General features: G+C 66.6%; 215 protein-coding genes, 1 tRNA gene and 1 other RNA gene (2 of these 217 only partly in view). 116 read left to right on the top strand and 101 right to left on the bottom strand.

Annotation, left to right across the window (positions count from 1 at the left end; genetic code table 11):
• The 4 genes from H6717_33735 to serS all read left to right on the top strand — a co-directional run.
• On the top strand, window positions 1–604 hold the 3' portion of the coding sequence (locus H6717_33735; protein ID MCB9582045.1) for a Uma2 family endonuclease. The gene continues 137 nt to the left of window position 1, outside the view; 604 of the gene's 741 nt are visible here — the last part of the coding sequence; the start codon falls outside the window, past its left edge; its stop codon occupies window positions 602–604.
• 92 nt (window positions 605–696) lie between these two features.
• Window positions 697–1851, top strand: coding sequence for a hypothetical protein (locus tag H6717_33740; protein MCB9582046.1), 1155 nt, complete (start codon window positions 697–699; stop codon window positions 1849–1851).
• A 55-nt stretch (window positions 1852–1906) separates the two neighbouring features.
• Window positions 1907–2446: a hypothetical protein gene (locus tag H6717_33745; protein MCB9582047.1), complete on the top strand. Its 540-nt coding sequence runs from the start codon at window positions 1907–1909 to the stop codon at window positions 2444–2446.
• Between the two features lie 31 nt (window positions 2447–2477).
• Window positions 2478–3794 (top strand): serine--tRNA ligase, encoded by a 1317-nt coding sequence (serS, locus tag H6717_33750; GenBank protein ID MCB9582048.1) that lies wholly within the window; start codon window positions 2478–2480, stop codon window positions 3792–3794.
• On the opposite strand, the gene H6717_33755 is transcribed toward serS, so the two are convergent.
• Together H6717_33755 and rnr are read right to left on the bottom strand one after the other, a co-directional pair.
• The gene (locus tag H6717_33755; GenBank protein MCB9582049.1) at window positions 3791–5017 is read right to left on the bottom strand and encodes a hypothetical protein; all 1227 of its coding nucleotides are present in this window, start codon (window positions 5015–5017) and stop codon (window positions 3791–3793) included. The two genes, serS and H6717_33755, sit on opposite strands and share 4 nt — an antisense overlap.
• A 24-nt stretch (window positions 5018–5041) precedes the next feature.
• Window positions 5042–7312 (bottom strand): ribonuclease R, encoded by a 2271-nt coding sequence (rnr, locus tag H6717_33760; GenBank protein ID MCB9582050.1) that lies wholly within the window; start codon window positions 7310–7312, stop codon window positions 5042–5044.
• 127 nt (window positions 7313–7439) lie between these two features.
• Between rnr and H6717_33765 the strand changes: the two genes are divergently transcribed.
• Complete coding sequence (locus H6717_33765) at window positions 7440–8561, top strand: thioredoxin domain-containing protein (GenBank protein ID MCB9582051.1); 1122 nt, start codon at window positions 7440–7442, stop codon at window positions 8559–8561.
• A 38-nt stretch (window positions 8562–8599) separates the two neighbouring features.
• Window positions 8600–9760, top strand: a complete 1161-nt coding sequence (add, locus tag H6717_33770; protein ID MCB9582052.1) for an adenosine deaminase — start codon at window positions 8600–8602, stop codon at window positions 9758–9760.
• 76 nt (window positions 9761–9836) lie between these two features.
• On the opposite strand, the gene H6717_33775 is transcribed toward add, so the two are convergent.
• The 8 genes from H6717_33775 to H6717_33810 form a co-directional block, all read right to left on the bottom strand.
• Window positions 9837–10490 carry an LON peptidase substrate-binding domain-containing protein gene (locus H6717_33775; GenBank protein MCB9582053.1) on the bottom strand — a complete coding sequence of 218 codons (654 nt, stop codon included), beginning with the start codon at window positions 10488–10490 and terminating at the stop codon, window positions 9837–9839.
• Window positions 10487–11167, bottom strand: coding sequence for an SDR family oxidoreductase (locus H6717_33780; protein ID MCB9582054.1), 681 nt, complete (start codon window positions 11165–11167; stop codon window positions 10487–10489). The genes H6717_33775 and H6717_33780 overlap by 4 nt, the downstream gene beginning before the upstream one ends.
• Window positions 11164–11724, bottom strand: a complete 561-nt coding sequence (locus H6717_33785) for a GTP cyclohydrolase I (GenBank protein ID MCB9582055.1) — start codon at window positions 11722–11724, stop codon at window positions 11164–11166. Before H6717_33785 ends, H6717_33780 begins: the two co-directional genes overlap by 4 nt.
• Window positions 11724–12161, bottom strand: coding sequence for a DUF2203 domain-containing protein (locus H6717_33790; GenBank protein ID MCB9582056.1), 438 nt, complete (start codon window positions 12159–12161; stop codon window positions 11724–11726). Before H6717_33790 ends, H6717_33785 begins: the two co-directional genes overlap by 1 nt.
• A 4-nt stretch (window positions 12162–12165) precedes the next feature.
• The gene (locus H6717_33795) at window positions 12166–12618 is read right to left on the bottom strand and encodes a MerR family transcriptional regulator (GenBank protein MCB9582057.1); all 453 of its coding nucleotides are present in this window, start codon (window positions 12616–12618) and stop codon (window positions 12166–12168) included.
• 158 nt (window positions 12619–12776) lie between these two features.
• Window positions 12777–13127: a hypothetical protein gene (locus H6717_33800; GenBank protein ID MCB9582058.1), complete on the bottom strand. Its 351-nt coding sequence runs from the start codon at window positions 13125–13127 to the stop codon at window positions 12777–12779.
• Complete coding sequence (locus H6717_33805) at window positions 13124–13978, bottom strand: ABC transporter permease (protein MCB9582059.1); 855 nt, start codon at window positions 13976–13978, stop codon at window positions 13124–13126. The genes H6717_33800 and H6717_33805 overlap by 4 nt, the downstream gene beginning before the upstream one ends.
• Before the next feature lie 3 nt (window positions 13979–13981).
• On the bottom strand, window positions 13982–14479 hold the full coding sequence (locus H6717_33810; protein ID MCB9582060.1) for a hypothetical protein: 498 nt from the start codon (window positions 14477–14479) through the stop codon (window positions 13982–13984).
• Between the two features lie 78 nt (window positions 14480–14557).
• Between H6717_33810 and H6717_33815 the strand changes: the two genes are divergently transcribed.
• Complete coding sequence (locus tag H6717_33815; protein MCB9582061.1) at window positions 14558–15325, top strand: rhomboid family intramembrane serine protease; 768 nt, start codon at window positions 14558–14560, stop codon at window positions 15323–15325.
• 58 nt (window positions 15326–15383) lie between these two features.
• On the opposite strand, the gene H6717_33820 is transcribed toward H6717_33815, so the two are convergent.
• Window positions 15384–15866: a hypothetical protein gene (locus tag H6717_33820; protein MCB9582062.1), complete on the bottom strand. Its 483-nt coding sequence runs from the start codon at window positions 15864–15866 to the stop codon at window positions 15384–15386.
• 316 nt (window positions 15867–16182) lie between these two features.
• Here H6717_33820 and H6717_33825 point away from each other — a divergent pair, with 316 nt between their 5' ends.
• The gene (locus H6717_33825; protein ID MCB9582063.1) at window positions 16183–17358 is read left to right on the top strand and encodes a hypothetical protein; all 1176 of its coding nucleotides are present in this window, start codon (window positions 16183–16185) and stop codon (window positions 17356–17358) included.
• On the opposite strand, the gene H6717_33830 is transcribed toward H6717_33825, so the two are convergent.
• Entirely contained in the window at window positions 17321–18106 is a 786-nt protein-coding gene (locus tag H6717_33830) for a PEGA domain-containing protein (protein MCB9582064.1), read from the bottom strand. The two genes, H6717_33825 and H6717_33830, sit on opposite strands and share 38 nt — an antisense overlap.
• An 88-nt stretch (window positions 18107–18194) precedes the next feature.
• On the opposite strand from H6717_33830, the gene H6717_33835 reads away from it, so the two are divergent.
• Together H6717_33835 and H6717_33840 are read left to right on the top strand one after the other, a co-directional pair.
• Complete coding sequence (locus tag H6717_33835) at window positions 18195–19511, top strand: sigma 54-interacting transcriptional regulator (protein ID MCB9582065.1); 1317 nt, start codon at window positions 18195–18197, stop codon at window positions 19509–19511.
• Complete coding sequence (locus H6717_33840; protein ID MCB9582066.1) at window positions 19508–20455, top strand: hypothetical protein; 948 nt, start codon at window positions 19508–19510, stop codon at window positions 20453–20455. Before H6717_33835 ends, H6717_33840 begins: the two co-directional genes overlap by 4 nt.
• A 3-nt stretch (window positions 20456–20458) precedes the next feature.
• On the opposite strand, the gene H6717_33845 is transcribed toward H6717_33840, so the two are convergent.
• Complete coding sequence (locus H6717_33845) at window positions 20459–21961, bottom strand: serine/threonine protein kinase (protein ID MCB9582067.1); 1503 nt, start codon at window positions 21959–21961, stop codon at window positions 20459–20461.
• 216 nt (window positions 21962–22177) lie between these two features.
• Between H6717_33845 and H6717_33850 the strand changes: the two genes are divergently transcribed.
• The 4 genes from H6717_33850 (at window position 22178) to H6717_33865 (ending at window position 29744) form a co-directional block, all read left to right on the top strand.
• On the top strand, window positions 22178–25858 hold the full coding sequence (locus tag H6717_33850) for an N-acetylmuramoyl-L-alanine amidase (GenBank protein ID MCB9582068.1): 3681 nt from the start codon (window positions 22178–22180) through the stop codon (window positions 25856–25858).
• Window positions 25855–27573 carry a hypothetical protein gene (locus H6717_33855; protein ID MCB9582069.1) on the top strand — a complete coding sequence of 573 codons (1719 nt, stop codon included), beginning with the start codon at window positions 25855–25857 and terminating at the stop codon, window positions 27571–27573. The genes H6717_33850 and H6717_33855 overlap by 4 nt, the downstream gene beginning before the upstream one ends.
• 15 nt (window positions 27574–27588) lie before the next feature.
• Entirely contained in the window at window positions 27589–28119 is a 531-nt protein-coding gene (locus H6717_33860; GenBank protein MCB9582070.1) for a hypothetical protein, read from the top strand.
• A gap of 494 nt (window positions 28120–28613) precedes the next feature.
• Window positions 28614–29744 (top strand): aromatic ring-hydroxylating dioxygenase subunit alpha, encoded by a 1131-nt coding sequence (locus H6717_33865; protein ID MCB9582071.1) that lies wholly within the window; start codon window positions 28614–28616, stop codon window positions 29742–29744.
• 22 nt (window positions 29745–29766) lie between these two features.
• Here the strand turns inward: H6717_33865 and H6717_33870 are convergent, their stop codons facing one another.
• On the bottom strand, window positions 29767–31281 hold the full coding sequence (locus tag H6717_33870) for a ferritin-like domain-containing protein (GenBank protein MCB9582072.1): 1515 nt from the start codon (window positions 31279–31281) through the stop codon (window positions 29767–29769).
• Window positions 31282–31508: 227 nt separating this feature from the next.
• On the opposite strand from H6717_33870, the gene H6717_33875 reads away from it, so the two are divergent.
• Both H6717_33875 and H6717_33880 read left to right on the top strand, forming a co-directional pair.
• Window positions 31509–32054, top strand: coding sequence for a hypothetical protein (locus tag H6717_33875; protein MCB9582073.1), 546 nt, complete (start codon window positions 31509–31511; stop codon window positions 32052–32054).
• Window positions 32051–33592 carry an SUMF1/EgtB/PvdO family nonheme iron enzyme gene (locus H6717_33880; protein MCB9582074.1) on the top strand — a complete coding sequence of 514 codons (1542 nt, stop codon included), beginning with the start codon at window positions 32051–32053 and terminating at the stop codon, window positions 33590–33592. Before H6717_33875 ends, H6717_33880 begins: the two co-directional genes overlap by 4 nt.
• On the opposite strand, the gene H6717_33885 is transcribed toward H6717_33880, so the two are convergent.
• Window positions 33567–34820: a hypothetical protein gene (locus H6717_33885; GenBank protein MCB9582075.1), complete on the bottom strand. Its 1254-nt coding sequence runs from the start codon at window positions 34818–34820 to the stop codon at window positions 33567–33569. The two genes, H6717_33880 and H6717_33885, sit on opposite strands and share 26 nt — an antisense overlap.
• Window positions 34821–34927: 107 nt before the next feature.
• On the opposite strand from H6717_33885, the gene H6717_33890 reads away from it, so the two are divergent.
• The 4 genes from H6717_33890 to H6717_33905 all read left to right on the top strand — a co-directional run bounded on the left by H6717_33890 (window position 34928) and on the right by H6717_33905 (window position 40584).
• Window positions 34928–36466: an O-antigen ligase family protein gene (locus H6717_33890; GenBank protein ID MCB9582076.1), complete on the top strand. Its 1539-nt coding sequence runs from the start codon at window positions 34928–34930 to the stop codon at window positions 36464–36466.
• 90 nt (window positions 36467–36556) lie between these two features.
• Window positions 36557–38242 (top strand): hypothetical protein, encoded by a 1686-nt coding sequence (locus tag H6717_33895; GenBank protein MCB9582077.1) that lies wholly within the window; start codon window positions 36557–36559, stop codon window positions 38240–38242.
• Window positions 38243–38277: 35 nt separating this feature from the next.
• Window positions 38278–39519, top strand: a complete 1242-nt coding sequence (locus H6717_33900; GenBank protein MCB9582078.1) for a polysaccharide deacetylase family protein — start codon at window positions 38278–38280, stop codon at window positions 39517–39519.
• 51 nt (window positions 39520–39570) lie between these two features.
• On the top strand, window positions 39571–40584 hold the full coding sequence (locus tag H6717_33905) for a right-handed parallel beta-helix repeat-containing protein (protein MCB9582079.1): 1014 nt from the start codon (window positions 39571–39573) through the stop codon (window positions 40582–40584).
• A 114-nt stretch (window positions 40585–40698) separates the two neighbouring features.
• On the opposite strand, the gene H6717_33910 is transcribed toward H6717_33905, so the two are convergent.
• The 5 genes from H6717_33910 to H6717_33930 all read right to left on the bottom strand — a co-directional run bounded on the left by H6717_33910 (window position 40699) and on the right by H6717_33930 (window position 47249).
• Window positions 40699–43380, bottom strand: a complete 2682-nt coding sequence (locus H6717_33910) for a hypothetical protein (protein ID MCB9582080.1) — start codon at window positions 43378–43380, stop codon at window positions 40699–40701.
• Between the two features lie 92 nt (window positions 43381–43472).
• Entirely contained in the window at window positions 43473–44756 is a 1284-nt protein-coding gene (locus H6717_33915) for a serine/threonine protein kinase (GenBank protein MCB9582081.1), read from the bottom strand.
• Window positions 44753–45313: a sigma-70 family RNA polymerase sigma factor gene (locus H6717_33920; protein ID MCB9582082.1), complete on the bottom strand. Its 561-nt coding sequence runs from the start codon at window positions 45311–45313 to the stop codon at window positions 44753–44755. Before H6717_33920 ends, H6717_33915 begins: the two co-directional genes overlap by 4 nt.
• A gap of 48 nt (window positions 45314–45361) precedes the next feature.
• Window positions 45362–46300, bottom strand: a complete 939-nt coding sequence (locus H6717_33925; protein MCB9582083.1) for a hypothetical protein — start codon at window positions 46298–46300, stop codon at window positions 45362–45364.
• A gap of 1 nt (window position 46301) precedes the next feature.
• Window positions 46302–47249, bottom strand: coding sequence for a serine/threonine protein kinase (locus H6717_33930; GenBank protein MCB9582084.1), 948 nt, complete (start codon window positions 47247–47249; stop codon window positions 46302–46304).
• Window positions 47250–47629: 380 nt separating this feature from the next.
• On the opposite strand from H6717_33930, the gene H6717_33935 reads away from it, so the two are divergent.
• Window positions 47630–49231, top strand: coding sequence for a hypothetical protein (locus H6717_33935; GenBank protein ID MCB9582085.1), 1602 nt, complete (start codon window positions 47630–47632; stop codon window positions 49229–49231).
• Here the strand turns inward: H6717_33935 and H6717_33940 are convergent.
• The 4 genes from H6717_33940 to H6717_33955 form a co-directional block, all read right to left on the bottom strand.
• Complete coding sequence (locus H6717_33940) at window positions 49213–50319, bottom strand: hypothetical protein (protein MCB9582086.1); 1107 nt, start codon at window positions 50317–50319, stop codon at window positions 49213–49215. The genes H6717_33935 and H6717_33940 overlap by 19 nt on opposite strands.
• Before the next feature lie 80 nt (window positions 50320–50399).
• Entirely contained in the window at window positions 50400–52436 is a 2037-nt protein-coding gene (locus H6717_33945; GenBank protein ID MCB9582087.1) for a HEAT repeat domain-containing protein, read from the bottom strand.
• Window positions 52433–52804 (bottom strand): hypothetical protein, encoded by a 372-nt coding sequence (locus tag H6717_33950; protein ID MCB9582088.1) that lies wholly within the window; start codon window positions 52802–52804, stop codon window positions 52433–52435. The genes H6717_33945 and H6717_33950 overlap by 4 nt, the downstream gene beginning before the upstream one ends.
• 657 nt (window positions 52805–53461) lie before the next feature.
• Window positions 53462–55693, bottom strand: a complete 2232-nt coding sequence (locus H6717_33955; protein MCB9582089.1) for an NADP-dependent isocitrate dehydrogenase — start codon at window positions 55691–55693, stop codon at window positions 53462–53464.
• 78 nt (window positions 55694–55771) lie between these two features.
• Here H6717_33955 and H6717_33960 point away from each other — a divergent pair, with 78 nt between their 5' ends.
• Window positions 55772–56158 carry a hypothetical protein gene (locus H6717_33960; protein ID MCB9582090.1) on the top strand — a complete coding sequence of 129 codons (387 nt, stop codon included), beginning with the start codon at window positions 55772–55774 and terminating at the stop codon, window positions 56156–56158.
• Entirely contained in the window at window positions 56155–56523 is a 369-nt protein-coding gene (locus H6717_33965; GenBank protein ID MCB9582091.1) for a hypothetical protein, read from the top strand. The genes H6717_33960 and H6717_33965 overlap by 4 nt, the downstream gene beginning before the upstream one ends.
• Here the strand turns inward: H6717_33965 and H6717_33970 are convergent.
• Complete coding sequence (locus tag H6717_33970; GenBank protein MCB9582092.1) at window positions 56498–57205, bottom strand: hypothetical protein; 708 nt, start codon at window positions 57203–57205, stop codon at window positions 56498–56500. The genes H6717_33965 and H6717_33970 overlap by 26 nt on opposite strands.
• 129 nt (window positions 57206–57334) lie before the next feature.
• Here H6717_33970 and H6717_33975 point away from each other — a divergent pair, with 129 nt between their 5' ends.
• A complete protein-coding gene (locus tag H6717_33975) occupies window positions 57335–58699 on the top strand; it encodes a hypothetical protein (protein MCB9582093.1) in 1365 nt (454 codons plus the stop codon).
• Window positions 58700–58936: 237 nt separating this feature from the next.
• Here the strand turns inward: H6717_33975 and H6717_33980 are convergent, their stop codons facing one another.
• The 7 genes from H6717_33980 to H6717_34010 form a co-directional block, all read right to left on the bottom strand.
• Window positions 58937–59584, bottom strand: coding sequence for a hypothetical protein (locus tag H6717_33980; protein ID MCB9582094.1), 648 nt, complete (start codon window positions 59582–59584; stop codon window positions 58937–58939).
• 812 nt (window positions 59585–60396) lie between these two features.
• Window positions 60397–60753, bottom strand: coding sequence for a hypothetical protein (locus tag H6717_33985; GenBank protein MCB9582095.1), 357 nt, complete (start codon window positions 60751–60753; stop codon window positions 60397–60399).
• A 167-nt stretch (window positions 60754–60920) separates the two neighbouring features.
• Complete coding sequence (locus H6717_33990) at window positions 60921–61334, bottom strand: DUF4375 domain-containing protein (protein ID MCB9582096.1); 414 nt, start codon at window positions 61332–61334, stop codon at window positions 60921–60923.
• Between the two features lie 215 nt (window positions 61335–61549).
• Window positions 61550–61909, bottom strand: a complete 360-nt coding sequence (locus tag H6717_33995) for a hypothetical protein (GenBank protein MCB9582097.1) — start codon at window positions 61907–61909, stop codon at window positions 61550–61552.
• 39 nt (window positions 61910–61948) lie between these two features.
• On the bottom strand, window positions 61949–62572 hold the full coding sequence (locus H6717_34000; protein ID MCB9582098.1) for a DUF4304 domain-containing protein: 624 nt from the start codon (window positions 62570–62572) through the stop codon (window positions 61949–61951).
• A gap of 192 nt (window positions 62573–62764) precedes the next feature.
• Window positions 62765–63340, bottom strand: coding sequence for an SMI1/KNR4 family protein (locus H6717_34005; protein ID MCB9582099.1), 576 nt, complete (start codon window positions 63338–63340; stop codon window positions 62765–62767).
• 224 nt (window positions 63341–63564) lie between these two features.
• Window positions 63565–64548 carry a hypothetical protein gene (locus H6717_34010; GenBank protein MCB9582100.1) on the bottom strand — a complete coding sequence of 328 codons (984 nt, stop codon included), beginning with the start codon at window positions 64546–64548 and terminating at the stop codon, window positions 63565–63567.
• A gap of 137 nt (window positions 64549–64685) precedes the next feature.
• Between H6717_34010 and H6717_34015 the strand changes: the two genes are divergently transcribed.
• Window positions 64686–65102: a hypothetical protein gene (locus H6717_34015; protein MCB9582101.1), complete on the top strand. Its 417-nt coding sequence runs from the start codon at window positions 64686–64688 to the stop codon at window positions 65100–65102.
• 328 nt (window positions 65103–65430) lie between these two features.
• Entirely contained in the window at window positions 65431–65706 is a 276-nt protein-coding gene (locus H6717_34020; GenBank protein MCB9582102.1) for a hypothetical protein, read from the top strand.
• 118 nt (window positions 65707–65824) lie between these two features.
• Here the strand turns inward: H6717_34020 and H6717_34025 are convergent, their stop codons facing one another.
• On the bottom strand, window positions 65825–66190 hold the full coding sequence (locus tag H6717_34025) for a hypothetical protein (protein ID MCB9582103.1): 366 nt from the start codon (window positions 66188–66190) through the stop codon (window positions 65825–65827).
• Window positions 66191–66269: 79 nt separating this feature from the next.
• On the opposite strand from H6717_34025, the gene H6717_34030 reads away from it, so the two are divergent.
• Window positions 66270–66866, top strand: coding sequence for a hypothetical protein (locus H6717_34030; protein ID MCB9582104.1), 597 nt, complete (start codon window positions 66270–66272; stop codon window positions 66864–66866).
• Window positions 66867–66930: 64 nt separating this feature from the next.
• Window positions 66931–67779, top strand: coding sequence for a hypothetical protein (locus tag H6717_34035; GenBank protein ID MCB9582105.1), 849 nt, complete (start codon window positions 66931–66933; stop codon window positions 67777–67779).
• A 1227-nt stretch (window positions 67780–69006) separates the two neighbouring features.
• On the opposite strand, the gene H6717_34040 is transcribed toward H6717_34035, so the two are convergent.
• From H6717_34040 to H6717_34050, 3 genes are all read right to left on the bottom strand, one after another.
• The gene (locus tag H6717_34040; protein ID MCB9582106.1) at window positions 69007–69327 is read right to left on the bottom strand and encodes a hypothetical protein; all 321 of its coding nucleotides are present in this window, start codon (window positions 69325–69327) and stop codon (window positions 69007–69009) included.
• A gap of 682 nt (window positions 69328–70009) precedes the next feature.
• Window positions 70010–70363 carry a hypothetical protein gene (locus H6717_34045; GenBank protein ID MCB9582107.1) on the bottom strand — a complete coding sequence of 118 codons (354 nt, stop codon included), beginning with the start codon at window positions 70361–70363 and terminating at the stop codon, window positions 70010–70012.
• Window positions 70364–70552: 189 nt separating this feature from the next.
• Window positions 70553–70828 (bottom strand): hypothetical protein, encoded by a 276-nt coding sequence (locus H6717_34050; GenBank protein MCB9582108.1) that lies wholly within the window; start codon window positions 70826–70828, stop codon window positions 70553–70555.
• Between the two features lie 933 nt (window positions 70829–71761).
• On the opposite strand from H6717_34050, the gene H6717_34055 reads away from it, so the two are divergent.
• Window positions 71762–73027: an IS110 family transposase gene (locus tag H6717_34055; GenBank protein MCB9582109.1), complete on the top strand. Its 1266-nt coding sequence runs from the start codon at window positions 71762–71764 to the stop codon at window positions 73025–73027.
• Window positions 73028–74032: 1005 nt separating this feature from the next.
• On the opposite strand, the gene H6717_34060 is transcribed toward H6717_34055, so the two are convergent.
• From H6717_34060 to H6717_34090, 7 genes are all read right to left on the bottom strand, one after another.
• On the bottom strand, window positions 74033–74443 hold the full coding sequence (locus tag H6717_34060; GenBank protein ID MCB9582110.1) for a hypothetical protein: 411 nt from the start codon (window positions 74441–74443) through the stop codon (window positions 74033–74035).
• A gap of 141 nt (window positions 74444–74584) precedes the next feature.
• The gene (locus H6717_34065) at window positions 74585–74962 is read right to left on the bottom strand and encodes a hypothetical protein (GenBank protein ID MCB9582111.1); all 378 of its coding nucleotides are present in this window, start codon (window positions 74960–74962) and stop codon (window positions 74585–74587) included.
• Window positions 74963–75162: 200 nt separating this feature from the next.
• Complete coding sequence (locus H6717_34070) at window positions 75163–75660, bottom strand: hypothetical protein (protein ID MCB9582112.1); 498 nt, start codon at window positions 75658–75660, stop codon at window positions 75163–75165.
• A 677-nt stretch (window positions 75661–76337) separates the two neighbouring features.
• Window positions 76338–76622 (bottom strand): hypothetical protein, encoded by a 285-nt coding sequence (locus tag H6717_34075; protein MCB9582113.1) that lies wholly within the window; start codon window positions 76620–76622, stop codon window positions 76338–76340.
• Between the two features lie 199 nt (window positions 76623–76821).
• Window positions 76822–77535, bottom strand: a complete 714-nt coding sequence (gene purU / locus H6717_34080; protein ID MCB9582114.1) for a formyltetrahydrofolate deformylase — start codon at window positions 77533–77535, stop codon at window positions 76822–76824.
• A 75-nt stretch (window positions 77536–77610) separates the two neighbouring features.
• Window positions 77611–78123, bottom strand: coding sequence for a hypothetical protein (locus H6717_34085; protein ID MCB9582115.1), 513 nt, complete (start codon window positions 78121–78123; stop codon window positions 77611–77613).
• Window positions 78120–79625: a methionine--tRNA ligase gene (locus H6717_34090; GenBank protein MCB9582116.1), complete on the bottom strand. Its 1506-nt coding sequence runs from the start codon at window positions 79623–79625 to the stop codon at window positions 78120–78122. The genes H6717_34085 and H6717_34090 overlap by 4 nt, the downstream gene beginning before the upstream one ends.
• A gap of 235 nt (window positions 79626–79860) precedes the next feature.
• Here H6717_34090 and H6717_34095 point away from each other — a divergent pair, with 235 nt between their 5' ends.
• The gene (locus tag H6717_34095) at window positions 79861–80493 is read left to right on the top strand and encodes a hypothetical protein (GenBank protein ID MCB9582117.1); all 633 of its coding nucleotides are present in this window, start codon (window positions 79861–79863) and stop codon (window positions 80491–80493) included.
• Window positions 80490–80867, top strand: a complete 378-nt coding sequence (locus H6717_34100; GenBank protein ID MCB9582118.1) for a hypothetical protein — start codon at window positions 80490–80492, stop codon at window positions 80865–80867. Before H6717_34095 ends, H6717_34100 begins: the two co-directional genes overlap by 4 nt.
• Here the strand turns inward: H6717_34100 and H6717_34105 are convergent.
• Entirely contained in the window at window positions 80848–81810 is a 963-nt protein-coding gene (locus H6717_34105) for a radical SAM protein (protein ID MCB9582119.1), read from the bottom strand. The two genes, H6717_34100 and H6717_34105, sit on opposite strands and share 20 nt — an antisense overlap.
• Window positions 81807–82643 carry a PaaX family transcriptional regulator gene (locus H6717_34110; GenBank protein ID MCB9582120.1) on the bottom strand — a complete coding sequence of 279 codons (837 nt, stop codon included), beginning with the start codon at window positions 82641–82643 and terminating at the stop codon, window positions 81807–81809. Before H6717_34110 ends, H6717_34105 begins: the two co-directional genes overlap by 4 nt.
• A 172-nt stretch (window positions 82644–82815) precedes the next feature.
• Between H6717_34110 and H6717_34115 the strand changes: the two genes are divergently transcribed.
• The 3 genes from H6717_34115 (at window position 82816) to H6717_34125 (ending at window position 85097) form a co-directional block, all read left to right on the top strand.
• Window positions 82816–84051: a hypothetical protein gene (locus H6717_34115; protein ID MCB9582121.1), complete on the top strand. Its 1236-nt coding sequence runs from the start codon at window positions 82816–82818 to the stop codon at window positions 84049–84051.
• Between the two features lie 111 nt (window positions 84052–84162).
• Window positions 84163–84504 (top strand): TRL-like family protein, encoded by a 342-nt coding sequence (locus tag H6717_34120; GenBank protein ID MCB9582122.1) that lies wholly within the window; start codon window positions 84163–84165, stop codon window positions 84502–84504.
• A complete protein-coding gene (locus tag H6717_34125; GenBank protein MCB9582123.1) occupies window positions 84501–85097 on the top strand; it encodes a hypothetical protein in 597 nt (198 codons plus the stop codon). Before H6717_34120 ends, H6717_34125 begins: the two co-directional genes overlap by 4 nt.
• On the opposite strand, the gene H6717_34130 is transcribed toward H6717_34125, so the two are convergent.
• Window positions 85098–85505 (bottom strand): hypothetical protein, encoded by a 408-nt coding sequence (locus H6717_34130; protein MCB9582124.1) that lies wholly within the window; start codon window positions 85503–85505, stop codon window positions 85098–85100.
• An 84-nt stretch (window positions 85506–85589) separates the two neighbouring features.
• On the opposite strand from H6717_34130, the gene H6717_34135 reads away from it, so the two are divergent.
• Window positions 85590–87128 carry a cysteine--tRNA ligase gene (locus H6717_34135; protein ID MCB9582125.1) on the top strand — a complete coding sequence of 513 codons (1539 nt, stop codon included), beginning with the start codon at window positions 85590–85592 and terminating at the stop codon, window positions 87126–87128.
• A gap of 4 nt (window positions 87129–87132) precedes the next feature.
• Here H6717_34135 and H6717_34140 read toward each other — a convergent pair whose 3' ends face one another.
• A complete protein-coding gene (locus H6717_34140; protein MCB9582126.1) occupies window positions 87133–87921 on the bottom strand; it encodes a hypothetical protein in 789 nt (262 codons plus the stop codon).
• A 287-nt stretch (window positions 87922–88208) separates the two neighbouring features.
• Here H6717_34140 and H6717_34145 point away from each other — a divergent pair, with 287 nt between their 5' ends.
• Complete coding sequence (locus tag H6717_34145; protein ID MCB9582127.1) at window positions 88209–90863, top strand: carboxypeptidase regulatory-like domain-containing protein; 2655 nt, start codon at window positions 88209–88211, stop codon at window positions 90861–90863.
• Between the two features lie 113 nt (window positions 90864–90976).
• On the opposite strand, the gene H6717_34150 is transcribed toward H6717_34145, so the two are convergent.
• Entirely contained in the window at window positions 90977–91714 is a 738-nt protein-coding gene (locus H6717_34150) for a metallophosphoesterase family protein (GenBank protein MCB9582128.1), read from the bottom strand.
• Between the two features lie 129 nt (window positions 91715–91843).
• Between H6717_34150 and H6717_34155 the strand changes: the two genes are divergently transcribed.
• Window positions 91844–92452: a hypothetical protein gene (locus tag H6717_34155; protein MCB9582129.1), complete on the top strand. Its 609-nt coding sequence runs from the start codon at window positions 91844–91846 to the stop codon at window positions 92450–92452.
• Window position 92453: 1 nt separating this feature from the next.
• On the opposite strand, the gene H6717_34160 is transcribed toward H6717_34155, so the two are convergent.
• From H6717_34160 to H6717_34200, 9 genes are all read right to left on the bottom strand, one after another.
• Complete coding sequence (locus H6717_34160) at window positions 92454–93743, bottom strand: hypothetical protein (protein ID MCB9582130.1); 1290 nt, start codon at window positions 93741–93743, stop codon at window positions 92454–92456.
• The gene (locus H6717_34165; protein MCB9582131.1) at window positions 93740–94483 is read right to left on the bottom strand and encodes an HAD family hydrolase; all 744 of its coding nucleotides are present in this window, start codon (window positions 94481–94483) and stop codon (window positions 93740–93742) included. Before H6717_34165 ends, H6717_34160 begins: the two co-directional genes overlap by 4 nt.
• Window positions 94480–95385 (bottom strand): dihydroorotate dehydrogenase, encoded by a 906-nt coding sequence (locus tag H6717_34170; protein ID MCB9582132.1) that lies wholly within the window; start codon window positions 95383–95385, stop codon window positions 94480–94482. Before H6717_34170 ends, H6717_34165 begins: the two co-directional genes overlap by 4 nt.
• Window positions 95382–96182 (bottom strand): dihydroorotate dehydrogenase electron transfer subunit, encoded by an 801-nt coding sequence (locus tag H6717_34175; GenBank protein MCB9582133.1) that lies wholly within the window; start codon window positions 96180–96182, stop codon window positions 95382–95384. The genes H6717_34170 and H6717_34175 overlap by 4 nt, the downstream gene beginning before the upstream one ends.
• A 1-nt stretch (window position 96183) precedes the next feature.
• On the bottom strand, window positions 96184–96657 hold the full coding sequence (rimI, locus tag H6717_34180; protein ID MCB9582134.1) for a ribosomal protein S18-alanine N-acetyltransferase: 474 nt from the start codon (window positions 96655–96657) through the stop codon (window positions 96184–96186).
• 72 nt (window positions 96658–96729) lie between these two features.
• Window positions 96730–98676: an Hpt domain-containing protein gene (locus H6717_34185; GenBank protein MCB9582135.1), complete on the bottom strand. Its 1947-nt coding sequence runs from the start codon at window positions 98674–98676 to the stop codon at window positions 96730–96732.
• Window positions 98673–99449 carry a hypothetical protein gene (locus H6717_34190; GenBank protein ID MCB9582136.1) on the bottom strand — a complete coding sequence of 259 codons (777 nt, stop codon included), beginning with the start codon at window positions 99447–99449 and terminating at the stop codon, window positions 98673–98675. Before H6717_34190 ends, H6717_34185 begins: the two co-directional genes overlap by 4 nt.
• Window positions 99446–99799 (bottom strand): hypothetical protein, encoded by a 354-nt coding sequence (locus H6717_34195; protein MCB9582137.1) that lies wholly within the window; start codon window positions 99797–99799, stop codon window positions 99446–99448. The genes H6717_34190 and H6717_34195 overlap by 4 nt, the downstream gene beginning before the upstream one ends.
• Window positions 99799–101202 (bottom strand): response regulator, encoded by a 1404-nt coding sequence (locus tag H6717_34200; GenBank protein MCB9582138.1) that lies wholly within the window; start codon window positions 101200–101202, stop codon window positions 99799–99801. The genes H6717_34195 and H6717_34200 overlap by 1 nt, the downstream gene beginning before the upstream one ends.
• 94 nt (window positions 101203–101296) lie before the next feature.
• Between H6717_34200 and H6717_34205 the strand changes: the two genes are divergently transcribed.
• Window positions 101297–101464, top strand: a complete 168-nt coding sequence (locus H6717_34205) for a hypothetical protein (GenBank protein ID MCB9582139.1) — start codon at window positions 101297–101299, stop codon at window positions 101462–101464.
• A 13-nt stretch (window positions 101465–101477) separates the two neighbouring features.
• Here the strand turns inward: H6717_34205 and H6717_34210 are convergent, their stop codons facing one another.
• The 3 genes from H6717_34210 to aspS form a co-directional block, all read right to left on the bottom strand.
• Window positions 101478–101819, bottom strand: coding sequence for a hypothetical protein (locus tag H6717_34210; GenBank protein MCB9582140.1), 342 nt, complete (start codon window positions 101817–101819; stop codon window positions 101478–101480).
• A 121-nt stretch (window positions 101820–101940) separates the two neighbouring features.
• Complete coding sequence (locus tag H6717_34215; protein MCB9582141.1) at window positions 101941–102486, bottom strand: hypothetical protein; 546 nt, start codon at window positions 102484–102486, stop codon at window positions 101941–101943.
• 43 nt (window positions 102487–102529) lie between these two features.
• On the bottom strand, window positions 102530–104422 hold the full coding sequence (gene aspS / locus H6717_34220; protein MCB9582142.1) for an aspartate--tRNA ligase: 1893 nt from the start codon (window positions 104420–104422) through the stop codon (window positions 102530–102532).
• A 141-nt stretch (window positions 104423–104563) separates the two neighbouring features.
• Here aspS and H6717_34225 point away from each other — a divergent pair, with 141 nt between their 5' ends.
• A complete protein-coding gene (locus H6717_34225; protein MCB9582143.1) occupies window positions 104564–106387 on the top strand; it encodes a hypothetical protein in 1824 nt (607 codons plus the stop codon).
• Here H6717_34225 and H6717_34230 read toward each other — a convergent pair whose 3' ends face one another.
• Complete coding sequence (locus tag H6717_34230; protein MCB9582144.1) at window positions 106388–107089, bottom strand: hypothetical protein; 702 nt, start codon at window positions 107087–107089, stop codon at window positions 106388–106390.
• A gap of 77 nt (window positions 107090–107166) precedes the next feature.
• Here H6717_34230 and H6717_34235 point away from each other — a divergent pair, with 77 nt between their 5' ends.
• Window positions 107167–107739: a hypothetical protein gene (locus H6717_34235; protein ID MCB9582145.1), complete on the top strand. Its 573-nt coding sequence runs from the start codon at window positions 107167–107169 to the stop codon at window positions 107737–107739.
• Window positions 107740–107772: 33 nt separating this feature from the next.
• Here H6717_34235 and H6717_34240 read toward each other — a convergent pair whose 3' ends face one another.
• Window positions 107773–108246, bottom strand: a complete 474-nt coding sequence (locus H6717_34240) for a hemerythrin domain-containing protein (protein MCB9582146.1) — start codon at window positions 108244–108246, stop codon at window positions 107773–107775.
• Between the two features lie 173 nt (window positions 108247–108419).
• Between H6717_34240 and H6717_34245 the strand changes: the two genes are divergently transcribed.
• Entirely contained in the window at window positions 108420–110147 is a 1728-nt protein-coding gene (locus H6717_34245; GenBank protein MCB9582147.1) for a serine/threonine protein kinase, read from the top strand.
• Window positions 110148–110367: 220 nt separating this feature from the next.
• On the opposite strand, the gene H6717_34250 is transcribed toward H6717_34245, so the two are convergent.
• A complete protein-coding gene (locus H6717_34250; GenBank protein ID MCB9582148.1) occupies window positions 110368–110748 on the bottom strand; it encodes a hypothetical protein in 381 nt (126 codons plus the stop codon).
• A 334-nt stretch (window positions 110749–111082) separates the two neighbouring features.
• On the opposite strand from H6717_34250, the gene H6717_34255 reads away from it, so the two are divergent.
• The 3 genes from H6717_34255 (at window position 111083) to H6717_34265 (ending at window position 113276) form a co-directional block, all read left to right on the top strand.
• A complete protein-coding gene (locus H6717_34255; GenBank protein MCB9582149.1) occupies window positions 111083–112048 on the top strand; it encodes a hypothetical protein in 966 nt (321 codons plus the stop codon).
• Window positions 112045–112485 carry a hypothetical protein gene (locus H6717_34260; protein MCB9582150.1) on the top strand — a complete coding sequence of 147 codons (441 nt, stop codon included), beginning with the start codon at window positions 112045–112047 and terminating at the stop codon, window positions 112483–112485. Before H6717_34255 ends, H6717_34260 begins: the two co-directional genes overlap by 4 nt.
• Window positions 112486–112730: 245 nt before the next feature.
• Window positions 112731–113276 (top strand): hypothetical protein, encoded by a 546-nt coding sequence (locus H6717_34265; GenBank protein MCB9582151.1) that lies wholly within the window; start codon window positions 112731–112733, stop codon window positions 113274–113276.
• Between the two features lie 458 nt (window positions 113277–113734).
• Here H6717_34265 and H6717_34270 read toward each other — a convergent pair whose 3' ends face one another.
• The 4 genes from H6717_34270 to H6717_34285 form a co-directional block, all read right to left on the bottom strand.
• Entirely contained in the window at window positions 113735–114649 is a 915-nt protein-coding gene (locus H6717_34270) for a hypothetical protein (GenBank protein MCB9582152.1), read from the bottom strand.
• A gap of 392 nt (window positions 114650–115041) precedes the next feature.
• Entirely contained in the window at window positions 115042–118251 is a 3210-nt protein-coding gene (locus H6717_34275) for a hypothetical protein (protein MCB9582153.1), read from the bottom strand.
• Between the two features lie 846 nt (window positions 118252–119097).
• Window positions 119098–119184: transfer RNA gene (locus H6717_34280), tRNA-Ser, on the bottom strand.
• A gap of 205 nt (window positions 119185–119389) precedes the next feature.
• Complete coding sequence (locus H6717_34285; protein MCB9582154.1) at window positions 119390–120709, bottom strand: hypothetical protein; 1320 nt, start codon at window positions 120707–120709, stop codon at window positions 119390–119392.
• 769 nt (window positions 120710–121478) lie between these two features.
• Here H6717_34285 and H6717_34290 point away from each other — a divergent pair.
• Window positions 121479–121898, top strand: a complete 420-nt coding sequence (locus H6717_34290) for a DoxX family protein (protein MCB9582155.1) — start codon at window positions 121479–121481, stop codon at window positions 121896–121898.
• A 392-nt stretch (window positions 121899–122290) separates the two neighbouring features.
• Here the strand turns inward: H6717_34290 and H6717_34295 are convergent, their stop codons facing one another.
• A complete protein-coding gene (locus tag H6717_34295; GenBank protein ID MCB9582156.1) occupies window positions 122291–122704 on the bottom strand; it encodes a hypothetical protein in 414 nt (137 codons plus the stop codon).
• Between the two features lie 130 nt (window positions 122705–122834).
• Here H6717_34295 and H6717_34300 point away from each other — a divergent pair, with 130 nt between their 5' ends.
• On the top strand, window positions 122835–124475 hold the full coding sequence (locus H6717_34300) for a DUF1592 domain-containing protein (GenBank protein MCB9582157.1): 1641 nt from the start codon (window positions 122835–122837) through the stop codon (window positions 124473–124475).
• Complete coding sequence (locus H6717_34305; protein MCB9582158.1) at window positions 124472–125953, top strand: DUF1552 domain-containing protein; 1482 nt, start codon at window positions 124472–124474, stop codon at window positions 125951–125953. Before H6717_34300 ends, H6717_34305 begins: the two co-directional genes overlap by 4 nt.
• Before the next feature lie 10 nt (window positions 125954–125963).
• Here H6717_34305 and H6717_34310 read toward each other — a convergent pair whose 3' ends face one another.
• On the bottom strand, window positions 125964–126488 hold the full coding sequence (locus H6717_34310) for a hypothetical protein (protein MCB9582159.1): 525 nt from the start codon (window positions 126486–126488) through the stop codon (window positions 125964–125966).
• 1451 nt (window positions 126489–127939) lie between these two features.
• Here H6717_34310 and H6717_34315 point away from each other — a divergent pair.
• From H6717_34315 to H6717_34330, 4 genes are all read left to right on the top strand, one after another.
• Window positions 127940–128971, top strand: a complete 1032-nt coding sequence (locus H6717_34315) for a hypothetical protein (protein ID MCB9582160.1) — start codon at window positions 127940–127942, stop codon at window positions 128969–128971.
• Window positions 128972–129047: 76 nt separating this feature from the next.
• Window positions 129048–129290: a DNA-directed RNA polymerase subunit omega gene (locus H6717_34320; GenBank protein ID MCB9582161.1), complete on the top strand. Its 243-nt coding sequence runs from the start codon at window positions 129048–129050 to the stop codon at window positions 129288–129290.
• A complete protein-coding gene (locus tag H6717_34325; protein ID MCB9582162.1) occupies window positions 129287–130135 on the top strand; it encodes a class I SAM-dependent methyltransferase in 849 nt (282 codons plus the stop codon). Before H6717_34320 ends, H6717_34325 begins: the two co-directional genes overlap by 4 nt.
• 15 nt (window positions 130136–130150) lie before the next feature.
• Window positions 130151–131089 carry a DnaJ domain-containing protein gene (locus H6717_34330; GenBank protein MCB9582163.1) on the top strand — a complete coding sequence of 313 codons (939 nt, stop codon included), beginning with the start codon at window positions 130151–130153 and terminating at the stop codon, window positions 131087–131089.
• A gap of 182 nt (window positions 131090–131271) precedes the next feature.
• On the opposite strand, the gene ffs is transcribed toward H6717_34330, so the two are convergent.
• Window positions 131272–131360, bottom strand: an RNA gene (gene ffs / locus H6717_34335) — signal recognition particle sRNA small type.
• Between the two features lie 103 nt (window positions 131361–131463).
• Between ffs and H6717_34340 the strand changes: the two genes are divergently transcribed.
• From H6717_34340 to H6717_34350, 3 genes are all read left to right on the top strand, one after another.
• The gene (locus H6717_34340) at window positions 131464–132216 is read left to right on the top strand and encodes a hypothetical protein (protein MCB9582164.1); all 753 of its coding nucleotides are present in this window, start codon (window positions 131464–131466) and stop codon (window positions 132214–132216) included.
• Between the two features lie 52 nt (window positions 132217–132268).
• Window positions 132269–133696 (top strand): hypothetical protein, encoded by a 1428-nt coding sequence (locus tag H6717_34345; protein MCB9582165.1) that lies wholly within the window; start codon window positions 132269–132271, stop codon window positions 133694–133696.
• A gap of 85 nt (window positions 133697–133781) precedes the next feature.
• The gene (locus H6717_34350; protein MCB9582166.1) at window positions 133782–135320 is read left to right on the top strand and encodes an ATP-binding protein; all 1539 of its coding nucleotides are present in this window, start codon (window positions 133782–133784) and stop codon (window positions 135318–135320) included.
• A gap of 105 nt (window positions 135321–135425) precedes the next feature.
• Here H6717_34350 and H6717_34355 read toward each other — a convergent pair whose 3' ends face one another.
• Window positions 135426–135998 (bottom strand): Uma2 family endonuclease, encoded by a 573-nt coding sequence (locus tag H6717_34355; protein MCB9582167.1) that lies wholly within the window; start codon window positions 135996–135998, stop codon window positions 135426–135428.
• Window positions 135999–136084: 86 nt separating this feature from the next.
• Between H6717_34355 and H6717_34360 the strand changes: the two genes are divergently transcribed.
• On the top strand, window positions 136085–137125 hold the full coding sequence (locus H6717_34360) for a hypothetical protein (GenBank protein ID MCB9582168.1): 1041 nt from the start codon (window positions 136085–136087) through the stop codon (window positions 137123–137125).
• 303 nt (window positions 137126–137428) lie between these two features.
• On the opposite strand, the gene H6717_34365 is transcribed toward H6717_34360, so the two are convergent.
• From H6717_34365 to H6717_34380, 4 genes are all read right to left on the bottom strand, one after another.
• Window positions 137429–138988, bottom strand: coding sequence for a methylmalonyl-CoA carboxyltransferase (locus H6717_34365; GenBank protein ID MCB9582169.1), 1560 nt, complete (start codon window positions 138986–138988; stop codon window positions 137429–137431).
• A 132-nt stretch (window positions 138989–139120) separates the two neighbouring features.
• Window positions 139121–140272, bottom strand: a complete 1152-nt coding sequence (locus tag H6717_34370) for a KamA family radical SAM protein (GenBank protein MCB9582170.1) — start codon at window positions 140270–140272, stop codon at window positions 139121–139123.
• Window positions 140244–141245 (bottom strand): peptidyl-prolyl cis-trans isomerase, encoded by a 1002-nt coding sequence (locus H6717_34375; GenBank protein MCB9582171.1) that lies wholly within the window; start codon window positions 141243–141245, stop codon window positions 140244–140246. Before H6717_34375 ends, H6717_34370 begins: the two co-directional genes overlap by 29 nt.
• A gap of 15 nt (window positions 141246–141260) precedes the next feature.
• Complete coding sequence (locus H6717_34380) at window positions 141261–141593, bottom strand: hypothetical protein (GenBank protein ID MCB9582172.1); 333 nt, start codon at window positions 141591–141593, stop codon at window positions 141261–141263.
• Window positions 141594–141742: 149 nt separating this feature from the next.
• Here H6717_34380 and H6717_34385 point away from each other — a divergent pair, with 149 nt between their 5' ends.
• The 9 genes from H6717_34385 (at window position 141743) to H6717_34425 (ending at window position 155884) form a co-directional block, all read left to right on the top strand.
• Window positions 141743–142477, top strand: a complete 735-nt coding sequence (locus tag H6717_34385; protein MCB9582173.1) for a UMP kinase — start codon at window positions 141743–141745, stop codon at window positions 142475–142477.
• A gap of 118 nt (window positions 142478–142595) precedes the next feature.
• Window positions 142596–144896, top strand: a complete 2301-nt coding sequence (locus tag H6717_34390) for a heme lyase CcmF/NrfE family subunit (protein MCB9582174.1) — start codon at window positions 142596–142598, stop codon at window positions 144894–144896.
• The gene (locus H6717_34395; GenBank protein ID MCB9582175.1) at window positions 144893–145189 is read left to right on the top strand and encodes a hypothetical protein; all 297 of its coding nucleotides are present in this window, start codon (window positions 144893–144895) and stop codon (window positions 145187–145189) included. The genes H6717_34390 and H6717_34395 overlap by 4 nt, the downstream gene beginning before the upstream one ends.
• Window positions 145190–145290: 101 nt before the next feature.
• Entirely contained in the window at window positions 145291–146079 is a 789-nt protein-coding gene (locus H6717_34400) for a zinc ribbon domain-containing protein (protein ID MCB9582176.1), read from the top strand.
• A complete protein-coding gene (locus H6717_34405; GenBank protein MCB9582177.1) occupies window positions 146076–147503 on the top strand; it encodes a hypothetical protein in 1428 nt (475 codons plus the stop codon). The genes H6717_34400 and H6717_34405 overlap by 4 nt, the downstream gene beginning before the upstream one ends.
• A gap of 400 nt (window positions 147504–147903) precedes the next feature.
• Window positions 147904–149049 carry a DNA polymerase III subunit beta gene (gene dnaN, locus H6717_34410; protein MCB9582178.1) on the top strand — a complete coding sequence of 382 codons (1146 nt, stop codon included), beginning with the start codon at window positions 147904–147906 and terminating at the stop codon, window positions 149047–149049.
• A 12-nt stretch (window positions 149050–149061) separates the two neighbouring features.
• Window positions 149062–150189 (top strand): DNA replication and repair protein RecF, encoded by a 1128-nt coding sequence (recF, locus tag H6717_34415; GenBank protein MCB9582179.1) that lies wholly within the window; start codon window positions 149062–149064, stop codon window positions 150187–150189.
• Window positions 150190–150411: 222 nt separating this feature from the next.
• The gene (locus tag H6717_34420; protein ID MCB9582180.1) at window positions 150412–154815 is read left to right on the top strand and encodes a DNA gyrase subunit B; all 4404 of its coding nucleotides are present in this window, start codon (window positions 150412–150414) and stop codon (window positions 154813–154815) included.
• A gap of 403 nt (window positions 154816–155218) precedes the next feature.
• Window positions 155219–155884: a hypothetical protein gene (locus H6717_34425; GenBank protein ID MCB9582181.1), complete on the top strand. Its 666-nt coding sequence runs from the start codon at window positions 155219–155221 to the stop codon at window positions 155882–155884.
• A 282-nt stretch (window positions 155885–156166) separates the two neighbouring features.
• Here H6717_34425 and H6717_34430 read toward each other — a convergent pair whose 3' ends face one another.
• On the bottom strand, window positions 156167–156925 hold the full coding sequence (locus H6717_34430; protein ID MCB9582182.1) for a hypothetical protein: 759 nt from the start codon (window positions 156923–156925) through the stop codon (window positions 156167–156169).
• 1322 nt (window positions 156926–158247) lie between these two features.
• Between H6717_34430 and H6717_34435 the strand changes: the two genes are divergently transcribed.
• The 7 genes from H6717_34435 to clpB all read left to right on the top strand — a co-directional run bounded on the left by H6717_34435 (window position 158248) and on the right by clpB (window position 167468).
• A complete protein-coding gene (locus tag H6717_34435) occupies window positions 158248–159552 on the top strand; it encodes a hypothetical protein (GenBank protein MCB9582183.1) in 1305 nt (434 codons plus the stop codon).
• 138 nt (window positions 159553–159690) lie between these two features.
• Window positions 159691–160353, top strand: a complete 663-nt coding sequence (locus H6717_34440; GenBank protein ID MCB9582184.1) for a hypothetical protein — start codon at window positions 159691–159693, stop codon at window positions 160351–160353.
• Window positions 160354–160403: 50 nt separating this feature from the next.
• Window positions 160404–161819, top strand: a complete 1416-nt coding sequence (locus H6717_34445) for a DDE-type integrase/transposase/recombinase (GenBank protein MCB9582185.1) — start codon at window positions 160404–160406, stop codon at window positions 161817–161819.
• Window positions 161819–162616: an AAA family ATPase gene (locus H6717_34450; protein MCB9582186.1), complete on the top strand. Its 798-nt coding sequence runs from the start codon at window positions 161819–161821 to the stop codon at window positions 162614–162616. The genes H6717_34445 and H6717_34450 overlap by 1 nt, the downstream gene beginning before the upstream one ends.
• The gene (locus H6717_34455) at window positions 162616–162891 is read left to right on the top strand and encodes a hypothetical protein (GenBank protein ID MCB9582187.1); all 276 of its coding nucleotides are present in this window, start codon (window positions 162616–162618) and stop codon (window positions 162889–162891) included. The genes H6717_34450 and H6717_34455 overlap by 1 nt, the downstream gene beginning before the upstream one ends.
• Complete coding sequence (locus tag H6717_34460; GenBank protein MCB9582188.1) at window positions 162888–164003, top strand: S8 family serine peptidase; 1116 nt, start codon at window positions 162888–162890, stop codon at window positions 164001–164003. Before H6717_34455 ends, H6717_34460 begins: the two co-directional genes overlap by 4 nt.
• A gap of 813 nt (window positions 164004–164816) precedes the next feature.
• Complete coding sequence (gene clpB / locus H6717_34465) at window positions 164817–167468, top strand: ATP-dependent chaperone ClpB (GenBank protein ID MCB9582189.1); 2652 nt, start codon at window positions 164817–164819, stop codon at window positions 167466–167468.
• A 111-nt stretch (window positions 167469–167579) separates the two neighbouring features.
• On the opposite strand, the gene H6717_34470 is transcribed toward clpB, so the two are convergent.
• From H6717_34470 to H6717_34490, 5 genes are all read right to left on the bottom strand, one after another.
• The gene (locus H6717_34470; GenBank protein ID MCB9582190.1) at window positions 167580–168902 is read right to left on the bottom strand and encodes a hypothetical protein; all 1323 of its coding nucleotides are present in this window, start codon (window positions 168900–168902) and stop codon (window positions 167580–167582) included.
• 382 nt (window positions 168903–169284) lie between these two features.
• Window positions 169285–170352, bottom strand: a complete 1068-nt coding sequence (locus tag H6717_34475; protein MCB9582191.1) for a c-type cytochrome — start codon at window positions 170350–170352, stop codon at window positions 169285–169287.
• Window positions 170353–170371: 19 nt separating this feature from the next.
• Window positions 170372–170917: an RNA 2',3'-cyclic phosphodiesterase gene (thpR, locus tag H6717_34480; protein ID MCB9582192.1), complete on the bottom strand. Its 546-nt coding sequence runs from the start codon at window positions 170915–170917 to the stop codon at window positions 170372–170374.
• Complete coding sequence (locus H6717_34485) at window positions 170914–172158, bottom strand: competence/damage-inducible protein A (protein ID MCB9582193.1); 1245 nt, start codon at window positions 172156–172158, stop codon at window positions 170914–170916. The genes thpR and H6717_34485 overlap by 4 nt, the downstream gene beginning before the upstream one ends.
• Window positions 172159–172168: 10 nt before the next feature.
• Window positions 172169–173047, bottom strand: coding sequence for an SUMF1/EgtB/PvdO family nonheme iron enzyme (locus H6717_34490; GenBank protein ID MCB9582194.1), 879 nt, complete (start codon window positions 173045–173047; stop codon window positions 172169–172171).
• 41 nt (window positions 173048–173088) lie between these two features.
• On the opposite strand from H6717_34490, the gene H6717_34495 reads away from it, so the two are divergent.
• A complete protein-coding gene (locus tag H6717_34495) occupies window positions 173089–173913 on the top strand; it encodes an aldo/keto reductase (GenBank protein ID MCB9582195.1) in 825 nt (274 codons plus the stop codon).
• Window positions 173914–173991: 78 nt separating this feature from the next.
• Here the strand turns inward: H6717_34495 and H6717_34500 are convergent, their stop codons facing one another.
• Genes H6717_34500 through H6717_34510 form a run of 3 tightly spaced genes read right to left on the bottom strand, consistent with a single transcriptional unit; the run spans window position 173992 to window position 177745 of the window.
• Complete coding sequence (locus H6717_34500; GenBank protein MCB9582196.1) at window positions 173992–174729, bottom strand: fumarylacetoacetate hydrolase family protein; 738 nt, start codon at window positions 174727–174729, stop codon at window positions 173992–173994.
• Window positions 174730–174755: 26 nt separating this feature from the next.
• Window positions 174756–176753 carry an NAD-dependent DNA ligase LigA gene (gene ligA, locus H6717_34505; protein MCB9582197.1) on the bottom strand — a complete coding sequence of 666 codons (1998 nt, stop codon included), beginning with the start codon at window positions 176751–176753 and terminating at the stop codon, window positions 174756–174758.
• Window positions 176750–177745 carry a pyridoxal phosphate-dependent aminotransferase gene (locus H6717_34510; protein ID MCB9582198.1) on the bottom strand — a complete coding sequence of 332 codons (996 nt, stop codon included), beginning with the start codon at window positions 177743–177745 and terminating at the stop codon, window positions 176750–176752. Before H6717_34510 ends, ligA begins: the two co-directional genes overlap by 4 nt.
• Before the next feature lie 59 nt (window positions 177746–177804).
• Between H6717_34510 and H6717_34515 the strand changes: the two genes are divergently transcribed.
• The 3 genes from H6717_34515 (at window position 177805) to H6717_34525 (ending at window position 180608) form a co-directional block, all read left to right on the top strand.
• Entirely contained in the window at window positions 177805–178788 is a 984-nt protein-coding gene (locus H6717_34515; protein MCB9582199.1) for a decaprenyl-phosphate phosphoribosyltransferase, read from the top strand.
• Between the two features lie 3 nt (window positions 178789–178791).
• Window positions 178792–179487 (top strand): CPBP family intramembrane metalloprotease, encoded by a 696-nt coding sequence (locus H6717_34520; protein ID MCB9582200.1) that lies wholly within the window; start codon window positions 178792–178794, stop codon window positions 179485–179487.
• A gap of 578 nt (window positions 179488–180065) precedes the next feature.
• Window positions 180066–180608, top strand: a complete 543-nt coding sequence (locus H6717_34525; GenBank protein MCB9582201.1) for a transposase — start codon at window positions 180066–180068, stop codon at window positions 180606–180608.
• Window positions 180609–181041: 433 nt separating this feature from the next.
• On the opposite strand, the gene H6717_34530 is transcribed toward H6717_34525, so the two are convergent.
• The 3 genes from H6717_34530 to H6717_34540 all read right to left on the bottom strand — a co-directional run bounded on the left by H6717_34530 (window position 181042) and on the right by H6717_34540 (window position 183022).
• Window positions 181042–181362 carry a hypothetical protein gene (locus tag H6717_34530; protein MCB9582202.1) on the bottom strand — a complete coding sequence of 107 codons (321 nt, stop codon included), beginning with the start codon at window positions 181360–181362 and terminating at the stop codon, window positions 181042–181044.
• 68 nt (window positions 181363–181430) lie between these two features.
• Window positions 181431–182156 (bottom strand): TlyA family RNA methyltransferase, encoded by a 726-nt coding sequence (locus tag H6717_34535; protein MCB9582203.1) that lies wholly within the window; start codon window positions 182154–182156, stop codon window positions 181431–181433.
• A gap of 2 nt (window positions 182157–182158) precedes the next feature.
• Window positions 182159–183022 (bottom strand): ABC transporter substrate-binding protein, encoded by an 864-nt coding sequence (locus H6717_34540; GenBank protein ID MCB9582204.1) that lies wholly within the window; start codon window positions 183020–183022, stop codon window positions 182159–182161.
• A 179-nt stretch (window positions 183023–183201) separates the two neighbouring features.
• Between H6717_34540 and H6717_34545 the strand changes: the two genes are divergently transcribed.
• From H6717_34545 to H6717_34575, 7 genes are all read left to right on the top strand, one after another.
• Window positions 183202–183978: a hypothetical protein gene (locus tag H6717_34545; GenBank protein MCB9582205.1), complete on the top strand. Its 777-nt coding sequence runs from the start codon at window positions 183202–183204 to the stop codon at window positions 183976–183978.
• Window positions 183979–184033: 55 nt separating this feature from the next.
• Complete coding sequence (locus H6717_34550; GenBank protein ID MCB9582206.1) at window positions 184034–184627, top strand: hypothetical protein; 594 nt, start codon at window positions 184034–184036, stop codon at window positions 184625–184627.
• Window positions 184628–184821: 194 nt separating this feature from the next.
• Entirely contained in the window at window positions 184822–185367 is a 546-nt protein-coding gene (locus H6717_34555; protein ID MCB9582207.1) for a hypothetical protein, read from the top strand.
• Window positions 185368–185443: 76 nt separating this feature from the next.
• Window positions 185444–186265, top strand: coding sequence for a hypothetical protein (locus tag H6717_34560; protein MCB9582208.1), 822 nt, complete (start codon window positions 185444–185446; stop codon window positions 186263–186265).
• A 97-nt stretch (window positions 186266–186362) separates the two neighbouring features.
• The gene (locus H6717_34565) at window positions 186363–188720 is read left to right on the top strand and encodes a DNA internalization-related competence protein ComEC/Rec2 (GenBank protein ID MCB9582209.1); all 2358 of its coding nucleotides are present in this window, start codon (window positions 186363–186365) and stop codon (window positions 188718–188720) included.
• A gap of 39 nt (window positions 188721–188759) precedes the next feature.
• On the top strand, window positions 188760–189002 hold the full coding sequence (locus tag H6717_34570) for a hypothetical protein (protein MCB9582210.1): 243 nt from the start codon (window positions 188760–188762) through the stop codon (window positions 189000–189002).
• A complete protein-coding gene (locus H6717_34575; protein ID MCB9582211.1) occupies window positions 188990–189394 on the top strand; it encodes a type II toxin-antitoxin system VapC family toxin in 405 nt (134 codons plus the stop codon). Before H6717_34570 ends, H6717_34575 begins: the two co-directional genes overlap by 13 nt.
• A 20-nt stretch (window positions 189395–189414) precedes the next feature.
• On the opposite strand, the gene H6717_34580 is transcribed toward H6717_34575, so the two are convergent.
• Window positions 189415–191232: a hypothetical protein gene (locus H6717_34580; protein MCB9582212.1), complete on the bottom strand. Its 1818-nt coding sequence runs from the start codon at window positions 191230–191232 to the stop codon at window positions 189415–189417.
• A gap of 22 nt (window positions 191233–191254) precedes the next feature.
• On the bottom strand, window positions 191255–191632 hold the full coding sequence (locus tag H6717_34585) for a thioredoxin fold domain-containing protein (GenBank protein MCB9582213.1): 378 nt from the start codon (window positions 191630–191632) through the stop codon (window positions 191255–191257).
• A gap of 81 nt (window positions 191633–191713) precedes the next feature.
• Here H6717_34585 and hpt point away from each other — a divergent pair, with 81 nt between their 5' ends.
• A complete protein-coding gene (gene hpt, locus H6717_34590; GenBank protein ID MCB9582214.1) occupies window positions 191714–192259 on the top strand; it encodes a hypoxanthine phosphoribosyltransferase in 546 nt (181 codons plus the stop codon).
• Window positions 192260–192263: 4 nt separating this feature from the next.
• Here hpt and H6717_34595 read toward each other — a convergent pair whose 3' ends face one another.
• The 4 genes from H6717_34595 to H6717_34610 form a co-directional block, all read right to left on the bottom strand.
• On the bottom strand, window positions 192264–193622 hold the full coding sequence (locus H6717_34595) for a replication-associated recombination protein A (protein MCB9582215.1): 1359 nt from the start codon (window positions 193620–193622) through the stop codon (window positions 192264–192266).
• Window positions 193619–194407 (bottom strand): YggS family pyridoxal phosphate-dependent enzyme, encoded by a 789-nt coding sequence (locus tag H6717_34600; GenBank protein ID MCB9582216.1) that lies wholly within the window; start codon window positions 194405–194407, stop codon window positions 193619–193621. The genes H6717_34595 and H6717_34600 overlap by 4 nt, the downstream gene beginning before the upstream one ends.
• 142 nt (window positions 194408–194549) lie before the next feature.
• Window positions 194550–195416 carry a hypothetical protein gene (locus H6717_34605; GenBank protein MCB9582217.1) on the bottom strand — a complete coding sequence of 289 codons (867 nt, stop codon included), beginning with the start codon at window positions 195414–195416 and terminating at the stop codon, window positions 194550–194552.
• Between the two features lie 77 nt (window positions 195417–195493).
• Window positions 195494–196072 (bottom strand): hypothetical protein, encoded by a 579-nt coding sequence (locus H6717_34610; GenBank protein MCB9582218.1) that lies wholly within the window; start codon window positions 196070–196072, stop codon window positions 195494–195496.
• A gap of 438 nt (window positions 196073–196510) precedes the next feature.
• On the opposite strand from H6717_34610, the gene H6717_34615 reads away from it, so the two are divergent.
• The 13 genes from H6717_34615 to H6717_34675 all read left to right on the top strand — a co-directional run bounded on the left by H6717_34615 (window position 196511) and on the right by H6717_34675 (window position 205783).
• Window positions 196511–197035 (top strand): SMI1/KNR4 family protein, encoded by a 525-nt coding sequence (locus tag H6717_34615; protein ID MCB9582219.1) that lies wholly within the window; start codon window positions 196511–196513, stop codon window positions 197033–197035.
• Window positions 197032–197700 carry a hypothetical protein gene (locus H6717_34620; protein MCB9582220.1) on the top strand — a complete coding sequence of 223 codons (669 nt, stop codon included), beginning with the start codon at window positions 197032–197034 and terminating at the stop codon, window positions 197698–197700. The genes H6717_34615 and H6717_34620 overlap by 4 nt, the downstream gene beginning before the upstream one ends.
• A gap of 92 nt (window positions 197701–197792) precedes the next feature.
• Window positions 197793–199427, top strand: a complete 1635-nt coding sequence (locus H6717_34625) for a right-handed parallel beta-helix repeat-containing protein (GenBank protein ID MCB9582221.1) — start codon at window positions 197793–197795, stop codon at window positions 199425–199427.
• A gap of 79 nt (window positions 199428–199506) precedes the next feature.
• Window positions 199507–200124, top strand: a complete 618-nt coding sequence (locus H6717_34630; GenBank protein ID MCB9582222.1) for a hypothetical protein — start codon at window positions 199507–199509, stop codon at window positions 200122–200124.
• Window positions 200125–200398: 274 nt separating this feature from the next.
• Window positions 200399–200629 (top strand): hypothetical protein, encoded by a 231-nt coding sequence (locus tag H6717_34635; GenBank protein MCB9582223.1) that lies wholly within the window; start codon window positions 200399–200401, stop codon window positions 200627–200629.
• The gene (locus H6717_34640) at window positions 200626–201159 is read left to right on the top strand and encodes a hypothetical protein (protein MCB9582224.1); all 534 of its coding nucleotides are present in this window, start codon (window positions 200626–200628) and stop codon (window positions 201157–201159) included. Before H6717_34635 ends, H6717_34640 begins: the two co-directional genes overlap by 4 nt.
• 151 nt (window positions 201160–201310) lie before the next feature.
• Entirely contained in the window at window positions 201311–201754 is a 444-nt protein-coding gene (locus tag H6717_34645) for a VOC family protein (GenBank protein MCB9582225.1), read from the top strand.
• The gene (locus H6717_34650; GenBank protein MCB9582226.1) at window positions 201751–202293 is read left to right on the top strand and encodes an alpha/beta fold hydrolase; all 543 of its coding nucleotides are present in this window, start codon (window positions 201751–201753) and stop codon (window positions 202291–202293) included. The genes H6717_34645 and H6717_34650 overlap by 4 nt, the downstream gene beginning before the upstream one ends.
• 2 nt (window positions 202294–202295) lie before the next feature.
• Window positions 202296–202832: a tyrosine-protein phosphatase gene (locus tag H6717_34655; protein MCB9582227.1), complete on the top strand. Its 537-nt coding sequence runs from the start codon at window positions 202296–202298 to the stop codon at window positions 202830–202832.
• 107 nt (window positions 202833–202939) lie between these two features.
• The gene (locus H6717_34660) at window positions 202940–203335 is read left to right on the top strand and encodes a phage integrase N-terminal SAM-like domain-containing protein (protein ID MCB9582228.1); all 396 of its coding nucleotides are present in this window, start codon (window positions 202940–202942) and stop codon (window positions 203333–203335) included.
• Window positions 203336–203647: 312 nt separating this feature from the next.
• Entirely contained in the window at window positions 203648–204046 is a 399-nt protein-coding gene (locus tag H6717_34665; protein MCB9582229.1) for a hypothetical protein, read from the top strand.
• A gap of 103 nt (window positions 204047–204149) precedes the next feature.
• The gene (locus H6717_34670) at window positions 204150–204680 is read left to right on the top strand and encodes a hypothetical protein (protein MCB9582230.1); all 531 of its coding nucleotides are present in this window, start codon (window positions 204150–204152) and stop codon (window positions 204678–204680) included.
• Between the two features lie 767 nt (window positions 204681–205447).
• Window positions 205448–205783 (top strand): hypothetical protein, encoded by a 336-nt coding sequence (locus H6717_34675; GenBank protein MCB9582231.1) that lies wholly within the window; start codon window positions 205448–205450, stop codon window positions 205781–205783.
• 148 nt (window positions 205784–205931) lie between these two features.
• On the opposite strand, the gene H6717_34680 is transcribed toward H6717_34675, so the two are convergent.
• On the bottom strand, window positions 205932–206249 hold the full coding sequence (locus H6717_34680; protein ID MCB9582232.1) for a hypothetical protein: 318 nt from the start codon (window positions 206247–206249) through the stop codon (window positions 205932–205934).
• A gap of 145 nt (window positions 206250–206394) precedes the next feature.
• Here H6717_34680 and H6717_34685 point away from each other — a divergent pair, with 145 nt between their 5' ends.
• The 6 genes from H6717_34685 to H6717_34710 all read left to right on the top strand — a co-directional run bounded on the left by H6717_34685 (window position 206395) and on the right by H6717_34710 (window position 211441).
• Window positions 206395–206724, top strand: coding sequence for a hypothetical protein (locus H6717_34685; GenBank protein ID MCB9582233.1), 330 nt, complete (start codon window positions 206395–206397; stop codon window positions 206722–206724).
• A 156-nt stretch (window positions 206725–206880) separates the two neighbouring features.
• Window positions 206881–207183: an immunity 53 family protein gene (locus H6717_34690; protein ID MCB9582234.1), complete on the top strand. Its 303-nt coding sequence runs from the start codon at window positions 206881–206883 to the stop codon at window positions 207181–207183.
• A gap of 218 nt (window positions 207184–207401) precedes the next feature.
• Window positions 207402–207716: a hypothetical protein gene (locus H6717_34695; protein ID MCB9582235.1), complete on the top strand. Its 315-nt coding sequence runs from the start codon at window positions 207402–207404 to the stop codon at window positions 207714–207716.
• A 715-nt stretch (window positions 207717–208431) separates the two neighbouring features.
• A complete protein-coding gene (locus H6717_34700; protein ID MCB9582236.1) occupies window positions 208432–208956 on the top strand; it encodes a hypothetical protein in 525 nt (174 codons plus the stop codon).
• 561 nt (window positions 208957–209517) lie between these two features.
• Complete coding sequence (locus H6717_34705) at window positions 209518–210360, top strand: site-specific integrase (GenBank protein ID MCB9582237.1); 843 nt, start codon at window positions 209518–209520, stop codon at window positions 210358–210360.
• A 7-nt stretch (window positions 210361–210367) separates the two neighbouring features.
• Window positions 210368–211441 carry an IS91 family transposase gene (locus H6717_34710; protein ID MCB9582238.1) on the top strand — a complete coding sequence of 358 codons (1074 nt, stop codon included), beginning with the start codon at window positions 210368–210370 and terminating at the stop codon, window positions 211439–211441.
• Window positions 211442–212260: 819 nt separating this feature from the next.
• Here the strand turns inward: H6717_34710 and H6717_34715 are convergent.
• Window positions 212261–213526: an IS110 family transposase gene (locus H6717_34715; GenBank protein ID MCB9582239.1), complete on the bottom strand. Its 1266-nt coding sequence runs from the start codon at window positions 213524–213526 to the stop codon at window positions 212261–212263.
• Window positions 213527–214096: 570 nt separating this feature from the next.
• Here H6717_34715 and H6717_34720 point away from each other — a divergent pair.
• Together H6717_34720 and H6717_34725 are read left to right on the top strand one after the other, a co-directional pair.
• Window positions 214097–214360, top strand: a complete 264-nt coding sequence (locus tag H6717_34720) for a hypothetical protein (protein ID MCB9582240.1) — start codon at window positions 214097–214099, stop codon at window positions 214358–214360.
• 136 nt (window positions 214361–214496) lie between these two features.
• Window positions 214497–215102 (top strand): ankyrin repeat domain-containing protein, encoded by a 606-nt coding sequence (locus tag H6717_34725; protein MCB9582241.1) that lies wholly within the window; start codon window positions 214497–214499, stop codon window positions 215100–215102.
• A gap of 828 nt (window positions 215103–215930) precedes the next feature.
• Here H6717_34725 and H6717_34730 read toward each other — a convergent pair.
• The gene (locus tag H6717_34730) at window positions 215931–217700 is read right to left on the bottom strand and encodes a hypothetical protein (protein MCB9582242.1); all 1770 of its coding nucleotides are present in this window, start codon (window positions 217698–217700) and stop codon (window positions 215931–215933) included.
• A gap of 152 nt (window positions 217701–217852) precedes the next feature.
• On the opposite strand from H6717_34730, the gene H6717_34735 reads away from it, so the two are divergent.
• The 4 genes from H6717_34735 (at window position 217853) to H6717_34750 (ending at window position 220092) form a co-directional block, all read left to right on the top strand.
• Entirely contained in the window at window positions 217853–218278 is a 426-nt protein-coding gene (locus tag H6717_34735; protein ID MCB9582243.1) for a GNAT family N-acetyltransferase, read from the top strand.
• A 92-nt stretch (window positions 218279–218370) separates the two neighbouring features.
• Complete coding sequence (locus tag H6717_34740) at window positions 218371–218835, top strand: hypothetical protein (protein MCB9582244.1); 465 nt, start codon at window positions 218371–218373, stop codon at window positions 218833–218835.
• 32 nt (window positions 218836–218867) lie between these two features.
• A complete protein-coding gene (locus tag H6717_34745) occupies window positions 218868–219434 on the top strand; it encodes an SMI1/KNR4 family protein (protein ID MCB9582245.1) in 567 nt (188 codons plus the stop codon).
• A gap of 160 nt (window positions 219435–219594) precedes the next feature.
• Window positions 219595–220092, top strand: a complete 498-nt coding sequence (locus H6717_34750) for a YfbM family protein (protein MCB9582246.1) — start codon at window positions 219595–219597, stop codon at window positions 220090–220092.
• A 66-nt stretch (window positions 220093–220158) separates the two neighbouring features.
• Here the strand turns inward: H6717_34750 and H6717_34755 are convergent, their stop codons facing one another.
• Window positions 220159–222831: an endonuclease/exonuclease/phosphatase family protein gene (locus tag H6717_34755; protein ID MCB9582247.1), complete on the bottom strand. Its 2673-nt coding sequence runs from the start codon at window positions 222829–222831 to the stop codon at window positions 220159–220161.
• Between the two features lie 250 nt (window positions 222832–223081).
• Between H6717_34755 and H6717_34760 the strand changes: the two genes are divergently transcribed.
• Window positions 223082–223573: a hypothetical protein gene (locus H6717_34760; protein ID MCB9582248.1), complete on the top strand. Its 492-nt coding sequence runs from the start codon at window positions 223082–223084 to the stop codon at window positions 223571–223573.
• A 148-nt stretch (window positions 223574–223721) separates the two neighbouring features.
• On the opposite strand, the gene H6717_34765 is transcribed toward H6717_34760, so the two are convergent.
• The gene (locus tag H6717_34765) at window positions 223722–224369 is read right to left on the bottom strand and encodes a hypothetical protein (protein ID MCB9582249.1); all 648 of its coding nucleotides are present in this window, start codon (window positions 224367–224369) and stop codon (window positions 223722–223724) included.
• A 117-nt stretch (window positions 224370–224486) separates the two neighbouring features.
• Here H6717_34765 and H6717_34770 point away from each other — a divergent pair, with 117 nt between their 5' ends.
• The 4 genes from H6717_34770 (at window position 224487) to H6717_34785 (ending at window position 226393) form a co-directional block, all read left to right on the top strand.
• Window positions 224487–224795 carry a hypothetical protein gene (locus H6717_34770; GenBank protein ID MCB9582250.1) on the top strand — a complete coding sequence of 103 codons (309 nt, stop codon included), beginning with the start codon at window positions 224487–224489 and terminating at the stop codon, window positions 224793–224795.
• A gap of 18 nt (window positions 224796–224813) precedes the next feature.
• Window positions 224814–225344 carry a GNAT family N-acetyltransferase gene (locus H6717_34775; GenBank protein ID MCB9582251.1) on the top strand — a complete coding sequence of 177 codons (531 nt, stop codon included), beginning with the start codon at window positions 224814–224816 and terminating at the stop codon, window positions 225342–225344.
• 210 nt (window positions 225345–225554) lie between these two features.
• Window positions 225555–225899, top strand: coding sequence for a nuclear transport factor 2 family protein (locus tag H6717_34780; protein ID MCB9582252.1), 345 nt, complete (start codon window positions 225555–225557; stop codon window positions 225897–225899).
• A 59-nt stretch (window positions 225900–225958) separates the two neighbouring features.
• On the top strand, window positions 225959–226393 hold the full coding sequence (locus tag H6717_34785; GenBank protein ID MCB9582253.1) for a hypothetical protein: 435 nt from the start codon (window positions 225959–225961) through the stop codon (window positions 226391–226393).
• A 42-nt stretch (window positions 226394–226435) separates the two neighbouring features.
• On the opposite strand, the gene H6717_34790 is transcribed toward H6717_34785, so the two are convergent.
• Window positions 226436–226807: a hypothetical protein gene (locus H6717_34790; protein ID MCB9582254.1), complete on the bottom strand. Its 372-nt coding sequence runs from the start codon at window positions 226805–226807 to the stop codon at window positions 226436–226438.
• Between the two features lie 404 nt (window positions 226808–227211).
• Here H6717_34790 and H6717_34795 point away from each other — a divergent pair, with 404 nt between their 5' ends.
• Genes H6717_34795 through H6717_34805 form a run of 3 tightly spaced genes read left to right on the top strand, consistent with a single transcriptional unit; the run spans window position 227212 to window position 229319 of the window.
• Entirely contained in the window at window positions 227212–227556 is a 345-nt protein-coding gene (locus H6717_34795; GenBank protein ID MCB9582255.1) for a hypothetical protein, read from the top strand.
• A 9-nt stretch (window positions 227557–227565) separates the two neighbouring features.
• Window positions 227566–229140: a hypothetical protein gene (locus tag H6717_34800; protein ID MCB9582256.1), complete on the top strand. Its 1575-nt coding sequence runs from the start codon at window positions 227566–227568 to the stop codon at window positions 229138–229140.
• Complete coding sequence (locus H6717_34805; protein MCB9582257.1) at window positions 229137–229319, top strand: hypothetical protein; 183 nt, start codon at window positions 229137–229139, stop codon at window positions 229317–229319. The genes H6717_34800 and H6717_34805 overlap by 4 nt, the downstream gene beginning before the upstream one ends.
• On the opposite strand, the gene H6717_34810 is transcribed toward H6717_34805, so the two are convergent.
• A complete protein-coding gene (locus tag H6717_34810; protein ID MCB9582258.1) occupies window positions 229286–229447 on the bottom strand; it encodes a hypothetical protein in 162 nt (53 codons plus the stop codon). The genes H6717_34805 and H6717_34810 overlap by 34 nt on opposite strands.
• A 473-nt stretch (window positions 229448–229920) precedes the next feature.
• Window positions 229921–230686, bottom strand: partial view of an aminoglycoside phosphotransferase family protein gene (locus H6717_34815; protein ID MCB9582259.1) — the 3' portion only. It continues 179 nt past the right edge of the window; 766 of the gene's 945 nt are visible here — the last part of the coding sequence; its start codon lies off the right edge, out of view — the gene reads right to left on this strand; it ends in the stop codon at window positions 229921–229923.

The raw sequence follows: 230686 nt of genomic DNA on the forward strand, positions 1-230686 counted from the left end.
CTCTTGGGGCGGCCCGCCGGGGCGCGACGGCGAGCCGGAACCCCGTCAATTCCTGGCGGCCGCGAACGTGGGCTGCTTCGCATCGCCCCGCGAGCCGCCGCTGGTGCCGGACGTGATGCTCAGCTTGGACGTGCGTTGGCGCTCGGAGCTGTGGCCGGACAAACGGCACATGACGTACTTCGTGTGGGAGTTCGGCAAGCCCCCGGACTTGGTCATCGAAGTCGTTTCCAACCGCGTTGGTGGAGAGCTCGATCGCAAGAAGCGCGGCTACGCGCGCATGAGAGTCGCTTATTATGTGGTGTGGGACCCGGGCGGGGAGCTGGGCCCTGCCGCGCTGCACGCGTTCGAGCTTCGCGGTGATCTGTACGTGCCCCTCAAAGAGCCATGGTTCGAGGCGGTGGGCCTCGGCCTTACGCTGTGGGACGGCGAGTACGAAGGCATGGCCGATCGCTGGCTTCGCTGGTGTCGCACGGATGGCGAGCTGATCGCCACGGGCGCGGAACGCGCCGACGTCGAGTCTGCCCGCGCCGACGCCGCAGCTACCCGCGTCGCCGAGCTCGAAGCACGCCTCCGCGCGCTGGGTGTGAATCCGGAAGACGAGTAACGCATTGCCGGGACGTCCGCGCCATTTTTGTTGGTGCGCCGCGGTCACACCACGGTTCGCTGTGAGGCATCGGCCGCTGTACACTCGCGCCCTTGGTGAACTTCGACGACATCGCGCGCCGCACCGGGCTCGTACGAAACGGGCTGCGATTCATCCATGAGGGAACGCAACAGCAGTTCGTGCTGGCGCCGGCAGGCGCGTTCGTGATGGGCATGAGCGCTGCCGAGGTCAAGCAAGCCCTCCGCGAGGTCCGCTACGACCCCGATGTCCCTTTTTGGCGAGACGCGCACGCACGTTGGTACGCCGCCGCGCAGCCGCTCCACGTCGTGACGATTCAGCCGTTTCTCGTCGGGCGCAGCCCGCTGCTGGGGGCCGCCGCGGAACGCGCCGGCGTCGACTGGTCCACGCACGAAACTGCGGAGCACCGTGGCAAGACCGCCGCGGCGGCGATGAGCGCAGAGGCGGCGATGGTCGCGCTCGCGCACTACGGCTGGACCTTGCCGAGCGAAGCGCAGTGGGAATACGTGGCGCGCGCGGGTGGTAGTGAGACGTGGGCGGGCGGTGCAGGCTTCCGCGACGCCATCGAGACCCAGATTTTCGACCCACGGTTCACCGAAAGCCCGACGCAAAGCAACGGCTGGGGGGTGTGGGGGCTGGGCCTCGGAGAGTGGATCACCGACGCGTGGCACCACGACTATCACGGCGCCCCCGACGACGGCTCGACTTGGCGGGAGAAGCCAGGTCCACCAACGACGTATCGCGGTGGTGGCGTGCTGCACGCACCCTGGCAGAGCTCCGACGAAGCAATGTCGTGCCATGCCGCGAGGCGCGGAGGTCCGGGCGCCTGGAGAGGCATGTTCGTGGCCCGTCCCATAGTCATGCTGCCGTGGCTCGAAATCGAGATCGCGCGTCCGGATGTCCCCCTCAGCGTGCCCTTCGACGAAGCTGTTGCGGCGCTCGAGTCCGAGCTCCGAGCGGAGCGCACGCGCAAGCAGCAAGCGAACGAGGCCACCCACGCGAGAATGGCGCGCCTCCGCACCGAGCTTCCGGGATCCATTCAAGAAGGGATCGTTCGCAGCGTGGGCCGGGATGGCACGTACATCGTGCGTCTGCCGGAAGTGAACGGCATTCTGCGGTTGGCGGCGGGCGCAGCTCCGCTAGAGCCTGGCGACGAGGTTACGGTGCGGATCACTGGAACCGGCGGAGTTCCGGAGGTCGAGCTCGTGTCGCGGCCTGAAGGAGAGTGACCGCGAGACGTCGCGAGTGAAGGCCGCCGCGAAACTCCGGTGCTATCCTCGGGCCATGCGTCGAGCTGCTCTTCTCTTGGCCCTTTCGACGGTCGCCCTCAGCGCCTGCGCCCCCAAGCCACCGCTGCGCTGGGAAGAGGGTGGCGCGCCGTTGATCATCACGCCGGCGCGCTGGGATCGCCCCGGTGACGATCCCATCGAGATCCTGGCCAACGGCCAGATCGTGGAAGACGGCGATCCGATCATGATGGTGGACCGCGCCGGTCGCATCGTGGACGAAGACTACGAGCCCGTCGCGATCCTGCTGCCGGACGGCCACGTCGCCGGCCCCGACAACCGCCTGCTCGGCCGCGTGGGCGTGGCCAACGCCGCGCCTCCCGGCTCGGCCGCAGCTTGGCTCGCAGTCATGCCCAACGGTCAGGTGATCTACTTCGACGAGGACGGCGATCGGGAGGACCGCGGCGTTTGGCAGGGCTGCGAGGGCCCGCAGAAGCGGACCTGCACCTACGTCACCCACGTGATCTGGGCCCAGCGCTACCTCAATCGCAACCGCGGTGGCGTCAGCGTGGGTGTCGGCGTCGGCGTCGGCTACTGACAACCGCCGCATAGAGCGCTAAGAGCGCCTCATGCTCGACGGGCGATACGTAGCCGACCACCTGGACGACGTGCGCGCGGGCCTCGCGCGGCGCTCACCGGAAACCGCAGCCCTCCTCGACGACGCCAGTGCAGCCTTTGCACGTCGGCGAGAGCTGATCGGCAAGACGGAAGCGCTGCAAGCCAAGCGCAACTCCGAGAGCCAGGCCATGGGCCAACTGGCGAAGAGCGGCGACAAGGCCGCCTTCGAAGCGCGGCGGTCGGAGCTGAAGCAACTCTCGGATCAGATCAAGGAGCTCGAAGCCGAGCTCGCGGAAGCGGAGCGAGCCGTCGAGGACAAGCTGCTCGGCATTCCGAACTTGCCCCACGCCACAGCCCCCGACGGCAAGGGCGAAGAAGACAACCCGACGCGCCGCACCTGGGGCACCGCACCGAGCTTCGACTTCGATCCCAAGGCGCACTGGGACCTGGGCCCCGAGCTCGGCATTCTCGACTTCGATCGCGCGGCGAAGCTCAGCGGCGCGCGCTTCGCGGTGCTGTGGGGCCAGGGCGCCCGCATGATGCGCGCGCTGACGGCCTTCATGCTCGATCTGCACACCCAAGAGCACGGCTACACCGAGGTGTACCCGCCGTTCTTGGTGCGGGCCGAAGCCCTGCGCGGCACGGGCCAGCTGCCCAAGTTCGAGGCGGACTTGTTCAAGACCCAGCGCAGCGATCCGGACGACCCGGGCGCGCTGTACTTGATCCCCACGGCGGAGGTGCCCGTCACCAACCTGCACGCCGACGAGATCCTGGACGGCGCAAAGCTTCCCATCGCCTACACTGCCTTCACGCCCTGCTTTCGCAGTGAGGCCGGCTCCCACGGCCGGGACGTCCGCGGCCTGATCCGGCAGCATCAGTTCGACAAGGTGGAGCTGGTGCGCTTCGTGGAACCGAGCCAGTCACTGGAGCAACTGGAGCTCTTGACGAGCCACGCCGAAGAAGTGCTCAAGCGCTTGAACCTGCACTACCGGGTGGTGGAGCTGTGCACCGCCGATCTCGGTTTCAGCGCTCAGAAGACCTACGACCTCGAGGTGTGGCTCCCGAGCCAGCAGGCGTTCCGTGAGATCTCGAGCTGCTCGAGCTTCGGGGACTATCAAGCGCGTCGGGCCAAGATCCGTTTCCGCGGCGAGCCAAAACAAAAGCCAAGGCTTTGCCACACCCTCAATGGCTCGGGCTTGGCGGTGGGTCGCACGTGGATCGCGATCGTGGAGCAGTATCAGGAGAAGGACGGCAGCGTCGTGATCCCGGAGCCGCTGCGCGGTTTCGTGAACGCCGAGCGCATCACGCCGCGGGGCGACGCGGTTTAGTTCGTGATTGGCGTGTGCTTGCAGTCGCCGCTGGTCCAGTCGTAGCGCTGGCCGCCGTCGACCATTTCGAAGTCGCTCCACTTGAGGGACTTGAGGTCCTGCGCGCCGAGGCCGACGCCGGACCACTTGGCGGTGGTGTAGGTGTCGTCCATGCCGGTGAAGGTGATGTTGCCGCCGTCCGACAGGATCATGCCGTACTTCTGCAGGGCCTTCGCCACCACCTGCGCCGCCGGCTTCAAGCCGCTGATGTTGGCGCTGGCCTTGAGACGCATGCGCGCGCCGTAGGGCGGCGCGTTGGAGCCGCCGGAGGTGGCGCCGGTGGAGTGGGTGGCGGGGTGGACGTAGATGTCCGCGCGCATCAGCGAGTTCGGCAAGATGAAGCGGATGGCGTGCTCGATGGCGCCCGCCTGGATCTCGTCCGCGGTGAACATATGGGCGGAGATCGGTAGGCCCGCAGCGTCCGCGCTGGTGCAGTAATCGCCGCGCATGTTGTCGGGATACACCTTGGTGAGATCCCAGATCACCTGGCAGCCACCTTGGAAGTTGTTGCCCACGATGTTCGCGCGCCACATCTCGTGGAGCCTACAGGTGGAGGTGTCCATCACCAGCAGGTGGCAATCGCCGTCGTTGGTGCAGGCGTATCCATTCTCTCCTTCGAGGGAACCGGTGGCGGGCACCGGGATGGGCGCGGGGTCGCAATCCGGCGAGTAGAAATCACCGGTTTGCGTGAACGTCTTTTTGGGAGTGGACGCATCTGCCATCAACAGCTTGATGGAGAAATCGATCTGGAAGCGCGAGCCGGACGTGTGGTTCTGCTGCAGGTAGTTGATGACCGCGCTCGACTCGGAGTCGAGGGCCGCGGAATCCACCGGCGTGTTCCACACCGAGCCGGGCGGGAACAGCTGCCCCGGAGCGTTGCCGCACGCGCCCAGCGCGCCAGTACCGCCCGATCCCGCGGCGCCACCGGTGCCGCCTCCGCTACCGCCGGTGTTACCGCCACCGCTGCCCGCCGCGCCGCCGGTGCCACTGCCCGCCGCGCCGCCGGTGCCACTGCCCGCCGCGCCGCCGGTGTTGCCGCCACCGGTGTTACCGCCACCGCTGCCGCCCGTGCTCGCCCCGGCTTTGCCGCCGCTGCCCCCGCTACCGCTGGAGCTGTCGTCGCTGCTGCACGCTGCCGTGATCGCCAACACCCCCGCTAGCCCCACCATCCAACGACCCTTCATGGGCGCTAGGGTAGCACCGCAGGGTCAGCGCTTCTTGCGCTTCTTGGGAGCCCTTCCGCTGGGCTTTCGGGGTTGAGGTTTCGGCTTTCGGCCCCGGGGCTGCTCTTTGCGGCCCCGACGGCCCTTCTTCGAGTCCCGCGCCAGCGCGTCGAGCACCTTGTCGGGCGGCACGCGCCGCGCGTACACCGTCCGGCGCAGGATGGCGACGTCCTCGATCTCGACCACCACGCGGTCACCGAGGGCCACGGTGTCCCCCGAGCGCAGGCCCACCACGCTGAGCTCGTCCTCGCTGGCCTCGTAGCGATCCGGACCCAGTGCCTCGTAGCGCACCAAGACGTCCACGAAGGGCTCGTCCAAGGTCACGAACAAGCCGCTGCCCACGATGGCCGTGACCGAGCCGTCGACGACGTCGCCAATGCGATCCCGCATGTACAGGGCGCGGTACAGATCCACGACCTCGCGCTCCACCTCCATGGCCGAGCGTTCGCGAACGCTGGCCGCTGTGGCCGCCGCGCGCAGCTTCTCGATGGCGGCCGCGCTGGTGTCCGGCTTGCCGCCTCGCAAGATGTGCTTCACCGCGCGGTGCACCTCGATGTCCGGATAGCGCCGAATGGGCGAGGTGAAGTGCAGGTACGCGTCCGAAGCCAAACCGAAATGGCCGATGTTCACGATGTCGTACACCGCCTGCTTCAGGGAGCGGAGCAGGAGCATCTCCAGCACCTGCTTCTTGGGGTGCTCGGCGATGCGGCCCAAGAACTTGCTCACGCCGCGGGGCTCCAACAGCGCCTCCAGATCCACCTGCACGCCGAGGGTTTCGGCCACCTCGCCGAGTCGCTCGAGCTTGGCTTCGTCCGGCTTTCCGTGCACCCGATACACCGCCGGCGCCCGGCGCTTGCTGAGCCACTGCGCCGTGAGCTCGTTGGCCAAGAGCATCAGCTCTTCCACCATCTGATAGGCGCGCTTGATGCCGGGATCCTCCGCCCGGCGCTCCACGCCGATGGGCGCCCCGGTGTGCTCGTCGAGCTTCACGCGGGCTTCCGGCAAGTCCAGATCCAACGCGCCGCGGCGCATGCGCTTGCGGCGGAGCTTTCGCGTCAGCTCCTCCACCGCACGCAGGCCCTTCTTCATGGCATCCGCCTGCGCGCTCCGCGGCGGGTTGTCGCTGAAGCCCAAAGCCCGCGCGACCCCGGGATAGGTGAGCATGGCCGCGGAGCGCATCACGCCCTCCACGATCTCGAAGTGCGTCACGTCCGCGTTCTTGTCGAGGTCCGCGATCACGCACAAGCACAGTCGCTCCGCTTCCGGCAGCAGTGAGCACAGGTCCGCCGCCAGCGCCGCCGGCAGCATCGGAATGGCACGGTCCGGCAGGTAGATGGTGCAGCCGCGGGACAGCGCTTCGTCGTCCAGCGCGGTGCCGGGCTGGACGTATTCGCTCACGTCGGCGATGGCCACCCACAGGCGGTAGCCCTCGTTGGTGCGCTCCACCCACACCGCGTCGTCGTGGTCCCGCGCGTCTTCCGGGTCGATGGTGGGCAGCGGCACGTTGCGCAGATCCACGCGGCCTTCCAGCGTGGATCGCAGGAGCTTGGCGGCCATGGCCTCGGCTTCCCGCACCGCGGCTTCGGGGTGTTCTTCCTCGATCTGCTCGCGAACGAGGATCTTGGCGACCTCCGCGTTGGGCTCACCGGGCACCCCCAGCACCGCCACCAGCTCCGCCTCGGGGTTTTCGTCGGCGTAGTCCGGGAAGCGGGTGATGCTCACCACCGCCGCGTCGCCGTCGCGCCCCATCTTGGGGCCGTTCACGACCACGATGGGACCGCGCACGCGGGTGTCGTCAGGCTCCAGCCACACGCTCTTGCCGCGCTTCTTCAGCACGCCGGCCACTCGAGGGTTGCGCCGCTGCACCACCTCCGCGATGCGCCCTTCCACGCCGCGATTGCTGCGGCTGATCACGCTGACTCGCACGCGATCCCCATGCATCGCGGGACCGATGCCATCCGGCGCCACGTACACGTCTTCTTGTCCCGCCGCGGTGACGAAGCCGAATCCGCGCGGATTGACGCTGAGCACGCCTTCCCAGCTCTCCCCCGCACCGTGTCGCTGCGCCTTGAAGCGATTACCCGCTTGCCGGCGGATGGTGCCGTCGAAGCTCAGTTGATCGAGGAGCTCGAGCAGCCGCGGGTAGGAGCCCTCGGCAACCCCCAGTCGGGTGGCGACCTCGCGGGCGTGGAGCGGGCGGGGGGATTCGGCCAGGGTGGAAACGATGTCCCCACGGGACGGAAGCGGCGGAGCCATTGGCGCCTCATAGCCCAGGGCGCCCCTCGCCGTCCCGGCCGTTGCCGGAACTGACGGAAATCACAGCATAAGTTCGACTACCAACCACCGGCCGCCAGCAGCCCGATTCGGGCTACACTGCGCCGACGTGCGCTCCGGAAACTGGCTGGTCATCCTGCGAATTTGCACCCTCGTGGCGCTGGCCGCGAGCGCGGCGCTGTTCGTCGACTACACCGCCTTCAACCCGGCGTTCTGCGCGCCGGGCTCGGGTTGCTCGGTCGTACGGGCCAGCGGCTTTGGCTACTTGTTCGGTGGCCGCATCCCGGTACCGCTCATCGGCCTCTTGGGCTTCGGTGGCGTGTACGCCGTGTCCCTCGCCGGGCCGTCGATCCGCAAACCGCTCCTGGCGCCCTTCGCCTATCTCGGCGCCCTCGGAGCGGTGGTGTTCATCGCCCTGCAGGCGGTCATCATCCACGCCTTCTGTCTCTATTGCATGGTGACGGACACGGCGGCGTTGGTGATCGCGGGGGCCGCGTTTGCATACAGTCGCGCTCGCCGGCAAGAGGGCGAAAAGTCGAAGATCGCCGATCCGCTGCGCCCCACGGGTTGGGCATTGCTCAGCGCCATCGCCATCGGCGCGCCGCTCTTGTGGCCCAAGCTGAAGCCGCAGCCCGCGGTGCCAAAGACCATCCAAGCGCTGTACGTCCCCGGCAAGATCAACGTGGTGGAGTTTGCCGACTTCCAGTGCCCGTTCTGCCGCATGCTGCATCCGCTGCTGAACAAGATCATCAAGGACTACCCGGGCCAGGTGAACTTCGTGCGGCTCAACATGCCGCTGTCTCGCCATCCCCAAGCCAAGGACGCCGCGCGCACCTACGTGTGCGCCAAGGCCCAAGGCAAGGGAGACCGCATGGCCGAAGCCCTGTTCGAGGTCGAAGATCTGCGGCCGGGACCCAACCGCCGTCTGGCCATCGACATGGGCATGGATCCCAAGGTGTACGACGCCTGCATGCAGGATCCGAAGACGGACCACGCCATCGATCGCGAATCGACCATCCTGCGCAGCGCCGGATTCCAGGGGCTGCCCACGACCTACGTGGGCTCCACCACCATCGTCGGCGCGCAGTCCGAGGAGATCTTTCGCGAAGCCTTCGAGCGCGCCGCACGGGGAGAGGGAAACGAGGGCATCCCGGCGTGGATGTTCATGGGCCTCACCGCCGTGGCCGTGGGCGGCGCCGTGGCTCTGGGCCGCCGCAAACGCCGGCGCTGAGCCCCTTTTCGGGTCCGACGCCGGTGGTATAGTCGGACATGGCACAAGCGAATGAAAACGGGGACGGAGCCAACGGCCGAGTCGTCCCCTTCGAGGTCTTCCAGGCACTGCCCAAGACGGACCTCCACGTTCACCTGGATGGATCGCTGCGGCTCGAGACGATCCTCGACCTGGCCCGGCAACATGACATCCGGCTCCCCGCCGACAGCGTGGAAGGCCTGAACAAGGCCATCGGCTGCGGCAACCACTTCGGCTCCCTCGTCGATTACCTGCGGGGCTTCGAGATCACCCTCAAGGTGATGCAGACGGAAGAGGCCCTCGAGCGCATCGCCTTCGAGCTGGCCGAAGACGCCCACAAGGAGAACGTCCGCTACATGGAGGTGCGCTACTCCCCGATGCTCCACACGCAGCAGGGACTGAAGCTCACCAAGGTGGTGGAAGCGGTGCTCGACGGCCTACGCCGAGCCCGAGAAACCTACGGCATCAAAGCCAACGTCATCATCTGCGGGATCCGCAACATCTCCCCGGAAAGCTCTTACGAAATGGCGGAGCTGGCGGTGGCCTACAAGGGCCGCGGCGTGGTCGGTTTCGATCTCGCCGGCGCCGAAGCCGACAATCCCGCCAAGCACCACAAGATGGCGTTCCAGCTGGTGCGGGACAACAACATCAATTGCACCATCCACGCCGGTGAGGCCTACGGCCCGGAGTCCATCGCGCAGGCCATTCACGTGTGCGGTGCCCATCGCATCGGCCACGGCGTGCGCCTCCGCGAAAATGGCGACCTGCTCCACTACGTGAACGACCATCGCATCCCGCTCGAGTGCTGCCCGTCCAGCAACGTGCAGACCGGCGCCGTGCGGGATCTGAAGAGCCACCCGCTCAAGCTCTACTTCGACCTCGGCCTACGGGTGACGGTGAACACGGACAACCGTCTGATCACCGACACCACCGTGAGCAAGGAGCTCTACTTGGTGCACACCGAGATGGGCATCTCCTTCCACGACATCAAGGCCATCATCTTGAGTGGGTTCAAGTCGACGTTCCGTCCCTTCCACGAGAAGCAAGCCGCCATGCGCCGCGTGACCGCGGAGCTCGCCCGCTACGACGACGAGGGCAACCTGCGCCCTTCCCAAGGACCGCAGAGTGGCGCGGAGTCGCGCCGTTCCCAGCCCGAGCCTGCCGCAGCCGCAGAAGGCTGACACGATGATTTTGTCGGGGCGGCGCGGTGCCGCCCCGGCTCGCCCGGTGGTTCCGCGGCGAACCAACACCCTTCGCTCAGTTCAGGTTCTTGATGTCGCTGCTACGGCCCAAGAGCGCTTCCTGCACCGCCAGGTACTCCGAGCAGCGACGGATGCGTTCGCGCACGTCGAGTGCTTCGAGCACGCTCTGACGCTCGTCCCCGTCGATGACCAGGGCGTGGGCGCAGGCATCGCACAGAAGCCCAGGGGACAGATCCGTGGGTACCTCGAACTTCAGGCGATCGTCGACCTCGCGCACCCGGGTGGCGAAGCGCGTGGCCGACGAAACCAAGCCGGTGACGTTGGCGCCGTCCCCATGGCTGCAGGCCAACACCTCCGCCCGCGCGCGGCGGTAGGGGTGCACGAAGGGCAGCTCCGTGAGACGCACCCGGGCGCGACCCACGAGGATCAAATCGAAGCGCCCATCCGAATGACGGCGGTGCTGCACGATCTCGCCGAGCCCCGCTACGTCCACCACCACGGGATTGCCGCGGCGATCCACCGCGCCGGGATCCGGCACCAGCACCGGTACGATCAGCTTGCTTCCCGCGAGCACGTCTTCCGTCATCTTGCGGTAGCGCGGCTCGAAGATGTGCAGCGGCAACAGGGTACCCGGAAACAGCACCACTTCCGGCAACGGAAACAGCGCCACTTCCTCGATGACCGTTCCAGGCGCGAAGCGAGTGCTCACGTTCCGAACATCTCCACCACGCCGCCATTGTGGGCGAGCGGCGCGTCCAGTCCGTAGTGCACCAGCGTGCGGGCCACGTCTTCCGGCGTCATGCGCGGCTCGAAGCCACTGCCGTTCAGCATGGTCGTCGCTACCGAGCCGGGAAGAACTGCCACTGTCATCACACCGGTGTCCGTGAGCTCCTGTGCCAGGCTCTTCATGAAACCCGACACGGCCCACTTGGACGCGTTGTAAGGCGCAGATCGCGCGGTGCCCAGGGTGGCACTGATGCTTCCTACGAAAACGATGCGACCGCTGCCCCGGCGTTTCATTGCGGGAAGCAGCGCGCGAGTGAGGAGGAAGGGTGCACGCAGGTTCACCGCCAGCTGTCGGTCCCACTCCTCCAGCGTGGTGTCTTCTACGCTTTTCCTGAAGATCACCGCGGCGTTGTGGACGATCACGTCGGGGGCGGGGCGGGCTGCCACGGCATCGGCGGCGCCTTGGACCTGGGCCGCGTCCTCCAGATCGCAGGGTACGATTTCCACCTGGCGTCCGAGGGCGCGCGCCTCGTGTGCCGTCTGCTCGAGAGCGTCGGAAACGCGTCCCAGGAGCACCAGATCCACCTGCCGCCGGGCGAAGCCGAGGGCCGTTGCCCGGCCGATGCCACGGCTGGCGCCGGTGACCAGCGCCAGCGTCAACGCGGTTCCTCGAGGGCGAGGGACAGCGCCGCGAGATCCAGCTCCCCCGCCTGAGCGGTGGTCACCACCGACGCCTGGCCGCAGGTTCTGCTACGCGCGTTGAGGCAGGCGTGGGACAGCTCGATGCGACAGTACGCTCCCCGCGCGCCGGCGTGCTCCATCAACGCCGTCACCACGTTGTGTCCGATGTCTTCTTGGAGTGCCAAACGGCGCGCGAAGGCTTCCACCAACGCTGCGATGGTGCCCAGCCCCAGGAGCCGCTTCCCCGGAAGGTAGGCGACCGTCGCCGTGCCCACCGAGGGCAACAGGTGGTGCGGGCACACGGTGGCGAGTGCAATGCCACGCACCACCACGATGCCCGGGCTCTCGCTCGACAGCGCGCCCCCGGCGAGCAGCGCGGGCACGTCCACCGCGTAGCCGGCGAGCAGCTCGTCCGCCCAGGCCCGGGCCACTCGCTCCGGCGTCTCCACGAGCTCCGGATCGGAGCTCGGATCGTGGCCCAGCGCTCGCAGGAGCTCGGCTATCGCAGCTTCGGCGCGGGGTCGATCGACGGGCATCAGTTGAGCAGCCTGTGGCGTGTCTCCGGACGCAGCGGAACTCGCCCGGAAAACCCCGCCGACAGCTCGTGATAGTAGCGCAGCCGCTCTTCCCCGTGGCGCCAACACAGCCACACCCGGCGCCCTTCGATCTCGCCGTAGAAGTCCACCAGGCCGATCTGCGGATCCTTGAGCACCGCCCCCAGCGCCGCGACGTCCTCCCAGCCCTGCTCGTAGTGGGCGATGCGCTGCCGCAGGTCCGCCTTCATGCGCAGCACCGCCGAGGTGTCTTCCGCTTCGTCCTCCAACGCGTGCGGAAGTCCGCCGCAGGAGCGCGCGAGCTCCGCGAGGCACTCTTCGATTTCGCTCTGCCGACGGAGCTGTCGCTCCACGATGGCCGTGAGCTCGGGGATGAGCGCGTCGACCTCCGCAATGGTGAAGACTCGACGCGAGCTCATCGATTCAGCGATGCACTCCCCACAGGACGCTGACGGCGTTGGGCGCCTCTTCCACGTCCGACATGGTCTGGCACTCGTCGCAGCGATTCGGGAAGTTCACCTTGTTGCTGCAGCCCGTGCAGCGCGCGATGACGTCGCGGGTGTGCTCGAGCTCTTCCACCAATCGCTTCAGGAGCTCCAAGCGCTCCGTCATGCTCGTGATCTGGTGGTCGAGGCGAGTGAGCACGTCGGCCGCGGCGACGGCGCCGTTCTCCGCCCGATGCTTGGCTTCGAGCATTTCCCGGATCTCTTCCAGCGCGAAGCCGGCAGCGCGGAGGTCCGTGACCAGGCGGAGCTTGTCCAGCTCAGCCGGCGGAAACAGCCGGTGACCTCCTTCGGTGCGTTGCACCGGGTGCAAAATGCCTGCCTCCTCGTAGAACCGCACGGTTCGCAACGTGCTGTCCGAGAGGCGCGCCATGTCCCCGGTTGTCAGTAGCCCGTCCTTGCGGCGGGTTGTCCCCAGGGCGTGCCCGTTACGACGTTCAGGTTGTGATGTCACGCTCCCGCTCCGTAAGGGAAGCCTAGAGATGGGTCCCAGGGGGGTCAAGGCGGACACCTCCGCGCACATGAGGCGTCTCAGCCATTGCCAGCGGAGTCCGCGGCGGCATCCACGGCTCCAGCGTCCGGCGCGTCCACGCAGCTGACCACCCACTTGTCGGCCTGACACACGCCGACCGGCAGCTTGCCCCCGGTGCACACGCCGTCGAAGGCCGGGATGTCCGAGAGCGGGCATTCGAAGCCCGTTCCCGGGCAGCTCGCGGCTTCGCCGTCCACCACGATCTCTGCGCCGTCGAAGGAACCGCCGCGCACTTCGCCGCAGCTTCGGGGCGTGGCAATGCCGGGGGAGGTGTACTCCGGCGGGTGGGAGTCCTTGCTGCTGCAAGCCCAAGAGCCAGCCAAAATGAACAGAAAAATGCTGCGATTCACAGTTGTGGCATCAGGGCGATGGACACCTTCGTCAAGAAGAAGTCCGCGATCAAGATCGTGATCGAAATCACGACGACGGTGCGCGTCGTGCTGTTCCCCACGCCCGCCGTGCCACCTCGGGTGGTCATCCCGAAGTGACAGCCCACCAAGGCGATGATGGCTCCGAAGAACGGCGTCTTGAACATCCCGCTCACCAAATCGCGCATGGTGACGGTGCCCAGGGCGCTCCTCAAGAAGAACTCCCCGGGGATGTTGAACTGAAGATCCGTGATCACCATCGCGCCGGTGAAGCCCAGCACCAGGGCCAGGGCGGCGAGCACGGGCATCACGATCACCGCGGCCGTGAGTCGCGGGAGCACCAGCTTCTTGTACGGGTCGGCGCCCAGGGCGCGGAGCGCGTCGATCTGCTCCGTGACCGCCATGGAGCCGACCTCTGCGGCCATGCCGGCGCCGATGCGACCGCCGACGATCACCGCCGTGAGCGTGGGAGCGAGCTCCCGCGCGAAGGAGAGCCCGACGACGCGTCCGGTGTACTCCATGCCGCCGAACTTGCGCAGGCCGAAGGCGAACTGCACCGCCATCACCATGCCGATGAAGACGCTGGTGACGGTGACGATGCCGAGGGACGCCACACCCAGGGACTCGATCTGCGTGACGATGGCCTTGCCCTCGAAAGGCCGCTTGAAATACGCGCGCAGCGTGCGCAGCGTCATCGTCGTCATCACCCCCAGGTGCTCGAACAGACCGAGCAGACGCTCGCCGTACACCTGCGTCGCCGGTGGTGGCGGCGGCGGGACCAGGCTGATCCGACTCTCGGAGTGAGGCGGCTCGTCGGCGGCGTCGGAGGACATGGTTCAGCTCAGGGTGGCGAAGCCGTTCACGAAGCGCTCGAACTCCGCCTGGCCGCTGACCGGCCCGGAGGATTCGGCGATGTGCAGAAAATCGTACACGCAGCCGTCCTTCTTGAGGACGAACACGGTGAAATACTTCGGCACTCCGTCGAGCTCCGCCACCATTTCCGTACGCATGGCGTCCCGCCCATCCATGGAAAGGACTTCTTGGCTCTTCACCTCACGGTCCGTGAACTGAAGAAACAGGTGGTGGGTCAGCGCCTCCAGGGGAACGTCGTCGCCGTCCTTACCGCAGCGTCCGTTCAGGGCGATGGTCGCGTGGTCCCGATCGTCCCGGTAGGCCAAGAGTGAGCCGCTGACCTGGATGGGGCGCCACGCCTGGGGGATGGGGCCCACCCGGAACGCCATGTCCTCGTTCCGGAACACGTGCCCGTCGAACTGCGGCCCGCCGCAGCCCACCAGGGCGGCGCACAGGGCAAGCGCTGAGAGGCGGAGTTTCATGGGCAACCCGGCGGTTCTACCACGCGGGCCTCGCAGAGTATCGCGGAGGGCGCCCGGCGTGCTTACCGTAGGGGGACCGTGATCCCCATCCGCGACGAGAACCCCACGCGAACGACACCGTTCGTGAACTACGCGCTGCTCGCCGCCAACGTCGTGGCGTTCTTGCTCGAATGGGGGTTGATGCAGGGGGGCGCCGCCTGGTTGATCCCGGGCTATGGCCTGGTTCCCACCCGCTTCGCCGCGGACCCCGGGGGCGAAGCCTTCACCATCTTCACCAGCATGTTCATGCACGGCGGTTGGGAGCACCTCGCCGGCAACATGTTGTTCCTCTACATCTTCGGCGACAACGTCGAAGACGCCCTGGGCCACGCGCGCTACTTCGGCTTCTATCTGTTGACGGGCACCGCCGCCGCCGTCGCGCAGGTGTACATCGATCCCACCAGCATGGTCCCGATGGTCGGCGCGTCCGGTGCCATCGCCGGAGTCCTCGGCGCGTATCTCGTGCTCTATCCCCGAGCGCCCGTCGTGGTCGTGAACCCCATCTTCCCGCTGTGGTTCATCCTGGGCGCGTTCCTGGTGTTCCCGGCGTGGTTGGTGGTCGGCGAGTGGTTCTTGTGGAACCTGGTGCGCGGCGTGGGTTCTTTGGGTCTCGGGGTCGGCGGCGGCGTGGCGTTCTTCGCGCACCTCGGCGGCTTCCTCGCCGGCCTGGTGATGATCCGACCGCTCATGATCGGACGCGAGCGCCACAGCGTGCGACGCTGGCAGGGCTGGCGACCGCCGCCGGGCAGGTCCTACTCCCGGGGCGATGGCCCCCGCCAAGATCCCTGGATCCCACCGCCTCCGTAGCGTTTGATTGTCGTTCCGCCGCGGAAACGCCAAGGGCGGACGCCGCGCCGAGCCAACATCAAAACGAGAACGAGTACTTCACGACGCTGAAGGCCGTCTTGAAGAAATCGGTGACGTTCTCCGGGGGGTTCGGCTCGTTGCAGCGCATGTACATGCTGCCCTGCATTTGATACGTGGCCCCGCCGATCATCTTGGGAAAGGTGACGGAGCGCTTGCGGGTGACGTCCACGTAACCGGAGTCCGTGGCCAGCGAGGTGGTGCCCACGTCCAGGTACTTGTCCACGCTCTGGGTGCCGGGCATCGAGTCGGAGTCCGCGCTGCCCGTCTCGCCGGCAATGTCGTTCAAGGTGTCGCCGGATCCCTCACACGGCTGCAGCGCCGCTTGCCAGGCCTGAGCCCGCGCCTCGGCCATGACCTCGAGCTTGACCTTCTGGTAGCTCACGGCCGCCCACATGCAGGCCATGATGATGGCCAACACGCCGGTGACGATCACGGCCTCCACCGCTGCGGCTCCTCGACGTGCGCGCCTCCGACGTGTCATGGGTGGGGCGTTTGCAGGATCTCGGCCAACGCCGCTCTACTCCCGACCGGGCAGAAAACCGTGATTTCGACGCTTCTCTTGGTGACGGAACGCGCGCGGGCGATGAGCGCCGTTTCGGCATCGAAACAGCTGCTTCGTGTGACGTGTCGCCGTACTCCAGTGTCAGAACACCCTGTCTGACACCCGGATGGCGCCGGTGTCCGTGTTTGTAGGTACGTGGCTGGCGAAGAGCGTCACCGCCGGCGGCGGCCGCCAGGCCAAAGATGCTATTCTGTGGGTTGGAACGCGTCGTGCACCACGAGCACGACTCACCACCATGAGGATGCGACTCGGGGACCCACGGCGAGCTCGCGCTGGTTTCAGCGTGCTCCTGCTGTGCGTGGTCAGCGCCTGCACCTTGGAGGTCGGCCAGGAGTCGGACGTGTCCCAGGTGGAGCAAGCGGCGACCCAGAAGACGCTGATCGCCGGCCGCAAGGTGCGGCTCTGGAGCAACCTGAAGCGCGACCGCGGCGCGGCCCACTACCGCGCCTGCGAAAACCAGCCCTTCAAGTTCACCCTCACCTTCCGCAACAAGGGCAGCGCCATCTGGCGCGACGTGAAGGGTCGCGGGGACGCGGTGGGCAGCGACGTCTTCGTGGAGACCGCCAACGGGAAGGTGGACGCGCTGACGGATCGCAAGCGCTTCAGCTTGCGAAACAACCTGAACGATTACGTGCGCGGCGACCGCAAGGCGCACGAATGCAGCACCAAGCGGGGCTGCCGCAACACGCGGGCGATCAAGGGCGGGATGAACGCCCGGGCTCCCAACAAGCCGGGCATCTACGCCACGCGCTGGCGCCTGCGGGACTACAGCAAGAAGTGGAACGGTGGGCAGGGCTTCGGCCCCAAGCCAACAGTGCGCATCCGCGTGGTGCACTGCGATCCCGCGCCGGAGAACTGTGGCTGCACCGTGGAGTGCTCCGATGGCACCAGCACCAAGCTGTGGTCCGCCATCGAGAGCGACGCCATGTGCAAGAGTGTGGCCGAGGGCTACTGCAAGCCGGCGGACTACGTGGGCCACCAGTTCGTGGAGTGCGGGCAGCCCATCACGCCGGGAGACGACTTCCCGGGCGGCTACGCCGGCTCCCCCGGCGACGAGGATCTGGAGGACCCGCCCAACAGCTGGTGGATCGACGAGGAGGATCCTTCGGGCAGCGGTGGCAGCGGCGGGTCCGGCGCAGGTGGCGGTGCCTGGTGGTGGGATGACGACGACGAGGATCCGGGGATCGGCATCGAGCTGCCGGACGATCCGGACTACCAGCCCGATGGCTTCGATGGCGTCGCGGAAGAGCCGCCGCGCGGCAGCGTGCTCGAGTCGGACTCCGGCTGCAGCGCGTCCCGCTCCCCGGCGGGTTCCGGGCTGTGGACCCTGGCAGCGCTGGGAGCGCTGGGGCTCGTGATTCGACGACGCTCCGTCAGAAGCTCACGTGGACGGCGGTCGAAACACCGCTAGCCGTCGGCGCGATGCCGACGCGGGCGCTGCCGCTCTGCTCCTTCTTCGAGTCCGAGCCGAAGTAGAAGTACGCGGCGCCGCCCAAGGCCACGGCCGCCACGGCCAAGGACACGTCGGCCCGGGTAAAGTCGGCCTGCACGTCGTCGACGTCGTCCTGAGCGCAGCTGCCCTTGCAGTCTTCGAGGTCGGAGCGACCGCTGAGGCCCGAGAGGCCGAAGTAGCCGAAGCTCAACAGGCCCACGGCACCGACTCCGGCCAGCACGTAGCTGATGGTCGGAGGACCGCTGGGCACTTCCCTTTTCGGTGGGGGGGCCGGGAAATCGGCTTCCACGCGCCGGTTCTTTTCTCCCGCCGCGAGGGTGATGCGTTTCTCCACGGCCTCGTGACCCGGCGCTTCGAAGCGGAACGTGTGCGCCCCGGGCTCGACCTCCCGGGGCTCCTCCGTGACGGCGTTCACGAAAGGCTTGCCGTCGAGCAGCACCCGCGCGCCCGGCACCGGCGCGACCAGCACGACGCTGGCCATGCTCGCCGTCACCTCCCGCAGCCAGGTCTCGCAGTCCGAACGCAAGAGTGCGGGGCAGTCCGCCTCGACGCACACCAAGAGGTCCGTCTTGGCGGCAGACAGCTCCCCTGCGTTCTTGTGGCGCTGAGCGGCCTCGTAGGACGAAAGGCATTGGGCCTTGTCTGCGGCCTCAGCGCTCGACGTGAGCGTGACCAGCGCGAGGAGCGTGGCGGTGTGGCGACCCATCCCCGACCGTTATTCTTCGTCCCGCGCGCGACGGCAAGCCGCACTGCTTTGGCTCCCGGACGGGGGGCGCGGTAGAGTCGCCCGGGGCATGGCCGACGTCACCGAAACCCGGCGGGGGCCCGAGCAAGTCGCGTCGTCGCGCGCCGTGGTCGGCGTGGTCGCGATCTTCAGCGAGGCGGGGCCCGGGGCGTTGCCTCGCCCCCTGGCCGTGAGCTCGCGCTTTCGCGTTGGCCGCGGCGAAGGCGTCGCGTTTCGTCTGGACGACTCGCAGGTGTCGCGGGAGCACGTGGAGCTGGCCCCCGCCCAGGGTGGGGTCGCGGTCACGGATCTGGGCAGCCGCAACGGGACCTTCATCGATGGCGCGAAGGTGGAAGCGCCCGGCACCTTTGCACCCGTCGGCGCTTGCATCCGCTGCGGCAAGAGCTTGCTGGCGGTGGTGAACGACGTCGCGCTGTTCCAGAAGAACCCGCCGAGCTTGACGCCGCCCCTGGTCGGCAGCGCGCGCATGGCGGAGGTGCGCCGGCTGGTCGCAACGGTGGCGCCGTTCTCCTACGCCGTGTTGATCCTGGGCGAGACGGGCACCGGCAAGGAGCGCGTGGCGGAAGCCTTGCACGCCGCCAGCGACCGCCCCGGCGCCTACGTGCCGGTGAACTCCAGTGCCATCCCCCACAACCTGATGGAGTCGGAGCTCTTCGGGCACGCTCGCGGCGCCTTCTCGGGATCGCATCAGGCACGAGCAGGGCTGTTCCGCGCCGCCGACCGCGGCACGCTGTTCTTGGACGAGATCGCCGATCTGCCACTGGAAGCGCAGGCCAAATTGCTGCGCACCCTGGAGACGGGTGAGGTCCGCGCAGTGGGTGAGGACCACACCAGCGTGGTGGACGTGCGCGTGGTGTCGGCCACCAACGCCAACCTCGACGATCTCAGCCGCGCGGGACGCTTCCGCGCGGATCTCCTGCACCGCATCTCCACCTGGCGCATCACGCTGCCGCCGCTTCGAGAGCGCCTCGAGGACGTGCCCCTGCTCTCAGCCCACTTCCTGCCGAGTGGGGCGCCGGGGTTTTCGGTGGAAGCCATGGAACGCATGGTCTTGTGGCGCTGGCCGGGCAACGTGCGGGAGCTGAAGAGCGCGGTGGTGACCGCCGCCGCCCGCGCGAGCGCCGAAGGCGTGGCTCAGATCCTGGTCGGCCATCTGCCGGAGGTGCTGTCCGCCGGCAACGCGCCGGCAGCGCCGCCCTCGGGCCCGGACGCTGACGGCATGTTCCGCGCACGGGTGGAGACCGCCCTCGCGCTGCGGGAGGGCAACGTGGCGCAAGTGGCTCGCGACCTCGGCTGCGGTCGACCGTGGCTGTACCAAGAGATCAAGCGGCTGGGCATCGACATCAACGCGTTCCGGAAGCGATGAAGCGCCGCGTGCTCGCCGTCGTCGCTCTGCTCGGCAGCGCCTGCAACGTGCTGTTCTCGCTGGACGGCTACGCTGGCGACCAAACCTTGGCCAGCTGTTCCAGCTGCAAGGCGGAGCGCTGTCAGTGCGCGCCCAAGGCGCCCGCCGATTTCGACTACGTGCGTCTGCACTTCCCGAGCTCCGCCGGGGACGGCTGCCCTTCGGGCACCACCGCCGCGCTGGCGCTGGGGCAGGGAGCCCGGGACACGGGCTGCGCCTGCAGCTGCAAGAGTCCGGCACCGGGCGGCGCCTGCGGCCTGGCCATCTTCGCCGGCAAGGGCTGCAGCGGAATGCCCAGCCAGATGCTCACGGGCGCGGCGTGCACCGCCATCAGCGTGACGGGAGAGGCCTCCGCGGCGACGCTGCTCGCCGCCGGCACGCCCTGCGAGGTGACGGCGGATCTCGTCGCGCCGGAGTTCGCCACGCCGATCCTCGCCTGCATCGACGCCACGCCGGGCAGCGACTGCGACTCCAAGAGCATCTGCACTGCGGCCCCCGATGCGCCCTTCGACGCCGCGGCCTGCGTGCTCGCCAAGACGGACGGAGACACGAGCTGTCCCGCGGCGTACGGGCACAAGTACAAGCTATCCACCGGGCTCGACGACCAGCGGAGCTGCGGCGCCAGCGGCTGCGGCTGCGATCCGCAGAAGTGCCCGAGCACGCTCATCTCGCTGTGCGACAGCGCGGACTGCTCGAGCTGCCCGAAGGCGAATCAGCCGATCAACGGTTGCGCGGACTTCGGTGGCTTGAGCCACGCGCTGGTGAACAGTGCCGGCACGACGCAGGGCGGATGCCAGCCCCAGGGCAGCGCGACCAGCATCGGCATCGTGAAGCCCACGGGAACCCGCGTCGTGTGCTGCCGGGATGCGCTCGCCTCTGCGAGCGCGGACGCGGGCACGGACTGATTCTCAGAAGCACTGAGGCTTCGGCACCTTCACGCGACCGTTGGGCGTATCCTTGTAGGTGAAGGGCGGGACACAGGGATTCGGTTTGGGAGCGGTGTGCCGTACCGTGGGTGGGGGTGCGGGCGGCGGCGACGCAGACGCAGACGCAGACGCAGACGCCGAGGGCGGCGCGGCGGGCGGCGCCGCAGACGGTGCCGCCGACGTGGACGCGACGAACGGCGCGACGAGCTCGACGCTGTGGGCCGGCTCCACTGCCGGCGTTGGAGTGGGGTCCGGCGAGTTTCCGCGGGCCACCAACAAAACCAAAATCACGGCACAGAACAGCACGGCGCCGAGCAAGGCTCCGCCCAGCGCGAGCCACACCCGGCGGGGTTCCTTCTCTTCTCTGCGCGGTGGGCCCAGGGCGGACATGTCGCCGGTGACGAGGGACACGACCTCCGGCGCGGAATGCTCCGTGGCAGCTGCGGTGGCGGCGTCCGGCGAGGACGCCAGCGGCGGTCGCTCGATGACGACGCTGTCGTCTCCGGCCTCGATGCGCTGCACGCGGCGAGCGCGCTCGGCGAGCAAGGGACCCGCCACCTGCTCCACCCATTCCGCGACCTCGCGCTGGGAGGCGGGCGGCACTGCGCGCTCGACGGCAATGGCGAAATCCCGCGCGCTCGCGAAGCGATCGTCGGCCTCGATGGACAGCGCCTTCATCACCGCCAGATCGAGCGCCGGAGGCAACCCGGGACGGATGGCACCCGGGGGCTCGCGGGCGCCCTCGTTGACCATCTTGAACACGTGGGCGTCACTCTTGCCGCGGAACAGCCGGCGCCCGGTGAACAGCTCCCAGGCGACCACGCCGGCGCCGTACACGTCGGTGCGGCGATCCACCGTCTCGCCCACCAGCTGCTCCGGCGCCATGTACTCGGGCTTGCCCTTGATCTGACCCGCGCGCGTCATCTGCAGGCGCTCCGCAGCGTAGGCGATGCCGAAGTCGAGCACTCGGGGCAAGCCGTCGGAGCCGACCATCACGTTGTGGGGCGACACGTCGCGGTGGACGATGTGCAGCGGCGCGCCGTTCTCCGCTTTGGCCTCGTGGGCAGCGTGCAGGCCGGTGAGCATGCCGACCAGCACCGCGCTGGCGATCCCCGGCGGAATTGCGTGACCCGCCGAGGTCTCCATTCGCAAGAGGCCCGAGAGCGACTCGCCCGCCACGTACTCGAGCACGATGAAGAGCTCCGTGGGCAGCGACACCACGTCGAGAATCGGCACCACGTTGGGATGACGAACCCGCGCCGCGAGACGCGCTTCGTCCAGGAACATGGACACGAAGTCCGCCTCAACGGCGAGGTGTGGGTGCAGCCGCTTGATGGCGACGATGCGAGAAAACCCGACGGGACCGACCAGCCGACCCAGATGCACGCGGGCCATGCCGCCGCTGGCGAGAGTTTCGAACAGCAGGTAGCGACCGATGCGCTCCGGATCCCTGCCCGCCGAAGGCAGTGTCGCCGAGCTGCTCACGCCCGCGCCTCCAAGATCACTGAGTCGAGGGTAGCGGGCGGCGTGCAGCGGCTCAAGCTCGCCAGGCAGGGTGTCGGCTGACATGTCTGACACCCGCGATCGCGATGACAGCAGAAATACAGGCTCTCGGCGCGTTCCGAGTGTCAGCCCCGGGGTGCGAAAACCTGCGCTTTGGTGGGCAGTTTCAATGGAACGGCATCTGCAATCGCACCGTGTATGCGACACGCGTCCTGGATCCTCCTGTGCCTGGTAGCGGTACTCGTGGGCTGCGCGGCTCCCAACCTGGGAGACGGCGAATACGAGGCCTGTGAGCTCGAGCCCCAGACTCTGTCCGAGCCGCTCTCCTCGGGAGAAGACGTGGCCTCCACACAGGAAGCGCTGTCGTCCTTCAGCTGCGGCATGAAGGCAGCGACGGGCTACACGTCGGGCAAGTCCTTCAAGATCAAGGTCGTCACGGTGGACGGCAAGCACGTCGAGTGGAAGACGGCGAACGCCTACCTACGTATGGCCAAGGCGGCGGCCAAGAGCGGCGTGCAGATCCGTATCGTGAGCGGCTTTCGCACCATGAGCGAACAGCAGTACTTGTACAACTGCTACAAGAGCTGCAGCTGCAACAGCTGCTCCTTGGCGGCCACTCCGGGATACAGCAACCACCAGAGCGGCCACGCCCTGGACTTGAACACCAGCGCGCCCGGCGTGCTCTCCTGGCTCACGAAGCACGGCGGAAGCTACGGCTTCAAGCGCACGGTGCCGGGAGAAGCCTGGCACTGGGAGTGGTGGGGCAAAGATCCCGGTCAGGGTCCCTGCAACGGCGGCACGCTGAAAGCCAAGCTCACCAAGCGCTGGAGCAACGCGCGGCGCTACCGCGGCAAGGCCGCCAACTACGTCGTGTGCGCGGGCAAGCCCATGAAGCTCGCCTTCACCTTCAAGAACACCGGCACCGCCATCTGGCACGACATCGACAAGCGCGGCTCGAAGGTGGGCAGCGACGTCTTCCTGGTCACGGCCAACGGCAAGAAGGACAAGCTCACCGGCAAGAAGCGCTTCAGCGTGCGCCTCAACAAGAACAAGCACGTCCACGGCGATCGCAAGGCCAAGAACTGCAGCAGCAAGAACGGCTGCCGCAAGACCACTTTCATCGAGGGCGGCGTCCACGCCAAGGCGCCCAAGAAGACCGGCGTGTACACGACGCGCTGGCGGCTCAGGGACTACAGCAAGGCCTGGGGCAAGAAGTCGAAGGGCTTCGGCCCAAAGGTGCAGCTGAAGTTCAAGGTGGTGTCCTGCAACCAGCCCAAGCAGGAGTGTGGCTGCCGCGTGTGGTGCAACGACGGCAAGAGCCACAAGCTGGCCGCCAGCATCGACAGCGCCGCCGCCTGCAAGAGCGTGGCGCAGACCTACTGCAAGCCGGCCAGCTATCTCTCGCACAGCTTCCAGGCCTGCGCCGTGGACGACAACCAAGCCGTCGGCGGTGGGCCGCAGAACGGCAGCGAGTCGGACCCCGCAGCGGATCCCGGCAGCGATCCGACGACGGACCCGAGCGCCGATCCGACGACGGACCCGAGCGCCGATCCGACGACGGACCCGAGCGCTGATCCGACGGATCCGGATCCCAACGCCGAGCCGCCCGAGGACGACGAGACGGATCCCGGCGCGCTGCCGGCGCCCGAGGACGAGGACACGGGACTCGGCATCGACGAGCCGGACGACCCGGACTTCGTGGACGACGGCTTCCCGGGCTACGACGAGAACGCCGAACCGCGGGACGGCGCGAGCTGCAGCGTGTCGACACCGGGCAGCCCGACGAGCGGCGCGTTCCTGCTGCTCGCCGCACTGGGCGCCGTGCTCGTGGTGCGGCGCCGCCGGCGACGAGCATTCCACGGAGGACTCCTTGCGCTCGTGGCCCTCGTCGTCGTGGGCTGCGGCGCCGACGCCAGCGCGCCCGCGCCGCGCGCCAGCCTGAGCGGTGACTCACCCCTGGTGGCGACCTTCCAAGACGCCGAAGCCGAGAGCGGGGTGCCCGCCGAAATGCTCGCCACGCTCTCGTGGCTACAGGCGCGCCTCAGCATGAACCTCTCCACGGAAAGCCACGAAGGTCCCCAGGAGGTCGGCTTGATGGCGATCGCCGGGGACAAGCTAAACCAGAGCGCCGAAGAAGCGCGCCTCGAGCCCAGCGTGGTGGCCGTGGACGCCCGCGCCAACGTGCGCGCTGCCGCGGCGTGGCTCGCCGCCGAGGCGCGCCGCGAGGGCCTGTCCCCGACTACGGACTCCGAGTGGGCCCCGGTGCTCCGCGCCTGGGGCGGCGACGACGTGGCGAGCGCGACGTTGCGACTGCTGGCGACGGGTTGGGACGGCAGCGACGACGATGGCTACGGCGTTTCCGTGACGGGCAGCGGCGCACCGGAAGCCGAAGCCAGTGGTACCGCGGCGAGCCAACAAGAGCTCGGATATCCCGGCGGCAAGTGGAGCCCGGCCTACTCCGGGAACTACACCCACGCCTCACGCGGCAAGAGCGACATCCGTTACGTGGTGATCCACACCACGCAGGGTTCTTACGCGGGCACCATCAACTGGTTCAAGAACCCCGCAGCCAAGGTCAGCTCGCACTACGTGGTGCGTTCCCACGATGGCGCCATCACGCACATGGTGGACGACAAGAACATCGCCTGGCACGACGCGTGTTTCAACAGCTACTCCATCGGCATCGAGCACGAGGGCTTCGTGGAGTCGCCGAAGAAGTGGTACACGGAGGCGATGTACCGGTCGTCCGCCCGCCTCACGGCGTGGCTGTGCGACAAGTACGGCATCCCCAAGGATCGCACGCACATCTTGGGCCACGGCGACGCGCCGGACTGCAGCGATCACACCGACCCGGGCTCCGGCTGGAACTGGAGCGAGTACATGAAGCTCGTGAAGACGGGCGGAAAGGTGAAGACGCTCAAGGCCAAGGCCGTGAAAAAGTGGAGCAACGCGCGCCGCTACCGTGGCAAGAAAGCCGACTACGTCGCCTGCGCCGGAGACGACCTCAAGCTCTCCTTCACCTTCAAGAACGTGGGCAGCGCCATCTGGCACGACATCAAGGGTCGCGGAAAGAACGTGGGTAGCGACGTCTTCTTGGTGACCAGCAACGGCAAGAAGGACAAGCTCACCGGTCGCGTCCGCTACAGCTTGCGGAACAACAAGAACCAACACGTTCACGGCGACCGCAAGGCCAAGAACTGCAGCACCCAGAACGGCTGCCGCAAGACCACCTTCGTGAAGGGCGGCATGAAGGCCAAGGCCCCCAAGAAGCCGGGTATCTACCACTCGCGCTGGCGCCTGCGAGACTACAGCAAAGCCTGGGGAAAGAAGTCCCACGGCTTCGGCCCCAAGGTGGATCTCAGCCTGCGCGTCGTCTCCTGCAACCAACCGAAACAGGAGTGCGGTTGCCGCGTGTGGTGCAGCGACGGCAAGAGCCACAAGCTGGCCGCCAGCATCGACAGCTCCGCGGCGTGCAAGTCGATCGCCAAGACCTACTGCGCGCCCTCGAAGTACCTTTCCCACAGCTACCAGGCGTGCGCCGTGGATCCGACTCAACCGGCACCTCCGAGCGAGACCCAGTCGGACTCCGGTGTGGACCCGGACCCCGGCGTGGACCCCGAGGCGGAAGGCGACGAAGACGATCCGAACGGCTTCGTGATCGACGACACCGAAGACGACCCCGACGTGCTGCCCGTGGAGGACGACGCGGACTTCACCGACGACGGCTTCGACGGCGACGCCGATCGGACACCGGACCTCGGCTCGGCCGACGGCGGCTGCGCGATCTCCACTCCGCCCGCACCGGCTTCACCCTTGCCCATCGCCGCGTTCTTGGCGCTGGGTGCTCTCGTCGAGATCCGCCGCAGGGCTCGGCGATGAAACGCCTCCTGGCTCTGGGCCTCCTCACCGTCGCGGCCTGCTCCGCGGAAATGGGAGACGAAGATCTCGGCTTCCGTCAGGAGCCCTTGAGCGTGCCGAACAAGGCCTTCTGCAGCGTGTCGGTGGAGGGCCACGGCAAGAAGGAGATGGAGACGGACTACATCCCGCATGTCATCACCTGCGAGAACGGCGGCGCCAATCTGGAGGCCCTCAAAGCACAAGCCATCGCCGCCCGCTCCGTCGCCTACTACTCCCTGATGACCAAGGGCAGCATCTGCGACAGCCAAGGCTGCCAGGTGTACGGCTGCGGCGCAGCACCCTCGGAGAACGCCAAGCGGGCCGCCAAGGAGACCGCCGGCATGATCCTCTCCTACGGCGGCATGCTCACCTACGCGTTCTATGTGGCGGGCGACTCGGGCGCGTCGCCTCCGAGCTGCAAGGACTACGGCGGCGCCACCAGCCCGTACGTCACCTACAACTGGGGCAAGAGCGGCAAAGCGGTGGAGCAGAGCTCCCTTGGCTATCAAGGGCCGCCGGGCTTTGGTCAGAACCGCGGCTGCATGAGCCAGTGGGGCGCGCGCTGCCTCGAGAATCACAAGGGCTTCAAGGCCGCGGACATCCTGCGCTTCTACTACGGGCAGGACATCAAGGTGATTCAGACGGCCGGCGCCTGCGTGCCGGAAGAAAAGACCCTGAAGGCGAAGCTCACCAAGAAGTGGAGCAACGCCAAGCGCTACCACGGCAAGTCGGCCGACTACGTGGTGTGCGCCGGCGATCCCTTCCGCATGACCTTCTCCTTCAAGAACACCGGCAGCGCTACCTGGCGCGAGGTGAAGCACCGCGGCAGCGCCATGGGCTCCGACGTGTTCCTGGTCACCGCCAACGGCAAGGCCGACAAGCTCACCGGCAAGAAGCGTTGGTCCCTGCGCAAGAACGCCAACGCCGTGGTGCGTGGCGATCACAAGGCCAAGAGCTGCATCACCAAGAACGGCTGTCGCAAGACGCGCTTCGTCAAGGGCGGCCTCCACGCCACGGCTCCCAAGAAGCCCGGCGTCTACCGCTCCCGCTGGCGGCTACGAGACTACAGCAAGCACTGGGGAAAGAAGTCTCACGGCTTTGGTCCCAAGGTGGATCTGAAGATCAAGGTCGTGAGCTGCGAGCAGCCCAAGCAGGAGTGCGGCTGCCGGGTGTGGTGCAGCGACGGCAAGAGCCACAAGCTGGCCGCCAGCATCGACAGCGCCGCCGCGTGCAAGAGCGTGGCCAGCACGTACTGCAAGCCGGACCAGGCCATCGCCCACGAGTTCACGAAGTGCGCAGCGCCGGATCCCGGCACGACGCCGGAGCCCGGCACGACGCCCGATCCCGGCACGACGCCCGATCCCGGCACGACGCCGGATCCCGGCACGACGCCGGATCCCGGCGCGACGCCGGATCCCGGCACGACGCCCGATCCCGGCGCGACGCCCGATCCCGGCGCGACGCCGGAACCGGAGGACGAACAGATCGACAACGGCATCGAGGTCGACGGCGACGACGGCAGCACCACCGAGGACGACGCCGACTTCTCCGACGACGGCTTCAACGGTGACGAAGAAACCCCCTGGCAGAGCGCCAGCGAAGGCTGTGGCATCTCGACTCAGCCGAACCCAAGCCCCTTCGCGGCGCTCGCGCTCTTGTTCGCGTTCGGTCTTTTGTACCGACGGCGTGTAAACTGATCGATGGAGGCGAAGATGCGTTGGTTGTTTGTGGCTCTGGTCCTCACCACCGGTTGTGGCAGCAACTCCGGCGATGGTCCGCCGGTGAGCGGTAGCGGCGGCAGCGCCGGCAGCTCTTCACTGAACGACGCCGCCTACGAGGAGTACCCGCCGGAGCCCGGCGTGTGCCGCGCGCTGTGCTGCACCAACGCCGACTGCGCCACCGGTGAGGCGTGCACGCCCTTCGACACCAACGCCGGCACCCTCGGCGTGTGCTCACCGGGCTGGGCCGGCGACGGCGGCACGGATCCCGACGCCGGCGCCTCCTCCGGCGACGGCGGCGCCTTCCCCGAGAGCTGCTGGACGCTCAACAATCCCGAATGCAACCCGCTTTCGAACGAGCCCTGCGACGTGGGCGGTGCTTGCGACGTGGGCGGCCAGGGCGATCCACAAACCGAGCCCGTGGTCAGCTGCTACTACGACGACAACACGCAAGGCCCCGGCGAGACCTGCGACAACGTGGACGGCCCCTTTTGCGTGCCCGGGTACCACTGCGTTCCCAACTGATCCCAGATTTTGGGCTCTCCTCACACATTCGTGGGTGCATGAATGCGACGATGGAGCGCGCGCAGGGACGTGCCCCTCGACTGGGTCATGGTCTTTCTGGTCCGCCGCGGCAAAGGGCCGAAGCGTCCCCCCTGCGCGGAACTACGGACGACATTCGCCAGTGAGCGCATCGAGAGCTTGCAGCCCATCGGATTCGTGACGTTCGTGGTTCTGGCTCGACATGAGTCCCCCTTGGGTTCCCATCGACATACCACGCGAAATTCTGGCTCTTTCAGTGGCTCGCTGGTGCGCGTTCAGAGCGATGGATGCTTCAGAAATCGAAACCGGTCAAAGAAGCACCGGGCCCAATTGCGGAGCTCGACAGCGCCTCTCTTCGCCTCTTTCCCGATGGCCGAAACGCGGGGACTGGCGCACCAAGGCCAACGATCCCTCAGCCACGAATGTGTGAGGAGAGCCAGATTTTGTTGGTCCGGCGCGGATGCTACCCTGCGCCCATGAAACGTGAGCTCGAGCTCGAGCTGATCCGGCGAGCCCTCGACAACATCTCGAACAAGACCAGCGACAGCGCGGGGGAGCCCTTCGGCGTGCCCGTGGAACGCTATCTGTCGGAGACGGTGCTCGCCGCCGAACGGCGGCTCTTGCGTCAACGCCCGGTGGTGGTCGCCTTTGCTTCGCAGGTGGCCGAGCCCGGCAGCGTGGTGGTGCACGACCACGCGGGCGTGCCCGTCCTCGTGACGCGAACCAAAGACGGCGAGCTGCACGCGTTCTTCAATGCTTGCCGCCATCGCGGCACCAAGATCGCGCTGGAAGGCTGCAGCGCGGCGGACAAGCTCGTGTGCCCGTATCACGGCTGGAGCTACGATCTTTCCGGACGCCTGCGCGGCGTGCCTCACCGCGGCGAGTTCTCCGGCGTGGATCTGGCTGCCAAGAACCTGGTTGAGCTTCCGGTGTGGACCCACGCGGGGCTCGTGCTCACGCGCATGACCGCCGGCCCCAGCGAAGACCTGGCCCTCGGCGCCCTACCGCAAGATCTCGAGAGCTTCGGCTTCGGCGATCACGTGCTGTTCGGAGCCAGCGTGCGAGAGCGGCCGCTGAACTGGAAGCTGATGCTCGACGGTTCCTGGGAGACGTATCACTTCCGCACGACCCACGACAAAACCATCGCGCCGTTCTTCTTCGACAACACCGGCGTGTTCGACTGGGACGCCCCCAACCTGCGCATGGTGCTGCCCAAGCGCAGCATCTTGGAGCTGCGCGACGCGGGCACCCGGAGCTGGCACATCCGGCCCCACGCCAACCTGATCTACAGCTTGTTCCCCAACACCATCGTGTTGGTGCAGCCGGATCACGCCATGGTGCTCACGCTGTGGCCCACCGCCGTGGATCGCACCGTCATCGCGGCGGGCATGTTGGTTCCGGAAGCGCCGAGCTCCGACAAGGCCGTCGAGCACTGGCACAAGAACGAGCAGATCTTCTGGGACGCCATCGAAGAAGACCTGGACATGGGCGCCCGCATCCAGGCCACGCTGGCCAGCGGCGCGAACCCCGAGCTCTTGTGCGGCCGCTCCGAGCACTTGATTGGCAAGTACCGGGCGGAGCTGGACCGCGCGCTGTTCGTGGCGTGACGGGGATCGCGCCGTACCGGCATCAAGCGGAAAGAGCCACCGCGGGACGTTCCAAGAGCGCGGCGGCGCACGGGGCGACCACTCGCGTGATGGCGTCGCGGCGAAGCTCCGCGCGCTCGCGCTCGTCGAGCAAGCCGAGCTCGGCGCGGCGGGCGGCATTCGGGTGGCGCGCGGGAAGCGGCGCGGCGGTCACCTCGCGCTGAGCGAGCGCGAGCTCGCGGCGGGCAACGTCGCGAAGCTCCGGTCGCTCTCCCACGAGCCAGGTGACGAAGCGCCACGCCAGGGCCGCGTGCCGAGTCTCGTCTCGAGCGATGGACGCGAGGGCCGAGCGTACGGCGGGATCGAGCGTCTGACTCGCGGCGTGCTCCGCCTCCACGGCGGCGAGGGTCTCGCCGATGCAACCTTCGCGGATCACGTCGGCGAGCACCTGACGCGCATCGAGGGGCGGCAGCGCGCCACCGAGATCGAGCGCCGTGGGACCGAGGGGGCTCTCGGCGTAGCTGCTGGCGAAGGAGAACGCGAGAGCGGCGTGCGCCGTCTCGTCCAGCTGGGCGGCGTTCGACTCCTGCAGCAACGACAGCGGCGCGCCGAGCCCCAAGAGCTGGAGCGCGAAGCGCGCGAAGGCCGCCACGCTGGCGTGCTCCATCAAGCCGACGCGGGTCCAGTGCTCGGCAAGCTCGAGCCGCTCGGCGCGGGTGAGCCCATCCAGGCTCGGCCCGGGGTGACCCGTGTAGTCGCTCCGGGTTGCCACCTGCGCGAGACGCGCCACGCCCTCGACCAAGAACGGTCGACCCAGACCGGCACAGCCGTTCGTCACGCACACCAGGTTGCCGGCAGAGCCGGTGGTGCAATAGGTACCCGGATCGCAGTCGTCGCTGCTACCGCACTCGTCCGCCGGGGACTGGCAGTGAAGATTGGGCGACGTGCATTCACCGACCGGCGAGACGCAGTCGTACCCCGTGCCGCAATCCGCGGAGGTGTCACAGTCCGCCGGCACGCAGGTGCCAACGGGATCTCCGCACAGGCAGTGCATGCCCGCGCCACACTCGGCATCCGTGGTGCAGCCATAAGCGCAGTTGCAGGAGGACGGCGCGCCGCCGCCACCCGCGTTGTACGTGCAGTAGCCATGAGCTTGCCCGGTGCAGTCCGTGTCCTCGGTGCAGTTCATTTGAGTCGCGGTGCAGGGGTTCACTCGCGGCATGGCCTCGGGGCACGTCTTTGCCTCCCGCCGTGCGACCGTTCCGTTGCCGCAGGTCACCACGCCGGTGTCCTGCCCGTTCACCACGATCGGCTGCGGGTCCTTGCAGGGGAAGGCATAGGCGGCACCACCCGCGCCGCCGGCACCACCCGTGACCCCACCGCCGGTGCCGCCCGTCACGCCGCCGTCCGTGCCCCCGCCACCGGTGCCGGCGCCACCGGTGCCCGCGCCCCCCGTGCCCGACCCGCTCTCACTGCTTCCACCGCAAGCCGGAGCCAACAGCCCCAACGCCGCGAACAACCACGTCGCATACCGGTCCACCGATCGGAATTGCCTCATCCCACGCTCTCCTCTTTGGCCCAAACTGGCACGCTCACGAAACGCCCGGAGCCCAACAGCAACAACGATACCAGAGTGGTAGGAAGCCAGGGATGACGCGGGGCGTAGGACGCGACGTGCGGAATGCTTTCTCATTGGTTCCTGCGCTTGCGTGCGTCGGATGTTGGGCGGGCGGCGGGCAGCTCAAGCCGGGCACGGCGCCCTCGGGAGTTCCGAGTCCCACTTTGATGACGCGGGCCGTGGACTGCCGCGGCAACGTGGGTGATCAAGCCGCGGGCAAGACCGTCGCGGCGCAGACCGACTACGGCGCACAGATGTTGAGCGTCGTGGATGGTGGCGTGCTGAGCTTCGGGCCCGCGTTGCCACCGTTCTCGTCGTCGGTGTGCGGGTCGCTCTTCGATGCCGACGCCCAAGACTCCGATGACTGGTCGGCGCCACGACCTCCCATTGCCATCGCGCGGTTGCTCGAGCGCTACGATGCCAAGTCCGTGTTGGTGCCCGCGGTGACCAGTGAGTGGCGCTGCGTCTCCGCCGGCGAGCTTTCCACCAGCTGCACTGAAGCGAGCGTCACGGTGGTCGCGTACCTGTTCACCACAGACGGCGTGATCTGGAAGTCCCGCGCGCACCGCGGTATCGGCAACGAGACTCCGGATCTGGCCGGTGGCGTGGAAAAGCTGTTCGAGGACGCGCCGCCCTTGGCCGCCGCTCCCCTGCAAGACGAGCAGGCTCCGACCTACGAGCGGGCGCTCGAGGAAGCGGGCGTAGCGCCGTGAAGCGCGCGCTCTTCTTGCTCCTTCTCGCGGGTTGCTCGCCGGGCAGCGCCTCCGCACCACTGGTCGCCGCGCCCACGATGGAAGACACGGGACAGGCGACGTGCAAGGTGAAGAAGAGCCAACTCCGACCCCTGGTGGTGGAGTGGCCGTCCACGGATCGCGCGGCCCTGGAAGCGCGCCTTCGCGAGGGTCTGGTGGTGGTGCGCTACCTCGGCTGCGAGATGCAAGTGCTGCCGCGCTGCAAAGCCGAAAAGGGCGCCTACCGTTTCGTGGGCGTGACCAAGAAGACGGACCATGTCGCGATCCTGAACGAGGACGAGCTGTGGGCGAACATGCCCATCGGCGCCGCGGGACTAGAGGCCACGCTGGCGCGAGCGGGTCAGCTGGACGTGTCCATGACCATCGTCGGACAGTACGAGTCGGACCTCACGCAGCTCACGGTGGACGACCTGAACGGAAGCTGCGACGGCGCGACGCACGTGCTCGCGTCGCTCACGGTGGGCGCCTTCGAGCTTTCCAGCGTCGGGCGCGCAAAGGTCGGCGGTGGCGTGCGGGTCGCGGGTGTGGGCACGGCGGGCGAATCCAAGTCGAAGCGCGAGACGATCACTGCGGACGGCAGCCTGGACGCGTGCAACACGGCGACCCAAGACGCAGCGGCTCCGCCGACGGGCTGCGGCGCGTTGGTGCGCATCGAAGCCCTGCCCCTCGGCGAGCGTACCGAGCGAAAGCCCCTGTGCCCGGCGGATTCGCATTGGGACGGCCAAGAGTGCGTGCGCGAGAACGTGGTGACCCACGTCACGTGCCCGCCAGGTTCGCGCCTCGAGTCCACCGGCTGCGTGGCGGAGCAAGCCGGCACCTGCCCGGACGGCATGGTGTTCCTGCCCGCGGGCTCTTTCACGCTGGCCTCGGCGTCCGGAGCTCCCGCCGCGCTCGCCGAGGTGGGCGAGCTATGCATGGATCGCACCGAGGTCACCGCGCACAGCTATCTGACGTGCGTGAAGGCCGGTGCCTGCAAGCGAGCGCGGAGCTGCGAGGTGCCGGAGCTCACGGATCCGCGCACCAACTTGCCCGTGCAAGTACCCACCACCGCGGACAATCCGAAGCTCGTTGACAACCCCATGAACTGCATGAGCTGGCAGGCCGCGAAGGACTATTGCGCCTTCGTCCACAAGCGCTTGCCGACGGAAGCGGAGTGGGTTTGGGCCGCCCGGGGTGGCTCCCTCGCTCGGCGCTTCCCCTGGGGCGACGATCCCCCCACGGATCACGCCTGCTGGCAGCGCGCGCGCAAGGGTCCCTGCGCGGCGGGCGGCACCAGCGGAGATCGCACGGTCCAGGGTGTGCTCGACATGGGTGGCAACCTGCGCGAGTGGACCTCGAGCTTCTGGCGCGGCTTCCCCATCAGTCGCGGAGGCAGCTTCTACGACAAGGACCCCGCCGCCCTGGAGGTCACCGCCAAGCCGCCCCTCGTACGCAGCTTGGTGCCCGCCGCCCAGCTCGGCTTCCGCTGCGCCGTCACTGCCCCTGCTCGAGAAAACTGATGGTGGCGTCGATGTCGGCGCTGCGCTCCTGAGCGCGCTTCACCGCGCTGCCAAGCACCCGCGCGTCCGCGCGCTCGCCGAACTCCCGGTACAGCTTTTGCGCCTTTCGCAGCACCGGGATCGCGCGCTTGCCGGGCGCGCCCTTGGCCTCGAATTCCTCCACCAGCACCGCCTCGTTGTAATAGGCCTCGGGCCGTGCGGGATCGATCTGCCGCGCCCTGGCGAGCTCCGCGCGCGCCTCCGTCAAGCGCGCGCGGTCCTTTACGGTCGCCTGGGCCCGAAGCGCGAGCGCCAGCCCGAGATGAGCGTCGTAGTCCCCGGGGCTGAGCTTCACGGCCGCGCGATACGCCTGCTCGGCGCGCGCGAATCCCCGAATCGCGAAGCTGGTGGCGGCGTAGTTCATGTGCGCCTCGAAGAAACGCGGGTCGAGCTTCCGCGCTGCATCGAAGCTCCTGGCCGCCGCGCCGTAGTCGCCCTGCGCCATGGCGACCAGGCCCGCGGTGTTGTGCAGCGGCGCGTAGCGGTCGTTCTTCTTCATCGCCTGGCTCACGACCAGCGCGGCGAGGTCCATTTGCTGCCGTCGCGCCGCTGGCCGCTCTTCCGCCGACAGCACCAAGCCGCGCGCGGGCGCGGGCTGCGCCTGATGCAGGTAGTAGAGCGCGAGCTGATTGGCCGCGGGAACGTAGGTGTCGTCGATGGCTAGAGCGCGCTGCAGATTGCTCATCGCCTCTCGAGCATCCCCGGACGCCCCCCGCTTCATCTGCAAAGCGGCGAGGGCCACGAGAGCGCGCAGGTTCCGGTACTCACCCTTTCGGATCACGCGCTCCAGATCCGCGATGGTGGCGTCCAGGCTCGCGCCAGCAGCATGGCGATAGAGCACGAGCTCCGCCTGCGCGCGGTTCGACGACGACCTCCGAAACGCCTTCTCCGCGGCGGCATCCTGACTGCAGCGCTGGCGACTGACGCCGACGTTGAACCAGGCGCTGTCTTGGGCGCGGCCTTGGGTGCTGAGAGCGATGTGGGTGAAGTCCCCAGCGAGCCGTTCACACGCCTCGGCCGTCCAGTCGTTGTCGCGATCCCGTGCCGCCAGCTCCTTCAGCGCGTCGTCGAAGTGCCGCACCGCCTCGACGTGCCCGAGCGGCGGGGGCCGATCCGGCGGTGAATTCGCGATCGTGGTTCCGCAAGCGGAAAGACCCAGGCACACGAGTGCCCAGCGCGTCGATGCCATCGTACCCTCCCGTGGTGCCGAGTGCGTCTCTTCGACCCAGGACCTCGTGGGGGCTTGGGTCCGCGATCGCGCTCGCGTCGCTGGCCTGGGATCCGAAGGCTCTCGCGGTGGAGCCGAAGTCCGTGCTGCTGCTCGCGATCGCGATCGTGCTCGCCGCCCTGGCAGCAACGCGCAAGCTCCGCATCGCGCTGCCGCTGCCGTTGGGTCTGATGTTCGCGTTCGCGGTGTGGACCTTCGTCCGTGGCGGACTCTCCAGCGCCGGAGCGCTGCTCGCCGCCGTCGTCATCGCGAGCGTCGCCGCGGGGCTGCCCCGCGCTCAGCGTCTCGAGCTGGCGCGCGACACGTCCATCGCCATTGGCACCGGCGCAGCCGTCATCGCCTCGGTGCAGTGGCTCCGCGGCGCTCGCGGCATGGAGTTCCACGGCGGCCTGGGGAATCCGAACTGGCTCGGCCTGCTGCTTGCCATCACTCTGGTGCTCACGATCTTCGCCACCGCTTCGCGCCGCTGGCTCGCCGCCGCCGTCGCGGTGCAGCTCTTCGCTTGGGCCGTGGCTCAATCCCGCGCCGGTTGGATCGCCCTCGTCGCCGGCCTCGGCATCGCGTGGGTCGCTCGCCGCCGGCGCGTCGGCATCCCCCTCGTGGCCATGCTCGCGCTCGCCAGCGTCGTCGCCGCCCGCCTTCACGTGACGCATCACGGCGGCGTGCTGGGCGCCCTCGCCGGTCGCTTCTGGATCTGGAAGAGCAGCCTTGCCGCGGCGGTTCACGCGCTGCCCTTCGGAACCGGAGTGGATCGCTTCTCCGACGCCTACCTCGTCGAGCAAGGTCGTTTGCTTTTGGGTTGGGATGCCGCGGAAGCATCGCGGACGTTCGTCCATGCCACCACGGCGCACAACGAGTGGCTGCACGCCTTTGCCACGCTGGGCGCCGTGGGCGTCGTGCTGCTCGCAGCCTTGGTCGCGCTCGGCATCGACGCCACCCGGCGCCGCTTCCCCGCCGGCGCGGGCGCGCTCGGCGCCCTCGCCGTGGGCGCCAGTGCCGACGTCCCTCTGCACGTGCCGGCCATCCTCGTGGTCACCGCGCTGCTCCTTTCGACGGCCCGCCGCGCGCCCCTCGGCGGCGATCGTCTCGTCGCGATCGCGCTCGTCGCCCTGTGCGTCGCGCCCCTCGAGGCGTCGGTCCGCCACTGGCGCACGACGCGTCTCATGACGGACGCGCGGGACGCCCTGCCCGCGGCGCGCTCGGCGCTGCTCCACGCGGCGGCCACACTTTCGCCCGGCTCGGCCGAAGCCCAGTTCGCCTGGGGTACGGATCAGGTCGACCGCGGCGATCTCGAGGCAGGGCTCACGTCGCTTCAGCGCTCCCGCGCGCTCTCGGCTGCGGTCAGCACGGACGTCGCGATCGGCAATGCCCTCGTCGCGCTACGCCGGCCCGGCGAGGCCCGCGCGGCCTACGCGCGCGCCCTGGGCAAGAACCCGGGCTCCTTTCGCGCCCACGCGAACCTGGCCGTCGCGCTGGCCGAGCTCGGCGATTTCCCGGCCGCCCAGCGCGAGCTCGCCCTGGCGCAGAAGCTGTACCCGGGTCACGACAAGCTCCCGCACATCGAGGAAACGGTGCGGCGGCTGCGACTGGAAAAGATGACGCACTGAGAGGTTCCGCGCTGCACCAACAAGCAAACGGAAACGGCAAGACCCCTCCGTTTGGCAAAAGCGATGCGCCCATCTAACCTAGACGTAACCTTGTCCCGTCTCTTGCCGGCGGCCGTGCTCGGCGCGGCCCTGTCACTCGCGTGCGAACCGAAGCCTGCAACGGAGGTGATCGTCGAGCTCCACGCCGAGCCTACGCTGCTGTCCAAGGCAACGGACCTGCGGGTGCAAGTCCAGACCGACGACGGCAAGCTCGTGCTCGACCGCGTGACGGCGGTGGATGCGACCCAGCCCAAGCTGGCGCGGGTGCCGCTGATCCCCAAGGACGAGGACGCCACGCGGCGCTTTCGTCTGACGGCCACGCTGCGAGACTCGACGCAAGCAGCGCTTTCGGACGTGGAGGTGCGCGGCGGCTACGTGGAAGGCGAGCTGCGCGAGCTCGAGGTGTGGCTGTACGACGCATGCGAAGGGAAACAGTGCGGACCCGGGCGCACCTGCTTCCAAGGCACGTGCCTCGGCTCCTGCTTCGACGTGGAAACCAAAGGTCCGGCCAAGCCCACCTGCGGCGAATGCCAGACCTGCGGCGATAGCTGCCAAAACGCCGACGGCATCTCCTGCGGCTGTCCGGGGGAAGTGTGCGGAGCCGGCACCTGCGCGCCGAATCAACGCTTCGACCACGTCTCCGCCGGCGAGGTGCACACCTGCGCTTCCGTGGAAGACGGCACCACCTATTGCTGGGGTGCCAACGCCGGCGTGGGTCTCCTGGGACAGGGCGCGAACGCACCGGATTCCGCCAGCCCCATCGCGGTGCCGGGCGTGAGCTCCCGACGCGGCATCGCGACGGGTGTACGCTACACGTGCACCATCACCTTCGGCGCGCGGAAGTGCTGGGGCGAAAACTGGGAGGGGCAGTTCGGCACCGACGTGGGGGGCATCGTGCCGGATCCGGTCTCCTTCGACGATCCCTTCGACATCGAGAGCATCGTGAACGGATACCGCCACACCTGTGGCCTCACCATCAGCAACGAGCTCTACTGCTGGGGCTACAACGAGTTCGGCAACTTGGGCCTCGGCAACGTGCAGAAGTCGATCAAGACACCGATGCTGGTGCCGGGCTCCTACGTGCAGGTAGCGGCCAATGGAGACCACACCTGTGGCGTGGCGCCCGGCGGGGATCTGTACTGCTGGGGTCGGAACTCCACCACGGAGCTGGGAGCGCCCCTCGGCGATCCGGTGCCGTCGCCCATAGAGCCGGGGTGTGAGTCCGGCAACGCTCCCGGCGTGTGCTTTCACGACTACCGCACGGTGGGCGCCGGCTACTATCACACCTGCGCGATCCGAGAGTCCGGCGAGATGGTCTGCTTCGGCGGCAACAAGAACGGCCAGCTCGGCATCGGAACACCGAACCAGGCCGCGGAAGAAAGCGACCCCCAAGCGGTGGTCAGCTCCGAGAAGTGGTCGGACGTGAGCGGCGGCCAGTCGTTCACCTGTGCGCTGAACGACGCCGGCGCACTGTTCTGTTGGGGCAGAAACGAAGACCGCGAGCTGGGGATCCCGGACGTGGACTTCCTGCCGGTACCCACCCGCGTGCCGGTGGATGCGCCGGCGGGCTTCCGTTCGGTGAGCGCTGGAGCGCGACACGCCTGCGCCATTCGGGAAGATCGCACCCTGTGGTGCTGGGGCAAGAACAGCGAGGGACAGATCGGCGTGGGCGCCAAGACGCCCTTGCCCGTCGATCACCCCACACGCATCTGCCCGCCATCCGCGCAGGCTCTGTAATGGATCGGCGGTGCTCGAGGGCGTAAGCCCAATCCATGGGTCGCCTGAGCCTGCTCGCAGCCGCACTGCTCCTTTCTGCCTGTTCCTCTTCCAACGGCGATGACGCCGCAGCATCCGCCGGCGGCGCTGCGGGAGGCGGTGGCAGCGCCGGGAGCGGTGGCAGCGCGGGTGCGCCCGGCGGTGGCAGCGCGGGGATCGGTGGCAGCGCGGGGGTGAGCACCGGGGGTACCGCAGGTTCCACCGGCGGAGCCGCAGGCAGCGGCGGCTGGGCCGGCGGCACGCCGGGCAGCGTGATCCAGGACGACCCGACGGCGGCACGGACGTGGCCGGCGAGCCACGGCGAAGCGCTGATCTCGCTGTGGTCCGACGACGCCATCGGCACCCTGAGCATCACCATCGACGACAACACGCAGCCGGACCACGCCTGGTGGCAGGCGCAAGGCAAGGCCTATGGCCTCCGCTTCACGTGGTTCGTGATCACGGACAAAGTGGTCGGCAACTACGGCGGGACCTGGCCGGGCTTCGCGGCGTTGGTGGCGGACGGTCACGACGTGCAGTCGCACACCGTTTCTCATCTCAGCGGCAGCTACACCATCGACGAGGAGTACAAGCTCTCGCAGCAAGCCATCGAAAAGAACCTGCCGAACGTCCGCGCGCTGACCCTCGCCTACCCCGGCGGCACGCATCCCATCCAGAACGATCCAAAACTGGCCGCGAGCTACTACATCGGTGCGCGCGGCACGACGGGGCAGAACAACAAGATCGGATCCACCAACTACATGATGGTCAACTCCATCAGTGGTCAGCTGAACCTCGCCACGGACCATTGGGCCGGACTGCCCAACGTGGTCATCAAGAATCCCGCCCAAGCCAAGTCTTTTCGCGCTTGGCACTGCATCCACTATCACCTGCTCACGGATGCGGCGAAGAGCGAGGCCATCACTGGGTTCAAGTGGATCGTCGCGCACCAGCCCGATCTGTGGGTCGGCTTGTTTCGCGAGGTGGTGCAGTATGGTCGCGAGCGGGAGAGCGCCACCCTCACGGTGCCCAGCGTCACCAGCGATCAGATCGTCGTGGACGTGACGGACACGCTCGACGACGGACTGTTCGACTTCCCCCTTACGGTGAAGGTCGGCCTGGATACGAGCTGGTCCTCCGCCACTGCGACGCAGAACGGAAAGCCCGTGACCGTGCAGATCGTACAGCACGCCGGCAAGCCCTTCGCATTGGTATCCGCCGTGCCGGATCGCGGACCGGTCATCCTCACGCGCAACTGAAGGAGATCCTGATGAAAGCACTCATTGCCGCCGCTGCCGTTCTTTCCTTGTGTGCCTGTTCCTCCTCCGACGACGGCAAAGAGCCAGCCAACACCGGCGGCGCGGCGGGCTCGAGCACCGGCGGCGCGGCGGGCTCGAGCACCGGCGGCGCGGCGGGCTCCGGCAGCGGCGGCGCGGCGGGCTCCGGCAGCGGCGGCGGCGCGGCGGGCTCCGGCAGCGGCGGCGCGGCGGGCTCCGGCAGCGGCGGCGCGGCGGGCGGCAGCGGCGGCGCGGCGCAGCAGCGGCGGCGCGGCGGGCAGCAGCGGGAGCTGCGCTCCGAGCAACTGGCCCACGTCGAGCACCGTCGGCATCCCGTCGACAACGCCGGCACTGAAGGTCATCGCCAACAGCCTGCACACCAAGGCGGACGGCGAGGTCTACGACGCCGTCGACCTCCAGGCGCGCCTCTACGTCGACCACAAGAACGTCACCATCAAACGCTCGCGCCTCCAGGGCGATCAGTACTACGCCGTGTACACCACCATCGCCGACTCGCACCTGACCATCGAAGACTCGGAGATCGTAGGCGGCGTGCTGCCCACGAACTACTTCACCGCACGTCGAAATCACATCCACGCGCCCGCGGGCGGATCGAAGAACGATGGCTTCGCCTTCGCGGCCTCGAACGTGCTGATAGAAGACAATCTGATCGACGGGCTCAGCGGCTCTTCCGGCGCACACTTGGACGGCATCCAGACGATGGCGGGCTCCAACATCGTACTGCGGCACAACTGGATCGAAGCCGTTTCGCCGCCCATCAGCGGCGGCGGTGTGAACGCCGCCATCTTCTTCTCCCCGAACAAGGGCCCCATCTCCGACGTGACCGTCGAGTGCAACATGCTGATCGAAAAGGACGGCTACTATCCGCTGCGCATCTACAGCGTGGATGGCAGCGTGGTGGTGCGACACAACCGTTGGCAGAAGGGCTTCCTCGGCACCGCCCCCGTCGGGCTCAAAGGTCAAACGTCCATCTCCGAGTGGACCGACAACGCCTACGACGACGGTACGCCGATAGCCTCCCCCTGATGTCGGTCCGCCGCGGAACCACGCGAAACGCCGGCACCGCGCCGCCCCGACAAACCCAAGCAAAAAGCCCCCACTGCACGTGGCAGCGGGGGCTTCTGCTCGATGACAGGCGCTCTACTTGTCGACCCAGTAGCTCACCACCTCGAACTGCGGCTGATCCTTCTTGCCGTAGTTGTAGACGTAGGTGAAGAGCCCGGCGCTGTACACGTGATCGGGAAACGTCGATTCGCCAATGCTACCGATGGTGCCGCGGTACACCGTGGAGGTAGAGCTGCCCCAGGACAGCATCGCGCCCAGGCTGCCGCCCAAGCTGCCACCCACGGCGCCCTTCACGCCCGCGCCGCCGCCGGTCACCGCGAGCTCGGCTTCGTAGCCAATCTCGAGGCCGGCCTGGTAGTCCGTCGCATCCGTGAAGCGGATTTCCGTCGAGGTCTGGCCCGAGCCCTGGCCCACGGTGATGGCCTTGCTGGTCTTGAGACCGCGTCCAAGGAGCTTGTCGGCGAGGGGGCCGAGGGCGTGGCCGGCGGCGTCCACCAGCTCCCCGGCGGGACCCAGATGTGCGAAGCCGCCGGTGTTGATCAGCGCGTCGGCGCTGGCTTCGTTGGGATAGCTGTCGATGTTTCCCACGGTGTGCAAGAAGACGCTGTCGTCGATCAGCGGGCTGCCCGGCACCACGCTGCGGTTGTAGAAGCCGCGCTCCACCTGCAAGGTGATGGGCGTGCGCGGCAGGTTGACCACGACGTGCTGGCCGACCTTGCTGGGATCCGGATGTGAGACCACCGTGTACTCGTACTGGTCCACCGGCAGCGTGGTGAAGATCACCGTGTCTTCCAGCGGGCCCGTCGTGTACTCCACGGTTTCGTCGAGGGCGTAGCTCTTGCCCGCGGAGAAGCTGGCGCTGGTGGTCAGCGTCTCCTTGCCTTCCACGCCGATCTCGGTGAGCGGGATCTTGGTCTCGAAGGACACGAAGGTGCTCGCCGTCACCGTCACGGAAGCCTCGCCGCCACCGGTGGTTCCCTGAGTCTGACCATAGGCCGTGGTGCAGGCCGCGGTGTTCTGGCCGATGCCGTCCATGCACGGTGCCGCGGCGAGGGCGGCGATCACCACGGGCTCGGTGAACACGAACTTGTACTCGGGGGCGCTGTACTTCAGCACCACGCCGTCGGTGTCCACGTTGGCGGGCACGATCAACGGAAACACGCGACTTTGAAAATTGTACTTCTTGGTGTCGATGCGGGTCATCTCCTGGAACGTGGCCGACTCCGCCGTGGGTCCCGACAGGCCCCACACCACCACCTCCGAGCGATGCTGCGCAAACACGATGATCTCGTCGCGGCCGTCGCCGTTGATGTCCGCGGTCTCCATGGCCGTGGAGTCCGGCGCGAGGATGCCGCCACCGAGACCATCGGGGCCGGCCAGGACCTCGGGATCCAAGGCGTACAGCTCCTTGAACGCACCCGCGCGAAAGTCGTCGAACACCCGCAGGTTCGCCTGGATCTCCGCGACGCCGTCGCCATCCACGTCCAAGGTGTTCACGAACACGTGGCGCGTGAGCAGCTTGGAGGTGACCTCGCTGCAGCCGCTCTTGTCCACGTACTGGATCTCGGCTGCGCTCTGCCCGATCACGGCCAGGGGCTCGGGCGCGTCGCCCGCGTCGTCGAGCGCCAAGTACAGCTGCCGGGTGGGCACGCAAGATTGCTCGAGGAGCTTCTCCACACCGCCGAACACGATCTCGCCCTTGCCGTCGGCGTCGATGTCGCCAATGGCAACGTCCGCCACCTCCGCCTGATAGCTGCCACCGTCCACCACGTTGATGGACGCGTTCTTCTTCAGCTCCGTGAAGCCGGCTTTCCCGTCGTCGATCACCCAGTAGCTGGAGATGCCCGAGCGCGCCGGCAAGTCCATTTGATTGAAGACCACGACCAGCTCGTCGCCCAGGTCGCGATCGATGTTTCCCGCCGCCAGCTCGAGAGACAGCGTGCCCGTCGGCAGCGTCTTTTCGAAGGTCTTCTCGCTGCCGTCGACCGCGGAAAAGGATCCGTCCTGCGCCGGACGCAGCACCACGACGGAAGCGCCGTCTGCGGTGGAGATGCCCAGGGCGATCTCGTCCTTGCCGTCACCGTCGAAGTCGCCGCGCACCGCCGCGATGTCCTCCGCGCCCGGCGCCGTGGCCACCTTCTTGGGCGCGCCGCCGTCCGGCGACGTCGCGAAGATCACGCCTTCGTTCGACGGGTTCTCGTGGTCGAGATACAGCACCACGATCTCGTCCTTGCCGTCGCCGTCCGCGTCCAGGGCAACGGCCGTGCGGCTGCTCTGGGCGCCCGTTCCCCCGTTGCTGGATGGCGTCGTGTACGTGTCGCCCTCCCAGATCGCGCCCGGCGCCGTCGTGCTCAGAACGCCGGGTCCTACGGCGCCCGTGTCGTCGTTGCTCAGCTCCAATAGCGCCGCGCGGTTGTCCATCACTTCGGCAGTGCCAACGGGGTTCTTCGGCGCGAGCTGCATGCCGGCCATGAACACCTCCTGGCTCACCCCCACGGAGCGCGTGGCGCCCAACGGTGCGTAGGTCGTGGGTAGGGGGCTGCCCTTCAAGTCCACGCGGGGATCCTTGGTGAGCTGAACGCCCAAGCACTCGAGAGCCTGCTCCTGGCTGGAGCCACACGCTCCAGCCGCCGCTCCGCTGCCACCGTTACCCCCGTTGCCGCCGCCCCCCTTGCCAGCCTTCGCGCCCTCCGCGCCACAGCCGGTCGCGGCCAAAACCATCGCAATTGCAGAGAAATATCCCAAACGTGTGTTCATGCAGCGTCTCCTTCGAGAGGGAACGCGCAATCCCGACGCGAAAGTGATCACGTGACGTGATGTTTTTGTTGTTGGTGCGGCGCGATGCCCGGCTAGGGCCGATTCGCCAGCACCAGCGCGACCACTCCGATCACGCCGAGCACGACGAGGATCATCAACGGCAGGAGCCAGCGCCGGCGCGTCGGCAACACGAAGCCGAGCTCCGGCAACATTGGCTCTGTCACGTCCTGTCGCGGTGCGTCCATGCGGAGCGTGGGACCGAGGGGCGCGGCAGTCCCCGTGGCGGCGCGAGCCACGCGCGCGGCTTGCACGTGTCCCGGCCCTCCCGCCACTGGCGCCAGCTGCGCCGCGAGCTCGACCACGTCGGGGTAGCGCCGGGCGCGGTCCTTCTGCAGGCACCGCTGGAGGGCGGCGCGCACCTCCGGCGCGACGGAGCTCTCGGAAATGGCAGCCGCATCGTGCTGCATGATGGCCAGGCAGAGATCACCGTCGGAACGCCCGTTGAAGGGACGATGCCCGCAGACCAGCTCGTACAGCACGACCCCCAGGGACCAGATGTCGCTGCGTGCGTCGACCTTCCGCGACGAGCTGAGCTGCTCCGGCGACATGTACGCCAGCGTCCCGATCACGTCGCCGGACTTGGTCAAGGACTCGATCCCGAGGGTTTGCTTGGAAACTCCGAAGTCCAGGAGCTTGAGCTGTGGAACGCCGTCGTCGTCGTTCTCCAAGAACAGGTTGCCGGGCTTCAAGTCGCGGTGCACCAGGCCCGCGCCGTGCACCACGGCCAGCGCCTCGCACGCCTGCAAGATCAAAGACACGGCCTCGGCGCTGGACAGCCGCTTGCGCTGGGCGAGCACGGTCGAGAGATCCACTCCAGCCAGCAGGTCCATGACCATGAAGGGCGTTCCGTCCTCGGCGATGTCGATGTCCCGCACGCGCACGATGTGACGGTTCCGGACGCTGGCGACGGCGCGGGCCTCCTGCAAGAAGCGCTCGCGCAGCTTTGGATTGGCCGCCACGTTGCGCAAGAGCACCTTCATGGCCACGCGCTCCTGCAGCCCGAGGTGCGTGGCCTCGGCGATCACGCCCATCCCGCCCGTATCCAGGATGCGGTCTACCCGATAGCGACCACCGAGCACGTCTCCCACCGCGATGGGCGGCCCCGCGCTCGACTGAAGCAGCTCCTGCGCGGTCGCGCCGAGACCGTGCAGCACGTCCCCCGAGCGCTCGTCCGCGGCAAGCAGCTCCAAGACCTCGCGGCGCAACTCGACGTCGTGGGCGCAGTTGGCCTCCAACACGCGCCGGCGCGCATCGGGGTGCGCGTCCACCACCAAGTCGAAGACGCGCGTGACCTGGGCCCAGCGCTCCGGCGTCACGGCACGAGCTCGCGGCGCAGCCAAGCGGTGGCCACGCGATAGTCGCGGCGCACCGTAGGTACGCTCACGCCGAGGCTATGCGCGATCTCCGCGTCGGTCATGGCTCCAAACGCGCGATAGACGACCACTCGGGCTTGCCGCTCGTTCAATTCGCCGAGCTTGGTCAGGGCCGCATCCAGCGCCATCAGGTCCTCCAGGGACATGGGCTTATCGGCAGCGTGCTCGTCCCCCAGCGTGATCCGTTGCGGATCCAACCCCCGCTTCTCCGCGGCGCGCTTTCGCGCGTGACTGACCAAGATGCGTCGCATCGCCAGGGCGGCCGCCGCCAAGAAGTGAGCGCGGTCGTTGAAGGATGCCCGGTCTTGTCGCACGAGGTTCAAGAACGCATCGTGGACCAGGGCCGTCGGGCTCAGCGTGTGGCCGGCACGTTCTCCCAACATCTGACGCCGCGCGATCGCATACAGGTGCTCGTACACCCCGGCGAGCAGTGAATCCCGCGCCGCAGCGTCCCCCGCGGCGACACGTTCCAACAGCGCCGTCACGTCTCCGGAGGACATCCGATCCATCATAGCCTTGTCGGTCCGGCGCGATACCCGGCGCGAAGCTCAGAAACGCACGCCCTGCAGCGTCTCGGTGACACCGAAGACCGGATCCTTCACCGGATCTTCCGTCTTGGGTCGCAGCAGGAAATAGCCCCCCACGCTGGCGCCGACGACCACCGCACCCGTCACGGTCCAAAACCACGGGCTCGAGAACATGCTGTCCGCCCGCGGCGGGTCCAGCTCCACCACGTGGCGCGTGGCAGGGCGCAACACCACCTTCGATTCCCGGCTGCCCTCGTCCGAGGTGATGCGCACGGTATAGGTTCCGGGATCCAGGCGCCGTTCGAGCTTGCCATCTGCCTGAGCGATGCCGACCAGCTCCAAGTGGTGCTTGGGTGAGGGCGCAACCAGGACCAGCGTCGCGCGGCGCGCTTCGCGCGACAGCGGCAGGTCGATCACGATCGCCTCGGCTTTCCCCGGCGCCAGGGTCACCCGCCGCTCGACCGTCTCCCGGAGCTTCGCCGACACGGTGACCACGCGCTCTCCGGGGTTGAGATCCAGGGTGAGCTTCTGCCCCGCGCGGACGTCACCCATACGCGCGCCGTCGACCAACACCGACGCGCGCGGCGCGCCCTTCACCGCGATGGCGAGCCGCGCAACGTCGCGCCGCGCTTCGTCCGCGAGACTCTGTACCTGCCCTCGCCGCTCCTTCGGCAGCTCACCGTACTTGCCGCCGAGCAGGGCTTGCAGCACGTCGTGGGCTTCCTTCGGCTGTCCCATGCCGCGCAATGCCACCGCGAGATTGAACGCCGCGGAGGCCTTGGGCACGAGCTCCAGGGACTTCTTGAAGCGTCCCCGAGCCTCCGAGAACCGCCCCACGCTCATCGCCTCCTTGCCTTCTTCGAACAAGCGCTTGGCCTCCGCTTGGTCCGCCGAGGAGGGCGCCGCCGCGGCGACCGCGGGCACGAGCAGGAGCAGCGCGACGACACGCGTCCAGCGCATGTCAGTACTTCTCCCAGATCGGAACGCCGGCCTTGGGCTCGGCAGGCTTTGCGGCGGGGCGGATGTTGTTCTGCTTGGCGGCGCGCTCAGGCGCAGGCGGCGAGACGGAAGCCTGCGGAGAGGGTTCCGGCGGCTTCGAGAGCGCGCGCACCGACAAGCTTCCCACGCGCGTCAGCATCTCCGGCTTCGGCTCCGACGCCGTCGAGCGGATCCCGAGCCACACGCCGCCCCCCAAGAGCAGGAGCCCGAGAGCGGCCAGCAGGCCCTTTGCGATCGCACGCCGGGGCTTGGCCGGCGGCGCCTCCACCTTGCTCACCGCCCATTGAGTCGCGTCGCGCGCTTCGCGAATGCGCGCGCGCAGATCCTCGCGCTGCTTGGCAAAGTGCTGGGCCACGAAATCGCTGGTCTCGATCGTGTCTCCAGCGGTCAACAGGTGCGCCAGGATCGCCTCCAGCCGCAGAGAAACCGCGTGCGCGTTGGCCGGTCGATGCTCGCGGTCCTTGGCCAACAGCTCGAACAGCAGCTCGACCAGCTCCGGCTCCGCGTCGTCGCGGAAGTCCGCCAGATCCGGCGGCGGCTCCGTGAGAATGCGCCGCGGCCCGTCCGTGCCGCGCACGCTCTTGTACAGCCGCTTGCCCGTCAGCATCTCGAACAGCACCACGCCCAAGGCGAACAGGTCCGCACGCCGATCCGGTTCTTCGAAGCGCAGCTGCTCGGGCGAGAGGTAGCCGAGCTTCCCCTTGAGCACGCCGGTTGCCGTCTTGGAAGTCTGGTTCAGCGCCTTCGCGATGCCAAAGTCGGTGACGCGCGCCACGCCGTCGAAACCGATGAGGATGTTGGACGGGGAGACGTCACGATGCACCAAGCCGAGCGGCTCCCCCTCTGCGGAAACGAGCTCGTGGGCGGCGTGCAAGCCATCCGCCACTTCCTTGGCGACGCGCAGCGCCACCGTGAGGGGATGGGATGCACCGAGCGAGTCGCGATCAAGCGCGCCGCGGACACCCCCTCTACGAACTCCATCACCAAGAAAGGGCCGCCCTCGTCTTCGCCCACGTCCGTCACGCTCACCACGTTCGGGTGGCGCATGAGCCCTGCGATGCGCGCCTCGTCCAGGAACATGGCCCGCACTTCGGGCTCAGCCAGATAGTCCGGCTTGAGGTGCTTGATCGCGAACAGCCGCTCGAAGCTGCCGTCGCGCCGAACGGCGAGATCCACGATGCCCATCCCGCCGGAGGCGAGGGGACAGAGCTTCGTGTAGGACGTCGACGACCACGCCTGGGTCGACGTCACGTCCGGCGTAAAAGACACGTAGCCGAGTATACTACAACCGTGCTGACGCTCGCCGAAGGCGCATATCGGGATCTCGGTGCTGGCAACCTGTCTACGGTGGCCCGCGCGCTGAGCGAGACCGAGGCGAGCTCGGATGGTGCGGCCCGCGCGTGGGCGTGTGCCCTGCGCGCAAAGCTTGCATTGATCGCGCCGCGATACGGCACCACGCCGAGCGCGGATCAGCTCGCTCGGTTGGCCGAAGAAGCGCCCACCGCGGGCACGGCGCTGATGCTCGCCCTGGGTGATGCGATGCGCATGGCGATCGTGACCTTCGACGGCGCGCGGCTTCGTGATCTCGCCCGTGTGGTCGTTGCCCACGACTCGCCGGAGGCGAGAGTCATTGCTCGGCTCAGCCAAGGGTGGGCCGCGCTCGCGATGGGCGACGACGAAGAGGCCACCAGCATCGCCGGTCGAGCCGCCGGGGAAGCCTCCGATGCGCGGCTGGCAGAGCTTCGGGTGGACGCTCAGTCCCTGCGCGCTCTCGCCTGTGCGGACGACGCAGAAGCGCTCACCTTGGCGCGACAAGCGTCGCTCATGGCCCGCAACGAAGCTCTGCCCCAGGCGGAGTTCCTCGCGCACCTGGTGTTGACGCGGGCGCGGCGACGCGCGCGGCAAGCGCACCTTTCGCTTCGCATCTTGGAGGTGCTCAGGCGCACCGCCACTCAGCCCTGGCAAGACTGGATCGCTTGGGAGTGGCTGCTCGCGGGCGGCGCACCGGCGGAAGTCTCGGGTCCTGCCCGCTGGCTCGGAAGCGGTTTGGATTTTGCCGCCGCCGGAGACCGCGAGGGCTACGAACGCGCCTTCGAACAGCTGTTGGAGCCGACCGCCGGTTACCACCCCATTGCGGAAGAAGTCCGCGTCCTTCGCGAAGCGCTGGAACCCGGCCACCCCAGCCACCGGCAGGAGCTTCTGGCTTGGCGGGCGGGACGCACTCCCCTCGTCCCTGCCGCCCTCGACGGCCTCCGGGTGCGCGCTCACGGCGAAGAGAGCGCTTCGGCCTACGTGTTGGTGACGGAGGGCGCTGCACGCCTCTTGCACTGGGGGGTCGAGCTCGTGCAGATCCCAGGCTTGCTGCGCATCAAGCAATCGCAGCGAGCACAAGGCCGTACGGAGACAGTGCTCAGCGTGCTGGCCCTGGCCGGCAACGAAGGCCTCGACGAAGCCGAGTGCTTCCGCCAGACCTACGGCTTCAGCTTTGCGCCGGAGCTGCACCGCGGCGTGTTCGACGTGCTGCTCCACCGGGCGCGCCGCACGTTGGGAGACGCCGCCACCATCGACAAGGACGACGGCCGCTTGCTGCTCCGTCATGGCCGGCCGTTGCTGATTCCGGACCCCCGCGTTTCCCAGAGAGTGACGGATCAGCTGCTCCGGGTGCTGGCGCAGAAAGGGACTGCCAGCGCCAAGAACGCGGCGCATGAGCTCGGCATCTCTCTACGTGCGGCGCAGACCGCCCTCGCGGACCTGGTGGCCCAAGGTGCTTGCGATACGCGCAAGGAAGGTCGCGCCGTCACTTACGTGGTGGAAGACACCGTGTTCTCCGAGCCGACGGACAAGCTCCGCGCGCAAGATCTCACCGGATTGACTCAGGGAACGCAGGCGTAGCTCGCGTCCCGAGTGTCCGTATCCACGGGCTCGCCGGACTCGAACACGTTTCCACTGCGGACGATGGGACCCACGGCACCGGTGTACAGCCCCGGCTTCTCCGTGAAAGGACCGCTGCTGGGCGATCCCGCGAGCACGTTGTTCTTGAGCTCCGCCTTGCCGGAAATGCTGCCGCCCACGTTCAAGATGCCGTGCAACCCGCTGAAGCAGTTCTTCTCGATGATCAGGTTCTGCATGTTTCCCCCGAGCTGAAACTGCCGATTGCTCGTGCAGTGCACGAGATCCGTCCGGTTGCCGCTGATCAGGATGGTGCCCGTAGCGTTAGCGTTGTTGTTCAGCTGAAAGCCGTCGTTGTGAGTCCCGCTCCCCGGCCCTCCGGTGCCTTCCGCCTTGAGCAAGGAGTGGATGAACGAGTCCTCGATGGTGACGTCCGAGCCCAGCTTGAAGCCGTCGGCACAACCGCTCGCGTCCACGCGGCGAGCCACGTAGTTCGAGTAGCCCATGGCCGCCGCGCAGATGTCAGAGCCCAACGTCTTGCCGGTCCCCTCGATGGTGCAGTCCTCCACCACCAGGTTCTTGCCGCTGTTGGTGATGAGCGGCGTGTTGGCCGCGGCGCGCACCACACAGCGCTTGAGGGTGACGTCATCTGCGCTAACCACGATGCGTCCGAGGTGAATGAAGTCGCTGTACACGCCCGGCTGCTTGATAGTCCAGGTGCCGTTGGCCACGGGAGACGCCTTCAGGTCCGACTCCTTCAGTCCCACTCCGGCGATGCCCGTGCTGCTGGCGTCCGGGAAGCCGGCGCAGTTGCCGGAACCGCCACCACCGCCGGTGCCGCTCCCCGCCGCCCCACCACTCGCAGTCCCCGCGGTTCCCCCAGTGTTGGCCCCCGCCGAACCGCCCGTCGCGCTTCCCGCTGTGCCACCGCTGCTGCTACCGCCCGTCGCGCTTCCCGCCGCGCCACCGCTGCTGCTACCGCCGCTGCCGGTGCCCGCCGCCCCGCCGCTGTTGGCACCTGTCGGGCCCGGGTCGTCACTGCCGCCACAGGCCGAGAGAAACAGGAACGCCGCGACGTACATTCGATGCATGCCTCGACGCTAGCGTTCCGCGCCGCGCCGGGCTCTTACAATGCCTGCGCGGGTCGTTTCCGCGGCGGACCAACAAAAGATCAGCTGCGATCGTCGAGCAGCACGCGGAGCTCGTCCTTCACGAACGGGCGGCTCTCCCGCGCCAGCGCGCGGCGCATCACCCAGGTGACCTTCTTGTCCCGCGCGCGGAGCAGATAGCGGCGCGCCAGCTCCTGACGCTCCGGTGAGTTGCTGGCCAGAGCATCCAGAAAGCGGAAGAAGCCGGGGTCCGGATCCCAGCCGAGCAGCACCGCGGCGGCGGCCATGGCCATGTCCGCGTCGCCGCTCTTGGCGCGCTGCTCGAGACCAGTGGACAAGGCCTTCCGCGCGTTCGGCTCCTGCACCCGGGAGAGGAGCGCCGCGATGCGCGGCAGCCACGCCGCCGCGGCGTTGTCCATCTCCGCGAGCACCCTTGCTACGGCGTCGCTCTTGCCCAAGCGCGCCTGGGCCACCAACACGTGGAGCCGCGTCCAGGTCGCTTCGTCCTTCTCCTCCAAAGCGAGGCTCTTCTGCGCGCTCGGCTGACCCACGTAGCCGAGGAAGTCCGCGCTCTTCCTGAGCTGGCGCACGTCCCCGGTGGAGCGCGCCTGACCGAAGCTACTCTCGGCGAGCTGCCCTGCGGAGCTCGGCTTCTTGCCACCCAACAAGTCCGTGAGCTCGTAGCGGCCTTGGCTCCAGGCCAACAAGAGCCGCTCGAACACGCTCGGTGTCTTGTCCCCCGCGAAGAAATCCTCCACTGAGCTCAGCGCGCAGGAGCTCGTTTCGTAGCAAGAAAGCAGGTATTTCCGCACCCGCACGTCGCCCAGCTCCCCGAGCTCGATGGCGGCACGCCGGCGGATGGCCTCCGCGCCGTAGCGCGGCAGCTTCGCCGCGAACAAGCGATCGTAGATGATGTCCTTGCCCTTCGCGCCGGTCAGCTTGCTGACGGAGTACACCGCCTCTTGGCGGATCGACCAGTTCGGGTCGTCCACGTACTTCTCCGCCACGGGCACCGCGTCCTTGGTATCGAGCTTGCCCAAGGCGGCCACGCTGCTGGCGCGCACCAAGTCGCTCGCGTCCTGAGCCGTCCGCGCCAAGATCGGCAAGCCTTCCGGACGCCGCACGTCGCCGATCACGAAGGCCGCGTTGAGCCGAATGATGGCCTGCTTGTGTGCCGCCAACTTGTCGATGGCCGTGTAGAACGCCTTGCGATCCAAGCGCTCCAGCGCAAAGGCGATGTTGTTCAGCATGCGCGACTCGCGCACCTTCGGCAGGTGCGCCAGGAGCGCGCGAGTGGCCGCGGGATCCCCGATGTGCCCCAGGGCGTACACCGCCTTGTTGCGCACCTCCGCGTCGCTGTGATCCATCAACGGGATCAACGCCTGCGAGAGCGCGCGTTCCCGAAGCTCCGTGGCGGCCTCTACACCGGCGTACACCAAGCCCGTGTCGCTGCTCTTCAAGGCGTACACCGTGTCGCCCACCAGCGTGGTCCGCGCCATCAAGGAGCGGCTGCGCCACAGCGCGCGGAACACCGCCGCGCGCCGATCTTGCTCGTCCTTCTTGGGTACCTTGCGCAGCTCCCCGCGCAGGAAACGCACGGCCTTCTGGCTGCCCAAGGCCCCCAGCGCCGAGAGCGCCACGTACTTCACGCGCCCGGACTCGTCCTTGCGCCGATACACCTTGGCCAGCACGTCGTACGAAGCGGCGTCGGGCATCGCCTCCAGGGCCCGCGCCACCTCGAAGCGCACCGGCTCTTCCCAGTCTTCCATCGCGGTCCGCAGCGTGGGCAGCGCGCGCCGATCCCCGAGGTCGTTCAACACCTGCGCGCACACCACGCGGAGCCCCGCGTCCGTGTTGTCACTCAGGCAACGCTCCAGCGCAGCCGTGGCGCGCTTGCCCAGGTTCAAGATGTCCGGGCTGCCGGGCATCTCGTAGCCGGTCACGTTGATCAGCACCGTCGGGTCCTTGGGCAGCTTGCGGAGCACCACCTCCCGCGGCGACGGCGGCTCTGGTTCCGCGAACGCCTGCCGCGCCGCCGGTGCCAGCGCGCACGCCGCCAGCAGCAGCGAAAACCCGACTCGGAGATCCCTCTTCTTCATCGAACCTTCTCCGCGTGCTTTTCCACCAAGGCCCGCACGGCGGCTTCATCCGTGTGCCTCGAGAGATAGACAATGGTGACCTTGCGTCCGTGGCAAGAGCCGGTCTGCTCGTCCCACTGAATCAGATCGATGTCGCGATTCTCGTACACCGCGAGATCGAAGCGCTGCTCGCAGTCACTCCCCGGCTCCAAGTCCACGACGAAGCTCACGCTCTGCCGTGCCTCGCTGGCCGGCACCGGCGCATCCGGTCCGGGCCCGAGCGCCGACGTACCGCCCGCGCAGCCCGACGCCGCCACCAGCACCATCACGATGGAGAGTCGTCCGAACACTGCGCGCCCGCCACAGTACGCCACAGGCGGGAGTCTCATTCCCGCCCGTCCATCAGATCAAGAGTTTGTTGGTGCGGCGCGGAAATGGACCAAGGGCGTGGCGTGCGGCTTGTCGTGACGTCTGCGCGCTGGACCAAGAGGGTGGCGCCCGGCTTGTCGTGACGTCTGCGCGCTGGACCAAGAGGGTGGCGCCCGGCTTGTCGTGACGTCTGCGCGCTGGTGGCGCCCGGCTTGTCGTGACGTCTGCGCGCTGGACCAAGGGCGTGGGCCTTGCCGGGGTGGACCCGCGGAATTGATGGGGTCTGGGGTGCACGGAAATCGGTTTACATAGCAACTGATCTAGGCGCGTCCGAAGCCCCTGATCGTTGCATTCGACAGGGTTCGGCAGGCTCGAGAAGGGCAGAAGGGGGACGCGCGGGGGTCTTTGGCGTAGGAAAATCAGTTTACATAGCAACCGATTTGGGCGCGACCGATCCCCCCTGATCGGCGAGCTCGAGCTGGGCCGGAGAGCAAAACTCGAGCACGCCCAGGATCTGATGAGCCACGTGAGCCGGGCGCTGGAGAGAGCTGCTTCGGCGCGCCCTGGCGCTGCTCGTTCCGCGATAGTCTCCGCCCAAACGCGGGACGCCACGATGGCGGTCCGCCGCGCGGTTTCCGCGGCGGACCAACATAACCTCGCTCCAGGCAGTTGCTGCGTCAGGATAGCGCGGCGATGGCGTCGTTGAAGGCCTTGCTCGGGCGCATGGCCTGCTCCGCCCGCTCGCGGCTCGGCAGGTAGTAGCCGCCGATGTCCGCGGGCTTGCCCTGCACGGCGTTGAGCTCGGCCACGATCTGCTGCTCGCCGTCCGCCAGCGCCTTGGCCAAGGGCGCGAAGCGCTTGGACAGCTCCGCGCTGTCTTTCTGATCCGCGAGCGCGCGGGCCCAGTACAGCGTGAGGTAGAACTGGCTGCCGCGGTTATCGAGCTCGCCGCACTTGCGCGACGGCGACTTGGCGTTCTCGAGCAGATCTTCCGTGGCCTTCTCCAGCGCGGCGCCCATCACGGCGGCGCCCTGGTTCTTGGCGGCCTCGCTCAGGTGCTCGAGGCTCGCGGCCAGCGCCATGAACTCGCCCAGGGAGTCCCAGCGCAGGTGGTTCTCTTCCATGAACTGCTGCACGTGCTTGGGGGCCGAGCCGCCGGCGCCGGTCTCGAACAAGCCGCCGCCCGCCATCAACGGCACGATGGACAGCATCTTGGCGCTAGTACCCACCTCCAAGATGGGGAACAGATCCGTGAGGTAATCGCGGAGCACGTTGCCCGTCACGCTGATGGTGTCCTTGCCCTCCTTGATGCGCTCGAGGGAGAAGCGCGTGGCGGCCTCCGGCGCCATGATCTCGATCTGGAGCCCCTGGGTGTCGTGCTCCGGGAGGTACGCCTTCACCTTCTTGATCAGCTCCGCATCGTGAGCGCGGGTCTCGTCCAGCCAGAACACCGCCGGCGTGTTCTGGGCACGCGCGCGGGTGACGGCGAGCTTCACCCAGTCGCGAATGGGCGCGTCCTTCGCTTGGCACATGCGCCAGATGTCACCGGCCTCCACCGCGTGCTCGAAGATCACCGTGCCGGCGTCGTCCACCACGCACACGGTGCCCGCGGCGCCGATCTCGAAGGTCTTGTCGTGGGAGCCGTATTCCTCGGCCTTTTGCGCCATCAGGCCCACGTTGGAGACGCTGCCCATGGTGCGGGGATCGAACGCGCCATGCTGCTTGCAGAAGTCGATCACCTCCGCATACACGCCGGCGTAGCTGTGGTCGGGGATCACCGCCAGCGTGTCTTGCTGCTTGCCGGCCTTGTTCCACATCTGACCGGAGGTGCGGATCATCGCGGGCATGCTCGCATCCACGATCACGTCGCTCGGTACGTGCAGGTTGGTGATGCCCTTGTCGCTGTTCACCATCGCCACGTCCGGACGGCTGGCGTAGGCGGCGTCGATGTCCGCCTGGATCGCCTTCTGCTGATCCGCGGGCAACGTGCCAATGGTGGCGAGCACACTGGCCCAGCCTTCGTTGGGGTTGGCGCCGGCCTGCTCCAGCGTGGCGCCGTGCTTCTCGAATACGTTCTTGAAGAACACGCGCACCGCGTGGCCGAACAGCACCGGGTCCGACACCTTCATCATGGTGGCCTTCAGGTGCAGCGAGAACAGCACGCCCTGCTTCTTGGCTTCCTGCATCTGCTGCTCGAGGAACGCATCGAGCGCCTTCACGCTCAGGGTGGTGGCATCCACCACTTCGCCCTCGAGCACGGCGATCTTCTCCTTGAGCACCTGGGTCCTGCCGTCTTTCTGGCGAAGCTCCACCCGCAGGCTGCCGGCCTTGGGCAACGTCGCGGACTTCTCGTTCGAGCGAAAATCGTCGGCCGCCATGGTGCCCACGGAGGTCTTGGACGCGCTCGTCCAGGCGCCCATGGAGTGCGGGTGCTTCTGCGCGTACTGCTTCACCGCCCGCGGCGCGCGGCGGTCCGAATTGCCTTCGCGCAGCACCGGGTTCACCGCGCTGCCCTTGACCTTGTCGTAGCGCGCCTTGATCTCCCGCTGCTTGTCGTCCTTGGGCTCGTCGGGGTAATCCGGCAGCGCGTAGCCCTTACCCTGCAGCTCCTTCACCGCCGCCTTCAGCTGCGGGATGGACGCGCTGATGTTCGGCAGCTTGATGATGTTGGCCTCCGGCCGCTGCGCCAGCGCACCGAGCTCCGTCAGCGCATCCGCCACTCGCTGCTCTTCCTTCAGGTAGTCCGGAAACAGCGCCAAGATGCGCCCCGTCAGGGAGATGTCCCGAGACTCCACCGGAACGCCGCACACGCCCGCAAAGGCCTGGATGATCGGCAAGAAGGAGTAGGTCGCCAAGGCCGGGGCTTCGTCGGTGTGGGTGTAGATGATGCGGTACTTCGTGTCGGTCATGGGTCCTCGGATCTCCTGAATCGGGCCATCCCAATTACGACTTTCGGAGAGCGGTGTCGACCGGCTAACGTTCGCCGCATGATCGACCACGGGGCGCACCGCGCGGGCGCGTTCTTCGCTGCCTTGGCGCTGTGCACCTCGTGCGCCGTGAAGCAGGTCGAATCGCGCGCCACCTCGGTTACGGAGCAACGTCCGCTGTACAGCGGGCGGGTTCGGGTCAAGGCCACCACCATTCCGAAGGGGGCGCGGCAGATCGCCGTCGTGCAAGCCTGGGGAGAGGTCAGCCTGGTGCCCGTGGTCCAAGAGCTGACGATGAAAGCGCGCTCGGTGGGCGCGAACTTCGTCAAGGTGGACGCGATCTACACGCGCTACCTCGAGCACGTGAGGACCACCGACCACACGACCTACGAGGAGGCGCGTCTCGTCGTGGTGGGCCGCGCCTTCTGGGTGGAGGAAGAGAAGTGACGCGCTGGCAACCGTGGGCCCTGGCGCTCATACTGCTGCTCTCGGCGTGCCGGCAGCAACAGGCCGCAAGCGGCATTCGCGTGATGACGGGAAAGCGAAGCGCGGCCTACAAGGGCCCGGTGGCGGTGTACTTGGGTGGGCAGAGCTATCCCGAGCCCTACGAAGAAGTCGCCATCATCCGATTCAGCGCGGCTCGCCTGCCGCAGGGTCGCTTGGTATCGGGGCTCATGGCCGAAGCGCGGAAGGTCGGCGCCAACGCCGTCATCCAGGTGCGTCTCGACTGGGGCAAAGAGCACTCGAGCGCGAGCGGCATCGCCGTACGCTATGGCGCCCCCCCGGCTATAGCGCCTGCGCCACGGCCCTGAGCACGGCCGCGCCGTCGCTCTCCACCACGTTGCCGTGGCCCGGAATCAGCCGCACCACGTCGTCCGTGGCCAGGCGCTCGAGATGCGCGCGGAGCGCGCGCTTGTCCTTCACGACGAACAGCTTGCCGATGCGCGTCACCTTCGGCCCGCCGGTGGAGCCCATCAGCTTCAGCACGAAGCCCTGCCCGCCCGGCAGGTGCGGCGCGTTGAACAGCACGTCGTTGAACACCAGCGTGACGCCGTCCTTCGAGCGCACTCGCATCACGCCCTCGGCCTCCTTCACGCCATCGAGATGCTCGAAGCTCACGCTGTCGTCCGCCGTGCAGGACTCGTAGTCCGCGTCCACCGCCACGACCTCTTCCACCTTCTTCCGCGACCCCCGCGGGCACACCACCTGCGCCTTCGGGTAACGCTGCTTGAACATCGGCGCGTCCAAGCGGTGCCAGCCGTTCGGCACCACGAGGGTGTCCACCGTGCCCCACGCGTCAATGGCGTCCATCAGCGCGTCCTCCAGCGCCATCGCGCTGTGCACCACCACGCCACCATCCGCGCGCTTGGCCAACGTCATGCGCCGTTTGAGGGGCATACTCGGCAGCGCTCCCTCGATGGTCCACAAGTTCTCCGCGAGCTTCTCGAGCTCGCCGTGCTCCATGGGGTTCCAGTGGTCGAATGCCTTGGCCATGGCGCACACTCCCCCCGCCACCGCCCTCCTTCAAGCATCATCTTGTCGCTGCGCCGCGGAACCACGCGGCCGCGCGGCGCGCCCCGTTTACGCCCCACCACGACCGGCGATTGCGAGTAGCCTGACATCGTGTTCGCAAGTCCGTGGGGGCGCCTTGGCGTCACGGTTGGGCTGGCCAGCGTCACCCAAGCGCTGTTCCACATTCCCATCATGGGCATTGACGCGCGCTCCGTTGCGGGGCTCGGAGGCCAGCTCCTGAACCTCTCGGTGGGCGCGCTGGGCATCCTGCCCATCATCAACGCGTTCCTGATCGTCGAGATCGGAGCGCTGCTGAAGTCACGCTGGCGCGAGATTCGAGTGTCCGGAGCGCAAGGTCGTGCTCGCATGACGCGGGTCGCGCGCGGCGTGGCGCTGGTGCTGGCGGCGGCGCAGTCGTTCGGCCTGTGTCTGTACCTGGAGGGGATCTCCCCCTGGGTGGCCCCTGCGGTCTCGAACCCCGGATGGGAGTTCCGGGCCACGACCATGATCACCCTCGTCGGCGCAACGGCGCTGCTCATGGTCATCGCCGATGCCATTGGCCGATTCGGAGTTGGCAACGGCTACTCCGTGCTCATCGCCGTCGGCATCTGCGGCCAGCTCTGGCGCACATTGGGGGAAGCCCTCGATCACGGGCCCCAGGCGCTGGTCAAGAACGTCGTCGTGCTGTTGGCCATCGTGTTCGTTGTGGCGCGACTGCTGCCCCCGCGTCGGCCAAAACAGAGGACCGCCGATGGGGATCCGTACCGAACCGCATCCCCGAAACCGCCCAGCCCCCATCCCATCGTTCGGCCGCTACCCTCCGGCACCCTGCCGCTGACCGACGTCGCAGCAGTCCTCATCTGGATTTCCAGCATTCCCGTACTGCTCGGAGATGGAGAGCCCACCACCGCCCTCGCCGTCGGAGCCCCGAGCTTCGAGGCTTGGGGCGCATGGCTCGTCGTGGGCCTCACGCTGCTCTTCGCCGTGCTGTTCCATTCGCCACGCCGCATCGCCGAGCTGCGGGCGAAGGTCCTGGGCTTCGAGGACGCGGGGGCCGTGGTTGCCAAAGCCAAGCGGCGCTGGGTGCCTCAGGTCATCGTTGCCGTCTTGGCCCTGACCGGCGCCTGGTGGGTCCAGAACTGGCTCTGGCGCACGGACGAGCTCCGCGTCGAGCTGCTCGAGGGGGTCGTGCTGGCTGCCGTGCTGCTCGACATCTTCCACGAGATGCGCGCGCGCCGCCTGCTGAACGACGCCGTGGTCGTCGGTGAGCTACATCGCATCTACGCGCTGGACGTGGCGCTGGCGCTGCTCGAACGCGAAGGCATCCAGGCGGCACCGCGCACCGTGTTCCATCGCACGCTGCTACAGTTCTTCGGTCCCTATCTGCCGCTCCAGCTCCTGGTCCCGAGGCGGGACGCGAAGCGCGCTCGCAAGCTCCTCCGGCGCGTCACCGGCCGCCCACGGCACAGACGCTGAGCCCTCGGCTACTCGCACGTTTGCGGAGTCACACTGAGCCCTCGGCTACTTCGGACGGGCGCCGCCTACACGCTGAGCCCTCGGCTACTTCGGACGCGCGCCGCGTACACGCTGAGGCCTCGGCCACTCGGGCACGGCGTACACGCTGAGGCCTCGGCCTACTTCGGACGGGCGCCGCGTACACGCTGAGGCCACCGCTACTTCCGCCGCACGCAACACAGACGCTGAGCCCTCGGCCTACTTCGGACGGGCGCCCTTCGTCACACGCCGACTTTCGATGCGAAGCCCGTGGTCCCCGCGCGGCGCGAAGACAATCGTCTCGGACCACGCTGCGGTGCTGCCGCCGGGTCCGTCCGTGTGCACGGCCGCGTAGCTCACCACGATGTCACGCCCGTCATGGCTCAGGCGGAGCTCGTCGAAAGTCGTCTGCGAAAAGGCCGTGGTCGGGATCTTCGCGCAGCTCGACGGCGCGTCGTCCCCCAGCCAGCCCATGACCAGCACGCGGTGCTTCTCTCCGCATTGCTCTCCAAGTCCCAGGGCGTCCGTCAGGGCGCAGCGCATGCTCCCCGCTTGTCCGTCGGCGGTGGGCGCCCTGGTCCACTCGCAGTTGGACCCGATCGTGGTCGCCAAATACGCCACGGCCGCACGCTCCGCGTCGCGCAGCCCCGCGATCCCGTCGCGGTCCAGCGTCAGGGTATCCCCCTGTCGCCACACCAGCCGTCGCGGCCCGGACGCCGTCGTCGTCGCGGTCACGGACGCCGTCGTCGTCGCGGTCACGGACGCCGTCGTCGTCGCGGTCACGGACGCCCGGAGCGTCACCTCGCTCGGCACGCCGCGGTCACACGCGGCCAGCAACAGCACCCACGGAATCGTCGCCCCACGCATCGCCCCCACTACACGGAACCGTGACAACGACCTTCAGCGGAAAACCACCGCCGTGTTTCGCCGCAGTAGCTCGTCACTCCACACGGGCTGCGCAAAGTCATGGGATGATGCAGGGCATCGCGTCACGGCATGTCAGGAAGGATTCCGAGACTGTCCAGCCAGTCTCTGGCGTGCTGCCAGCTCGGGAATTCCTTCTGCCGGTCGCGGAAACAAACCACGCCCGACGGCGGTGGTCCGTCCACAACAATGAGGAACACGTGGCCGGATCGAAGGATCCGAGCGCTGCACCCGGCATCGATTCTGATCACGCACCTCGGCCTGCTGGATAGCCATGGCTCGTCAGGGGTCACGACGCCCTGCGCCCGACTCCAAGGGAAGCCTGGCTAACGTCCTGCCATTCAGCTGCGGGTGCAAGAGGTTGGCCGAAGGCCGACCCTTGAGGCCGGCAGGCAGGAAGCGCTCGCTAGCCGGCAGTCTCGAGCCGTTCCCGCGAACATCGTTGCGTCGTGATCGTCCTGGCCGGCAGATCTCGAAACCATCTCGACGGTCCAGCGTGAGGTAGCGACAACATAGGCATGCATGTCGAACGCCCTCGGCTGGCTCGGCGGACACCGACCCATGCTCGAGAACTTCACAGTACTTTCGAAACCGCCGGAGTCGCGCTTCACGCTTGTTAGTCATTGGGGCCAGCGGCATCAGCTTGCGACAACCGAGCCCGTGGTACGCCACCACGGCCGATACGCACCGGCCAGCAGATCACCACGGGCGCGGCCGGCTGCTGCAACTGCTTGTTAGGCGGCGGTGCAAACTCGCTAGCGGCGGAAACGCTCAAGCGCTTCGAGTTCGTGTCGGACACGCACGGCGTACTCGGAATCGAGGCCGCAGAGTTCATCAAAAGCCTGTCCGGCGGAAGTCGATGGATCGAGAAATGCGCTCAGCAAGACGTGCGCGCGCTCGATGTGACGCTGCAGTCGCTCGAGGTCACCGGGCCACATGTATGACACCCCGAGGACGCCGAGCAGGTACGCGCCTGCTCGCACAGAATCAATGTCGTGGCAGTCGGAGAGGGCTCGCTCAAGCGCAGAATCAACTTGAGCACCGTCCAGCGCGTCATGAAAGAACTGCGCGGCCTTGTCTGTATCCCACGCGTTGGGGCCCCAGGTTCCCACGTCTGCCTAGCCTACTGCCCCTGAGCAGCGGCCGCACCAACAACGCACGGCGCATCAGCTTCCGATGACCGAGCCCGCGGCATTCCACCACGGGCGAGGGGCACTAGCCAGCAGGTCACCACTAGGCGCGGCCGACTGCTGCAACTGCTTGTTAGGCGGCCTTGCCCTCAGGCGCTGTGATGCTCCAGCAGGGCTCGGAGGACTTCAAGGTGGAGTTCGGCATACCGCTCAAGCAGTTCGTAGACCGCTTCAGAAGAACGGTCGTAGATGTAGAGCGCACGCTCGTGTGCCTGGAGAGCGTCCGACATCTTCGCGGCGGCCTCTCCGTGCGTCTCGCGGAAGGAGGAGATTGTATATTCCGCCACTCCGTCAAAGTCGGCCCGGAGGTCTGCATGCGTGACGCCGTGTTGCTGCATGACTTGTCGAACTTGCCGGAGGATGGCGGCGGTCTTGATGGCACCGATTGCTTCGAAAGCATCGATAATCTCGGGAAGAAACTCACCGCTTGAGTTCTCTAGAAACCCAGAGAGGCCCTCCATTTCCACATCCGTCCCAAACGCGAGAATGAGAAGGACGGTCATCGCGGGTTCCGAAAGCGATCGCGCCCGCCAAGCGTCGAAAAGCGGCGGCCTCCACATCTGAACTGACAGATCGGATAGCACTTCCGAAGACTCGGTGCGCATGTCGTGTCCGCCCAACGTCCTGCGGTCTAGCTACGGCTACGGCCGCAAGAGGGAGGGCGAAGCCGACCGTGCGTCGGCTGCAACCGCTTGTTAGGCGGCGCGTAGCCACTCAACTAGGCCTCGTCGTAGAATTCGCCATCGTCGCCTTGAACGCGCGCTGCGAGAACTTCAGCGACGACGCACATCTTGCGTAGAATCTCGTCGTCAGGATTCTTCACAACAATGCAACCCTGGCGATAGTCGAACCAGGCCTGACCGCCGCCCTCACCAGCGCGGCTGTACTTCGTCCAAACTGCGAGGCCCTCGTTGACATAGCAGACGCTATCGCCGGACGTCGTCGTAGCCGAAGCCTCGCCGTCCAGCCGCATTTCAGGGTCGCGTGAAATGTAGTCCAACCAGTCTGAGAGTGGGATGGGGTTGTCAGGGCCATCAAACCACTGGTCGGCGCGAGTGATGTGCACGTCGTAGCCCATGCTAGTCCGCCTAACGTACCGCCAGTTAGACGGTGCCGGCTAGGCAATGGCGGTCCCGTCAAGAATGGCCTCAAGTCGTCGTTTCAAGAAGGTCGCCGCTCCTGCGTGGCGGAGGCCGACCAGCGCGTAGGCTCTTGCGGTTTCCCGGTCGGCAAGATGCAACGACGTGCGCGCCATGACTAGCGCAGCGCCCGAGATGTTTGTTCGGCCCGGCAGGCCCGCCAGGTTGCCGCTGTCGAGTTGTTCTGGCGACACAGTTTCGAGTCCGCCCGGGAAGTCGGCCCATCGACCGAACGCCGGAGCGCCGACTTTGACGTACGTCTCTGTCAGGTGGCGGACCGAGGCGACCGCATCGTCACCGGTTTCACCGTAGCTCCACCAGAAATCGTGGTGTCCTTCGGGCGCGAGACGCCAACGGAATTCGCAATCGTATGCGGTGATCCTCTTCGGATCGGGCGGCCTCTCCAGCGCGTCGGGAAGGAACATGAAATGTATGCCGAGTTCGACGCATGCACTGCCGCCACCGCGAGCCCCCTGAACTACGATTGCGTGCGCAACGTCACCGAGAACGCGCCGAAACTTCGTGCCCGAACCGCGAAAGCCGTCCGCACGGAGAACTGGCGCAAACACGTCGCGCGCTGCAGTCAGAAACTCCGCCCTCATGCATCCGCCTAACGAACTTGGCGTTCAGCTGCGAGCGCCAAGAACAACATGACCGGATGGTAGCACGCTGCAGGCGCGTGGCTGCACCGAGACCATCGAACGATGGTCGGTGCAGATCCCACGCGCGGGACGGAACAAGTTCAACCGGTGGCAAAGCCGGCGCTCGTCAGCTGCAACGGCCTGTGGGCGGCGCTAGGGTTCGAGGGCACAGTTGTCCCACCAGTAGGTGAGAAGCTCGCCGACACTGTTTCCAATTCGCTCAGGACCGGCAATGGGATCGCACCAAAGATACTCGGGCCCGTCGGTATCGAGCACGACGAATCCGGCGAAGTCATCAGCGTCGGACAACACGAGAGCAGCCGTTGGCGGTACCTTGAAGATGTACGCGAACGGAGCGGATACGACGTCATGCCAGCGTTCAAGCGGAAGTAGTCTAAAATACGAGTGTCGCGTCTCAAGATCGGCCCAAAGTTGAACGCCGTTGGCGAGCAGCAAGAATCGACGGAGGTCGTCCGGCAGCGGGAAGCGCAGGAAGCGGTTCTGCCAAGCGTCGAGGTCGGTTAACCGGATGCCGGGTTCCACGAGGTGGCCGTAGCGAAACTTGCGGCGCTCTGTTTTAACATCGGGGTGCCGTAGAAAGTCCTGGAGCGTGACTGGCTGGACCCCGTTGACTGGCCCAAGTGCGTCGAGGTCTGAAACGCAAACTTCTTGCTCGACCTCAACGGCGTCCTGGGATGCGGCCAGCTGCAGAAACTCTTCGGCGGTCACTAATCAAAACGCGGACAGGCGTCCGCCCAACGGTACAGGTGTTGAGCTGCGAAGGCCAAAAGCAACGTGACCCGATGGTACCACGCCATCAGGCAGGTGACCGCGCAGCGAAGCCACCTGCTGGGCGAGGACGGTCAACAGGAAGCCTGGCGAGGCCTTCGTCTGCTCCAACACCGTGTTAGGCGGCGCTGGCGCCGGTTCGGAACCACGGTTGCTCCGAGCTCTCAGCATTCCCGCAAATCCGCGACGAGCTGAGGTTCATGCAGAGCTTGTCGGAGTACCACCGACGTCGCGCGTCGCAGAAAACGTGTTGCATGCTCGAGATCGAGGAGAAGCGAAAAATCTTTCGCGAAGTCGGGCTTGCGACCATGAGCGATCGAACTTCTAACGCCATAGAATTTCGTCCACACCGTGTCCGGTCGCGCCTGGCCGAAGTAGTCGACGTAGGGGGGTGGCCTCGGACTCCTTCGTCCGAGCAGGTGCATCTTCCGGATAACCTGTCGTGTCAGGGAGTCAGCCGGGTCAGACGGCTTCGGATCATGAGTGAGCAAGGACTCGATGATGGTGAAGAGGCCAACATAGCGAAGCGCCGAATGGCGTTCGAGTTCTAGGATTTCGCCAAACTGGCGCACGGGACTGCGAAGGTCGAGGTCGTCGTGGTTGAAGTTGATCCATTTTTCAAAAAGACCTCGGAGCTCGGACAGGTGGTCGTCGTCCAACGCGAGGAAGCGCTGGTCAGGCTCAGGGTCATCCAGCGCACGATCAAGTCCCCGGTTGGTTCCAAGGCCGGTTGCGCCGGCGCCATTCCCTGCATGAAAGCCCAGCTCCAAGGGTGAGAACGTGAAGAAGGACGCTTCCACAAGCGCATGGGTTCTGATGTTGCCACCCGTGTGATCGACAACGACGTACCGCCACCGATCTGGGGGCAAAGTTGAGACAGTGATCGTTTCGACTCCGGGCTCGGATTGTTCACGCCCGGTTACCTCAGTTTCGAACGGATTTCGCTGACATGCGGGATAGTAGAACGCGATTGCTTGCCGGATCTCCTCCGCTTCGACCTGGGAGGCTTTCCTAACAATGAGATCGGTCGACACTTCGAATCGGTCATCTTGAACGCTGCTCACGTTCGCCAAAAGTGCATACCCAGACGGTGGCAGCGCTTTGAAACGCTCCACGATGGAGTCGGCCAGGTCGCGGGGAAACGACATTCAAACGTCTGCCTAACGAATCGAAATTCAGCTGCGGAGGCGCAGCCAAACCCAACCGGATGGTACCACTTCACAGGCACACGGGCTGCGCGAACGGAGTTGATGCTGTTCACGCAGAAACCCTTGTGCGGGACGGAATGACAGCAGCAGTCGACAAGACCGCCTTCGTCAGCTGCAATTTCATGTTAGGCGGCGTCGTTCCGGTTGCGCGGAGCCCGAAAGTACAGCGCGACCGCGACGATGGTCGGCGGAAAGAACGACAGAAATCCCAGAGCGGAGAAGTTCATTGCTTCGGAGATCGTCTCGCCGAGAATGCGCGCCTTCTGCGATGGATCAATCGGTTCGCCACCCACGGCACTCCGACCCTGCAAGAAGCCAAAGCAGGCGCCACCGGGGAGAGAGAGCACGAGAAGCGCGATGCATGCGAGCAGCAGGCGACCGAGGCGTTTGCGAGGGCCAACTGCCCGGCGGGCGGCGACTGCGAGAGCCATGAGCCCAGCGTTGATCAGGACTATCAGGACAATCCAAAAGACCGGATGCATCGGTCCGCCTAACTACCATTCTACCGCAAGCCGCTTGCTCGATAACGCGAACCGTAACGAAGTCATTCCGCGGTCTTGTGGACGCATTATCCGGTTATGCAGCGCGACATAACGCGATTATGCGTGCGGGCGTTGGGACCTCTCGAGCGCGCGCAGCCCGGAGGGCGAGCACGCGCTGGAGGGACCCTGCCGCGCGCAGCCCGAAGGGCGAGCACGGCAGGCCGCGCCCCGCCGCCCCCCGCGTCAAAGGTGTCGTGTCGCACGCGACTCGGCCGGTGATACGCTGGGCGGGTCCATGAAGCCGACGACGGATCTGGCGTGCTCTGGGTGCGGTGGGCCGTTGACGGTCGCCGGCAACGACGTGCGCGTCGCGTGCCCGTTCTGCGGCGCGATGAACGACATCGCGTCGGAAGGCACCGTGCGCGTCGCGAAGAAGCTGGAGCAGCTGGGGATCCGTGTCCCGGAGCGACCGATGTCGGTGTCCGACATCGAAGCGGACTTTGCGCGCAAGGCCGCCGAGGAACGCCAGAAGCGCCGCACGGCGATCTTCGTCGCGCCGGTCCTGACCGCCGTCTTCCTCGTCATTCTGTTCGTCGTCCTGTTGGCCGCCTCCTGATCAGGCCGTTGGGACCTCTCTCGCGCGCGCAGCCCGGAGGGCGAGCACGCGCTTGACTGTCGGGGCGGCGCGGGAACTTCGCGTAGCGCTGGCGGTCGTGCCTGATGGCCAGCCGGCGCTATTGCGGGTCGAGCTTGAACTCCACATGTACGGTTTCGACGTGACAAGCGTCGCTGTCGTCGACAACCACCGTTTTCTTGGATGATTGGTAGCCGGGCGCCGAGATTGTGACTTCGTAGGTGCCGAGGCGCTCGCCAACGCCGTTGCAGGAACACGTTGGAGAGTCAAAACAGGTGAGGTCTTCCTGATATGGACCGTCCTGCGCGACACCCGAAGCGTTGCAAATCTCGGCGCCAGTGTTTGCGTCACGCACGTGGGCAACGATCGACCAGCGGACCGCAGCGTCGCAGTCGGATCCACACGCGTTCAGAACCGAAAGACACAGTGCGGCAGTGGCGATGCTGCGGAGCTCGAGCGCAAGCATATCGGGCTAGCGTACCGCTGCTCAGGCGCGGCCGCACCGGGAGGTTGTACTCCCCAATGCCGGGTGGCATGTTTGATCCATGAAGCACCAGCGCCTCCTCGCCGCGGGCTTCACACTGCTTGCCCTCGCGATGGCCTGTGGTGGGTCGACGAACGACTCAGATGGGGCAGCGGCAAGTTGCACCACGGCACCGTGCGGCGGTGATCTGGTTGGAACTTGGGTCGCCCAGGAGGCCTGCGCCTCCGGAAGCTACATCGCTACGATCGCGGGCTGCGCCTCGACCACGGTCACTCTTTCCGAATTCGTGACCAGCGGTACACTCACGTTCAACGGCGACGGGACATGGAATGACTCGCTGAACGAGAGCTTCGCCGCGCGCGAGGAGTTTCCTGCGTCCTGCTTGACGGCGGCAGAATGCACGCAGCGCGAAGCAAGCTTGGCTTCGCAGCTTGGAATCACCGGTGCGAGCTGTGAGTTTGGTAGCACCTGCGTCTGCGATTACGTCAGCGTCGTCAGCGTGGAGAAATCCGGGAGCTTCGAGACGAGCGGCTCGTCCGTTACCTTCGTGGGTCCGGGCCAGCCCGACACCGAAGGCTATTGCGTTACAGGAAACACGCTCACGTTGCAGCTCGGCACGAAAGGACTGAACGCAGCGGTTCTGTTCGAGCGTCAGTGACTCCCTAGCTGTGAACCGACCATGCCCCGCTGTGCGGCTGACGACCAGGTGCTACGATGGACCCATGCACTGGGGGTTCTCGTTGGCTATGGTGCTGGCGCTCCTGGCGAACTCGGCAGGCTGCAGCTCCGACGAGACAGCGGCCGAAGCCAAGTGCTCGGGCCAGGGTGGCACGGAGTGCGCCGCCTTCTGCGGCTCGGACCAAGTCGCGAGCCTCGTTTGCGTCGACGGCGAGTGGAAGTGCCCCAGCGGCTACGTTCGCGGCACCACGGAGTGTCCGGCCGGCACCTGCTTCGGTCCGCCTCAGGAATGCTGCTCGGCCACGGGCGCGCGCACGCCAATGACCTGCGAGCCGTTCGAAGGGGGCTTGCCGTCCACCGGAAGCTGCCCGCCGGGCTCGACGGCAACGCTGAAGGGCGGACCGTGCGCGTACGCAGATGCCGGCGATGCCGTGGGTACACTGGATGCTGACACGGACTCGGGCGAGAAGGACGCGAGCACGGACGGCGGCTGGACCTGCCCATTCCAACGATTGGACCCCTACGGGGTAGCGTGCAGCGGTACCTCGCCGTGCACCCGGGTGGCCAGTTGTCAGGGCGGTCCGCAGACGTTCGAGTACACGTGCGACAATGGCTATTGGAAATTCGTACCGAAGCCCTGCGACCCCAACAAGCCGTACGACTCCTGCGGAGACTTTCTGTGGTGCTCGGGAGCGAACTGGTCCAAATACGACGGGCTCGAAGAACCCAAGCCGTGCCCCGGCAGTCTGCCCACCGCCGGCAGCGCGTGCTACCCGACCTACGGCGGCATTCAGACTCCGTGCGGATACCCGTGCGATCCGCAAACGAAGACCGGCTGGACCATCGCCTCGTGCGTGAACTACGAGTGGATACTCAATGCGGCTTGCGAATGATGGTTTTGTCGGGACGGCGGGGAACCTCGCGAAGCGCTGGCCGCCAGAATGATCTCGTCAGCCACTACTCAGGTGTTCGTCGCTTCGCACGCGGCAGTGGGTAACGCGGGCGGGCTTCACCGGACGCGTAGCATGGGCGGCAATACCCGTGGCCCCCGCCAACCGGCTGCGTTCTCGAGCGTGCTGAGGCACCCGAGCAACTCGCGCCGTGCAGGCTCTGTGTCAGAGTAAGTGAGGGACCAGCGGTGAACGACGCGATACTTCCCATCACGCACACCCTCGACCAACGTCGTGACGCCGTCGAAGCCCGTCACGCCGTCGTCCAGAGGGGCACTCCAGAAGGCGCGGTCCATACATTCCGCGATTGTTCGCCAGGTTCCTGCGTCGACTTGCCGTGTTTCGACCAGCGTGGCGAGACCATCGTCAAGCCCATCAGCGCAAAGGATTGAGCGCTTCGACTTAAGGATGGCACCGTGAGTGTCACGCCGTACCGTGATGACAGAGTCACCGGTAACCATCAGCGACGGTAGCGTCATGACGCGGTACTCGTGCGCTTCTTGGTCCGCGGCGCGGCTCGGAAGAGGAGCTTCGTGGAAGTCGCGCAGCTTACCGACCCACCAGCCGGCCGCAAATGGCCCGATCTCGCCTGAGTCCAGCACGTCGCGAGGAAAGTAGCGCGAGTAGATGGACGGGGAAGCGTAACTTGTCGGCGTGTCCGCAGCTGTCAGCGGAGCGGCGCCGTGCGGGCATTTCGGAGGACCGACCCGCTCGCACCCCGTTGTGAAAGCCAACAAGCAACACGCGATCGCGTACGCCGGCGGGTTCATTGGCTTGTTAGGCTGCACGGCTCCAGTGCGTCTTCCGTTTGCCATCACATGGTTTCGACAGCGTGAAGCAGACCGGCATTGAACGACAACGGCAGCGGGAGCTCGCCGGGTCGGTGAGGCGTGTGGCACTCAAAGACGTAGAGACTGTAGGAACAGCGAGTCACGAGACGGTCGTACGCGGCGTTCAGTTGGTCCGCGTCCAACGGTGTGCGCGAGGCAGACGGTGAAAGGCAGAGCACCCCTGCGAAGACTACGGCCGGTACCACAAGCATGTGACACCCGACGGGGCACGGACTTGGCAAGTCCGCCCAACGTATCGGCGTTCAGCTGCGGGCGCCAGAGGTGCGGCCGCAGGCCGCGCCGACGGCGCCCGTCTGCTGCAACGGCTTGTTAGGCGGCTTCATTCGGAACTTGCGGCGTCGCCATGTGCCCATGGGTTGTCAACGAACAGCAATTGGGTGGAGTCGCGCGCGAAAGCGTGTGCGTCCAATACGGTGAAAGAGCAACGCGGCGCTTCGGCAATGTCGGCCGGCAAGACCTGGTCGAGCTCGCCTTGGATGGTTTCCCAGAAAAGACCCCAGTCGAAATCGGTCGGATACGCGAAAACAGAGAGTTCAAGAACGGCATCATGCAGTTGCCCGGTGATGGCGCGAACGCAGGGCGGAACTTCACCGCGAATGGCACGGTGAACAGCAAGCTCGATCGCATCGAATCGGGTCAACGACGTTGGCCGCCTAACGGACCGGCGTTCAGCAGCGAGCGCCAGGAATCCGTTGACTGGATGGTACCATCCAACAGGCGCGCGGGCGCGCGGGACGGAAGGCGGCAACGAAACACCAGGCGGCGCTCGTCTGCTGCAGCGACCTGTTAGGCAGCGAGCAAGGTGGATTCGGTCGGCACCAGCAGCCAGGACCCCAACGGCTCGCCCGCCACCAGTCGGATCGGCGCTACTGGCAGCGCGGCGGCAAACCTGCCAATCGCGCTGGAGGCCATCACGCCACCAGATACAACGCCGGTGCGGGCCCGGCGGCAGCCACCCGTTCGGCCTCGAGACCATCACGCGGCTGGATGGAACGCGGGTCGGGGCTCGGGCCGCCGCTCGGTTGCGGCTCGGAAGCGATGCGAGCTCGGCAAGGCGGGGGCGACCCCTCGGATCGGAACTGCTCAACCCAACAGCCAAGACAACGGTGCGGCGGCGGCAACCACCATCCCTCGATCGCGAGGCTGCCTAACGACCCGGCGCTCAACTGCGAGCGCCAGGCTCTACTTCTCCGGATGCTATCACTTCATCAGGCGCGCGGGTCGCGATGCTCGCAGCGCATGCTGCTCGGAGCGTTTCCCGCGCGCGGGACGGAACCACTTCACCCGTCAGCGTGGCGGCGCTCGGCAGCTGCAGCGCCCTGTTAGCCGGCGCCTTGCAGGTGGTCCAAGAACTGTGCGGCCATGCGTATTGGTCCAAGGTCGTTTGGATCTTGTTTGGCGTAACGCTGCAAGTACTGCCGGAACGTCTGGGCCGGGCAATCGTCGGGCTCGCCCACTGCTCGACGGATCTCGATGATGTCGCCCGCGAGCGCTGACAGTTCCGTGGTGTCCGTGGACAAGAGATGACGCGGCAGGTCTGGCGGACAGGATTCTGGGGTGATGAAGAAGAGCGTGTTGTAGCCGGCGGCGGTGCGCTCAAGGTTCGCGACAAGCCGACGGAGAAAATCGGCTTCGAGCACCTGTAGGCGCGCACGGAGCTTCTCTGCACGGGACACGTTCTACGTCCGGCTAACGTACCGCCGTTCAGCAGCGGCCGCACCAGGGGACCAGGCGCTGATAGGTCACGAGGGCCGAGCACGTGGTACTCGCCACGGGCGAGAGCCGGGCGGTTGCGGGTGGAACGAGGCGCGGCCGACTGCTGGAACGGCTGGTTAGGCGGCTGTGGACCTCAATGCGCGAAGTTATCACTCCTCCTCTAGCTCGATCCGCAAAGGGAACCCGATATCAGTACGCCGATTCTGTTGGACGAGTTCCGCAATACGTACCATCGCCCAAGGAAATTTCCCCTTACGCTTCAGCCAGACGTTGAGTTCCGGCATTTCGAGAACGCTAATCCCATCCGACTCGGAAACGCGGACCAAAAAGGTCTCGCGATCGTCACGATCCTGAACGGTTACGGTGTTTGCATCGCCGTCCGCGACGATCGACACAACCAGCAGTTCGTCACCGTGCGCGCTCAAGCTGTCCGCCTAACGAATCGAAATTCAGCTGCGAAGGCGCAGCCAAAACCCAACCCCACGGTAGCACCTCACAGGCACAAGGGCTGCGCGAAGGCATCGGATGATGCTCGTGCAGGAACCAGTGCGACATCAGCAGACGGTAGGACCGCCTTCGGCAGCTGAAATTTCATGTTAGGTCGCGTTCAGGACCGGAGTCCTAGTCCTCGTCCTCAACCCAAATACAGCCAACTTGATGCGGAGCGAGAATGATAACGCCAGCGTCAAACGTTGCGGCGGTTGCTGGCACCCATGTTCGCCCGTCAAGGCCTCGATTCGTGAAGTAGCGACAAGACGAAGACGCGAAGTAGGAAAAGAACCTGGCCGTGAGATCTTCCGCGGTAGCCGAGTCCATGGTCGAACCATCGTGCGCGAGGTCACGCCCGAGAACGTCTTGAACTATGCGGCGAGCCGCGGCTTCGTCGACCTCTAGGAATGCGATCGGCGCGAGGTCGAATGCTGCTGCTGTCTCGTCGACGCTTGCTAGAGGTTGGGCGAGGATCCGGCAGCGAACCGTACCTGTCTGGCGGGCGTCGACAATCTGTTGGCAGACGTCCATGTCAAAGTCGGCCTAACGTATCGGCGTTCAGCTGCGGGCGCCAGAGGTGCGGCCGCAGGCCGCGCCGACGGCGACCGTCTGCTGCAACGGCTTTATGGGTGTTCCGTTCCGCAGTCAGGTTTCTTGGTGGGACCTGGAGAATAGAAAGCGGGACATGCACTCGCGGACTACGAACAGCAACGCCGAGCACGTGATGCTCTCTAACAAGCCTTCGAGTCCGCGAGAGCGCCTTGCCCGAAAACGAACACTCAGGGAAAGCCGCTGGACCGGCTCACCATATCGCCTTCGCAGGGCCTGGCTGTGCATGTCCCGATCCCCACAGTAGCCGAGGAGGTCGCATGCAGGAAGGAACCACGGAATTCGCAGCTGTCATCGGTCTGGATTGGGCCGACAAGAAGCACGATGTCTGCATCCGAGCGCAGGGCGCTGACGAGCTCGAGCGAGGCGTCGTCCAGCACCGTCCCGTGGCGCTGCAGGACTGGGTGGAAGGACTGCGCAAGCGCTTCGAGGGCGCTCCCGTCGCGGTGATCGTCGAACTCGAGCAAGGCCCCATCGTCTCAGCGCTGCTGGAGTACGACTTCATTGTCATCTTCCCCATCAACCCGAGCACGCTGGCGCGGTACCGAAAGACCTTCGTGCCGAGTGGAGCGAAGGACGACCCGACCGACGCCGAGCTCGCACTGGACTACTTCGAGCGCCACCGGGAACGACTCGAGCCCCTGCGCCGAGATAGCGTGCCGATGCGCCAGTTGCGGAAGCTGGTTCAGGAACGGCGGGCATTTGTCGAGGACCGCGTTGCCATCACCAACCGCATGACCCACGCGCTCAAGGCTTACTTCCCACTGGTTCTGTCCTGGTTTCGCGACAAGTTCACCGACGTGTTCATGGACTTTCTCGAGCAGTGGCCAACGCTGCAGGCCGCACAGCGCGCGCGTCGCGAAACGCTCGTGAGGTTCTTCCACGACCACAGCGTCCGGCGCACTGACACCATTGAGCGCCGCATCGCCGAGCTGAAAGCCGAGCGAGCATTGACCCTGGACCCCGGAGTCATCGAGCCCGCACAGCTCACGGTGTCACTCCTGCTTTCGCAGCTGCGCGCCGTCTGCAGCGCCATCGAGCGCCTGGACCGGGAGATAGCTCGTCTGGCTGCCTCCCTGCCGGACTTCCAGCTCTTCGCCAAGCTGCCGGGTGCAGGTCCTGTCCTCGCGCCGAGGCTGCTCGTTGCTTTCGGTGAACGCCGAGAGCGCTTCACCAACGCGGCAGCCCTGCAGAAGTATGGAGGCATCGCGCCGGTGACCGAGCGCAGCGGGAACAAACACTGGGTGCACTGGCGCTACGCCTGCAACACGTTTCTACGCCAGACCTTCGTCGAGTGGACCAAGGAGACCATCCCTCGCTCCTACTGGGCCAAGGCCTTCTACGAGCGACATCGCGCCAAGGGCGCCTCCCACAACGCCGCCTTGCGGGCACTCGCCTTCAAGTGGATCCGCATCCTGTACCGCTGCTGGGTCGAGCGCGCCCCCTACGACGAAGCTCGCTACCTCAACGCCCTCCGCAAGCGCAACGCGCCGTTGCTCACATACGCTAGCGAAAATCCAAATTAGGACTTGCGGTCCGTCTCAGGGTGCTTGTTGGGCGGCCAGCGAAGCTGGGACGCGGGAGGAGACGAGCGGGGAACGAGCCGAGCAGGACGCCACGAGGAAGCGAGTCCGGGTGAAGCGAAGCGCGAGCGCTGTGGTGGACGCAACAAGGGGCTGGTCGTTGCCGACCGCCGCTGCAGTCGGCCACGACAGGTTCGGTGACGGAGGAGTGAGCGCGAGCCAGCACAAGTCGAGGCTTCAGCGAAGCGACACGAACATCGCGCAGCGGCGTCGCCCCAGCGCAAGCTGGCCCGTCGAAGCGGGCTGCGCGTTGCGAGCAATGAGACCTAGCGGTTCCGGAAGCGACGACGCGACTTCCGAGAAGCGGCCAATCGGGTGCCGGGTCGCGATTGCGGCGGGCGGCAACCGCGGTGCCTAGCAACTCATCACTTTGATGGTCTCGGCCCGTCCGCCCAACGTACCGCCAATAACCCGCGGCGGCCGTGGAAGCGATCATACCGCGCCTCGCCACGCGGAACACGTCAGCGGAGTCGACACCAGGAGAGCGCCGCACCGAACAGGTGGGAGCTGGGTGGACACACCAGGGCCGTCTTGCCCAACGAGGACAGCGGGGGCCTCGAAGTGCTCAGACGCAGCCTGTAGTGCTCGAGCAACCAACCGGCGGTTGGTTTCGGGTGTGGGGCGTCCCTCCAAAAGGTGGTCGTAGGTATGTTCGGACCGGAATTGGGCCAGCCACACGCGCCGATTGTCGGCCAGGCGAAAGATCAGCCGCGATGCGTCAGGTCCGCCAGTATTGAACACGTCGCGCATGCGTCCGCCCAACGAACCGGCGTTCTGCTGCGAGCGCCAGCTCAAACCTTACCGGATGGTAGCACCTCGCAGGCACACGGGATGCGCGGAGGCAGCGAAAAGCTGCGCGAGCAGAAACCCGTGTGCGAAACGGAATGACATCTCAGGTTACGGCGACGGCGCTCGGCAGCAGCAACGTCCAGTTATGCGGCCGGTGGCTCAATCCGGTCCGCCGTCCGTGGGTTCGCCTGCCGCGCCCGCTTGTCCAATTCCAGCCACTCCGCCGGACGCACCGCCGGCGGCCGTTCCGCCGATGCCAGTTCCGCCGGTTGCACCCGTGCCGGTCGTTCCACCGGTTGTTGTCGTGCCGCCGGCAGCGCCGGAGCCGTCAGTTCCTGACGTGCCACCCATGGGCGGAGCCGGCGCACCGTAGGCGGGAGTGTCCGAGCAGCCCGCGGCCACTGCCACGCCGGCAACGACCAACGCCATCATGGCCGAGCGCGAGAGATCGTTTCGCACCAGCCACGGCCCAAGGGGCTTTACCCGCACGCTCTCGTTGCAGAACGGACACGTCGACTCGTCCATGCGAATGTGGCGGTCGCAGGCGGGGCAAAGACCAAGTGCTGTCATCGGGTCCGCATAACGGCCTGGCGTTCAGCAGCGAGCGCCAGGAATCCGTTGACTGGATGGTACCACCCGCGCGGGGGGAAGACGCCCGCGGAACACCAGGCGGCGCTCGGCTGCTGCAGCGACCTGTTAGGCGGCGCTCGACTACGGAACGTAAACGAGGTGAACGGTGAAGCGAAAGCCATCCGCGGACTCGGCCACCAGAGCATGCAGTACCAGGTCGCTGGGACCCTCCTCAGCCGTCCAAAGGTCGACCAGAACCTCCCAATTGGCACCAGTCCATTGAGCGCAGGACGTCAACCAAGCGTCGTCAGGCAGCGCGCGCAGGTCGGCACCGTACGCCGTGATGTTTGACGAGATTTGTTGAGCGCGGTCGGCAGGAATTGGATCGACGCCTGGGATCGGCCGAGCAAGACAGAGGTCGCCGCGGACGAATGCGTCAACGATCGCGCAAAAGGTCGGCCGCCAGGAGGTCGGCACAGGATGCGCGGCGTCCGGGTCCTTCAAGGCGTCGACGTGCATGACTGGGCGTGTCCGCCTAACGGCCTGGCGTTCAACAGCGAGCGCCAGGAACAACTACATCAGAATGCTATCACGCGACAGGCGCACGGGTTGCGCCGAGGCCATCTTTGGATGGTCGGCGCAAGAACCCGTGCGCAGGACGGGAGGCATCAACAGGACACGAGGCGGCGCTCGTCTGTTGAACGCCATGTTAGGCGGCGTCAGGAGCCCCAGTGTATTACCCAAACCCCGTCGTCGCCTCGTTCAAGAGCCTCCAAGAATCGATGGTGGATGTCGATCCCGCCAAACCACGAGCTTTGGTGACGCGTCTGTCGCTCGGTTTCTTCGATCGCAACGAGAAGATCGCCAAGCGTGAAGTGCGTCTGGTTGGGTGCGCGGTGGAGCACCGGATCACCGAAACCGCGTAAGAAGATCTGGGGTTCCGTGATTGCAACCTGTGCAAGCTCGTCAGCCGTCAATGGCCTAGCGTCATCGAGTCCCTCCCCGAACAACTCTGCTTCGAGACGAATCGCGGTGATGGTTGCGGATGGTACTGCTCTCTGATTGTAGAGCTTGTCGGTGATTGGCTGAGTCGGTTTGGAGAGCTCGATGACCAATGTCGCCGACAGGTTGTCGAAGCGCAGCCACATCGTGGAAAGAGTTGGTCCGCCTAACGGAGCGGCGTTCAGCAGCGAGCGCCAGGAATCCGTTGTCCGCATGGTACCACCCAACAGGCGCGCGGGGCTCTGCTCAGCCCACCGTGAAATGGACTGGTACGGAAACCCGCGCGCGGGACGGGAAGGCGCCAGCGGAACACCAGGCGGCGCTCGGCTGCTGCAGCGACCTGTTAGGCAGCGAGCAGCGAGGTCCCGGTCCCCAGCAGCGACCAAGACCCCAGCGGCTCGCCCGCCACCAGATGGATCGCCGCCACGGGCAGCGCGGCGGCAGCCTCCCTCTCGAACTGGAGGCCGTCACGCCACCAGATTGCAAAGCCGGTGCGGGCGCGGCTGCAGCCTCCCGTTCGGACTCGAGGCCATCACGCAACTGAGTGGAACGTGGAGCCGGGCTCGGGCCGCCGCTTGGTTGCGGGCCGGAAGCGATGCGAGCTCGGCGAGGCGGGAGCGACCCCTCGGATCGGAACAGCTCAACCCAGCAGCCAAGAACGACGGTTCGATGGCGCAACCATCATTCCTCGATCGCGAGGCTGCATAACGGCCTGGCATTCAACAGCGAGCGCCAGGAACCCGTTAGCCGGATGGTAGCACCCAACAGGCGCGCGGGGCTGTGCTGAACCCAACGTCAGATGGGCTGACACAGAAACCCGCGCGCGGCACGAGAGGCATCAACAGATAGCCACGCTGCGCTCGGCTGTTGCAATGCCCAGTTAGGCGGCTTCTCAGTGGCGATGGCGTTCGTACAGAACCCAGCGCGCTTCATCCCAGCACGCGGCGCACAGGATCTTGAACTCGGCCTCGACAAACCATTGTTCGCAGGATGCGCCGTTCAGCGCACGGAGCTTGCGGTCGCACTCAGCACACCATGCGTCGGGACGGGCGGTGTCGGTATCGTCACCCCAGAAGAAGCCGACCGGGGCGTCGCTGTCGATCGCGTGGGCGACATGCGTGCAGACGAGTCCAATTCCCTGGACGCCGTGCCTGTCGCAGTCCGCCATCTTGGCCACGGTTGAGTCCGCCTAACTAGAATTCTACCGCGACGCCCCGAATTATCTACCACGCTGACGTCGCGTGATTCCGCGAGGTTACATCACTTCTTCGCGGGATAACCGGATAATTCGAGTTGATCGAGGGGTCCGCGGCCATGTGGACTGACGCGGCGCTGCACGAACCGGTTCGCTCGGTGCACACGCGTGACGCCGGCCTTCAACGGAACACCACGGTCTTGTTCCCGTGGCGGAGCACGCGGTCCTCCACGTGGTAGCGCACCCCTCGCGCGAGCACGGTCTTCTCGATGTCCTTGCCGTAGCGCACCAGATCCTCCACCGAGTCCGAATGGTCGATGCGGATCACGTCTTGGTCGATGATGGGACCTTCGTCGAGCTCCGCCGTCGCGTAGTGGCAGGTCGCGCCGATCAGCTTCACGCCCCGCGCGTAGGCCTGGTGGTAGGGCCGGGCCCCCACGAAGGAGGGCAAGAACGAGTGGTGGATGTTGAGGATGCGATCGGGGTACGCCTGGCACATGTCCGCGGGCAAGATCTGCATGTAGCGCGCGAGCACCATCACATCGCCACGCTCCTCCTCGAACAGCCGTGCCACCTCGGCAAAGGCCGCGGCCTTGTCTTCCTTGGGAACGGGCACGTGATGAAAACGTGCGCCGTGCCACTCGACGAACCCCCGGAGCGTGTCGTGGTTCGAGATCACGCACGGGATCTCGATGTCGAGATCCCCGCTGCGCCAGCGCCCGAAAAGATCGTAGAGGCAGTGCTCCTGCTTCGACACCAGCACGATCACACGCTTCTTCACCGCGGAGTCGGTGATCTGCCACTGCATGCCCAGCTCCGCCGCCGTCGGGGAAAACCGCTCGAGAAGCTCGTCGTGAGAAACCGACAGCGAATCCGCGCGAACCTGGATACGCATGAAGTAGCGCCCGGCTTCCGCGTGGTGCGCCGGGGCACGACGCGGTGAGGGTGAAACAGCGCGGCGACGACATGATCAGAAGCCGTAGCCCACGATGATGTCCACGTCGGGGTACACGCCGCTCAGGCCGGCGTGGTCCGTCTCGAAGGCCCAGTACTGAGCGCCAGCACCGAAGCGCAGCAACAGCGCGTCGTCCGCCAAGAGCCAGCCGTAGCCCGCGGTGGCACCCGCGGACCACCCCACGCCGGACTCGGCGTCGGCCAGATCGTCCTGGGCCCGGATGGCGACGACGCGGCCGAAGGGCGAGAGGTAGAAGCCGCGCGGTGCAGCGGCAAACGGGAACACGAAGGGCCGCAGCTCGAGCCCGAAACCCACGACGTCGGACTCTGGTCCGCCCAGGTACTGCGTGTACCACGGACGGTTGAGCTGGAACGTCGCCCGCGCCGTCACGCTGGGAGCGAGCACGCGCTCGTAACCCACACCGATCACGCCGCTGCCCAGGTCTGCTTCCAGCGCATTGTCGGGCTCGGCCTGCGCCGAGCTGACCACCGTGAGCATTGCCGCGAACACCATGGGCCAAGCTCTCATCGCCTGGACGCTACCACGCGCCGCGGAAACAGCGGCGCGCCCGCGGACACTCGCCGTCCAGCGCGAAGCTCGCCGACCCGCGCGCCGGCGCCCACGCTCCGCGGTCCCAAGCGCTCGGCGATTCGCTCCGCCGTCTTGGGCAGGAACGGCTGCAGCAACGCAGCCGCCGCGCCCGCGCCGTCGAGCAAGGTGTACAGCGCCGTGTCATCGCGCTCGCCCTGCCACGGCGCCGTCTCGTCCGCGTAGCGGTTCACCTCCGCCACGAAACGCCACGCCGCATCCAGCGCGCCCCGCAAATCGAACGCCTCTACCGCCCGCGCAGTCTCCGAAACAGCCGCCGAGAGCGCCGCGCCGAGAGCGCTCTCGGCCTTGGGCACCACGCCGTCTGCGCGCTTCTCCACGAGCCGCAGCGACCGCTGCAGCAGATTGCCGAGCTGGTTGGCGAGCTCCGAGTCGTGCGCCTGCGAAAGCCGCGCGCGCTCGAAGTTTCCGTCCTTGGTCGTGGAGAGATGCCGCAGCAGATAGTAGCGGAGCGCGTCACTGCCGTACTCGTCGCACAGCTGGAAGGGATCCAGCGCGTTGCCCAGGCTCTTGCCGATCTTCGCGCCCTCCACCGTGACGTACCCGTGCACCAGAACGCGGGTCGGTAGCGGCAGGCCGGCAGAGAGCAAGATGGCCGGCCAGTACACGGCGTGAAAGCGCGTGATGCCCTTGCCGATCACGTGCTCGCGGGCCGGACAACGGAGCCACCAGCGCTCGAAGGCGTCACTGGCCTGCGCCTGGCCGAGCGCGGCGAGATAGTTCCCCAGCGCGTCGAACCACACGTATACGACTTGGGACGGATCGTTGGGTACCGCGATGCCCCAACCCCTGGCTCGCTCACGAGATCTGGAAATGCTGAAATCTTCGAGCCCTCGCTCCACGAATCGCAAGACCTCGTTCTTGCGCTCCACCGGGGTGACCCTGAGCGCGTCGCGAGCAATCAGCTCGCGCAGCGGCTCCTGGTAGCGCGACAAGCGAAAGAACCAGTTCTCTTCCTCCACGACCTCTGGCGGAGTGCCATGTTCCGGACAGCACCCGGCCTCGAGCTCGCTCTCGGCGTAGAACTGCTCGCAGCCCACGCAGTAGAGGCCGCGGTACTTCTTCTTGTACACGTCGCCGCGGTCCACGCAGGCCTGCCACAGCTTCTCGGTCGTGGCGCGGTGACGCGGATCGACGCTGGTGCGCACGAAGTCGTCGATGTGAACACCGAGCGCCACCGCCAAGCGCGGAAACTCCGCGGCGTTTCGATCCACGAGCTCGCGCACGGAAACACCCGCGCGCTCCGCCGCCTGCACGTTCTTGAGGCTGTTCTCGTCGCTGCCGGTCACGTAGCGAACGTCGCGCCCGGCGCTCCGATGCCAGCGCGCGAGCGCGTCCGTGAGCACCAGCTCCAGGGCGTGGCCCAGGTGCGGCGGGCCGTTCACGTAGGGCAGGGCGGAAGTGATGTAGTGCGTGTTCATGGTCGTTCTCCTCGGGGTGAAGCCGCACCGCGAGGGGATCGCCACAAACGAAAGCGGGCCACCTCGCGAGGCGGCCCATGGCGTGCGTATCGTCGATGGATTCAGCTCAGCCGGGTCGCCCTGCGCCAGCGCATCGACATGTTCACGCTGAAGTTTTCGGTCCCGGTGTTCATGAGCGTTCCGCAGTGTGCGAACCCCCACGCCTTTCGTCAAGGACGCGGTTATCCTCCGGCGGATGCCGCCGCGCATTCTCGCCGCCCTCGTCGTGCTCTCGCTCGCACCTCACGCCTTCGCCGACGCGGTGCCGCCGCCGCCGGACGATTGCCCTTCGGGCACCGAGCCGGTGACGGATCATGGCGGGCCGCGCTGCGAGAAGGCGGCGCCCAAGAACTGCCCCAGTGGGTGGCGCGGCGTGATCGGCGGCGAATGTGTGCTGCACCAATGCACCGCCGACGCAGACTGCAGGGAGACGGGCCGCGTGTGTCGTCCGGCGTCGCTGTGCTTCGAGCCGCACCAACGCTACAGCACCTGCCAGGGCTCGCGGAGCAATGCCCTCGGTGCGCCCCCCGTGCTCGGCGGACCGTGCATGCAGTTGCCGGAGCCCGTCACGGACTGGAACCCCGTCAACGTGTGCGGCGGCACGGAGAGGTGCGCGTCACCCGGAGAGTGCCGCCCCAGCAAGCTGTGCGTCGTTCCGAACAGCCCGAGCCCCAAGGTGATGCCCCGCGACGAGTCGGGGCAGGTTCAGAGCAAGCCCAGCGGCTGCGGCTCCGGCTGCGTGATCGCTCCAGGGCACAGCGGCACCGCGGCGGCCCTCATGGCCATCGGCGCGCTCGGCGCGGCCCTCGCCCTGCGCCGACGACGATGAAAGCGCTCGCGCTGCTCGCCGGCTTTGCCATCGGCTGCGCTCACCCACAGTGCCCCGCGGCCTATCACGCCGACACCGCACGCAGCGCCCGCCTCGAAGCCTTGCTCCAAAGCGATCCGGAAGCGCGCCCGCTGCTCTCCGCCACTCCCGCGCTGGTGTGCTTTGCCCCCGGCGTCGAGAGCGTCAGCACGAACGAAGCGCTGCTCTTGGACCAGAGCCAGCCGGACGACGCCCTCGCCGCGCGCATGGCGCACCTGCTCTTGCACCGCAGCCGAGGCCAAACACGCACCAGCGGCAACGGTCCTGATGAGGCCGAGGCCAACGCCCTCGAGCGGCGCGTGCTCTCGCGCCTGACTACTCCGCCGCCGCGATGAGATACGCAGCCAGCGGGCTCTGCTCGCCGCTTGGAGGCACCACGGCATCCCAGGGCCCGGGCAGCTTCGCCGCGTGGGCGAACACCACCCACGCCCCGCAGCGATCGCAGTCGCCGTTGTTGCCGTAGCAGCACTTCGGCGTCGTGAACTTCTTGTTCTCGACGTACAGCGGCAACACCGTGCGCAGCGCCGGGCAGTTGTCCGTGACCATCTTCGCCGTGGCCGGACGCATCAGCTCCAAAGCCCGGCTCGAATTCCACACGAAGCCCGGGTAGCGCTTCTTGAGCTCCACCACCGCGTCCACCGCTGGCTCGCGCTCCGCCGCGTCCTTCCAGCTGAGCTCCGAGTCCTCGCCCTCGTTGGGCACGTGGAACGTGAACGCGACACCGTTCACCGGCGTGTTCACGAAGTCCTTCACCAGCTCTTCCAGCCGCTGGAAGTTCTGCTTGGTGACCACGCACTGGATCTGCACCGTGGGCGGGAAGTCCTGCGGCAGCGCGAGGAGGTTCTTCCGCACCCGGTCGTAGACGCCCTCACCTCGCACGGGGTCGTTCAGATCCCGGGGGCCATCCAGCGACACCACGTAGGTCACGCCGGCACCAAAGTCCTTCAAGGGGACGGTGCCGTTGGTGGTGATCACGTTGCGCGGAAAGAGCTTCACGCCGCGCTCCAAGAGGCGCCAGCGGATCATCGGCTCGCCGCCCATCCACAACATGCCGACCACGCCGTGACGATCCCGGACCTGCTCCACCGCCGCCAGCAGCTCGTCGTCCGGAATGTCGTGAGCCGGATCATTCGGGTTGCCGTCCGTGTAGATGAAGCAGTGTGCACAGGTGAGGTTGCAGCGATTGGTGACGTTGAGCATCGCTCCCGGAAACTTGAGCGGCGGCTCCACACTCAAGCGATCCCAGGCGACTCTTTGATCGAAGACCGGCAGCTTCATGAAGCCCTCCCTACATGGCGGAACGAAAGCAACGACTCGGGCGCGGGCGCACCTTGGGCCCGCATGAACTTCCGCCAGATGCGCCGGCCGGCCACGTCGTAGCGGCCCATCTCCTGCACCAGCGCGCGGCGCAGCTCCGGGCGCACGATGGGCTCCGGCAACAGCGGGTCGTACGCCAGCTGACGGATCGCGCGGCCGCCCAGCAAGAAGCACTCCACCACCGCTTGCTCGAGCGGCACGTCATCCAGCTGGGCGCGGCTCTTCGCCAGCCGCTCGCTGGTCTCCACGTAGCCGTCGTCCAGTGCGTCCTCCGCCCACAACGTTCGAGCGCGGCCGTCCATCGCGGTGTCCAGCTCCGAGAGCCCGCACACCCACGCGCCCGCATCCATGCCCAGCTCGCCCAGCTCCGCGCGCACCGCCGCCACGCCACCGCGCAGGTTGTCGGGCCGCACGAACAGCCCGGGGGAAAGCTCGCGCATGCCCGCGAAGCTCAACGCCTGCCGACGCCGCTTGCCCCGCGCACGCTCTCCCCGCGGCAATGCGCCCACGTGCGCCGCCACCCAGCCGCCACTCCAAGGCACCACGCGGTCGTCCCTCCGCGACCACGACACCACCCGCCGCTGCACCGGCTCCGCCGCCGCCGACAACCCGTAGGAGCCGCGCTCGTTGCGCTCGACCTTGCCGTCCGCCACGAGCCGCGCCAGCGCCACGCGCAGGTTGTTCTCCGTGATGCCGAACAGCTCCGCCGCGCGCACCAGCGCACGCACCGGAATCGCGCGCCCGCCCACTGCGCTGAGCAAATCCAACACCAAGCTGCCAGCCTGCGGCGTCACTCGCATACATTACACCAATGTTATCGCACCGATCCATTCTGTAATATTTGCGGCGTTTCCGCGCCGGGCCAACAAACCATAACCAATTGTTAATATTGATGTTTGTTCGGCGCGGACCACGACCCGGCACGGTCGGCCTTTGCCGGACATGGCGCGCGTGAAAGCATGAGCCATGCGCGTCGCTGCTCTCATCGCCGTCGTGACCGCGAGCGCGTGCACCCGACCCTCAGCGGACGTCGTGCGTGCGCCGGCGCCGGTCACGCCGCCCGCGGCGCCGGTAACGCCGCAGCAACGGCCACCGGCGATGCAGCTACTCACCGTCAGTCATCTACGCGCCCGGGGAGGGCACGTGTACGGCACGGGGGACGACGCCATCTTCACCGACGGCGTTGCCTTCGCCCGAGTGCACGGTGATCTCTTGCAGTGGACGCCCGCGCTATCGTGCGGCGTTCGAGAACCGGAGATCCGTTGGGGTCGCTATCCCACGCTGTTCGGCTTCGGCCGGCCCGGCTTGATCCGTTTCGACGAGAGAGCCGGGCGCTGGATGGAGGTGCCGACGAACGGACTGTACTGGAGCCCAGCGCTCATCGCAGAGTGGCCCGATCAGGCGCATGTTCTCGTGGCGTGGCACGGACAAATCGATTGGGAACGCGGCGGCAGGTCACCGGTCCGGCCGCCCGGGTTCTACCTGGTGGGCACGGAAGTGCGCTCCGTCGATCTCGAGCTGCCACCGCATCTGGGCGAAACGCCCGCAAGGTTGGCCGTCTCGCCCCGAGGCGACGTGATCTACGCGAGCACGACCGCGATCGAGATCTGGCCGCACGGAAGCCGGACCGGCATTTCCCGTGCGATCGACGCCGCCTACCCAACCCCGCAAACAGGAGCGCTATTCATCGATGCCGCGGACCCCACGGACATCGAGGTCGTGTACCCCACGAAGAGCGGCTCGTCGGCGATTGTCCGCTTCGACGGAAAGCGCTTCTTCGACGTGCCGACTCCCTTCAAGGACGCCATCACGGTGTGGGCGCGGACCGGCGAACAGCGGCTATACGGAACCGTCAAGAACAGCACCTCTCATGTGTGGAGCCGAGGATCCGACGACACCTGGACTCCGCTCGGCGAGCTCCCAGGACGGGTGAGCTCCATCGCTCGAGACGATGACGGCGCGGTCTGGGCCAGAGCTGGGTGGAGCGTCTGGTACTTGCCGAAAACCGGCATGCGGACCCAGGTCTTGCTTCCCGACCCTTTCTCGGGCTCGCACTTGGCGGGCTTCTTCCACACCGGATCGACCGCGTGGATCATGGCCTGGGGCAACAAGTACCGCGTGTTCACCTCGCGACCCTTCCGCGCCACCGGGCACCGCGTGCTACCAGGAGAAGACCCCTGCGCACCGACAACAGCTCATTAATATTGATGTTTGTTCGGCGCGAAGCCCGTCCGCGCGTCTCGCCTCGAAAAGGGCACCGCAGCTGACCGGTTGCTCTTGCGAGCCGAAATTGCGCGCACTAGTCAGGGCGCCATGACACTCTGGAAGCTCTCGCTCACGTTCGCGCTCACGACACTGGCGGCAGGCTGCATGCCCGTGATGCAGCAGGGCTATCCCGTCGGGGTCGTCTACAACGGCACCAAGGCGCCCTCCGTGGTGGATCGCGTGGAGGCCTCCGGTCCCAACAAGACCGGCGCCAAGACCGGCGAGGCATGCTCCACCGGCATCTTGGGCATCGCCGCCTTTGGTGACGCGAGCATCGACGCCGCCAAGAAGGCGGCACAGATCACCGACGTGCACTCCGTCGAGTACGACGCCACCGCAGTGCTCGGCTTCGTGTACGTCGAAGTTTGCACCGTCGTTCACGGCAATTGAGCCGCGCAGGGCTCGTCGCCTTCGCGGTGGTCACCCTGACGACTTGCGCCGCCTCGGCGGAGCGCAAGACGTCGCCGAAGAGCGTGAAGCTGTTCGACGTACGAACCGCCACGCACGAAGGCGTCTTGCGCTTCAGCACCCTCAGCTACCGGGCAACGGATCAAGCGCGCTACGAAGGCGGCTACGAAGCAGCGTTCCTGCACGCGATGACGTCGCGCTCGGGACCGTTCCATCTCACGGGTCTGAGTGGTCCGGCGCTCAGGTTCCTCGACAAGAAGAGCTTCTCGCTGTCGCTGCCCCAGAACACGGCCCTTGCCGGCATCGCGGCGGGCCCGGTGGAGCTGGAAGGCGGCTTCGGCGTGTCGCTGCTCAGCGTGGACGTGGTGCACGGACACTGGAGCGCGCAGCTGCTTTCGCCGCGAGCCGCGGCCGGCGTCGGGGTGCGCCTCGGACCACTACGCGTCGGCGCAGAGCTGTACACGGAGTACCTCTGGCGTTGGTTCGGACCGGACTACTTCGTGCGCGGCATTGGCGTGAGCCTGCGCTGGCGCCGAAGCCCACCGCTGCCGCCCTTCGCCGCGGGGCAGCGATAGTCAGTCCGCGAAGATGCCCAGCACGTTGAACACCTTCTCCGTGTGCGGCGAGCCGGCCCGAGCGAAGGCCGCGAAGATGTCCAGCCCCAGCAGGAACACGCCAGCCATCACCAAAATCACGGCAACACGTTTGGTGCGGTTCCAGCGCTGGTGAGGATCGAGCTCCTCGTACTCCCGGGTGGTGAGGCTGTCGCCATCTTTGCCGATGTTCAGCGCGCGCCCTGCCTTCAGTGCGTACCTCGCGGACAGGAAGAAACACACGGCCCCCAGAGTGAAGCCGATCGGCGCGCCCTTCGACAGCAGGACAAAGCCCACCAGCAAGGACGCCACCCCTCCGTAAAAGAAGCCCGCATGCCGCTTGAAGTCGCCGTCCGAAAGCGCCTTCCGAAACTCCTCCTCCTCACCCACGACGTCAGGATAGCAGAGCGCGCCTTGCCGAAGCGGTGCTGCGGTGGGCGGAGCGGGCAATCCGAGCTAAGGTCCGCGACCGCCATGGCCGAAATCCGCCTGTACAACACGCTCTCTCGCAACCTCGAGCCCTTCACGCCCAAGGAGGACGGCAAGGTCGGCGTGTATTGCTGCGGCCCCACGGTCTACGACGTTCCACACGCCGGGCATGCGCGCTCGGCGCTGGCCTTCGACATCCTGGTGCGGCACCTGCGGGCGCGGGGCTACGACGTCACCTACGTCCGCAACATCACGGACATCGACGACAAGATCTTGGCGCGCTCCAAAGAGAACGGCGAAGAGCCGCTGGCGCTCTCCAAGCGCATGGCCGAGGTGTACAAGGCGCAGATGGCGGAGGTGGGCTGCGCAGCGCCCACGCACGAGCCTCGCGTCAGCGACCACCTGCAGGAGATCTTCGATCTGGTCCAGAGCCTGATCGACAACGACGCCGCGTACGTCGTGGACATGCCCGGCGGCACCAAGGACGTGTACTTCTCGGTGCGGAGCTTCGCCGGGTACGGCAAGCTCTCTCGCCGCAACATCGACGATCTGATCAGCGGCGCGCGGGTGGAGAAGGACGAGACCAAGCGCGACCCGCTGGACTTCGCCCTGTGGAAGGGCGCGCCCAAGGAGGAGTGGGGCTGGCAGAGCCCGTGGGGCTGGGGACGGCCGGGCTGGCACATCGAGTGCAGCGCCATGAGCAGCCGCTACCTGGGCCACGGCTTCGACATCCACGCCGGCGGCATGGATCTCATCTTTCCGCATCACGAGAACGAGATCGCCCAGAGCGAGGCGGCGCACCCGAGTGAAGGCAACTTTGCCCACTGCTGGATGCACAACGGCTTCGTGAACGTGGACAAGGAAAAGATGAGCAAGTCCCTCGGGAACTTCGTGACCGTGCAGGACGTCCTGGCACGGAACGACGCCGAGGCATTTCGTTGGTTCCTGCTCACGGTGCACTACCGCGGGCCCATCCAGTTCGACACCGACAAGCTCGACAGCGGCCGGGTGGTGTTTCCCGGCGTGGACGAAGCAGAGCGGCGCGTGGACTACATGTACACGGCCGTCGCGCGGCTCGCGGAGCTGGCCGGGGACGCAACGCTGGGAGAAAAGCTGCCGCCGGAGCTCCAGAAGCACAAAAAGGCCATCGACGAAGCGGCCGTCACCGCCGACAAGGGCCTGGACGACGACTTGAACACGCCCATCGCGCTGGCGTCCCTCGGGGAGATGGCGCGGCTCGGCAACGAGGTCTGCGACCTCGCCTTGAAGCGTCGGAAAGATGCGGCCTTCGTGGGCGCGGCGCGCGGTGTGGCCGCCCATGCGGTGAAGAAGATCCGCACCCTGGCGGATGAGCTCGGCATGATGCGCGCATCCCACGAAAACTACACGTCGCGTACGCGCAAGCGTCGCCTCGAGCTCCGGGGCCTCACCGCGGAAGCCATCGAAGCGAAGATCGTCGAGCGCACCGAGGCTCGCAAAGCCAAGGACTTCAGCCGCGCGGACGCCGTGCGCGCGGAGCTCGAGGCTCAGGGCGTGTCGCTTCGCGACTCACCCACGGGCACGGATTGGGCCGTCGAGGCCTAAACCCCTACTGAAAGTCCTGCACGGCCCACACGGAGCCGCCGGGCGTTTGATAGAAGCCGCAGGCAACCTTCGTGTACTTGGTGCTCGACATGTTGATGTAGTGCCCGTGGGTCTGGAAGTCCGCGCCGGGACCCTCGGCCCACATCTGGGCCAAGCACGTCGTCACCGTGGAGCTCACTGACGGGTAGCCGGGGCACTCGTTCTGCGCCCACTCGCCGCAGGAGGGAAACGCGCCGTGCGCTTGCCCCGTCTCACTGTCGCTCTTCGCCTCACCATCGGCGCAGGACTCCTTCGCGTTCCAGCGCTGGTAGGGCGGAAGGCTCAGGGTAGCGCGGTACTCGTTGATCTTGTCGACGCACTGCTGGCGAGCCGTAGCGAACGGATCCGTGGTGGTGCCGCCGCCACTGCCGCCCGTCGCCGAACCGCCGCTGCCGGAAGTACCACCGCTCGACGCCCCGCCGCTCGACGCCCCGCCGGTCGCAGAACCGCCGCTGCCCGAGCTGCCGCCGCTCGAGGCTCCGCCGGTCGCCGCCCCGCCGCTGCCGGGGGTGCCACCGCTCGAAGCGCCGCCACTCGAAGCGCCGCCACTCGGCGCCCCGCCGGCGCCTGAATTTCCGCCAACCGAAGCGCCGCCGCTGCCCGAGCTGCCGCCGCTCGAGCTGCCGCCGCTCGAAGTGCCACCGCTCGCAGATGCGCCGGCGCCGCCATCCTGGAACGTCAGCTCGTCGTACCCGAGCACGTTGCTACAGCCAACGGCAAGCATGACGACGATCAGCGAAGACACACGAAGCACACTCTGAGCATGCCACGCGCGCGACGTTCGCGGAAGCGATCGTCGTCATACGACAGCGACGCACACCGTACGGATTCTGCGAGTCGCGAACGATCGTGTTGCGTCTTCGCGATGATGCACTGCAGTGATTGCGGGAATCTCCAGTGAGCATTCAACGCGATCGCCAAACGGTTGGGAGCTCTCGTAGCGTGAACGCAGCTGGATCGTGACGTTGCCACGCACTTCGGTACGGACCTTGCTCAGGGCGCAGCCGGGAAGGTCGACCCGGGAAGGCGGGAGGCAACAAAATGAAATCGAAGATACTGTCTGTGCTCATTCCGAACGCGGCCCTAGCCGTCGCGTTCGCTCTCACCCTCGGAGCCTGCAGCGGCGACGATGGCGCCCGCGGCCCCGCAGGCGCGCCGGGTGATCCCGGTGGACCTGGTGCCACGGGTCCCACCGGCCCCAATGGCAACCCGGGCGACGCCGGCGTCAACGGAGACGCCGGTATCAGCCAAGGAACCCTGCACGGCAAGGTCACGAACAGCATCACCCAGGCGGGTGTTCAGGGTGTGACCGTGGCGTTCTCGCCGCCAGTGATCGCGGATCTGACGACGGACGCCAACGGCGACTACAACACCAACCTGCCCGTCGGCGTGTACACCGTGACGTTCACCAAGGACAGCTTCACGGACGGCGAGGCCACCGTGCCCGTCGCCGCTGGCATCGATCAGACCGTCGATATCGAGATCGTTCCCGCAGCGGGCGTGATCGTGGACGCCGGCGCCGACCTCAACGGCGCTCCGGGAGCCAACGTTTCACCCACGGCAGCGACGGAGATCTACGACGACAGCACCGGCGCCACGTACCTGTGGACCCAGAAGTCCGGCGTGCCGCTGACCATCACCGGCGAAACGACGGCCAATCCGACCATCACGCTGGCGGATCTCGAGAGCTACAAGACCGCCCTCGCCACTCATCTCGAGCAGCCCGACCGCTTCATGATCCTGGGCATCGATCCCTTCGCCCTCGAAGAAGCGGAAACGGCCGTGTTCGAGGTGGCGGTGACTACCTCCAGCGGCACCTACAAGGACACCGTGAACGTGGTGGCGAGCCTCGGTCTCGCCTGGACCACGGGCGTCCACAACGTGCCCATCGACGTGGGCGTGTTGCTGCAGGCCAAGGACGCCAGCGGTGGCTACAGCTGGACCGTGACCGGTCCCTCCGGCTCCACGGCAGCGTTCGACAGCGCCACCAGCCGTTGGCCGATCCTGAAGCCCGACGTGAAGGGCGAATACACCATCACCGAGACCAACAGCGGCGACACCTTCAAGTTCTTCGCGGGCGAGTGGAAGGGTGCCATCAGCGGTCTGAGCGCGACGGACGGCAAGCCCGAAGCGACGGCCTGCACCATGTGCCACAACGACAGCTTCGCGCCGGACAACTTCAAGACCTGGCGCAAGAGCGGTCACGCCGAGATCTTCACTCAGAACATGAGTGACCCGGCCAACCACTGGAGCACGAGCTGCGCCAGCTGCCACGGCGTGGGCTACGACGAGAACGCCACCAACGGCGGTTGGGACGAGGCCATGTCGTCCGAGAGCTGGACCGTTCCGCATCCGGGCGGCCCCACGGTGTACAGCGACATGTTCACCAGCGCTCCGAAGACGGCCGCTCTCGCCAACGTGCAGTGCGAGAACTGCCACGGTCCGCAAGACAGCGCCGCCCACACCACCGGCGCAGCCCGGCTCAGCGACTCGTCCCAGCTCTGCGGCTCCTGCCACGGAGAACCGGCGCGTCACGGTCGCTACCAGCAGTGGAAGGAATCGGGCCACGCGAACTACACCCTCGCTCTCGACGAATCGACGGTGGAGTCCCGCGGTGCGACGGCTGCTCACTGCGGTCGCTGCCACTCGTCCCAGGGCTTCAAGAAGTGGATCGCCCAGGGCGACCTCACCTCCTACGTGCAAGGCGCCAATGGCAACGCGACGGTCGCGGAGATGACGGCTTGGGGCATGACCGAAGCCGAGATCCACCCGCAAACTTGCGTGACCTGCCACGACCCGCACGCCCAGGGTGACCTGTCCGGCGAGCCCAACACCGCCACCGTGCGCGTGGAAGGCGACACCGGCATGCTGCCGGCCGGCTACAACGCCATTGGCGTGGGCAAGGGTGCGTTGTGCATCACCTGCCACAACACGCGCAACGGCGCGCACTCCGACGCCATCCCGGTCAGCAACATGACCGCTCCGCACGTGGCCGCTCAGGGCGACGTACTGATGGGTCAGAACGTGTACTTCGTGACCCCCGGCATGCGCGGCGGACACTCGTACATCACCAACACCTGCGTGACCTGTCACATGAACCTGACGGACCCGCCGGCGGAGTACAGCTACAACAAGTCGGGTACCAACCACACCTTCGCGGCTGACCCGACGATCTGCACCACCTGCCACGGGACCTTCGACGGCGGCAGCATGGCGCAGGTGATGGAGAAGTCCCTCGATGGTCTGAACGAGCACCTGGGCGACACCGCCATGGCGAAGCTCAACGCGCTCGGCACCGTGTACGTCCGCGCCTACGACCCGGCGACGGATCTGTACTCCTCTTCCGGGAGCACGGACGCGGACATCAGCCTGGACGTGAACACCAACCCGATCAAGCACATCGCCATCACCGAAGGCCATGGCCAGATCGAGCTGCACTTCACGCTCACCACCGCGATTACCATCACCTGGTCCGACAGCAGTCAGACCACCACGGACAACTTCGGCGTCCAGCTGCGCGCAGTGAAGAGCAGCGCGGGCACCGCGGGTGCAGCCGTGTACACCAATGGCGGCAACATGATGAAGGCGTGCTGGAACTACCTGATGCTGCACGGCGACGGCAGCAAGGGCATCCACAACCCCGACTTCTTCATGGCGGTCATCAACGCAACCATGGCGGTGAACGTCGACAACTGACGCTCACGCTCCTTCCCATCCCTGGCGCCCGCCGAGCCCTGGCTCTGCGGGCGTCGGGCTTTTTGTGCCGGGTGGTTCCGCGCCGGACCAACATGGAAGCGGAGGAAATCCGCTCAGACGCCGATGAACAACCGATGCGCGAAGTTCCGCTCGAGCTTGGCGCGCAGCACCTTGTCCGCGGCGGTTTCGATGTCGTACTCCGCTCGCTTGAACTCGAAGCGCTTCTCCGTGGAGTCGAACACGGTGAAGCTGGCCCGGTTGTCGTAGTCCCGGGGCTGACCCACGGAGCCCACGCTCACGATGTACTTCTTGTCCGGCGCCAGATCGAAATCGATGGGCGGGAGCTCTTCCACCGAGTCTGGCGTGAGGGCGAACACCTTGCACAGGTGAGAGTGTCCGATCAGCGTGATGTGCCCGAGCTCGTCGTAGATCGGCAAACACTCCCGAGCTTGTTCCGGAGCGAAGATGTACTCGAACTCTTCCAGACGCACCGGAGAGCCGTGGCACAAGAGGGCGTCCTCGTCGCTCAGGCGGATCTGATAGGGCAGCCCGCGAAGCCAATCCATGTTCTCTTTCGAGAGCATGTTGGCGTGCTGATCCAACGCGTGGCGCGCCGCCTCGTAGTAGTACGAGTAGTCCATGCGCCCGGCGACGGCGGCGTCGTGATTGCCCAAGATGGTGGACTTCACGAGACCGCGCACGAGATCCGCGCACTCGTTCGGCGAACCGCCGTAACCCACCGTGTCGCCGAGGCAGTAGTAAGCGTCGATGCTCTCGCTCTTGAATGCCTCGATGACCGCGCTCAGCGCTTCATAGTTGGCGTGGATGTCGCTGAGGATGCCAAGACGCATGTCTGAGAACGCCGAGACTACCACGGACAGCAGGTGGGTGACGCAACGGAAGGGTTCGCTTTTTCGTCGTTTTCTCGGCGGCGCAGGCGCCGTACGTTCAGGGTCGCCAACCCACCCCCGAAAGCCAACATGACCGAAGATTTCGAGTCGGAAGCCCTGGAGCAGCTGTCCCCGCCGCCGGATCCGCTGCCCGAGCTGGCCGCGAGCTGCATCGATTACGTCCGCGGCGCGGTGGGCGTGGAGCTGGACTTGACGTCGGACACGCTGCCGGTCCTCGACCACTATCTGGAAGGCGCGCGCGAAGCCGCACGGGAGCGGCCGGAGTTGCTCGATCTCTTGTCGCGCGCCGTGGGCGCCTACTTTGGCGAGGTCGTGCGACGCAGCTTCGCGGCGTACTGGATCGTGCCCTCGGACGACGCCTTCGAGTGGCGCATCGCCTTTCGCCGCGTGTATCTGGCGTTCAATCCCGTCGGCGCCGCCTACGATTCATTGACGTCCACCAGCGAGCACGAGGGCCCATCGAGCGAGATGTCCCTGCTACGCGAAGAGCAAGAAGCCGTGGCAGCTCGCCTCGCTGCCCTGCCCGAGGTGCGGGAGGACGACTACTACCGCCTCAGCACTCGCTTCGAGGTGATTCAGATCGCCTTCGCCGCCCTACGCTCGGAAATGGAGCGCGCAGGAGTGGAGGCGACGGAGTACGAGCCCGAGGACTACCAGGAAGCCCTGGGCCAAGCCTGACTCACTTCTCGGCTCCCGCGTCCACGTCGCCGCCGATCTGCACCCGAGCGGGCAGCTGGATCTGCGTCGGCGGCTCCACCCGCTCACCGAGGAAGTCACGCCAAGAAATGGTGTAGCGCCCGGGAATGGGGCCGATCAGGTATTGCTCCGCCCGCGGACGCACCCACGCGGCGGGGGCGCCATCGATGAGCAAGTACTCCAAGGTGTCCTTGCGGTTCACGGCGATGAGCCCTTCTCCCGGAGCATCCGCTGCGGGAGCCTCCTTGCCGGGTGCAGCCTTCTCGCGAAAGGCTCCGAGCTGGCCCTGCGTGAGCAACACCCCGGCGGGCTGCGGCGGGAGCTCTCCGGGCTTCAGTAGGCCCGACGACGGCGGCACGACCAACAGGCCGTAGGGTAGCTCCGGCTTGCGCACGATGGCCGTCACCTCGAACCCCAAGTGCCCACCGCCAGGCCACTTGTACTCGGCCTTCAAGGGCACCGACCCGTTGCAGGCGGCGTTGTTGGGATCCACCGCGATCAGCTCCAACAGCAACCGGCACAGGAGCTTTCCACTCTCCGCGATCCCCGAGATGTTTCCGCTCTCCAGCGTGAGGACGCCCGTCTCGCTCTTGATGCGGACCTTCTCCGTTTCGAGCCCCAAGAGCGCCCCTTTGCCCTGGGCCTTGTTGTTGCCCTGCGCCATCGGCAACACGTCCGCGCGCCGTTCGGCGAACAGCGCTCGCAAGGTCCCGGGCAACATCACGCGATAGGAAAAGCCATCGGGCCACACCAGGACGTGTCCCCAGTGCTCGGTGGCGGAGCGCAGCTCGGCGTTCTCCGGCACGGGGAAGACCGGCGTGCCGAAGGTGAAGCGCATGCGCCCCGCCGGCGCGAGATCGACGGTCACGCGGGGCTCCATCGCCTGCTTTGCCTTGTTGATGGCGGCAGTCGCGACCTCTCCCCCGGACGGAGGCGATGGCACGTCGAACCACTTGAAGCGCGCTTCCAGGGTGACGCCGGTGCCGTCCTTCGCTGCTAGCGTGTCTCGGGGCAGCGGCTCGGACTCCAGCAGCACCGTAGGCGCCGGGGGGCCCGCGTCCGGCAGGATCAAACGGCCCGCGGAGTCCGCCGGGATCCCGCCCCGACCCGCGTCCAGCTTGCGCTTGGGGCCCACCGTGGAGGCGATGGGTGCGGGCAAGATGCTCGCGTTCGGGCTCGCTTGCGGCTCGCCGCCCTCGCCGCCGGCTTCCTTCTTCTGAGGACAGCCGGCGATCAGCAACGCCGACAGCACGAGCGCGCCACGAAGCTTCATGATTGCGTTGAAAAGTCTCCGATCACCATCACGCTGTCGAGCAGCGGCGGCGCGTCGGGGTGGAATTGGGTGTCGAGCAGGAACACGTCCGTATCCGGAAACAGTTCCTTGAAGACGTTGCAGTTGCCGGGCTCGTTGTCGAACACGGCCGTGACCACTCCGCGCTGGGCGACCAGCGGCGTGAAGGCGCGCTTGAACTCGGTGTCGTCCATCTCCGGAGACGGCTTGAGCACGAGCTCCGTACCCGGGACGCCGATGGGGAAGCCGGCATCGCGAAGGCTGGCGAAGGTACCCAACGCCATGTTGGGCAGATCGCGACCGGTGAAGTACACGATGATGGCGCCGGCGTCGCGACAGGCGTGGGCGAACTCCACCGCTCCCGGGAGCGGGGTGTCGTGGTGGATCCAGGAGTCGAAGAAGAAGTGCGCCTTCCAGTGCTCGAAGCCCTCGGCGAGCAGCGCCTCGTCCTCGATGCCGATGGCGCGGAGGTTCTCGTCCAGCAAGTAGTCCAGGCGCTCCGGCACCATGGTCTTGAGCAGCGCTGCCTCCCGCGGGTGAGAAACGCGCCACTTCTCGGCCAGGTCCGCCATGATGGCGCAGGTCCGCGGGCGGTTGTCCATCAGCGTGCCGTCCAGGTCGAACACCACCAGCGGGGCGCGGCCCGCGCCGATCTCCCGCACGCGAGCCACCACCGCCGCGAGCTTCTCGCTCTGCGTCGGCAGGTCCAGCCGTCGCTTCATCGCGCTCCTCCGATCACCTGCTGGATGGTCGTGTCGTGGCGCTCGCAGTAGTCGCGAAGCCCATCGCGAACCTCCAGGGCCGCGCAGGGGTTCGAAAAGCTCGCCGTCCCCACCTGCACCGCGCTGGCGCCGGCAAGCAAGAACTCCAGCGCATCCCGCGGGGTGCCGATCCCGCCGATGGCGATGACCGGGATCTTCAAGGCTCCCACCAGATCCCAAACGATGCGCAAGGCGATGGGCCGAAGCGCTGGGCCGCTGAAGCCGCCGGTGCGATTGGCGAGGCGAGGCCGCCGGGTTTCCACGTCGATGCTCATGCCGCGGATGGTGTTGATGGCGGTGATGGCGTCCGCGCCGGCGCCTTCGCTGGCCTTCGCCACCTCCACGATGTCCCCCGCCTCGGGGCTCATCTTGACCCACAGCGGCAGCTTCGTCGCCTTGCGCACTGCGGAGGTGACCTCGGCGCACATCCGTGGATCCTTGCCGAACTCGATGCCGCCGTGAGTCACGTTGGGGCAAGAGACGTTCAGCTCCACCGCGTGCACGCCGCTCTCCCCTTCCAAGCGTTCGGCGATGCGGACGAAGTCCTCCGTGCTGCTGGCGAAGATGTTCGCCACCACCGTCACGCCGCGCTGTCGGAGCTTGGGCAGCTTCTCCGTGCAGAACGCCTCCACCCCGACGTTGGCCAAGCCGATGGCGTTGAGCATGCTGGCGGGTGTCTCGCAGATGCGCTCCGGCGCGTTGCCCGCCCGTGGGTGCAGGCTGAGGCCCTTGGTACAGATGCCGCCCAGCTCCGCCACGTCGAAGAAGTCGTCGTACTCCAGCCCGTAGCCGAAGGTGCCGGACGCCGTCAGCACCGGGTTCTTCAGCTTCAGGTTGCCGAGCTCGAGCTCGAGGCGGTTCATGACGGCCTCCGGAACGCTGCCCGCACCGGAGCGTGCTTTTCCTGTTCCCAATCGATGCGCCGAGCATCGATGCAGGGGCCTTCGGTGCAGGCGTAGAGGTATCCGCCCTCCGCCGTGGGCACCGGGCAGCCCAGGCACACGCCGTAGCCACAGGCCATGGGCGTCTCCAAAGACGCCTCGCAAGGGACGTCACGCTCCGCACAGATCTGCGCGACCTTCGCCATCATGCGATCGGGCCCGCAGGTGAACACCTCGTGCCCATCGGACAAGAGCTCGCCGAGCACGTCCGTGACGCGACCCTTCACGCCGCGAGAGCCGTCTTCCGTGGTGATGCTCAGATCCGAAAGCTCCGCCAGCTCGTCATCGAGAGGCAGGTCCCGAGCGCTGCGCCCGCCGTACACGGCGATGGGTCGCTCCGAGAGAGTGCGCGCCAAGAACAACAGCGGCGCGATGCCCACGCCGCCACCCACGAGCACGGCGCGCCGTCCCGGCGTGGGTGCGCGCCACGGCTTGCCCAGCGGCCCGAGCAAGGTGAAGGGCTCCCCCGGCTCCGCCCGCGCCATGCGCGTCGTGCCTTCTCCGACCACCTTGATCAAGATCGACGGCGTGCGCCCCGCGCTCAGGTAGCTCATGGGCCGCGGTAAGAGCGGGGCCTCGCCCCATTCCGCACCGCGCACCATGCAGAACTGACCCGGCAGCGCGGTGCTGGCCTCCGGCGCGTCGAAAGTGAGCACGTGATAGGCGTCGCCCATGCTCTCGCGACGCAAGAGCGGCAGCGTGCGAAGCTCGCGAGCCACGTCACACCTCCGGTAGGGCGATCTCGTCGCGACCTGGAAGGATCTGGCCGCTTTGGGGATCGATGGCGAGCATCATCTCGATGGCGTCCTCGGCATTGTCCGCGTAGTAGCCGCGCCGAATCCCCATGGCGCAAAACCCATGGGACCGATACAGGCTGAGCGCCGCCCGGTTCGAGCGGCGGACCTCCAGTACCACGAGACGCACCCGGTTGGCGCGGGCATGTGTCAAAAGCTCCGCCAACAGCGCCCGCGCCGCACCGCACCGCCGGTGGTCGGGATGCGTCGCCACGTTGATCACGTGCAGCTCGTCCGCTACGGCCCACGCGAGCAGGAACGCCACCACCGGATCGCCGGCGGTCCAGATCCGCGCCCACGACCGCGCGAGCTCCGCGTCCACGTCCAGCTCCTGGTCGCCCAGGCCGGCGATCTCCACGACGCGCGCGCGATCCGCAGGGTCCATCGGGCGAACGAGCATGGAGGCCCAAGCCTTCTCCGAGCGGGCCCTCGCTGCAAGTTTTGTTGGTCCGGCGCGATACCGTCGCGGTTCTCACTGCCCGGCTTGCCACACGCGCGCCGCCACTGCCTGAGCGTCGAGGGCGAACGCGAGCGCGCCGTCACGGCGCAGCACGGCGGCACTGAACGGCACCCGTTCGGATCGCAGCCGCGGCAAGGGCCGGAGGTGTACTTCCTCGACTGCGCCCACCGCGTCCACGCCCACCACGGTGCGTTCGTCGCCCTGCAAAACCAGCTCCACGCCCAGCGGCGACGCCGCATTCGGCGGCAGGCCCAGGCACGCCGCCAAGGAAACCACTGGTTGTCGCACTCGGAGCACGCGTCCGGAGAAGCGCAGGGGCAACGCGAAGCTCCGGCCCGCGGCGTCCACCCACACCACGTCCACCACGGAACGTTCGATGGGCACTTCCAGCGTGGCCGTGACGCCGCTTCCGGCGCGCGTGCTGAGGCGCAACGAGCCGCCCAGACGGTGCGCCACGCTCTCCGCCAAATCCAGGCCGATGCCGCGCCCGGCCAGCACGTCGGCCCGGGACTGCGTGGTGAGACCGGGCAGGAACAGCAGGCTCAAGAGCTCGTCGTCCGTCGCGGAGGAGAGCGTCGCGGGGTTGAGCGCGCCGCGCTCGAGCGCCAGGGTCTTGAGCGCATCGATGTCGATGCCGCGGCCGTCGTCCGCCACGGAGATGCGCAGCCAGTCGCCCACCCGCTCGGCCCGCAAGGAGATGGTGCCCACCGTCGGCTTGCCTCGGGTCGCGCGGTCCGCGGTGCTCTCGATGCCGTGCGCCAGGGCGTTCTTCGCGAGCTGCAGCAAGGGGTCGAACAGCCGCTCTGCGACCACTCGATCCACGGGCGTCTCTTCACAGTCGATCACCACGCGCACCAAGCGGCTCTCTCGCGTGGCAAAGCCCTCCGCCGCCCGCGCCACCCGTTCGAGGAGCTCGCGCACGGCGCTCCGCTGCAAGCTGGACAGGGACGTGCGCATCTCCCGCGCGCGCCACTGCACGGCATCCGCGGTGCGTCGCAGCCCGGTTCCGGAACGCTCCGCGCGATCCGCCACGTCTCCCAGCACGTGGGCCGCCTGCTCGATACGCGACAGCGCCGTGGCCGGCGCGCCCCACGGCCGCGCGGGGCCGATCTGGCGCAGCGCTTCCAGCAAGCTCGCGCGCTCGCCGCGGAGCGTGGACGCCGTCGCGCGGGTGCGATCCGCACGCAACCCCAGGGCGTCGCGCAGCTGATCCACTTGCTCCACCCGCGACAAGAGCGTCTCGATCGTCTGCGCCGGAATGCGCAGCACCGCGTCCACGCTCTCGGCCTCCGGCGGCGCGCGGCTCGGCCGCAGCGACGGCGGCAAGGACACGCCTCTCGACAGCTTGGCCAGCGCTTCCGCCGGATCTTCCAAGAACAACGCGAGCACGGAACGGTGCTTCGCGAGATCGTCCACCACGCGCGTGTTGCCCGCGTCCCGCGCTTCTTTCAGCCGCGCTTCCAAGCCGTGGCAGTACCAGGCCGTCGCTTCGTCACCGACGGCGGCGGCGGCGCCTTTCACCGAGTGCACCGTGCGGAACGCGATCTCGAGGCGCTCGCGATCGTCGCCGTCTTCGATGGCCTCGTCGAGCTGAGCCAGGCGGTCGCCCATGGCGGCGCGGTATTCCGCCGCGAACGCCGGATCGACCGGCGCAGCGGTCATGCCCATGGGCGGCGTGGGCCACGCCGTCGTGAGCGCCGGACGTCCGGCTCGGAGCCGCTCCACCGCCCCGCCGAGCACCTCCGCCGCGACGGCCACCACGGCCACATCCCCGCGCCGGAGCTGGGCGCCGTAGTTTCCGAGGGCCAGCGCCAGCTCGGTGTGGCCGGCCATCGCCGCCGACCCGCGCAGGGCGTGAAACGCCGCTCGCACTTCTTCCGGCTCCGGAGTCTCCGCCGCGAAGACGCTCCCCCTGCGTTCGATCTCGTCGGCCAGGAGGAGGTCGAGCTTGCCGCTCACTCCCGCTCCTCGCCCCCGCGTCGATCCAGCTCCTTCAGCAGCCCCAACAGCGGGCGCAAGGTCGGCCCCAACGCGCGCAGCACGAACCCCCGCTGCGGCTTCTCGGCGAGCTTGGACAGCGCGCCCAACAGACCGCGCGCGTGATCCGCAACTTGCGCCACCAACCGTGCCGTCTCGGGATCCGAGCCGGTGGTGCTCCGCAGCACACGACCGAGCTCCACCACTTGGCCATGGGCGGTGCGCTGCGCGGCTTGCACGCGTAAGAGCTCCTGCGACAGATCCGAAGCCCGCTGCCGCGCCAGCTCCAGATCGGCGTCCAAGGCGCCCCGCTCTTCTTCGAGCTGCGCCAAGATGCCGTCGAGCTCGCCCAGTCCTTCCAGGCCGGCGTGAGCGATCTCGCGCACTTCTTCCGCCACCAGCACCAAGGCCCGCCCTTTCGCTTCCCCCAGGCGAGAGCCCTCCAAGCCCGCGTTGAGCGCCACCAGCTTCACACGCTCCAGGGCGTCCTTCACCCGACTGACCATGCCCTCGGCGTCCCGCCCGCGAGCGTGGAGCAACCGCGCGCGGTCCGTGGCCGCGTCCAAAGAGCTCTTCTGCTGCGCCGCGACGGCGCCCACGCCTTGAGCCGCCCCCAGCGCGGTCTCCGACGAGTTCTGCGCGCCGTCTTGGGCGCGCAGCAAGAGCGCGTCGTCCAGGCCGTTGCGCGCCGTCCCGGGCTCCCCAGCGCTCAGGGAGTCGCGCACGCGATCGAGCACCAGGTCCACCAGGCTCATGCCTCGCCTCCTTCTCGCACTCGGGAAAGCTCCGCCGAAAGGCTCAACAGCGGAACCCGCTGACCTTCCACCAACACGCCGCCCTCCGCGGCCTCGAAGAACCCGGTCCGCTCCACCGCGACACCGCTCAGCGCGATCGTCTCGCCGTCCACCTCGCACAGCACGGCATGCGCGTCTTCCCCCAGCGGGACCGCCGTCACCACCCGCCCGTCCCAGGTCGACAGCGGCGTGCCGTCCCCGGGCACCCGGGTGATGGGCAGGGTGTGGATGATCCGCTGGGTGATCGCGCTGGGCAGGAAGTGCCTCGAGCCGCGCGCCATCAGGATGATGCCGGCCTCTCGCGCCGGCATCAGGCGGCCTTGCGACGCACGATGCGTGAATTCAAGAACTGGTAGATGATCTTGCACACTTCGAAGGAGCTGCCCTGCATGGTGTCGACGATCTCGCGCACCGTGCTTTCGCCATCTATCGCGTCGAGCACGGCTTGCTCGCGCCGAGTGAGCTGAGTGTCCTCGCTCAGGTTTTCGATGGCTCCGGGATCCTTGTACAGCACTTCCTCGAAATCGAACGTGCCTTCGATCAGCCGCCACTCGTCCACACGACGGAAGCCTTCCATCACCAGTGCACCGATGGAAAGCGCCAAGCGCGTGGTCGACTGCTCCAAGGGCAAACCCACGGTGAAGGTGAAGCGCCCCGTCTTCCAGCGCACCACCTCGTACACCAGCTCCGAGGTCTGCCGTGTGAGCGCATGGGTGATGGCTTCCTGCTCCACCAACCCGAGCTCCAGCAAGCGCTCTCCCAAGAGCCGCGCCGTGCCCGTTCGCTGGGCCACTACGGTATCGAGGTCCTCGCGGTTGATGGCGCCGGACTCGATCAGGTAGCGCCCCAGCAAGAACTCGTCCCGCACGCCGCGGGAGGCCGCGAGATCCACGTTGCCCTCGCGTACGTACAGCGTGATCTCCGCCTTGCGGTTCGAGACCACCAGCGCCCCGGTCTGACGCTGCAGGTGCAAGAGCTGCAGGATTTCCGCGATGGAGATCACGGAAATGTCGCCGGCCAGCACCTCCTGGGTGTCCGCCCCGAAATCCAGCGTGCGGAGCAAGCTGGTGAGGGCGCCCATGGTGTCCGCCGTCACGGCGTCCTGCACCGCGGACAGAACGATGGCTTCGTCCACCCCCGCTTCCTCGTGCAGCTTGGGCATGATCACCCGCGCCAGCGCCGAGGCGAACTCGTCCGCGGTCTGCTGTCGCCGGATCGCCGGGTCCTCGCTCGGCACCAGGGAGCTCGGCGCGAAGCTGTCGGCGACGGTCTCCTCGTCCGGCATGGTGTCGCCGTCGGGAACCGGCCGCGCGCGCCCCTCTTCCTGCTTCTTGAGGGCGCCCTCCACCACCGCCACCAAGCCGCGGGCATCGAAGGGCTTGGTGATGGCGTCGATGGCGCCGGTCTGCTGCACGAACTGCCCACGGATCTTGTCGCCCTTGGCGCTCATCAGCACCACGGGCAGGTTCCGCCGCTCGGCGTTGTTCCGAAGCTCGCGGCAGAACTGATAGCCGTTCATCCGCGGCATCACGAAGTCGAGCAGGACGAGGTCCACCTCCGCGCCTGCGTCGAGCTTTTCGAGCGCATCTTGCCCGTCTTCCGCCGTAACGGTCTCGAATGCCCGTGCCTCCAAGATGGACGTCACCACCTTGCGGATGGTCGGGCTGTCATCGACGACGAGGATTCTCGCTCCCATTCGCCTCGGAGCGAGCATCGTGCTGGGTCCGGAGTCGAGACGCAAGGCTTCACTTTTGTGAAGCTTTTCCGGCTGGGCGGCGTGGCGCCGAAGCCTCGGCTACACTGGCGAGATGCTCCCGAAAAAGTCCAAAACACGTGAGCGCCGCGGGCAAATCGTTCCCACGGAGCTGCCTGTCTTCAGCGAGCTCGAGCGCCGGGGCCTGGTCGTCGTGATGGGGGAGCGGGGTGGTTCCGCGCCGAACCAACAAAAGAAGCGGAAGACCAAGCCCCAGCGCTGAGCACAGGGAGGGGTCAGAAGACGTCGCTGGAGCAGTCGCCGGGGGAGCAGGTGGCGGTGCAGTTGGGGTTGCCGAGGCAGGCCTGGGAGCAGCCGCCCCCTTCGCAGGTGAAGTCGCAGGTCGCGCCCGGGGAACAGGACTGGGAGCAGCCGCCGCCTTGGCAGGCCACGGTGCAGCTCGAGCCCGAGGCGCACTGCTGGGAACAGCCGCCCTTGCTGCACACGAAATCGCAGGTGGCGTCCTTCGCGCAGCTACAGTTGCCGTCGGAACAGACGGCGTCCTCGTTGGATTCGCTGCTACAGCCGATGACGCCGAGCGCGGACACGAGGGACAGGATCAGAACCAAGCTCTTCATTCGCTAGCCTCCTTGGAGGCAGCTTCAGCAGGGTGCGTGCCAGCGCAGGAACGCGGAGATCTTGCGGCTTCCTTCGATGGCGTGGCGGGGCGCAACCGACCACCACGGTGGGCTCCGGCCTTCAGCGCGGCTTGCAGCTCAAGCTCGAGAGGATCTTCACGATGGCGTCTTCGTCGCGCCCCCGCTGGCCGCCGGCGATGGTCTCCGCCAACCCCAGCACCACGCGCTCCTCGAAGGGCAACAGCGCCCGGTAGTGGATCCAGTCCGGCGACGTGGGCCCCGGCCGCCAGCGGTACACCAAGAGCGTGCCGTCGTGGCCGCTCGCCGACAGCGGCTGCTCGGCGATCAGGGCGAAGTCGTGGCGATCCCCCCAGGCGGCCTCGGTGCGGCGTTTCTCGGCATCCACGGCGTCGTCCAGCTCGCCGTCGTGCTCCTCCAACATCACCGTCGATAGCGCCCGAGTGCCCGCCGGCATCGTCGAGAATTCCGCGATGTGATCCGGCATCGGCTTGGCCACGCGGGTCCAGCCCTCCGGCAACGTGGCATCGCAGCTCAGCGTGACCGGGCGCTGGGCCACCGGGGCTGCGCTCGCCATCGGCTTGGGCGTCGGACGCTCGTCACACCCGAAGAGCAAGAAGAGCGCGAGGACTGCCAGCGGTTTCCGCATGATTTTCGGTCCGGCGCGAATCCCGTCCCGCGCCGGACGTCGCTCAGTCGTCTTCGACGACGGACCGGACCGACAGCTCTGCGAGCTGCTCGGGACTCACCGCGTTGGGCGCGTCGCTCATCACGTCCGTGCCCTTTTGCGTCTTGGGGAACGCGATCACGTCGCGGATGCTGTCGCTGCCGGCGAGCAGCATCGCGAGGCGATCCATGCCCAGGGCGATGCCGCCGTGGGGCGGCGCGCCGTAGCGCAGCGCCTGCAGCAAGAAGCCGAACTTCTCCTGCGCGTCCTCGTCCTTGATGCCCAGCGCGGCGAACACCTTCGCCTGCACCTCGGGATCGTGCAAACGAATGGAACCGCCGGCGATTTCGAAGCCGTTCAGCACCAGGTCGTAGCGGTAGCAGAGCACCTTGCCGGGATCCTTCTCGATCAGATCCACGTGCTCGTCGTGGGGTCGGGTGAAGGCATGGTGAGCCGCGGCCCAGCGGTTCTTCTCGTCGTCGTACTCGAACAGCGGCGGATCCACGACCCACAGGAAGTTCCAGTTGTTACCGTGGCCCACCTCCGGAATCAGCCCGAGCTTCTTGCCCAGGTGCACGCGCAGGTTCGCCATCACGGTGTGCACCACCGCGCTCTTGCCGCTCTGGAACAGGATCAGATCGCCGTCCCCCGCTCCCACGGCCGCGTTGATCTCCGTGCGCATCTCCGGCGTGATGGTCTTGGCCAGGGGGGATTGCGTCCAAGAGCCGTCCGCCGCCACCTTGGCCCGCGCCAAGCCCGCGGCGCCCATGCTCTTGGCCAGCTGCTCGAGCTTGTCGGCTTCCGTGCGCGACAGCCCAGCGCTGGCCGGCACCACCATGGCCTTGACGATCTCCGCCGGCAGGTCCGTGCGGTAGGTACCGTTCTTGAACTTCTCGGCGATGGGCGCCCAGAACGGGATGCCACCGCCGCCGTGCTTCACCACCAGCTCGGTGAGATCCGTGTGCTTCATGCCGAAGCGCAGATCCGGCTTGTCGTTGCCGTAGTCGCGCATGGACTCGTCGAAGCGCAGGTGAGGGAAGTGCCCGCTGGGGTACAGCTCTTTCAGGTCGATGCCGAGGGCAGCCTTCCAGATGGCGAACACCAGGCCCTCCACCAGGGAGAACACGTCGTCCTGATTCACGAAGGACATCTCGATGTCGATCTGCGTGAACTCCGGCTGGCGATCGAGACGCAGGTCCTCGTCCCGGAAGCAGCGCACGATCTGGAAGTAACGTTCGTAGCCCGCCACCATGAACAGCTGCTTGAAGATCTGCGGGCTCTCCGCGAGGGCGTAGAACTTCCCGGGGCTGAGGCGCGCCGGAACCAAGAAGTTCCGCGCACCGCCGGGGGTGTACTTCACCAGGAACGGCGTCTCGATCTCGAGGCAGCCCTGGCTCGAGAGATAGTTGCGCGTCGCCTGGTTGATGTCATGGCGCATGCGGAGCGAGCGCTGCAGCGGCCGCCGGCGCAGGTCCAAGTAGCGGTACTGCAGACGGATCTCTTCGCGGGTGTCGAGCTTGTCGGCGATCTCGAAGGGCGGCGTCTCCGCGCGGTTGAACACCGTGGCCTCCGTCACCACCACCTCGATCTCGCCGGTGGCGAGGTTCGGGTTGGTGGCGGACACCATCTTGTCTTCCTTCTTGCTCCACTGCTCGCCGCGGGAGCGCACCCGTCCGCGGATGCCGACCACCCACTCGCCGCGGAGCTGCTCCGCGAGATCGTGGGCTTCTTGGGACGCCTCGGGATCGAACACCACCTGGGTGATGCCCTCGCGGTCCCGGAGGTCCACGAAGATGAGCTTTCCGTGATCGCGACGGCTATCCACCCAGCCGAACAGCACGACCTCGCTATCGATGTCGGATGCGCGGAGCTGAGCGTTGTGGTGAGTGCGTTTGAGCTCGTCGATGAAGCGGGCCACGGTGACCTCCTGGAAGGCAGAGGCTTGTAGCACGGCCCTCCCCGCAAAAAACCTGGGGCTTTTCTCGCGCCGGCGTCCGTCACCCGGGCGCAAAGCCCCGGAAATTGGGCCGAAATCCCCGAGTGTGGCACGTGGGGGAGCGTGCGCGTCGAGCTTGGCGAAACCCCGCAGGATCGCTACCGCCACTGGCTGCACCCGGTGTGCGCCTGGGCGGCCCTGGTCCTGCCCCTGTTGGTGACGCTGTGGCGTGCGTCCACTGGCACGCAGTGGCGTGACGACATGGCCATCGTGCGTGGCCTGGGGCTGGTGCCCCTCGGCGGCGAAGGCACCGTGTCCAGCGTGGTGATGCAGCTCTTCGCGCTGCTCCCGTTGGGCGGCCGCCTGCTGCGCGCCTCCCTGGCCAGCGCCCTGGCATTGGCGGTGGCGGCGCGCCTCGTCTACGCCCTCGCCGTCCGACTGCTGGACGAGAACGCGTGGACCCCACGGCTCACACCGCTCTTGGCTTTCGCCGCGGCCCTCACCACCACCCTCTCCCCCACCTGGCAGCTCGAAGGCACCATCGCCGGCGGCGCCACGCTGGCGGCGTGCTTGGTGCTGCTGGGTGTGATGCTGCGCCCCGACGGTCGCGTGGGCGACGCGCGGGTGTGGCTGGGCTACGGCGCGTTCATCGCCATCACCTCGCTGGAGAGCCACGCCGCGGGAGCCGCGCTGTTGGTCGCCATCGCGGTGCAGGTCGGCGTGCTGGGCGAAACCCCGCCGCGCCGCAACGTGGGTCTGCTCGCCGCGGGCGCATTGGTCACGGCCGCGCTGTGCCTCGTGCCGCTGGCCGTGCGTCCCTTTGCCGAACGCTCTTGGGTGCACCTCGGCTTCGGCCTGTCCGCAACCGACATCAGCGCCGTGGACACCGCCGCCCAGCGTCCCGGCGCCCTCGCCTCCTGGTTCCGCGAGATCGGCATGATCGCCGTCGCCCTCGCCGCCGTGGGCGGCGTCTGGGGTGTGGTGCGCGGCCGCACGCGCTGGCTCGCCGCGCCGCTCGTCGCGCTGGTGTTGGCCGACGTCTGCTTCCCCGCGAGCCGCGCCGGCGTGCTCGCCAGTGATCCCCTCGCCTCGGTGCGCCTGCTCGCCGTCGCCGGCTTGGGCATCGGCGCCGCCCTCGGCGTCCACACCCTGGCCGTGGGTCTCGGTCGCGCCAAGATCCCCTTCGCCCAGCCCGCCGCCGCGCTCCTCGTGGTCTTCGACTTCACGCTGGTGCTGATGACCGGCGAGGATTCCTCCTACGTCGCGGATCGCCGTTCGCAAAACGCCGCCGAGGTGTGGACCGACGAGGCGCTGAGCGCGCTGCCCAATCGCAGCCTGATCTTGGTGCGATCGCAGGCCGTGGCCTGGCGGCTGTGGGCCGCCCGCGTGGTACGTGGCGAGCGACCGGATCTCGTCGTGGTTCCTCTACCCTTGCTCGACAAGGGCAGTGTGGCCACCAGCCTGCTCACGATGGAGCCGAACCTCGCGCCGCTGATCCGCGAGATGTCCCTCGCCGGCAAGCCGAACGAATACTCCCTCTCCGTGCTCAGCGACACTCGGCCGCTGTACGTGGAGCTCGACCCCAGCTGGGATCGCCGGCTCGTGGACCACATGATCCCGAAGCAGCTGTGGGTCGCCTTCGCGCCGCACGCGGTGGGCCGTTCGGACCGCGTCGCCGGACGCAAGCACGGGCGCCGCGCTTTCGAGCGCGTGCTGTCCGCCGCCAGCACCCCGACGCATCAAGACAGCGCCACCCTCGCCGTCCTCGGCGCGCGGGCCGAAGAGCAAGCCTTCGCCCTCGCCGCCCTGGGGGATCGCGGCGCGGTGGGCGAGATCCTCGCCGACATCAAGCGCATCGACCCGGCGAGCCCCTTCGCCAGCGAGCTCGAAGCGCGCATGAAGAAACACCGCCGCGGCCGCGTCGACGTCTCCGGGCTGCTCGAATAGTCAAAGATCGACGTTCAAATCCGGCGCCACGCGCTTCGCTCCGGCGTACACGGCGTCGCGCACGTTGGACATGAAGTCGTTCCACAGCACGTCCTCGCGATCCTTCGCGTTGATGCTGCCCGCCACTTCCGTGCTGCTCGTCGCCGAAAGCTTGGCGCTGCACAGCGGCTTCGCCTTCTCCAGGTCGAACACCTGCAAGATCCCGGAGTACTTGCCGCCGCTGAAGCGCTCGCCGTCGAGCTTCGGCCCCGTCCGCTCGCTGGCCCGCAGCACTCCGAGGTAGGCGTACTCGCGGCCGAGCTTCTTCACGTTCCACAGCGCGTCGATGGCCTGCTGCTGGGTAGCCGCTCGCGCGCTGGGCGTCACCACCCGCAGCGCCGGCGTGGTCAGCTCCTTCCAGCGCGCATCGCTGCCCGAATAGGGCACGCGGTCCGGATGCGCGAAGCGACCAAGGTACTCGTACTCGGCGATCGCCATGCGCCCCCCAGCGAGCCCTTCACACGGCTTCTCCTCGGCCTTGGCCGGCTCCGGCGTCCGCGCGTGCATCTCGATCAGCGGCTTCGTCAGGGCATCGATCTTGCCGCGCGTCTCCTGAAGCTCCTTGCCATCGTCTGGATGTTGGTCCGCCGCGGAACCACCCTTGTCGCACCCGCTGGCCAGCCCGGCGACGACGAGGGCGGCCACGGCACTGCTACGAATCATGTCGTCGAAGTTCCGCACGGTAACCTTCGCGCGGCAAGGCTTTCGCCGGTGTCGATTCGGGGGCTACTCTTCGAATCGTGGCGAGGGAGCCCGCGATTCGAGCGCTGCTGTCGCAGCTCGTGTGGAAGTGGTTGGAGCAGGGGGACCGAAACGACCTGGCTCGAATCCAGGCGCGCCTGTCGCCCGGAACGCTGCACGCCATTCAGTCGCCCTTGGGCATCGGCTGGGTGCCCATGAAGCCACACATGGAGATGTGCGTCGGCATCCAAGAGGTGTTGGGCCCCGAGGGCGCGTTCGCCCATTGGCGCCGCGTGGTGCTGGAGTTCGGCACCTCACGCATGCTGCGGGGGTTCTTCGCCATCGCCGGACGCAGCGGAACGGATGGCGTGATCCGCCGCGTGAACGTCGCCTACGCCGCGGAGACGCGCGCCGTGGGCAGCGCGCGCTGCACGAGCACCACCGCCACCAGCGCCATCGTCGAGCTCGTCGACTTTCCATCGCCGGAGTTCGATCTGGAGACCTACGTCAATGGCTTCGCCGGCACCCTGTCGGCGTCCATCACGCTGGCAGGCGGCGCGTCCCCCGAGGTCGTCACCCACGCCAGCGGGCGCGGCGCGCGCTTTCAGCTGTCGTGGAAGACGTCCGCGTAGTGGTGTTACCGCGGCGCACCGACATTCAAACGATCAGCGCTGACGAGCGCGCAGCAGGCGCGTGATGTGCGCTTCGATGTCCGGGCCCGAGCGCGGCGGCGAGACGCTCACCTTGGGCATGGCGCGGATCTGGGCGAGCAGCTCGTCGTCGTCCGCGACCTCGAGGCACTGGGCGTAGAGACCGTCCATCGCCTCTTCCACCTTGTTGTGCTCGGCGAGGATCCGCCGCGCCGTGAGCACCAGCTCCGCACGCGGCGGTGGCACCAACAGGGCAGCGAGCAACGCGTGATCCGCGCGAATGCGATCACACAGCTCCTTGGCGGCGCCGCTCTTGCGCAACGCGACCATCAAGATCGTCTCTTCCCAGGCGATGTGCTGAAGCAGGCCGTGGCGAAACGCCTGCCACGCCTCGTAGTCCACGGAGCTGGAACCGGAGAGCGTCTGGGTGAGGAGCTCGTCCAGGCGAGCGTGATCCGCTCCCAGAAACTTCCGTACCTCAGCTGCCATTTCTCTGCCCATGACGTTCCAACGCGGAAGTACCCGGAGCCCTTACCCACCAGGCACTGCACCGCTCCGCGTACTACATCCCCAGAGGATGAAAAGGGGGCCCGGCGCGCGGCGATTTCCGGCAATTTCCCTGGCTCTTGCCGCATCGGGACGATGGCGCCGAACATGAGCGCATGGCAGGCGCCAGCGAAGACCCCGTCGTCGTGGATCCATCCTTCGGTCCGGCACCCGAATTTCTTCGACGCTACGACGAGAGCGAGGTGCTCGGAGAGGGCGGCATGGGCACCGTGGCGTCGTGTCTGGATCGCCAGATCGGACGCCACGTCGCGCTGAAGCGACTGCGCTCCCAAGAAGGGGAGAACGCGCGGCGCTTCGTGCGCGAAGCCCGCATCCAAGGGCAGCTCGAGCATCCCAGCGTGCCTCCGGTGTACGAGCTGGACGTCGATCCCGATGGCGCGCCGTTCTTCACCATGAAGCGCGTGCGCGGCGTGACGCTCAAAGAAGCCCTGCGGCGCCTCAAGTGGTACCCCGAGCGCTACGGAGAGAGCTATTCCCTGCGGCGACTCCTCGGGGCGTTCGGCCGCGTGTGTCTCGCGGTGGACTACGCACACCGCCGCGGCGTGCTGCATCGCGACCTGAAGCCGGCCAACATCATGCTGGGCGACTACGGCGAGGTCACCGTGATCGATTGGGGCATCGCGCGGCTCGTGGGTGACGTGGAGTCGGACACGGTGCTGTGCACGCCGGGCTATGCGTCGCCGGAGCAGATCGCCGGACGCGAGTTGTCACCGGCGAGTGACGTGTACGCCCTGGGCGCCATCCTGTTCGAGATCCTGACGCTCGAGCGGCTGCACCCCGCCGACGCGAACGCGGCGGAGGACGCTACCCTCGCCGGCCAGCTGGACGCGCCGTCGGCGCGCAAGCCCGACGCGGACCCCGAGCTCGACGCCATTTGCCTGCGCGCGCTGGCGCTGGAGCCCGCCGATCGCTTTTCCTCCGCGCGCGAGCTGTACGAAGCCGTGGAGAGTCATCTCGACGGCCAGCGCGACGCCGAGCGCCGTCGTGCCCTGGCCGACGAGCATGCTCAGCACGCCATGACGCAGATCCGAAGCGAGCTCACCCTCGACGCACGCAAGACGGCGCTTGGCGAAATCGGTCGCGCCCTCACCTTGGATCCCGGCAACGCCGTCGCCCTCGAGGCGCTGGCCGCTCTCACCGCCGCGCCCCTCGGCGGTCTGCCGCCCGAGGTGGAAGACTCCCTCGCGCGTACTCGGCACGAGCAAACCCGCTGGGCCGCGAACGTCGCCGGTGCCAGCTACCTCACGCTGTTCTTGTACCTCCCGCTGTTCTTCTGGGCCGGGATCCTGAACGGCGCCGCTCTCGTCGTCTTCTACGTTCTCGTCGTCGGTGCCGCCGCCATCACCCTCGCCGTCGGCCGCGCGCAGCGTCCCCATGTTGGTGCCGTGCTGCTCGCCATGCTGCTGTCCAACGCCGCGTTCGCGACGACCACCGTGCTCTTCGGCCCGCTCGTCTTGATGCCCGGTCTCGTCGCCGTCAACACCACCGCCTACGCGCTGCTCCTGGACAAACCCTGGCGCACCGTCACCATCGTCGGCGGTATCGCCTTCGTCCTCGTCCCCGCCCTGGTGGAAGCCTTCGGCATTGCCGGCACGCCACACTATGCCTTCGGTCCCCAAGGCATGACCGTCGCCTCCGGCGCCATCGCCCTCACCCGCGCCCCCGCGCTGGTCTTGCTCCTGGTCGGCAGCGTCGCGACCGTCATCACCGGCGCCTTCGCCACCTCACGCATGCGCGACGCCCTGGGCCAAGCCGAGCTCCGTCTCGCCCTCAGCGCCTGGCACCTCCGCGAGCTCGGCCCACGCATTCACCCACCGCACTGACGCCCTTCCGCATTGGAACGTCTGCCCACGCATTCACCCGCCGCACTGATTCCCTTCCGCGTTGGAACGTCGGCCACGCATTCACCCATGCCACGGTCACCCTCTCCCCATTCACCACCCCACTGCCGCCCTCTCTGCATTCACCACGCCACTGCCGCGCTCTCTACATTTGAATGTCGGCCCGCCGCGGAAACGCCGCGGGGCGCGCACGGAAATCTCGTCAAGCGCGGGACAGCCTCTTCTTCGCCCACGCCACGGCCGCGTCGAGATCACTCGTCGTCATCGTCTCGAACGGCGGCGGCGCGAGCCAATAGACGGCCGTCATCATGCCGCGAATGATCGGCGACGCCACGACGTGGCACACACCCGCAACCTGATCTCCGAGCTCGGCAAAGGCGCTTTGTAGCTCGCTCGCCACGAGCTTGCGCAACTTGGCGTCGGGCACACCGCTCTCGGTGAGATCGAGGACGAAAGCGGCGCGCTGGCCACGCACGATTTCCCGCATCTCGTCGATATGCTGCCGCACTTCTTGCGGTTCTATCTCGACGGGCCAGCGGATGACGAACACGGGTGCCCGACTTCCGTCGATGGTCGGCTTCATCCCTCCGAAGATACGCGAATCGCGCCCGCGCCCACAGCCTGGCGGGACGGGCATCGCGGCGGACCAACAGAAGATGCAGAACGGCAGTGCCCAACGCTGGAACTTCGCAATGACCAGGGTGTCCGGCCCTCATGCGCCGCGCCCTGCTGCTCTCGATCCTCCTCGCGGTGGTCGCGACCTAAAGAAGCGCAGGACCGCGCGAAGACCGAGCTGCTCCGGCGTTCCACCCTGCTCGCGAAGATCCGCCAACACCTCGCCCCGGAGTGAGCGCGCTGCGCGAGGCTTCTCGCCGTGTCATACTCGCGTCGGGGCGGGGGTGATCGGGGCTGGGACCATGACGACACCGAAGCGACAATTTCTGACGATGGCCATGCTGCTCTGCGCAGCGGCCTGCGGAGGTCAGGCGCGCCACGAGACCGCGTCGCGGGATCTGTGTGAAGGGCGCGCGGGAGTCATCGCGCTGGCCGACGGCGTCGACGGCAATGCGCTCTTTGCGACGCCCGCTGCTCTGTTCACGGAAACAGCCGATGCACTCGTGCACTACGATGGAACCGGCGCCCCCGAAGCGATCTCCCACTTGCCCGCAGGGAGCACTATTGGCGCCGTCGCCCGCGGAGATGCCGGCGTGTTCTTGTGGGAGATCGCATCACGAACGCTCCGCGTTCAGGGCGACCCCACGCCACTCGTCGAAGGCGTACGCAGAGCGTGGGCATTCGAGCACGCCCTTCTGCTCGACACCGACGCCAACGTGATCTTTCGCGTGCCGTTGGACACCGGCATCGCCGCGCCGCTCGCCAAGGTCCCGGGACCGATCTGGAGCATCGCCGCAAACGAGACGCAGCTCGTCTACTCCCGGGGCAAGGAAGCCGAGGTCTGGCGCGTCGATCTCGCCACGGGAGAAACGCAGCCCATACCCATCGCCGATGGCGTCGGACCCATCGCTGTCGCCCTCCGCGGAGACGACCTCGTCGTGGCGTGCCCTGGTCTCGGCGTGGTTCAGGTGTCGTCTTCCGGAACGACGCCCCTCGCCCCCTTGAACCCCCTCGAAGAGGTTCGGGACCTGCGCGCGACGAAGAGCGCGGTCTACGTCACGGCAAGAGCCAACACCGCCGCACGCACACTCCGGATCAGTGACCACGTCAGCGAGCTGTGGTCGGCCGGCCCGGAAAGCGACGTCTACCCGCTGTTCGCCTTCGAGCAAGGCGCCGCCTGGATCGGCCGCTCGGATCCGAACGCCTGCCAAACGTGTGCGGACATCCCGGATCTGACGCCCACGCTCTACCTCAGCTGCGAGGAATGACGGAGGCCGCGCGCATCCCGCTGTTCGCGGGCGTGCTGGCGCTGCTCGCCGTCGGCACGGCATGTGGCGGAAGCTCGACGACCGACGCGCGACCCTTGTCCGACGCTGGAAGCGACATCGGTGTTCACCCTACCGGCGATGCGTCCGACGTTTCGACCGAAGGCGCGACGCAGAACCCATGCGACGTCAGCACCCCAGAGCAAGCATGTCAGATTCCGGAGTGCCGCCCGCGGCTCTTGGCTGACTACTTCAAGAGCGTGAACGGGTCGTGTGGCTACTTCCTGCCGGACGACTTGCCGGTGTGCTCCGCCGGTAGCTACTGCCCAGCTGGCACGGAATGCACGAGCTTCGACACGACGTTGTGCATTCCCGATGCGGGACCCTATGGCTGCGCCACTCACTCCAAAGAAGACATCTGTTGGCCGCTTCTCGACTGAGTCCGGGTTGATCGCGATCACTGAGCAAGACCCCCAACGCGGGTGCGAGGCCGAGCGGAACGCACGGAACCGGCGCGAGATGCCGCATCGCAAGCCCACCGTCAGCGCACGTCGGCAGCGATCCCGGCCATGTAATGCTCTTCGCGGATTGCGCTGCAAATAACAGATGGCCTAGCCTGGGAAGTCTGGCTTGCCCAGACCCAATGGGCGGTGCGTTGCTGCCCACTCCATGAGGGGAGTCGGGAATGAATCGAGAGAAGCTATTTGCGGTTTTGAAGGCTTATAGCGAGGCCGTGGCGGTTGCGGCGCCGAGCCTCCATCCCAACATGCCCAACCGAGTTCGGGCCTGGGCGCTGGAGACGGAAGCCCAGCTCGCGCAGGAGCTCGAAGACTATCTACAGGAGGCTTCGGCCGAGTCGTGCCCCGTCCGCCTGTTCTTCAAGTTCGGCACCGAGCTCATCTACGGCGGCTGCAACCTTCAGTTCGCGCGCGACGCGGGTCTTCCCAGCGCGGAGGCGATCGTCGGAAAGGACGACTACGATCCGCAGATTGCGTGGGTCTCGCAGGCCGGCAAATACCGCCGTGACGATCGTGACGTGATGGACAGCGGCCAGCCGAAGCTCGGCATCATCGAACGCCAATCTTCAGCTTCCGGGGTCATCTGGCTGGATACCAGCAAAGTCCCCATCCAAGTCGACGATCACACGATTGGCGTGTTCGGCACCTACGAGGTCATCGACGGCAAGACCGCCGCGCACCGCAAGAGCCAACGCCGCCAGCACGGCGACTAGACTGAGCGCGGACCCGATCTCGTATCGGTCGGATCAGCGCCGTGGCGCGACGCGCTTAGCGGAGGAGAAGGGATTCGATGCGGCAGCTAACACTCCCGCTCCCTTCCGCCCTGCACGATCTAGAAACGCTCTGATCCGCTGCCAACACCAAGCGCGGCTATTTCATCCGAAGGCCGCTTCACGCCCGACGACGACCGGCCCCGGCGTGCCGGCTTCTCCGCACCGCGCGTGCTCGCGCTCGTCGTTGCCGCAAACGCCCGCACCGCCTCCTGCGCGCTGGCGCGGATCGCCGCAAGCTGCTCCGCAATCATCTGTTCGATACGCTGGCCCAGATGACCACAAGGACGCCTGCATCGATTGGCGCAATCCTGCCCGCGTGCGCGCACCTTGCTTCAATCGCTGTGTGCAACGGGACTGCAAGTAGGACATCCGAGACGCTGCTTGCAGAGAAGCGGCGTCTACGGTTCACACTTCCACGGTAGCCCCGGATCCTCCAAGTCGAGCTCCGCAAGGCGCTTCTGCGTGGCGGGGTTGTCGAACCAGATCCCGACCAGCTTGCTGCCGTACATCGCCTTGAATCCAGCAAACGCTGGAACAGTCTTCACTTGACCCGGCGGGTCCGGAGTCAGCCGACACTTCTTGCCTGTAGCGAGCTCCAGTCGCACGAGGTTCGTAGAGCTTGCGTACAAATCCTGGCCGGTGGGTGGGTTCACATCTGGCTCGGGCGGCTCGTTCCAGACCGCGTACTTGCTCCCAATGGCGGGAAAGGTCTTGCCTCGGGGTTGGTCCGGCGAATCAAACGTGAGGCGTGTGGTCGTGTTCCCCACCAGATCTCGCATGTAGATCTCACCACCGGTGCGCTTGAAGTACGCGGTTGAGCCGGGACCCGGAGGATCGCGATAGTCCACCCAAATCAAGCGCTGTGCGTCCGGCGAGCAGTAGCCGTCGAGCTGCAGCGCGCCGCCGAAGTCGACCGGCGTCACATCACCCGTCTCTTGATCGATGCGGAAGTTCTGACCACTGTCGAAGTCCGAGCAGATGACGGCGTTCTCCGTGGTGCACAGCCCGTGGCAGACCATCTGAGGCGCCAACTCCTTCACAGCACCGGTCTCGAGGTTTCGAGTCATGAGACCCGTCCCGTCCAACCACCAGAAGGCGTGGGTCTTGTTCAACGCCGTTTGGTAGACAGCATTGTCGCCAACCGTCGCCGGAGTGTACTCGAACACGGTCTTCGTCTCGCCGGTGGTGACGCTCATCACCTCCACGCTGCCTTTGCCAATACCCAGCGACCGGACGTAGGAGACGTAGCCGTCGTGGACGTACGCGAACAGCGCGGACTCCTTGTCGCCGAGGTCCGGTGGACCCAGCACCATCGTGTCAGTCCCGTCGAGCGGCGAGTACACTATCCCGTTCGCTAGCGGTGTTGCTGCGCTCCCGGTCCACGCAACAACTGCGCCGGGGTCGTATCCGAACGCGTAGATGGTTCCGAACACGATAGGAACGTTCAGCACCATCCGGCATCCGATGCCACAGAATGGCTGGTCCTCCTTGCCGATGGTCGGCCACTGCTTCGGTGTCGTCTGGTGCCAGACCGGGTCCCATTCGGGGCCAGCTTCCGCCGTCTGCTGGTCCACCGCAGGGGCGTCCGAGCTTCCGCCGTCCTCTGGGGTGGCGGCCGAAGGCTCGGCCGAACACCCCACGACTATGCCTGCAACTCCTCCTCCAAACAGAAGGGCCGCAGCCAGTAGGTTCATTGCCTTTGCCATCATCGCCCCACCGGGTTCCAACCGTTGGAACCACGCTCGTGTCCGACAAGCTTCTCGGGAGCACTGTCAGTCACTACCCATTTGATAGCATCGTCCCCGAATGCCGGCACTTCCAGTGTCGTTGTGGCGGGATCGAAGCGACTGGCTTCGGATGTGTCGGACCAAAGCTGGCTCGCTCGCCCCGTGCTGGATCCCAGGTTGATCTTCCAGATGTCGTCGTGACGTCGGCCTCGTTCGTCGGTGCCACCATAGAGAAGAAGCGTCTGCCCGTTGGGCCGAACTCCGACTCGGGCATCCCGTCGCAAGGGGAGGCCAGTGACCACCTGCGAGCTCCCAGCTCCAAACAGGTCAATCGCCCATCCGTCACTTTGGAGCTGGCGCTCGTACTCTCCGCCGAGGACATAGAACGCGCTACCGACGACACTCAATGCTGCGCCTGCGCGTCGCGCGACGGCTGCAGGAGGCGTCACCGACTGCCACAGGCCGGTCTCGGCATCGAGCGTTACCAGTGTCCCGTTGGCACCATCGAAGATCGCAGCCGTTCTCCCCATTGAATCGGCAACAATTTGGGCGGACGCCGACACCGTGGAATCCACGATGCCCTCTTCGAGGATCTCATACTCCACGTTCGTGGCGGTCACGCCGCTGGCACGTAGCTTCGCCCAGCGAGTCGGAGTCGCATCCGTTTCGACGAAGAGCAGATCCGGCTCTTCCGGAGTGATGGCGGCCTGCACTGCAGTCATGGCCATCAACCCTCGTGCACTTGCCACCCACGACCTCGACGACGCTCTGCCGAGGGTCAGTCCCGCCAGGTTCTTGGAAAGGGGCCGTGCCAAGAAACGGTTCGCGAACGCGCGGCCGTTCTGTAGCAGCGCGCGGGGCTGGACGATCCACCAGTGAACGCTGGCGGGATCCGGATCGGGGCCGCAACCAAACAGGCAGTACTTCTCCAGCCACTGTCCGAGCGTTAGCGAGCTGGGGTCTTCGCACTGCACTCCTGGGTACCACTGCGAGTGGATCGTGCTCAGCCGAACCTGGTCCTTGCTCACGCCGAAGCGCATGCGCTTGCTCTGGGGACCGTTCAGGTTCAGCAATGCTTGCCCCTCCGTCTGATACTCCGGGTCGGGGAAGAAGGCGCCAGACTGCTGTGGGTTCCCGGGCGCATAGGGAATGTCGACCAAGGACATGCTCACGTAGTCATATGCCGCCTTGGTGTAGGCCTCCGTCCACTGACCCGCCGGTACGTCGATGAAGTCACCCGGTGCGAAGTGCTTGACCTGCGAGCTCTCCGGATACTGGGCGCGTTCGGTTTGCCAATTCCAAGTCCAATCCGAATTGATCCAATCGAACACTGGAACCGAGAGCTGAACCGGTTGTGTCCACGTATTCGCGTCGAGCGTGCCTCCCTCGCGGAAGACGGGTCGATAACCGTGTCCATCGTAGACGGTTGGGTCGGCAACAGTAACGTTTACCTTGTAGCAATCGCTATCGCTCTGGAGGTAGCACGCTTGCGTCGAGAGCACGTCTCCACCCGTCGACGTACGGCATGCACAGCGGTACATCTGCGTCGGCTGCGCGGGCGCGTTGAGGGCCGCGCCGTTCTCGCTGACACCACGCCAAACGGCCGTTCTCCCTTTGAGCGCTGGCCCGGAACCAGAGAGGTACCAGCCCGCACTCGCGCACTTGTTCGGTCCGGTGTACTTCGCTTTCCACTCGATTGCGGGTACCGGATAGGGATCGCAAACATCGGACCGCAACAGCTTGCCCATGTCGTGGTGCCAGCTGGCGACGGGACTCCAGTTCCGGTCTTCACCCCAACGGTTCGCGTTCAAGACGGGGCTGCCACCCGGAACCGTTGGACACATGTCCTCGCCATCCGGTGAGCCATCCTGATCGGAGTCCAGGAAACCGCCGCGTGGAAAGCCGTACGCCCACCACTGCTCGTATCGCGTCCAGGGATGCGAACCTGAGCCGAGAAGTGGAGGTGCGGTTGGGTAGTTGGCACTTCCGCCGGCGACGAATGTGGACTTGAACTGCGGGTCGGGATCGCAAGCATCGTGGATGCCGTCACCGTCCGCATCCACCCACGCGCCCTGCTGCAAGTTCGGACAGGGATCCTGGGCTTCGATCGCAGTGACATTGCCATCCCGTACGATGTAAGCGCTCATCTCCGGGAGCCCGTCGCCATCGACATCAGCGTCCCCGGACCAGTTGTGCTTTGGCCACACGAAGCTCGTTTCTGAACACGGGCCTTCCAAACCGCCGCAGAACTTCCGGTTTGCAGCTATTCGTTCACCGCCGTATCCAAGGTCGTCGAGCGAGTTTGGATGGAGCTTGGTGGCAACTCGCCACAAGGCGGAGTTGGACGGAAACCGAGCGGCATCGCACGCGTTCAGCCAAGTCTTTCCATCCGCCGCCAAGGGTGCCGTCGCACCGTGCATCACCTGACCCAATGGCTGCGGCTCCGGATCGAACAGGGGTACGTGGTGGAGCACGGTCGGCTGGATCCAGGCACCATCGCCCAACGAGCTGTCATAGTGCTGAGCGCCTGCGCCACCTTTGCACGTGTCCCAACCGGCGTAGGGCTGTGGAGACATGTGGTGCTTGCCCGCCGACACATACGAAACGACGTGCGTGCCGCTCACCTCATCGGGGGGATGACCGTCGACGCTCTCCAACTCTGCTTGCCATCGATGGCTGCCCGGGTAGACATCTACCAACAGGTCCATCGAGTGGTTGTCGCCGTCGTGCGCGTCCTTTCCGCAAGGAAAGTGCCAGTCAACGAAACCGCCGTCCCGAGTGTACAAGAACTGGTACTGGATCTTCACGCGCGCATTCATTCCAGGGACAGGCTGGGAATTGACCAGCTGCATGCTGAAGAGGACCTGTGGTTCTCCGGATAGTCGGCTCTCCGGCGGCTCGAGCGCATCGAACTTCAACAATGGCGCCATGCACTTGGCGAGCTCGAGCTCCATGTCGTCATCGAGGCCGTTGCCGTCCTGGTCGTATGTGCACTTGAGCTCCTCAGGTAGAGCGGTAGAGAGCAACACCACGGCGCGATCAAATGAGCAGACTTGGCCTGCGCGTGCCTCTTTCGGCAGGAGCAGGAGTGCAGCCACTAGCAGCATGCCACCTGGCTGAATCAGCTTGAGCCAGTCTCTCGTCCGCCTGGGCAGCCGGGAGTGATGTGTCGTGCGTTTGTTGTTCATGGATTGCCTCCCCTGGCTGTTTGCGGTGTCTCCGCGAGACGGCGTGCCGCCCTTCGGAGCGCGGTTGTCGCTGGATAGGTGCGCCGTCAGCACGCGTGGTTGAGTCATGTGACGAGTCTCCTTGGTCGCTTGCGACCATCCGTGTCGCAGGCGAAGCGATTGGCAGTGGTCGGGGGCACCGACCTCCTGCCGCGAGAGCAAGTGATTCAGGGTGTCGACACCTGTTGGTCGCTGCCTGCTTTGGGGAGCTCCTTCTCGATCCACCTGATCTGGCGCAGGCACTCTCGCGCGATTTGATCGCGAGGGCTGCGAGCTGACCGCTTCCCGCGCGCACCCGAACCTCCTCCCAAGTGACACCTTCCCGCACGAGTGAGGCTTGGAGCTTCAGCAGGGCTCTTGGAGTCACGATGACCGCCTCTTGGCCTTGCGGGCTGCCCGCCCATCCGACGATGTCCAGGATCGGATGGACGTCGATGCGATGCTGGAGATCCGCTCTGAATCCGTTTCGAGGGAGGCCATGGCGGAGCAGTTGCCCCGCTGGTCCTCGCGCCGAACGCGAAGCCTCCATCTCCCCGTGGTGATGCGTTCGAGATCGAGCAAGGTGCGCGCATGGCCGTTGCTCGGCGCCTCGCGCGCCTGGTTGCTAAGAGAGTACTGAGCTACCTGCTCAACGGTCTCCCCGTGGCGGCCTGCCGATCTTGGTCGAGCGATCCTTGGGCGCCGTCGTGAGCTCCGCCAGCGCCACACCAAGTTCCGATGCGATCTTCACCACGGACCGCACGGCGAGGTTCTCAGCGCCGGACTCGACGGATTGGTTGGATCTGCGCCGCGTCGCGACGCTCTTTGCGGAGGAGAAGGGATTCGAACCCCTGGTACCGTTACCGGTACGGCGGTTTTCAAAACCGCTGCCTTCGACCACTCGGCCACTCCTCCGGGAGCGAGCTCCGGCCGCTGTTTTTCGCCGTTCCGGGGGTTTCGTCAAGCGCGAAGCCGTCAGTGTTTGCAGTTCCCGTACTTCTTCCCGGGCTTCAGGATGCACGCGTACCCCGGCTTGCACTGGTTGTTGTGCGTGCAGTAGTCGCCATTCTTGCCGTGCCCGTCGTTCGGGATGCACTTGTGCGGGTTACCGGGGACGGCATCACAGCGGCCGGAGGTGCAGCCCGCGTTGGACGCGCAGTACTCGCCCAAGCCCCTGGGCGCGCGGCACTGGTAGCCGCTGCAGTTCTTGTTCTTGCACTGATTGTTGTGCGTGCAGTAGTTCCCCACGTTGCCGTGGCCGTCGTTGGGAATGCACTTGTGCACCGCGCCGTCGCATCGCAGCTCGGCCCCGAAGAGCACGCTTGTCCGAGGCCCACATGCAGCCGTCGCCCACCTTCTTCTTGGCACCGCAGTGGGTGGCGCAGGGTGCGCCTTCTTTGGGGACGCAGCTCGCGTTCACCTTCACGCAAGAGCCGGACTTGCACTGGTTCGGATTGGTGCAGTAGTCGCCGTACTTCCCGGTGCCTCCCGGAGGGATGCACGTCTTGCTCGAGAAGCTGTACTTCGTGTCGCACACGCCAGAGAGACAATCCGCGTTGCCTCCGCAGGCGGCGCCCAGCTTCTCCTTGCTGGCCTTCTTGCAGTGGTTTTGCGTGCAGCTCTTGCTCTTGCAGTGGTTGTTGTGGCTGCAGTAGTCGCCCGTGTTTCCGGTGCCATCGTTGGGAATGCACTTCTGTCCGGCGCCGCCGTTGGCAAAGTCGCAGCGGTGGGACTGGCAGTTCGCGTTGGATGAGCACCAGCCAGCTAGCGGAACGTTCTTCGGTGTGCCGCCACACTTGAGGGCGACACAGCTCTTGTTGCCGCACTGGTTGTTGTTCGTACAGTAATTGCCAAGCTTGCCGGTTCCCGTTGCCGGAACGCACTTCCACTCCTGGGTGTCACAGGCGCCGGAGCTGCAGTTCCCGCCAACGTTGCAGTGCGCGCCCAGCCCTGCGAGCGCCACGCACTTGTGGTCGACGCAGTTCTTGCTCTTGCAGTGATTGTTGTGCGAGCACGCCTCTCCCAAGTTTCCCGTGCCATCGTTGGGAATGCACGCTTTGGTGCCCCAGCCCTCGCTGCTCCAGGTGCCGCAGCGGTTGGAGATGCACTCGTGGTTCTCCATGCAACCCTTGCCGTTGGGCAAAGGGGGCGCGCACTTGTACTGCTCGGTACACGTGCCCTTGCACTGCTCGCGTCCCTGGCAGTAGTCGCCGGTGTTCCCACTCTGATTCTTCGGCACGCAGCGGTGCTTGCGCCCGTATCCGTTGTCGCACGCGCCCGACTTGCAGTCCGCGTTGCCCTTGCACACGCTCCCGAGCGCGCGTTGTGCCGCACCGGAGCTCTCTCGCGGCGAAAACATCACGAACGCCAACCCAGCCACCAGCAGCGCTCGAACCACGCGCGCGCTCACCTTCCGAACCCCGGAAAAATCGCGAAACATGCGGACCTCCCCTGCACCAAGCAGCAGTTATTTCCAGGGTCCCGCCCGTCCACCCCCACGCCTAGTGCAAGAGTTTTTGCACCTGATCCCCATCGTCTTCACCCCCGTCTTCACCCCCGTCTTCGCCCCCGACTTCGCCCCCGACTTCGCCCCCGACTTCGCCCCCGTCTTCACCCCCGTCTTCGCCCCCGTCTTCACCATCGTCTTGCCACCCTCTTTCCCTCCCTCTTCACCATCGTCTTGCCACCCTCTTTCCCTCCCTCTTCACCATCGTCTTGCCTTCTTCCGCCCAAGCCCCGTCTTCTTTGGGTTGGTTCGCCGCGGTAACACCCCGCTCTCGGAAGGCGGAAGCAAGCAATGAACCGCGCACATCAACCTCGGAGCACGTCTCGGCCCACGTCTGCCTGACGTCAACTACTCGACGCACGTCTCGGCGCACGTCTCGGCGCACGTCTCGGCGCACGTCTCGGCGCACGTCTCGGCGCACGTCTCGGCCCTCGTCTCGGCGCACGTCTCGGCGCACGTCTCGGCCCTCGTCTAGGCGCCCACGTCTCGGCCCTCGTCTCGGCGCGCACATCTCGGCCCTCGTCTCCGCCCTGGTCTGCCTGACGTCAACTACCCGGCGCACATCTCGGCGCACGTCCCGGCGCGCACGTCTCGGCCCACGTCTCGCCTCGCTCTTCTGCGCCGCCCACGGACGTCCTGACACCATCGCGGCACCGAGTCCCGTTGACTGGACGCGCCTCGTGCCCAGCCCCATGTCCTTGGGATGTCGTGGCCCAAGACACTCGCAAAAACCTCGCCCCGCCAAGCGGATCTCGCGCTCCTGGTACTCCGCTTGTGGTTCGGAACCGTGCTCGCTCTGGGTCACGGCATGGGAAAGATCCTGAACCTGGGTGCGTTCATCGACAACGTTGCCAAACGAGTACCGCTCCCCGAGGTGCTCGGGCCCGCCGCCGCACTCAGCGAATTCGCAGGTGGGCTACTCTTGGCGCTCGGGCTGTTCACACGCCCCGCGGCCGCGATGATCGTCATCACCATGGGCGTTGCCGCCATTCACATCCACGCCGCGGACCCGTTCATGAAGAAGGAGTTCGCTCTCGCCTACGGCTTCGCTGCCCTCGCGGTGCTCATCGCCGGCCCCGGCCGCTACTCCCTGGACGCTCGGCTCTTCGGCGCCAAACGCTGACACGACATTGCGCTGCCCTCATCGCTGGCGCCGGCCACCACTCACGGGACGCCCGGCGGCTCGACATTACCTTACATATCAACCGATTTCCGCGCGCCCGAACCCCCCGAAATCTCGAATAGCCCGCCTCTCGCGGCGCCCCGACACTACTTTACATATCAACCGATTTCCGCGCGCCCGAACCCCCGCGAAATCTCGAATAGCCCGGCTCTCGCGGCGCCCGACACTACTTTACATATCAACCGATTTCCGCGCGCCCCACCCCCTCGAGATCGCCGGCGAGCTCCGTGCGTGCCAGCGACTTCCGAGCGCGTGCAGGCCGGAAATCACGAAGTCGCGCGCCCCATCTCCGTGAGCGTGGTTCCGCGGCGGACCGACATCCAGCGGAAAGATCAGTTGCCGCAGTCGCTCTCTACTTCGGTGCGCGCTTCGGACAGAGTCGATGTATCGCCGTCGTTCGGGTGGATGCGCATGCTGCGCTGCCGTCGGCCGCCCGCGGGCACCTTGAAGTTCTTGCCGTCGATCCGCTTCTTGCCGCCGGGCCACACCACCGAGTAGGCGTGGAAGCGACAGTCCTGGCCGGTCGGGTTGATGAACAGCATCTTCACGTGGCCGTCGGCGTCGTCCTTTCCCGGCGGCTCGATCTCGAGGATCTTCGCGTAGGGCGTCGTGGGCTCGGTGGGCTCGGCGGTTTCCGTCGCCGTCGTCGGCGTGGGCGGAGGTGCCGTCGGCTGCGGCGGAGGCGGCGGTGAGGCGGAGGCACACCCGACGACCAGCACGACGCTCGCGAAGCTCATCGTCTTCATCGCGGTCACGCTATCACGCGGGGGACGCCCGGCGTCGCGAGTGCGACCTCGGAGGTCGCAATGACGACGGTCAATCGCAGCAAATTGCCGGCTATCGCGTTGGCACGACGGTTGCTGAAGCAGAGCTGCCGTGCTGCGCCCCTTCGCCCTCCTCGCCCTGTGCTCCGCCGCTCTGCTCGGAGCGTGCGTCGGTGAGATCAGTACGCCGGGCAGCGGCGACGACGCTCCCGGCGGAGGCAGCACCGCGACGCAGAGCGCGCTGAACGAAGTGGGCGTCAGCGGCGCGCGGCGGCTCACCGCTGCGGAGTACGACGCCACGGTGATGGATCTGCTCGGCATCGCGGATCCCAACAGTGAGACGGCGCTGCCCGAAGATCTGCGCTCCCCCTTCGACAACGATTACCAGAAGCAGCTCGCGTCCGAGGCCCTCATCAATTCCGCGGACTCCCTCGCGGCCAAGCTCGCCGACCAGGTTACCGCCAGCACCACGCTGCGCGAGAAGCTCGTGCCCTGCACGCCCAACGCCGCGAGCGACGGCGTCTGCTTCGAGAAGTTTCTCCGTTCTTTTGGCCGCCGCGCCTTGCGCCGCCCGCTGACCGACGAAGACGTGACGCGCTTCATGACGCTGCTCGATCACGGCACCAGCGCCGGAGATTTCTGGGTCGCGGTGAACTCCGCCCTGCGCGCCTTCTTGCAGCACCCGGAGCTCTTGTACCGCATCGAGCTCGGCTCCGCGGTGTCCGGCAAGCCCGGGCTGTTTCGCCTGAACGACTTCGAGATCGCCACGCGCCTGTCGTACCTCTTGTGGGGCTCCACGCCGCCCGACTCCCTGCTCGACGCAGCGGCTTCCGGCAAGCTCTCGACGGCATCCGGCGTGCGCGCTGCGGCGAAAGACCTGCTCGATGACGATCGCGCCAAGGCCCGCGTCTCCCGCTTCCACTCCATGTGGCTCGGCTATGAAAAGCTGCCCCACTCGCCGGAGCTCTCGGCCGACATGCAGACCGAGACCAACGCCCTGCTCGATCGCGTGATCTTCGAGCACGACAGCCCTTGGCTCGATCTGCTGCGCAGCAAGGAAACGTTCCTGACGCCGAGCCTCGCGGAGCACTACGGCTTGCCCGCTCCCGCTGGCAACAAGCCCGGCTGGGTCAGCTACGGCAGCTCCGGGCGACAAGGGCTGCTCTCACAAGGTAGCTTCCTGTCTGCCGTTGCCAAGTTCGACGACACCAGCCCCACGCAGCGCGGGCTCCTGATCCGCACGCGGCTCTTCTGCATGGAGATCCACAAGCCGCCGCCGGAGCTGAAGGTGAACTCCGACGAGCCGCCGGCAGGTCCGGATCCTGACGCGTGCAAGGCCGATCGCTACGTGATGTGGAAGACGGACGGCTGCTCCAGCTGCCACTCGTTGATGGACCCCGTGGGCTTCGGCCTCGAGAACTACGACTCCTCGGGGCGCTATCGCGATCACGAGCCCGATCGCCCGGATTGCCCCATCGACGGCGAGGGCTTCGTGGAAGGTGTGGGCACGTTCAAGGGCCCTGCGGAGCTCAGCGATCGCCTGATCGAGACTGGCGAGCTCGAATCCTGCGTGGCCAAGCAGTACCTGCGCTTCTCCCTGGGGCGCTACGCTCTGGACGAGCACGACGCGAACCTGCTCTCGCGCCTGGTGGCGGTCGCCGAGCAGAGCGGCGAGCTGTCCTTCGAAACGTTGATGCTCGAGCTCACGGGCTCCGAGTCGTTCCGCTATCGCCGAGAGGAGCCCACACCGTGAGAAGGACCACCACCCGCCGCGCGGTGCTCCGCGGCCTGGGCGGCGTTTGCCTGGCGTTGCCGTTCCTCGAGCTGTTCCGCCCCCACCGGGCGGGCGCCGCCACGCCCGTCGCCCCCAAACGCTACGTCGTGATGTTTGGCGGCAGCTCCATCGGCATGGACAGCCGCGACATGGTCGCCCCCGCCAGCGAAGGCGCCCTCGACCCCGCGAACCTCACCCGCGGCCTGTTGCCTCTCGGCGACGAAGGCGTGACCGGCGACGTGTCCGTCGTCACCGGTCTCGAGATCCCGTACGGCAAGGACGGTTCGATCCCCGCCGGTGGTCGCGCCATCCAGTGGCACTCGAGCAGCATGTGCCCGCTGCTCAGCGGCGTGCGCTCCAAGAACGGCGACGACGAGAGCCTGCAGGGAGAAACCTCGGATTGGCTCGCCGCCAAGACGCTCGCGGGCCCCACCGCCGACACGCGCCCCGTGCTCAGCTACCGCGTGCAGCCGGCCTACTACCGCGGCACCAACGGCACCGGCGGCAACCGCGGCTTGATGTCCGCGCGCATCGCCAACGGCAAGCTCGAGAAGGTCACGCCGCAGTTCTCACCGCACATCGCCTTCGAAGATCTGTTCACCGGCTTCGTGCCGCCGGATCCCGAAGAAGCCAAGGCCGCACAGTTCCTCCTCAACCGCCGCATGAGCGTGATCGATCTGGTCAAGGGCGACACCGAGCGCCTGCTCCCCAAACTCGGCGCCGCCGACAAGGTCCGCCTGCAGCGCCACTTCGACGAGCTCCGTGCGCTGGAAAAACGCCTACAGGCCACCAAACTGCCGGACGGCACCGCCTGCAAGATGCTCCCGGATCCCGGCGACGATCCGCCTATCGGCAATGCCGTGGAGAACGGCGATACCTCCGGCTACGACGCCGGCGGTGCCTGGAGCGACGAAGAGCAGCGCGCCATCACCATGGTGGATCTGATCCACATGGCCTTCGTCTGCGATCTGTCTCGGGTCGCATCGCTGATGTTCACCTACGCGCAGTGCTTCCTCAACATGAAGCCCGTGTACGGCTACCCGAGTGATCTCCACGAGCTCGGCCACTACAGCATGGGCGGTGGCGACAAGGGCGCGAACGCCGTCGCCGACGGCGTCGCCTGGCACGTGCGTCACTTCGCCCGCCTCGTGAAAAAGCTCCGCGACACCGAAGACGTGGACGGCTCCACCCTGCTCGACAACACCGGCATGGTGCTCGTGTTCGAAGGCGGGTGGGGCTACGACCCGGAGCAAGACAAGCAAGGCACCGCGCACTCCTCCGAAAACATGGTCGTCCTCGCCGCCGGCCACGCCGGTGGCCTCAACGCCAAGGGCGGCGTCCACGTCCGTGCCCAGGGCCAGCACCCCGTGCGCGTCACCAACACCGTGCTCGGCGCCGTCGGCGTCCCAGATCAGCTCGGTGAGGTCTCCGGCACGATCGACGGCCTGATCAGCTAGCTGTCCGTTTTCATGTCGGTCCGCCGCGGAACCTCGCGCCCAGCTTCGCGATCTCGAGGCGCGATTCCACCATTCCAAGGGGTGTCGGTCCGCCGCAGAACCTCGCGCCCAGCTTCGCGATTTCGAGGCGATTCCGAGGGGGTGTCGGTCCGCCACGGAACCTCGCGCCCAGCTTCGCGATCTCGAGGCGCGATTCCACCATTCCAAGGGGTGTCGGTCCGCCACGGAACCTCGCGGCCAGCCGCGTGATTTCGAGGGCCGATTCCACGATTTCGAGGGCCGATTCCACGATTTCGAGGGCCGATTCCACGATTCCGAGGGCCGATTCCACGATTCCGAGGGCCGATTCCACGATTTCGAGGGGGTGAGGCGCGTGAAAATCGGTTGATATGTAAACTGTTTTCGCGTCGCGCGTCGCGCGTGGGGGCGTGAGAGGCGGGCGATTTTTCGACGGGGTGAGGGCGCGAAAGGCGGGGGTGTCGGTCCGCCACGGAACCCTCGCGGCCAGCCGCGTGATTTCGAGGGGCGATTCCACGATTTCGAGGGGGTGAGGCGCATGAAAATCGGTTGATATGTAAACTGTTTTCGCGTCGCGCGAGGGGGCGCGGCAGGCGGGCGCGGCAGGCGGGCGATTTCGCGTCGTGAGAGGGGCCGCGAAAGGCGGGGGTCCGCCGCGGAATCTCGCGGCCAGCCGCGTGATTTCGAGGGGCGATTCCACGATTTCGAGGGGGTGAGGCGGGCGGAAATCGGTTGATATGTAAACTGTTTTCGCGTCGCGCGAGGGGGCGTGAGAGGCGGCGTGAGAGGCGGCGTGAGAGGCGGCGTGAGAGGCGGCGTGAGAGGCGGCGTGAGAGGCGGGCGATTTTTCGACGGGGTGAGTGGGGGCGCGTCAGGCGGGTCCGCCGCGGAACCTCGCGGCCAGCAGCGTGATTTCGAGGGCCGATTCCACGATTCCAAGGGGTGTCGGTCCGCCGCGGAACCTCGCGCCCAGCCGCATGATTTCGAGGGCCGATCCCACGATTTCGAGGGGGTGAGGCGCGCGGAAATCGGTTGATATGTAAACTGCTTTCGCGTCGCGCGAGGGGGCGCGGCAGGCGGGCGCGGCAGGCGGGCGATTCCACGATTTCGAGGGTGAGGCGTGCGGAAATCGGTTGATATGTAAACTGCTTTCGCGTCGCGCGTGGGGGCGTGTAACAGGCCCGTCAACTTGTACAGCGCCTTGTGTGCCTCAGACTCCCCAACGAAAAACCTCCCACAGTAATCGAGCCCCGCCCGGAAGCGCGCTTCAGCCTGCGGAGACAGCCGCCCGGCTCCCCACTCGCGCTCGCTTCGTTCGATCATCGCGCGAAGCGTGACACGCACATCGCGCGAAGCGTGACGCGCATCGCGCGCGTGACGCACATCGCGCGATGCGTGACACGCGGTCTCAGGACGACGACGCGCGTCCGGCGACGACGACGCTTCCGGCCGACGCGCGCGCGCGACCTGCACGACGACGCGCTTCCGGCACGACGACGCGCTTCCGGCACGACGACGCGCTTCCGGCACGACGACGCGCTTCCGGCACGACGACGCGCTTCCGGCACGACGACGCGCTTCCGGCACGACGACGCGCTTCCGGCACGACGACGCGCTTCCGGCACGACGACGCGCTTCCGGCACGACGACGCGCTTCCGGCACGACGACGCGCTTCCGGCACGACGACGCGCTTCCGGCACGACGACGCGCTTCCGGCACGACGACGACGACGCGCTTCCGGCACGACGACGCGCTTCCGGCACGACGACGCGCTTCCGGCACGACGACGCGCTTCCGGCACGACGACGCGCTTCCGGCACGACGACGCGCTTCCGGCACGACGACGCGCTTCCGGCACGACGACGCGCTTCCGGCACGACGACGCGCGTCCGGGACGCGAGGTTCCGCGGCGGACCGACATTCTCATGCCCATGGTGTGGGGGCGAAAGTCGTGACACGCTGGCTCCGTGCCGACGGAGCCGCCCAAGAAGTGGTCCGCGCCTCGCATGGCGACGGTGGACTACGACCTGATCACGGCGGCGCGCCGCGTGATCGAGGGCGCCCTTTCGATGGTGCGCGGCGAGCGCGTCGTGATCATCAGTGACGGCGAGCGCAAGGAGCTGGCCCTGGCGCTGGTCGAAGCGGCGGCGTGGACGAACGCTGCGGCGGAGAGCTTCGATCTCGACAGCTTCGGCAAGCCGCCCCTCGCGGACCTGCCGAAGGCGATTGAAACCGCGCTCGGCAAAGCCCAAGCGAGCATCTACGTCGCTCGCGGTGGTAGCGACGAGGTCGCCCTGCGGCGCAAGATCGTCGAGACGGCTGCGGCCCACGGCCTGCGTCACGCCCACATGCTGGGACTCTCGGCCCGGACCATGGCCATGGGACTCGCGGTGGATCCGCATCGCATTGCCAACACCGCGCGGGCACTCCGGGCGCGTCTCAAGCCGGACTCCATCATTACCCTCGGGAGCGCCGCCGGCTCGGACCTCACGGTGCACGTCAGCCCCAAGCACCGTTGGGTGGAGAACAGCGGCATCATCCGCGCGGGGCGCTGGCTCAACTTGCCGGCGGGGGAGCTGATGACGGCACCGGGCTCGGTGAGCGGCACCTTCGTGGCCAACGCCTCCATCACCCAGGGCGGCGACAGCCAGCTGCTCGCGGACGCGCTCACCCTGCACATCGACGGTCAGCGCGTCACTCGCGTCACCTCCAAGAGCTCCTCCCTGCAGCGCAGCGTGGAGTCGTTCCTGCGCGGCGGCGCGAATCAGGATCGCGTGGGCATCGTGAGCTTCGGCACCAACGTGGGGCTCAGCGAGCCCACGGGCTCGCTCATCGTCGATCAAACGCTGCCCGGTCTACACCTCGCTCTGGGCATGACGTTGCCGGATCTCACCGGCGCCAGCTGGGACAGCGCGGGCCAGCTGGTGCTCACCGCCGCCGGGGCGGACATCGACATCGACGGCCAGGCGGCCATGCGGGCCGGTCGCTTTATCCTGTAATTTCCAGCATTTTCCCGAAGGTTGCGCGACGGGCGGCCATCCGCTAGCTTCACCGGCCCTGCTGGAAGGAGCCCCCTTGGCCCGCGTCACCGTCGAAGATTGCTTGGAGCAAGAAGAGAACCGTTTCGCCCTGGTCGTGCTGGCGTCCAATCGCACGCGCAACCTGATGAAGGGCGCACCGGCGCTGGTTCACGCGAAGAACAAGGCGGCCGTCGTCAGCTTGCGCGAGATCGCGACCGGCAAGGTCCACTTCCATCGCAACAGCGAGGAAGTGGTGCGCGAGTACATCGCCGAGCTCGCCGCCCTCGAACCGAACTGAGCAGCGTGGCTCGCCGGAGCGTCGCCCGCCCGTGGTCCATCCAGGATCTGGGCGAAGCCGGCGACGTCGGCGCCCTCGCGCACTACGCGGATCCCGCGTACTACGACAAGACCTACCGCGGCCGTAAGGACGACGTCGCCTACTACGTCGCTCTCGGCATCGCCTCCAAGGGCCCGGTGCTGGAGTACGGCGTGGGCTCCGGCCGCGTGGCGCTGCCCTTGGCCCGCTCCGGCATCCGCGTCACCGGCGTGGATCTGTCACGCCCCATGTTGCGCCAACTGGAGGCGCACCTGGACGAAGAAGCCACGGACGTCCGCCGCCGGGTGAAGCTCGTGCATGGCGACATGCGCACGCAGAAGATCCGCGGGCGCTTTCCGTTGGTCATCGCGCCCTTCAACGTGGTGCTGCACCTGTACGATCGAACGGACGTGGAAGCGTTCCTGAGCCGGGTGAAGGCGCAGCTCGCCCCCGGCGGCAGCCTGGTGTTCGACTTCTCCATGCCCCAGCCGGCGGACCTGTGCCTGGATCCGAACAAGCGCTACAAGGCGCCGCGCTTCCGCCACCCCACCCGCGGCCTGTGCCGCTACGCCGAGCGCTTCGAGTACGACCCGCTGCGACAGCTCTTGGTGGTGTGGATGGAGTTCACCCCGGAAGACGGCTCCCAGCCCTGGATGGTGCCACTCACTCACCGCCAGTTCTTCCCCCAGGAGATGCGGGAGCTGCTCCACTACGCCGGCTTCACCGACGTGCGCTTCACCCAGGACTTCAGCGATGATCCTCCAACGCCCCTGGCGGACTCGCTGGTGGCCCACTGCCGGCTTGCTCGAAGGCGCCGACGTACTTAGCTTTCGAGAGCTGTCATGGCTGCGGATTTCTACAAAGAGCTAGGCGTTTCCAAGACCGCCAGCCAAGAAGAGATCAAGAAGGCGTATCGCAAGCTGGCGGGCAAGCTCCATCCGGACAAGAACCCCGGAGACGAAAAGGCGGAGGCGCGCTTCAAGGCCGTCAACCGCGCCTACGGCGCCCTGAGTGATCCGAAGACCCGCGCGCTGTACGACGAGTTCGGGGAAGACGCGCTGCGCGAAGGCTTCGACGCCGAGGCCGCCCGCGCCTACAAGCGCGCCGCCGCCGGCGGAGGCCGCGTGCGCTTCGGGCGCGAGGGCGCAGGCTTCGAGGACGTGTTCGCCGGCGGCTCCGGCGGAGGTTTCGGCGACCTGTTCAGCGAGCTGTTCGGTGGCGGCCGCGGTCGGCGCGCCGGCCCCATGAAGGGCTCCGACGTCGCAAGCGAGGTCACGGTGGATTTCCTCAGCGCCATTCAGGGCGCCAGCCTCAAGCTCCGCGTACAAGACGGCGGGGACGAGGTCACCGTGCGCGTGCCCGCCGGCGCCGACGACGGCGACCGCGTGCGCGTCCCCGGCCACGGCGCCCCAGGCATGAACGGCGGCCCCGCCGGTGACTTGCTGCTCACCATCCGCGTGCGCTCGCATCCCGTGTTCGAGCGCGACGGGCTGGATCTGTACCTCGATCTCCCCATCACGCCGGTCGAAGCCTATCGCGGCGCCAAGGTGCGCGTACCCACGCCAGAAGGAGACGTCTCCCTCACCGTCCCCGCTCACGCCCAGAGCGGCCAGGTCGTGCGCCTCAAGGGCCGCGGCGTGAAGCGCGGCAAGAAGCAGGGCGATCTCTACGTGCGCTTCCTCGTGCGCTTGCCCTCCAAGAGCAGCAAGGAAATCGAGAAGGCCATCGAGACGCTGGAAAAAGCCATGGACGCCGACATCCGCTCCAACATCCGCGCCTGATCACGCGGCGCCTTCCACGCCGCACCCCATCGCACCCCACGCCCGATCCCCGTCGATCATTTTGTTGGTGCAGCGCGGAATCCGCGCGGCCCGATGCAGCGCGTGGCCGCGACGGGGTGCGCGACGCCGCGCGTGGCCACGACGGGGTGCGCGCCGCAGCGACAAAAGCAGACGGACAAAAAGGGAAAGGGCCCACCACACCCGCTTTCTTGCTACCGCTGCTCCCTTCCGGGCCTGACGGGGTTCCAAGCGCGCTGTTGGCGGACCCACACGCGAAAATCGCGAGATGGCGGAATAGCGCACGGCCCCTCGCGTGTCCAGCCCCTCGACACGCGAGCGATCCGTCGTCACTTTGTAGGCTCCCAATGTTCGGAATGCGTCCCCTGCTCGGCCGCGGGACCCTGTCTTTCGTGGCTTCCGCGGCCATCGTCGCCCTGGCCATCCACACGTCCTTCACTCGGCCGTGGTTGGGCCTGCTCATGCTCACGCCGCTGGCGGTGCTCGCAGCGCTCCGGCTTCGGGCGCGGCGGCGCGTGCGGCGCATGGTGCAGAGCGGCCAGGTGGAGCAGCTGGTGGGCGCGTGGGAAGAGGCGGTTTCGGATCTGCCCCACGCCGACACCATGCTGCCGTTGATCCAAGCGACGGCCCTCGCCGCCAGCGGCATGACGGATCGCGCGCGGGCGGCGCTCGAGCGCGCGTCTCGGGGCAGCGCTTGGGAAGCGGCCCTCGAGCATCGGCTGATCGTCGAGACCATGCTGCACACCTTCGAGGGAGATGCCGCGGACGCCATGGAGAAGTCGGCGCGCTTGGCGGCGTTGCCGCTTCCGGACGTGGGCCCCTCGGTGCGCGCCCGGGTGGAGCAGGCGCGCCACGCGATGGCGGCGCTGGCTCGCGCCTTCGCCCACGACGCGCACGAAAGGGACGCGGAGCTGCTCACCAGCGCGGCGCGGGAAAACCCGCTGTTGCATTGGCCGTTGCGCTATGCGGCGGCCGTGGTGGAGATCGACGCGGGTCGCCCCGCGAAGGCCCGCAAGCTGATCGACAGCGCGCCGGAGTGGCCGGAGGAGTCCGTGTTCCGCGCATACCAGGCCGAGCTCGCGGCACACGCGGCGACGCCCAGCGCATAGCTCCGTCGACGAACGGCCGGCGCTCGCGGTACCATGGGTCCCGAGCACCAAGATGAACGATCCGCGGGACCCGCAAAACCCAGGGCCTCCCACCTTCGACATCCCCGACCTCGACGTGTCGGAAGCCGGACGACCGGTGTCTCGCGCGCCTGCCCCGCAGCCGTCGGCGCCAGCACCAGCGCCCGCACAAAGCAGCAACCCCGCGGACAACCTGTTCGGCTCGGGCATGTTCGACGACGATCACTTCGACGCCGGCGGCGTGGGCGCCATCGACCTCGGCTCCGGTCACGGCGGCGGCTACGGCCCGGGCACCAGCGGCGTGTACTCGGGTGGGGCGCTCGACGACCTGGACGACGACCTCCACGCGGAAGCGCCCAGCCTCAAGCTCGCGTCGGTGCATCCGCCGGCGCCGTCCGGGCCGTCTTTCGCACCGCCGATGGGACCAGGCGCTGCGCCGGACCGCAGCGCCCTGGGCTTCGATCCGCTGGAGATCGCCGGCATCGGTGGCTACGGGGCGGCGCCCAGCGCCATCTACCTCACGCCCATGTACGCGTACCGCGTGTTCATGCGGCAGCGCGAGCTGCGCACCACGATCGCGCGGCTCACGGCGGAGCTCTCCAATGCCGAGGCGGCGCGGGACCAAGCGCTGGCCAACGTGACGGAAGCGCTGCGGCCGCAGATCGAGGCGGACCAGCGCTTCGCGCCGCTGATGGCGCCGCTCCGGGAGCTCGACGGCGTGATGCACGAGCGCAGCGCGGCGCTGTCTTCCGCCAACGCGCAGTACCAGAGCGCGATGACGCGCTTCGACGAAGAGACGGCGGCCCTCGACAACCAGCTCGGCGTGAAGCAAAAAGCCGCAGACGCCGCGCAGGCGACGTACGACGAACGCGCGACGGAGCTCGGCCGCGTGGAAGCGCGGTACAAGCGCATCCAGATCGAGATCCGTAACTTTCGTCAGCAGGCGACGGGCGGACAGCCGAACGCGCCGCTCGCTCCCGAGCATGCCGCGCAGATCGCGCCGCTGGAAGCGCAGGCCAAGGCGCTCGAGCCCGAGCTCACCGAGCGGCGCGCCGTGGCCGCGCAAGCGCGTGCAGTGCTGGACGCCGCCCAGCGCGAAGTGCAGACGATCCAGCAGGGGAAAGCGCGGGTGGACGGACAGCGCCGACAGCTCGACGTGCAGTTCCGGAGGGAGCTCGACTCCCGCGCGGCGGGCGTCCACGACGCCGAGGCCAAGCGCCGCTCGCTGCTCGCCGAGGCCGCGCGCCACGTCATCCACAGCGGGGCCTTCGACATCGACGAAGCGGCCAAGCACGCCATCCAACGCGCCGACGCAGAGGTCCTGCGCGCCACCACGGATCACGAAAAGCACCTGCAGGCCCTCGACGCCTACGACGCCAACGTCGCCAAGAAGGGCCGCACCGTCGCCATCGCCGCCGCCGCCCTGCTGCTCCTGCTCTTCCTCCTGATCCTCGTCCTCTGACCCCGGAAATAGGCAACCTTGCCACTAGGCAACTTTGCCACTAGGCAACTTTGCCTACTCCTTGCGACTCGGTTATTCTTGGGCCGTGTTTCGCTCGAGCGCGCCCGTCACCGCCGCTGGCTTCTACGACCGCGAGCAGGCCCTTCATCTCGTCCTGGAAGCTTTTGCGGCCCTCGCCGCGGGTGCGCCCCGATGGCTCGCTATCGTCGGTCCCCGCAAGGTCGGCAAGACGAGCCTGTTGCTCGAAGCCGCTCGGCAAGCGCCCTCCGGAATAGACGTCGCCGTGATCGATGTGTTTGAACGCACGCCGCTCGATCTCGAGATCTTCCGGCTGTTGTCCGTCCGCGCCCTGGACGCCATCCTGGCCGAAGAAGCTGGCACCTCCCTCTCCAGGCACCTGCACCAGCCAGCAGAGTTCCGCGCGGCGCTACATCGAGTCAGGGCGCTCGCCAAGCTCGATGCTCCGCTCCGAAGCGACCTCGATCGCCTTCCGGAAGAGAAGCCTTCCGCGGAAGCCGTGCGCCGCTGGCTCGACCTTCCAGACGCCGTCTGCAAGCGCCTCGATCGTCGCGTCGTCATTGCAATCGACGAGGTGCAAGAGCTCGCCAGCCTCGAACGCGGCGGGTTCACGCCATTCTCGTTGATGCGCGCGGTCTGGCAGCGCCACGAGCGCTCCGCCTACCTCATCTCCGGATCCGCACCGAGCATCCTCCGAGAGCTGGTCACGTCGAAGCACTCGCCCTTCTTTCAGCACTTCCATCTATTCGACCTGGGGCCGTTCGCGAGACAGGACGCAGAGTCGTTCCTTGTGGACGCATCACCCAGCGATCGCCGTATTCCTCACCCCCTCGCCGAGCGGGTCGTGGACATCGTCGGCGGACATCCCTTCTACCTGCAGATGGTCGGCGAAGCGATCGTGAGCGAGAACCCACCCTACGACACGGAAACCCTCAAACCCCTGCTTCAGGGCCTCTTGTTCTCCAGGACCGGACGGCTCTCCCTCTACTTCGAGAACGAGTACGCACGAGCCGTCGGCAACGCCTCCACGGCAGCAGCCACCCTGCAAGCGGTGGCCGAGCACGGCCCGACCCGCCTCACCGACGTCGCGCACGCCATCCGCGCTTCCACGGCATCCACGGCGCGCTACCTGGAGCGCTTGGGAGATCTGCTCGAACGCGACGAAGACGGCCTCTACCGCGTCGCGGATTCGCTGTTCTCGACCTGGATCCGCTGGCGAAGCCCCGGCGGAACCACCGTGCCCATGAGTGTCATCGGCAACGAGGCGGAACAGGCCGTAGCGGCGTTTCTTGCCAGCCTCGGCTTCGATCTCGTGTACCAGTCCCGCGCTTCCCGAGGCGCGTTCGATCTTCTCGCGCTCCGCGGCCCGGACCAGCTCGGACTACAGGTCAAGAGAACGAAGCTCCCCCTGCGCTTCGGCAAGCGCGAATGGAACAGGATGGACGCCGACGCCAAGCGCTGGGGCTGGCACTGGGCCATCGCGTCTGTATCCCCCACGGGAGAAGTGACCCTCCTCGACCCCGGCCGCGCACATCACGGACGCGAAATCCGCCTCGACGAAGGCGCGCAGATCGACAACCTCCTCCGCTGGATCGACACGCGCTGACGCCACTCCCGACGTCTTCTGATTGTCGCTGCAACGCGGAACCTCGCGGCCACGCTCGTCGGACCGGAACCTCGCGGCCACACACCGCGCCAACCGGCCCACGGCTCACTCCCCTGGCAGCTCGAACACGCCGCGGAAGATCTCGTCCACGGCGAGCGTCGCGCCATCGGAGGTCGTGACGTGGCCTCCGGCCTCCGCCCGCCGATACACCCAGTTGTCATCCTTGGCTCGCGAGAAGTGCTCGATCTGCGGCGACTTCTGCGACACCAGCACGTAGTCCGTCAGCGAGGCGAGATCTTGGTACGCGTCCCACTTGGCGCCGCGATCGTACTGCTCCGTGTTCGTCGACAAGACTTCCACCACGACCTTCGGGTTCTCGATGACGTCGCTGGTCCCGGTTCTGACTTCCGGTTTGCCGCACACGACCGTTACGTCCGCGTAGACGTACTTGTCCGTCGCAACGCCGAGCTGCAAGTCCGAGCTGTATACCTCGCACCCCGCCGGCAACTGCGCGCCCAGACTGCGCGCGACTCGAGCAGCGAGCGCTGCATGGCGCGGCGTGCCGCCCGCCATGGCGAAGATCTCGCCCTCCCAGTACTCATGGCGCTCGGTCTGATCGCGTTCCCACTCCAGGTATTCTCCCAATGAGATCCCCGACCGAATCGCAACCCGGCTCATGCGCTACAGGCTACGCCCTCCACGAAGGCAACGCCACGCTCCGTCGCCCTCAGCGCCGCGCACGTCTTCCGGTGTATCCTCACGCGATGCGGTGGGCGGCGTGGCTAGCGGTCGTGATGGGCGTCGTTGCTTGTGGTGAGAGCGCGGGCGACGGACCTGCCTCGGCAAGTGGTGGCAGCGCCGGCACCTCGACCGGTGGCGCATCCGGCAGCGCGGGAACCGCGGGCGATGCCGGAACCGGTGGCGGCAGCGCGGGAACCGGTGGCGGCAGCGGCAGCGCGGGCTCGAGCGGCGGCGCCGGCGCGGGAGGCGCGCCCGAGCGCGTATGGGGTGTCACCGTGGACGCCATCGATCCCCTCGCCGACATCACGGCATCCCTCCAGAAGCTTCCGGTACGGCCAACGACGCGCATCGTATTCGACGAATTCGTACCCGCGACGGACTACGTCACCGCGACCAAGCAGATCCACACCGTCAGCGACGTCATGGGCGAGATCTTGGACTCCTTCTACGTCAGCCAATACTCCGTGAGTGAGTACCAAGCGCGCACGTCGGAATACCTGACAGCGCTCTCCGCCGACGTGGATATCTGGGAGATCGGCAACGAAGTGAACGGCGAGTGGCTCTGCGCCGAGAACGCTTCCAACTGCACCGCCCAGCAAACCAAGGACGTCGTCGCCAAGATCCAGGGTGCACATGATCTCGTCGTGCAAAAGGGCGGCAAGACGGCGCTGACGCTCTACTACAACGAAGATTGCTGGTCGGACCCCAAGAACGAGATGTTCACCTGGGCGGCAGCAAACCTCTCGCCGGCCCTACGCCAAGAGCTCGACTGGGTGCTCGTCAGCTACTACGAGGACGACTGCAACGATCTACAGCCCGACTGGCAAACCGTGTTCTCCAAGCTCGCAACCCTGTTCCCGAACGCGAAGCTCGGCATCGGGGAGTGCGGCACCGTGAAGCCCGCCAAGAAGGCGGAGTACGTCACGCGGTATTACACGATGCAAGTCTCCGAGCCTCGTTTCATCGGCGGCTTCTTCTGGTGGTACTACCGCCAGGACATGGTGCCCTTCACGAAGCCGCTGCACACCACGCTGAGCGACACCATTCAAAGTCAGCTCCCTTGACTGACACGCACGCCATCTTGCCCTTCGCCAAGCCGCTACACACCCCTCCCAGCGGCAACATTCAAAGCCAGCTGCCTTAGTGCACGGATCGTCCGGGCACCCAGCAACGGTGGTCGTCGCGTCCCCGTTCCCCCGATGTAGGGCAACTATTTGCTCAGATTCATGATCATTCGGTGGGGCATGGTCGACCAAGTGCGCCGAATGATCACTCTAGTGAGCATTTTTCGGAGGCTATTTTCCGTGGGGCGATCCCCCCTGTCATCCGTCGAAAGCTCCAGCCCCACGCCCACAAAAGAAGCGGCGTCAGAGCGGGATGTTGCCGTGCTTCTTCGGCGGGTTTTCCGCGCGCTTGTGGGCGAGCATCTCGAGGCTCGTGGCGAGACGCTTGCGGAGCTCTCGCGGGTAGATGACCTCGTCCACGAAGCCGAGCTCGGCGGCCTTGTACGGGTTGGCGAAGGTCTCGCGATACTCGGCGGAGAACTTCGCCGCCGTGGCCGCCTTGTCGTCCGCGGCGGCGATCTCTTGCCGGTACACGATGTTCACCGCGCCGTCCGGACCCATCACCGCGATCTCGGCGCTGGGGAAGGCGAAGTTCACGTCGCCGCGGATGTGCTTGGAGCTCATGACGTCGTACGCGCCACCGTAGGCCTTGCGCGTGATCACCGTGAGCTTCGGCACCGTCGCTTCGCAGAACGCATACAAGAGCTTGGCGCCGTGCATGATGATGCCGTGGTGCTCCTGGTCCACGCCGGGCAAGAAGCCGGGCACGTCCACCCAGGTCACGATCGGAATGTTGAAGCAGTCGCAAAAGCGCACGAAGCGCGCGGCCTTCACGCTGGCCTCGATGTCGAGCACGCCCGCCAGGTACGCCGGCTGATTCGCCACCACGCCGATGCTCCGTCCCCCGATGCGCGCGAAGCCCACCACCATGTTCTTGGCGTAGTGCTCGTGCACCTCATACAGGTAACCTTCGTCCACCACCGCGCTGATGACCTGCTTCATGTCGTACGGCTTGTTGCTCTCGAGCGGAATCATGTCGTCCAGCTCGGGCACCTCGCGGTCCGTGGGGTCGCCGTTGGGTTTGAGGGGCGGATCTTCCGCGTTGTTCGGCGGCAAGAAGCCGTACAGCTCCCGGATCTGCGCGATGCACTCGCGATCATCCCGCGCCGTGAAGTGCGCCACGCCGCTCTTCTCCGCGTGAGCCCGCGCGCCGCCCAGCTCTTCCTTCGTCACCTCTTCGTGCGTCACCGCCTTGATGACGTCCGGGCCGGTGATGAACATGTAGCTCGACTCCTCCACCATGTAGATGAAGTCGGTGATCGCCGGGGAGTACACCGCGCCCCCCGCGCATGGCCCCATGATCGCGCTGATCTGCGGGATGACGCCGCTGGCCAGGGTATTGCGCAGGAAGATGTCCGCGTAGCCCGCCAGGCTCTCCACGCCTTCCTGAATGCGCGCGCCGCCGGAGTCGTTCAGGCCGATCACGGGAGCGCCCACCTTCATGGCGAGGTCCATCACCTTGCAGATCTTGGACGCGTACGCCGCGCTCAGCGATCCGCCGAACACCGTGAAGTCCTGAGCGAACAGGAACACGCGCCGTCCGTCGATGGTGCCATGACCGGTCACCACGCCGTCGCCCAGCACCTTCTGCTCTTGCATGCCGAAATCGGTGCAGCGATGGGTGACGAAACGATCCAGCTCCACGAAGCTGCCCGGATCCAACAGCAGATCGATACGTTCCCGCGCGGTCAGCTTGCCCGCGGCGTGCTGCTTCTCGATCCGCTTCTTGCCGCCACCTTCCAGGGCCTTGTCGTTCATCGCGTCGAGACGCGAAAGGACTTCCGAGCGCTCAGCTTTGCTCATGACGCGCGGCGAGTTACCACGAGCCTAGCCCCGCGTCATTTCCCGTGAGGTTCCGCGGCGAACCAGCAAAAATTGGAATGGGGCAGCTGGATGTTGGCGCGGCGCGAATCCCGTCGCGAGGGCGCCGGCGCTTCACGGATCCAGGTACTCCACTTCCACGCCGCGCGGTGTGCGGAACCGTGTCACGCCATCACCCCGCGACACGACCCAGTCCGGCCCCGCCGGCACTTTCCCGAAGCCTCCGGGCGTGTCCACGATGAGCTTTGGGATCGCGATGCCGCTCAGGCGCCCTTGCAACGCCTCCATGATGTCGATGCCGCGCTGGAGCGGCGTGCGGAGGTGTCCGGTACCCCGCACGGGATCCGCCTGAAGCAGGTAATACGGCCGCGCGCGCTGGCGCACCAAGCCGCGGAACAGCTCGGCGAGCACGGCTGCGTCGTCGTTCACGCCGGCGAGGAGCACGCTGTGGTTCATCACCGGAAAGCCCGCGTCCGCCAGCCGGCGGAGCGCGCGACACGCCTCGGGCGTGAGCTCCTTCGGATGATTGAAGTGCGTCATCACCCAGATCGGATGAAAAGCGCGCAGCGCCTTCACGAGCTCCGCGCTGATGCGCTGCGGCAGGGCCACCGGCACGCGCGTGGCGAGGCGAATGGTTTCGATGCTGTCGATCGCGCGAAGCTTCTCCAGCACGCGCACCAGCTTGTCGGTGGACAGCGCCAGCGGATCCCCGCCGCTGACGATCACGTCGCGCACCTCCGGGTGGGCCCGCAGGTACTCGAACGCGGGCGAGAGGCGCGAGAGCGAGCGCGCGCCACCCCCGCTGCCCACGATGCGGCTCCGCGTGCAGAAGCGGCAGTACACGGCGCAGCGATCCGTCAGCAGCAAGAGCGCGCGATCCGGATAGCGCTGGATCAGCTCCGGCGCGACCTGGTGCGCTTCTTCGCCCAGTGGATCGCGAAGATCCCCTGGCGTCTCCACGCTCTCGGACGCGTGGGGCACCACCTGGCGTCGAATGGGGCACGCGGGATCCGTCGCGTCACACAGCGACAGGTAATAGGGCGTGACGGAAATGGGCAGCCCGGCGCGCTCCGCGGCCTGGGCGCCGGACATCTCTTCCGGCGTCAGCGCCAGGGCTCGGTCGAGGCCGGCGGCGGTTCGCACCGCGTTCTGCAGCTGCCAGCGCCAGTCGCGCGGACGCTTCTTCGGAGACGACTTCGGCTTTGGCGGCGACGAGACGATCGGCAGCGCGGCGGCGTCACTTCTTTGGCGGAGCGGGTCCTCCACTCTTGTTCTCCACCGTTGGCAACACCACTTCGCCCAGCGCCTTGTCGTCGATCTTGACCGGAAACTTCTCGCGCAAACGCTTTTGCAGGTTGCTCTCCAGGTCCTGGAGCTTCTTCTGCACCAACGTCACTCGGATGGTGCGCTCCGCGTCCGCGAAGCTGCGATCCCGCGCGTCGGTCTTTCCCGTCATGCGCACGATGTGGAACTTGTCCCCCACCTTCACCACGTCGTCGTAGATGCCGCCCACCGCGCCGACCTGGAACACCGCCTTGCGCAGCTCCTCCGGCACCCGGGGGTTGTCGCCCTTCTCTTCACCCGGCGGACCGACGATGCCGAGATCTCCGGCCAACTCCAACGGCTGCGTCGCGGACGGCGCCGGCGGCTTGTCGAGCGAGTGCTCTTGCACCAGCTTGCCCCATTGCATCGGGGTCGCCTTCTTCGCCTCGGCCAGGAGCTTCTTCGCTTCCGCTTCGCTGCCCACCACCAAGTGCGCCACTCGGCGGCGCTCCGGATCGCGGAACTCCGCACGGTGCGCGTCGTAGTACTTGCGCACTTCCGCCTCGGGAATGTCGCTGGGCGACGGCAGCTCCGCGCGCACGGCCTTGAGCAGCTCGTCCCGCAGGATCTGGCGCACGCGCTCCTTGGTGCGCGGCTCTTTGTCGAGCCCCCGCTTCTTCGCCTCGCGCGAGAGGAGCTCCACCTTGATGATCTCGTCGAGCAGCTGCTTGCGTCGCTCCGGCGACTGGTAGCGAAGCCGCTCGTAGGGATCCATCCGGTCGATCACCGCGGCGTAGTCCCCGAGGGTGATCACCCGATCTCCCACGGTGGCCAGCGGCTTGGCGGCCAGCTCGGGAGACAGCGTCATGGGAGCCGCGCTCGCAGACGCCGCGGCGGACGGCTGCTCCAGCGCGTCCTTGTCGCAGGCAGCCACGGTCAGCGCCGCCAGCGCGGCGAAGATCAGGGCGGATCGCATGACCGCCCGGCAATACTACGGACCCGCTGGATCTGCCACATCGTCCGCGACGAGGGGCTTCCGGAAACCCTCGAAACGCCGGAGCTCGGTGGGATCCGCCAACGCCAGGAACAGGCCCTCGGAGGCTCTGAGCTCTACGATCGCGTAGGCCTCCAGCGGGGGCATGCTTGGAAACTGCAGCGTGACGCTCACCCAAGAACCGAGCGGTGTGGGGCGGCTCGTGGGTACGAAAACGCCACACGGCGCGCCTTCGCCCCGCCAGCGATAGAGATTGGCGCGGGTAGTTGGCCCGACGCCGACGTTGAAGTGGGCTTCCGGCTCGATATGGGCGCGACAGGCAGACGACATGATGCTCCCTCTGCCGATTTCATGAGCAAGGACCAGACCAGGACGATTCGTCGAAAGAAGCGGGGATCCCCGCGATCGGCCGTGCAGGGTCCAGACATCGATTTGGGGGCTCTGGACGACAGCGTGGCCAACGAGTACGACTCTGCCCCGTGAGCAGCGACAGTTCGGGTCTTCGTTACAAGCGCGTGGTGATCAAGCTGTCCGGAGAGGCCTTGTGCGGCAAGGACGGCGGCTCGGGGATCGACACGGCGACGCTCAAAGCGACCGCCGCGGAGCTCGGTGAGGTCCACGCTACGGGTGTTCAGATCGGCATCGTGGTCGGCGGCGGAAATATCTTCCGCGGGCTCCGCGGTGCGAGCGAAGGCATGGACCGCGCCCAGAGCGACTACATGGGAATGCTCGCCACGGTGATCAACTCCCTCGCTCTGCAGGACGCCCTGGAACGCTGCGGCGTCCCCACGCGCGTGATGACGGCGATCGAAATCCGCCAGGTGGCCGAGCCCTACATTCGGCGTCGCGCCATGCGGCATCTGGATCGGGGCAACGTGGTGGTGTTCGCTGCCGGCACCGGCAACCCCTACTTCTCGACGGACACCGCGGCGGCCCTGCGCGCCATGGAAATCCGCGCCGATGCCCTGCTGAAAGCAACCAAGGTGGAAGGCATCTACGACCGAGACCCGAACCGCCATGCGGGCGCCACGATGCTGGAAAGCGTGTCCTACGATCGCTTTTTGGCGGACCACCTGGGGGTGATGGACTCCACGGCCGTGGCGCTTTGTCGTGAGAACGGCCTGCCCATCCGTGTGTTTCGCATGGTCAAGGGCAACATCAAGCGGGTCTGCCTGGGGGAAGAAGTCGGGACCAGCGTCACCGACGCCGGCTGACAATCCTCTGTCACTGCCGCCCATGGCTGAGAATGGTCAGCCGCGCAAACTCTTCGCGAAACGCGTGTCGGGTCTTCCTGGCGCCGGGCGCTGAAATGCTAAGCTCGCGCCAACCGCGATGTGGCAATCGCTCCCTGAATTTGGAACCGGCGTCCTGTACGCCATCCTGGTCTCCGCTGCCTACACCTTCGCCGTGGCCATCGCCGCGGGGCAGGGTCGGCCGCGGCTTCTGCAGTCCGCGCGCCTTGGCGCCTACGCTACCAGTGCCCTCATCGGCCTGAGCGTGGCCCTGCTCGCGTACGCGTTCATCACTCACGACTTCCGCATTCGATACGTCGCTCACTACAGCGACCGATCGATGACGCAGACGTACCTGTTCACCGCGCTCTGGGGCGGACAGGACGGGTCGCTCTTGTGGTGGACGTTCTTGCTCTCCTTGTACATCACCGGCTGTGTCTGGTGGCTCAAGGGCAAGTACCGGCAGCTGCAACCCTACGTCATAGCCACCTTGATGGTGGTCGTGGGCTTCTTCGCGATCCTGATGCTGTTCGCGGCGAATCCCTTCTCCACGTCCATCGCCGGCGCGCGCGTGGATGGCGAGGGGCTGAACCCGCTGCTCCAGAACTACTGGATGGCGATCCACCCGCCGGCTCTGTACACCGGCTTCGTCGGTTGCTCGGTGCCCTTTGCCTTCGCCATCGCCGCGTTGGTCACGGGCCGGCTCGATAACGAGTGGATCGTCGCCGTCCGCAAGTGGATGCTGTTCGCTTGGTTGTTCCTGAGCATCGGCAACGCGCTGGGCATGATCTGGGCATATGAAGAGCTCGGCTGGGGCGGCTATTGGGCCTGGGATCCGGTGGAAAACGCCGCGTGCCTGCCGTGGTTCACGGCCAGCGCCTACGTGCACTCCACGATGATCCAGGAACGCCGGAACATGCTGAAGGTGTGGAACGTGTTCCTCATCTGCCTCACGTTCATCCTCACCATCTTCGGCACGTTCCTCACACGCTCCGGCCTGATCGCCAGCGTGCACAGCTTCGCTCAGAGCAGCATCGGCATCTTCTTCGTCTACTTCATGGTGGGCGTGGCGGCCGTGTGCATCGCCCTCGTCATCTGGCGTCTGCCCCAGCTCCGCGGCCGTTCGCAGATCGAAGCCGTGGCCAGCCGGGAGGCCATGTTCGTGGTGAACAACTGGGCGCTCCTGGGCGGCATGACCTTCATCCTCGTCGCTACCCTGTTCCCCAAGATCAGCGAGTGGCTGTGGAAGGAATCGGTCACCGTCGGCCCGCCCTTCTTCAATCGTTGGATGGCGCCCATCGGGCTGCTCATCTTCCTGCTCATGGGCCTCGCGCCGCTGTTCGGCTGGCGCAAGACCAGCGCCGTGTCGCTGAAGCGCGCGTTCGCCTTCCCGGTCGCCACCGGCGTGGTGGTCGCCGTGGCGCACCTCGCCCTGGGTGGCAAGATCGGCTTCCCGGCGATCGTCCCCAACGACCAGTTCTACAAGGGCTTCGTCGGTGTGGTGCTGCAGAAGATCGGCAGCGCCGCTCCGCTCATCACCGTCGCCCTGGCGGCCTTCAATCTCGGCGTCATCGCTCAGGAATTCTATCGCGGCGTGGCCGCCCGGCGGCGCTCTTCGGGCAAGGCCGGCGAGATGGAGAACCCGCTCACCGCCCTGATTCGCTTGGTGGACAAGAGCCGTCGCCGCTACGGCGGCTACATCGTGCACATCGGCATCGTGCTGATGTTCCTCGGCTTCACCGGCCGCGCCTGGACCATCGATCACGAAGTGAGCATGGCCCCGGGGGACACGACGGACGTCGGGGAATACAAGCTCACCTACGCCGGCCCACGCATGGAAGCGGACCCCGCCAAGCGCATGGTGTTCGCGGACATGGACGTCACTCGCAACGGCAAGGAGATGGGCCGCGTTTCACCGGCCAAGTTCATCTACACGCGCTCCCCCAACATGCCCACCACCGAGGTGGCCATGATGCGCAACTTCAAGGACGACCTGTACGTGGTCGTGGGCATGGTCAGCCCCCAGACCAAGCGCGCCACGTTCCAGATCCACGTCAATCCATTGGTGAACTGGATCTGGGCCGGGTTGCTCGTGCTCATCATGGGCGCCGGTGTCTCCTTGTGGCCGGAGCTGGAAGAGAAGCGGGCCGGCGCCTGGAGCTACGTACGCGCCGCCACGGCGGGCCTCAGTGGCATCATGTTCGCCGTGGTGCTGGCCGTCGGGCCCAGCACCGCCCACGCCGCGCCTCGCAGCCAGCCGCCCACCACTGCTGCCGCGGTGGCACCCTGGGAAGAACCTTCGCCCGTGGAGTCCCACGAGCTCTTGAGTGTGGGCCTGGCGCTGGGCCTCGGCGTGGTGGTGGGCTCCGGAGTCGGTTGGTTCCGGCGCAAGAAGCCGTGAAGTGGGTGGGCGCGCTGCTCGGCACGCTCGCCCTCATTTCCTGCAATCGTCCCGACGACCCGCCCCCACCGGCGGGCCGGGTGCTGCCACCGCCTGCCAGCGCTGCTGGAGGGCCCACCCTGTCCTGCACGGACGTGGGTCGTTTTCCGGGCAACGCCAGCTGCTGCGAGGGCGCCTACTGCGCCGGCTGGTGCTTCACCGATGGCTGCCGCTGTGGAGACGTGTTTGCGGGCTGCCGCTGGCCCGAGGTGTGCTGCGACAACAGCTGCAAGCGGGCCGCGGACTGCAATTAGGAAGTCCGCATTTCCTGCGCTGAGCACCCTGGTACAAGGTGTGGACAACCCGCGCACAGCTTGTCACTCGTCGCGGGTTGATTTACGCCCTCCGGACTCGAATGAAGCTCCCCGACTTCCCCGTGCCCACTCGCTTCGTGGCGATCGCTCTGGCCATCGCCTCCGTGGTCGGGGCGTACTTCATGGCCGGCATGGGCATGGCCCTGATGACCTTGGCCGCAGTGACGATGCTCGCGGGCATTGGCCTGTTGTGGTCCAGCGTCCAAAGCCTCACCGGTGAAGCCAACCTCTCGTTGGACGAAGCGCTGAGCTTCGCGGCCCCCTCGGCAGAAGAGGAACGCAAGCGCGCCGTTCTGCGAGCGCTCAAGGATCTCGAGTTCGAGCGCAGCGTCGGCAAGATCAGCCAGGACGACTACGACGAGCTCTCGTCTCGCTATCGCGCAGAAGCCAAAGAGCTGCTGCGCGCGCTGGAAGCCGAGCAGAAGCCGGACATCGAGAAGGCGGAAGAGCTGTTCAAGAAGCGCCTCGATCAAGTCGACTTCAAAGCAGAAGAGCTCGAAGACGACGAAGAGGAACCGGCGGAAGAAGAGCGCGACGAGCCGGACGGCGCCGTCGTCGAAGAGGACGACATCCTCACGGAGAAGCCCGGCGAGGTCGAGACGGACGAGGACGAAGATCTCGCCATCGTCACTCGCGCGCCCAGCACCACGGCGCCCACGCGTCGCTGCCGAGAGTGCGAGACGCGCAACGACCTCGACGCTCACTTCTGCAAGAAGTGCGGCAAGCCGATGGCCTCCGAAGAACAGCAGCTGTGCCACGCCTGTCCCGCCGTGTTCGACGACGACCTGGACACTTGCCCCCAGTGCGGTGTCGCCGTGGAGGACGCATGACCCGCCGTATCGTCGCCCTGGTCACCGTGCTGGTCGCGGTGCTGCTTTCGTCCTTGGCCCTGGCCCAGATGCCGCCGGGCAACCCCCCGCCGATGCCGGCCAAACCCGCTCCGGCTCCCAGCGCCGCTCCCCCCAAGGCGAGCCCCAAGGCGAGCGCCAGCGCTGCTCCGGCCCCCAGCGCCAGCGCGGCCCCAGCCGAGCAGGACGACACGACGGACGATGGCGGCGACGCCGATCTGCCTCCCGGCCACCCCAACATCGATCAGAACCAGATGATGGCGGGGGTGCCGCAGGATCGCGACACACCGAACCCGAGCTTGCCCAAGGGCACCATCGTGGTGAGCGTGCTCGACGAGAACGACAAGCCCGTGGCGGGCACGGAGGTGCGTCTCGGCGTCGACTACCAGAGCATCGCCGAGGGCAACAAGACGAGCTTCAAGAACGCCGTCACGGATGCCGCCGGCAAGGCGCGCTTCGATGGCCTGGAAGCCACCTCCGCGTACAGCTACCGCGCGCTGGTGAAGCGCGACGCCGCGGAGTACGCGTCCAGCCCCTTCGGTCTCAAGCGGGACATGGGTCACGACGTGATCCTGCACGTGTTTCCCGTCAGTCGTGACATCCGCGGGTCGATGGTGGGCATGCGCGGCGTGGTGTTCATCGATCCTCGCGACGAGGTGTTCCAGTTCGAGGTGATGCTCCGCGTCTTCAACGTTGGCCGGGTCACCTGGGTGCCGCGAGACGTGACCATGACGTTGCCCAAGGGCACCAAGGCGCTCACCGCGGAAGAAGGCATGTCCGACACCCGCGCGGTGCCCATGGGGGATCGCGCGGTGAAGATCGAAGGCACCTTCACTCCCGGGCAGCACGACGTCGTGTTCCGCTTCCAGGTGGACAACGATCACGACCCCACGATGAGCTTCGACATCGGCATGCCGCCGCATCTCGCCGAGATGCGCGTGATGGTGCAGTCGTCCCGTGGCATGCAGCTCAACGTCTCCGGCTTCCCGCCGGCGCAGCCCACCCTCGACAACGAGGGTCAGCGCCTGCTCGTGTCCGGACGCCAGCTCAAGCCGGGTGAGCCAGAGATGGAAGCCATCGACATCGAGCTCTCCGGTATCCCCACGCCCGGGCCGGGCCGTTGGATCGCCCTGGCCATCGCGCTGGCGGGCTTCGGAGTGGGTCTGGTGGTGGCTTTCCAAAAGCCCACCACGGCGACCCAGAAGCAGACCATCACCGCCCGAGACGCGGAGGAGGCCCAGGAGGCCCTGCTCGGCGAGCTGATCGCCCTGGAGAAGGCACGCCGTTCCGAGAAAATCGGACCCCGCACCTACGAACGCGCCCGCCGAGGCCTGCTCGAAGCCTTGGCCCGGATCCAGCGTCTGGCCCCGCAGCCGGTCCGCAAGAAGAAGCGCCGCGCCGCCTGAGCGGACGATTTTTTTCGGTCACCCCTCGGGGCCCCGCAACTCCCTGACCTGACGGGTCTTTTCAATAGTTGAAGGAGGTTCTCCACAGGTGGGGATAACCTCCGGAAAACCCTATGGAAGACATCGGATCAGGTCTGGGATATCCCACCCCGGTCTACACTTACCCCCAGTTCCTCACGTGCTCGAACCATCCGTGGAACCACATGGCGAGCAGCACTTTTGTCGCGTTGTTTCAGTAGGTTACAGAGTTTTCCCCGCTGTCCACAGGCCCTACTACAACGACGATGTATTTAAATTTCTAAGATCTTCTCTCAGAAGAGGTCTTGTTGGTCCGCCGCGGAACCTCCCGATCCGTTGGCACCTAGCGGCGCAGCCCGGACCCGGCTAAGCACGGTCCGCGATGCAGGTGGTGGTCAGCAAAAAGGACCTGCTGCGCCTGCTGGCTCGGTGCCAGGGCGTGGCGGACAAAAAAAGCACCATGCCGGTGCTCGGCAACGTGTTGCTCGAGGTCTCGGGACCCGATCAACTCCGACTTGCTGCCACGGATCTGTATCTGGCCGTGAGCGGCGGAATCAAAGCGCAGGTCGACAAGGGCGGATCGATCGCCGTCGGTGCTCGGGATCTGTTCGAGCGCGTGAAGATGATGCCCGAAGGTCAGATCTCGATCTCGACCACCGAGGGTGCGGCCACCACGATTCGCTCCGTGGGCAGCGCGCGTCGCTACACGCTGCACGGCATTCCGGGAGAAGAGTTCCCGAGCCTGCCGCGGGTGGACGACGGCGTGAAGATGCTCGCGCTCGACGTGGACGTCCTCGCGCAGCTCATCGCCGGCACGTACTTTTCGATTTCGACCGACGAGACACGCCTGCACCTGAACAGCGCGTTGTTCGAGTGGGACGCCGATCGCGTGCGCATGGTGACCACGGACGGCCACCGCTTGAGCAAGATGGAAGCGCAGGTCGCAGAAGCGCAGAGCGCGACCAGCATGCTGATTCCGCTCAAGGGCATCCTCGAGCTCAAGCGCCTGTGCGACGAAGCCGGTGGCGAGAAGGGCGAAGAAGGCGCCGCAGCCACGCTGGAGCTGGCTCAGAGCGGTCCCAACGCCTTCTTTCGCATCGCCGGTCTCACCTTCAGCGTGAAGCTGGTAGATGCTCAATTCCCGCCCTACCAGCAGGTGATTCCGGACACCACGGAGCGCGCCATTCGCGTGCCCCGGCTGCCCATGGCCGATGCCCTGCGCGCCGTGTCGCTGGCCGCCAGCGATCGCACCGGCGGCGTGAAGCTCACGATCGACAGCAACAAGATCCGCTTCGAGAGCGAGAGCCCCGAGAGCGGCGAAGGCTTCGACGAAGTGCCGGTGGAGTACGACGGCGCTACCGTGACCGTCGGCTTCAACGCGCGCTACTTCCTCGACGTGCTGTCCGCCATGGACGACGAAGAAGTGATCCTGGGCGTGAGTGGCGAGCTGGATCCCGCCGTGGTCAAGCCCGGCAGCGAGAGCGCGAAGAAGAGCTACCTCGCCGTCGTGATGCCGATGCGCATCTAGGCTCGTCCATGTGTGCCAACACGCAAGCGCCGCACGTCCGTGCCGTCTGAGCTGCACGTCGAGCACGTCCGGCTGGCGTCGTTCCGCAACATCACTCGGCTGGAGCTGACGCCGGCGCCGCGCCTCAACGTGATTGCCGGCGACAACGGCCAGGGCAAGACCAGCGTGCTCGAGGCGCTGTACCTGGTCGCCACCAGCAAGAGCTTCCGCGCGGAGCGCCTGGCAGAGCTGGTGCGCCAGGGGGACGAGATCGCCTCGGTGGTCGCCCGCGTCCGGGAAGCGGGCCTCACGCGCGAGCAGCGCGCTGCCGTGGGGGAACGCAGCCGCAGCTTCAGCATCGACGGCAAGCGCCCCCGCGGCCTCGCGGCGTACGCCACGCGCACGCCGGTCGTGGTGTTTCATCCGGGAGATCTCGGCCTCGTGAGTGGGCCGGCCAGTGGGCGGCGCACCCTGCTCGACCGAGTGGCGTTGTTCCTGGACCCCCAGAGCGCCGACCACCGGCTGCGCTACACCCGAGCCCTGCGGGAGCGCCAGAAGCTCTTGGAGGAGCGCGGGCCCGCGACGGCGGAGCTCGACGTGTACGAGCAGCTGCTGGGCGAACACGGTGCAGCCTTCTCGCGCAGTCGGCGGCGGGCGGCGGACGCCGTGACGGCCGCGCTGGGCCCCGCCTTCGTGCGCATGGCCACGCCGGGGCTGGCGCTGGCGGCGGAGTTCCGTCCGGGGGGCGACGACGACCCGGACGCCTTTCGGGCAGAGCTACAGCGCCGCCGGCGGGACGACTGGCGTCGGGGTGCCGCGACGTTCGGGCCGCAACGCGACGACCTCGAGCTGACGGTCGAGGGACGCTCCGCGCGGCGTCACGCGTCGCAGGGGCAACAGCGCATCTTGACCTTGGCGCTCAAGGTCGCAGAGCTCGAGTGCTTGCGCGACGCCCGGGGCGCTCACCCCGTGCTGCTCCTGGACGACGTGTCGAGTGAGCTCGACCCCAGCCGTACCGGCGCCGTGTATCGCTTCTTGGAGGCGTCCGCGAGTCAGGTCTTCGTGACGACCACGCGGCCCGACTTGTTCGTGACGCCGGACGTGCCCGCAGCGGAACGCGCCGACTTCGTCCTGGACGCGGGCCAGCTCCGCTCCGCGTGAGCGCGCGCTTTTCCCACTGGGCCAGGTCCGCTGAGCGCGAGCGCGAGGTTCCGCGCTGCCGCGGCAAAATGAACGACGGATCGGAGCGAAAAATCGACGCTCTGGGGCGCTCATTTCGAGGCGCGAAAATCCGACGAATTCGAGGCTCGAAACGAGGGCGAAATCCGGGCCTCGAAAGGGCTGGAAAATCGCGCCCTCGAAGACGACAAAACGGCGTTTTTGATGCGGGATCGCCTTGCTCGGAGGGCGCTTCGCAGCTATAAAAAGTGGTCTGTTTTCGCGGCCCGTCCCGCTGCTTCTCCGACCGCATCGGGACCCCCAGAATCAGGGGCCGAAACTCACCCCGGCAAGCTCGGCAATCGTGTCGAGGAACGCGCCGTTCTGGGAGGCCGCACCGAACGTGTCAGGAACATCGATTTGACCACTGACCTCCCTCCGTCCGAGTCCGAGAGTCCGTCTTCCACCGAGTCCGAGAGCCCGCCCTCGGATGAATACGGGTCGAGCAACATCACCGTCCTCGAGGGGCTCGAGGCCGTGCGCAAGCGTCCCGGCATGTACATCGGGGACGTGCACGACGGCTCCGCGTTGCATCACCTGGTGTGGGAAGCGGTCGACAACGCCGTGGACGAGCACTTGGCCGGCTTCTGCACCACGGCCAGCATCACCGTTCACTTCGACGGCTCCATCACCGTGGAGGACGACGGCCGCGGCATCCCGGTGGACGTCATGCCGGATCGCGGCGTGAGCGCCGCCGAGGTGGTCATGACGGTGCTGCACGCCGGCGGCAAGTTCGACCACTCCAGCTACAAGGTCAGCGCCGGTCTGCACGGCGTGGGCGTGAGCGCCGTGAACGCCGTGTGCGAGAAGCTCTCGTTGGAGATCAAACGCCAAGGCAAGGTCTGGTTCCAGGAGTACCGCCGCGGCGTGCCGCAGGGCTCCATCCAGCCCATTGGGGAGTCGGATGCCACCGGCACCAAGATCACCTTCAAGCCGGACACGGAGATCTTCACCTCCGTCGAGTACAGCTACGACATCCTGGCCAACCGCCTGCGGGAGCTGGCGTTCCTGAACTCCGGCCTGATCGTCAACCTCACGGACGAGCGCAACGGCGGCAAGCACGATCGCTTCGAGTTCAAGGGCGGCATTCGCGAGTTCGTCTCGCAGCTCAGCGGAAAGAAGGAGCCGATCCACGAGGACGTGATCGCGGCCACGGTGGAGACGGAATCGCCGGACACCAAAGCCGGCGTCGTGGTCGATTTCGCGCTGCAGTGGTCCGCTTCGTACCAGGAGCAGATCCTCTGCTACACGAACAACGTCTTCAATCGTGACGGCGGCACGCACCTCACGGGGTTCCGCAGCGCGCTCACCCGCACGCTGAACAGCTATGGCCAGGCGCAGAACCTGTTCAAGGAAGTGAAGAACGGCCTTTCAGGGGACGACGTCCGCGAGGGCGTGATCTGCGTGATGCACGTGAAGCATCCGGACCCCAGCTTCGACTCGCAGACGAAGAGCAAGCTCGTGTCCAGCGAGGTGAAGGGCATCGTAGAAAACGTGGTGAGCGACGTCGTCGCTCGCTACTTCGAAGAGCACCCGCAGACCGCCAAGAAGATCGTGGACAAGGCCGTGATGGCCGCCAAGGCGCGGGAGGCCGCGCGCAAGGCGCGCGAGGTCGTGCGCAAGGGCGTGCTGGACATGACCAGCCTGTCCGGCAAGCTCGCGGACTGCCAGAGCAAGGACCCCAGCGTCAGCGAGATCTACATCGTCGAGGGTGAGAGCGCCGGCGGCAGCGCGAAGCAGGGTCGGGACCGCCACTTCCAGGCCATCCTCCCGCTCAAAGGCAAGATCCTCAACGTGGAGCGCGCGCGCTTGGATCGCATGCTCTCGAGCCAAGAGGTCGCCACGCTGATCAGCGCCCTCGGCTGCGGCATCGGCGATAACGGCGGCTTCGATCTTTCGAAGCTCCGGTATCACAAAGTCATCCTCATGAGCGTGGACGCGGCGGAGCACGTCTTCGTCCGGGACGCCGCCGGCGTCCGCATGGTCCGCATCGGTGAGTTCATCGACGCGCGTCTGGACGGCCTGGCGCCGGACGAGCTCGGCGTGTGCAAGATCTCATCCGTTGGGCTCGGAGAGGTACTGTCTTTCGGGCCGGAAGATCACCAGACTCGGTTTTCTCCGATCAAGAGCGTGATTCGCCACCCAGTGAGCGAGCCCCTCTACGAAATCAAAACCTCCTATGGGCGTAACGTTCGAGTTACGGCGAGTCACAGCGTCTTCGTGTTGGAAGACGGCGCTATCACTCTCAAGCGAGGGGATGAGATTCGAGAAGGCGACTACCTGGTCGCTCCGAGGAGCATACGGTTCCCGGAGTCAGCGCCAGAGCGCCTGGACTTGCTTCCCGCTCTCCACGCGGTGCCGGAAGCGGCCGAGCAGGTGTGGCTCAGGGGCCCAGCGGTAGAGGCGTGGTTCCGCTATCGAGTGACCGCGGAACACGCCAGCAATAATCCCGACTTGGTTGCTCCCCGAGTAGACATACCGGCGGAGGTGAGACTCGAGCTAGCGGCACTTCGTCGTGCTTCCGGCGTCTCGAACGTAGCGCTGTGCGAAGCCGTCGGTATCCGCCAACCGGTCACGTTCTACGCTTGGGAGAAGGGAACCTCTCGGCCCACGGAAGAGCACTTCGCGCGCTACCTCCAGGCGATCGGAGCAGACGAGGAATCCGTTCGACGGCGAGTGGAGGTGGGTCCCAGCAAGCTCGAGCGGGTTTGGCAGGAACAGTACAAGGGGGCTCCGAAGAACAGGGTACGGCCCTACGTGCGCCTGTCCGATCTGGAAGCCGAGGATCTCGAATGGTTCGAAGGTCGATCGGACGTGGAGCTCACACCCGAGCACTACGGCAAGGTTGGCATTTCTCGCTTCATCGACGTGTCGCAGGAGCTGGCCACGCTTCTGGGTTTCTATCTTGCAGAAGGATCTTGCTCGGAGCGCAACGGAATTCGCTTCGCCATCGGCAAGGGTAACGAGCGTCTGCTTCCGGAGATGGCTCGTGCCGTCGAGTCGGTGTTTGGCCTGCCAGCAAAGAGCTACGAGAGCGACTCTCGTGTCCGTGAGCTCAAGCTGGTCAACCGTGTCGCCGCACTTGCGTGGCAACACGTGTTTGGTTTCCTGGACATGGAGTCCCACACCAAGCGCATTCCGAATCTGGTGTTCGGTCTCCCCGAAGATTTGCGACTCGCGTTTCTCCGCGGTTACCTCCTCGGTGACGGCACGGTCACGAACGGGCGGGTGGTGCTATCCACATCGTCGCCCGATGTTGCCAGCGGCGTGTCGTATCTGCTTTCGTCGCTCGGCGTGCTGGCGTCGATCTCGGTGCGCGCGCCGGATGGCGTCGTGCGAGAGGTGCGAGGCGAGCCGTGTGTAACCCGCCACGACCACTACTCACTGACGATCTCCGCGCGAGAGGACCTGCGCTCGCTTCGCGTTGCGTGGTGCGACCATGCGGGCGCGCCCTTGGTGGAAGAACGGCTTCGCAGTGACAAGCCCAGCGTCAATCGTCGCTTCGTCGAGATCGGTGGAGACCTCGTTGGCCTTCCTGTGGACAGCATCCGTAGCGTGGAAGCAACGAACGGTAACGTGTACGATTTCTCCGTAGAGCGCGATGAGAGTTTCATCGCGGGCGTCGGTGGCATCGGGTGCCACAACACAGATGCGGACGTCGACGGAAGTCACATACGCACGCTGTTGCTGACGTTCTTCTACCGTCAGATGCGCGAGCTCATCGAACGGGGGCACTTGTTCATCGCGCAGCCGCCGCTGTTCCGCGTGCGCAAGGGGAAGAAGGAAGTGTATCTCAAGGATCAGCCGGCGCTCGATCGTCACCTGATCCAGAACGCCATCGATGGGCTCATCGTGCAGGCCGTGAAAGGACCGCCGTGGTCCGGCATGCCGCTCTTCAACCTTGCCAATCGACTGAAGGCCTTCCGTCAGATCTTGGGCAAGATCGATCGCCGCTGTGACGCACGTGTGGTGGCGGCGCTCATCCGCGCAGCGAACATGTCGCGGGAAGACTTCCGCAACGCCGACAAAGTGAACGCCGCGAAGGAAAAGCTGCAGACGTATCTCGAGGAACGCTATCCCGAGCTCATGCCCCTCACCGTCCATGTGGAGTGGGACAAGACGCACGGCGGCGGCCGCATCGCGGTGAAGTTCCGCCCCGGCGCATCCTCGCGCCCGGCGGTGGCAGATTGGGACATCGCCGATAGCGCGGAGTACCAAGAGCTGCTCACCATCGAGGAAGACATCCGCTCCATCGGGCCTGCGCCGTACTCCGTCACCGACGGGGGCGAGCCGATCACGCTGGCCGACGCAGACGCCCTCGATGGCTTCTTGGAAGAACGCGGTCGCAAGGGCATGCACATCACCCGCTACAAGGGTCTCGGCGAAATGAACGCCGACGAGCTGTGGGAGACCACCATGAACCCGGACGGCCGCACGCTGCTCCAGGTGAAGGTGAGCGACCCGCTCACGGCGGACGAGCTCTTCAGCGTGCTGATGGGCGACCAGGTGGAGCCGCGCCGTCAGTTCATCGAAGAGAACGCGCTGAACGTGCGGAACCTCGACATCTGAGGTCTCGCGCGTCGGGGCGGCGCGCAGTGCGCGAGCGCGAGCGCGTGCGCCCACGCGTCGGGGCGGCGCGCAGTGCGCGAGCGCGTGCCTCCACGCGTTTGGGTCGCCGAACCGCCGCGCCCCGCGCTCTGAGCGGCTCTACGGAAGCTGAGCGGTGCGGGCCGCGCGGCGCGAGCGCTCGGCAAATGAGTCCGGGGCGCGAGGTTCCGCGGCGAACCGACAAGAAAAAACCGATTCAGTTCCACGAGTTAGCGTTCTGGCGCCTGTCTTGGGGCAGCGGGTATGCTAGGGATCGCGCTCCGGGCGCCGTGGCGCTTGGGGTGTGGGTTCGTGTGGTTCCTTTTACGAACCGGCTGATGTGTGCTCTATTCCGCGCCGGTTTTTTCTCTCGAGGTAGGTAAAGATGCGTTCGAATTCCTTCAAGGTTCTGATGAGCATGGGATTCATCGCGCTGGTGGCGTGGAGCATTCCCGCATGCGGCAGCGATGACGACAGTGGCAGCGGCGGCAAGGCCGGCAGCAGCGGCAGCGGCGGAAGCGGCGGCGGCACCGCGGGCAGCGGCGGCACCGCGGGCGGCGCGGCGGGCAGCGGTGGCAGCGCGGGTGGCCTCACCTGCGGCGGCACCGAGTGCACCGCGGGCTGGAAGGTCGGCGGCCTGATCGACGTGGCGGGTTGCTGTGCGACTGGCGACAAGTGCGGCGCGCAGATCGATGCAACCATTGAGAACCTGCTCAAGGTTCCCCAAGGTTGCTACGAGACCGAGCAGGCCGGAACAGTGGACTGCGGCTGCGAATCCTTCGTATTCACCAACCCGCTCGACCAATCTCAGGCGCAGTTCAACGGTTGCTGCAGGCCCGATGGCAAGTGCGGCTTTGCAGTAGACACCAGCAGCCAAGGCGGCCCCAACCTAGGCTGCGTAGAAGCCACTGAGCTCGGCGCCACGGGTGGCACCTGCACCTCGGGCCAGGAGACGCCTCCGCCCACCGGTTCGGACTACTGCGCCGTGGGCGACGGTGGCACGCCGGAAGGCGGCACCGACGGTGGCGTGGGCGACGCTTCGACCGACTGATCGAAACGTTTGCTTGCAAATGTACGAAAGCCGCGGCGCATTGGCGTCGCGGCTTTCGTGCATTCGGGCCACCCACTTCGTCTTCCGTCCCGAGTCACTCCAGAATGCGAAGTCTGGTAGTTCCCAACCCGTCATGGCGGAACTCCCTCGGTGAGCCGTGCAAGCCCAACACGGAGTTCATGCGAAATGATCAGGTAGGAAGACTCAGAACACACATCCGGAATACGGAACGGAACTGGCACAGCCTGCGTGAGTCGGCGCAAGGGTTTCTAGGGAGCCGCCTCAGCAGCCCGTGACGGACCAAAGAGCCTCGCAGTTCGCCATGGGGAAACATTGGTCAGTCCCAGCGCCACCATCGAAATAGTAGTAGCTCTGATTCTTGTCATAGAGGTGATCGTTGCCAGCTTCTCCGAGGAAGATGTCCGAGTAGCTGTCGCATCGGGTCTGCATCAGGACGTCAGCTCCATCCCCTCCATACAAAACACCATTGTAGTTGTAATGATTGACCCAGTCGTTGTCACTCTCGCCCTTGAACGGTTCCAGGGTACCGCCTCGGTCGAAATAGGCAATGTCCGCACCTGGCCCGCCCCAGAAAGCATCCTTGCCCGCCCCGTCCTGGAAGACATCGTTGCCGGCTTCACCATACACGGCGAGATCGTAGCCGTTGTAGTTCCACGCGGACATAGTGGGCAGGTTCGTGCACGTCGACGGCGGCGGCGGTAGAACATCCACCGAGTCATTTCCCGCCCCAGCGCAGATGTTGTTGTGGAAGTACTGGCCTGTAAGCAGTTGGCCGTTTGGATCAGTGACTAAGTAGCTGGCGCAGGAGGACGTACCCGTCCGGATGTACGCAGCTAGAACGTAGCTGCCGAGAAACGCCACACGCCCCAGCCAAACTTGGTTACTACCAGACAGGTCCGGGTTGCCGTACAGCTTCAACGTGTTCGAGTTGTTCGGGCACGCCGCGTCTGCTCGCGCGCCACTGCTCACCGTCAGTATGGCTGCCAGGACTCCACTTACTGCAACAGTGTATGTTCGCATCGACCTGCTCCTTTTCGAAACCTACCCACCATGTTTTCTGCACAGAAGTGGCGCAAGGCTCAATCCGTGCGTCACGCCTGGGTCTTCGTCTTCGCCTAGGCGTGCTGCCAATGCGCAAAATCGCTTCGGCGCTACCACGGCGAGAGTTTCCAGCGCAGCGGCCCTGACCCGAGGGTCCTGCGTAGAAGCAAGCGCGGTGCTCTCGATTTGTTGCTCACCAAACCCAGACGGGGCGCGAGCTTCATGTTCCAGTATTAGTTGTGCCGCTGGAACGGAATGGAGCGGAAGAGAATCCAGCGCCTCTCGGCTCAGGGGCAGGGAGCGAAGCCCTGGCGCCGTGTGCGAAAGGCGAAGACCGACTACACAATTGACGTCGTCTTCTGTGGACGACGAGCGACATGCTCGGTCAATTGCGCCTTGAAGGCGGTCGGGCCCTTCCCGCTTAACGGCGACAAGCAAATCCACCACATGCGCGGCAACCCATGTATCAACCTTTTCGGCTAGCGCGTCATTGAGCGCATCCGCGTACAAGCTCTGGCACTTCAAGTCGGACTTGGGCTCACATGCCAAGTACCGCACAAAGGCCTGCTTCGATTGCACGGCCACATTGACTTGTTCGGCGAGGTCTTCAGTAACTGCAACCAGTCGTCCACGCGTGGCAGCCTGACCAGTTATGGCCTCGACTTGTTGAGACGCCGCAGCAGTGGGTGATCTGCCCGCTGACGCTAGCGAAAGGGTTGAGTTCTTTGGCGCAGAATCCGTGTCGCCGCGCTCAAGGCGGCACATGGCAGCGCCAAGACCCAACAAGACCGGCACCAACCAGGGCCATCGCCCCATCCCGAACTTCCTCCCCATTTGCCACCACCCAAGTTCATCAAGACCACACGCGGACCAGCGTGTCAACTCAAAGCGGCCAAGATTTGTCGCAGGCGTGCGTCGTGATCAAGGAGCGCCCGTCTTGTCGGAGACACCTAAGTGTGGGAAGGCTGCGCCTACACGAACCTGACGTGATTACTCACGGGATCCACGCCAATCTAGGTCTCGTGGGGCAGGCTGCCTCGGTTGCTTTGAGACTCTCGCGCCTCCTTCTCCCTCTTCACGCCGCCGAGCTCAAGTTGTGCAACTTGCGCTCAAGTTGTCAGTCAAGTTGAGCAAGGTCTGCACAACCGCTCGAAACGTGTGACACACTTGGTGCCCTTGGTGGGGACCAGACGCGACGTTTCGTGGTGTTCGCTCTAGTGAGCACAGATCGTGCACCGCCAGGCCGATCTGCGCTTTGCGGTACTGAGCTGAAGGCTGAACGCGCTGTTTGGAGGACGACAATGAGAACAACAACCGTTGGCAACCGCATCTATGAAGGCTGCTTCTTCGCCGGACTCGCGGTTGCGACCCTCGCGTCGTGCTCTGCGGAAGCGCCAATGCCCGCTACGGACGGGCGCGCAACAAACCAGGCGACCTATCGAACCTCGATGTACTATCCTGGACTCGCAGAACGCGTCGCGATCGAGAAAGGGCCGACCGGATCGTGGGCGTATCGGAGTAACGGTGAGAAGCTGACGCTCCCTCAGCTGTACCAAACAGAAAAGGTCGCGTACCGCGAGAAGTACGGCCCGTTCTCCATCGACTTCATCCGCTCGCTAAGAGGTTTGGGGCACACGCGGCTCGACGTGGGGATCTATTTCAAGCCGAAGTACATGGGCCCAGGCGAGCGGAGAAAACCAAGCGCGCAGACGCGGATCGACTTGGAAGGTCAGCTATTGGCAGGTGAACTTGAGCAGCGGGGCTTCAGCGTTCGTCGCGTTTCAAAGTTCATTCCAGCAATATTCGTGAGCGGGAAGGCTAGCGAGATTCTCTCACTGAAGTCTGATTCACGATTTGCGCGCATCGTCGCAGCCAAGAGTCTCAGGCCGCAACCGCGTACTTGCGCCGACACCGGCGGTGCATACGATTGTGTGGACACGCAGCCCTTTCACGGAATGCAACAGACATTGCCAGGTCAACCCGTTGCTGCATTCCAAGGTCTCCATGGCGAGAAACAGAAGGTCGGCATACTCGGAGACGTGCAGCAAGAATACAAGGTTGGATCCGGGCAAACGGGGGGCCGGCTAGCTGAACATGAGGCCTTCGCAAACAACGAAATCGTGTACCAGGACCCCAACACCGACTCTTCGTGGCCAGTAACTGCGCACGAGACCTGGGTGGCTAGCGTCGTGTCCGCCAACTCGCACCTTGGCGGAGAGTGCGGGGCCTCCGCCGCGAAGATCTACTATCCAAACGATGGACTCCTTACGAACTGGCCGAGCGGCAACGTGTACACGCAGATATGCAATCCGGAAGCTACGAACGCAGCTTTGGAATGGCTAGCCAACCAAGGAAACCCGGCATACGACGAAGATGATCCGAAGCTCCTAACGGTAAACGAGAGCTGGGGTTGTCTTCACGAGAACATCCTTGGCCCTGTGTGCAACAGTTCAGAAGCGCAGAGCTTCGCGCGAGACATGGAAGGAATCAACGAGGACTACTACGCGCTCTATACCGACATGCTCGTAGTGAAGGCCGCTGGCAACAACAATTGCTTGTACGACGAAGGGCCCCAGGCTGGTGTAGGGTCTCACGTTCGGTCGTGATCCCCCGGCGTGTTCTTCCCGGCCGATGCGCTCGTTGGTCGTAGTGAGACGGGGAGGGATTCCGGAGAGGTTCGCCGTTGTTCTTTCCTGGGAGGCGGACCCGCGGGACGCTGATCGCCGAAAGGTTGGTCCGCTGCGTTGCCGCGCACGGACCCGGCCGGCAGGATCGTGCAGATTCGTTGGGATACGACCCTTACCAGCGAGCAGTACGTTACGCAGGAGGCGTGGCGCTGCGCAACTTTGGAGCAATGCCCGCTGCATCCCGAGGGCGATTGTGGCCTGGTTGGGCACGGGAGCTACACGCGCAAGAGCCCGACTGGCGTGCGGGTCGCGCGGTTGCTGTGTCCCAAGTCAGGGGTCACCATCAGCCTGCTGCCCGACTTTCTCGCTGCCCGGATGCCTGGGACGCTGGAGGAGATAGAGGGGGTTGTCGCCGCGGCGCAGGCAGCCAGGACGACGGAGGGAGCAGCCGCCCTGCTGCGCCCCGCCGAGTCCGGCGAAGTGGTCACGCTACCGTCGGTGCTGCGCTGGTTGCGCCGACGTATGATAGCCGTCGAGGCGGGGCTGCTGGCTGCGGTGACGTCACTGCCGGTGCTGTCCGGCTGCGCGCCGACGATCGTCGCCGTGCGTGAGCGGCTCGGCGTGGTGAGCGCGCTCGTCGCGCTGCGCAGACTCGCGTCCCACCTGCTGCGGACATTGCCCGCGCCGCTCGGATTCGGAGCCCGGGCGCGCAGGCGACCGGAGCGTGCTGTTGGGCACCCACACGACATGGGGCCGGACCCGCCGGAGCGGGGCCAGTAGCTCCTGGGGCGCACCCCGGAAGGACCGGGGCGCACACCCAGGAGCAGACCATGACAACAGAAAAGCCCCGACCGCCCAGGACCCATGGTGCGCCGCCGATCACCCTCAGCGAGCACGAGCAGGCCGATGCGGAGCGCCGCCAACAGATCGCTCTGTTCCGGTACGGCGTGATCGCCGACCTCATCCACCTCGAGCCCGGTCACCGCGGCTTGTACGCGCTCTTGCGCGACAAGGCCGCGCGGGAGTGGGACATCCCCGGCACGCTCCGGCGCCGCGTCGAGGCGGAGACGATCCGCGGCTGGCTGCGCGACTATCGGCGCGGCGGCTTCGACGCTCTGCTACCCAAGGCTCGCAAGGATCGAGGCTCGGCACGCGCCATTCCGCAGTGCGTCGCCGACGTGTTGTGCGAGACCAAGGACCAGCATCCCGACTTCAGCGTCGCGCTCGTGATCGAGCACGTTTCGAGGTTCGCTCGGATACCCGACGACGTCGTGCTCGCACCGTCCACCGTGCACCGCTTGTTAGCGCGTGCAGGCCTGATGCAGAAGAAGCCGGGGGAGCCGACCAGCAACGACCGCCGGCGCTTCTCGTTCGACCAGGCCGGCGAGCTGTGGATGAGCGACGTGATGCACGGCCCCTCCGTGCGCATCGAGGGGCGACAGCGCAAGAGCTATCTGCTCGCGATGATCGACGACGCCACGCGCATCGTCCCCTATGCTAGCTTCGCGCCGAGCGAGAGCGTCGCGGCGTTCCTGCCGGTGTTCGAGCAAGCCATCCGTCGCCGCGGTATCCCCAAGCGCCTGTACGTCGACAACGGCGCTGCCTTCCGCTCGCGCCACCTCGCCCTCGTCTGCGCCAAGCTGGGCGTCACCCTCATCCACGCCCGCCCCTATACGCCCCAGGGCAAGGGTAAGATGGAGCGCTGGTTCCGCACGGTACGCATGAGCCTGCTCGTGCAACTCGGCGCCGACGACACCAAGTCCATCGAGGCGCTCAATCGCCGCCTCTGGGCCTGGATCGAGGGCGAGTACCACCAGAGCCCCCACCGCGGTCTCGACGGCGAGGCGCCCGCCGACCGCTGGGCAGCCCGCTCCAGCGACGTGCGCCTCGCCGACCCAGGCGTCGCCGACCTGTTCCTGTTCGAGCAGAAACGCCGGGTGCAGTCCGACCGCACCGTCTCCCTCGATGGTGTCGTCTACGAGGTCGACGCCGTGCTCGTCGGCGACACCGTCGTGCTCCGTTACGACCCCTCCCGTCCCCGCGACCGTCGCAACGTCCAGGTGTGGCATCGCGGCAGCCAGATCCAGCTCGCCAAGCGCGTCGATGCCTACGCCAACTGCTTCGTCCGTCGCAACGGCGACCGCCGCATGCCCGTCGCCGACACCCCGCCCGACCCTCCCGCACAGGGTCTGCGCATGAGCGACTTCCAGTCCAACGCGGCCGACGACGACAAGGCGGTGAAGTGATGTACCGCAAGCATTTCGGCCTCACCCGCCACCCCTTCGGCAAGGCCATCGAGCCCGACGAGCTGTTCCCCTCCGGCTCCCTCCGCGAGTTGGAGGCGCGCCTCGCTCACCTGCTGGATCTACGCGGCATCGGCATCGTCACCGGCGAGAGCGGCAGCGGCAAGACCACCGCTTGTCGAAAGGTCGTCGCTGGACTGCACGCCGGTTTGCACCGCGTTCTGTACGTCTCGCTCTCCACGGGCAACGTCATGGACCTCTACAAGACCATCGCCTGGGAATTCGGCCTGCCCACCGAGCGCAACCGCGCCGCACTCTTCCGCCAGATCCGCGCCGAGGTGACGCGCCTCTCGGGCGAGGCGCGCCAGAAGCCCTTGCTCATCGTCGACGAGGCCCATCATCTGCGCAGCGACGTGCTCGAGGATCTGCGCTTGCTCACCAACTACTCGATGGACTCCGACAACCGCCTCTGCCTGCTCCTCGTCGGTCACCCCGAGCTCCGGCGCAGGCTCGGCATGGCCGTGCATGAGGCGCTCTCCCAGCGCGTCGTCGTCCGCGCACACATCGCCGGTCTCTCTCGCGACGAGCTCGGCCCCTACCTCGCACACCTCCTGCGCCTCGCCGGCACCGAGCTGCCGCTCTTCGAGCCCGCAGCCCAGGAGGCGCTCTACCAGGCAAGCAGCGGATTGCCCCGCAAGGTCAACCTCGTTGCCCACCACGCTCTCATGGCCGCCGCGCTCGCCAAGACCAAGGCTGTCGCCGCGGAACAGGTCCAGGCTGCCATGGCGGAGGTGTCGTGATGAATCCCAGGCTCATCCGCCATTGCCACATGATCGAGGACCCCATCTTCGGCGCAGCGGCGGTCACCTGCGCCGCACGGCAGACCCTCTCGGCGGCGCTCGAGAGCCGCCACCCGCGCCTTCCGCGCGACCCGTTGTCCCTCGCATCCGGCGACTCGATGTTGCGACAAGCGCAGTCCATCACCGCCTTGTCGACCGCGCTCCAGCTCGCCGTCACTGACTACCTCGGCTCGCTCCACGACATGATCGCTCACCGCGACGACATCCCCTTCTGACCGCCCTGTCGCTCCGCTACGACGGAAGCCCGGCGGCATTAGCCGCCGGGCTTCCTGCATTCAAACCATGCTCCCTTGCCTCTAACCCTGCCCCGCAATCCGGGAATCCACCGGTCGCCCGCGGGCGCTCTCCGCGACAATCAAGCGGTGGGACAGCGCGGGAAACAACAGCTGGTTGCCCGTGGACGGCAAATAGCCTTTGCGTGGGTGCTGTGGACTCCGCCAAGAACATGACGGAGCCCCAAAGCACGAGCAACTACACAAGTGACCGTGAAAGGCCAGATGTTGTTGCTCTCGGCGGAGCATACGATTTGCTTGGCGCTCCACAAGAGGGTGTGTGTGTTGCGGACGAATCGCAACCTGAGGCGTGGAAGCGGGCGACGGGCACGAGTGTGGCGGCACCCGCCATCACTTCCATGGCACTGTTGTGGCGGCAGCAGTGCGAGCCTCAGTACCAGGGGTATGCCGGAGAGAAGACTCTGCGCGCGCTGTTCAGAACGTCCGCTTTCATCAACATCGAAGGCGATCCGTATTCAACGCCTGACCCATCAAGTGACGCGCAGGATGGCGCGGGCTTTGTCGACGCGCGGAACCTCGTGGCGTTCTGCGAACCTGGGCTCGACGGCTCATTTGGCGAGTTGACGATTGATACGGAAAACGATGGGACACTGGGCCTACCCGACGGTGAGCTCTACCCTTCGGCATACTCGGCCGTGCCGGGCACTCACGTCGCGACGTCGCTAGCCGACTATCAGTCGGGACCCGGCGATGCGACGCGGCGATGGCGAGAGATCGGGTCTGGATGGGACGGCATTTCTAGCGGTCGCATCCGTGCTACCATTTCCTTCGATGGGTGCCCTGATGAAGCTTCTGGTCCCGTGCCGAGTCCCGTGTCGGCGGACTTCGACCTGCACTTGGTGCGAGAAGAAGCGAATGGGCATTTCTCGTACGTCGCAAACTCTCAGTCGGTCCAAGATACCAACGAGGGCTTCGAGTACGAAGTAACTGTCCCGGGAAACTACAAGGTAATAGTGTCATGGCCGCAAGGTGCTCCAGACTGCTTCGGCGGGACCCTGCCAGACGTCGGGTACGCTCAAGTGCATCTGCAGTAGTCGCGTGCACAATGCTGTCCGTCGTGGCAATCGCCCTGTTTGGCGGCTGTGGTGGACGTGTTTCCAACGACCCCATCGTCGATCTCAGCGAGTGCCATGGCCATACCACCCACGCGGATTGCTGCGACGCGGGTTGCCTTTGGGTCGAGAACAACGCGAAGCGCGGCGTGGCGGACGGTTGCTACTCTTCATGGAATTGCGCATCAGGCCCTGCGCCCGCTTCACTGAAGTGCCACGTGGGCAGGTGCGTGTCGGTCTGGCTGACGAGTGACTTACTCTGTAGCAAGCAGATCGATTTTGCTGGCCAAAGCGGACAGGGAGTGTGTGTCGATGAGTAAGTGGTGGTGGTTTACCGCCTGCATCGCGGTTACGGCCGTTGGATGCTCGTCTAGCGATGATACGAAACCGGGGGCGGCAGATGCTGGCACCGGGGGAAGCACTTCGGACGGAAGCGCCGCAGACGCGACCGGAAGCGGTGGCAATTTCGGTCAATTGGATGGGGGTGAGGACTCCGGACAAGTCGGACTGCCTCCGGGGAAGTTCGCGTGCAACGCAGACGGCAAGTACCGCTGCACGCACCCTGGAGAGGAATGCTGCACTTCCAAAGACCTCTGCTACTACCCGGCGAGCGAGCCCGACTTCTGCCCGTGACGCCGAGGTGGGCCGGAACGTGAGGTTCCGCGGCGGACCGGCAAAATGAACAGTACGGGGGGTGACGGCCATTGGCGGTCTGCTTTTGGGTGGGGTTGCCGTGACCCAGGTTCGACTTAACTTGCTGGAGCCCCGCGGAACCACGCGGATAGGGGTGACAGCATGCGTATGGACCGACTCACGACCAAGAGCCAAGAGGCGCTTCGCGCCGCTATCGACGACGCCACCAAGCGCGGCAATCCGGAGGTGATTCCGGAGCATTTGCTCGTCGCGATCCTGAACCAAGAAGACGGGATCGGCGGGCCGATCGTGCAGAAAATCGGGGCGAACCCGGACGCGCTGGCCAAGGACCTGAGCCAGCGAGTGGAGGGCTTGCCGAACGTCAGCGGCGGCGCGGAACCGAGCTTTTCTCGACGCGCGGTGCCGCTGTTGAGCCGAGCGGAAGACGAGGCCAAGGCGCTGAAGGACGACTACGTCTCGGTCGAGCACTTCCTGCTCGCCGCGGCCAAGAGCGACAAGGACGTGCAGGCCGTCTTCGATCGCCACGGCGTGAGCTACGACAAGCTCATGCATGCCCTGGCCGAGGTGCGGGGCAGTCAGCGCATCACGGATCAGAACCCGGAAGGGAAGTTCCAGGCGCTGGAGAAGTACACGCGGGACCTCACGGCCCTGGCCCGCCGCGGCAAGATCGATCCGGTCATTGGCCGGGATGAAGAGATCCGCCGCGTGATGCAGGTGCTGTCGCGCCGCACCAAGAACAACCCCGTGCTCATTGGCGAGCCCGGCGTCGGCAAAACCGCCATTGCCGAAGGCATCGCGCATCGCATCGCCAACGGGGACGTGCCCGAGAGCCTGAAGGACAAGCGCATCTTGGCGCTGGACCTGGCGAGCATGGTGGCCGGCTCCAAGTTCCGCGGCGAGTTCGAGGACCGCCTGAAGGCAGTGCTCAAGGAGGTGGAGTCCTCGGGCGGCCAGGTGATCCTGTTCATCGACGAGCTGCACACCTTGGTGGGCGCCGGCGCCGCGGAGGGCGCGATGGACGCGGCCAACATGCTCAAGCCGGCGTTGGCCCGAGGCGAGCTTCGCGCCATTGGCGCCACCACGCTGGACGAATACCGCAAGCACATCGAGAAGGACGCCGCGCTGGAGCGGCGGTTCCAGCCGGTGATGGTCGACCAGCCCACGGTGGAGGACACCGTCGCGATCCTTCGTGGCCTGAAGGAGCGCTACGAGACGCACCACGGCATTCACATCCAGGACTCCGCGCTAGTGGCCGCGGCAGTGCTCTCGAACCGTTACATCACCGATCGCTTCCTGCCCGACAAGGCCATCGATCTCGTGGACGAGGCAGCCAGCAAGATCAAGATGGAGATCGACAGCATGCCGCTGGAGATCGATCAGGTGGAGCGCAAGCTGCTCCAGCTCAAGATCGAGGAACAGGCCCTCTCCAAGGAGAAGGACAAGGCCAGCAAGGCGCGCCTGGGCGAGCTGAAGAAGGAAGTGGCGGAGCTGTCGGAGCAGAAGGACGTGATGAGCGCCCAGTGGCTCCGCGAGAAGGAGATCATCTCCGCCGTGCGCGACAAGCAAGTGGCGCTGGAGGAGCTCCGGCTGGAAGAGGAGCAGGCGCGACGCAAGGGCGATCTCGGCAAGGCCGCGGAGATCCAGTACGGCAAGGCGCCCACGCTGGAGAAGGACATCGAAACCCTGCGCCAGAACCTCGCTCAGGTTCAGGAGAAGGGCTCGTTCCTCAAAGAAGAAGTGTCCGACGAGGACATCGCTCAGATCGTGAGCAAGTGGACCGGCGTGCCGGTGAGCAAGATGCTCGAGAGCGAGATGCAGAAGCTGCTCCAGATGGAGCAGAACCTACGCCGCCGCGTCGTGGGTCAGGACGACGCTCTCATCGCGGTGGCCAACGCCGTGCGCCGCTCCCGCGCGGGGCTCGGCGACGATCAGCGGCCCATCGGCTCCTTCTTGTTCCTGGGTCCCACCGGCGTGGGCAAGACGGAAACGGCCAAGGCGCTGGCGGAGTTCTTGTTCGACGACGAGCGGGCGATGATCCGCATCGACATGAGCGAGTACATGGAGCGCCACGCCGTGAGCCGCTTGATCGGCGCTCCTCCCGGGTACGTGGGCTACGACGAAGGCGGCCAGCTCACGGAGCCCGTGCGCCGCCGGCCGTACAGCGTGATCCTGTTCGACGAGATCGAGAAGGCGCACCCGGACGTGTTCAACACTCTGCTCCAGGTATTGGACGACGGACGCCTCACGGACGGGCAGGGCCGCACCGTGGACTTCAAGAACACCGTGGTGATCCTCACGAGTAACATCGGCACCGCGGAGCTCGCCGCCATCGAAGAGCGCCGCGACCTGGACGACGACGACAAGCTCGAGCTCATGAAGCGGAAGAGCATGGAGGCGTTGCGCCAAGCGTTCCGTCCGGAGTTCATCAACCGGTTGGACGAGATCGTCGTGTACCGTCGGCTCGGGCGCGAGGAGATCCGGAACATCGTCGAGATCCAGCTCGGTCACCTCCGGCGCCGCCTGGCCGCGCGGGAGCTCACGTTGCAGGTCACCACCGCGGCAGAAGACTTCCTGGCGGAGGTCGGCTGGGATCCGCAGTTCGGCGCGCGCCCCCTCAAGCGCGCCATCCAGAAGCACCTGGAAGACGGCCTCGCCCGTCAGGTCATCGCCGGCGAGCTGGCTCCGGGCGACACCGTGCTGGTGGACCGCGGAGACGCCGGCTTGACGTTCTCGCGCAAGGCCGGGTCCGTGGCGCCCAAGAGCACGGGCTCTGCCCCCGAAGTCCACGCCTGATGTTGGTTCGCCGCGAACCCCGTCCCTGACGGACCCACAAAAAGCCGCGCCCCCTCGACCCTTGCGGGTGGAGGGGGCACTGCCGTTTTTGGGAGGTTCTCTACGAACGATTCAGTTCGGGCGAATCGGGAGCGCCGAGGGGGCGGATCCCTTGATCGTCTTGATCGAATCGAACAAGAGTTGCTTGGTGTACTTCGGGTTGTGGATGCCGCCAGCGGCACCGCGAGCGACGAGGATGTAGTTGTACAGAGCGCCAGCCTCGTCTTGTGTCATCTGCGGGCTGCCCGGGCGCGGCTCGTCTAGAGCGTAATCCGAGTCCGTCAGCTGAGAGCCAGCGATAGCGCCGTACGGAGCGGCCTCGTCACGGGTCAGCCAACCCTTGGAGTTGAGCTGTTCACGCAGCTCTTGGAGCAGCAATCCAACGAGCGACACACCGCTGTTCACGTCGAAGCTCGTGGCGCCGTTGTGACAGGTCACGCACACCGAGAGCTGCGGGTGGAACGAGTGATCGCCGATGTTCATGTTGCCGGCGACCTTGGGCATGTGGCACTTGACGCAGCCATCTGCGAACTGAGCCGGATCCCCGTGCACCGAGGAGCCGTAGGTCAGGCCCGTGAAGTGGTAGCCACCCTTGGCCGTGTAGATGTCCGCCTGCGGACCCTCGTGGGGACCCCAGTGAACGCTGGTCAAGGTCACGGCACCGGAGATGTAGTCCGTCACGTCCTTGCGGGACTTGTGACAGAACATGCAGGTGTTGCCCTTGGTGTAGGCGCCGGCCTTGGTGCCGTCCGCCGTGGCTGCCGCCGAGCTCTTCTCCAGGTAGACCTCGTCCGTGGCGCCGCTGGGGACGCGCAGCGGGAAGCTGCCTGCCGTGTACTCGGCGCCAGTGGCGTGCGGATCGTTGCCCGAAGCGTCGTGGCAAGTGTTGCAACCGACCTGAGCCACCTTGGCTTGGCCACCGTAGTTGGCTTCGCCAACCTTGCTGTTGGTGGAGTTCAGGTAGTTGATCTGACCCAGCGCCGCGTTGGCCGGGCCGGTAGTGCCGGTATAAGTGATGTTGCCGGCAATGCGCTGCTCGGGGCCGTCGACAGCGTGGCACAGGCCGCAGGAACGCTCGCCCGTCCACGTCTCGACTTCGTCGCCACCGAGGTTTGCGACGTAGGTGGAGTAGTGGGTGCTGGTCTTCCACTGCTCGACGATGCCGCCGAAGCCGTGGCAGGGACCGAGGCAGCTCGCAGTGAGTCCGCCTTCCGGAACTCCACCGTCAGCCCCGGAGCCACCCGGGCCCGTGGGACCCGTTTCGCCCGTGGGGCCAGTGGCGCCCGTGGCACCGGTCGGACCCGTAGCGCCTGTGGCACCCGGAGCCCCGTCACTTCCAGCGGGACCTTGCTTTCCGTCGGCCCCGTCGGATCCTGAACACGCTGCGGCGACCAAGCCGAGCGCTGAAAAAACAACTAATGCATAGCGGGATATCGTCATGATGGTTCGCCGCTCCTTCCCAAGGGTCTGGAGTAGAAGGATCAGAGAGTCGCGTCAATATCGTGGAGGCACCCTTTTTCGGGTCCATGATGGATGTTGTGACGCTCTTGCGACGGCATCTGACGCGGCAGCTTGAGGGCGCAGCCTCTGCACCCGGGGCGAAAGCTTTGCGCAGGGATTGGAGCGGAAGCTTCTTTGCTGGAGGTTGAGGAGCTGGAGGCGTTGCTCAGGGGTTGGCGGGCGTGCCGCTAAGTCCCTGAGATGGCGTCAAAACTCCGGCCCTGACGCCGATCGCCACGGTGGGACGGAACCCCACGGGCGCAACCAATGCGCGTTTTCAGGGCTGCTCCCCGGTGTGGATCGGATACCCCTTGCGGTGCCAAACGTTGAGTCCTTCGTCCAAGACGGTGACCTTGTCGAAGCCCTTGCCTTGGAGCGCTCGCGCCAGGGAGCTCGATTCCGCGTGCGGGCACGAGCAGTAGCAGACGAGCCAAGTGTCCTTGGGCAGCTTCTCCACGTAGGGATCGGGATCGTAGAACGGAACGCTCACCGCGCCGGCGATGTGCTCGCGCGTGTAGTCCGTCGGTGCGCGCGCATCCAAGAGCGCCATGCGCGCACCGCGATCGAGCTCGCGCTTCACCACGGCGAGGGGCGTGAGATCCGGGAACTTCTTGAAGCCGGCGGGCGGTGGACCCTTCGGATTCAAGGGCACCGGGCCCAGCGGTAGCGGAGGCGGACGTACGGGCTTTTGGAAACGCCGCGCGATGGGATTGCGCACCACGTGCCAGCTCCGGAGCAGCGCGACGACGTCTTCGATCTCGTCCTTGCGCAGCGTGTCCTTGAACGCGGGCATCACCGTGCCCGGACGACCGTGCTCGATGGCGAAGCGCAGGTAGCCGTTGCTCGCCGTCGACAACAGCTCCTGATTGCCGACGCTCACGTTCGGTCCGCCGTTGCCGCGGCGGCCGTGACACGTTTGGCATCGCGCTTCATAGACGCGCTGTCCCTTGGAAACGTCCCCGCCGAGCGGTGCTTCGTTCAGGCGTGCGGGAGGCGTGTGTTTCCACGTATGCAAGAAGGCGATGATGGCGTCGATGTCCGCGGGCGAAAGCGGTCCACCGCGCTCGCGTCCCCAGGCGGACATGGTGCTGCCCGTGCGCCCATGGGTGATGGCGGTGCGCAAGAACTCATCCGTGACGGAGGCCTGGAAATAGGGCTGGGCCAGCGCGGGGGCCTGGTCCGCCCAGTAGCCTTGCCCCTCGCTGCCGTGACACACGGCGCACATGCGGAGGTAGAGCGCCTTGCCGTGGGCGACGCGGGCTTGCACCTCCGGCGAAGGTTTCTCGACCTCGTGGGTGCAGCCGAGGAGAGCGATACAGAGGCAGAGCCAGAGGAGCTTCTTCACGTGAGGGCGCATCCTACGATCACTCCGCCCCCAGGGCACAACGCTCTCGCGGCGTGTAGCGGCTTGTGGACGCCAAGAGCTGGGACTCGAACAGCACCAGCTCCGTGAAACGCACCGCGTAGGGCTCGAGGGCACCGGCTTCCAGCAGCGCGCGAGCGTTCCCGGGGTGCTTGATGCGAGCCAGCGTGACGTGGGGACGAAACGGGCGGCGCTCGCGGGGGACGCCCACCGCTGTGCCGATTTCCTCCAACGTGCTGGCCAACGCAGCGAGCCGTCCGTCCGGGTCGGCGAGCTCGGCGACGAGCACGCGTGCTCGCGACGGAGAGGCGAACCCGGTGAGGCCCGTGAAGCGTGTCTCCAGGGCGGGGGCCGTCACCTGCCGCAGTGCCGCCCTGAGCTCATCGAGGCGATCGACGTTGCCCAGGAACTTCAGCGTGAGGTGCAGCTGGTCGGCCTTGACGAAGCGGGGAGCGAGGCGCGACGTGACCGCGCGCATCCGTTTCTGGGACTCCAAGAGCGGCGCGACGTCTTGGGCAGAGAGGGGGAGCGCGAAGAAGAGCCTCACGCGTCGAGACCGCGACGGAGGACGCTCCGCACGAGGGCGAGCCCCGCGAAGGCCGCCAGCTGCCGCACCTGGGTGCGAGAGCCGGGAAATACCATTTGACGATCCACGGTGCCGTCCCGGGTGGCCACGGCGTAGCACACGGTGCCCACCGGCTTTTCCGGAGTGCCGCCGCCGGGGCCTGCGATGCCGGTGAAGGCGACCGCGACGTTTGCGCCCACGACGCGCAGGGCCCCCTCCGCCATCGCGCGTGCCACCTCCGGGCTCACCGCGCCGTACTGCGCGAGCATGGGCGCGGGCACCCCGAGCAGCTGCTCCTTGACGGAGTTTTCGTACGCCACGATGCCGCCGGCGTAGAACTCGCTGGAACCGCCGCGCTCGGTGAGGATTTCGCCGACCAGGCCGCCGGTGCACGACTCCGCCGTGGCAAGCTTCATCTTCCGCTCCAGGAGCAGAGCGCCCAGCGCTTGCGCAAAGGTGACGTCGCCTTCGGCGTACACCACGTCCGGACCCAGCCGCTCGAGTACGACGTTCGCCGCCGCCCGCGCCCGCGACTCCGCGTCCCCTTTCCGCGCCGCTCTAGCCAAGACCTTCACCTCGATTTCGGGGAAGTGGGCGCGGTAGGCGATCACCACGTCGTGGGCGCCTTCGATGCCGGCGAGCTTGTCGTTCACCGCGCTTTCGGTCATGCCGAAGGTCTTGAGACGCACCTGGTGGAGCGACTCGCCCACCAGCGGCGGCACTTCGGGAGCGATGTGCTCCTCGAACATCGTCTTCATCTCGCGGGGAACGCCCGGCAAGAAGAACGCGTTCGCGTGGCCGAGCTGTACGTGAAAGCCGGGCGCCGTGCCCTTGCGGTTCGCCAGCACCGTGGCGCCGCGAGGGAAGTCCGCCTGCTTCTCGTTGGAGGGCGCCATGCTGCGACCGAAGCGCGCCATGCGCTGCTTGATCGCCACCAAAGAAGCGTCGTCGCGCTGCATCGGAACGCCGAGCACCTCCGCCACGCACTCGCTCGTGATGTCGTCCGTGGTGGGCCCGAGGCCACCGGTGCACACCAGCAGCGTATGGCTGGCGCTGAGGCGATGGAGCGTTTCCACGATGGTCGCGCGATGATCCGCCACCACCTCCATGGCGGTGACTTCCATCCCCAGCGCGGTGAGGGATTCCGCGAGCCAGCTCGCGTTGGTGTTGACGATCTCCCCGCGGGTGAGCTCGGTACCGATGGACAGGATGGCAGCACTCATGGCGGGCGAATCATGGGTCAGCGTCGCTGGAAGTGCCACCGACCTCGTACACGCAGCGAAAGCCCACGTCCTCAGCAGCCGGACGGGCTTCGCCTGCCCAGCTCTTGAAGCTGCCCGCCAGCACGGACTGATACGAACCGCCGTAGGCCCGTGCTGTTCCGTCGTCTTCTCGCACCCACTCGGCGACGTTCCCAGCCAGATCCGCGACGCCGTCCGGGCTCGTGCCGTCCGGCCGGAAGCCCGCTACCTCCGGCCCGTCTCCGCCGCCAGCGCAGGGGCCGTCCACCAGGCCAAACACCGCCCGACGACACACGAGGCCGGTCTGCCCCCAGGGGTAGCGTCGCGCAGCGGTGCCCGCCGCCGCGAAGATCCACTGCGCCACGCGCGGCAAGTGTCCACCCACGAAGTGACAGAAGCTCTCCGCTTCCTTCACGCTCACGCCGCGCACCGGTCGGCCCAGCTCGGTTTCCGGCAGCGCGCGACAGCGCCCCGCTTTCACGCATGCGCTCCAGCGCAGCTCCGTCACCTCGTGGGAGTCGATGATGAAGGTCGTCACGCTCAGCGTCCGTGCGTCGGTCTGCGCTCGCGCCTCCCAGTCGCTGGGTCCGATCTCCACGCGGCCGCCGCTGATGCGCACCTTGCGCTCGTTCGGCAAACACCCGTCTGTGCCAATGCGGGCGCCCACCGGACATGCCGTAGGCCTACCTTCGCAGTGCCCTGCTTTCAGGTGCTGGCCCACGCCGCAGCAGCGCGCGCCCAGCGCCACGCTGCCGTGGGGACAGCGATCGGGATCGCTCCGCTCCGTGCGCGCGGCGATCACCACTCCCACGATGGCCGCTGTCGCCAGCGCCAGGAGCCCGAGGGCGATCCACAGACGTTTGTTCGCCACCCCCCTGGCGATAGCGTCGAATCGTGCGCATTGGAAAGCCGATGGGACAACTCTCGGAAAAAGTGCCTCTCGGTCGCAGCAATCTGCGGGTCTCGCGGCTGGGGCTGGGATCGTCCTACGGGGCGCCCACCGCCGCCTACGAAGAGGCCTTCGAGCGCGGGGTGAACTACTTCTACTGGGGCAGCCGCCGCAGTGACGACATGGGGGACGCGATCCGCCACGTCGCCAAGGGCCGCCGCGAGGACATCGTCGTCGTGCTGCAGAGCTACGCGCGTCCGCTCGGCTTCTTGGTGAAGCAATCGGTGCAGCGCGGCCTCCGCTCCCTCGGCCTCGACTACGCGGACGTCTTGCTCCTGGGTTGGTACAACGACGTTCCTTCGCGCTCCGTGATGGACGCCGCTCTCGGCCTCGTCGAACGCGGGCTCGTACGTCACATCGCGCTCTCCGGCCATCGCCGCACGCTGTTCCCGGATCTGATCTCGGATCGCCGCATCGACGTTTGGCACCTCCGCTACAACGCCGTGCACCGCGGCGCCGAGCGCGAGGTGTTTCCCTCGCTCGACGGCCTGTCCGCTGAAGAACGCCCCGGCGTCGTCACCTACACCACCACGCGCTGGGGACATCTGGTGGATCCGGGCCGCACCCCGAAGGGCGAGCGCACTCCCACCGGCACGGACTGCTACCGCTTCGCGCTCTCGCACCCGCACGTGGACGTGGCCATCGCCGGACCTGCCAACGTGGAGCAAACACGCCAAGCGCTGCAAGCCCTCGAGCTCGGCACCATGGACGAAGAAGAGATCGCCTGGATGCGCCGCGTGGGCGACGGCATCTACGGCAAGGATCGAACCAGCGGCATCCGCGACTGAAACTGACGCGCCATTCACGAGATCTTGTCGGTCCGCCGCGGAATCAGCGTTGACGGTGGTTCCGCGGCGGACCGACATTCATTCGGAACGAACGCGGAACTCGAGCTCGCCCACGCCGGAGATGCTCACCTCGACGTGATCCCCATCCGCGAGCGGGCCCACGCCCTCCGGCGTGCCGGTGAGGATGATGTCGCCGGGCTCCAGCGTCATGGCGGCGCTGATGTAGGAGACGAGGGTGGGCACGTCGAACACCATGTCTGCGGTGCTGGCGTGCTGGCGCTCCTGTCCGTTCACGCTGAGGCGTAGCGTGAGGGCGCGCGGGTCGACGTCCGTGACCAGGTGCGGGCCGATGGGGCAGAAGGTGTCGAAGCCCTTGGCGCGGGTCCACTGGCCGTCCTTCTTTTGTAGATCGCGCGCGGTGACGTCGCAGGCCACGGCGTAGCCGAAGACGAACTTGGGCGCGTCTGCCACGGACACGCGGCGAGCGCGCTTGCCAATCACCACTGCGAGCTCGCCCTCGTAGTCCACGCGCTCGCTCTCGGGCGGCAAGATCACGGTGCCGCCGGGCTCGAGCAGAGACGACGGCGGCTTGAAGAAGAGCAGCGGCTCCACCGGCGGCGCGTTGCCCATCTCCTGCGCGTGGGCGGCGTAGTTGCGACCCACGCACACGATCTTGGTCGGCGTGACCGGGACGCTGTGACTGGTGCGGGAAAGATCGAGCACCTTGCCGGTCTCTTCTCCACCGGCCCAGGGCGCTGCGTCGATCTCCAGCGCGCGTTCGTCGTCGCAATGCACGAACGCGTGCTCGCCGTTCATTTTCCGGATGCGGGCGTAGCGTGCCATCAGCCCTGGATCATCGCGTACAGGCCCTTTTCGTCAATCACCTCGGTGCCGTGCTTCTTGGCGGTGTCGAGCTTGCTCTTGCCCACCTTGTCCCCAGCTACCAGGTAGGTGGTGCCCTTCTTCACCTTGTCGTGCACCTCCCCACCGGCGGCGCGGATGTCGTCGTGGACGTCGTCGCGCTTCTTGCTGAGCACGCCCGTCACGCAGAAAGAGGAGCCGGACAGCGGACCCTGGGCGGCCACCGCGGCGCGGGGCTGCGGCCGGGAAACGTCGAGCGCGGCGAGCTTCTCCAGCAGCGCGCGGCTCTGCGCGTCGAACAGGAAGCTCTCCACGGCGTCGACCATCTTGGGCCCGAAGCCGGCGATGTTGTCGGTCTTCTCCCGGGCCTGTTCGCGCGACCAGGCAAGCAGCTCCTGCAAAGTGCCGGCTGCTTCCGCCAGCTGCTTGGCGGCGACCTGCCCCACGTGATCGATGCCCAGACCCGTGAGCAGGCGATCGAGCGTGCGCTCCTTGGAGCCCGCGACGGCCTTCACCACGTTGTCCGCGCTCTTCTTGCCCATGCGCTCGAGCGACTGCAGCTGCTTGGAGTCGAGCCCGTACAGATCGGCGACGTCCTTCACGAGCTCGCTGTCCACCAGCTGCTCGATGAGAGACTCGCCGATGCCATCGATGTCCATGGCGAAGCGGCGCGAGAAGTGGAAGATGGCGCCCTTCACCACCGCCGGGCACTTCGGGTTCGGGCAGCGGATGGCGACCTCACCCTCGCGTTTCTCGACCGGCGTGCTGCACACCGGGCAGCGCTCCGGCATCTGGAAGGGCTGCTCGCTGCCGCTGCGCGCCTCGGTGTCCACGCTCACCACCTGCGGGATGATCTCGCCGGCTTTCTCGATGGTGACGAGATCCCCGATGCGCACGTCCAGGTGCTGGACGATCTCCGCGTTGTGCATGGACGCCCGAGACACGGTGGTCCCCGAGAGCTGCACCGGCTCGAGCTCCGCCACCGGCGTGAGGGTCCCGGTGCGACCCACCTGCACCACGATGTCGCGCACGCGGGTGGCGGCTTGCTCGGCGCTGAACTTGTAGGCGATGGCCCAGCGCGGAAACTTGGCCGTGGCGCCCAAGATGCCCTGCTGGCTGAAGGAGTTCACCTTGATGACGGCGCCATCGGTCTCGTACGGATAGTCCGCGCGGGACTTGTCGATGTCCGCGATGGCGGCGTGGACCTCTTTCATGTCCTTGCACACGCGGTGCTTGCGGTGCGTCGGCAGGCCGAGCTTCTCCAGCGCATCGAGCGCTTCCGCGTGGGAGCCGCCGAGCTCGGCGCCCTCCACCACTTGCCACACCAGCGCGCGCAGCGGCCGCTGGGCCACGATGCGCGGGTCGAGCATGCGCAGGCTGCCGGAAGCGGCGTTGCGTGGGTTGGCGAAGGCGGGCTCGCCGCGCTCGGCGCGCTCCGCATTGATGCGCTCCAAGTCGCGCCGATAGATCACGACCTCCGCGCGCAGCGTGAGCGGTCCGGCGTAGTCGATGGTCGTGGGCAGGGAGCGGATGGTGCGCAGGTTCTCGACGATGTCTTCGCCGCTCTGGCCGTCCCCCCGGGTGGAGCCGCCGGAAAGGCGTCCGTCGCGGTACAAGATCTCCACGCTGCCGCCGTCGAGCTTCGGCTCCACGCAGAACTCCACCACGGCGTCGTCCGCCAGCCCGTCGCGCACGCGCCGCGCGAACTCTTCGAGCTCCTCCTCGTTGTAGGTGTTGTCCAGCGACATCATGGGCACCACGTGCTCCACGGTCTTGAGATCCGAGCGCGGCGCGCCGCCCACGCGCTGGGTCGGAGAATCCGGCGTGACCAGCTCCGGGTTCGCGGCCTCCAGCTCGCGCAGCTCTTTGTAGAGGGCGTCGTAGTCGCGATCGCTGATGATCGGATCGTCGAGCACGTAGTAGCGGTAGTCGTGCCCGCGGATTTCGCTGACCAGCTCTTCGTGGCGCTTCTTGCTCATGATTTCAGCACGGCTCCGAGGTGCTCCAGACCTTGCACGAGGGTTTCCGAGTCGGCGCTCCAGCTCAAGCGAAACGCCGCGGGGTCTCCGAAGAACTCGCCGGGCGCGACGATCACGCCGCGCTCCAAAATGCCCCGCTCGATGCGATCCCCGAGCGGCGCGTCGGTGTGGACCCAGCCATACAAGCTGGTCTCCGGCGGGGCTGACCAGCTGAGGCCATGGTCTCGGATGAAGGCGTCCACCAGCGCGCGCTTTCCGGCCTGCAGCGCGTGGGCGCGCGCGAGCAAGTGATCCGCGCGCTCGAAGGCCAGCGCGCCGTAGGCCCAACAGCCCGGCGGCGCCGAGCCGAAGAGCAGCGCTTCCACTCCGCGCGCAGCGGCCTCGAGCTCCGGCGGCACCAGCAGGAAGCCGGCCCGGGCCCAGGGCACGCCAAAGCACTTGGTGGCGCTCGAGCAGGTGATCACGCGCCCGCCGAAGGCCGTGTGCGCGGGGCGCGAAAGCTCCATGTACGCTTCGTCCACCAACAGCCACACGTCGCCCAGCGCTCGTGACAGCTCCGCCAGTTCGGCGTCGTCCATCACACTGCCCGTCGGGTTGTGCGGATTGGTGATGGCGACGACGCGGGTCTTCGGTGTGACCACGACGTTCGAGCGCTCGAAGCGCCGCACCGTCGCTCCCAGCGCTTCCGGGATGCGCCATACGGGCTCGTAGCTGGGCGTCTCCACCAGCACCTCGTCGCCCGGCCCGAGCAGGGTGGCGAAGGCGGTGAACAGCGCGCCGGACGCACCCAGGCACGGGATCACCGCGCGCGGCTCGACGCCGTAGCGCGCCGCCACCCCCTCGACGAACGGCTGTCGCGCGGCGTAGTCGTCCACCGGGGCGGCGCCGAGCTCCCGCTGGGCGATGGGGGAGACGCCGCTGGAGGCCAGGTCGAAGCGCACGTGGCCATACCAGCGTGTGGCAAACTCCAGATAGGCCAGGCGGGGCAGCACGGCGGGCGAGTGTAGATCAAGTTTCACCGCCCCAGAGTTGCGCTAAGGTCCCCGCGTCGATGGCTTCGCCGCAGTTGGAAGAGGACCGCCAGAGCGGCATCCACCCGCCGGTTCGGGAAGCGGGCCCCCCGCCGCCCCGAGCGGAAGGGTCGCTCCTTTGGCGCGTGGGCGGCGTGGTCAAGACCGTGCGGCCGCACCAGTGGGTGAAGAACGTGTTCGTCCTCGCCCCCGTGGTGTTCGCCAAGGAGATCTTCGACCCCGTGCTCCTGGTGCGCGCGGGCGGGGCGTTCTTGGTGTTCTGCCTGCTCGCGGGCGCCGTCTACACCATGAACGACATCGCGGATGTGGAGAGCGATCGCGAGCATCCGGTCAAGCGCTACCGTCCCATCGCGTCCGGTCGCGTGCCCATGGGCTTTGCTCGCGGCCTGGTGGTGGCGCTGGTCGCAGTCTCGCTCGTCGGCGCGTCCGCCAGCTCCTTCAAATACATGGCGGTGGCCGGCGCGTACTTCATCCTGAACGTCGCCTATTCATCCAAGCTCAAGCACGTCGCCTACTTGGACGTGGGTTGCATCTCCGCGGGCTTCGTGCTGCGCGTGGTGGGCGGCGGCTTCGCCACGCACATCTCCGTCTCCAGCTACTTGCTGTTGTGCACCGCGCTCCTGGCCTTGTTCCTGGGCTTCGGCAAGCGCCGCCACGAGCTCACGGGCAGCGCCGAGCGCGCCGGAAAGCAGCGCGCCGCGCTGGAGTCCTACACCAAGGGCGGGTTGGACGTCGCCCTGGGCATCACGGGCCTCGCCACCATCGCGGTGTACATCGCCTACACCCTGGACCCGCGCACGCAGGCGTTCTTCAAGACGGAATGGCTGTGGCCGAGCACGCTGTTCGTGGCCCTCGGCGTGTACCGCTTCTTGCACCTCGTGCGCTCGCGCCCCAAGTCCGAGAGCCCCACGCAGGAAATGCTGAAGGACGGCCCCTTCGTGGGCATCGTCCTGCTCTGGGTGGTGCTGGTGCTGTGGGTCGTCTACCACCTCAGGCCAAGCTGACGCATGGCGGACCAGCCCGCTCCCGCACCCAGCGGGCCCTGGACGGATCTCGCTCTCACGCTGCCGATGTTCCTCGGCTACCACCTGGGAGTGATCTTCCTGCCCGTGCGCAACGCGGCGGACGTGGTCACCTCGGAGCTGATCGCGCTCTCGGACAACAACATCCTGGCCTATTCCGGCCTCACGCTGGCCATCGGCGCGGTGTTCGTCGGCAGCCTCATCGTGCTCGGTCGCGGCAAGGCACTGCGCTGGGAGCGCTTCGCCTTCATCGCCCTCGAGGGCGTCGTCTACGCCGTCGCCATGCGCTTCCTCGCCAGCTACGTCGTGGGCCGCATGTACCTGGCGAACGGCATTCACGACCCCGCGACAGGTCTCGTCATGTCCCTCGGAGCCGGTTTCTACGAAGAGATCGCCTTCCGCGTGATCCTCTTCGGCCTCGGCGCCAAGGTCGTCGGTCTGCTCTTTCCGGTGATGGTGCCCTTCAAGCAAAAGCTCGTCACGCTGGGCTGGGCGTTGATCGCGGCAATGGTCTTCAGCGGCTGGCACTACGTGGGCGCCCTGGGCGAGAGCTTCGACGCAAAGTCCTTCGTCTTTCGCACGGTGTGCGGCCTGGTGTTCACCGCCATCTATCGCTTCCGCGGGTTCGCCCCGGCCGTCTGGACGCACGCCCTCTACGACATCTGGGTCCTGGTCTTGTAGGTCCGCCGCGGAACCACGCGCCCACACGCCGCGACGCAAGCGCGGCACGGCGTGAGCACGACGCGGCGAGACGTCGGAGCACGGCGTGAGCACGGCGCGGCGAGACGTCGGAGAGCGACGTGAGCACGGCGCGGCGAGACGTCCGAGAGCGACGCATCCACGACGAGGAGCGCCGTCCGAGCACGACGTTTCCGCGGCGGACCAGCATACGAACGGAAATGATCTCGCAAGGGCTCCCCTTTGGCGCTTGCGATCCGACTGTTCCAGACATATATATGCCCAATCAAGATGAGCGTCGTGAATACGCAGGCGCGCGGCGGGCATGTGGGGGCGGCTTCAGTTCGACGCGGGAACGGTGGTGCGTCGTGAAAAGGCAGGCGCGCGGCGGCGGGGATTCGAAGGCAAACGGCGGGGGCCGTCCTTCGCGCGTGGGGGCGGCTTCAATGCGGCGCGGGAAGATCGTCCGCGGCTGGGGCGGCCGTCGCCCGGGCGCTGGGCGGAAACCGAAGGGAAAACGCGCGGGCGTCCGTCACGCACTGCGTCCGTCCACGGATCGGGAACGCGTAGTGTTCGTCACGATGCGCGTGCGAGACACGGTGCCCAATCTCCGCTGCAAGAAGTCATACAAGGCGATCCTTGCGGCGTTCTCGCACTGGCGAGAGCGAGAAGGCTTTCGGCTGCTGCACTTTTCAGTGATGGGCAACCACGTGCACCTGATTGCGGAAGCGCGGAACAAGCGCGTGCTGTCCAAGGCCATGCAGGGCATCGCCATTCGCATTGCCAAGCGGCTCAACAAGGTGGGGCGTGCGTCCGGCCGCGTGTTTTCCGGGCGCTACCACAGTGACGTGCTGGATACCCCGGTCAGCGTGCGCAATGTACTGGCCTACGTCCTGTGCAACGCACGGAAGCATGGCATTGCCAAGAAGGTGAAGCGCACCTGGGTCGACCCATGGTCGAGCGGAAGCGCCTTCACAGGGTGGCGCGGGAAAATCACGTGTGACGCGCAAGACCCGCCGCCCATCGCCGATCCGCAATCGGATATTGGTCGCAACTGGCACAAGCGTGGAGGCGGCATTCCGCCGGACACGGTGCCCGGCCAGCGCAGTCACCTTCGCCAATAGGGTCCGGATTTTCATTGGGTCGCTCCAACGCGGAACCACGCGGCCGCGCGGAGCGACGAAGCCACGGCGCTGCACGCCGTCCGGGCGCGGCGTTTCCACGGCGCTGCACGCCGTCCGAGCGCGACGTTTCCACGGCGCTGCACGCCGTCCGGGCGCGGCGTTTCCGCGGCGGTGCGCGCCGTCCGGGCACGACGTTTCCACGGCGCTGCACGCCGTCCGGGCACGACGTTTCCGCGGCGGTGCGCGCCGTCCGAGCGCGACGAAGCCACGGCGATGCGCGACCTTTCCGCGTCGGACCAGCATACAGACGGAAATCTCGCGGCAAGGAGTCCCAGTTCGGCCCGCGCGCGACGCACATGTGCCCAATCAAAAGGTAACACGCCGTCCGAGCGCGACGTTTCCGCGGCGGGCCGACATGGAAACGGAAAGGCCCTCAGCGAGACGCGAGCTGTGCGCGGATGGCGGCGATGTCCTGCTCGCAGCGTTCGACGCGGGGGCGGAGCTCGGTGGAGGCCTTGAGCACGCCGGTCATCTCGCGGACGGAGCCCGCGAGCTCGGTGATGGCCGTGGCGGTGCGGAGCTCGGATTCGACGATGCGCGCGGAGAGCTCTTCGCGCATCTCATCCAAGCGAACGTTGGTTTCCGAAATACGTCCGGAAAGCTCATCGCGGACTTCGTCCAGCCTCGAGTTCGTTTGGCGGACCTCGTCGCGGATCGACTTCAGAATCTCGATGGTGATGTCATGCGGCTCCATGAGCGGACCTCCGAAAGGGTAGCCTGGGGTTTGAGGCTTCGCCAATCGGTGACGTAGGCCACGAGTTGCTAGCGGCGCTCGGCGTACACGAAGTGCTCGACGTTGCCCTTGGGCCCGGGGAGCGATGACGCGCACTCGCCGACGATCGAGAAGCCGGCGCTCTCCACGGCGGCGCGCGCTTTGGCGATGGCGGCGTCGCGCAGCGCGGGATCCCGGATCACGCCCTTGTGCTTGCGCGCGGCGTCGCGGCCCACCTCGAATTGCGGCTTCACCATCGCGAGCAGCCGCCCGCCGCTGGGCAGCAGCGCGAAGATGGCGGGGAGCAGCTTGTCGATGCCGATGAAGGAAGCGTCCACCACCACGAGGTTTACGGCATCGCTCAGGTCGGACGCCGTCAGGTGCCGCGCGTTGGTGCGCTCCATCACCACGACGCGCGGGTCCTCGCGGAGCGTCTGCGCCAATTGCCCATGCCCCACGTCCACCGCGTACACCTTGGCGGCGCCGTGTTGCAGCAGGCAATCCGTGAAGCCCCCGGTGGACGCGCCGACGTCGACGCATACTGCGTTCGTCACGTCGGCGCAGAGCTCCCGCAGTGCGCCCTCGAGCTTGTCACCGCCGCGTGACACGTAGCGCGCCACGCCCTTCACGGTGAGCTCGACGTCTTGTGGAAGCTGCGTACCCGCCTTGTCGATGCGCTGCTCTCCGCTGAACACGCGCCCGGCAAGGAGCAGCGCTTGCGCTTTGGAGCGTGTGGGCGCGAGGCCGCGCTCCACCAGCAGTTGATCCGCGCGCATCTTCACGACGGGATGCTCACCTTTGGATGCAGCGCCTTGGCCAACACGACGAGACCTTGCCCCACCCGCGGCCCCGGGCGCATCACGCGCTCGTCGTCGATCACCACCAGGTGATGCTCCTTGATCGCGCGGAGCTCCTTCCAACCGGGAAGATCCGCGTGCAGCTGCTCCGTCTTGTGCCCGGCCACGCCGGTGGTGTCGATCACCACGTCGGGATCCAATGCCAGCACGCGTTCCACGCCCAGCGTCGGATAGCGTTCCGAGGTGACCACGTTGTCAGCGCCGGCGAGGGTGAGCATCTCGTTCGGGAAGCCGCCGCGGCCGGCGACCACGATGGGGCGCAGCCCGAACACCATCAGCGCGCGCGGCCGAGGCCGTCCCTCCAGCGCCTTCGCCACCGCTTTCCGCTGAGCCGTGATGTCATCCGTCACACGCTTCGCGCCGGCGCTGGAGTCGAGCCGTTCACCCAGGCCGTGCAGCATTGCTGTAATCTCGGCGAAGGAATCGGTGCCAGGAAAATAGGTGGCGATGCCACGTTGCGAGAGTCGGTCCGCGAGCTCTCGTCCGCCCGGTCCTTGGACGCCGATCACCAGATCCGGAGCAAGCCCGAGGATCGCCTCGAAGCTGGGATCCACGAAGCCCCCGACGGACGGCAGCTTCGCCGCTTCCGCAGGAAAATCGCAGAATTTCGAGCGGCCCACGAGTCGGCTGCCAGCGCCGATGGCGAACACCGACTCCGTCGTTCCGGGTGACAACGAGACGACGCGGCGAGGCGTTCGAGTGTCACTGGACCGCTGGCTGCGCTCACACGCGATGGCCAGCGTGGCGCTGATGGCGAGCCATTCGCGACGAGTCAGACGGGTCATGGGGAGAAAGAGTTCGGTGCCTTCGTATACCGCGCGGGACTACTCCCAAAGGAGCCTCCTTTGGGGACCAGGAAGGTTGACGATTTCGCGGCACTAGGGCAACCCTACGCCCGGCCCGCACTGCGGGTGAACCGCCGGGAAGACAGGGACGGAAAAATGAGCCCTGCATTGGAGGAGCGATGAAGCGGATTTTCAAGCTTGGTATCGGAACTGCAGCTCTGATGGCGACCTTTGGCGTAGCGGGCTCTGCTTTCGCGCAAGACATGAACGCGGAAGGCGAGGTCGGTATGTCTTTGCCCGGCGCACAGCCGGGAGCACAGGCTGGCGCAGCGCAGGGTGATTCGGATCACGACGCCGTCGTTGGTCGTTTTGGCGTGGGCTATCTCGGCGCTTATCAGGTGCCGTTCCCCGCGGGCCCCGTGCAGGCCCCGGTGGTCGGCATGCGTTATTGGATCGATCGCATGATCGGTTTGGACATCGGCCTCGGCTTCCACAACGACGGTGGCAGCGACACGGTGAGCGCCGGTGGCAACTCGAACACCACGGACATCGCCTCCACCACGGCGGTGCTGCTCCACGGCGGCGTGCCGCTGTCCCTCACCTCGTCGAAGCACTTCAGCTTCCAGATCGTGCCCGAGGTGAACGTCGGTTTCTCGACGCAGAACCAGAAGGACGTGAACGCTGCTGGCGACGACATCAGCAACTCCGGCTTCTTGCTGGACCTGGGCGCCCGCGCGGGTGCCGAGATTCAGTTCGGCTTCATCGGTATCCCGGAGCTGGCGCTGCAGGGCGGCATCGGCCTGCACTTCGTCAACACCAAGGTCACTCAGACCACCACGCCGAACAACGGTCCCGAGACCAAGAACGAGAGCACCCGCACGCTGATCGAGACCACGGTGAACGGCAACCCGTGGGACATCTTCACCAGCAACATCGCGGCCCTCTACTACTTCTGAGAGAGTTGGGGCTGCTTCGGCGGCCCCAATCACCTCCCACCTCGTGGAGCAACTCATGAGCTTGGCCAAGACAACCCTCACCCTCGTCACCGTCAGCCTCGGCTTGCTGGTGGCCTGCGGAGATGGCCCGGGTACCGGCGGCGGCATCGGCGCTTCTCAAACCGGACTCCCCGGCAATCCCAACGCGCCGCCTGGCGCCAACCCCAATGCTCCCCCTGGTGGCGGCGGTCCCGTTGGTAACGGCGGCGGCAGCAACACCGGTGGTGGCAGCAACACCGGTGGAACCTCTGGCGACGGCGGCAGCGGTGGCGGTGGAACGGACTGCTTGACCGGCTGCAACTCGCTGGCGTCGGAGTGTGGTTTCGACTCGTCGCAATGCAGCAGCTTCTGTGCTCAGCTCACTGACGCCCAGATCTCCTGCATCCAGTCGACGGGCTGCACGGCAATCACCGACCAGCAGAACGACCCGTGCGGCATCTTCGGTGGCGGCACCGGCGGCGGTGGCGGCACCGGCGGCGGTGGCTCCACCTGCAGCACCGCTGACCAGTGTGCGAGCTGCGCGACGTGCGAGGAGTACTGCAGCTGCGCGTTGCCGGATCAGTACGATCTCTGCCTCCAGCAGCTGCAGAGTGCCGGTCAGTGTGGGTGATTCCCGCCCTGCTCGCTGATTGACTGAAAGTAGGTTCAACGCGCTGGCTTCCAAAAGAGGCCGGCGCGTTGGCATTTTGTCCGTGTTTCCTCGCGGGTACGAGCTTGTGCCACATCGACGCCCGCTCGCAGTGGCTGGCATGCCTTCTTGGTTCAGCTATTTTCAAGGTCCGGTTCGAACCAGCGGGGTACTTCATGAGCTTGGCAAAGTCGTCGTTCTATTTCGTGAGCTTGGGGTTGTTGCTTGCCTGCGGCACGGGGCCGGGCAGCGGAGGGGACATCGGTGCTTCGCAAGCCGGCATTCCCGGCAGCCCGAATTCGCCACCGGGCGGGAATCCAAATTCACCGCCGGGCGGCGGCAGCACGCCGGGTGGCAGCAGCGGCGGCGGTGGCGGTGGTGGCTCGCTCGATTGCGTCAGCGTGTGCAACGCCAAGAACAACGAGTGCGGCGGCTCCGCCGATTGCCAGGCCGAGTGCGCCGCGCTCAATCCGACCCAGAGCCAGCTCCAATGCATTCAGGCGGCGGGGTGCTCGGATGCCGAGCTGGAAGCGTGCCTGCAAACCGGCTCCGGCGGCAGTGCGGGCACCGGTGGCGGACCGGGCACTGGGGGCTCGGGCGGAACCACGCCGAGCAACTGCACAACGGCGGACCAATGCGCGCAGTGCACGACGTGTGAGGACTTCTGCAGCTGCATCGCACCCGACCAGTACGACTTGTGTTTGTCGCAAACGTGCGGTTGAGCGGCTCTTGCGAGTCTGATCAGTATCATGCAGCGCGGCGGCGTTTGTCGCGTCGCCGCGCTACCCTGCCAGACAAATGACGCGCAACCTGGGGTGGGCTTTGGGAATTGCGACGCTCGTCGCCTGCGGCGGGAGCACGAATGGCGGTCCACCGACGGACGGCGGGGTCGGTGGCACCGGCGGCGGGGCGACGCTGGATTGCTCCACCGTCTGCCACGACAAGACCGTGGAGTGCGGGATCGATCCCAGCAATTGCAGCAACTTCTGTCCCCAAGTCAACCTGACGCAGAACCAGCTGCAGTGCATGCGCGACACACCCTGCCCCCAGCTCGAGAGCGGCGATCCCTGCAACCTGGTGAACAGCGGCGGCACCGGCGGCGCGCCACCATTACCGTGCACGACGGTGGACCAATGCTTGGGCTGCTCCACGTGTGAGAGCTACTGCGCCTGCGCGGTGCCCGACATGTACGACTCCTGCGTGCAGCAGCTCCAATCCGCCGGACAGTGCGGGAGCGGCGGCAGTGGCGGAGTGCCGAACGTTGGCGGCAGTGGCGGAGTGCCGAACGTCGGCGGCAGTGGCGGAGTGCCGAACGTTGGCGGCAGTGGCGGCGGACCGTGTTCGACCGCCGACCAATGTGCGGCTTGTGTTACCTGCGAGAGCTACTGCAACTGCGTTGCCCCCGCGCAGTACGATGCCTGCGTGGCGCAGGTTTGCGGTAGTGGCGGCAGTGGTGGCAGCGGCGGCGTGCCGAACACCGGAGGTACGGGCGGCAGCTCCTGCTCGACCGCCGATCAATGTGCAAACTGCACCACGTGCGAAAGCTACTGCGCCTGCGCGGCGCCGGGCCAGTACGACGCTTGCATCAAGTCGCTCCAGTCCAGTGGACAGTGCGGCTGACTGGCGAACCGCCGCCGGCGAACGCGGACTTCGCCACCCCCTTTTGTTGATCTAGCCGGCTTCTTTTGTTGGTGCGGCGCGTGCACTGCGGGAGCGGGTGCGCGTCGATTCGGTGCTCGTCGCGGCAGCGGCCCTTTCCTTTGGGGCCCTGGCCGAAGCGTCGCCGGCGGCGGCTTCCGTGGCCGCCGCTGGCGTGCTGCTCGTGTTGTGGCCGCGGCTTTCGCCGCGACTGCTCGTGACGTTGCCGCTGCTCTTTGCCGTGGGCGCGCTGCGCGCGCACCTGGCCGTCAGTGAGTTCGAAGCGACGCGCATGGCCTTTCGTGACGCGCTGGGAGCTCCCGCGCGTTGTGCTGCGCATGCCCGCGTCGTGGCTTCGCCGGTGTGGCAGGGGGATTCGCTGCGTTTCCGCGCCGAGCTGACAAGAATGGACTGCGAAGGAAGAGCACTTCCGGAGGGCAGCGTCGTGGTGCTGTACGGCGGGCCCGGAGATTTGGTGCGCGGCGATGAGCTCGACGTGGTGGCGCAGCTGGCGCCGGTGCGGCTGTTCATCAATCCGGATTTGGCGGACCCGACGCCGGGAGCGGCGCGGCGCGGACACGTGGCCAGCGGGGGGATCCTGGGAGCGACGGTGGTGCGGCGCGGATGGGGGCTCGGCGCGCTCGTCGATCGCGCGCGGGCGCACGCGCGGCGGCGCATCGTGGCGACCTTCGCGCCGGACGCTGTGGGCATGGCGCGGGCGTTGGTGCTGGGAGAAACGGATCTGGATCCCGAGGACGACGCGGCGTTCCGCAAGAGTGGACTCTCGCATTTGCTCGCGGTGAGCGGGACGCACCTGGTGTTCGCGGTGGTGGCGCTGGTGCGCGCGCTGCGCGGGGTGCTGGCGCGCTTTCCGGCGCTGGCGCTGCGCATCGAGGTGGGGCGCATCGCGGCGGCGCTGGGGGTGGCGTTGTCTCTGGTGTACGCGGACTTCGCGGGTGGCAGCGGCTCGGCGTGGCGCGCGGCGTGGATGCTGGCGGCGGCCTTCGTGGCGCGGGCGCTTTCACGGCAGCCGCGCGGGGCGCGGGTGCTCGGGCTCTCGCTGCTAGTGGGTGCGTTGGTGGATCCGCTGGCGGCCTTCGACATCTCGTTCCTGCTTTCGGCGGCGGCCACGGTGGGGCTCATGACGGTGGGGCGACCGCTGGCGGAGCTGGCCAAGCGTCTGCGCTGGCGACCCCTTTCGTGGCTGGGCGAGAGCGTGGCGGCGACGGTCAGCAGCATGCTGCCCTGTGCGCCGCTCTTGGCGCTCTTGTCACCGTCGCTCACGGCGGCGGGCATCGTGGCCAACGTGATGGCGGCGCCGCTGGGCGAGATCGCGGCCCTGCCCCTGTGTCTCGCGCATCCGGCGGTGACGTGGTGGCCGGCGCTGGAACGCGGCATCGCGCTCTCTGCGAGCGGCGCGCTGCTCGTGGTGCGGCGCATCGCCCATGCCAGCGCGGACGCCGAGGCGTTCGCCTTCGCGGTGCCAATGCCCACGGCGGCAGAGCTCGCGGTGCTGGCGGTGGGCGGCGTCGCGCTGTTCGTCCTCGCGCGGCGGCGCGCTGTCGTCGCTCTCGCGATGGCCGTCGCGCTCACGCCGCTCGAGCTCGCAGCGCGGCGGCACGGCGCCCCCAAGGGCGTCTTGCGCGTGACGGCGCTGGACGTTGGTCAGGGCGACTCCACCCTGGTCGACTTGCCCGATGGTCGTCTGATGCTCATCGACGGCGGCGGCTTCGTGGGCAGCCCCGTCGATCCCGGTCAGAGCGTGATCTTGCCGCTGCTCCGCGCACGTCGTCGAAGCCGCGTGGACGTGATCGTGCTGTCGCACCCGCATCCGGATCATTTCGGCGGCCTCGGGTCCGTCCTCCGGGAAATCCCCGTCGGTGAGCTATGGGACACCGGCCAAGGCGAGCGCGAAGGCGCGGGCCCGACCTACGCGCGGTTACTCCAAACGGCGCGCGCGCGGCACGTCGCCCTGAAACGCCCGACGGAGCTGTGCGGCACTCGCACTTTCGGCGGTGCGCACTTGGAGGTACTTTCGCCCTGCCCCACTTTCTCCCCAGGCAAACACGCGAACGACAACTCCTTCGTGCTGCGCCTCGGGTACGGCTCCCGTCACGTGCTCCTGATGGGGGACGCGGAGGCCGACGAGGAAAGCGCGCTGCTCGGCGGCGGCGTGGACGTGAGTGCGGATCTGCTCAAGGTGGGACACCACGGCAGTCGCACCTCCACCAGCGCGGCGCTCCTTTCCCGCGTGAAGCCCAGCGTCGCGACGATCTCCTGCGGCGTGCGCAATCGCTTCGGCCATCCGCACGCGGTCACGCTGCAAAAGCTCAGCGCGGCGCGGGTCACGCTGTACCGCACGGACCGCCGCGGCGGCGTGGTGTGGCGCACGGACGGTGACGCGGCGCACGTGGAAACGGCGCGAAAGTCGCGGTGAACATTGACAAAACAAATGCATGCATGTACATACACACAGATGGCGACCAAGACGATTTCCATCGACCTCGCCGCGTACGAGCGCCTTCGGAGGGCACGGCTTCGGCCGACAGAGTCTTTCTCACAGGTGATCAAGCGCGCGCATTGGGACGAGATGGGGGCAACGGGAGCATCGCTCCTGGAAGCTTTGAAGATGGCGCCCAGGCCTTCGGACTCCGAGTTGGACTATCTCGAGCGCGCGCAGGACGAGGACGCGCCCCCTGACGAATCATGGACCGGCTAGCGCTGGACACGACCGTCCTCATCGATCTCCAGAACGAGAGCCGGAAGCGCGGTGCGGTGCGCGGTGCAACGCACTTCCTGATGCAGCACCAGGACACGGAGCTCGTCCTTCCGGTAGTGGCCCTCGGAGAGTACTTGGAAGGCTTTCGTGATCCGACCTCGAAGGCAGCGCTCGCATTGGTATCTCGCATGCGCGTGCTCGCCATCACTTCGGAGATCGCACGGGAGTATGCAGTGGTGGCGCGGCGGCTCAGGTCGAATGGGCTTCTCATCGGTGCGAACGACCTGTGGATCGGTTGTACCGCGAAGGTCGCCGGCCTACCGCTGGTCACTCGCAACGGGGAGCACTTCCGTCGCATCGACGGTCTGGCCGTAGTGGGCTATTCCGATTGACTTGCGCGTTTGCTCCTGCGTCACGGCATCGCCCAACGAAACACGGTGCCGAGCGCCGCGGGGGATAGCGTCGCGCTGATGCGCGTGCCATCCGGCGGCACGGCTTCACCCATCACGATGATGGGCGTGAGGCCGTGATCCGGCAGCGCGTCGAGCTTCTGCAGCGTGCTCCGCGTATGTGCGATCTGCTCGGCGCCATCGGTCTCTTCTCCGAGCACGACAGCTCCGGTCAGGCTCACGAAGCCGAGGGTCTGGGCCTCCCGGCCGCGGAGGGCCGTCACATCGTTGCGGGACGCGAGCTGCGCCTGATCGTCGCCTCCGAGGATCGCGTGGGCGAGGGACAGCGTGGTCTTGGCGGTTTCCGCGACGACCAGCCAAGTCGAGCTGCCTTCGGGGAAGAACAGGTAGTGCGTCTCTTCCACGCCCACCAAAGCGGGGCGGCGCTGGCTGGGCACGTAGGCGGGGTTCGGTGTGCGCGTGATACGCAGGGTGAAGGATCCGGCCGGCAGCTTGTCCTTCGCGGGGTTCTGCCACAACGAGTAGACCTCGAAGCTCCGCACCGGAGGCTTCGGTGGCGTCGCGGCTGTGGATCCGGCCCCGCTGCTCGCCGGCTTCTGGCCCAGGAGGTGGATCAGCGTTTGAACGCCGTCGCGCCAGTGCTCGATCGACTCGTCGGCGCGCAGCACGTCCCAGCCGCGGAGCGCAGCGCGGGCCTTCAGTGGATCGCTTTCGTCGGAGAGGGGCTCGTGGCCGGACGCGACCAGCAGCGACCCACCGGTGAAGAACAACTGCCGCGTGGCAGCGACACGCTCCGCGAGATCGTTCGCGTCCATGTTGGGCATGTCGAAGATCTCCTTCCAGAAGTCCTCGAACAGCGGGCGAGCGCTGTTGTCGAACGCGCCGCGCTCCGTGCCGTGGAAGAAGAGGGCGAGCTCCGCGTCCTTCGGTAGCCTCCAGTAGGCCGCCGGCAGCTCGACGGCCTCGGGGCGGCCCTTAAGTGCGGTGGCGAACAGGGACTTGGCCCGCGTGAGGTGGATCTCGATGCCGGTGACCACCCCGGCCGGCTCGAGATCCACGTCCAGCGACAGGGAACCGAGCTCCGCGAAGAAGTCCTGCGCCAACTGCTCGCCAAGGGCTTCTCCCGGCTCCATGGGACCGGGATCGTCCTTCATGGTCTTGGCGGCCAGCCGCTTCATGGCCCCGGCGGGGAAGGTGATGCGCGCCGTCGTCGGCACGTTGATCGCGGCGACGGTGCGCGTGAGGTACGGGCCGTACTCGTCGATCAGTCGATGCGAGGGCGCGCACACCAGGCGATAGGGCACGGTGGCGCGGGCGGGCCACAGCTCGCAGGCCATCTGCGGCAGCTCGGCTTCCGGGCCCATGTAGCGCGCCGTCCAGCGCGCTGCGCCCTTGGGCATGAAGCGGAAATCCGTGGCGTTGGCCCGGAGCTTCTTTGGATCCTGCACCGGAAGCGCGAGCAGCAGGGCGCTGGGCTCGACGGTGGCCATGTCCATGGGCGCGTCGAGATCCACCTCGTGGGTCAAGGACTCACCGATCAACACCGAGAGCAACGGCTCCGGGCCCAGCCGCAGCGCCTGGGTCACGTCGTCCGAGCTCGGGACCAGCTGCGCGATGGTGGCGACGTTTTGGCCGGGCGCGTTGATGCGCATCGTGGCCAACAGGCCCTTGGGCTCCGCCACCGCGCTCAGGTTCAGCGGTGCATCTACTTCTGCTGCTTCCCGGGGGACGGTCAGCGGCGCCGCCGAGGGTGGGCTGGCGACCGGGGCGGGCGCACAACCGGCGCCGAGCAACGGGATGAACAGGAGCGCGCGCGACATCCGCGCTCGCCAGGATACCCCGTCAGTCCTCGGCTTCGGGAAACTCCGCTTCGATCATTTCCTCGAACCAGCTGCTCGGGTGGTAGCCCACGGCGCGGCCCATCTCTTCCCCCTCGTGAAACACGAGGATGGTGGGCGTGGCGGTGACGCCGAGCTGCTGCAACACGGCGATGGGGCCGGAGGTGCTCACCTCCGCCACCTTCACGCGGCCCTCGTAGCGGGTGGCGATGTCCGTGAGCACGGGGGCGAGCTGCCGGCAGGGCACGCAGCTCTCGCTCCACACGTCGAGGATCACGGGAAGGTCGCTCTTTGCGACCTCGCGCTTGAAATCCTCGGCGGTTTCGATGTGAACCGGCAAGACCTGGTGTTTCGGCCCGAAGAGAGAGGAAAGCAGTCCCATCGCTTGTCAGAGCCAGCGTGCCGCAAAAGGGGTTCGCCGTCCATTGACCCCCCGGCGCCGCACCGTTAGCCGACCCGCACCATGGCAGACGGCTGGTACCGCGAGAAGATCAAGACGCTCTACACCGGGCAGCAGATCGCCGACCGCATCAAGGAGCTCGGCGCCGAGATCACGCGGGATTACCGCGACAAACCCCTGGTGCTGCTGTGCATCCTGAAAGGGAGCTACATGTTCGCGGCGGACCTGTGCCGCGCCATCGACCTGCCCTTGCGCATCGAGTTCCTCGGGGTGCAGAGCTACGGGGACGGGACTTCGTCAACCGGCGTGGTGCAGATCACCCTGGACCTCACGCGCCCCATCGAGGGCGAAGAAGTGCTGGTGGTGGAGGACATCGTGGATACGGGCCTGACGCTGGATTACATCCAGCAGTCGCTCAAGACCCGGAACCCCGCCAGCGTGAAGGTGTGCGCGCTCTTGCACAAGCCGGCGCGCATGCAAAAGAAGATCGAGATCGACTACCTCGGCTTCACGATCGACGACGTGTTCGTCGTGGGGTACGGCCTGGATTGGGCGCAGAAGTATCGCAACATGCCGGAAATCGGCGTGGTGATTGACCCCGACGGGTGAGGAGCTACTCCTCTTCCCCGCGCAGCCGCGCCAGGCGCTCGCCGATCGCCTTCTCGAGGCCTTGCGTGCCGGGCTCGTACAGCCGGGTGCCCACGATCTCGTCGGGCAGGTACGTCTCGCCGCTCACGTAGCTGCCGTCGTGGTCCGGCGGATACTGGTAGCCGGCGCCGTAGCCCTCTTCCCGCATCAGCTTGGTGACGGCGTTCCGTAGCTTCTTCGGCACCGGCAACGCGCCGCGCTCCTTGATCAGCGCGCGCGTCTTCTTGATGGCCTTGGCCACCGCGTTCGATTTCGGACAGCTCGCCAGGTACAGGCACGCGTGGGCCAGCGGGTACATGCCTTCCGGCATGCCCATGTGCCGAAAGGCCGCGTCCGCGCTCACCGCCACGTTGATGGCGCGCGGATCCGCGTTGCCCACGTCCTCGCTGGCGAAGATCATCATGCGGCGCAAGAGGAAGAGTGGATCGTCCCCCGCCTCCAACATGCGGAATAGCCAGTACAGTGCGGCGTCCGGATCGCTGCCGCGCATGGATTTGATGAACGCGCTGACGACGTTGTAGTGCTCCTCGCCGCTCTTGTCGTAGAGCAGCGTGCGCTCCTCCGCCGCGCGGGTCACGCGATCCAGATCGATGTGGCGCTCGCCCTCGTCCAAGAGGGCCGCCGTGGTCTCGAGCAGACCGAGGGCGCGCCGGGCGTCTCCGCTGGCAGCCCGGGCGATGGCCGCCAAGGCGTCGTCGTCCACCTCGAGCCCGCTCTTGCCGAGACCGCGCTCTTCGTCCGTGAGGGCGCGGCGCAAGAGCTCGAGGATGGCGGTTTCGTCCAGCGCCTCCAGCCGCAGCACCTTGCAGCGCGAGAGCACCGCGGCGTTCACGGAGAACGACGGATTCTCCGTGGTGGCGCCGATGAGGGTGACGGTACCGCTCTCCACGTGCGGCAAGAAGGCGTCTTGCTGCGCCTTGTTGAAGCGATGGATCTCGTCCACGAACAAGATCGTGCGGCGTCCCTGGTAGTCGAGCCGCTGCTTGGCTGCGGCCAGGATCTCGCGCAGCTCCGGCACGCCGCCCAACACCGCGCTGAAGGGCACGAACTCCGACTGCGTGCGCTCCGCCACCACGTGGGCCAGCGTGGTCTTGCCGGATCCCGGCGGTCCCCACAAGATCAGCGACGGCACGCGATCGCGACGAATGCTGTCGGCCAAGAGCTTGCCTTCCGACAACAGGTGCCGCTGCCCCACGACTTCTTCGATGTGCCGCGGCCGCATGCGATCCGCGAGCGGCGCTGCCTTGCCGAACACGCCTTTGCGCGCCGCCGCGCCCAAGAGCGTCGGCTGCTCCGGAGGTGGCGCACCCCGGCGCCGCGTCATCCGCGCGCTCCAAAGATGGCGGTCCCCACGCGCACCCAGGTCGCGCCGGCGGCTACCGCGTGCTCCAGATCGTGCGTCATGCCCATGCTGAGCTCCGGCAGCCGCTCCGCGCCGCCGTGCGCATCCCGCAGCCGCGCCAGCGTGTCGAAATAGGGCCGCGCCCCCGCCGCGTCGTCCGTGTGCGGCGGCACCGTCATCAATCCGCGGAGCCGCAGCGTGGGCTGTGCCTCGATGGTCGCCAGCACCGCTTCCAGCTCCGCCGGCGCGCACCCTGACTTCTGCTCCTCGCCGCCGACGTTTACCTCCACCAGCACGGCGAGCCCATCCGCTGCGCGCTTGCCGAGCTCCTCCGCCAGCCGTATCGAGTCCACCGTGTGTACCGACACCACGTGGCGCACCACCTGCTTCACCTTGTTGCGCTGCAGGTGCCCGATCATGTGGAAGCGCAGCTCCGGCAGATCCGAAAGCTCCTCCGCCTTGGCGGAGAGCTCCTGCACGTAGTTCTCGCCGAAGTCCCGCTGCCCCGCGGCGTACGCCTCGCGGATCAGCTCCGCGGGTTTCGTCTTCGACACCGCCATCAGCCGCACGCTCTCCGGCGCCCGCCCGGCCGCGCGCGCCGCCCGTTCAATGCGCTCCCGCACCTCCAAAAGCCGCTGTGCCACCTGGCTCACGGCCACAGACGTAGCATTTCCTTGGTTTGTTGGCGCGCCGCGGAACCTCGCGGCCCGCCCGCGGTTTCCGGACGCCGCGCGCGCGCGGCGCGTGGTTCCGCGGCGGACCGACATCCAATGGAAAACGGCGGAGGCTACGAGCGCAGGTCCGGGCAGCTCGCGCGCTCCCTTGGCGGCTCCATGGCCGCTGGACAGCGGCGCCCTCGAGGCTGCGAGCGCGTCGCTGCCGACACGCTCGCAGCTCCGGCGCGGGAAGCTACTGGATGCAGGAGCCTTCGACGCCCTTGGTGTAGCCGGCGGTGACTTGCCACATGCCGTTCGAGCCTTGGTAGACGCGCGCGCCGTTCCCGCTGTTGGGGCCGTGGTCGTAGAAGTTGCCGGAGAGGCGCGTGAGCCCGCACGCGGTGTTGATGGTGCTCATGACGTTGAGCGGTGTCGGGTTGTCCCAGGAGAAGAAGATCTCAGCGGTCTTGCCGATGTCGACGCAAACCGCTGACACGCTTCCGCCCAGGCCCTCCTGCTCGGGTGTGAAGTAGCTGGTGAGCTTCCAGATGGGCGTGGCGGTACCGTTCTCGAACAGCGTCGATTTCTCGAGGCGCGCACCGGGCATCGTGGTGTTGGAGCCTTGCCAGGCGAAGCCACTCGTCACCTGGAAATGCGACAAGAAGCACTGTCGTGCTCGTGAGCGAGGCACGTAGTTGTAGGCCAGGCCGCTGCCATACATGTTGCCGAAGGTTGTACGGTTGCTCGTGTTCGAGATGCACACGGCGTCACCGACCACGCCGGTGCTGCTTCCCGCGCCGCGCTTGGCTTCCAGCCACCAATGGCCGTTCTGTTGATAAACACCGACCTTGGCGTCCGGCGTGTCGTCGTCGGCGTAGAGCTGGCCGCGAATGCCGGTCAGGAAGCAGGTGCGGTTGGAGTCGGAACCGAGGTCCAGGGGGTTCGGTCCGTTGCCGGATCCCCACGATGCGGTTCCCCAGACGCCGAGGGCCTCTGCGGTTTGTTCCGTAGCTTCTTCGTCGCCGAGCTGGCCATCGGCGGACTCCATCGCACAGCCCGAAAGCGTGGAGACCAGAGCCAGGAGTCCAAGGGTTTGCAGCAGTCCATTGTTCGTCAGCATCAGTGCACCTCCGCGGTTGGGGCGCACCCAGGTCCAAGACTCGTGCCAGCAGCGTTTGGGCAAAAGTGCCGCGAAACTCAGGCGTGGGAAGTGTGCGGCGGGCCGGGCGCACACGACGCGCACGGCGGGCGCACAGTGACGACCGGCAAGTGCCGCGTGGGGACCAAGGGACGGAGGGAGCGGACGAAGTCGAAGACGTGGGGGGCGTGCCGCGCGAGGGCGGACAGGGTGTCGTGCGTCAGGGTGTCGGGCACCAGGGCCGACCACAGCTCGCGACGCCGCGCGTGTTGGGCCGGCGAGAGCGGGAGGCGCTTCGCGGCGTCGAGCAGGACGAGCAGCTCGTGGACGTCGCGAAGGGCGCGGAACGCGTCGAGCATGGCGCGCGTGAGGTGGGGTGCGGTGCGCCAAGAGCGACCGCCGAACAGCTCCTGCACCACGCGCTGGCCGGCCCCGACGCAGTCGTAGTGCGCGCAGCCGGCAAAGCCGTGACCGGGGAGATCGTCGTGCAGGGCGCAGTCGTGCTGGGCCGTGAGGTGACGGCAGGGCGTATTGGCGGCCTTGTCGCAGCCGAAATGGTCGGAGCGATCGAAGGACAGGGCGACGCAGCAGAGTGCGGCACACTTGCGGCCATCGCCGGACAGCTCGACCTCGCGCATGGCGTACCTCCGCCCCCGTTGCATCGGGCGACCGCGACGGCGCGCCTCTACGCAGAGAGGGAGATCGCGACGAGGATGTTGCGTGCGCGCGAGCGCGGAGATGCCGTTCGCGACGGGCACGCCCTACGCAAAGAGGGAGATCGCGACGAGGATGTTGCGTGCGCGCGAGCGCGGAGATGCCGTTCGCGACGGGCGCGCCCTACGCAAAGAGGGAGATCGCGACGAGGATGTTGCGTGCGCGCGAGCGCGGAGACGCCGTTCGCGACGGGCACGCCCTACGCAGAGAGGGAGATCGCGACGAGGATGTTGCGTGCGCGCGAGCGCGGAGATGCCGTTCGCGACGGCACCGCGTTGGACCAGCATAAAAACGCAATATGTCGCGCGGCCGGCGATCTCTCCTTGCGCTGCGGACTACCCGGCGGTGCTACGCTGATGCCGATGACGGAGGCGGAGCGAATTTGGGTACGGTTGTGCGCCGCTCTCGAGCCCCACGCGCCCGGCGCGGTGAGCGCGCTGCAGCCCGCTGCGAAGCCGGAAGCGGTTCGGGTGCTGGAGGAGATGCTGGGCGCGGCGCTGCCACCGGACCTCGCACAATCCCTGGCTGTGCACGACGGTCAGAGTCCGCCGCACATGTCCGAGGTGCTATTCGACAACGAGTACCTGCTGCCCTGCGATCAGATCGCCGAAACCTGGAAGATGAGGAACGAGATCTTGGCGGATCTGGAGCCGAACACGTCCGACGCACGCTGGTGGGATCCCCGTCTGATTCCGGTGACCGATAGCGACGGCGATGGCTTCTGCGTCCATGGCGACACCGGCGCTGTCTACTACCACGTGCACGACGACTCGCTGGAAGGGCCGCTCTTTCCGTCGTGGTTTGCCATGCTCGAGGCGCTGGCAGAAGAGATCGAGGCGGGGCGGTTCAAGGTCGAGCTGGAGAGCGTCTGGGTGGAGCTGGCATGAAGCCGATAGAGCTGCTCGTGCGGTCCGACGCCTGGGACAAGAAGACGCAGAAGCTGTTTCGCGATCATCTCGCCAAGAACATGTCCGACACGGCGCGCTTGAGCTACACGGCGCGCAAGGCGTGGTTCATGGGGCGGAGTGGGAACAAGACGAAGCTCCGCCAAGCCGAGGCGCTGGTGTCGTGGGGGCTGGCCCGCTTCACCCGAGCGGATCGCGAGGCGCTCGCCAACGCACGGTCGACTCGTTCCGGCATCCGTGAAGAGCTCGGGCGCTTCGAAGACGCGGCGGCGGACGTCCTCGCGGCGGGCCGCCACAACCCTACGATTGCGGCGACGGCAATCTATGCGGCGCGCGCGCTGCTCCGCGCGCACTCCCTCAGGGCAACGCGCGACGTCCTGAAGCTCGAGCGTCGCGTGTTGCGGGATCCCACGGCCAAGCTGATGCAGGAGTACTCCGTTTGGAAGTGGATCGTCGCGGCTGCCTGCGCGAAGTCACGAAAGGACCACGCGCTTGCAGCGCAGCGCGCACGGCGCGCGTTGGATTCCCTGGCGCGGGTTCCGGGTCTTCAAGCGCAGGCGAGCAAGAAGATGCGGACGAGCTTTGCCGCCGTGGACATCACCCGTGCCGAGCTGGACACCGTTCGGCGCTGGGCCAGTGACACGTGACAGGGCTTGCGCGCCGGCACCGCGTTGCACCGACAAAACCAAGGACTGTCTGCGGGTTGGTTCGATTGCGCTCGGGCGGATAGACTGGGGGCGTGCGGAGCGTTTGGAAGCTTTCGATCGCGGCGGCGCTGGCGCTGGGCGGCAGCGCGATGCTCACGGCGTGTGGCTCGGACGACGCGGCGGGCACGGCAGCGGGCGGGAGCGGCGGCGGAGCGGGAGTCAGCGGCAGTGCGGGCGCGGGAGGCGCGGGCGCGGGGGGCGTAGGGGGTGCGGGAGCGGCGGGTGGCGTTGGCGGGGGCGTTGGCGGCGCGGCGGGGAGTGGCGGATCGACGCCGGACGACGTGTGGTCGCCTCTGAGCGTGGTGACGGTGTTGGACCCGACGGACTACGGCGCCGTGGGTGATGGCGTGAGCGACGACCTGGCGGCGTTGAAGAGCACGCTGGCTGCCGCACCTGCCGAGGGCGCCATCATCTACTTTCCAAAAGGGAAGACCTTCCGCAAGACCGACGTGTTCGCCATCGACAAGGCGCACATCAAGCTGTGGGCGGCCAACCGCCAGGCCACGATCTTCGGCGCGGTGCTCGGCGTGAAGCGGACGCAATCTCTCTTGTGCAAGGCGACCGGCTGCGGCTTCTTCGGGCTTCAGCTGGAGAGCGATGCGGTGGTTCGCTTCGATGCGCTGGAGGACAACCAGATCAGCGTGGACCACGCGGACGACGTGGAAGTGGTGGGCTGCGACGTCCACGGGGCGGCGGCTTCCGGTGTGTTCCTGTATGGATCGCAGCGCCATTTCATCGAGGGCAACTACATCCACGAGACGCAGGCCGATCACATTCATCACACCCAAGGCGCGCGCACTTCTTGGTGTTGGGACAACTGGATCTACAACAAGCCACCCACCAAGGGGGACGACGGCATTGCCTGCGTGACCTACGGCGTGAGCTCGGCGAAGTGCGGCGACATGGAGTGGTGGCACAACACCATCTTGGAGGGCGGCTGGGGGCGCGGCTATTCGGTGATCGGCGGCGATCACATCGACATCCACGACAACTGGGCCATTGCCACGGCGGGGGCCGGGCTGATCGTGGCTTCCGAGGGATCGTACGACTCGGCGAGCAGCTCCGACATCACGATCCACGACAACTTCTTGTACGGCTGCGCGCATACCATCGGCCACCCCGGCATTCTGGTGAGCGGCTTGAACGGCGCGGCGCCACCTCTCGACAAGCTGACGTTCACGAACAACGTGGTGGTGAACACCGTATCCGGCGTGGCCTACAAGGAAGAGGGCGCGCTGTCCAACGTTACGAACCAGGGCATGTCCACGAACGAAGCGGATCTGCCCGCGCGGCCGGAGCTGGCGGACGTCGCGATCAAGGACACCGGCGTGTTGCGCATGCGCGACAGCTCCTTCGTTGCCAGTGAGCTTCGCCCCGGGCTGTATCGCATTCACGTGCGCCAGCAGGGCGTGGGATTCGAGCAGCGCTTCGAGTACGTCTTCCGCGGGGAGCCCAGCGCCGTCGAGGGCTACCTGGGCACCCTATACGGCGTTCACGTCTCGGAGACGCGGGTCGTGGGCGGCTCGGCCTATGTGCTGCTGCTGAGCGCGGCGCCCCTCGCGTTGCCGGCTTCGCTGGCGCCCGTCTCCTTCGAAGAGCTGCGCGCGGGGGATCGCGACGGGTCCCTCGCCTGGTTGTGGAAGCGAGTGGACAGCTACGATTATTGAGGCCGGGCGCGACGGTACCGCGGCGGACCGACAAGAAAACGCAACATATCTCGGGAGCATGTTCCCTGAGAGCAGAGACATGAGCGACGAAGCCAAGCGGCAGGACGAGCAGGAGCGGGATCTGGCGGCGGAAGACGACGCTGCGTTGGTGCGATACGTGGCCAAGTGGGACCGGCGGCTCGCTCGGTTGATGCGCGCGCACCCGGCGCGGTGGCACGTGCGCGGGCTGTCGGACGATGAAGTGCGGGATGCGCTCACGCTGCGGCTGGTGGAAGCCGTGCGCGATGGGAACGCCGCGCGCAGCGTGCGAGCGGACCGGGAGTGGGGCCTGGCGGTGATGGTGGAACGGCTCGCGGAGCTGCGCCGGAGCTTTCGGCTGCGGGTGACGCCCACGGAATTCGACGACGCGCCGCTGCTCGAGCGCCCGCCGAGTCAAGAAGAGCGCTGGCTCGCGCTGGAGACGGACGCGCGGCGCAGCGCGGCGCTGACCCAAGCGCGCGAAGGCATGAGTCGGCCGCAGCGGCAGTGGCTCGCGGCGATGCGGCTGGCGGCGGTGGGCGGCGAGTTCTTCGAGTCGAGCGGAAAGCTGAACCTGAGCGCGGCGTCGCGCGTGCTCGGCAAGCATCGCTCCTCGGCGCAGCGCGCGTTCAAGGAGCTCCAGGCGAGCGTGACGCGGGAGCTTTCGGACGACGACTGAAGCGCGTGATAGCATTGCCGTCCGTGGCCAAGGTTTCGTTGAAAGCGGCGATTGACGCTCTCGATTTCATTCCGGAAGAGACGACTCAGTACTTCGATCCCGCGAGCGGGGAGATCGTGTCGATCTCTTGGGACGAGTCGCGCATCCTCGAGAAGGGCGCGCCGCTGGATGGGCTCCCGGAGTGGCAACAAGATGCGATCGCGGAGTTGCGCGAGCTCGACATGAATGCGCTCGTGGCGCTGCCCGACTGCTCGACATTCACGAGTGGGACATCATGCGGCGCTTCTGCGACTCGGTCTCGGAGGACCGCCAGCGCGAGGCCCTGCTGGCTGCCGTTCACGGCGGTGGTGCGTTTCGACGGTTTCGTAGTGAGGTCGAGCGATTGCGCCTGACAGAGGCGTGGTTTGCGTTTCGACTCGAGAGTCTCGAGCGCGTCGTTCTCGAGTGGGCCGAAGACAACGGCCTGGAATGCGTGGACGACCGGAACAGGTCCGGGCCCGCATGAAGCTCGAGCGGTGGGGCGACTGGGCGGCGGACTACGCGGGGGCGACCGTGGTGGAGCCCTTCAGCGACGTGGCGAACTTCGTCATCACGGACAGCGCGCACGTTGCCGAAAGCTGGGACACGGGATACTCGCCGGAGTTCGGCGAAGCGGCCAAGCTCGGCCTGCTGGGCGACGATACGGACATCGACGAGCTGTCGCGGCGCGGTGTGGCCATCGTGGTGCGGACCGGGAGCGATGGCGCATGGTCCGTTCCGGTGCGCGTGCATCGCGCGCGGCCCAAGCAGCTGCCCGAAGGCGCCAAGTGGCTGCTGTGCCCTCTGACGGTGGAGAGCGGGCGCGTTCTCGTACACTGTGCGTGCTACGTGATCGAAGCGGGGGAGGAGCACAGCGTCGGCGTCCCGCGCGGGCGCTACTCCGTGCGGGTGTGCCGCCTGGACTACGACGCGGCGGACGCGCCGACGTTCGTGGTGGATCTGTGGCCAGCTACGGAGCAGGACGAAGCCGAGTACCGCTGGGAGTGGTTGGACTGAACGCGCGGGGCCCAGCGACTGTGGCCTTTGGCCGCATGGCCAACGTGCTGGAAAGACGCGAGCGCGCCACGACCAGATCCAAGGCTGGGACCGGAGCGAGGTGGCGGCGGCGCAGTAGCCTCGCTGCGGGGCGCGCGATAAGTTGACCGTCATGACGGTCAAACGCATGGACAACGTTGGCATCGTGGTGGAGGACCTGGATGCCGCGATCGCGTTCTTCAGCGAGCTGGGCCTCGAGCTCGAAGGGCGCGCTCCCATTGAAGGAGAATGGGCCAGCGGTGTCACTGGCCTTCGCGACATGCGCGTGGAGATCGCCATGCTGCGCACGCCGGATGGTCACAGCCGACTCGAGCTTTCACGGTTTGTCGCGCCGCCGGTCGCGGCGGATCACCGGAACGCTCCGGTGAACGCGCTCGGCTATCTGCGCGTGATGTTCGCCGTGGAGGACCTGGACGACACCCTCGCCCGGCTCACGAAGGTCGGCGCCGAGCTCGTCGACCGCGTCGTGAACTACAAGGATGTATACCGCCTCTGCTACATCCGAGGTCCCGAAGGGATCCTCATCGGGCTCGCGGAAGAGCTCCAGCAGTCGTGACGAACCAAGTGCTGTTCGTTCAGGGTGCTGGGCGGGATGCCCACGCATGGGACCAGAAGCTCGTCCTGAGCCTGCAGCGCGAGCTCGGACAAGACTACGAGGTGCGCTTTCCGACGATGCCGGACGAAGGCAACCCGAGCTATGAGAAGTGGCAGAGCACGCTCGAGCGCGAGCTCCAGGCTTTGTCACGGGGCGCGGTGGTCGTCGGCCATTCCGTTGGTGGAACGTTCGTCATCAAGTTGCTCGCAGAGAGCGCTCCGGACCAAGGGCTGAGCGCCATCGTGCTGATCGCGCCGCCCTTCGTTGGAGACGGCGGCTGGCCCAGCGACGAGCTGGAGCTTCCTGCAGATCTCGGTGCGCGTCTTCCGGCGGGCGTTTACATCTTTCACGGGACGGACGACGACGTCGTGCCGGTGGCTCACGCGGACCTGTATGCCCGCGCCGTGCCCCATGCCCGCGTCCATCGCCTCCAAGGCCGCGACCACCAACTGAACGATGACTTGAAGGACGTTGCCGCCATCGTGGTGCGCGCGCGCTGAGCATGGACGACCGCCCGCAGAACTTCCGTGACGTGGGCGAGGTGCTGGGCCTGTGGCTGTCGCCGTCGCCCATGCCGTCGGGTCATCTGCTTCGCGGTGGCAAGTTGGACGCGCTCACCCGCATCGAAGAGATTGGCGACGCGCGGACGATAGTGAATCTGCGGCGGGGTCCGGATCCGGAGCACTTGGGAGCGGCGGCGCGCGTGGTGCATCTGCCCGCGGAGGACACGGTGGAGAACTACGACACCAGCAATCGTCGGGTTCGAACCTGGCTCGGGTCGGTGCTGCAAGAGCTCGCGTCCCCAGAAACGCGCTGGCCGGTGTACGTGCACTGCACGGCAGGTCGCGATCGCACTGGGGTGGTGATTGCCGCCGCTCTCACCGCGGCCGGCATCCCGCGGGAAGCCGTGATCGGCGAGTACCTGCTCAGCAACGGCGCCCTGCGCCCGCTGATCGAGGGCGCGCTCCACGGACTTCCGCCCATCAGCGACTGGGTCGACACCGGCGCGCTACGCAAAGCGCTGCGCCTACCCGCGTGAGGGTGGCGGTCGCCGCCAGGCCGCCACCGTTTCGCCAGGGCTTGCACCGCATTTCGCCGCGGATATTTGCCTGATGTTGTTGGTACGGCGCGTGCTTCGACCCGGACGTGGCTGCGCGTCCCCCACGGTTGCTCGACCAAGTAACGGAAGCCGTGCGCACGCGCGGGATGAGCCCGCGCACGGCCAAGGCCTATCGCGGCTGGGTGCGCCGCTACGTGCTCTACCACCGGTCGCAACGCCCGGTACCTGCGTGGAAACGTTTGGCAGCCGCCGGTGTCCGACCTGACTGTCGTGAGGTCACCCCTGCTTCTTTCGCTGATGCCACTGGTTGTAGCTTGCCACGACGCTGCGGAACTGCCTCCCGCTGGGTCCAGCACGTCGCCCGCTCCGGCTCCGTCTTCTCCTCTCCACGCGACCTGCGACTTTTCGCCCATACCCAGGCTGGCAGTCTTTCCAGACCAGACGCTCCTCGATGGCGTCTCAGTTGCCGAACCCGAGCTTGAATCAACGCTGAGCTCCAGGCAGCAACTCCTTCGCTCGATCGGAGGCAAACCCATCAGCCAGATCGTTGTCCAAGTCGACGCAAACGTTTCGAAGGAGCGAATTGGCCGCCTGTTGGCTGATGTAGCAAAGGCCGGCTTCGTCGACGTGACACGCCTCGACATCCCAATGCGCGACCATTGACGACGCTGATTGGAGCACACTTCCCATCCCTTGCGCTTTACGCCTTGCGCCAAGCCCCGCCGGCGAACAACGGCCGCAACGGTCGGCCTCCCTCTTGCACCCGCAGCTGAACCGCAGGACGTTGGCCAGACATGAAGGTTTCGTCCGGCGCTGGTGACTTTGTCGAGCTCGAACGGATCAACTCAGGCTCGGGCGACGTGCAGATCACTGTCCGTGTCCGTCATGGGACCTTTTCTGGAGAGACCGAGGCTTGGGTCGCGCAGCAGTCTTGGTTCACGTTCGCGCAAGACCTGACCAAGCTTGAAGAGCTCCGCCAAGGTGAAGCCCATCTTGCAAGCATGTCACCGCGTGAAGTGGCGCTCGTGTTCCGCTCTCTTGACCGGGTGGGACATGTCGGGGTCGAAGGAACCATCGGCAGGCAAGCGTTCGACCGCAACGTGACCCTGCGTTTCACCGCATTTTCCTTTGACCCCGCGCAGCTGGTCCAACTCGCCCGCGCCGCGCGCGTCATCTCCGCGGAAGCTGGCTAACTGCCAGTGAAACCGTCGGCGGCAGCGTCGCTGCATTCGAGGTGTTCCGCGCGGCGCGGTATTATCCCCGGGCCAAGCGTTTGCCGGCCCACGGTCGCAACGGTTGGCCTTCGGCCTCCCTCTTGCACCCAAAGCTGAACAGCATGAAACCCAGCTCTTCCACGACCGCCGGCTGGTTGTTGGCGGGGCGGCAGGCAGCCGAGGCGACGTGGAAGCGCGATCCAGGATCCTCCGAACCGCTGCCATCGTGATCGCTTACGGCATGTCGCACGCTCGACCCGTCAACGCGACGTCGTTCTGGAATTCGACGCGCCGTGCGACCGGACGTGGACAGACGGACATGTCGGGAAGCAGCCTGCTGAGCTTTGCCGTGGAGTTCGCGCGGGCGAACGGCCGAAACGCCGTCTATTCGGGTTTCCTGGTTGGTGGGAAGTACGTCGCGCGCGGCCACGACAGCGAGTTCAGTTCGGTGCGCGGTCTTACAGTGCAGGGCGGACTTCTCTTCGGGTATCACATACTTGTCGGCTCAGCGCGGTACGGGCCTCATCCCGATGCGACGCGCACAACGGCCTCCTGGGACAGCTTTGCGTTGATGTTGGGTACAGCCTGTAGCCGGCTCACGTCCGTTGCCTAACCTGGCCGCTGCCGCCCTGCTGAACTCGCATCGCATCCGCTCCGCAGCCAAGCGGCGGCCCGAGCTCGCGCCGGCATTCCCTCGGGCCGCGTGGTCGCCTCCGGCGCCAACGCCGGGGCCACCGCCGCAGCCTGCAGCGGCGAACCATCTGGTGGCGGGCGAGCCGCTGGCGTGCTGGTTGCTCGTGCCGACCGGGACCACCCTGCTCGCTGCCTACCAGGTCGCTGCAGCAGACGAGCGCGGCCCAGGCCGAGGCATTTCCTCCAGCCCTCGCTCTTGCGTCCGCGGAGCTTCATCGCCGAGGAGAATCGGACTGGGCACCGCAGGCCATCACGGAGTTCTTCAGCAACGCGCTCCGACGTCATCTGCGCCGCCAGCCGACGGCCGGGTATTGCCTCGCTGAGTCGCGCTGCAAGGAGCCCGGCTACCTCGATCCCGGGGAGTTTGTTTGGATCCTTCGGCTGCGCCGCGACCCGACGAGCCGCCGACTGCTTGCGCTTTGGGTCTCGGGCGACTTCTCCATCTACGAGAACCCGGCGAGTGATTTTCGGATCCCAAATGCGGCGCGAGAGCTGCTAATCGCGGCTCAAGGGAAACGCGGTACCGGCCAACAAAGCGTTGCTCGCTTGGCTCGGTCTGGTGCCCGCAGGTGAACGCGAATACGTTCAACGCCGCGCTTCACGGCGGACGTGTTACGTCAGCGCAAGACCGCGGACGCCCTCTTGCCCGTCGCCGATGAAGCGCGCAGAGTTAGGCGCACAAAGACCATGGGTGCAGACGCATTTGTCGCCTTCTACGGCGTGCGCTTCGAGATCGACGAGGAGGCCGACGACTTCGAGTTGTTCGAGGACGAGTCCCACGAGACCATCCGCCGCGCTCATGGCGCGGACCTCGATACCTACTTCGGTCGCCTCACCGATGGGGAACCTCACTTCCTCCTCGTTGGCAAGGAGCTCTCGGTCCTCGGTGTTGAGAACGATCCCGATTGCGTGGTCTCCGACGCCGAGTTCGCCCGCGTCCAAACCGAGACGCGCAAGAAGCTCGCGGTTGCCGGCTTCTCGGATGAACCAGCACTCCATCTTCGACTCGATGCTCAGTACTAAACGACGAACGCGAGTGAAGCCGCCTAACTGGACATTGCTGCAGCCGCGCGCCGCCTGGTGACTGGTTGATGTCTTCCGTCCCGCGCGCCTGTTGGCTGTCGCCAGCCCGTGAACGGAAACCTGGCGCACGCTGCTGAATGCCAATCCGTTAGGCGGACGTACGCGAAAGTCGATTGAGCTCCTCGCACGCCTCGTCGCTGTCTGGCTCGCTGCGCCCACCCGTAAATGGCGGTTCCATCGCTACAGCGATCTCGATTGCCCTGCGTACGACCGCCGGGGTGATGGACGCGCTCTTCGCCTGTTGGAAGTACGCAATGTTGAACTTCAATTGCTGACTTGAGCCTCGCTCGAACGCCAGGTGCGACACGACAATCACGTCGATTCCGTATTCCGTGCCGATCGCGCGCCAGTGGAGCTTTGCTTCACCAACCGTGATCGGCCGCCAGCCCTTCTGCGTTACCGCCATCCGGCCATCATAGCGCCGCCTAACTTGCCAATGAACCCGCCGGCGGCAGTACTGGCTTCGAGATGTTCGGCGCGGCGAGGCGCGCTATCATCTCTTGCACGGCCGCCGCGGGTTATTGGCGGTCCGTTAGGCGGACCCCACGACCATGGACGACGCACGGCTTTTTCGCCGGTCCGAGCTTGAGGATACCCTTGCAGCGCTTGTCCGTTGCCACCATCCGCTCTCGGAAGTGGTCGCCGCCGTGCTGGCACAGCGACCCGTTGCAAAGGCGCCGCAGTATCGCGGCGACTCATCAACCGACCGATTCAACGTCAACGTCGGTGCCGGCGATGCTGAAGCCATTGTGGACGCTCTCTTCGATTTGGAAGCAGCGTCCCTTCCGCCAACCGGTGAAACCAACGCCGTTGCGATCCGATACGCCCAGCTCGTTGACCTCTGGAACGACTATCTTGCCATTGCAGATACGTCTCACTGAACTTGACCAGCCCGTTGCGCAAGCCGCCCAACAAGCCAATGAACCCGACGGCGGCGGTAGGCGCCACTGTCTTCGAGGTGTTCGGCATGGCGAGGCGCGGTATCATCACTTCCACGGCCGCGGCGGGTTATTGGCGGTCCGTTAGGCCGACCGCCCATGAACGTGCTCGGGGAACTCCAACGCTGGTACGAATCGAACTGTGATGACGACTGGGAGCACCAGTACGGCATCAAGATCGATACCCTCGACAATCCTGGCTGGAGCCTGTTCGTCGACCTAGCCGGGACTTCTCTTGCCGACCGAGAGTTTGCCGAGATCGAGGAGATGCATTCGGAGCGCGAGTGGATCGCTTGCAAGGTCGAAGGCCGCCAGTTCGTCGGGCACGGTGGACCGCAGATGCTTGAGCGACTTATTTCCGAGTTCTTGCGATGGGCGGATGCCGCGCAGCCGAATCCCTGAGATCCCTTACGGCGGATTGCCTCCGAGCGCGCTCTGCCAAGCAGCCTGGTCGTGATGTGCGGCCTAACTGCCAATGAACCCGCCGGCGGCGGGAGCGCCACTGTCTTCGAGGTGTTCAGCATCGTGAGTCGCGGTATCATCTCCGGCACGGCCGCCGCGGGTTATTGGCGATACGTTAGACCGACGTGAATATGGACGAGCGGGCAGAGCAGCTTGAGTTGTGCATAGCCCACGAGGTCCATCCCGACTTTCCGTCCGGCGAGGAGAAGCTCGGTGTGGCACTCGCCACGCTCGGCCAGCGGCCGCTCAATGGGCTGCGACATCCGCGCGAGAATGGGACGTGCGGCTGGTACCTCTGGGGCGGAGAGGAAATGTCTGAAGAAGCAGACTTCTTCCAGCCTGTCCACGTCGGCCACATGGCCGAAGTGTGTCCTGATGCCGTTCCGTTCCTCGCGCTTCCACCGGGGTGGCGCTTCCTCGTTGGCGATGGCGTTCTCGATGTCTGGTACGACGCCGATCTCCACAACGTCTAGCCGTGACGCAAGCGGTCTAGCAAGCCAATGAACCCGCCGGCGGAGGGGCGGCGTGGGCTTGGAATGTCCAGTGCGGCGAGGCGCGCTATCTGTTCCACGGCCGCCTCGGGTTATTGGCGGTACGTTAGCCCGACTGCCCATGACTATCAGCCGAAAGGACCGACGTCGTATCGTCGTGCATGGAAGGGAGTACATCTGGTACGTCGCGCCGGACGAAGACGATTGCTTTCGATCGATGCTCACCGTCGTATCGAGTGATAGGCGGGTCTTTCTCCGCTACCACCTGGTGCAGTCGGATGACACCCGCTTCGCTATCGTGCTTGGTCCTGAGTTTCGAGTGCCAGGGTGCGGAGGGCCGTGGAGACGCTTTCGGTGCCCGCAGTTCGGCTCGCCGGATGCCATCACGCCAAAGGACGTTCGCTCGATCATCCAATGGGCACATGTATCCGGAGAGCTGCCCGTCGAGGTTGACTGGACCGGACAGCCGCTGGCGCAGCCGCGTGCGGTCTAACCAGCCGTTCAGCAGTCGGCCGCGCCTGGTTCCAACTGCATCCTCCCGCCTCTCGCCCGTGGTGAGTACCACGGGCTCGCTCGTCGCGACCTGTCAGCTCACGGTCTCGTCGTGCGGCCGCTGCTGAACGGCGGTACGTTAGGCGGACTCCGGATGCCACGCGCGTCTGACAAAGCTCCACGCTTCGCCCGATGGCTTCTCGGGATGTTGGGCGCGTTTCTGGTGTTTCTCGTTCCCCTTTCTGCCTTACTTCTCTGCGTCCGATCCAGTCCGGAGACCAACATGCACCGTGTGCCGATGGTACTCGGCGCTGGACTTATTTTTTTGGTTTTCGCGGCAAGCGCCTGGGTTGCCAGGGGCGTCCTCCGCACCACCATCGGTACGGCTGTGGCGACGGACACCGCGCTCCCACGTCGCGACGCAAAGCCTGCCACGGCAACGCTGGTGGCGACGGTGCTGGCGCTCATCGCAGCTGTAGTCACCTCGATCTTGGGATGGAGCTCCGCCGCATTCGCCGCGTGGACGACCGCGCTCCCGCCTCAGGTCGACCGAACTCTCACGCTTCAGCAGGCGAGAGAACAGTACCACCACGGCATGACAATTTTCCGGCTAAGCGGCATTGTCGCCCTGCTGCTGTGCATCGTGCTTCCCTACCTCGTGTGGCGACGCTTCAAGTCGAGCGCTGACGCGGCGAGCGCGCCTGACGTTACGCCCATCTCCCTCGAATGACCTGAGCCAGAGTGCCAGCTTTCGGCCGGTGGACTCGTCGACGCTTCGCCCGAGAGCGAGCGCGATCCGAAGCTGGTCGCGTTCGGTGGTGAACGCGATGTCCTACCTGGCGCTGATATCGGCGATTGGAGCGGCGCACACTGCCGGACACGCTCGATTCTCCTTGCGCGTTTGGCGCTAGGAGCGCGCCGCCTAAAATGAAGTTTCAGCTGCCGAAGACGGTCTTGCCGACTGCTGATGTCGTTCCGTCCGCACACGGGTTTCTGCACGAGCAGCCTTCGCTGCCTTGGCGCAGCCCGTGTGCCTGTCGGGTGCTACCATCCGGTTGGGTTTGGCTGCGCCTTCGCAGCTGAATTTCGATCCGTTGAACGAAGCCGCTTCGCGGCGGGTGTCGTGACTGCCGGGTAATCGCGCGGCAGCAGCGACGTGGGGGCAGGGGTCGGCGCAAAGCGAAAGGCTTCGCAGGGGTTCGGCATGACGCCTGCGTGTGTCGTCCGACGTGATCTCCGAAGAGCCTCCTGGTCGGCGGTGCCGCAAACACCGCCGACCAAGGAGGACATCATGTCGAAACTACGCAAGCAGATGATGCAGGATCTCGACCTCGGTGGCTACGCCCCTCGCACGAAGCAGGCTTACATCGAGTGCATCCGTATGATGGCGAAGTTCCATCACAAGTCGCCGGCGGAGCTCGGGCAGGCCGAGATCCGGGCCTGGGTGAAGCACCTGGTGGACAAGAAGCAGAGCCCGCAGCGATTGCGCCAGCACTTCGCGGCGCTGCGGTTCCTGTACGGCAAGACGCTCGGCAAGCCGGCGTTGGTGTCGTTCCTGTCGTGGCCGAAGGATCCCGTGCGCCTGCCGGTGGTGCTGAGCGCCGGGGAGGTGTCGCGACTGCTGGACGCTCTGGCGACACCGCGCTTCGCGGTGTTCTTCACCACGGTGTACGCGGCAGGACTGCGGCTCGGCGAGGCGTGCCGGCTCGAGACGCGCGACATCGACGCCCAGCGCGGCGTGATCCACGTGCGTGGTGGTAAGGGCGGCAAGGAGCGGCTGGTGATGCTGAGCCCGCAGCTACTCGCGCTGTTGCGAGCGTACTGGAAGCGGGAGCGTCCGGCGGCACCGTGGCTGTTTGCGTCGCGGACGGGCACGCACCTGGCGCCGGAGGTCGCGCGCAAGGCCCTGAAGCGTGCCGCGCAGCAGGCGAAGCTCGACAAGAAGAAGGTGACGCCACACGTGCTGCGCCACAGCTTCGCCACGCATCTGCTGGAGAGCGGGACCGACCTGCGCGTGATCCAGGTGCTGCTCGGCCACTCGAGCATCAAGTCGACCACGCGCTACGCCGCCGTGTCGGCCAAGACGATCACCAGGACGCGGAGCCCGCTGGAGCGCTTGCGCCGGACGGGCTGAAGTCCGCGTGGCCGCCCGTCCGGCATCCGCCGGGCGGCCGCACTTCGACATCGCCGACATCGTGCGGCAGCACCGCGACGCGCTCGAAGCCGAGGTGCACCTGACGCTTGCCCAGCTCCGGGTGCTCTCGGCCATCGGGCTGTGCCGCACTGCCGCGCTCGGCGGCCACGTCGATGTCTGCCGCGCGTGCGGATACGAGCATCCGTCGTATAACTCCTGCCGCAACCGGCACTGTCCCAAGTGCCAAGCCCTGGCGCAGGAGCGCTGGATTGCTGCGCGCTCGAAGCGCTTGCTCGACGTGCCGCACTTTCACGTGGTGTTCACGCTGCCCGGCGAGCTGCGCGCGCTCGCGAGGTACCGCCCTCGCGCGATCTTCGACGCGTTGTTCACTGCGGCGAGCGAGACGCTGCTCGACCTCGGCGACTCGCGCCTCGGCGCCCGGCCCGGCGTCACGGCCGTGCTGCACACCTGGACGCGCGACCTGCGCTTCCACCCGCACGTCCACGCCATCGTCACTGCCGGCGGTCTCGCCACGGACTCGTCACGCTGGGTGGCGTCGAGCACCAAGTACCTGTTCCCCGTGAAGGTCATGGGCGAGCTGCTCCGCGGCAAGATGCTCGATGCGCTGCGACGGCTGCATGCGGACGGAGCCTTCCGCGGCTTCGACGCATTCGACGACCCGGAAGGCTTCGAGCGGCTGGCGACGCGCCTCGCCCGCGTGCGCTGGCACGTCTACGCCAAGAAGCCATTCCGCAAAGTGCTCCACGTGCTGCGCTATCTCGGCCGCTACACCCACCGCGTCGCGATCTCGTCGAGTCGGCTCGTCGCCATCACCCACGATGCCGTCACCTTCCGTACGAAGAATGGCAAGACTGTCACCCTCACGCCTGTGGAGTTCCTGCGACGCTTCATTCAGCACGTCCTACCCGACGGTCTGCACAAGATCCGTCACTACGGACTCTACGCCGGCGTCAACGCCCACGCACTGCCATCTCTTGCGGCCGCAACACTCCAGCCCGCGTCGATGTCACCTCCGCGTCGTGGCCCGAGCTGCTTCTGGCCATCACCGGACGCGACGTGACGCGATGTCCGCGCTGTGGCGGCGCGCTCGACCACACGCCCGTCGTCGCATCCGCTCGCGCTCCGCCTGCGCAGGAGGCCGCATGAGATCCGGCGCATTCAGGCTGTACCTCTTCGGGTGCGCCACCGCCGTGCTCCGTCCATCGCCCCCTCCGCGCCTGCCTTCAACGACCGGTGCACCGCTGCAGCCCGCCCCTCGCGCGTCACCCGGTGCCGCCCGCCACGCTCACTCCGCGCGCCGTCAGGATCCATGACCGTCTCGACCGCCGCCGCGATCCTCGAATCCCCATAGACTGCCAGCGCATTCCGCCCGCCGCTCCGGGCTTGTTCAACGCCGCGCTTCACGGCGGACGTGCTACGCCACGACGAGCCCCGTAGCGACCTCTTGTGCGTCGCCCGTGAAGCGCTCAGAGTTAGGCGGACTGATGTGGGCACTGGTCGTGTTTGCCTTCCTTTGGAATGGCGCGGCGGTTGCGCTCGGTTTGGTCGGTGCCGTGCGTCCTCAACTCCGATCGCATTGTGCGAAATGGGCCGGGCGCCAGATGCTATTCGCTGGAGGCGCGCTGGTTCTGTTTCCGGTTCTCGGCGTTGCGTGCAACGCTCTCACCGCCGGTGCCGCCACAGAGGCTGCCCATGGAATTGGGCTCTTTCTTGGTGCGAGTATTTGGCTTGCCTGCGGACTCGTTCCCATGACGGCGATGGCTTTCCTCTCCGCTCGGAAGCGCGCGCGCACCAGCGCGGCCCCTCAAGACGGCAAGAGCGAGTGACCACCGCAATCGCGAGAGCCGCCCAACAAGCACCCTGAGACGGACCGCAAGTCCTAATTTGGATTTTCGCTAGCGTATGTGAGCAACGGCGCGTTGCGCTTGCGGAGGGCGTTGAGGTAGCGAGCTTCGTCGTAGGGGGCGCGCTCGACCCAGCAGCGGTACAGGATGCGGATCCACTTGAAGGCGAGTGCCCGCAAGGCGGCGTTGTGGGAGGCGCCCTTGGCGCGATGTCGCTCGTAGAAGGCCTTGGCCCAGTAGGAGCGAGGGATGGTCTCCTTGGTCCACTCGACGAAGGTCTGGCGTAGAAACGTGTTGCAGGCGTAGCGCCAGTGCACCCAGTGTTTGTTCCCGCTGCGCTCGGTCACCGGCGCGATGCCTCCATACTTCTGCAGGGCTGCCGCGTTGGTGAAGCGCTCTCGGCGTTCACCGAAAGCAACGAGCAGCCTCGGCGCGAGGACAGGACCTGCACCCGGCAGCTTGGCGAAGAGCTGGAAGTCCGGCAGGGAGGCAGCCAGACGAGCTATCTCCCGGTCCAGGCGCTCGATGGCGCTGCAGACGGCGCGCAGCTGCGAAAGCAGGAGTGACACCGTGAGCTGTGCGGGCTCGATGACTCCGGGGTCCAGGGTCAATGCTCGCTCGGCTTTCAGCTCGGCGATGCGGCGCTCAATGGTGTCAGTGCGCCGGACGCTGTGGTCGTGGAAGAACCTCACGAGCGTTTCGCGACGCGCGCGCTGTGCGGCCTGCAGCGTTGGCCACTGCTCGAGAAAGTCCATGAACACGTCGGTGAACTTGTCGCGAAACCAGGACAGAACCAGTGGGAAGTAAGCCTTGAGCGCGTGGGTCATGCGGTTGGTGATGGCAACGCGGTCCTCGACAAATGCCCGCCGTTCCTGAACCAGCTTCCGCAACTGGCGCATCGGCACGCTATCTCGGCGCAGGGGCTCGAGTCGTTCCCGGTGGCGCTCGAAGTAGTCCAGTGCGAGCTCGGCGTCGGTCGGGTCGTCCTTCGCTCCACTCGGCACGAAGGTCTTTCGGTACCGCGCCAGCGTGCTCGGGTTGATGGGGAAGATGACAATGAAGTCGTACTCCAGCAGCGCTGAGACGATGGGGCCTTGCTCGAGTTCGACGATCACCGCGACGGGAGCGCCCTCGAAGCGCTTGCGCAGTCCTTCCACCCAGTCCTGCAGCGCCACGGGACGGTGCTGGACGACGCCTCGCTCGAGCTCGTCAGCGCCCTGCGCTCGGATGCAGACATCGTGCTTCTTGTCGGCCCAATCCAGACCGATGACAGCTGCGAATTCCGTGGTTCCTTCCTGCATGCGACCTCCTCGGCTACTGTGGGGATCGGGACATGCACAGCCAGGCCCTGCGAAGGCGATATGGTGAGCCGGTCCAGCGGCTTTCCCTGAGTGTTCGTTTTCGGGCAAGGCGCTCTCGCGGACTCGAAGGCTTGTTAGAGAGCATCACGTGCTCGGCGTTGCTGTTCGTAGTCCGCGAGTGCATGTCCCGCTTTCTATTCTCCAGGTCCCACCAAGAAACCTGACTGCGGAACGGAACACCCATAAAGCAGTTGCAGCAGGCGGTCGCGCCCCGTTCTCAGGCGCAACCGCCCGCCCCTCGCCCGTGGTGAGTACCACGGGCTCGGTGGTGGCGACTTGTTGGCTTAAGGTCTTGTACTGCGGCCGCTGCTGAACAGCGATACGTTAGGCCGACGAAGACCATGGTTGGTCTACTGCTGCGACCGCTGCTGAACGGCGGTACGTTAGACGGACGTGACCGCCACTTGGAGAGACCTGCCGGGCTGTACGTCATGTGGACGTGATCCCTTCGTGACGGTCGCGCGTGGCGCCGCTTGTGCACCATGTCTTCGCAACTTGTGCGCCTCCGCAGTGACTTCGTGGGAGAACTGGTTCGCGGAGGTCGCTCCCGACTGCCTAAAGGCAGCAGTCCTCGCACCCGACGACGCCACGACCCATGCCGACCTCGCCGTCGCCTATTCGGAAATGGGGCTCACCGTCGACGCACTTGCGGAGTTCGTGATCGCGATCGCATCGTCCGGAGACGCGACCGTCGACGCGGGTGTGTACGTGCTCGAGCACCTCTCTCCTCTCGGCTGGCAGCGTTTCTATTCCGGCTCGGTGAGCGGAATCTGACACCTGCTGCCTAACTCGCGCTGCAGCTGCCGAGCGCCGCCAGCGGGGTCAGGCCTCCGTGCACCTGCGTGCTACTATCCGAAGATGTTGGACTGGCGCTCGCAGCTGAGCGCAGGTCCGCTAGGTGGACAAACTCGTGGCCAAGTCACTCTACACCGCCGCTGGCTGGGGTAGCCTAGACGAAATCACTCGTTTCCTGGCGAACGGTGTCGATGTGGATCAGCGGTTCGGCGTCGGGATGACCGCGCTCATGAACGCGGCTTACGCCGGACACACGGAAGCCGTCCGGCTCTTGCTCGAGGCTGGCGCATCAGTCAACCTTGCGAATCCGCACGGTGTGACCGCCCTTGCTGCAGCTGCGCGCCACGCCAATGGCGAGGTGGTCGAGCTCCTTCTGGCGCGCGGCGCCGATCTAGAACTCGAGAATGAGCAAGGTGAGACGCCGTTACTAGTAGCGGCGACGTACGGACTTGCATCAATGGTCAGGCAACTGCTCGCTGCGGGTGCCAATCCACATCACCGCTCTCGACTTGGCTGGACCTCCTTGATGTGCGCAACGTTCAACCAGAGGGAAGGGTACTTTCCTCGGGACTCAATGCTCGCGCTTATTGAGGCTGGCGTGGCCGTGAACGCTTGCGCTGACGCGCATACGAGCGCGTACGCACTTGCGTTTCGCCTCAAGGACAAGAGAAAGCTCGAGCTGCTTGTGCGGTACGGCGCCACGTCTCGCGCCTCCGTTTGACTTGCCTCTCGCTTCGGACTGTTGCTGAGTCGCTAGGCGAGCCTGGCTTGCTAGCGCCATTCCGACAGCTTGTTGGCTTGCGCGCAGTCGGTGACCTGCCGGGGTTCCCACTCCCGACATGCGGTAGAGCTCGCAGAGCACGTGCAGGACGGTTCGGGCGCGGCGGTGGGGAGCGTTGCGCAACAGATCCCGTTGGGCCCTGGAACGTCGACAGTGCATCGATCCGCGAGCACGAAACGGTCCTCGCTCAGGTCCAGGTACGCGCACACGCACTCGTGTTCCTGCACTGTGCCGTCAGCTGTAAACGTGTGGATGCAGGCCCACTTCTTCTCGCTACCACTTGAGGCATCGGCGGCGCAGTCCCGCGCGAGCGTGGGCCCAGCGACGACCAGAATAACGACTGCGCACTGGCGCCTGGAAAGTCGTTGGATGATGCCCTTCGCCAACTGCACCGCCCAAGTAGCATCATGCCAGCATCTCGCTGCAAGGCCTGCGAGTTGAACGCGCATGCGGGCCGACCAGGTCAAGCACAACAAGAGAATCGGTTGGTGGTTGCGAAGACGCGGCCCAACAGGTACCTGCCGCCGGCCGTCGACTCGGTCGGCCATGGGCCTGCCTCTTGTGCGCGCAGCTGGACCGCAGGCCGTCAGACCGATCCGTTTCCGTCGCTCAGCAGGTGTGCCTGTGACGCGGCACCAACTGGTTGGGCTTGGCTGCGAGCAACTGGGCTTCGATTTGGTAGAGCAGTCCATTCGACGGCTGTGCGCCGCCATCCTTCAAGAAGGCCCTTCACCGGCATGGTAGCGGCGTGAACCGCCTCCGCACCCGTTACTCCATGCATGCCCAGAAGCCGTTGCTCTCGAAGCGATGTGCGAGCAGCGTTCCGGCGGGGCAGGTGTCCCAACCGCCCGGACCTACGTTGGTCGCGGTCCCGGCCGACACTTGGTACAGCGTGCCGGCGTCGGCGACGACGTTGCCGACGTAGAACGTCTTCTTGGCGAGATCGCTGCGCGCGCACAGCCAGAACCCGTTCGACTGAAGGTCCTTGCCGACTTCGACCGTGCCCGCTGGGCAATCATCCCAACCCGCGCCGCGCAGGCGTGCTGTGCCGAAGGCGGAGTCGACCACATCGAGCCAACCAGCATCCGCACGTACGGTTCCGAAGTACGCCTCTGCGCCGGGGGGGCCTGCGGGCAGCGGTCCATGCAAATGGACGAGCAAGCCGTCTCCCGCCGGCAAGCTCACGTGGAGCTTGGTGCCGATTGCGTCGGTCGTCGCGCTTGTCGCGGGTACGAATGCGCCGGACGTAACGTCCAACACGTCGAGCACTCCGCCCGCGCTCGCGAAGTACACGTCACTTTCGCTCGCCGCGTCGTGATCGCGATTCACGAGCAATGCGTAGCCGTCGTCGCCGACGTCGAAGATGCCCACGGTGATTGGCGCGCCGCTCGGCAGATACACCGGCGCACCGGGCGCCCGCGGGACCGTGCCGGCCACCAGCGGACCGTTGTGGAACACGTCGCTCGATGCGGCTGCAACGAGGTACTTCCCCATGGCCGAGAGCGTGCGATTGATGCTGGTGACGTCGTCGTACTGAGCGGTCGGGTTGCCGTTTGCGCCGATGATTCCGTCGCCGAAGTTTTCCGACGTCTGGGGCGGTGTCCAATACGTGAAGTACATCACCGCGCTCCCGCCGTAGGCCAACGTATGCAACGCAGCCCAGCGCTTCTCCGGTCCCGTGGTGGCGCGGTGGCCGTTGTAGCTGATCGACTGAATGTACTGGCCGAATGGAACGTGTGCGTCGAGTGCGGCAGCTCGCACGGCGGCCAGGTTCGCGAAGAAGCTCGGCCCGTCCGTGCCGTCGGACAAGAAGTTGTAGTGGTCGTAGCTGAAGAATGCCGGCTTCACGGTGCTCAGGAACTGCGCGACGTACTCTGGGTAGGTCGCCGCGCCCAACTGCGCACCCGTGGCATAGTCGGGGAGGAGATTTATCACGCCGAAGTGCGCGGGGTCGCGCGTAGCTATGCCGCTTACCACCGTCGCAAGCGCAGGAAATGCTGCGGTGCTCGGCTCGTCGGTCACGTGATAGCCGAGCAAGGCGCTGGATCCGGCGTAGTCATTCACGACGGCATCCAAGTTCGCGTCGACGTCGGTGCCTTGAGCCGCAGCGAACGTGCGCGTGTCGCTGACGACGACGTCGATCCCCGCGTGCACGGCCAACGCCAGCAACGTCTGGTTGTAGCTCGGGTTGAACGTGGTTCCATCGCAAGCATTGGCGGCGAACGTGAAGCCAGCCTGCGCGATTTGATCGACGCGGGGTTGGGTGAGCTCGCTCGCGGGCAGCCCGCACCAGAAGCCGATGGAGAGCTTTCCGGTCGGGAGCGGGGCACCCCCGCTTCCGGCCGCGCCCGAAGCGCCTGCAGTGCCTGCACTTCCGCCACTGCCCGCCGCGCCGCCGGACGCGGCCCCGCCTGAGCTCGCACCGCCGGTTCCGTTTTTGCGTCCGTCAGCGATCTGATCGTCCGACCCGCAGGAGAGCGTGGGCACCACAGCCACCCATCCAACCAGCAAAGCCATCGTGAGCGTTCGTCGCGTCATTGGATCCAGGTCCAGGATACCCGTGAAGCAGCTGGAGGGGACATGCGTCGAACCCGGGTGCCAGCTGGGATGCTACCATCCTGTTGGGTTGGCCCCGCCGTCACCTGAATTCCGATCCCGCCTCTAGTCAGACAGTGGGCACCGACATCACATTGCGCGAAGCGCACTCCGCGGACCACCCGCTACTGCTCTCTCTCGCCCGGGAAGCGTATCGCGAAGTACTGTCGTTGCAGTTCTCCGGCTGGGATGAATCGGTGCACGGGGTGCGCTTCGCCGAGAAGCTCGCGACTCTGAAGTTCCTGGTTGCCGAGTTGGACGGCGAGCCCGTTGCGGCGATCTCGACCACGCTTCACGACGACCACCTCCGCGTGAACGAAATCTTGGTTTCCCCAACGCATCAGAATCAAGGGATCGGATCCCGACTGCTGCGCCGGGAAATCGAGCTTGCTCAGTGCGCTGGCGTGCCTGTTCGGCTTCACACGATGCGCATGAACCGAGCGGTTCAATTCTACGAGCGCCATGGCTTCGTCGTCACCGCACGAGGACCCGAGTACATCGACCTGGAGCGAGCGGGCTAGCCAGGCGCGAACGGCATTCAGCGTCGAGCTGCGCCCTGGATTGGGCCGCCGGTCGTGCCCACGGCAGAAACGCGGGACGTTGGACCGACGACGTGAGCGATAGCGACGGGAAAACCCTCTGGCATGCGCACCTCGGCGCGATCTCCATAGGAGAACAATGCGGCGGTTCCGAGGACGGTGGCATCGGCGACTTGAAAGTCGAGCTATGGATGCTGCTCAAAGAGCATTGCAACGGCTCGTACTGTCCAACGGTTGACCACTTTGCACTCGCGCTGCGTGTCGGTGGTCCCGTTGCTGACTGGACACCCGAACGCGTTCACCGGGGTCGGCGAAACCGGCGCGATCGCTACATCGGCTGCGACATAGACATTCCCCGCGCGGCGTGGCGAAAAATGAACCTGGTCGAGTTGCGGGACTACCTGGCCGAACGCGTTCAATTCGCCATCCTGATGCTCGTCAAACGCCTGCGTCGTGACAAAGAGGACGTCGACGAACGGCGTCTGCTACAAGACATGAACGCCGCCCTCGCCGAGTTCCGAGCTCGCCGGCCGAAGTGACTCCCGCAGAATGCCGCCCGTACGTCATCTACATGTCTGACTTAACCGAGCCGCTCACGGACCAGGACTTGCCGCGTCCGTTCACGCACATCGGCGAGTCCGGGTGGGCCGACCGGGCTCGTGCGATCCTTGCTGCATACGAAGTGCCGTTGCCGGCTCCCGTGCCGGCCGCGGACATCGCTCGGCGCGAACGTGAGTTGGGCATCCAGTTCCCGGTAGCGTATGCCACGTTTCTTTCAGAGCTGGGTCCTGCGGATCTGGACGGGTTTCGTTTCTTGTCGCCCCAAGAAGCGACGACGCTCCAGGACTTCTACCTGAAGGCTGAGCTCTCGGAAGCCGACCGACGACGTCTGGCGGAGTTTCTGAGCGTCGTCGAGTATTGCGGCACGGACGACCCGTTCGTCATCCACCTTCCCAGCGAGGAAGTGTACCGCTGTGGGCATGATCCACTTGGGTTCTCGTGCCAACTCGCATCATTCCACGTGCTTGCACGCTTGGCGTTCTTGGCTTTGCCCACGAGCTACTATGGCTTTCCCGGAGCGAAGGTGGAGGAGCTCGTCAGACGCGCTCAAGTCGCCCTCGCTGGCCGCGAGCTCTAGCAGGCCTTCCACCCAATCGGAGCACGGCATTGGGGTACGTTCATGTCGTCGCTGGGAAGTTCGCAGCCGAGAGCGTTCGTGCTGCGTTGCGCCTCGTCGGGGTCGACGCCCGTCACCGTTTGGCACGGGTCTGAAGCGGCGGTACTCTCGCGCAGCTTCCATGGCCGCCCGAGGAGTCCACTTCGCGATCACCGAGGACGAGCTCTCCGCCCTACTCGCGTGCGATGGGGACGCGGCTCGCCTCGACTACTTGCAAGAAGAGATAGAAGAGCGGCTCTTCCACGAGGCGCCAGATCGCGTGTGCGAGAGCGACAAGGCGTGGGACGCAATCCATCGCGCGCTCACCGACGGTACTCTCGAGGTCCAGGTCGGCACAGCGGCGCTCGCCGTTCTGGGCGGGCGCCACCTGTATCAAGCGGACGACTACATCATGGTTCTCAAGTCACCGGCGCAAGTCAGTCAGGTTGCGGATCACTTGGACGAGCTGTCCGAGAAGGACTTCCGGACGGCTTACGACGCGATTCCGGCTCGCGAGTACGACGGCCTGCTTGGAGACGAGGACTTCGATTACACCTGGAGCAACTTCGAGGACCTGCGGGATTTCTACGACCGCGCGTCGGAACGCGGGCTGCACGTGCTCTTCACCGTGGACCAGTAGCGCGCCAGTGCTCGCCGCTAGCTGAGTGGCCGCGCCGCCCCGACCAACAGAAACAACCGATAGCGGCTACTTGCAGTGATTCTGCTCGTGGGTGCGGCACACGTGGTAGTCGAAGTAGTAGTAGTAGTCCGCTTGGTTGCTGTTGGGACCATTGGCGTACACCAGGAAGTCGTCACCGGTGTTCTTCCAAGTGTCCAGCGTCGGGATGCCGCTTGCGCCGCCGTAGAGCAACCACTGCTTCAGCAACTGGGTCTCGTACATGGCCCATAGCGTGGGGTGCGCGGCGTCGACGTAGTAGCCGCGGAGTTGCGGGTGGTTGAGGTCGCACTCGTCAGGCTCGCTCAGGGAGCACACTGCGCTCAGCGGCAGGGGCGGGAAGGGATGCGGCCCGCCTTCGTCGTAGCCCACGTAGAACTGGATGATGTCGTCCCCGAAGGGGTAGAGCTTTGCAAACGTCTCGGCCTTGGTCGGCTTCAGGTACGTCAGGTTGGTGTGGTACCCGAGGTAGCTGGTCATCTGGAAGTTGCACTCGTTCGCGATGTCCAGGTAGTTGGACGCGCGCGTCACCTTGAGGAAGTACGTTTCGAACTTGCCGTCGACCTTTGCGGGTAGGCCGGGCGCCTCGCGCAAGTCGTCCACGAGGCCGTCGTTCTCCCAGTCGTGGTCGGTGTCGACGTGGGTCTTGACGAAGTCCATCTTGCCCAGCAACTGCGTCGGGATGCCGGCGTCGTCGTAGACCTCGATCTTGGGCGTCGTCTTGGTGATGCAGTCGTAGGACGTGCCCTCCATCTGCATCTGGATCTTCGGTAGCTTTGCTCCCGCGCTGGCGCTCAGCTTGCCGTTCTTCGCGCCTGAGGTGCGGAACTTCCACCACAGCTCGCTGAGCTCGGTGAGCGGGTTGTTGTAGAGCGTTTCCGGCCAGGTGTAGGCGTAGGGCGTCTCCAACGCGACGCCGGGATCGAGAAAGCAACCGTCCATCGGGCTGCGACACAAGTGCTGGTGTACCAGCAGCGTGTAGTCGCGCATCTTGGCGCTCCGGTCCTGCTTGCCGGAAGAGTCGACCGCGAGCGTACGGATGTAATAGGGCGGTGCGGGCATGGAGTAGGGCGTTCCCCACTCGGTCGGGTCCTCGTCGAAGGGCGAGATCGGCCGAGAGAGATCGGTATGGTGATAGACCTCGAAGGCCACCTTGCCCTGCCCGCCTTCGGTGATGTCGATCGAGTAGCTGCCGGCCTGGCGGATGATGAACCACTGCGAGTTGCCGCCATGCTGAATGCGAGCCGTCGGCGGTGAGATGATCTCGTCCTGGTGGCACGGGTTGCCCGTACCATCGAGACAGGTCGTGTCGCCGAACTGGAGCTCGTGAGCCTTCATTGAAGGTAGCGGAACGCTCGGTGCGTCGTTGGGGCTGCAGAAGGAGTTGGCCATGCCGAAGTCGCCGCGCACCGGGAAGTGATCGGAGAGCCAGGTCACCCCACCCTGCCCATCGGGATCTGCCTGCAAGTCCCAGGCGATGGTCGAGTGTTGCATGCACAGCCGCCCGCCTCCGGAGCTGTGGAACAGAAAATCGAGGCGCTTGTCCTGCTCGAAGTTCGAGTAGCCCAAGTCCGTGGTGGAGGTCTCGAAGCCCCAGCTGTCGGTGAGCATGGCGGTGCCGTTCGCGCCGTAGCGACACGCTTGGGTCGTGCTCCCGATCTGAAGCCCGTTGCCGCAGGCGAAGAAGTCCGTCGCCGCGTTGTTCGTCACGAAGGGGTTGAAGGCGTGTTGCCACTCGTAGTTGTCGGTGGTCGGGGGCGCGGCGCGGTTGGCGCCGGGAATGTTCAGGTCGCCCGCGAAGTACACGTGTGCGTTGGGTCGTTCGATGGGCGGAATGGCGCCCAAGATCGTCGAACGCACCGTCTCGAGCTGCTTCTCGCGGATGCCGCTCCAGTCCTGCTTCTCGTAGTCCGCCTGCATGTGGGTGAAGGCCACGTAAGCAGGCTGGCCAGGTGCGGCGACCTTCACCAACCCTACGCCCTTGCTCGCCCAGCAGTCGGGCTCGACGCAATCCGGGTACACGCGGAAGGAAACGTCGTTGTGGGTCAGCGGTAGCGCGCCGTTCTGCCCTTCCAGCGCGCACTTGGAGCCCGAGCAGTTGGCGTCCGTCCCCAGGGAGGGGCCCTGCAACGGCATGAAGGGATACTTGGAGAAGATCATCAAGCCCGAGCCGGCGGCTTCGGCTTTGAAGTCGATGATCAAGAGCTCCTTCGGAACGTCGTACTGGAACTGCAACACGTCGCCCACGGTGAGGTTGTCCTTCACCGGCACGCCCTTGAGGCGCGACACGTAGTACGGGTAGCCGTTCTGAGCGAGCTCTTGCGCGAGCACCTTGCGTGCGTGGGGACTGAACACCTCGTTCAACACGACCACGTCCTGATCGGTCGCCTCGATGCGCTGTGCCATGAGCAGCGCCCGATCCGTCTCGCTCACGTCGACGTACTTGCCCGCGTTCGGCTCCATCGAGATCTTCGGCCAGCACTCGCACCCAGGAATCCCCGGCGGCAGCGCAATCGGGTCGCACGCCGTGCACAGCAACGGCGGCGGCACCGGTGAAGGGTGCTCCGCCGCCAAGTACAAGAACGCGGTGTTGTACGTCAGGATCTTGAGGTTCTCGGGCGTCGCCTGCGCCGTCCCCGCCACGGCAAGGGACGCACACGCCAAGAGACCCGCGAGCGCACCACGACATATTCGAGCCAGCATGGGCAGGCCCCAATGCACTCATCGTGCCGAGCTCGAACACGCTGCATCCCCCTGATTTTGTCGATCCGCCGCGGAACCACCCCGTGCGCCGCACGTTGCACGCACGTGCGCGAACGCGTGCCCGCGGCGCAACCAAGCACGCAAACCGTCTCCCCAACGCCCACCGTGCGGCTATTCTTCCTGCGGTCTCGATGTTGGAGCCAAGTGCATGCGGTGCGTGTGGTGGTGCACAAGTCGTCGAGCTCGCGCCATGACGCTTCTCCACGCTGCGCGAGAGCTCGTCGAGCGCGCCTCGCGGCTCGGTCATGCTGGGCGCACGATGACGAGGGACGAGCTTCGAACGCTCGACGAGAAGCTCTCGGGTGCGTACCCCTCTTGGCTGTCCGAGCTGTTGACGCTGGTACCGCTGTGCGGCCTGGAGTTGGGGTGGCAAGAGCTGGAACCCGCGCGCGACTTCGATGGCGTGGCGTGGCTCGAGTGGTGCGATGCACGCGGCGTGCTGAGTGAAAGCGTGGATTGCCATCCTGGGCTCGCGATCCTCGAAGCGGGCTACGTGAACGTGGCGTCGTGTACGATGGGAAGCGGAGATCCCTACTTCGTGTGCATTCACGATGGTGGGGATCCGCCGCTCTATCGTGTGGCGCACGACGTGAGCGATTCAGCAGACGTCATTGTCGCCGAAGCGCGTACCCTGGTGGCCCCAAGCCTCAGTGACTTCTTCAACGTTGCCAGGGTCGGCTGACGTGTCGGCGGCGTTTCGCTGGCGCGCCAGGTGTCGGCGCGGCGCGACGGGTATCGCGCCGCCCCAACAAACCCATGCAACAGGCGAGGCGCCGGGCGCGGCCCATCCGGAGTGATCGTTCAAGGCCGCGCCGTCTTCGGCGCTGGTGTCAGTGGTAGGTGAAGCCGAGCAGGACCGCGGGAGTGATGCCGCTGATCGTGTTCTTCGGATCGCCGGGGGCGTCGAAGGTGACCTTCGCGTTGTAGTAGGCGACGCGACCGATCACGCCGACGCTCCATTGGTCGCCGATCCACATCTCGTAGCCGCCGAAGATGGCGCCACCGAAGCCGATGCCGCTGCCCTTCGGCGCCGAGTCCTTCTCCGACACGCCGATGCTGGCGAGCAACAGCGCGCCACCGAAGTGGGCGCCGCCATTGGGGTCGAGGTAGTAGTCGACAAAGGGGCCGATGCCGCTGATGGTCAGGGCGCCGCCATCGGTCTCGTTGCCGTTCGACTTCAGCTTCGGCGATGGAACGTACATGCCGTAGCTGCCGCCGCCGATCACCAGACCCGGCGCGGGAGTGCCGCCGAAGGCGAGCTCGACGGGAATGCCGAAACCGGTGACGTCCGAATCCCCACTGCCTTGCTCGGGCTTGGCCTTGCCCGCCATGTATCCAAGGCCGAGGCCGAAGCGCAGGTAGAACCCATCGTGCTCATGTACGCCGGGCGCCGACGTTTCCGCCGCGTCTTGAGCCAACGCAGTGCTGCTCGCGAAGACCGCCGAGCACAGCCCGGCAACGATGACGAATCGATTCATGTTGTCCCTCCTAAGTAACGACCACGGCGCACGGTAGTGAACCCCCTCGGGCTGTCAACACACCGGAGGGCGATGTAAGACTCCTTACATGCGTACGGGTTTCCGGCCCTTGGACCTATGGTTCTGAATCAGGTCTACGTGATGGATGGAGAGCGTTCCTTGGAGTCGATGACCACGCGCAAGACCGTGCGAATCTGGGGCACGCGAAACAAGTGGAGCCTCGCACCGCACGAGGATGATCCCAGCGCACCCAGCCAAGAACGGGTGGTGGTTCTCGAAATTCAAGGCACTCCCAAGCACGGGTATCATCTCGTCATGACGCCCGAGGGCTTCTTCGCTGCGGATCATCACTACGCGAGCAAGGAAGAAGCGCTGGCCGACGCGCAAGAGCTGTTCGGCGCGTCGGTGGACGAGTGGAACATCTGACGTTTCCTGGGGCCTCGCATGAACGTTCAGCTCGTTTCGCCGACCGAGAAGCTCCGCGAGAGCTTCCTTCACGCGCTGCGGGAATTCCAACGGGAGGGGCTTTCGTGGTGGCGCGGAGGCGACATCGACATCGCCGAGCGAGACTTTGCGGCCTTCGTGGCGAAGAAGCTCGCGGATGCGCGGCCTGATACGCGCTCTATCCCCAAGACGCATTTGTGGGCCGCGAGTGAAGGGCAGTTCGTCGGGCGCATCTCCATTTTCCACGCGCTGACCGATGCCCTTCGGCTCGAGGGCGGGCACATCGGCTACGACACCGTGCCGTCGTTCCGGGGCCGCGGTGTCGCGACGGAGATGCTCCGCTTGGCGTTGCCGGTGGCGCGGGATCTCGGCCTCACGGAGATCTTGCTCACGTGCAACGACGACAACGCGGCCTCCATTCGCGTGATCGAGAAGAACGGCGGAGCTTTGGGCGAAACGCGCGCACTGCAACCCGGCGGCGCCGTGAAGCGCTACTATTGGATCCGCTTGGCGCAAGGTCGACCCGAGTGAAGACGCTACGCACCATCCGAAACTGCCCCGACGAATGGAAGCTGCGCTGTCCCCGCTGTCACTACCCGGTGCTTTCGTTCCGCAAGACTTGCTACGTGTGTGGACACGAGATGGGCCGCGAGGCTTGATCCTTCCAGAGGTTGTCGGGGCGGCGCGAAGCCCGGCCCTGACGCTTGCGGTAGCCACCGCGAGCTGCGACCCTCGAAGACGATGACGATCGAAGAGACGGTTCGAGCGTACGCGGCGGCCTGGAACGAGAACGACGACGCGCGACGAGCCGAGCTTCTGGAGACGTGTTGGGCTGCAGATGGCGTGTTGGTCATTCCCCGCGGCGAGATCGTCGGGCGCCGGGCAGTGTTCGACCTCATCGCGTCCTATCGGAGCGCGCAACCGACCCAGCGCGCGGTGGTCGCCAAGCTCGACCATCACCATCGGTGCTTTCGCATCCAAGCGCTGGCGGTGAACGCAAACGGCACGACGCAGGGCAGCCAGACGGAAGTGGGCGAGGTGGGGCCCGACGGCAGGATCACCCGCGTGCTCTCCTTCACGGATTGAGCGTTGCTGACGTCGCGGCACCATCGACACCTCGCGAGGAGTCGGCGTACGCTTCGGTGATGACGAAACGAACGCAGGGGACGTGGCTTTTCTTCGCGGCGTTGGGCGTGGCTCTCGGGACGGGAGCCTGCGGCAGTGACGACAGCTCCGGCTCGGGTGGCTCCAGCGGCTCCGGCGCCACGGGGGGCAGCGGCGCGACCGGCGGTTCCGGCGCGACCGGCGGCGTGTCGGGCAGCGGCGGCATGGCGGGCGCGGCGGGCAGCGGCGGTATGGCCGGCGCCGCGGGCGGCGGTGGTGCCGAGGCCAAGTGCCTGGCCGCCGGCGGTACGGTGTTCACGTCGTGGTGCTGCAAGTCGAACAACGGGATGGACTTCCCGAACTTGTGCTCCACTGCCTGCGGCTGCGCACCCGATCCCAGCGTTTCGGACCAGGTGAAGATGTGCAACTGCGGCACCGGCAAGTGCTGGGACGGCAGCGGCTGCGTCACCCAGTAGCGTCAGCGCCACGGGTCCCAGAGTTGCGTGGTCGCACTCGTCTCACTGCTTCAAATCGAGCTCGCGCGTCTTTGCGCCGGTCAGCCCGCCGATGCCCGCGGCCAGCCAGTCGGAGCGCTTCTCGCCGAGCCGCGTTTCGAACCAGCCCTTGGCGTCCTCCGTCCACGTCACGTGCCGATCCTGGAACGCGCGCAGCTCGGCGACGTCCTCCTGTGCCGGGAGAATGCGAACGACAATGGCGTTCGCGCCCATCTCCAGCGCGCCGAAGAACACGCCGTGGCGTCGGTATTCGTAGCGTGAGCCCGTCAACGTCTCCACCGTGCCCTTGACGGGGTTGTACTCGTCGCCGAAGAGCAGACGCGCTTCGAACAAGCGCTTCTCCAAGGCGCTCATCTTCGAGAACGGCTTTTCCATGGGGACCGAGTACGTGCGCGCCGGCTTCGGCGATGCCTTTGACTTTGCCGGAGCCTTTTTCGCGACGGGCTTTGACTTTGCGGGAGCCTTCTTCGCGACGGGCTTTGACTTTGCCGGAGCCTTTTTCGCGACAGGCTTTGCCTTTGCCGGAGCCTTCTTCGCGACAGGCTTTGCCTTTGCCGGAGCCTTCTTCGCGACAGACTTTGACTGGGTCTTCTTCTTCTTCTTCTTCTTGGCCGCCATGGCGCCAGTTCACCGTGCCCAAGGGCCGGACGCAATCGAGAGTTTCCGCGGCGGACCAACACCCAAATGCCAAGAGGTCATGAGGGTGTGGTCGCTTGGGGCATGGGCCTGTCGGTGCGCCGCGGTAACTCACGGTCCGCGAAGATGCTACCGTCGGGGGAGTGTCGATTTCTCTTGCCGTCCACTCCCTTGCGCAGTTGCTCCGCGAACGGGTCGCTTCGGATCCCGCGTTGCTTGCTTACGTGAACGCGATCGCATCCATGCCGGAATGGGTCGAGCGGCGGCGGTTGGATCTGTGGGAGAGCGAGGTGACGGCGCGTGAAGCGAAGGGTGCGAGTGCGCTCCATGCGCTGGCGCGCGGCGTCTTCGAGCTGGGCGCGTTCAACATGTATGCGGCCATCGAAGAAGCGGAAACGGCGAAGCTCTTCGAAGAGCTTCGGGCGGCGTTCGCGGCGGCGGGCGTGGACGCCCCAGCGGCGGACGCCTTCGACTTCGAGAACTGGTGAGGCAAGCTCATGAAGAAGTACGCATGCTGGGCTGTCGCGGCATTGGCGCTTGCCGCTTGCTCGAGTGACGATTCGAGCAACCCGGGGAGCGGCGGCGGTGCGGGCGCGGATGGCGGTGCCGGGACCGGGGGCATGGCAGGAACCAGCGGCAGCGGCGGCAGCGCGGGAACCGGGGGCAGCGCGGGAACCGGCGGCGCGGCGGGAACCGGGGGCAGCGCGGGGGCGGCTACGGGGCACATTCGCATCGACCCGGCGTATCCGCACTCCTTCGTGTACGACGGCGGCGCACGCTACTTCCCGATGGGGGACACGGCGTACGAGCTGTTGGGCGAGAGCGACGCCGCCATTCACCAGTTCCTGGATTCACGCGCGGCGCACTCGTTCAATCTGGTGCGCATCGGCGCCATCGCTCCGGGCTTCTGGCCCTTTGGCGGCACTCCCGCGTCGCCGGACTTTGGCACCGTGGACGAAGCCAAGATGCAGAAGCTGGACGCGACGTTCGACTACGCGAAGTCCGTGGGTGTGAACATCGAGCTCATCGTGTGGCTGTACGATGCCGAGGGCGGCAACGGCATGTGGGGGAACACCGCGCAGGAGAACCAGTGGGTCGACACCTTGGTCGGTCGCTACAAGGACCGCACCAATCTCTTCATGTGGACGGTGACGAACGAGTTCGAACGCTACCCCACGGCGGCGTACAGCTACGAAGAGAGCGACGTGGACTGGGCCAAGAGCGTCGCCGCACGCATCCACGGTATCGACCCGATCCACGCCATCGGCGCGCACCCATCGGTGTGGATTTCGGAGTTCCCGCCGCACGGCAGCTTCCACAGCTACAAGGGCACCGCCCAGCACTTGCCGCAGGTGGTGTGGCCGCTGTGGGAGCAGAGCGCCATCAGCGTGCTCAACGTGCAGAACAACCAGGGCGTGCAACCCGGCTACTGGAACAACGGGGTGACCTACGAGAGCACGGACTGGCAGGGCTCGACGTACCCGGTGACCTGGACCAGCGAGGGCTGGGACATGGAAGGCCCGGGGATGGAAGACAGCGTGGCGGAGGACTGGTCCCACGGCAAACCCGTGATCAACACCGAGTTCGGCTACCAGTTCGAAGCGGGAGCCAGCGGCTTCGGCGTCACGACCAAGCAGCTGCACTCGCCCGCCAGCGTGCGCCGCAAGGCCTGGAAGATCACGACGGCCGGTGGCTATTTCTGCATGGGCTTCGCCCACACCGCGGTTCAGTTCGACGCTACGAACATCGAGACCTGGCGCCCCGCGCAGCTCGAGACGCTGTACGACTTCTTCACGCAGAACACGCAGTACTGGAAGATGGCGCCGCACCTCGAGCTGGTGGACGACGAGAGCGCCCTCTTGGCGCTGCCCGGTGAAGAATACGTGGCCTACTTTCCGCGCGGCGGGACGCGCGACGTGACGCTGGAAGCGGGGAGCTACACGGCGGCGTGGCTGAACCCGGCGACGGGAGATCTCCTTGCGGCGGACATGGTCACCTCCACCGGCGGCAAGGCCAGCTTTGCGTGCCCCGCGAGCGGGGACTGGGTGCTGCACTTGAAGAAGACGCCGTGACGAAAGCAGTGGCGCGCGCAGGGGATCTCGATCTCGACGACGAATCACAGTTCGGGCGCTTCGTGAAGCTCATGGATGGCGTGCGGGGAACGGAAGGCCGGGCGACGTTCGCCGCGGTGTTGCGCTCGATCCATGCGCGGCACGACTACAACGCATACGCCGCCGCCGAGAACGCGTAGATGCGCATGCCGGCCGCCGAGAACGCGTAGATGCGCATGCCGGCCGCCGAGAACGCGTAGATGCGCATGCCGGCCGCCGAGAACGCGTAGATGCGCATGGCCGCTGCCGAGAACGCGTAGATGCGCATGGCCGCTGCCGATCACGGCCGCCCGCTCGCGCGGCTGGGGAGCGATCTCGTGCTCGCGTAGAGCGCCGCGACCAGGCCGAGCGGTTCTTGGCCCGCTGCTCTCTTCGAAGAAGCGCCAAGCGGCGTTCGTCGCGGTCTCGCCTCTCGCGTCTCGCGTCTCGTCTCTCGCCTCTCGCCTCTCGCGTCTCGTCTCTCGCGTCTCGTCTCTCGCCTCTCGCCGCTGACGCTTCGCGAAATCCGTTCGGATCCGACCGGTTTCGCGCGCTCTAAGCCTACGCCGCGCTTCGCGATCTTCCCGCGCTGTCATCCCCCCTCGCACTTCGCGAAATTCGTTCCTCGCGCTTGGCGAAGTTCGTTCGGATCCGAACGGTTTTGCGCGCTGTCATCCTACGCCGCGCTTCGAGGTTTTCTTGCGCTGTCATCCCCCTCGCGCTTGGCGAAGTTCGTTCGGATCCGAACGGTTTCCCGCGCTCTTATTGGTTTGCCGCGATGCCCAGCAGGGCCAGACCGAAAGCGGCACAGCCGCTGGGCGCCGAGAGATCGAGCTTGCCGGCGGTCATGTCCGCTTTGCACTGGGCCATAGTGGGAGCGTCAGCGCGCGTGGGCGCGGCAAAGCGCGAGAGGTCGGGGACGAAACGCAGGAACAGGCTGCCCGTGAGCAGCGCGCTGAGCCGGCGCAGTAGCGCGAAGGTCTCGCGCTCTCTGTCCGTAGGCGGCACACCTTGCTGCAGCGCGAGCAGGCCGTGCGCCGCGTCCGGCGGCAGATCCAGGAACATGACGAACACGGCCAAATCGTAGAACGGATGCGCGGTGCCGGCGGCGTCCCAATCCACGAGCCACACTTGCGTGCCATCCCACAGGACGTTGCTCGGGTTCATGTCGTTGTGCCCCAACACGCGCCGCGGATCCTCGGCCAGGGCGCGAGCGCCGTCCGCCAACAGTCCGTCCATCTCGCGACCCCACTTGGGGAACGCGGGGCGCGTACGTTGCTCGTCCCAGACCCGACGCGCGTAGCCCACCGGATCGCGCGCGGGCACGTTCGTGGCGTCCAGCGCTTGAAGCGCCCGGAGCTGCGCGACGAGACTCCCGAGAAATGCCGTCCGCTGCGCGGTGTCCCCCAGCGCGGCAGCGAGGGAGAGCCCCTGGATGCGTTTCGTCACCACGGCGCGGGCGCCATCGTCCACGTGGACGATGGCAGGAGCGATGCCCCGCTCTGCCACCCGCCGCAACAGCGCGATG

The organism is Polyangiaceae bacterium (genome assembly GCA_020633235.1).
Taxonomy (GTDB): Bacteria; Myxococcota_A; Polyangia; order Polyangiales; family Polyangiaceae; genus JACKEA01.

What these genes read in the sequence shown, in the direction of transcription:
- H6717_33745 (MCB9582047.1), top strand. Translation starts at nt 1,907, where the DNA reads ATGCGTCGAGCTGCTCTTCTCTTGGCCCTTTCGACGGTCGCCCTCAGC.
- serS (MCB9582048.1), top strand. Translation starts at nt 2,478, where the DNA reads ATGCTCGACGGGCGATACGTAGCCGACCACCTGGACGACGTGCGCGCG.
- H6717_33755 (MCB9582049.1), bottom strand. Translation starts at nt 5,017, where the DNA reads ATGAAGGGTCGTTGGATGGTGGGGCTAGCGGGGGTGTTGGCGATCACG.
- rnr (MCB9582050.1), bottom strand. Translation starts at nt 7,312, where the DNA reads ATGGCTCCGCCGCTTCCGTCCCGTGGGGACATCGTTTCCACCCTGGCC.
- add (MCB9582052.1), top strand. Translation starts at nt 8,600, where the DNA reads ATGGCACAAGCGAATGAAAACGGGGACGGAGCCAACGGCCGAGTCGTC.
- H6717_33785 (MCB9582055.1), bottom strand. Translation starts at nt 11,724, where the DNA reads ATGCCCGTCGATCGACCCCGCGCCGAAGCTGCGATAGCCGAGCTCCTG.
- H6717_33790 (MCB9582056.1), bottom strand. Translation starts at nt 12,161, where the DNA reads ATGAGCTCGCGTCGAGTCTTCACCATTGCGGAGGTCGACGCGCTCATC.
- H6717_33795 (MCB9582057.1), bottom strand. Translation starts at nt 12,618, where the DNA reads ATGGCGCGCCTCTCGGACAGCACGTTGCGAACCGTGCGGTTCTACGAG.
- H6717_33805 (MCB9582059.1), bottom strand. Translation starts at nt 13,978, where the DNA reads ATGTCCTCCGACGCCGCCGACGAGCCGCCTCACTCCGAGAGTCGGATC.
- H6717_33810 (MCB9582060.1), bottom strand. Translation starts at nt 14,479, where the DNA reads ATGAAACTCCGCCTCTCAGCGCTTGCCCTGTGCGCCGCCCTGGTGGGC.
- H6717_33820 (MCB9582062.1), bottom strand. Translation starts at nt 15,866, where the DNA reads ATGACACGTCGGAGGCGCGCACGTCGAGGAGCCGCAGCGGTGGAGGCC.
- H6717_33825 (MCB9582063.1), top strand. Translation starts at nt 16,183, where the DNA reads ATGAGGATGCGACTCGGGGACCCACGGCGAGCTCGCGCTGGTTTCAGC.
- H6717_33830 (MCB9582064.1), bottom strand. Translation starts at nt 18,106, where the DNA reads ATGGGTCGCCACACCGCCACGCTCCTCGCGCTGGTCACGCTCACGTCG.
- H6717_33835 (MCB9582065.1), top strand. Translation starts at nt 18,195, where the DNA reads ATGGCCGACGTCACCGAAACCCGGCGGGGGCCCGAGCAAGTCGCGTCG.
- H6717_33840 (MCB9582066.1), top strand. Translation starts at nt 19,508, where the DNA reads ATGAAGCGCCGCGTGCTCGCCGTCGTCGCTCTGCTCGGCAGCGCCTGC.
- H6717_33850 (MCB9582068.1), top strand. Translation starts at nt 22,178, where the DNA reads ATGCGACACGCGTCCTGGATCCTCCTGTGCCTGGTAGCGGTACTCGTG.
- H6717_33855 (MCB9582069.1), top strand. Translation starts at nt 25,855, where the DNA reads ATGAAACGCCTCCTGGCTCTGGGCCTCCTCACCGTCGCGGCCTGCTCC.
- H6717_33860 (MCB9582070.1), top strand. Translation starts at nt 27,589, where the DNA reads ATGCGTTGGTTGTTTGTGGCTCTGGTCCTCACCACCGGTTGTGGCAGC.
- H6717_33865 (MCB9582071.1), top strand. Translation starts at nt 28,614, where the DNA reads ATGAAACGTGAGCTCGAGCTCGAGCTGATCCGGCGAGCCCTCGACAAC.
- H6717_33870 (MCB9582072.1), bottom strand. Translation starts at nt 31,281, where the DNA reads ATGAGGCAATTCCGATCGGTGGACCGGTATGCGACGTGGTTGTTCGCG.
- H6717_33875 (MCB9582073.1), top strand. Translation starts at nt 31,509, where the DNA reads ATGACGCGGGCCGTGGACTGCCGCGGCAACGTGGGTGATCAAGCCGCG.
- H6717_33885 (MCB9582075.1), bottom strand. Translation starts at nt 34,820, where the DNA reads ATGGCATCGACGCGCTGGGCACTCGTGTGCCTGGGTCTTTCCGCTTGC.
- H6717_33900 (MCB9582078.1), top strand. Translation starts at nt 38,278, where the DNA reads ATGGGTCGCCTGAGCCTGCTCGCAGCCGCACTGCTCCTTTCTGCCTGT.
- H6717_33910 (MCB9582080.1), bottom strand. Translation starts at nt 43,380, where the DNA reads ATGAACACACGTTTGGGATATTTCTCTGCAATTGCGATGGTTTTGGCC.
- H6717_33920 (MCB9582082.1), bottom strand. Translation starts at nt 45,313, where the DNA reads ATGTCCTCCGGAGACGTGACGGCGCTGTTGGAACGTGTCGCCGCGGGG.
- H6717_33925 (MCB9582083.1), bottom strand. Translation starts at nt 46,300, where the DNA reads ATGCGCTGGACGCGTGTCGTCGCGCTGCTCCTGCTCGTGCCCGCGGTC.
- H6717_33940 (MCB9582086.1), bottom strand. Translation starts at nt 50,319, where the DNA reads ATGCATCGAATGTACGTCGCGGCGTTCCTGTTTCTCTCGGCCTGTGGC.
- H6717_33945 (MCB9582087.1), bottom strand. Translation starts at nt 52,436, where the DNA reads ATGAAGAAGAGGGATCTCCGAGTCGGGTTTTCGCTGCTGCTGGCGGCG.
- H6717_33950 (MCB9582088.1), bottom strand. Translation starts at nt 52,804, where the DNA reads ATGAGACTCCCGCCTGTGGCGTACTGTGGCGGGCGCGCAGTGTTCGGA.
- H6717_33955 (MCB9582089.1), bottom strand. Translation starts at nt 55,693, where the DNA reads ATGACCGACACGAAGTACCGCATCATCTACACCCACACCGACGAAGCC.
- H6717_33960 (MCB9582090.1), top strand. Translation starts at nt 55,772, where the DNA reads ATGATCGACCACGGGGCGCACCGCGCGGGCGCGTTCTTCGCTGCCTTG.
- H6717_33970 (MCB9582092.1), bottom strand. Translation starts at nt 57,205, where the DNA reads ATGGCCAAGGCATTCGACCACTGGAACCCCATGGAGCACGGCGAGCTC.
- H6717_33980 (MCB9582094.1), bottom strand. Translation starts at nt 59,584, where the DNA reads ATGCGTGGGGCGACGATTCCGTGGGTGCTGTTGCTGGCCGCGTGTGAC.
- H6717_33990 (MCB9582096.1), bottom strand. Translation starts at nt 61,334, where the DNA reads ATGACCGTCCTTCTCATTCTCGCGTTTGGGACGGATGTGGAAATGGAG.
- H6717_33995 (MCB9582097.1), bottom strand. Translation starts at nt 61,909, where the DNA reads ATGGGCTACGACGTGCACATCACTCGCGCCGACCAGTGGTTTGATGGC.
- H6717_34000 (MCB9582098.1), bottom strand. Translation starts at nt 62,572, where the DNA reads ATGAGGGCGGAGTTTCTGACTGCAGCGCGCGACGTGTTTGCGCCAGTT.
- H6717_34010 (MCB9582100.1), bottom strand. Translation starts at nt 64,548, where the DNA reads ATGTCGTTTCCCCGCGACCTGGCCGACTCCATCGTGGAGCGTTTCAAA.
- H6717_34015 (MCB9582101.1), top strand. Translation starts at nt 64,686, where the DNA reads ATGACAGCAGCAGTCGACAAGACCGCCTTCGTCAGCTGCAATTTCATG.
- H6717_34025 (MCB9582103.1), bottom strand. Translation starts at nt 66,190, where the DNA reads ATGCTTGCGCTCGAGCTCCGCAGCATCGCCACTGCCGCACTGTGTCTT.
- H6717_34030 (MCB9582104.1), top strand. Translation starts at nt 66,270, where the DNA reads ATGAAGCACCAGCGCCTCCTCGCCGCGGGCTTCACACTGCTTGCCCTC.
- H6717_34035 (MCB9582105.1), top strand. Translation starts at nt 66,931, where the DNA reads ATGCACTGGGGGTTCTCGTTGGCTATGGTGCTGGCGCTCCTGGCGAAC.
- H6717_34055 (MCB9582109.1), top strand. Translation starts at nt 71,762, where the DNA reads ATGCAGGAAGGAACCACGGAATTCGCAGCTGTCATCGGTCTGGATTGG.
- H6717_34060 (MCB9582110.1), bottom strand. Translation starts at nt 74,443, where the DNA reads ATGACAGCACTTGGTCTTTGCCCCGCCTGCGACCGCCACATTCGCATG.
- H6717_34065 (MCB9582111.1), bottom strand. Translation starts at nt 74,962, where the DNA reads ATGCACGTCGACGCCTTGAAGGACCCGGACGCCGCGCATCCTGTGCCG.
- H6717_34070 (MCB9582112.1), bottom strand. Translation starts at nt 75,660, where the DNA reads ATGCGGACAACGGATTCCTGGCGCTCGCTGCTGAACGCCGCTCCGTTA.
- purU (MCB9582114.1), bottom strand. Translation starts at nt 77,535, where the DNA reads ATGCGTATCCAGGTTCGCGCGGATTCGCTGTCGGTTTCTCACGACGAG.
- H6717_34085 (MCB9582115.1), bottom strand. Translation starts at nt 78,123, where the DNA reads ATGAGAGCTTGGCCCATGGTGTTCGCGGCAATGCTCACGGTGGTCAGC.
- H6717_34090 (MCB9582116.1), bottom strand. Translation starts at nt 79,625, where the DNA reads ATGAACACGCACTACATCACTTCCGCCCTGCCCTACGTGAACGGCCCG.
- H6717_34095 (MCB9582117.1), top strand. Translation starts at nt 79,861, where the DNA reads ATGCCGCCGCGCATTCTCGCCGCCCTCGTCGTGCTCTCGCTCGCACCT.
- H6717_34100 (MCB9582118.1), top strand. Translation starts at nt 80,490, where the DNA reads ATGAAAGCGCTCGCGCTGCTCGCCGGCTTTGCCATCGGCTGCGCTCAC.
- H6717_34105 (MCB9582119.1), bottom strand. Translation starts at nt 81,810, where the DNA reads ATGAAGCTGCCGGTCTTCGATCAAAGAGTCGCCTGGGATCGCTTGAGT.
- H6717_34115 (MCB9582121.1), top strand. Translation starts at nt 82,816, where the DNA reads ATGCGCGTCGCTGCTCTCATCGCCGTCGTGACCGCGAGCGCGTGCACC.
- H6717_34120 (MCB9582122.1), top strand. Translation starts at nt 84,163, where the DNA reads ATGACACTCTGGAAGCTCTCGCTCACGTTCGCGCTCACGACACTGGCG.
- H6717_34135 (MCB9582125.1), top strand. Translation starts at nt 85,590, where the DNA reads ATGGCCGAAATCCGCCTGTACAACACGCTCTCTCGCAACCTCGAGCCC.
- H6717_34145 (MCB9582127.1), top strand. Translation starts at nt 88,209, where the DNA reads ATGAAATCGAAGATACTGTCTGTGCTCATTCCGAACGCGGCCCTAGCC.
- H6717_34150 (MCB9582128.1), bottom strand. Translation starts at nt 91,714, where the DNA reads ATGCGTCTTGGCATCCTCAGCGACATCCACGCCAACTATGAAGCGCTG.
- H6717_34155 (MCB9582129.1), top strand. Translation starts at nt 91,844, where the DNA reads ATGACCGAAGATTTCGAGTCGGAAGCCCTGGAGCAGCTGTCCCCGCCG.
- H6717_34160 (MCB9582130.1), bottom strand. Translation starts at nt 93,743, where the DNA reads ATGAAGCTTCGTGGCGCGCTCGTGCTGTCGGCGTTGCTGATCGCCGGC.
- H6717_34165 (MCB9582131.1), bottom strand. Translation starts at nt 94,483, where the DNA reads ATGAAGCGACGGCTGGACCTGCCGACGCAGAGCGAGAAGCTCGCGGCG.
- H6717_34170 (MCB9582132.1), bottom strand. Translation starts at nt 95,385, where the DNA reads ATGAACCGCCTCGAGCTCGAGCTCGGCAACCTGAAGCTGAAGAACCCG.
- rimI (MCB9582134.1), bottom strand. Translation starts at nt 96,657, where the DNA reads ATGCTCGTTCGCCCGATGGACCCTGCGGATCGCGCGCGCGTCGTGGAG.
- H6717_34190 (MCB9582136.1), bottom strand. Translation starts at nt 99,449, where the DNA reads ATGAGCCTGGTGGACCTGGTGCTCGATCGCGTGCGCGACTCCCTGAGC.
- H6717_34195 (MCB9582137.1), bottom strand. Translation starts at nt 99,799, where the DNA reads ATGCCGGCGCGAGAGGCCGGCATCATCCTGATGGCGCGCGGCTCGAGG.
- H6717_34200 (MCB9582138.1), bottom strand. Translation starts at nt 101,202, where the DNA reads ATGCTCGCTCCGAGGCGAATGGGAGCGAGAATCCTCGTCGTCGATGAC.
- H6717_34205 (MCB9582139.1), top strand. Translation starts at nt 101,297, where the DNA reads ATGCTCCCGAAAAAGTCCAAAACACGTGAGCGCCGCGGGCAAATCGTT.
- H6717_34210 (MCB9582140.1), bottom strand. Translation starts at nt 101,819, where the DNA reads ATGAAGAGCTTGGTTCTGATCCTGTCCCTCGTGTCCGCGCTCGGCGTC.
- H6717_34215 (MCB9582141.1), bottom strand. Translation starts at nt 102,486, where the DNA reads ATGCGGAAACCGCTGGCAGTCCTCGCGCTCTTCTTGCTCTTCGGGTGT.
- H6717_34230 (MCB9582144.1), bottom strand. Translation starts at nt 107,089, where the DNA reads ATGATTCGTAGCAGTGCCGTGGCCGCCCTCGTCGTCGCCGGGCTGGCC.
- H6717_34240 (MCB9582146.1), bottom strand. Translation starts at nt 108,246, where the DNA reads ATGGCAGCTGAGGTACGGAAGTTTCTGGGAGCGGATCACGCTCGCCTG.
- H6717_34245 (MCB9582147.1), top strand. Translation starts at nt 108,420, where the DNA reads ATGGCAGGCGCCAGCGAAGACCCCGTCGTCGTGGATCCATCCTTCGGT.
- H6717_34250 (MCB9582148.1), bottom strand. Translation starts at nt 110,748, where the DNA reads ATGAAGCCGACCATCGACGGAAGTCGGGCACCCGTGTTCGTCATCCGC.
- H6717_34255 (MCB9582149.1), top strand. Translation starts at nt 111,083, where the DNA reads ATGACGACACCGAAGCGACAATTTCTGACGATGGCCATGCTGCTCTGC.
- H6717_34260 (MCB9582150.1), top strand. Translation starts at nt 112,045, where the DNA reads ATGACGGAGGCCGCGCGCATCCCGCTGTTCGCGGGCGTGCTGGCGCTG.
- H6717_34265 (MCB9582151.1), top strand. Translation starts at nt 112,731, where the DNA reads ATGAATCGAGAGAAGCTATTTGCGGTTTTGAAGGCTTATAGCGAGGCC.
- H6717_34270 (MCB9582152.1), bottom strand. Translation starts at nt 114,649, where the DNA reads ATGGTGCTGGGTCCACCGGACCTCGGCGACAAGGAGTCCGCGCTGTTC.
- H6717_34275 (MCB9582153.1), bottom strand. Translation starts at nt 118,251, where the DNA reads ATGAACAACAAACGCACGACACATCACTCCCGGCTGCCCAGGCGGACG.
- H6717_34285 (MCB9582154.1), bottom strand. Translation starts at nt 120,709, where the DNA reads ATGTTTCGCGATTTTTCCGGGGTTCGGAAGGTGAGCGCGCGCGTGGTT.
- H6717_34290 (MCB9582155.1), top strand. Translation starts at nt 121,479, where the DNA reads ATGTCGTGGCCCAAGACACTCGCAAAAACCTCGCCCCGCCAAGCGGAT.
- H6717_34295 (MCB9582156.1), bottom strand. Translation starts at nt 122,704, where the DNA reads ATGAAGACGATGAGCTTCGCGAGCGTCGTGCTGGTCGTCGGGTGTGCC.
- H6717_34330 (MCB9582163.1), top strand. Translation starts at nt 130,151, where the DNA reads ATGGCTGCGGATTTCTACAAAGAGCTAGGCGTTTCCAAGACCGCCAGC.
- H6717_34340 (MCB9582164.1), top strand. Translation starts at nt 131,464, where the DNA reads ATGCGTCCCCTGCTCGGCCGCGGGACCCTGTCTTTCGTGGCTTCCGCG.
- H6717_34345 (MCB9582165.1), top strand. Translation starts at nt 132,269, where the DNA reads ATGAACGATCCGCGGGACCCGCAAAACCCAGGGCCTCCCACCTTCGAC.
- H6717_34355 (MCB9582167.1), bottom strand. Translation starts at nt 135,998, where the DNA reads ATGAGCCGGGTTGCGATTCGGTCGGGGATCTCATTGGGAGAATACCTG.
- H6717_34360 (MCB9582168.1), top strand. Translation starts at nt 136,085, where the DNA reads ATGCGGTGGGCGGCGTGGCTAGCGGTCGTGATGGGCGTCGTTGCTTGT.
- H6717_34365 (MCB9582169.1), bottom strand. Translation starts at nt 138,988, where the DNA reads ATGAGCAAAGCTGAGCGCTCGGAAGTCCTTTCGCGTCTCGACGCGATG.
- H6717_34375 (MCB9582171.1), bottom strand. Translation starts at nt 141,245, where the DNA reads ATGCGATCCGCCCTGATCTTCGCCGCGCTGGCGGCGCTGACCGTGGCT.
- H6717_34380 (MCB9582172.1), bottom strand. Translation starts at nt 141,593, where the DNA reads ATGTCGTCTGCCTGTCGCGCCCATATCGAGCCGGAAGCCCACTTCAAC.
- H6717_34390 (MCB9582174.1), top strand. Translation starts at nt 142,596, where the DNA reads ATGTGGCAATCGCTCCCTGAATTTGGAACCGGCGTCCTGTACGCCATC.
- H6717_34400 (MCB9582176.1), top strand. Translation starts at nt 145,291, where the DNA reads ATGAAGCTCCCCGACTTCCCCGTGCCCACTCGCTTCGTGGCGATCGCT.
- H6717_34405 (MCB9582177.1), top strand. Translation starts at nt 146,076, where the DNA reads ATGACCCGCCGTATCGTCGCCCTGGTCACCGTGCTGGTCGCGGTGCTG.
- dnaN (MCB9582178.1), top strand. Translation starts at nt 147,904, where the DNA reads ATGCAGGTGGTGGTCAGCAAAAAGGACCTGCTGCGCCTGCTGGCTCGG.
- H6717_34420 (MCB9582180.1), top strand. Translation starts at nt 150,412, where the DNA reads ATGCGGGATCGCCTTGCTCGGAGGGCGCTTCGCAGCTATAAAAAGTGG.
- H6717_34425 (MCB9582181.1), top strand. Translation starts at nt 155,219, where the DNA reads ATGCGTTCGAATTCCTTCAAGGTTCTGATGAGCATGGGATTCATCGCG.
- H6717_34430 (MCB9582182.1), bottom strand. Translation starts at nt 156,925, where the DNA reads ATGCGAACATACACTGTTGCAGTAAGTGGAGTCCTGGCAGCCATACTG.
- H6717_34435 (MCB9582183.1), top strand. Translation starts at nt 158,248, where the DNA reads ATGAGAACAACAACCGTTGGCAACCGCATCTATGAAGGCTGCTTCTTC.
- H6717_34445 (MCB9582185.1), top strand. Translation starts at nt 160,404, where the DNA reads ATGACAACAGAAAAGCCCCGACCGCCCAGGACCCATGGTGCGCCGCCG.
- H6717_34450 (MCB9582186.1), top strand. Translation starts at nt 161,819, where the DNA reads ATGTACCGCAAGCATTTCGGCCTCACCCGCCACCCCTTCGGCAAGGCC.
- H6717_34455 (MCB9582187.1), top strand. Translation starts at nt 162,616, where the DNA reads ATGAATCCCAGGCTCATCCGCCATTGCCACATGATCGAGGACCCCATC.
- clpB (MCB9582189.1), top strand. Translation starts at nt 164,817, where the DNA reads ATGCGTATGGACCGACTCACGACCAAGAGCCAAGAGGCGCTTCGCGCC.
- H6717_34485 (MCB9582193.1), bottom strand. Translation starts at nt 172,158, where the DNA reads ATGAGTGCTGCCATCCTGTCCATCGGTACCGAGCTCACCCGCGGGGAG.
- H6717_34495 (MCB9582195.1), top strand. Translation starts at nt 173,089, where the DNA reads ATGGGACAACTCTCGGAAAAAGTGCCTCTCGGTCGCAGCAATCTGCGG.
- H6717_34500 (MCB9582196.1), bottom strand. Translation starts at nt 174,729, where the DNA reads ATGAACGGCGAGCACGCGTTCGTGCATTGCGACGACGAACGCGCGCTG.
- ligA (MCB9582197.1), bottom strand. Translation starts at nt 176,753, where the DNA reads ATGAGCAAGAAGCGCCACGAAGAGCTGGTCAGCGAAATCCGCGGGCAC.
- H6717_34515 (MCB9582199.1), top strand. Translation starts at nt 177,805, where the DNA reads ATGGCTTCGCCGCAGTTGGAAGAGGACCGCCAGAGCGGCATCCACCCG.
- H6717_34520 (MCB9582200.1), top strand. Translation starts at nt 178,792, where the DNA reads ATGGCGGACCAGCCCGCTCCCGCACCCAGCGGGCCCTGGACGGATCTC.
- H6717_34525 (MCB9582201.1), top strand. Translation starts at nt 180,066, where the DNA reads ATGCGCGTGCGAGACACGGTGCCCAATCTCCGCTGCAAGAAGTCATAC.
- H6717_34530 (MCB9582202.1), bottom strand. Translation starts at nt 181,362, where the DNA reads ATGGAGCCGCATGACATCACCATCGAGATTCTGAAGTCGATCCGCGAC.
- H6717_34535 (MCB9582203.1), bottom strand. Translation starts at nt 182,156, where the DNA reads ATGCGCGCGGATCAACTGCTGGTGGAGCGCGGCCTCGCGCCCACACGC.
- H6717_34540 (MCB9582204.1), bottom strand. Translation starts at nt 183,022, where the DNA reads ATGACCCGTCTGACTCGTCGCGAATGGCTCGCCATCAGCGCCACGCTG.
- H6717_34545 (MCB9582205.1), top strand. Translation starts at nt 183,202, where the DNA reads ATGAAGCGGATTTTCAAGCTTGGTATCGGAACTGCAGCTCTGATGGCG.
- H6717_34550 (MCB9582206.1), top strand. Translation starts at nt 184,034, where the DNA reads ATGAGCTTGGCCAAGACAACCCTCACCCTCGTCACCGTCAGCCTCGGC.
- H6717_34555 (MCB9582207.1), top strand. Translation starts at nt 184,822, where the DNA reads ATGAGCTTGGCAAAGTCGTCGTTCTATTTCGTGAGCTTGGGGTTGTTG.
- H6717_34560 (MCB9582208.1), top strand. Translation starts at nt 185,444, where the DNA reads ATGACGCGCAACCTGGGGTGGGCTTTGGGAATTGCGACGCTCGTCGCC.
- H6717_34570 (MCB9582210.1), top strand. Translation starts at nt 188,760, where the DNA reads ATGGCGACCAAGACGATTTCCATCGACCTCGCCGCGTACGAGCGCCTT.
- H6717_34575 (MCB9582211.1), top strand. Translation starts at nt 188,990, where the DNA reads ATGGACCGGCTAGCGCTGGACACGACCGTCCTCATCGATCTCCAGAAC.
- H6717_34580 (MCB9582212.1), bottom strand. Translation starts at nt 191,232, where the DNA reads ATGTCGCGCGCGCTCCTGTTCATCCCGTTGCTCGGCGCCGGTTGTGCG.
- H6717_34585 (MCB9582213.1), bottom strand. Translation starts at nt 191,632, where the DNA reads ATGGGACTGCTTTCCTCTCTCTTCGGGCCGAAACACCAGGTCTTGCCG.
- hpt (MCB9582214.1), top strand. Translation starts at nt 191,714, where the DNA reads ATGGCAGACGGCTGGTACCGCGAGAAGATCAAGACGCTCTACACCGGG.
- H6717_34595 (MCB9582215.1), bottom strand. Translation starts at nt 193,622, where the DNA reads ATGACGCGGCGCCGGGGTGCGCCACCTCCGGAGCAGCCGACGCTCTTG.
- H6717_34600 (MCB9582216.1), bottom strand. Translation starts at nt 194,407, where the DNA reads ATGTCGGTCCGCCGCGGAACCACGCGCCGCGCGCGCGCGGCGTCCGGA.
- H6717_34605 (MCB9582217.1), bottom strand. Translation starts at nt 195,416, where the DNA reads ATGCTGACGAACAATGGACTGCTGCAAACCCTTGGACTCCTGGCTCTG.
- H6717_34610 (MCB9582218.1), bottom strand. Translation starts at nt 196,072, where the DNA reads ATGCGCGAGGTCGAGCTGTCCGGCGATGGCCGCAAGTGTGCCGCACTC.
- H6717_34615 (MCB9582219.1), top strand. Translation starts at nt 196,511, where the DNA reads ATGACGGAGGCGGAGCGAATTTGGGTACGGTTGTGCGCCGCTCTCGAG.
- H6717_34620 (MCB9582220.1), top strand. Translation starts at nt 197,032, where the DNA reads ATGAAGCCGATAGAGCTGCTCGTGCGGTCCGACGCCTGGGACAAGAAG.
- H6717_34630 (MCB9582222.1), top strand. Translation starts at nt 199,507, where the DNA reads ATGAGCGACGAAGCCAAGCGGCAGGACGAGCAGGAGCGGGATCTGGCG.
- H6717_34635 (MCB9582223.1), top strand. Translation starts at nt 200,399, where the DNA reads ATGCGGCGCTTCTGCGACTCGGTCTCGGAGGACCGCCAGCGCGAGGCC.
- H6717_34640 (MCB9582224.1), top strand. Translation starts at nt 200,626, where the DNA reads ATGAAGCTCGAGCGGTGGGGCGACTGGGCGGCGGACTACGCGGGGGCG.
- H6717_34645 (MCB9582225.1), top strand. Translation starts at nt 201,311, where the DNA reads ATGACGGTCAAACGCATGGACAACGTTGGCATCGTGGTGGAGGACCTG.
- H6717_34655 (MCB9582227.1), top strand. Translation starts at nt 202,296, where the DNA reads ATGGACGACCGCCCGCAGAACTTCCGTGACGTGGGCGAGGTGCTGGGC.
- H6717_34665 (MCB9582229.1), top strand. Translation starts at nt 203,648, where the DNA reads ATGAAGGTTTCGTCCGGCGCTGGTGACTTTGTCGAGCTCGAACGGATC.
- H6717_34675 (MCB9582231.1), top strand. Translation starts at nt 205,448, where the DNA reads ATGGGTGCAGACGCATTTGTCGCCTTCTACGGCGTGCGCTTCGAGATC.
- H6717_34680 (MCB9582232.1), bottom strand. Translation starts at nt 206,249, where the DNA reads ATGGCGGTAACGCAGAAGGGCTGGCGGCCGATCACGGTTGGTGAAGCA.
- H6717_34685 (MCB9582233.1), top strand. Translation starts at nt 206,395, where the DNA reads ATGGACGACGCACGGCTTTTTCGCCGGTCCGAGCTTGAGGATACCCTT.
- H6717_34690 (MCB9582234.1), top strand. Translation starts at nt 206,881, where the DNA reads ATGAACGTGCTCGGGGAACTCCAACGCTGGTACGAATCGAACTGTGAT.
- H6717_34700 (MCB9582236.1), top strand. Translation starts at nt 208,432, where the DNA reads ATGTTGGGCGCGTTTCTGGTGTTTCTCGTTCCCCTTTCTGCCTTACTT.
- H6717_34705 (MCB9582237.1), top strand. Translation starts at nt 209,518, where the DNA reads ATGTCGAAACTACGCAAGCAGATGATGCAGGATCTCGACCTCGGTGGC.
- H6717_34715 (MCB9582239.1), bottom strand. Translation starts at nt 213,526, where the DNA reads ATGCAGGAAGGAACCACGGAATTCGCAGCTGTCATCGGTCTGGATTGG.
- H6717_34730 (MCB9582242.1), bottom strand. Translation starts at nt 217,700, where the DNA reads ATGACGCGACGAACGCTCACGATGGCTTTGCTGGTTGGATGGGTGGCT.
- H6717_34745 (MCB9582245.1), top strand. Translation starts at nt 218,868, where the DNA reads ATGTCTGACTTAACCGAGCCGCTCACGGACCAGGACTTGCCGCGTCCG.
- H6717_34750 (MCB9582246.1), top strand. Translation starts at nt 219,595, where the DNA reads ATGGCCGCCCGAGGAGTCCACTTCGCGATCACCGAGGACGAGCTCTCC.
- H6717_34755 (MCB9582247.1), bottom strand. Translation starts at nt 222,831, where the DNA reads ATGCTGGCTCGAATATGTCGTGGTGCGCTCGCGGGTCTCTTGGCGTGT.
- H6717_34760 (MCB9582248.1), top strand. Translation starts at nt 223,082, where the DNA reads ATGACGCTTCTCCACGCTGCGCGAGAGCTCGTCGAGCGCGCCTCGCGG.
- H6717_34765 (MCB9582249.1), bottom strand. Translation starts at nt 224,369, where the DNA reads ATGAATCGATTCGTCATCGTTGCCGGGCTGTGCTCGGCGGTCTTCGCG.
- H6717_34770 (MCB9582250.1), top strand. Translation starts at nt 224,487, where the DNA reads ATGGTTCTGAATCAGGTCTACGTGATGGATGGAGAGCGTTCCTTGGAG.
- H6717_34775 (MCB9582251.1), top strand. Translation starts at nt 224,814, where the DNA reads ATGAACGTTCAGCTCGTTTCGCCGACCGAGAAGCTCCGCGAGAGCTTC.
- H6717_34780 (MCB9582252.1), top strand. Translation starts at nt 225,555, where the DNA reads ATGACGATCGAAGAGACGGTTCGAGCGTACGCGGCGGCCTGGAACGAG.
- H6717_34785 (MCB9582253.1), top strand. Translation starts at nt 225,959, where the DNA reads ATGACGAAACGAACGCAGGGGACGTGGCTTTTCTTCGCGGCGTTGGGC.
- H6717_34790 (MCB9582254.1), bottom strand. Translation starts at nt 226,807, where the DNA reads ATGGAAAAGCCGTTCTCGAAGATGAGCGCCTTGGAGAAGCGCTTGTTC.
- H6717_34800 (MCB9582256.1), top strand. Translation starts at nt 227,566, where the DNA reads ATGAAGAAGTACGCATGCTGGGCTGTCGCGGCATTGGCGCTTGCCGCT.
- H6717_34810 (MCB9582258.1), bottom strand. Translation starts at nt 229,447, where the DNA reads ATGCGCATCTACGCGTTCTCGGCAGCGGCCATGCGCATCTACGCGTTC.